Raw genomic sequence first — 230686 nt, 5'->3', positions numbered from 1 at the left:
GCTGCTCAAATGGGACAAAAAGTTGCTATTGTGGAAAAAGAGTATATTGGTGGAGTTTGTCTTAACGTTGGATGTATTCCTTCTAAAGCACTAATCAGTGCTGGACACCACTATCAAGATGCCTTAGATTCTTCTGTTTTCGGTGTAACTGCTGAAAATGTTGTTTTAGACTTTGCTAAAACACAAGAATGGAAAAACAATAAAGTCGTAGCTACTTTAACTAAGGGTGTTGAAGGCTTATTGAAAAAAAATAAAGTAGAGATTCTTCGTGGTGAAGCTTACTTCAACGATGAACATACTTTACGCGTTATGACTGAAGTAGCTGCTCAAACGTATTCATTTAAAAATGCGATTGTTGCAACTGGTAGCCGCCCAATTGAAATCAAAGGTTTCAAATTCGGCAAACGTGTTATCGACTCAACTGGTGGATTGGCTTTACCAGAAGTTCCTAAAAAACTTGTTGTAGTTGGTGGTGGGTATATTGGTAGCGAACTAGCTGGAGCTTACGCAAACTTAGGAGCTGAAGTAACAATTCTTGAATTTGCACCATCTATTTTGCCAACATTCGAAAAAGATATGGTTAAATTAGTAACAGACAACTTTAAAAAGAAAAATGTTACGATTGAAAATAATGCAATGGCTAAAGAAGCGGTTGAAACTGAAAATGGCGTATCTGTCACTTATGAAGTGAAAGGCGAAGAAAAAACAATTGAAGCTGATTATGTAATGGTAACAGTTGGTCGTCGTCCAAACACAGATGAATTAGGTTTAGAATCAACTGGTGTTGAAATGAATGAACGTGGACTTGTTAAAGTTGACGCTCAAGGTCGTACAAATGTGAAAAACATTTATGCAATTGGAGATATCACTCCAGGAGCAGCGTTAGCTCATAAAGCTAGTTACGAAGCTAAAATTGCTGCTGAAGCAATTTCTGGCAAAAAAGTAGCAATCGATTATAGAGCAATGCCTGCTGTTGCCTTTACAGATCCTGAATTGGCTGTAGTTGGTTTAACTGCTGCTGAAGCAAAAGAAAAAGGTTTAGATGTTAAATCTTCTAAATTCCCATTAGCTGGGAATGGACGTGCTTTATCTCTAAACGCTACTGAAGGTTTTGTTCGCTTAATAACTACTAAAGATGAAGGTGTGTTGGTTGGAGCTCAAGTTGCTGGTGTTAGTGCTAGTGACATTATTGCTGAAATTGGTTTAGCAATTGAATCTGGAATGGTTGCAGAAGATATTGCATCAACTATTCATGCTCACCCATCTTTAGCTGAAGTTACTATGGATACTGCTGAACTGGCATTAGGTTTACCGATCCACGCATAATTATTAGAAATCTACTACTTTGTAGTCATTTTAATTGTTCCAATTAGAATGTGTTCATACTGAAAAAGGGGTTGAGACAATTTGTCTCAACCCCTTTTTTTGCATCTCTGCTTTTTGTTGTTTAATACCAGATGTCGGGTGTATTGTCCCCACTTTAAGAAGATATTTTGGTATACTAAGTTTGGTAAGGTTGGTAAAATAGATAATATCTAACATTGGAGGAGATCAAATGGAAAACGACAAAAAAATTGTAATAGTTGGATCCGATGACTTAGCTTATCATTTTTGCTTTTTGAGTATGATGACATTAAATGTAAAAGATATTTATTTATTTCCTTTTCCTATTCAACAAAATGATAAAATCAATGATTTGAAATATGCATCTGAAGTTTTTTCTATAAATGAATTGAAATTAGGTAGTGAAAAAGATTATGCGGATGCAGATATTTTAATTTTAAGTGCTAAAGAAGAAAGACAGGAGAATGAGCAGGACTCAGAGTACCTTAGAAGGAATATATTACTGGTACGCAAAATCATCAATCAAGCTATGGCATCAGGTTTTAGTGGCTTGATTTTAGTAGCAAACGAATTTAATGGTTTATTTACATATCTAGTATGGAAATTTTCTGGATTACCTAAGCATAAAATTTTTGGCATAGGTACGTATATTGATACTCTTTATTTTCAAAAATTAGTCAGTAAGGTTTTAGATACTTCATTTCGCGAGGTAAAAGGGTATGTTATTGGAGGAACCAGTCCTTTACATAAATTAGCAGCTTGGAGTCGTTCAAGTGTTGGGGGAAATTCATTATTAGGATTAACAATGGATCCAACAACAAATATTAATCAAGATGATATGTTTGAAATTGAAGAAAAGATAAGAAAGCAAAACCAGCAAAATGAGAATCAGGAGTTAACGAGCACTCATACAGCTGCATTACTAAATTTGGTACAAATTATTTTAAAAAATGAAAATGCTATTGTTCCAATTGTCCATCTAATGGATATAGGTGAAATGAAAGATATTCCATTATCGATTCCTGTTGTATTAGGAGGAAATGGCATTAGACAAATCGCCGGGTTGAGTTTTTCTGAAACAGAGCAAAAAAATTTAATTGTTATTGCAAAAGAAATTCGAAGCCAATTAGATTGGATAGAACAAGGTTAATAAATGGAGGGTTAAAAATGGAAAGAAATTATAGTTACCCAATTGATTATGATTGGACAAAGGAACAAATGGAAGATGTAGTTAATATATGGCGTATGGTAGAGTTAGCCTATGAAAAAGAGATTGATAGAGAAGAGTTTTTAATGAAGTATGAAAAATTCAAGAGAGTTATTCCAGCTATTGGAGAAGAAAAAAGGTGGGGCAAAAAATTTGAAGCTCTTTCAGATTACTCCCTTTATCGTGTAGTGAAAGAAGCGAAAACAACTACAAAGAAAAGAATCCATCTAACTGAAAAGTAGAGTAGTTGTGTTTTTTTTACTTTTCTTGGTAAACTAAAATCAATTACTTTTAAGAGGACGTGAATGTTTTGAATCAGTTTATAGAAAGAACTCAGTTGATACAAGAATGGATTTATGATGCTGCAAAACTTATCAAGTCATCATTTGAAGAGAACCTAGATATCCAGCAAAAGTCGAATCGAAATGACTTAGTTACTAATATTGATAAAGCTGTAGAAAAACAATTTATTGAAAAAATTCATCAGTTTTTCCCAGGGGAACGAATTATGGGGGAAGAAGGATTTGGAGATGAATTTCAAAATTTAGATGGAATAGTATGGATCATAGATCCAATTGATGGAACCTTAAATTTTATCAAACAACAATATGATTTTGCAATAATGGTAGCTGTTTATGAAGATGGGATAGGCCAAGCAGGATTCATTTATGATGTGATGCAAGATAAGATGTATTCAGCTCATAAAGGTAAAGGAGCCTATTGCAATAAAAAGAAGCTGCCTCCTGTTAAAGATCTATCTTTAAAAGAAGGATTAGTAGCAATCAGTAGCGCACTTATGTCAAAAGAAGAAGGGTTAGCTAGACTAGTAGGAAGAGCAAGTTCGGGTGTGCGATTGATTGGTTCAGCTGGAATTGAGACTGCTCATGTTGCTTCTGGACAATTGATTGGCTATATAGCAGCATCTTTAGCCCCGTGGGATATTGCCGCCGGGAAAATTATTGCTGAAGAAGTTGGTCTCATCTACACTAAGATGAATGGAAGTTCAATTGATTTGCTGCAAAAAAATCCTTCGCTTGTTGCTACGCCTACCGCCCATAAGGAAATAATCATGTTATTAAACACAAAAAAGTAAGGTGAGATTGAATGTTGTCTTATAATTAGAGAAGAAACAAGCAGTATTTTCATATTTTAGGACATAATATAAAAACAGTGTTTAAAAAATGTGAATCATCTAATGAATGAATCGCTTACAATTGAAAAGTTGCAAAAAATGTGTCTTTTTTCTTTTCAATTACTTCTATAAGTGTTAGAATAGACAAGTTGATAGTTGTCTTCATAAGTTTTCAATGCGTTTTCATCAAAGAATTGCAAAAAACTTATGAATAGTTCAAGTGCAAAGTTGTATTGAACAGAACACTTTTTTATTCGTAGATAGCGATTCAGTAGCATTGAAATAAGAAGAAGAATCTTGGAGGAATACATTAATGAAAAAAAGAGAAAACCTTAGAAATGTCGCTATAATTGCCCATGTCGACCATGGTAAAACAACATTAGTCGATGAATTATTAAAGCAATCAGATACATTAGATGCACGTAACCAATTGGCAGAACGTGCAATGGACTCAAATGCTTTAGAACAAGAACGTGGAATTACAATTTTAGCTAAAAACACTGCTGTTAAATATAAAGATACTCATATCAACATCTTGGATACACCAGGCCATGCTGACTTTGGTGGAGAAGTTGAACGTATTATGAAAATGGTTGATGGTGTAGTTTTAGTTGTCGATTCTTATGAAGGTACAATGCCTCAAACACGTTTTGTATTGAAAAAAGCTTTGGAACAAAAAGTTGTTCCTATCGTAGTAGTAAACAAAATCGATAAAGATTCAGCTCGTCCTGCAGAAGTAGTAGACGAAGTATTAGAATTATTTATTGAATTAGGTGCCGATGATGATCAATTAGATTTCCCAGTTATTTATGCGTCAGCAATGAATGGAACATCTAGTTTATCAGATGATAAAAATGATCAAGAACCAACAATGGCTCATGTCTTTGATACAATTCTTGAAAAAATCCCTGCTCCAATTGATAACTCTGACGAACCTTTACAATTCCAAGTATCGTTATTGGATTACAACGACTATGTTGGACGTATTGGTATCGGACGTGTATTCCGTGGAACAATCAAAGTTGGAGATTCTGTAACATTAAGTAAATTAGACGGATCAACTAAAAACTTCCGTGTAACAAAACTTTTTGGATTCTTCGGATTGCAACGTGTAGAAATCGATGAAGCAAAAGCTGGAGATTTAATTGCAGTTTCTGGTATGGAAGATATCTTCGTTGGGGAAACTGTTACACCAGTTAACCATGTAGATCCATTACCAATCCTTCATATTGATGAACCAACATTGCAAATGACTTTCTTAGTAAACAACTCACCTTTTGCAGGTCGCGAAGGTAAATGGGTAACTTCACGTAAAATTGAAGAACGCTTAATGTCTGAGTTGCATACAGACGTTTCATTACGTATTGATCCTACTGATTCTCCAGATGCATGGATCGTTTCAGGTCGTGGAGAATTGCATTTATCAATTCTTATTGAAAACATGCGTCGTGAAGGTTACGAATTGCAAGTTTCTCGTCCAGAAGTTATCTTAAGAGACTTTGATGGCGTTCAATGTGAACCATTTGAATTAGTTCAAATCGATACTCCTGAAGAATACATGGGTTCAATCATTGAATCTTTAAGTGCTCGTAAAGGTGAAATGAAAGATATGGTCAATAATGGAAATGGTCAAGTTAAATTGACTTTCTTAGCTCCAGCTCGCGGATTGATCGGATACTCTACTGAGTTTCTTTCAATGACACGTGGATACGGAATTATGAACCATACATTTGATCAATACTTGCCACGTTTAAAAACTAAAATTGGTGGTCGTCGTAATGGTGCTTTAGTTTCAACTGAAACTGGAAAAGCAACAACTTACGGTATCATGGGTGTTGAAGATCGTGGTACAATCTTTATTGAACCAACAACTGAAATTTATGAAGGAATGATCGTTGGAGAAAATTCTCGTGAAAATGACATCACTGTTAATATCACGAAAGCTAAACAAAAAACTAACGTACGTTCTGCTAATAAAGACCAAACTAACGTAATTAAAGCACCTCGTCATTTAACACTTGAAGAATCATTAGAATTCTTAGGTGATGATGAATACTGTGAAATTACTCCTGAAAATGTTCGTTTACGTAAACAAGTTTTAAATAAAAATGAACGTGAAAAATCTGCTAAGAAAAATAAAGCGTCACAAAACTAAAACGATAAAAGACAGTTTTTCAAAAATGGTACTTTCATTTTTGAAAAAAGCTGTCTTTTTTTTTTTGAATGAATAGTGAATAGAACGATTAAGGCCAAATCCTATCCTTTGTATTGTTGGATAGATATTTTGTTGCTATAATAATAGTGTTGCACAACTGGCAGTTAGAGTCGTAAGACATGACTTTAAAAAATGTAGCAGCAAAATTTAAAAAATAGGGAGGCTAAAGGCGTCTTTTAGCCGTAAATATGAAAAAATTTAAATATCTTGATTACTATATCTTTATCCCTTATTTAATTTTATCCATAATAGGGATCTTAATGGTCTATAGTGCTAGTAGTTATGTTGCTATTAATCAATATAATAATTCTCAATATTATTTTACTAGACAAGCCATCTTTGTTGTTTTGGGTTTAATTACAAGCATGATTGTTTTTTTATTCAAATATAAGTTATTAAAGAACAAACGCTTTTTAGTTGCCGCTAGCGGTTTTATCGCGCTGCTGCTGCTCTACTTATTTTTCTTTGGTACAGTAACAAAAGGGGCAAAAGGCTGGATATTTATTTTGGGGTTTAGTTTTCAACCGGCTGAATTTGCAAAAATAGTTGTCATTTGGTATTTCGCTTATATTTTTTCGAAAAAGCAAAATCAACTGGTTCATAACTTTAAAGAAACAGTTGCTCCACCATTAACGCTTTTTGGTTTTTATATATTGTTAATTATCTTGCAACCCGATGTAGGGGGAGCGGCTATTTTACTCGTTACTGGAACCATTATGATTTTAGCAAGTGGTGTTTCGACAAAACTTGCCGCAGCTGTTGGAACTTTAGGTGTTGTTTTGATTGGTGGAATACTTGGGCTTGTCCGTATATTTGGAATGAGTCTTCCATTCCTTGAAGAGTATCAATATGATCGCTTTTTAGCCTTTTGGGATCCATTCGCTGTTTCAGAAAGTGCAGGACTTCAATTAGTAAATTCTTATTATGCATTAAAGCGTGGAGGGATTTTTGGAGTAGGAATAGGGGAGAGCATTCAAAAAACAGGGTATTTGCCTGAACCCTATACAGATTTTATCATGTCTATCATTGGTGAAGAAATAGGATTATTTGGTGTCTTCCTTATTGTTGGGTTGTTTGGATTGTTGATTTTACGCATTTATCTAGTAGGTATTCGAGCAAAAGATTCATTCGGATCGTTAATTTGTATCGGAATTGCTACAATGTTATTAATCCAAGGACTTGTTAATTTAGGTGGAGTAATAGGATTAATGCCTATTACAGGAGTAACTTTTCCATTTATCAGTTATGGAGGTTCAAGTACGATTGTACTAACGATCTCTATTGGTTTGGTACTAAATGTTAGTGCAACTGATAAAAAAAATAGGCAGCAAGCTATGGAAAGAAATTAAAATTCAAATTGAATTTTAGTGAATGATCTCGATGTTTTCTTTATTACCTTTTAAAGTGAAGATCAACTTCGTTCAATTACAAAAAAATACGAAGATCAGGAGTGACAAAATGGAAAAAGTATTAGTAGCAAATCGTGGTGAAATTGCCATTCGTATTTTTAGAGCTTTAACAGAATTGGCTATTGAAACAGTAGCTGTATATGCACAGGAAGATGAGGGATCGGTTCATCGTTTTAAAGCCGATGAAGCGTATTTAGTTGGAAGAGGGAAAAAGCCAATTGATGCCTACTTAGATATCGAAGACTTGATTCGTATTGCTAAAGATTCAGGGGCAGATGCCATTCATCCTGGATATGGTTTCTTATCTGAAAATATTGAATTTGCTCGACGTTGTGAAGAAGAAGGCATTATTTTTATTGGTCCAAAACTACATCACTTAGATATTTTTGGAGATAAGATCAAAGCTAAAGAGGCAGCCATAGCTGCAGGTATTCAATCTATACCAGGATCCGATGGTCCAGTAGCTAACCTAGATGGGGTAAAAGAATTTGGGAAGACCTATGGCTATCCTATTATCGTTAAAGCTGCCCTTGGTGGCGGAGGACGCGGTATGCGTGTGGCCAAGAGTGAAGCTGATATAAAAGACAGCTTTGAACGAGCGCAAAGTGAAGCTAAAGCAGCATTTGGTAGCGGAGAAATATATGTTGAGCGATACATTCAAAATCCAAAACATATTGAAGTCCAAATACTAGGAGATAAACACGGAAATATCGTGCATCTTTATGAAAGAGATTGTTCTGTTCAACGCCGTCACCAAAAAGTTGTGGAAGTAGCTCCCTGTGTGTCTATTTCTGAGGAATTAAGAATGGAAATGTGTTCAGCAGCTGTTCAATTGATGGAGCACGTTGGGTATGTGAATGCTGGAACTGTGGAATTTTTATTAGAAGGCGATAATTTTTATTTTATTGAAGTTAACCCACGTGTTCAAGTTGAACACACAATCACTGAGATGATTACTGGGATCGATATTGTTCAAGCACAAATTCTTATTGCTCAAGGCAAAGATCTACACAAAGATATTCATATTCCACAACAAAAAGATATTCCATTGATGGGTGCTGCTATTCAGTGCCGAATCACTACTGAAGATCCGATGAATAATTTCTTGCCAGATACTGGTAAAATTAATACGTATCGTTCTCCGGGTGGATTTGGTATCCGACTAGATGCTGGTAATGGATTCCAAGGAAGTGTTGTTACACCTTTCTTTGATTCGTTATTAGTTAAAGCATGTGTCCAAGCATCTACTTTCGAATTAGCTGTTCAAAAAATGGAGCGTTCTTTGAAAGAATTTCGTATCAGAGGTGTAAAAACCAACATTCCGTTTATGCAAAATGTTATTTCGCATCCTGTTTTTCTATCAGGTGAAGCCAAAACGACATTTATTGATACAACACCTGAATTGTTTAAATTTTCAAAAGTTAGAGACCGTGGAAATAAAACGATGCAATACATTGGAAATATTACGGTCAATGGATTCCCGGGAATTGAACAAAGAGAGAAAAAATTCTTTGCACCCGCAAGAAAACCTGGGAAATTACTAACATTAGACAATGATTATATAAGTGCAAAAAATATTCTAGACACTAATGGTGCAGATGCCGTAGTAGAATGGATCAAAAATAAAAACGAAGTATTGCTGACAGATACGACGTTTAGAGATGCACACCAAAGTTTATTAGCTACTCGTGTTAGAACCCAAGACTTTTTAAATATTGCTGAAGAAACACAAAAAGGCATTCCACAATTATTTTCTTCTGAGATGTGGGGAGGAGCTACATTTGACGTAGCTTACCGCTTCTTAAACGAAGATCCTTGGGAAAGATTAGAAAAATTGCGTAAAAAAATGCCGAATACTTTATTCCAAATGTTGTTTAGAGGCTCGAATGCTGTTGGCTACCAAAACTACCCTGATAATGTTATTGAGGCTTTCATTCAAAAAGCAGCTCAAAATGGAATTGATGTATTCCGTATTTTTGATAGTTTAAACTGGATTCAACAAATGGAAAAAAGTATTCAAAGTGTACGTGATAATGGAAAAATTGCTGAAGCAACCATTTGTTACACCGGAGACATTAATGATCCTAAAAGAGATAAATATACGATTGAGTATTATAAAGATATGGCTAAAGAATTAGAAAATCAAGGAGCGCATATTATTGCAGTCAAAGACATGTCTGGAATATTGATGCCACAAGCTGCTTATCGTTTGATCAGTGAATTGAAAGAAACAGTAGATGTCCCAATTCACTTGCATACACACGATACTAGCGGAAATGGTATCTTTACCTATGCAGCGGCTGTAAAAGCCGGTGTGGACATTGTAGATGTAGCTATGAGCGCTATGAGCGGAGCAACTAGCCAACCAAGTATGAATAGTTTGTATTATGCTTTAGTAAATGCAGACAGAGCTCCTGACATTACAATTGAAAATGTTCAACAAATCAACCATTATTGGGAAGATGTTCGTGCACTTTATAGTGATTTTGAAGTGGGTATCAGTGCCCCTTCAACTGAAGTATATCAACACGAAATGCCAGGTGGACAGTACACTAACTTACAACAACAGGCTAAAGCCATTGGGTTAGAAGAACAATGGGATGAAGTTAAGATGATGTATTCAACAGTTAACCAAATGTTTGGAGACATCGTTAAAGTAACGCCATCTTCTAAAGTTGTTGGAGATATGGCTTTATTCATGATACAAAATAAACTAACTGAAGCAGACATTTTTGAAAAAGGAATGGACATTGATTTTCCTGAATCTGTTATTAGTTTCTTCATGGGAGATTTAGGTCAACCTACTGGTGGATTCCCTAAAGAACTTCAGCGTATTGTCTTGAAAGGAAAAGAACCGATTACGGTTCGTCCTGGTAGTTTAGCTTCACCTGTTGATTTTAATGAAATCAAAAAAGAACTAGCAGAAAAAATCCAAGCTGAACCGACTGAAGAAGATGTGCTTAGTTACATTATGTATCCACAAGTATTTTTGGATTACCGTAATAACCTTGAAACCTTTGGTGAAGTAACGTTATTAGATACGATGACATTCTTCCATGGGATGCGTACAGGTGAATCAATTGAAGTTCAAATAGAAAAAGGTAAAACGTTGATTGTAAAATTGAACCAAATAGGAGAACCAAATTCTGAAGGAATGCGTATTCTATACTTTGACTTGAATGGACAAGGAAGAGAAGTTGTCGTAAAAGATTACAGTATCACAAGTACAAAAGCTGTCCGTAGAAAAGCAGAACCTACCAATAAAGAACATATTGGTGCTACTATGCCTGGGTCTGTTCTGGAAGTATTAGTTCAAAAAGGTGAACGTGTCAAGCAAGGTCAGCCTATTATTATTACAGAGGCAATGAAAATGGAAACGACCATCAAAGCGAATATAGAAGGGGTCATTGATCAAATCTATGTTTCTGATGAGGATATTATTGAAACTGGCGACTTATTAATAGAGATTAAAGCTAAATAATAAACAGTAGTAGATAGATCTACACTGAAGAGTTTATTTCTGCTGATAGATAACCCGAAAATTAAAGTAAGAATGGTTTAGCTACCAAAATGAGGAGGCTAAATGGATTGAAGACATTTTTAAGGGCTGTACCATTGGTGTTCCTTATGCTTCTGGCGACTTATTGGTTGCCAGAAGTTATTTCTAAAAACCCCGCTGATATCATTACACCAAATGAAGAAAGTGAGGTCGCTCAGTCTGAACCCTTTAATTACCAAAATACGGATTTAGAGCCTGAAAAACTTCCAGTTTCTGGATTAGGTAGTTATATAGGATTAAGCAGTGACGATTTTACTGATCAATATGGGCAACCAAAGCGCAAAGACCCTGCTATAAACGGTAAAGAATGGTGGATTTTTGGAGAGAATGAAAATGATTATGTCCAATTAGGAGTAAAAGATGGAATCATAACTGATTTGTTTGTGCTAGGATCTGATTTGAATGTTGCTCCATTTAGCATTGGTATGTCTATCATAGAAGTATTTCAATTAGCAAGCTTTTATCCAACCTATTCTGTAGATGACCAAGGAGAACAAGTGACTCTGGAATTAACAGAAAGTGATTTGAATTATCGACCACTTATTGCGTTTGATAATCATACATTTGCCATATTAATGATGGACCGATCAACGAATCAAATTGTTGGGGTTCGCTATTTAGATTCTAGTTCCTTGCTTGAATTAGGAGTATACGATAACGGTTCTGCTAAAAGTAATGAGAATGCTGAAGAAATTGATAGCGAAATTCAGAGAGAAATCAATGAGGGTAATCAATTGCAGGTGAATGAGATTGTAAATATTTTACGTCAAAGGTATGAGCTGGAACCTCTTAAGTTAAATATTCAGTTATCTGAAGTTGCTGAAACAATTTTTGTGAATCAAGAAGTACAACTAGATTCTGAAGAGAACCAGTCGTCTGAGTCAATCGATTCAAGTGAAGATTCAATAGATGAACCAAATAACCAATCCTCTTCTGTCGAAACTTTTATTCTGGAGGATGAATCAGAGTCTCTTGATGAAGGTATAGATCAAGAATTTCAAACATTAACAAGTGATCAAATTGAACTTACTTTACAAGATACTGACTTAGAACTGGATAAAATACGTGTGTTGTATTCAAACCAGAAAAAAGATATGAATTGGTTAGTAACTAATTGGTTTACACTTGAAATAGAAAGAAATTTTTTAATGGATGTAGATATGACAGAAATTGGAATAGCTTATCGTGCAAATGATGTATTGCTTATTCTCCATTAAGAAAATTTAATTAGGGTAAACAAGGAGGGAAGATATGGAATTAACCACAAATGAAAGACAAGGAATCATCGTGTGGGTATACAGTTTAAGGCATTTTAAAACACTTAAGCGTTTTGGTTTGATTCATTATGCTTCTAGACGAATGAAGTATGTAGTGATGTATATCAATCAATCTGATGTAGAAGCAACACAAAAGAAATTAAGTGAATTGCATTTCGTAAGAAAAGTAGAACTGTCGTATCGACCATTTATTAATTTAGACTTTAAAGATGTTTTTGGTAAAGAAGATACCCATGGCAATAAAGAAATAAGTGAAGATACTATCGCTGGTGAACCTAGTTTTTAATTTTTCATGCTAAATAAGTCGATTCATTTCTCGGCTTGTTTAGCATTTTATATTACAAAACTGTTGCTGCATAGATAAGCGAAATTGAAGATTGAAAGGAAGTAGTTTTATGCGAATCATTACTGGAGAATATGGAGGCAGAAAATTAAAAGCTGTTCCCGGAAGTAATACAAGACCTACAACAGATAAAGTAAAAGAATCTATTTTCAATATCATAGGTCCTTATTTTGATGGGGGAAATTGTTTGGATTTATTTGCTGGTAGTGGAGGATTGTCTATTGAGGCTATTTCTCGTGGTATGGATAAGGCGGTTTTAATTGATCGAGATCCTTTAGCTCTCAAAACAATAAAAGAAAATATTGCTGTAACAAAAGAACCAGAAAAATTTGAAGTTTACCGAAACGATGCTAATCGTTCTTTAGATTTATTAAAAGGAAAGAAAAAATTCGATTTATTATTTTTAGATCCACCCTATGCAAAACAAGAAATTGAAAAACAAATCGAAAAAATAATCGCTTCTGATTTGTTGAATAATAAAGCTATTATTATTTGTGAATTGGATAAACATACACATTTAAAAGAAACTATTGGGGCGGCAATATCGTTTAGAAAAGAACTTTATGGATCAACTCAAATCGTTATGTATGAATACATTAATGATCAGGAGGAGACAAATGAATAAAATAGCGTTATTTCCTGGAAGTTTTGATCCCTTTACTAATGGACATTTAGACACAGTAGAAAGAGCTGCTAAATTATTTGATCAGGTAGTTATAGCAGTTGCTACTAATACCTCTAAAAATGCTTTGTTCACGTTAGAAGAAAAAATAACCTTTATAAAAAGTGCTGTAAATTATTTAGAAAATGTCAGTGTGACTGAACACAGTGGGGGACTAACAGTGGAATTGGCAAAAGAAATTGGAGCCGTTACTTTATTAAGAGGATTACGAAATAATGCTGATTTTGAGTATGAATCTACTATTGCTACTATGAATAAGATTCAACATAAAGACATTGAAACGATCTTTTTAATGTCAAATGAGAAGTATCGATTTTTAAGTTCTAGCTTAATTAAGGAAGTGGCTATGTTTGGCGGTGACGTTTCCACATTGGTTCCAGAAGTTGTAAATGAAGCCATTAAGTTGAAGTACCAAAAATAATCGAATAGTAGTTGAATAATCAATTTATGTATATAAAGGATGATTAAGATGAACGATATGAAAAAAAAGAGACATAAGAGTCTACTTGTTCTGCTAGTATTGATTGTTCTTTTTGGAATCTTTATGCCTATTCCTTATTATATAGAAGGTCCGGGTTCAGCTGTACAGTTAAATGAATTGGTAAAAGTAAATCAAAAAGATGATCAAGAAAAAGGTCATTATATGTTGACCACAGTTGCTATTCGAAAAGCTACACCCCTTACTTACTTTATGAAATACTTGCCTTTTCATGAGGGAGTTACAAAAGAAGAACTATTTGGTACAAATACCTCTGATGAAGAGTATACGAATCTACAGAACTACTACATGACAAGTTCCATCAATTCAGCTATTGAGTTGGCATATAAAACAGCTGGTGAGCAGTATCAATTGACCTATAATGGAATCTATATCATGTCTATTTTAGAAGGATCCAGTTTTGAAGGGAAATTAACAGTTGGTGATACCATACTTTCGCTTGATGGACAGAATTTTGAGAGTTCAGAAGAATTTATTGAGTATGTTCAACAACAAGAGGTTGGTCAATCAATAGAAGTAACGTATGAGCATAATGGTGAAAAACAAACGGCATCCGGAAACCTAATGGATATGAAAGAAACGAAACAAGCTGGTTTAGGAATTTCTTTAGTCGACAATACTTCCATTGAAACAGAAATTCCTGTAGCTATAAATGCTGGAGAAATTGGTGGACCTTCTGCAGGTTTTATGTTTGCTTTGCAAATTTATACGCAATTGACTGGTAAAAATTTGCGTGATGGAAATGAAATCGCGGGAACAGGAACAATTGAATCAGATGGAACAATAGGTCGAATTGGAGGGATCGATAAAAAAGTTGTAGCAGCTAGTGAAGAAGGTGCCACGATCTTTTTTGCGCCAGATGATACGATCGATCCAGTGATAAAAGCTAATTATCCTGAAATGATGACGAATTATCAAGAAGCGCTTGAAGCAGCAAAAGAAATCGATACTGAAATGAAAATTATTCCAGTAAAAAACTTCCAAGATGCAATTGATTATTTAGAAGGCTTATAATTTTATATACAAAAAAGAAGTCAGTTTAGCGCTGACTTCTTTTTTGTATTTCTTATTTTAGAAATGATAAGGATTTTTTTGATTTGTTCTTTTGCTAGTGAATAACGAAACCAAGCTCCCAATGACAAGTACAATAGCTAAAACGATTGTAAAAATAGCCATCATACGATGATCAGGCAAGTTTTTTGTGAAAATACCAAACATGGCCCAGACAAAGACTAACGGAATAACTAAGTCTTTTAAATAAAAAACAATACCTAATCCTACAAGTGTTGTTAAGGCTAATAATACATACGTCAACAAGTTTTGAAGGCTTGCATCAATTCCTATACTGGCAACTAACCAATAGCTGAAATTAGTGATTGTCGCAACAATGATCCATCCTAAGTAAAGTGAAATAGGAACCAAGTAAAGCTTGGAAGAGTGAGATTTCTTTTGTGCTTGATATAAAAAGATAAGCGAAAGAAGCAATAAGAAAATAACAATAAGAGCAACTCCGTCTAAAAGGAAATGCCAAACCAAAATCCAACTTGCATTAAACAAACAAGTCAATAAGAAGCCCAAAAGTTGTGAATGACTCAAGTTTTGCTTTTTGAAACTAAAACTTAGCAGCCACACTAACAATGCGAAGTAGATCACTCCCCAAATACTAAAAATGAAACCAGCAGGAGTAAAAAATACATCATGCATATCTGAAATTTCTCCCGTTTGATAGCCATTTATTGGAAGAATATTTGCTAAAGCATTTGTAGCAACCATTATTAAATAGGCTACATATAATACAATCAGTTTACCTTTATTCATTTTATCACTCCTAATATGAACTTTTTTAATCAACTTAACCATACTACAAACTTGAAAAGAAATAAATTAAAGCGCTTATTTAAACTGAAAAGATGAGTTTTAACGTATATTACTTGTTAGAAGGACTCGAAAAGGAGTGTAAGGAGATGTTAAAAACAGGAAAAGAATGGTTGATAAAATACCGTTTAGCTATCGAAATAGGTGTTTTCTGTTGTTTAATAATAAGCGTATTGGGAATAAGTTTTCTTCTATTTAAAAATTCGAACTCTGTAGAAGAACAGTCAATGACAATGAGTTACTTGCAAAATGATAGGAAATCATCCGTAGAACTAGAATCAGTAGATCACGTGTCTGAAAGTTCGGTAGAAAAAATCTATGTAGATGTTAAAGGAGCGGTATACCTTCCAGGTGTGTATGAAGTAACCAGTGACATGCGATTGATTGATGCTGTCGATTTAGCTGGCGGGTTTAGTGAGGAGGCTGACCAAACACCAGTAAATCTATCTTTAAAATTAGCGGATCAAATGGTCATATTTATTCCAAAATTAGGAGACTCTGAAACCCTTCAAACGGATCAAGAAACACAGGTTGCTTCGATGGAAGAGAATGTTATTACAGTACCTGAGGGAAGTAGCGAACCCAACGCATCAACAAAAGTGAATATCAATCTTGCAGATGCTAGTGAGTTGCAACAGTTATCTGGAATAGGAGAGAAAAAAGCAGAACAAATCGTTACTTATAGACAGGATAATGGCTCTTTTCAAAAAATTGAAGAATTGAAAAATGTGTCCGGCATTGGTGAAAAGACTTTTGAGGCTATACAATCGAGCATTACAGTGGGCAATGAGTAAAGAAAGTAAATGAGAAAAAGAAGTATTGAAAGTCGTAACAGCCTTTTGTATACTTGAGAAAACATGAATGAAATCAGTATTTAAACGAAATCGATTGGAGGAGGATTGGCATGCCAGAACGTATACCATGGGATCAATATTTTATGTCTCAAAGCTTATTGCTGTCTTTAAGAAGTACATGTACTCGATTAACGGTTGGTGCAACTATTGTAAGAGAAAAGAGAATCATTGCAGGAGGCTATAATGGATCTGTAAATGGAGATGTGCATTGCATAGATGAAGGCTGTTATGTAGTTGACGGACACTGCTTACGCACGATTCATGCTGAAATGAACGCTATACTTCAATGTTCAAAATTTGGTGCTCAAACTGAAGGCGCTGAAATATATGTCACGCATTTCCCTTGTTTGCAGTGTACAAAAATGATTATTCAAGCAGGTATTACTAAAATAAATTATTTAGAAGATTACCATAATAATCCTTATGCATTAAAGTTAATTGAACAAGCCCACGTTCAATGCCAAAAAGTGGCCCTTCCAAAAGATTTTTTTCAACAACTAGATTTCTCATCCAATAAAGAAACTAGTTTAAGCCATAGTGATGGACATACCGCTATTCAATAGTTGAAAGGATATGTCCTTTTTTCTGCCATTTTGTGTTTATTATGTACGATCGTTGTTCTGTCTGCTCATTGGTTGAGTATTCTTTTACTCATCATTTGGGTGGCTCGATTACTTGTTACTCGTAGAAAAAAACTGATCATTTACTCTTGTTTACTGGTTAGTCTCACCCTTCTGATTGTAAGTATCGAAAAGAGCAGTAGACATACAGAACTTTCTGCAGAAGAACAACTATTTTTGATTACATTAGACCCCAATGATCTTAAAATCGATGGAGATCAAGTTCAGTTCTATGGAACAGTTACAGAAGTTGGTGAAAATAAAAAAGTTTCTGAAAAAGTCGTTGTTTTTTATCGTTTATCTGATGAAGAAGAGAAGCTGCTCTGGCAGAAGCAACGAACAGTAGAGAAGTTTATTGTCTCCGGTTTATTAACTGAGCCAGAACAGAATAGAAACTTAAATCAATTTAATTATCAGCAGTACTTATACCGGAATAACCTGTTTTGGATATTAGAAGCTGAAACAATCACTCCTTATACAAATAACTACCACCAAACATTTTTTGAAAAATTAAACATTAAAAATATAAGACAAATCCTTTTATCTCATATTGATAATCATACAACGCCAACCGTTTCAAGTTACATAAAAACACTGTTGTTTGCAGATACTAGTTCTATTGAGAACCAAGTGATGAATGGCTACAAAGAAATTGGCATCATTCATTTGTTAAGTATTTCCGGACTGCACATTCAATTTTTAATTACAGGATTAACATATAGTCTCTGGAGAATTGGTATCTCACGAGAACGTACCTATCTGATTTTATTGTTTTTACTCCTGATATATGGGAGTTTGACAGGTTGGGGAACTAGTATTTTTAGAGCTATTTCAATGAGTTTGATTAGTCAAACGGGTTCACGCCTTGAACGACCTATTTCTGGGATGGACACATGGTCTTGGACGTTGATTATTGGTCTTTGGGTTGATCCTTATCAAATTTTTTCTGTAGGGTTTCAATTAAGTTATCTTCTTAGTTTAGCGTTGATTTTATTTTCGAACACGTTATTTAATCAATCAAAGTTTAACAGTGTAAATAGTTTAGTTATTTCATTTGTTTTAACGTTGATTTCTGTTCCTATTCTTAGTATCCATTTTTTTGAATTTTCATGGGTAGGGATATTTGCTAATATAATCTTTGTTCCTTTATTTGCGTGGATTGTTATGCCTATGATCATTTTATTGTTCTTCAGTTCGTTTATTTTTACTGGAACAATAGTTTTTGATTTTTTTATCCATTTAACAGAATGGATAGTAGAATTAATGGAATGGATCGTTTTAAAAATAGCGCTTTTTCCATATGGTACGATTGTTACAGGCAAAGTACCTCTTATTTTAGTTGTCTTAACTGTTTCTGCTTTGATCATTTTGCTTATTTCTTTAGAAAAAAAGCAGAAACGAAAACGATCAATTATCTTATTTATGCTCATTCTTAGTGTGTTCATTCGTTATCAAACCTACAACCCTTATGGAGAAGTGATTGTACTAGATGTAGGGCAAGGAGATGCTATTTTAATTAAAGAACCCTATGGAAAAGGTGTTTATTTAATAGATACGGGAGGGTCAATAACTTTTGAAAAAGAAGATTGGCAGATAAGAAAAAAACAATCGACTGTTGCCAGCCGCGTTTTAGTTCCGGTTATTAAATCTTTAGGTGTAGCAACACTGGATCAAGTTTTTATTACTCACTCAGATGAAGACCACATGGGTGCTTTAATGGAAATGGCTCAGAGTATCAAAATTAAGGAGCTTGTTTTTCCAAAAAGTGCACCAAAAAAACAACAATTTTATGATGTAATCACTGCATTAGAAAAAAAGGGAGTGAGGTTAACAGCAGTTACGGCTGAAACAAATCAGAAACAATTAGTTGGTCCGTCGTTAGCTGTTTTATGGCCTGTAAAAAATGGAATAGGCGGTAACAATGATTCTCTAGTGTTATATGGAAAAATTGGAGAGTATTATTGGCTATTTACAGGCGATATTGAAGAAGAAGGTGAATTAGAGTTAACCGCTCTTTATCCTAATCTAAGAGTAGATATCTTAAAGGTCGCTCATCACGGAAGCCAAACTTCAACCAGTCAATCTTTTATTGAAGGAATCAATCCTAAGGCAGCAATAATATCTTGTGGTTTAAATAACCGTTATGGTCACCCTAAGGATGAAGTGTTAAACCGATTAGAAGATGTAAATGCTCTGGTCTACCGCACAGATCTGCAAGGTAGTTTTAGATACCGGTATATTACTCAATGGAATGAAATTAAAGGGATGGATTTTCAAACGATTTTAAAATAATTCAGGAATAGCCTTGCAAAATCAATTAATGCTTTGTACCATAAAGACAATATAAGAAAGTGGTGGAACAAAGTGAATTTTGTATCTGAGATAACTAAAATAAAAAATGGTCCGATTGCCCAAGTTTATGTTGTGTTAGGAACTGAGTCCTATTTGGCAAGTGTGGCTAGAAAGACACTAACAGATTCACTATTGACTGCAGAAGAATTGGAACTCAATTTTGGTGCGTACGATATGGAAGAGGTTACTATTGGAACGGCTTTAGAAGATGCAGAATCGATTCCGTTTTTTGGAGACCGTCGAGTCGTTTTTGTCGATAGACCCATTTTTTTAACAGGTGAAAAAATAAAATCAAAGTTGGAACATGACTTGAAATGGTTAGAAAGTTATTTAAGTCATCCATCTGAATCAACGACACTTGTATTTTTTGCTCCCTATGAAAAATTAGATGAACGCAAAAAGATAACGAAATTACTAAAAAAGACAGCAACAGTTATTGAAGTAAATGCGCTAGTGGAAAAAGATATGCGAAAGTACGTAAAAGATACAATAGAGAATGAAGGGTATCGCTATTCTCCAGAAGCATTTGAATTATTTATTCAATTAACAGACGCTAGACTATCTGTAGCAATGGGAGAGCTGCCTAAACTTTTTCTTTATGCTCAAGATACTAAGTATATTACAAAAGAAGCCGTTCAAGAACTCGTAGCTAAATCGTTAGAACAAAATATATTTGCCTTAAATGAATATGTTTTGAAAAAAGATGTCGGACAAGCCCTTAATTTATATCAAGACCTTTTATTGCAAAAAGAGGATCCAATTAAAATAAATGCGATTATGACTTCTCAATTCCGCTTGCTTATCCAAGTCAAAATTTTAGAAAAAAAAGGCTATCAACAAGGAGATATTGCGAAACAAATAAAAACGCATCCTTACCGTGTTAAGTTAGCCATCCAACAGATGAGAAAAATTAAGGAAGCTTCACTTATAGAAGCTTATAATGGATTGATTGATGCAGAATACCGTTTAAAAACAGGACAAGGCGATAAAGAGATGCAATTTGAATTATTTGTTCTCCAATATGCACAAAAAAACTCTCTAAAGAAGACAGGTACAAGGATTTAAATGAATCTAGCTATCAAGTAAAAAAACTTTACACATTTTTATTGCATTGAAGCTTGTCTTTATGTATAATTGAATTTGTTGAAACAACTAGAATAGACTATTTTATGTTGTAAATAATTGAAAGTGGGGTGAATCAAATGCCAAACATCGAAGCTGCAATCAAACGTGTTCGTACTTCTGAGAAATCAGCTGCACAAAACAACGTTCAAAAAAGTTCAATGCGTACTGCTATTAAAAAATACGTTCAAGCTGTTGAAGCAGGTAACGAAAACGCTGAACCATTACTTAAAGAAGCAATCAAATCAATTGACATGGCTGCATCTAAAGGATTGATTCATAAAAATAAAGCTAACCGTGATAAATCTCGTTTAACTGCTAAATTAGCTAAATAAGAGGTCATTGTTATAAAATTTTTAAAAAAGCTGTAAGTCTCGAGTAATCAGGACTTATAGCTTTTTTTTGTTTTCAACAAATAGAAATCGTCAAATCCTATCGGAAACATATCGAATTAGTTGTAAGAACACACGTTCCGTGCTAGAATAATAAAATAGGATTAGTATGCAGTATGTCTATTAAATAGTATTTAATCTTGTTTTTAGAAGTGTGAGGAGGTAAGTGAATGCCAAAGGATCAATTTGAATTGGTTTCTAAGTACCAACCAGGCGGTGATCAGCCTGCTGCGATAAAAAAATTAATTGAAGGTATAGAAACAGGCAAAAAAGAACAAACTTTACTAGGTGCCACAGGAACCGGGAAAACATTCACGGTATCAAATGTTATCAAAGAAGTAAATAAACCTACTTTGGTCATTGCACACAACAAAACTTTAGCTGGTCAGCTGTATGGGGAGTTTAAGGAATTCTTTCCTAATAATGCAGTTGAATATTTTGTTAGTTATTATGATTATTACCAACCAGAAGCTTACGTTCCTTCAAGTGACACATTTATTGAAAAAGAGTCGAGCGTTAATGATGAAATCGATAAACTACGCCACTCTGCAACTAGTTCTTTATTAGAACGACGAGATGTGATTGTAGTAGCTTCCGTTTCGTGTATTTATGGGCTGGTTAACCCCGAAGATTATCGAGATCATGTCCTCTCTCTACGTGTAGGGGCTGAAATAAACCGTGACGAAATGTTGCGTCGTTTAGTCGATATGCAATTCGAACGAAATGATATCGATTTTCAACGTGGACGTTTTCGTGTTAGAGGAGATGTAGTTGAAATATTTTTAGCATCGCGTGACAGTGAAGCTATCCGTGTAGAGTTCTTTGGAGATGAAATCGATCGTATCAGAGAAGTAGATGTTTTAACAGGTGAAGTTAAAGCAGATGTTCAACATGTTCCGATTTTTCCAGCAACTCACTTTGTTGCAAATGATGAACAAACAAGGTCTGCTGTTCAAAATATTCAAGAAGAGTTAGAACAACGCCTAAAAGTTTTACGTGCTGAAAACAAATTGATTGAAGCTCAACGTTTAGAACAACGCACGAACTACGATTTAGAAATGTTATTGGAAATGGGTTATTGCTCTGGAATTGAAAACTATTCTCGGCATATGGATGGGCGTAAACCTGGAGAAGCACCTTATACATTGATTGACTTCTTTCCAGATGATTTTTTGATCGTAATTGATGAGTCGCATATTACAATGTCTCAAATTAGAGGAATGTATAACGGTGACAGAGCTAGAAAAGAACAATTGATTGAATATGGTTTCAGATTACCAAGTGCTTTAGACAATCGCCCGCTACGCTTGGAAGAATTTGAGAAACATGTGAATCAAATTATGTATATTTCAGCTACACCTGGACCATATGAATTGGAGCGAGCTCCAGAGGTTATTGAACAAATTATCCGTCCTACAGGATTACTAGATCCTATTATAGAAGTACGTCCAATCAAAGGACAAATTGATGATTTAATTGGTGAAATAAATGAACGCACTGAAAAAAATGAGCGTGTATTTATTACTACATTGACTAAAAAAATGTCAGAAGATTTAACAGATTACTTGAAAGAAGTAGGCATTAAAGTTGCCTATTTGCATAGTGAGATCAAAACACTTGAACGAACAGAAATTCTTCGAGACTTGCGTTTAGGTGTGTACGATGTACTGATCGGGATCAACTTGCTACGTGAAGGTATTGATGTACCAGAAGTATCTTTAGTTATTATCTTAGATGCTGACAAAGAAGGTTTCTTAAGAAGTGAACGTTCACTTGTACAGACTATTGGTCGCGCTGCACGTAATGAAAATGGGAAAGTGATCATGTACGCTGATCGAATAACGGATTCTATGAATGCCGCCATAACAGAAACAGAAAGGCGTCGTGCAACGCAACAAGAGTACAATGAAGAACATGGTATTACTCCTAAAACGATTATTAAAGACATTCGTGACTTGATTTCTATTACTTCAGTAGTAGAAGGAGATGAAGAGGGAGCATCTGGATTAGAGAATATTGCTAAGATGACTAGAGAGCAGCGTTTAGAATTAATTGATGGCATGGAAGTAGAAATGAGAGTTGCAGCAAAAGAATTGAATTTTGAAAAAGCGGCTAACTTAAGAGATTTGATATTAGAAATAACAGCTCAATATAAATTAAAAAAATGATGAATTATAGGAGAAAGTAAAGGACTAGTTAAATGAAGAATGTTAATTAAAAAACTTGCATTTTGTCATTTATTCTAGTAGAATTTAAATGTGTACTAAACACATACCTTTTACTTGGTAAAACGAATCACCAACGTCTACTCAGTAAGAGGAAAAATTGAGAAATGAGGTGCTTAGAAATGTCAATTTCTAAAGAACGTAAAAATGAAATCATCAAAGAATACGCAATCCACGAAGGAGATACAGGTTCTCCCGAAGTACAAGTTGCTGTATTAACAGCTGAGATCAACCACTTAAATGAACATGCACGTGTTCACAAAAAAGACCACCATTCTTACCGTGGACTTATGAAAAAAATTGGTCACCGTCGTAACTTGCTTGCGTACTTACGCAACAAAGATATTACTCGTTACCGTGAATTGATTCAAAGATTAGGCCTACGTCGTTAATTTTTCGTAGTCTATTTAGAAGCGAGGTTCTAAGGAATCTCGCTTCATTTTGTATGTAAAAGAAAAAAGCTGTTTTATTTTGTTATCCATCCTACTATACAAATGTGAGCATTTGAATGAAAGTGAAATGTTGACATTTGTTTAGTAGTCTGTTTGGAAGTAACGAATAAAAGCTTTAAGAAAAAGGAGAAATGCACACAATGACAGAGAAGCAAGTTTTCACTAAAGAATGGGCAGGACGTACATTAACAGTTGAAGTTGGACAATTAGCAAAACAAGCTAATGGAGCCGTTTTGATTCGTTATAATGATACTGCAGTATTAACAGCAGCTGTGGCTAGTAAAAAAGCTAAGGATGTAGATTTCTTCCCGTTAACTGTAAATTATGATGAAAAAATGTATTCAGTTGGGAAAATCCCAGGTGGTTTTATTAAAAGAGAAGCGCGTCCAAGTGAAACAGCGACGCTAACAGCTCGATTAATCGACCGTCCGATTCGTCCAATGTTTGCTGAAGGATTTCGTAATGAAGTTCAAATCACAAATACAGTTATGTCTGTAGAACAAGACTGTTCACCATCTTTCTCAGCTATGTTTGGTTCTTCTTTATCACTAGCAATTTCAGATATTCCATTTAATGGACCAATTGCTGGAGTAGACGTTGGACGCATTGATGGAGAATACATCATTAACCCAACAGTTGAACAAGAAGCTTTATCAGATATACACTTAACAGTTGCTGGTACAAAAGAAGCTATCAACATGGTTGAAAGTGGAGCCGAAGAAGTTTCAGAAGAAGATATGCTAGGCGCTTTAATGTTTGGACATAGAGCTATTCAAGAATTAGTTGCTTTCCAAGAAGAAATCGTTGCGGCTGTCGGCAAAGAAAAAATGACTATTCAATTATTACAAATCGATGCAGATTTAGAAAAAGAAGTGAATGATGCTTTCCAAAGTAAAATGATTGCTGCCATTCAAACAGAAGAAAAATTAGCTCGTGAAGAAAATATTGAAGCAGTTAAAGAAGACGCAATTGCTTTTTACGAAGAAAAATATAAAGAACATGATGAATCTAACCGTATCAATAAAGAAGTAAAACAAATTGTTGAAGATATGGAAAAAAATGAAGTACGTCGTTTAATTACAGTCGATAAAATCAGACCAGATGGTCGTAAAATTGATGAAATTCGTTCTTTAGCTTCAGAAATCGGACTTTTACCAAGAGCACATGGTTCTGGTTTGTTCACTCGTGGGCAAACGCAAGCTTTGTCTGTAGCTACTTTAGCACCATTAGGCGAACATCAAATTATTGATGGATTAGGTGTTGAGAACAGCAAACGATTCATTCATCACTATAACTTCCCACAATACTCTGTTGGAAGCACTGGCCCATCACGTGGACCAGGTCGTCGAGAAATCGGACACGGAGCATTAGGTGAACGTGCTTTAGCACAAGTGATTCCAAGTGAAGAAGATTTCCCATACATGATTCGTTTAGTGGCTGAAGTTCTTGAATCAAATGGTTCCTCATCACAAGCAAGTATCTGTGCGGGTACATTAGCTTTAATGGATGCCGGCGTGCCAATCAAAGCTCCAGTAGCTGGGATCGCAATGGGACTTGTTAAAGAAGGCGAAAACTATACTGTCTTAACGGATATTCAAGGATTAGAAGATCACTTGGGCGATATGGACTTTAAAGTAGCTGGTACAAGCAAAGGAATCACTGCTCTTCAAATGGATATTAAAATTGAAGGAATTACGCAACAAATTTTAGAAGAAGCCTTAACTCAAGCTAAAAAAGCAAGAATGGAAATTCTTGATGAATTGATTTCTACAATTGCTGAGCCACATGAAGAATTAAGCGCATATGCTCCTAAAATTGAAATGATGCAAATCAAACCGGAAAAAATCAAAGTTGTTATTGGCCGCGGTGGTGACCAAATCAATGCTATTATTGATGAAACCGGCGTTAAAATTGATATCGATCAAGAAGGAAATATCAGTATTGCATCTGAAGACGCGGCTATGATCAAACGTGCTAAAGAAATTATTGAAGAATTAACAAAAGATATCGAAGTTGGTAAAGTTTATTCAGGAAAAGTAAAACGAATTGAAAAATTCGGAGCTTTTGTTGAAATTGCTAAAGGAAAAGATGGATTAGTTCATATTTCTGAATTAGCAAACGAACGTGTTGCGAAAGTTGAAGATGTTTTGACTTTAGGCGAAGTAATGGACGTTAAAGTTATCGAAATCGATAAACAAGGAAGAATCAACCTTTCTCGTAAAGTATTATTGAAAACTGAAGAAAAATAAACATGAATAGAAAAAAGAGTCCAATTTTTAATTGGGCTCTTTTTTTATGATTATTCTTCAATCTTATTCAGCCATTCTACTAAAAATTGAACGGTTAATTCTTGTTGTTCCTCATGAGAAATACTAGCATCATTATCGCCTTCTTGATGTCCATAATCTCCAAATCCAGCATGATTACCGCCTTCGATAATGTAATAGGATGTAGAATCAGGCAAGTAAGTTTTTCCATCTTGGTAGGCTTCGTTGTCAAGTACACCATCCTTAGAACCTACAAGTGAAAGAACTGAAATAGGTAAGGTGTCTAGTCGACCTTTTTCATCAGGGTAGCTGGCTAGTAAAAAGACCCCTTTTAACAGATCCGAATCTATTTCATTTGCAAAGCGGCTGGCCATGACGCCTCCTAAAGAATGACCTCCAATAACGAAATCAGTTATGTTTTCATCAACAATCAGTTTTTCTGCTTTATTTGTATCGGTAACAGCAAGATTTAACGCATGCTTAACAAGGTATACAGGAAACCCTTTTGAAGCGAGTTTAGCAGCGAGGGAACTATAGCTTTTTTCCTCTACCAACCCTCCTTGATAAAAAATAACTGACGTCGGATGTGATTCCTTCAATGGCATAAAGATAACGGCATCAGAGGTTTCTTTGACTTGATAATTCTGATTGGATGGCATAGTCTCTTCAATAGCTTCGTCTAAAGGCAGGTAAGTCATAGAGCGTAAAAAAAACAAACCTCCTAGAATAAGTAAAACAAAAAGAACGATACCAATTATTAAAATTTTATATTTGCGTTTCATATGCTCTCCTTTCATATTTGATTGAGGGAATAGACGTAAAAAGTGTATCATACTTTTACTTTGCTACGTTATAATAATAAAACAAAAGAGAGCGAATAATCTACATGTGTATAATTTCCTTTAAAATTGTGCTAAAATGTATATTGGGAGTACGTGTAGTTAATAGATAAAAAGAAATGTATTAGGAGAGATAAATAAATGAGTGGATATACTATTGCAGTTGTTGGAGCAACTGGAGCTGTAGGAACAAAAATGATTCAAATGTTGGAACAAGCTGCTTTTCCTATTAAAGAGGTGAAACTATTAGCTTCTAAAAGATCAGCTGGAAAAAAAGCTTTATTTAACGGAAAAGAAATCGAAATTCAAGAAACAACAGCTGATTCTTTTGAAAATGTCGATATTGCTTTATTTAGTGCTGGCGGCTCAATCTCAAAACAATTTGCGCCGGAAGCAGTAAAACGCGGAGCAGTTGTTATCGACAACACGAGCGCCTACCGTATGGATACTGAAGTACCATTAGTTGTTCCTGAAGTGAATGAGGAAGCGATTCGTTCGCATAAAGGCATTATTGCTAACCCGAACTGTTCAACTATCCAAATGATGGTGGCACTTGAACCAATTCGTAAACAATATGGACTAGATCGTATCATCGTTTCAACTTACCAAGCAGTAAGTGGGGCAGGAGTATCTGCTGTAAAAGAGATGAAAGACCAAGCAAAAAACATGTTGAATAACGAACCTTTTGAAGCAGCAATTTTGCCATCCGGTGGTGACAAAAAGCATTTTCCAATTGCTTTTAACGCTTTACCGCAAATTGATTTATTTACTGAAGATGGGTACACATTTGAAGAATTAAAGATGATTAATGAAACAAAAAAAATCATGAGTAACGATAAAATAAAAATTTCTGCAACATGTGTCCGTATTCCTGTTGTATCAGGACATGCAGAATCTGTTTATATTGAAGTGAAAGAAGATGGAGCTAGCGTGGCTTCTATTCAAGACCTTTTAAGAAATGCACCTGGTGTAGAACTTCAAGACGATCCTGCTAACCAAATTTATCCAACTCCGTTAGATGCAGCTGGAAAAAAAGAAACATTTGTTGGAAGAATCCGTAAAGATCGTGACCAAGAGAATGGTTATCATATGTGGGTTGTTTCAGATAATTTATTAAAAGGCGCAGCTTGGAATTCTGTTCAAATTGCTGAAAGTCTATATAAATTAGGATTAGTAAAAGCAAAAGATTAATCAATGTAAGATGAATTTAAAGTAAAGGGTGATTTAAATGGATTTAAAAAAAGCTCGCATTATAACAGCTATGACCACTCCATTTGACGATCAAGGAGCAGTTGATTATGGACGTTTAGAAAAATTAATCAACTATTTGCTTGAAAATGGCACTGAAGGGTTAGTAGTGGGAGGAACAACCGGAGAATCTCCTACGTTAACCCATAATGAAAAGCTGGAGTTGTATCAAAAAACAATCGAATTAGTAGCAGGTCGAGTACCCGTTATTGCTGGTACAGGTTCATTCAATACTGCTGAAACGATTGCTTTTACAAAAGAGGTTGAAGCCATTTCAGGTATTGATGCAGCGTTAGTAGTTGCTCCTTATTACAGCAAGCCTAATCAAGCAGGTCTATATGCTCACTTTGAAGCTGTAGCAAATAGTACAACATTACCCATTATTATCTATAATGTTCCAGGTCGTACGAGCGTTTCTATTGATCCTAAGACGACGATAAAACTCTCAGCTATTAAAAATATTATTGGAGTCAAAGAATGTTTAGGTCTAGACGCTGTGAGTGAAGAAATTGAGCAAACTTCGGATGACTTTTTAGTCTATACTGGTGAAGACGGCAACGCTTTTCCTGCAAAATGTATTGGAGCAACTGGAGTGATTTCAGTAGCAAGCCATGTTTTAGGAAACGATATGGTGAAAATGTACAACTGCTTAGAAGCCCTTCAAATGAGTGAAGCAGCAGAATTGCATCGTCAGTTAGTGCCAAAAATGAATAGTCTGTTTACAGTACCATCTCCTGCGCCAGTGAAATTTGCGTTAAATCATTTAGGCATTGAAGTTGGAGGCGTAAGATTGCCATTGGTAGCTTGCACAAAAGAAGAAGAAGAGTTTATTTTAACTACATTAAATTGGTAAATACAAAAAATAATGAATTGAAAGTAAAAGAGGTGAAGAAATGAGCACAATTAAAATTATTCCACTAGGTGGAGTTCGAGAAAATGGAAAAAATATGTATGCTGTTGAAGTTGATGAAGACATCTTTGTATTGGATTGTGGATTGATGTTTCCAGAAACAGAATTACTAGGAATCGACGTAGTCATTCCTGACTTTAGTTATTTAGAAGAAAATAGAAATCGTGTAACTGGAGTATTTCTAACACATGGTCATGAAGATGCAATAGGAGCATTGCCTTATTTCCTTCAAAAATTTGACGTTCCAGTATTTGGTACGGAGTTAACAATAGCTTTAGCAAAATTATTTGTTGAAAAAGATAGTCAAGTAAGTAAATTTGATGATTATCATATTATAGATGAAAATACTGAGATTGAATTTGGAGATGTGATTGCTAGTTTCTTTAGAACGAATCATACGATTCCTGATTCAGTTGGGATAGCGCTTAAGACAACTGAAGGAAGCGTCGTTTATACGGGTGATTTCAAATTTGACCAAAGTGCAAAACCAATGTATCAAAGTAACTTGTCACGTATTGCTGACATTGGAAAAGACAAAGTACTAGCTTTATTGAGTGATTCTAGCGAAGCTGAAAGCCCAGTAGAAAATATCAGTGATTTGAAAGTAGCAGAAGAAGTATTGGATACATTCCAAAATGCTACAGGACGTATCATCGTAGCTAGTGTTGCAAGCAACATTCTGCGTATCCAACAAGTCTTAGATGCTGCTCATAAATCTCATAAGAAGATTTTTATTACAGGAAGCAACCTTGAAGAAATTGTTCGAATTGCTATGGAATTGAATAAACTTCAATTGCCAAGTGAGGATTTAATTGTTCCAATAACAGAGATCGAAAAATACGAAGATAAAGAAATTGTTGTATTAGAAACGGGTGTTACTGGTGAACCAATTAAGACTCTAACGCGTATGGCTAAAGGAAAACACACTCAAGTAAATATTAAAGAGGGCGATTTAGTTTATATCGTAACCAGCCCTTCAACAGCAATGGAAGTAACAGTTGCTCAAGCAGAAAACTTGATTTACCGTGCAGGTGGAACTGTAAAACAAATTTCAGATAATTTAAAAGCATCAGGACATGCAACTCCTAATGATTTAAAATTAATGATCAATTTGATTAAACCTACTTACTTTATTCCTGTTCAAGGAGAATACCGAATGCTTTCTGCTCATGCAGAATTGGCACACGAAGTTGGGATGTCATACAAGAATATTTTTATTCCTGGAAAAGGCGATATTATGGAATACAAAAATGAACGTATGCATGTAGCAGGACAAGTAACAGCCGGAAACACAATGGTAGATGGTATTGGAATTGGCGATATTGGAAATATTGTGTTACGCGACCGTAAATTGCTATCTGAAGATGGAATCTTTGTAGCGGTCGTTACTATTAATCGCAGAAAAAGTAAAATCATCTCAGGACCTGAAGTTATGACGAGAGGGTTTGTATACGTTAAAGAAAATACAGATCTTATTAATCAAAGCAATGAGATTATCAGAAAAGTAGTAGAAGAAAATTTAAGTCGTAAAGAATTTGAATGGAGCCGTTTAAAACAAGAAATTAGAGACGCTTTAAACAAACATCTTTTTGAACAAACACGTAGACGTCCAGTAATTTTACCAATTATTATGGAAACTAGTTCACGTAATCGCAAAAATTAAATTAAAAGGGGCTTTTACTGACTTCTTAATTGAAGTTAGTAAAAGTTTTTTTAATTTAAATAAGCAAAAAAGAGCATTCACAAAAGTGAATGCTCTTTTTCTAACAGGGGATAGATAAGACTATTCTGTTACGCCTTCAGTCCATTCAGCAACGCGGTCAGGATTTTCTTCAATCCATGTTTCTGCTGCATCTTCAGGATCTTCTCCTTCAGAAATATCTAGCATAATGCTTTCCATTTCTTCTGTTGTCCAGTTAAATTGATCTAATATTTGATAAGCTTCTGGCATATCTTCTTCTAAACCTTCACGAGCCATAGTGTTGATCGTTTCTGCTTCACCAAATGAACCTTCAGGATCTTCAAGATATTTCAAGCCATAAGTGGCGAACATCCAGTGTGGAGACCAACCAGTAATAACAATTTCTTCTTCATTTTGAATAGCTTGACCTAATTCAACAGTCATTGCACCAGATGAAGAAGTCTCAAGTTCCCAATCACTTAAATTATCGTAATCTTCTAAGGCTGTTTCAGTTGCAGCAACAACACCAGCACCGGGTTCGATACCTGTGATGCTCATTTCAGCTTCATCAGTAAGGTCTGCGATAGAATCTACATCCATGTATTCAGGAACAACTAAACCAACTAATGCGCCTTCTAAGTTCGTTCCAAGGTTAACCATTTGGTCGCCATATTCTTCAAATTGAGAACCATGAGTGGCTGGCAGCCATGCAGCTACCATAGCGTCAGCGTCACCGCTTGCTACGGCTTGCCACATTACAGCGTTATCTAAAGGTGTTAATTTTACATTATAACCTAAATCTTCTAAAACTTTACCGATCACGTGAGTAGAAGCGACTTCAGTATCCCATTCTACATAAGCTAATTCAATTTCTTGTCCTTTACCAACAGATGTATCCTCTGTTGAAGATTTTTCTGTTGCACAACCTGCTGCAGCTAATGATAATCCTAAACCTGCTGTGAGGCCTAAATGTTTCCAGTTTAATTTTTTCATAACTAATCCATCTCCTTTTTTTTTTTTAAAATAACATTCAATTATTTTTTATTTAATTTTTGTGTTAAACGATCAATGATAATCGCTAGAACAACTAAACCTAAACCAGATACAAAACCTGTACCGATTTGTGCACGTTGCAGAGAAGAAAGAACTTCTCTTCCAAGACCAGGAGCACCGATCATAGAAGCGATAACGACCATTGATAGAGCTAACATAACAGTTTGGTTGATACCAGCCATGATTGTTGACTTAGCTAATGGAAGTTCTACTTTGAATAACTTTTGAGCACCAGTGCTACCAAAAGATTCTGATGCTTCAACTAATTCAGCTGAGACTTGTCTGATTCCTAGATTTGTAAAACGAACAGTCGGTGGAATTGCAAAAATCAATGAGGCAAACACTCCTGGAACCATACCGATCCCAAAGAAGGCAACTGCGGGTATTAAATAAACAAAAGCCGGCATTGTTTGCATAAAATCCAGTATAGGAGCAATAATGGTATTCGCTATTTTACTTTTAGCCATTAAAATACCAAAAGGAACTCCAATAACAATTGATAATAAACTAGCAACTAGTACTAGTGTTAAAGTGCTCATTAACTCTTCCCAAAGTCCTTGATTATAGATGAACCAAAGCCCAATGATTGAAAATGTTGCTAAGCCAAATTTCTTTTTTGAAGAGAAAAAGGCGATCACAGCAATAATCAAAATAAATAAAATGGGTGGAAGTAGTAATAAAGTATCTGTTACAAATTCCATAGCAATCTCAGAATATTTTTGTATAGGGTCAAACAAAAATGCAAAAGTATCTGTTATCCAACTTGTGAAACTTTCTATTGCATCAGCTACAGGTAATTCTGGAATAATATCTAATAAATTAAACATTTTGCAGCACCTCACTTTCTCCTGCAAGAGCGGCTATTACAGCACCTCTGACAATAATACCTACTAATTTTCCTTCATCCACAACTGCTACCGGAGTAGTTGAATCATGAATAACAGAGAAGATATCGTTCATGGAAGTTGTTCTTGTAACAGTTGGGATATCGACTTTAAGGATACTTTCAATTGTTTGAATATTTTTCTTACGTGCTTCCGAAGCATCTTCAGCTGTAATATAGCCTAAAAGATTGCGTTGGCTATCTACAACTAACATACTAGAGATTCCTTCACTGCGCATTTGTTCTAATGCAAAACGAGGACCATGGTTTTTAATATTTAATGTTTCAGGACGTTGCATGATGTTTTCAGCAGTTAATACTTTAGAGCGATCCACATCTTCAACGAATTTTTCCACGTAATCATTTGCAGGATGAGTCAATATTTCTTCAGGAGAACCAATTTGCACAATGGAACCATCTTTCATTAAAGCAATTTTGTCGCCGATTCTTAAAGCTTCATTTAAATCATGCGTAATAAAGATAATCGTTTTTTTAACATTTGCTTGAAGTTCAATTAATTCATCTTGCATTTCACGACGAATTAAAGGATCTAACGCAGAGAAAGCTTCATCCATTAATAAAATCTCAGGATCATTCGCTAAAGCACGTGCAAGACCAACTCGTTGTTGCATTCCACCTGATAATTGACTAGGATATTGATCTTTATAATCGCCTAATCCAGCGTTTTCTAAAGCTTTTTGAGCTTTTTGTTGTCTCACAGCTTTATCAACACCTTGAATTTCTAATCCATATTCAGTGTTTTCTAAAATCGTACGGTGAGGGAAGAGACCAAAGTTTTGGAAAACCATACTTAATTTTTCTCTTCTGACTTGGCGCAAGGCTTTTTTATCCATAGTAGATAAATTTTTATCATCGATGTAAATATTTCCTTTAGTAGGATCGATTAAACGATTAAACATGCGGACAAGAGTAGACTTTCCACTACCTGATAATCCCATGATGACAAAAATTTCACCTTCTTCAACTGTAAAGCTAACGTTGTTTACTCCTACAGTGGCCCCAGTTTCTTTAAAGATTTCTTGCTTAGATTTTTGTTGGTTTAACAACTCTAAGGCTTGTGTTGTTCTTTTACCAAAAACTTTTGTAACATTTTCAATAGTTATTTTTGACAAAAATAACATCCCCTTCCTTTTTTTATTTATGAATGTCAACTAGTGAATCAAAATGAATAAAGTACAATCTGATAAGGATAGAATCAAAACATAAATTGTTATAGAAACCATTCGTAAAATGGCTGATTTCTTTGAAAAATGTTTAAGAAAAATCGACATCTATTCATTAAAAAAAAACTTTTAAAATGAAGCACAATAATCAGTGTAACATGAATAAAAAAAAATGAAAAACAAAACCATTTTCAAAAATAAGCTTTAATACCGTTGTTTTACCTTGACGACAGACCTGAGAGGGGGAATAAAAAAAATAAAAAAAGTTTTTAAAAGCGTTTTCTTTTTAGGTTTCTTGTAAAAAAAGATAAAAAATAAGATATAAAAATTGACATATAACTTGTGGTTTTTTAGTGGGATTGATAGACTTATTTTGAAGTGCTGGAAGAGTACAAATGAGGTGGAAAAAATGTTAACAGATTTACAAAAAAAAATTATTGAACATACAGAAGACTATGTATATAAATTATTAAAAGATGATGCTAGCGGTCATGATTGGTGGCATATTCATCGAGTCAGAAATTTAGCAAAAAGTATTGCAAAACAAGAACGTAAAGAAATAAATTTCTTTATTTGCGAGATGGCGGCTCTTTTACATGATGTGGCTGATGAAAAAATGAATAAAACAGAAGCTGATGGGGAGAAGAAAGTTAGAAGTTGGCTTTCAACTCATCCTATAACTGAAGAAGAAACAGAACAAATAATGGATATCATTCTTCACATGTCATACAAAGGTGGGACAAATAAAACTAAATTGACTTCAATAGAAGGAAAAATTATTCAAGATGCAGATAGATTGGATGCAATAGGAGCAATTGGGATCGCTAGAACAATGGCCTATTCAGGTTCAAAAAATCGATTGATACATGATCCGGAAAAAAAACCACGTGAACATCTTACTATAGAAGATTATCGTTCTGGAGAAGATACAGCTATTATGCATTTTTATGAAAAATTGTTAAAACTAAGGGAAGAAATGAATACAACTTCTGGGAAAAAGTTAGCAGAACAAAGACATGCTTTTATGGAACACTATTTATCAGAATTTTATGCTGAATGGGATGGGGACAGGTAAGGTAGGCTTATAAAGAGGTTTAATACAATAAATCAGTGGAGGTTAGTGTATGAATAGGATGGAAAATATTATACTAAGAGAAGCAACAGTAGGCGATGTTTCTATGATAGAAGATTATATAATAGAAAAAAATCCTTACACAGTGATGCCTATGGTCGGTATGACTGAAAGTTTACATGAAAATGAAAAATACCCTATCTTGATCTTAGACCAAGATACGATGGTAGGTTTCTTTATCCTTCAAACAGGAAATTCGGTATTAAACTATGTCTCAAATCCCAATGCTATTCTTTTAAAAGCCCATTCGGTCGATAAACGGTATCAAAAGCAAGGATACGGAAAAGCTTCAATGGAAAAACTACCGGAGTATATAAAAGAGCGGTTTTCTTCTATTAATGAAATTGTTTTGTTGATTGATTACGATAACATCAGTGGACAAATGATGTATTTAAAATCAGGATTCAAAGATACTAAAAAGAAAGTAAAGGAAGCAGATGGGTATAAGTTTGTTTACTCAAAAATACTTGAGGGCAGTCTAGTTTAATCTGCTTAATAGTTGAATCATCAAATCGTATATTGACAAAAAATCAGTATAATTGTACTATATTATATGGAAGTAAAATTGAATGAACAACCATCACAAAGGGGTGCTGTAAAAAGCTGAGATTGAATCAATAGATTCTAACCCTTGGAACCTGTTCGTTAGTACGAGCGTAGGGATTGTGACGGGGACGAAATAATAGTGTTAAAATGATTATTCGGACTCCTCCTTTGATGTGTGGCACTGTTCAACACATGAAGGAGGAGTTTTTTTTGAGTAGTATGAGGTTACGTGTTTGGATAGAAGGGACGATAGTTGCCGCTTTAGCAATTGTGTTATCTTTGATTCCAACCAATATTGGAACAGGATTTACAATTTCGTTAGGGATGATTCCGTTAACGTTGTTTGCATTTAGGTATGGTTTTATAGCAGCGTCTGCATCAGGATTTTTATGGGGAGTATTGCATTTCTTAGTTGGAAACGCTAGTATATTGCATCCATTACAAGGATTTATAGAATATTTTGTTGCTTTTGCTTTTGTTGGTTTTGCAGGTCTGGTAAGCAGACCTATCCAACGATCTTTTAAAGAAAATAAAAAACTAAAGCAATATCAATTAATTGTCTTTGGAACGATATTAGGAACAGCAGCTCGTTTCTTCTGGCACTTTATTGCAGGGTATTATTTTTGGGGAAGTTATGCTCCAGAAGGAATGAATCCTATTTGGTATTCATTTATTGCGAACGGTGGAAGTGCACTCGTTACTGGAATAGTAACAAGCGTTGTATTAATCATCATAGCTAAAACGACTCCAATGTTGTTTTTACCAAAAAGTAAACATTAACCATTTTTTTTAAGGATAAATAAGTGAGAGATTGTGGCAGCTGCCCAATCTCTTTTTTGGTAATGAATTCCTGCAGTTCGCTAGTTTGTAGTAGCTAAAAAATTAGGGAAGTAGTAAGATTGACTAATAATAAAGTTGGAGAGGAATACGTCGATGCAGATTATCACATACATACTTTTGGGTTTTTTCTTTTTAAATATCGTTTTTGCTGTCATTACGGTTTTTCGTGAGAAACGAGATATTGCTGCTACTTGGGCATGGTTGCTTGTATTGATTCTTTTACCAGGAATTGGATTCATTTTTTATTTGTTTATTGGGAAAAAATTGACCCGTGAAAAGATATTTGATATCAAGTCTCAAGAAAATATAGGAATGCCAGAGCTCGTACAAGCTCAAAAAGAAATGTTAGCAGAGGATGAAAATTTATTATCTGCTAAACAAGCTACTGAAAACGCAAAAGAAATGGCAAGTTTATTTTTAGAAAGTGACGAATCAATTTTAACTAAAGGAAATAAAATTGAATTGTTCACTGATGGAGCACAGAAATTTAATTCTTTAATAGAAGATATTTCTAAAGCGGAGCATCACATTCATATGATCTATTATATTATCCATAACGATAAAATAGGGAAACGTGTTCTTAAAGTCTTAGAAGAACGTGCAGCTGCTGGAGTTGATGTTTTAGTTATTTATGATGCTTTAGGTTCTCGATCGTTAAAGCCTAATTTTTTTAAAAAATTAAAAAAATTAGGTGGCAAAGCTGAACCTTTCTTTGGTTCAAAATTTCCATTGATTAATTTACGTTTTAACTACCGTAATCACCGTAAAATTGTGATTATTGATGGGAAAATTGGGTATACTGGCGGTTTCAACGTTGGAGATGAGTATTTAGGCGAGTATAAGAAATTTGGCTATTGGAGAGATACCCATTTAAAAATTCAAGGAAATGCTGTCCTTGCATTACAAAGTCGATTTTTAATGGATTGGAATGCAGCAGTTCCTAAACATAAATTGGAATATGAAGAAAATTTCTTCCCTTTAATTGATAAAAAAGGGCATACGAACGTACAAGTCGTTTCGAGTGGTCCAGATTCAGATCTTGAGCAAATCAAAAAGGGTTATATTAAGATGATCAGTATGGCTAAAGAGTCTGTTTTTATTCAAACGCCTTATTTTGTTCCAGATGATTCAGTATTGGAATCTATTCAAATTGCTATAATGTCTGGGATTGATGTTAAAATCATGATACCGAATAAACCAGATCATCCATTTATTTATCGGGCTACCATGTATTATGCTGAAGCTATGGCAGCAGTTGGTGCAGAAGTATATATTTACGATAATGGATTTTTACATGCAAAAACAGTAGTTGTGGATGGAGATATCTGTTCGATTGGGACAGCTAATTTTGATATCCGTAGTTTTAAATTAAATTTTGAAGTAAATGTTTTTATCTATGATGCTAAGATTGCTCAGCAACAGCAAAATTTCTTTTATGAAGATATGAAGAAAAGCTATCTACTGACAAAAGAAATCATTGATAATAAATCTAAATGGATGAAATTTAAACAAACTTTTTCTAGATTATTTTCTCCAATTCTATAAACTCATAAGCTAGCTAAAGAAAGATTTTGGAATACTAATTCCAAAATCTTTTTTTATGAGAAAAAATTAATCAAAAATCGTCAAATTTGATTAGAGTTAGTATGTTTGAGATAATAGTTTTGCATATGGTCAAAAAATAGAAAGAATATATAAAGAGGTGAGTGTATTGATAGAATTTAAAGATGTTTCAAAAGTATATAAAGGTGGGAAAAAAGCAGTCGACGCTATTAACCTTACATTTAATGATGGAGAATTTATTGTGTTTATCGGTACAAGTGGAAGTGGGAAAACGACTTCTATGCGAATGATCAATCGTATGATTGAGCCGACATCAGGACAAATTTTAATTAATGGGGAAGATATTATGAAAAAAGACCCTGTTCAATTAAGACGTAAAATCGGTTATGTTATCCAACAAATTGGGTTAATGCCTCATATGACAATTTATGACAATATTGTCATGGTTCCTAAATTATTAAAGTGGTCTGAAGATAAACAACGAGAATCAGCTGAACGACTACTTGAAAAAGTAGATTTACCAAAAGACTTTTTGGAACGTTACCCAGCAGAACTTTCTGGTGGACAGCAACAAAGAATTGGTGTTATTCGTGCTTTGGCTGCGAACCAAGATGTTATATTAATGGATGAACCTTTTGGAGCACTAGATCCTATTACTAGAGATGCTTTACAAGAATTAGTGAAAGAATTACAAGAAGAGATGGGAAAAACGTTTATTTTTGTTACCCATGACATGGATGAAGCTTTAAAGCTGGCTGACCGCATTGTGATTATGCAAAATGGTCGTGTTGTTCAATTTGATACGCCGGATAATATACTAGCTGAACCGGCTAATCAGTTTGTTGAAGATTTTATCGGTGAGGACCGATTGATTCAAGCAAGACCAAATATTCAAACGGTAGACCAAGTTATGATAAAAAATCCAATCTCTGTAACTCCTGGAAAATCTCTTTCAGAAGCGATTCGTTTGATGAGAGATAAACGAGTCGACTCCCTATTTGTTACGGATGACTCTGGTGTCTTAAAGGGATATGTTGATATAGAGAGAATCGATCGTAATCGTAAACGGGCTACAAGTGTAGGAGATATTATGATGGATAAAGTTTATTTTGTTCGAGAAGGTACTCTTTTAAGAGATACTGTTCAAAGAATTTTAAAACGTGGATTTAAAAATATCCCAGTCGTGGATAATAAAGATCGGTTGATTGGTTTAGTCACTCGTACGTCACTCGTAGATGTGGTTTACGATACAATATGGGGTGAGGAAGAAGACATCACAAGTGGAAATGTTTTTGAAACGACCACTCCTAACGAGAGTAATGAATAGAGGAGGAAAAAATAATGGCTGAATTTTTTGCAACAAATGGCTCTGATTTACTCCTGAAAACGTGGGAACATTTCTACATTTCAGCATTTGCTTTGGCGTTAGGTGTTATTGTGGCTGTCCCTTTAGGAGTATTATTAACAAGATTTGAAAAAAGTGCTAAGTTTATTATCGGCTTAGCAACAATTTTACAAACTGTCCCTTCTTTAGCACTACTAGCTTTAATGATTCCTCTATTTGGAATTGGAAAGGTGCCTGCAATCGTTGCATTATTTATCTATTCTTTATTACCTATTTTAAGAAACACTTATATAGGAATGAATGGAGTAGATACTAATTTAAGGGACGCAGGTAAAGGAATGGGAATGACCAGTCTACAGTTGATAAAAAATGTCGAATTACCTCAAGCCGCACCGGTTATTATGGCAGGAATTCGCTTGTCAGGTGTTTACGTTATCTCATGGGCTGCATTAGCTTCTTATATTGGTGCTGGGGGATTAGGTGATTTTATCTTTAATGGATTAAATCTTTTTATTCCTAGTTTGATTATTGGCGGAACCATACCTGTAACCATTCTTGCATTATTGACAGATTTTGTACTAGGAAAATTAGAAAAAAAAGTAACGCCTAGAACTGTGCAAGGAAATGAATAGGAGGGCTTCAACGATGAAGAAAATTCAAAAAATTGCTGCCCTTTTTATGGCAGCGATAGTATTAAGCAGTTGTTCGTTACCTGGGTTAGGTAGTGGATTTAATGAAGAGGGAATCACAATAACGGGTGGTTCTACTACAGAACAACAAATTATAGGTTATATTGTTGAAGGTATGGTTGAGCATTACATTGATATAGATGCTCAGATTGTAAATAATTTAGGATCATCTTCTTTAAATCATCAAGCTTTGGTTGGTGGAGATGCTAATGTAGCCGCAATTAAATATACAGGAACTTCTTTAACAGGTGAATTAGGAAGAGATCCGATCACTGATCCTGAAAAAGCATTAGAACTTGTTGTGGATGGATTTGCTGCTGAATTCAATCAAAAATGGTTTCCAACTTATGGTTTTGCAAACACGTACGCTTTTATGGTGACACAAGAACTTGCAGATCAATATAATTTAGTTACCATTAGTGATTTGGAGGACGTAGCGGGTGAATTAAATGCTGGAGTAGACTCATCTTGGATCCAGCGTGAAGGAGACGGGTATGCTGCATTTCTAGATACTTATGGCTTTGATTTTAACCGTGTTTATCCTATGCAAATCGGATTAGTTTATAATGCCTTACAAGCTGGAGAAATGGATGTTGTGTTAGGTTATTCAACGGATGGACGTATTAAAAGTTATGACTTAGTTGTGTTGGAAGATGATAAGCAATTATTTCCTCCATATGATGCTAGTCCAGTTGCGACTTTTGAAGTATTAGAAGCCTATCCTGAATTAAATGAAGTATTATCAAAATTACAAAATTCTATAACGGATGAAAAAATGCAAGAATTAAATTATATTTCAGATAACAATTTAATTGAACCTAAAGTTGTAGCAGACGACTTTTTGAAAGAAAACAATTATTTTGAATCAGTTGAGGTAAACGAAGGAGGAGGCGAATAATAATGATGGCACAAATGAATTTATGGGAACAATTAATTTATTATTTTTCAGAAAATGGTCTTTATATTTGGAGCCAATTTTTTCGTCATTTCTTAATTTCGATTTACGGTGTGATTTTTGCAGGGATTGTTGGAATTCCAGTTGGTTTCTGGATTTCTCGACATGGAAAGTTAGCTGACTGGGTTGTTGGAGCAGCTAACGTCATTCAAACGATCCCTTCGTTAGCCATGTTGTCTATCTTGATGTTAGGGTTGGGGTTAGGTGTAAACACCGTTATTACAACAGTATTTTTATACTCATTACTCCCTATTATTAAAAATACGTACGCAGGAGTTCGAAGTGTGGACAAAAATATTTTGGATTCAGGTAAAGGTATGGGTATGACAAGATGGCAGCTAACCTATATGGTTGAACTTCCTTTAGCTTTATCGATCATTATGGCCGGAATTCGTAATGCTATGGTAGTCGGGATTGGTGTAACTGCAATCGGAACGTTTATTGGAGCCGGTGGTTTAGGTGATATTATTACTCGGGGCGTAAATGTAACCGATGGTGGAGCAATCATCCTCGCAGGTGCAATTCCAACTGCTTTAATGGCAGTTATCAGTGACCTCTTCTTAGGTTGGATCGAGAAAAAATTGGATCCAACAAAAAGTAAAAAATTACTATCTTAGAAATAAATGTTTGTCATTAAACTAAGCAATACAAATACAAAAAGACTCTCCTTTTAGATTCATTAGATAACTGGTATCTAATAATTATATGGAGGGTCTTTTTATTTATAGGAATTAGTGAAGTGAAGGAAAATGTTAAAGTGAGGGAAAGGATTCAATTAGGATAAACGGATATGTCTTATATTGTTGGGATTAATTAAGTAAGTCATATGAGTAATTGTATTTTCTAGAATGATTTGAGGTTTCTTAAAAGGTGCATATCTAATATAACCAGTAACTTCTGCTGAAAAAGAAGATTCTGCCAAATGATTCAACTGTACAATTATTTTTTTCTTTTTAGTAAAGGCTTGGTTTAAGAAAAAAGTAATCTGTTCTTTAGGCATTTGTGTTAAAATCTCTAATTCACTAGCGGCGTCAGTTAAAAAGAATTTTTTTTGCAGAAAAGAAAAGGGATGAACTTGTTCTTCTAAAGTGTTTTTTTTCATCTTTATTCCTCCGAACGTTTGTTTGATATTTATATTATACGAACAAACGTTCAACAAAGCAAGCTGTTTAAATTAATTTTTAAAAAGTTTCTATTTTTCTGAAAAAATGGCATAATAAGTGAGTGAACTGAAAGATTTAGTAAAAAAAAGGGGTTTTAATAATGGATTATAAAATTATTGCAGATTCTTGTTGTGATTTGCCACTAGATTTTATAAAAGAAAATGATATAGAAATTATAAATTTAATTATCAATCTTGAAGGAAAAGATTATATAGACGACATGGGTGAAACATTTGACCGTGATGCCTTCTTTGAAGCTTTAAAGAATGGTGCAATGGCCACTAGTTCACAAATCAATATTGGTAAATTTATCGAAGTATTCAAAAAGTATGTTGAGAAAGGTCAACCAGCTGTATTTTTAGGTCTATCTTCTGCATTAAGCGGTTCTTATAATAATGCTGTAACAGCAGTAGAAATGCTGAAAGAAGAATATGATGAAGTAAATATTACAGTAGTCGACTCTAAAGCGGCTTGTCTTGGTGAAGGCTTATTGATATATGAAGCTGTAAATCGAAAAAATGCAGGACAATCTTTAGAAGAAGTCGTGAGCTGGTTAGAAGAATATAAAATGAAACTTCATTCCTGGGTAACCGTAGATGATATTAGGCATCTTGAACGTAGTGGAAGAATCTCTTCAGTCTCTGCAACCCTTGGCAGTGTTTTAAATGTAAAACCTATCATAGTGATGAATGAAAAAGGTGGTTTAGTACCGAGTGCTAAAGTCAGAGGTAGAAAAAAATCGCTGCATTATTTAGTTAATAAAACAGTTGAAGGTATAGTAGATCCTGAAGACCAAACTCTTTTTATTGGACATGTCGGTGTTCAAGAAGAAGCTGAATGGATCAAAAAGGAAATTGAATCTAAAATCAATGTTAAAGATATACAAGTATATCCTTATGGACCTACCATTGCTTCACATACAGGATTTGGCTCTATTGCATTATTCTCATTTGGTGAGGTAAGAAAATAAGCGGTATTTTTAATTTGATAATGTCTTAATAAGTAAGATAAAATGTCGATATACTAATGAAAGTAATCATTTACTTTTTTATTCATCTAAGTATTTACTGAGATTTATTTATCTAAAAATGAGACTAAACGTATAGAGGTTTTTGTTAAAAAAAAACGCTTTATACGTTGGATTTCAGGTGTTTATGATTTGACAAGTAAAGAGTGCTATGTTAAATTATGCTTAGTTGAATAAAAATAATGGTTGGGCATTTGCTTTCAAGGATGAATTCTTCAAGGGGTGAGAAGAATGATTCTTAAGTGATGTCTTTTTTTGTATTTTAAGGAGGTGTATGAATGAGTTTAGAAGCAATTGAATACGTTAAAGAAGCGGAAGAAAGAGCCCGACAAATTGAGGTTAATGGGAAAAAAAAGATTCAAGAAATTAGTCAGTCTGTTAACGAAGAAATTGAAAAAAGTAATCAAAATATGCAACAGGAATTAGACAATTATGAGGCAAATCAACAAGTATTATTTCGTGATCGTTTAGCAATAGAAAAACAAACTGTTGATCAAGAATTGTCTCTTGAGGTTGAATCAATACTTCAATCTGTAGAGGTTAAACAAAATAGTGTTGTTAATCATATTGTAAAGGAGGTAAGTACTCACTATGGCAATAGCTAAGATGAAACAAATGACACTTCTAGCTGAGCAAGAAAACAAGGATTCTCTATTAAAAGCTGTACAAGAATTACAAAAGCTTGAAATGGTTGAATTGTCTACATTAGAAGACTCTGAATTTCTTGATTACTATTCAACGGATATAGCACCTCAAAAACGTGTTGAATATGAAGAAAAATTAAAAGAAATCCAGGCAACTCTAAATTTCTTGAATCAACATATTTCTCAACCAGGTATGATTGCTAAATTGAGAAAAGGTCGCGAAGAATATACTCTCGAAGAACTTGAAAACCATGTCTTTCACTCTGATCTTGACCACACTATTGTTGAGTTAGGAAAAATAGAAAAAAGACTGGTTGAATTAGATCAGATGAAAAAAAATCTTGGAGAAAAAGAAGAATTTCTTCGGAAATGGCAAAATATGACCTTTAATCCTAACGATTTAAAAACATTTCAATTAATGTCTGGAACAGTTGGAAGTATAGCTTCTGGTAACGTAGAAAGCTTTGAAAAAGAAGTTGAATCGATAGAAAATAGTTATTTAGAAAAAATATTTCATTATAAAGATGAAGCATCCTATCTAGTATTAGTACCAAAAAAATTAAACTCGCTAATGGAAGAGATATTTGAACGATTCCAATTATCCAGACTCTCTTATTCTTATAAACTAACGCCTCTAAATGAATTGAAAGTAGTACTTAAAGAAGTTAGTGATCTGCGCAAAGAAGAAGATAAATTAAAAGATACAATAAAAGCATTTAAAGAAAAAGCCATAGATCTCCAGCTTGGTGAAGAATATTATTATAATTTAGTTGAAAGAGAAATAGGAAAAACCTTATTACTAAATGGTAGTGATTTATTTATTTTAAATGGCTGGCTAGAAGAGGAACGAATTCCAGAATTGAACAGTCTTTTAGATGAACACGTTGGAAAAGATGGTTATGTCGTTATTGCAGATGAAATTAAATTTAAGAACTATGCTAAAGTGCCTGTAGTATTGAAAAACAATAAATTAGTTAAACCATTTGAAAGTATTACAGAAATGTATAGTATGCCTAAATACGATGACGTAGATCCTACCCCTTTTATGATGCCTTTTTACTTTGTCTTTTTCGGAATGATGAGTGCAGATTTAGGATATGGAATATTGCTTTGGGCAGCAACTTTAATTGGATCAAAAGTGTTCAAGTTTGAAAAGGGCATGAAAAACTTTGTCCAACTCTTTCACTATTTATCTTATTCAGTAATTGCTTGGGGATTTATTTATGGAAGTTTCTTTGGATACGATTTGCCTTTCCAATTATTGTCGATTACGAATGATGTCATTACCATTTTGATTTTATCTGTAGTATTTGGTTTTATCCAGTTGGTTTATGGATTGCTTTTAAATGGTGGACTAAAATGGCGTAAACAACAAAGATCATCCAGTTATATTGATGGAACAGCTTGGGCTCTTATCCTATTAGGTATAGGTCTTTTAGTAATCAATATGGTACTTTGGAATAATGATCTTTTGCAAATGATTTCTTTAGTCGTGATCATTGCCAATGTTATTGGGATTATATTGGTAACTATGCTGGCATCTGACAACAAAGTAATGGGTTTTGGACTAGGACTTTACAATATTTATGGAGCAACCAATTATGTTGGAGATTTAGTCAGCTATACTCGTTTAATGGCATTAGGAGTTTCTGGTGGGAGTATTGCGGTAGCGTTTAATTCTATTGTAGACATTTTCCCACCAGTAATGAAATTTACGATTGGTGCATTACTGTTTATCGTCTTACACGCATTAAATATTTTCTTGACCTACTTAAGTGCTTATATTCATACAATAAGACTTCAGTATGTTGAATTTTTCGGTAAATTTTATGAAGGTGGAGGACGATCATTAAATCCTTTTAAAACCTTCGAAAAACATATTTATTTAAAAAATAGAACCAACAAATAAAAAACGAATTTAAATGGAGGAATTTTATAATGGAAACTTTTACAAGTTATTTAATTGAAAACGGCGGATTAGTATTTGCAGCTTTAGGTATAGCTTTTGCTACATTCTTTGCAGGAACAGGTTCTGCTAAAGGGGTCGGAATTGCAGGGGAAGCAGCAGCTGCATTAACGACAGAACAACCTGAAAAATTCGGACAATCATTAATCTTAATGCTATTACCGGGAACTCAAGGTTTGTACGGTTTCGTTATCGCGTTTTTAATTTTCTTGAACACTGGTTTAGATACAAGTTTAGCTGAAGGTATGTATATGTTTATGGCTTCTCTACCAATTGCATTTACTGGATTAACTTCTGGTGTTGCACAAGGACGTGTTGCCGCTGCAGGTATCCAAATCTTAGCTAAAAGACCGGAACATGCGACTAAAGGGATTGTATATGCAGCCATGGTAGAAACGTACGCTATTTTAGGTTTTGTTATTTCATTCTTAATGATATTTAACGCTTAATCATAATGATTCCATTTATAGTAAAAATAGAAAGAATGGAGGCGTAGAAATGTCAGATTTAAAACTATTGACAGAACGTTTGATTGAAAATAAAAAAGCTGAAGTACAAGAAAAAATCAAAGAAGCCGAAGCTGAAAAAGCACAGTTGCTTGAAGAATCAGCTAGGAATCTAGCTGAAGAAAAAGCAAAACAAATAAGTTTAATTGATTCACGATTGGCAAGGAAGTTTGAACAAGATAAACATACGTTGCAAATCAATAAGCGAAATCAATTACTTTCTGAGAAGCAAAAAATGTTAAAAATCGTTTTTAGTAAAGCTGAAGAACAAATGAATCAGTGGACAGATACAGATTTTCAACAGTTTCTATTATCTGTTTTAAAACAACATAAAGGTAGTGAATCTATCGAATTGATAGTAGGACAATATTCTGTCGATAAAGTATCAAATGACTGGATCAATAAAGTAGCTAAAGAAGAGGTCAATATTCAATTGTCTACTGAAACTATTTCTAAAAAGAATGGATTTATCCTTAAAAAGACCGGAATAGAATACAACTATCTTTTTGATGAATTGGTTAAAGATATTAAGGGACAACTTGTTTCATCAGTTTCAAAACAATTATTTGATTAAAAAGGAGAGGAAAAAATGAAATCAACAGACTTTGTTGGCGCAAATACACGCATTCGCGTATATGAAAGTAGTCTCCTTAGAAATGATCAATATGAACGGATGTTACAAGCAAGCAATTTTGAAGAAGCAGTGAATGTTTTAAAAGATACTCCTTATCGAAATGATGTTGAAGAGTTAAAGGAGACTAAGAATTACGATATGCTGTTGATGAATGAATTGCAGTCTGTCTATACTGATTTATTTAAAATTTCTCCTAATCCTAAGTTAATTGAGTTATTTTCATTGCGTTACTCTTATCATAATTTAAAAGTTTTGTTAAAAGAAATGGTTACTAAAAAAGATTTCGATACATTGCTTATAGATATAGGCAGCGTACCTACTTCAGTATTAAGACAAGCAGTCGAAACAAAGAGCTCAAGCGATTTAGATAACGATTATTTAATCAGTATCCAAGAAGCAACTGATGCTTATGAGGAATATAAAGATAGCCAAGCCGTTGATATTATCCTAGATCGCCGTTATTTTACTCATTTAAGACACCTGGCAGAAAGTCTGGATGATGCTAAGATTTTAGATCTAGTGACTTTTTATATTGATTTGAATAATCTCTCTACTTTAACAAGAGCGATTAGACAAAAAAGAACACGTAATTTTTTAACAACTGTTCTATCCAGCTCTGGGACTATACCTAAGGATCAACTAGTACAAATAGGAGCGGATAATTTAGTTAATGCAGGTAAAAAACTTGCGGAATCTAAATATAAAAACATTATATTAGCATCAATTAATGATGAAACAAAAGAATTATCTCCAGAAAAAATAGATTTAGAAACGGATAATGCTTTTATTAATCGCATAAAAGATGCTAAACTTGAAGTTTTTGGTCCCTTACCAACGATTGCTTATCTCTATGCTAAAGAGAATGAAGTGAAGAATTTAAGACTAATTTTAGTTGGTAAAGAAAATAATCTTCCCATTGAAGCTATTAGAGAAAGGATGCGAATGAACTATGGCTCATAAAATTGGTGTAGTAGGAGATAAAGATTCTATCTTACCATTTAAACTGTTAGGCTTTGATGTTTTCTTCGCATCTGAAGCAAAAGAAGCTAGAACAACGATCGATCGATTAGCAACAGAAAATTATGGCATTATTTACTTGACTGAACCATTAGGTAAGTTGATTCCAGATACCATAAAACGATACGACGAAGAGATTTCGCCTGCTATTATATTGATTCCGAATCATTTAGGATCATTAGATATTGGTAAAAATCGGATTCAAGAAAATGTTGAAAAAGCTGTCGGTCAAAATATTTTATAGGGGGTTACGAGTTTGAAAATAGGAAGAATTGTTAGTGTTTCCGGTCCTTTAGTTACAGCTGAAGGAATGGAAGAAGCAAATATCCAAGATATTTGTAAAGTCGGCAAATTAGGTCTAATAGGCGAAATCATTGAAATGCGCGGAAATGTAGCCTCTATTCAAGTTTATGAAGAAACATCTATGATTGGACCTGGAGAACCTGTTGAAACTACAGGGGACGCGTTATCGGTTGAATTGGCTCCTGGGATGATTGCACAAATGTTTGATGGAATTCAACGACCTCTAGATAAATTTATGGACAAAACAGAAAGTAACTTTTTAGTTCGCGGAGTAAGTATTGAAGCCTTAGATCGAACAAAAAAATGGGAATTTACACCAACCGTTGAAGTTGGACAAAAAGTATCTACAGGAGATATTGTAGGTTCAGTTCCCGAAACCAAAGTTATTTCTCATAAAATCATGGTTCCACATGGCGTTGAAGGTACAATAAAAAGTATTGAACAAGGTCAATTTGATATCAATGAAACGATTTATAGTATTGAAACAGCAGATGGTGTAAAAGAGTTTACTATGATGCAAAAATGGCCTGTTCGACATGGTCGTCCAACGGCTAAAAAACTAAATCCAGTTGAACCAATGGTAACTGGACAACGTGTTATCGATACTTTGTTCCCAGTAGCTAAAGGCGGTTCAGCAGCTGTACCAGGTCCATTTGGAGCGGGTAAAACGGTTGTTCAGCATCAAATTGCGAAATGGGCAGATGTTGATTTAGTTGTTTATGTTGGTTGTGGTGAACGTGGAAACGAAATGACAGACGTAATCAATGAGTTCCCTGAATTGATTGACCCTAATACAGGCGAATCAATCATGGAAAGAACGATTTTGATTGCGAATACTTCTAATATGCCAGTTGCAGCTCGTGAAGCTTCAATTTATACAGGAATCACGATTGCAGAATATTTCCGTGATATGGGTTACAGCGTAGCAATTATGGCGGATTCAACTTCTCGTTGGGCAGAAGCGTTACGTGAAATGTCTGGTCGTTTAGAAGAGATGCCAGGTGATGAAGGGTATCCAGCCTACTTAGGTAGCCGTATCGCTGAATACTATGAGCGTGCAGGGAAAGTGATTACGTTAGGATCAGAAGGCAGAGAAGGCAGCATAACAGCTATTGGAGCAGTATCTCCTCCAGGAGGAGATACATCTGAACCCGTAACACAAAATACGTTACGGGTAGTAAAAGTTTTTTGGAGCTTGGATAATTTGTTGGCTCAAAGACGTCATTTCCCTTCAATTGACTGGTTGACTTCTTATTCTCTTTACTCAAATGAATTAAATGCTTATATAGGAAATGCTTTGGATAAAGATTGGTCTGCTATGGTTACAAGAACAAAAGCACTTTTACAAGATGAGTCTGAGTTAGATGAAATTGTACGTCTAGTCGGAGTTGATTCTTTATCCGAAAAAGACCGATTAAAACTAGAAACAGCTAAAATGATTCGTGAAGACTTCTTGCAACAAAATGCTTTTGATGATGTAGATACGTACACATCAAGAGAAAAACAATACGAAATGTTGGCGACTATTTTGAACTTTGAAGATGAAGCAAGAGCGGGTATGGAACTTGGTGCTTACTTTGCTGAAATCATGAAAGGCACAGTTGCTGTTCGTGAACAAATCGCGAAATCTAAATACTTCCCTGAAGAACAAATTACTAAATTTGAAGTGTTAAGAAATGACATTAAAGCTGCTATACATGAAGTTGTTTCAAAAGGAGGTATGGAATTAGATGCTTAAAGAATATCGCACAATAAATGAAGTCGTAGGGCCTTTAATGGCTGTTGAAGGTGTAGAAGGTGTCAAATTTGATGAATTAGTTGAAATTCAGATGCAAAATGGCGAAAAAAGACGTGGACAAGTTCTTGAAATTGATGGCGATAAAGCTATGGTTCAGATTTTTGAAGGATCAAGCGGGATCAACTTGAAAGATACAAAAGTTCGCTTTCTAGGAAGACCTTTATCTTTAGATGTTTCTGAAGATATGGTTGGGCGAGTATTCGATGGAATGGGACGTGTGAATGATGACGGCCCAGAATTGATTCCTGAGAAAACATTAGATATCAACGGTGAAGCTATCAATCCAATGGCTCGTGACTATCCAGATGAATTTATTCAAACAGGTATTTCTTCTATTGATCATTTGAATACATTAGTTCGTGGGCAAAAATTGCCAGTGTTTTCAGGTTCTGGTCTGCCACACAAAGAACTAGCCGCTCAAATTGCTCGTCAAGCAACTGTAAAAAATTCAGATGAAAAATTTGCCGTTGTATTTGCAGCTATTGGAATCACTTTTGAAGAAGCCGAGTTCTTTATGGAAGACTTCCGTAAAACTGGCGCAATCGACCGTTCAGTTATGTTTATCAATTTAGCTGATGATCCAGCTATTGAGCGGATCGCAACGCCTAAAATGGCATTGACTGCAGCAGAATATTTAGCTTATGAAAAAGATATGCATGTATTAGTTATTATGACGGATATGACAAACTACTGTGAAGCGTTACGTGAAATTTCAGCAGCACGTCGTGAAGTTCCAGGTCGTCGTGGTTACCCTGGATATCTTTATACAAACTTGGCTACTTTATATGAACGTGCGGGTCGTCTAGTAGGAGGAAAAGGGTCAGTAACACAAATTCCTATTTTAACAATGCCGGAAGATGATAAAACTCATCCAATTCCAGATTTAACGGGTTACATCACTGAAGGTCAATTGATTTTATCTCGTGAACTATACAATAGTGGTGTTCAACCGCCAATCGACGTATTGCCTTCTCTTTCTCGTCTAAAAGACAAAGGAACAGGTGAAGGGAAGACCAGAAAAGATCATGCAGCAACGATGAATCAATTATTTGCTGCTTATGCTCAAGGAAAACAAGCTAAAGAACTCGCAGTTGTTCTAGGGGATTCTGCCTTGTCAGATGAAGATAAAATGTTTGCAGAATTTGCGAATCGTTTTGAAAAAGAGTACGTGAATCAAGGAAACTACACAAATCGTACAATCGAAGAAACGTTGGACTTAGGATGGGAATTGTTATCTATTCTGCCACGAACTGAATTGAAACGTATTAAAGACGATATGTTAGACGAATACCTGCCGAAAGGGGAGTAAGTCTAAATGGTGAAGTTAAATGTAAATCCTACAAGAATGGAATTAGCGACATTAAAAGCAAAACTAAGTACAGCAAGCCGTGGCCATAAATTATTAAAAGATAAACAAGATGAATTAATGAGACAATTTATTTTATTAATTCGAAAGAATAACGAGTTGCGTGCAGAAGTTGAAATAAAGTTGACCAAAGCGATGCAATCTTTTGTAATGGCAAAGGCTTTGTTGAATGAAAAATTTATTGAAGAACTAGTAGCTATCCCACCTCGGAGTGTTAGTCTTGATTTGTATGAAAAAAATATTATGAGTGTAAAAGTACCTGTAATGAATTTTAACTACAATGATAATGGAAACTCTGAAGAATTGGTTTATGGTTACCTTAATTCTAATAGTGAGTTAGATACATCTATTGAGCAAATGGCAGATGTACTAAAACAACTATTGGAATTGTCTGAAATAGAAAAAACGTGTCAATTAATGGCAGATGAGATTGAAAAAACTCGTCGTCGAGTAAATGCCCTCGAATACATGACGATTCCTCGATATGAAGAAACAATCTATTTCATTCAAATGAAATTAGATGAAAGCGAAAGAGCAGCAATTACTCGTTTAATGAAAGTTAAGGACATGGGATAAATTACAACATAAACAAACGGTATGAAATCAAGACTAATTTTCTTGGTGTAGTACCGTTTTTTTTGCTGGAATAACATTGGTATACGTTGAAGGTGAAATTTTGACAATATAAAAACGGTTCCTATAAATAAAAAACTATAAGCAATTGGAATTTTATGCTAAACTAGAGAATAAGTTATCTTTAACAGATAAAAACGAGAAGTAGCTAAAGATTGTTGAGGTGTTTAGGATGAACCAAAAATTTTCATTTGAAATTATGGAAGAAATGGCTGTTCTTTCTGAAAACGCTAAAGGATGGCGCAAAGAATTAAATCTGGTGAGTTGGAATGGCAATGCTCCTAAATTCGACATTCGTGATTGGAGCTCTGATCATGAGAAGATGGGGAAAGGCATTACCTTAACAAATGAAGAAATGACTGAACTCAAACAGTTTTTAAACTCTTAGGCAAATAGCATTTGTTAGATCTGGATAATGGGAAAGAAGTATTTCGTACATTTTAAGGATAGGAAGGATTTTGACATGACTGAACGTGGACTTTTAATTGTTCTTTCTGGACCGTCTGGAGTAGGAAAAGGGACAGTAAGACAGGCAATATTCGAGAGCGGAGATAACGATTTTGATTATTCGATTTCAATGACGACTCGAAAGCAAAGAGCAGGAGAAAGAGATGGAGTAGATTACTTTTTCAGTACAAAAGAAAAATTTGAAGCTTTGATTGAAAGCGGAGGATTATTAGAATATGCTGAATATGTAGGGAATTACTATGGAACTCCTCTTGAGTATGTTGAAGAAACATTGCAACGAGGCAAAGATGTGTTCTTAGAAATAGAAGTTCAAGGAGCCCTTCAAGTTCGTGAAAAAATGCCTGAAGGAATATTTATCTTTTTAACACCACCAGATTTAAAAGAATTAAAATCTCGTATAGTTGGTCGAGGAACAGATGAAATGCCTGTAATTGAACAACGTATGACAAAAGCAATTGAAGAAATTGATTTAATGCGTTATTATGATTATGCGGTTGAAAACGATAAAGTCGAGAACGCTGTTAGAAAAATCAAACAAATCATTGAGAGTGAACATTTAAAAGTGTCACGCGTGATAGAACGTTACAAAAAAATGATTGAGGAGCTGTAAAAATCATGATGTTAGAACCATCTATTGATAGTTTATTAGAAAAAATTGAATCAAAATATTCGTTAGTTACTTTAGCAAGTAAAAGAGCCCATGAACTTGATGGTGGCTCAATGCCGATGTTAGAAAACTATCGTTCACATAAAAATGTTGGTCGTGCTTTAGAAGAAATTAATAATGGCGATCTAGTTATTGACCCAGTAACGGTTGGACCTGAAGAATAAGACACATATCTAAAAAGTGCTTCAAAGTAATGGTTTTCTTACTTTGAAGCACTTTTGTCTTAAAATAAAGAAGAATAGATTGGATTACCGTTAAGAATTAGAGGATAGCCAAGACAAATGCATCTATTTCTAGTAAAATAAGTATAAAAGCGTGATAATCCCGTTCTAGTTCGAAAAGAAAATAGTAAAGGCAGCTCTAAATGAGCATACTGAGTAATGGCTAAGAGTCTTTTAGTTTTAACAGCTTAGGTAAACAGTAAGTGGGGAATAGAAACAATGGTTTTTGAAACCTTATCAGGAGGGATGTTAGTTGTTAAAAGGGAAAAAAATTGCAGTATACGTAACCGGAGGTATTGCTGTCTATAAAGTTTCTGATTTGGTAAGACGCTTAATAAAAGCAGGGGCTACAGTAAAAGTAGCTATGACAAAATCTGCCACTGAATTTGTTACACCGTTAACCTTTCAAATTTTAAGTAAACATCATGTATATACAGATACATTTGATGAACGCGAAGGAGACAAAGTCAGTCATATTCATTTGGCTGATTGGTCTGATCTAGCAGTAGTAGCTCCAGCAACAGCTAACAGCCTCGCTAAAATGGCAAACGGTCTAGCAGATGATTTTGTATCTACGGCATTGTTAGCTACAACAGCCCCCGTATTTATTGTGCCTGCAATGAATCAGCATATGCTGGAAAATCCAGCAACGGTCAGAAACATTCAAACTCTGGAAGATGACGGTCGTTTTGTGATGGAACCTGATACAGGTTTTCTAGCTGAAGGGTATAATGGAAAAGGCCGTTTCCCTGAGACGGAAAAAATTGTTGGAACGATCCAAGAATTTTTATTAAATAAAGAACCCAATTTACCTTTGAAAAATAAAAAGGTTGTTATTACAGCTGGAGGGACAAAAGAAAGAATTGATCCCGTTCGATATATTACGAATGATTCTTCTGGGAAAATGGGGTACAGCTTAGCTATTGCTGCACGTAATTTAGGAGCAGATGTTTGTTTGATTTCAGCCTCTAAGACATTGCAGACGCCATATGGAGTAAGTTTAATACCGGTTGAAACGGCACAACAAATGCATCAAGCTGTTGATGCTGAGTTTGATACTGCTTCTATTGTTATTATGTCTGCTGCTGTATCCGATTATCGACCAGAACAAGCCTTAAATGAAAAAATAAAGAAAAATGAGCAGGAAATGATACTTAAATTAGTGAAAAATAAAGATATACTGGCTACTCTGGGCAGTCAGAAAAAGCATCAATTTCTAATTGGTTTTGCTGCCGAAACAACAAACGTTGAAGAATATGCTAAAGGAAAACTAATAAAGAAAAAGGCTGATATGATCGTTGCAAATGATGTCTCTAAACCTCATGCAGGATTTAATAAAGATACAAATGAAGTAACGATTTTTATGGTTGACGAAGAACCTGTAGAATTATCAGTTAATAGTAAACAAGCAATCGCTGAAGAAATACTAGCTGTTGCTCTTACTAAAATGACGAAATAAAGGTGTGAGAATGAGTGGTTTCAATTGCTAAAGTTATTGTGGATATACCAACAATGCAGACAAACAAACCTTATGATTACCGTATTCCGGATGAACTTGAACAAGATGTTGTCCGAGGAATGCGTGTCGTAGTTCCTTTTGGTTTAGGAGCGAGAAAAGTACAAGGCTTTGTTGTAGAAATTACTCACTCAACAGATTATGAAGGCGAGTTAAAATCTATTGTTGGTTTGATGGATTTAACAGCAGTTTTAAATCAAGAAATGCTGCTGTTAGGAAAAGAAATGGCACGTAAAACCTATGCTTTCCAAATAACGTGCTATCAAACAATGTTACCGGCAATTTTGAAAGCAAAATACGAAAAAAAAATCCGCTTGATTGATGAAATACCAGAAGATCTATTTTTTGAATTGTTTAAAGGCAAGAATGAAATCAACTGGGATGAAGCAGAATCAAGAGCTATTTTGCCTCAATTGATCGATTTAAAGAAAAAAGATGCTGTAGAAGTTGTTTATGAAGTGAAAAATCAAGCAAAGACGAAGAAAAAAAGAGTACTTCAAGCTAATTTATCTTTTGAGCAATTAGAAGATGAAAAAATTTCATTAGGTAAACGTGGACCCAAACAGCGGCTGCTTTTAGAAGTCTTACAAATGTTAGACGATAAAGAGATTAGTGTAAGTGAGTTGACTTTATCAACCAAACTTACTGCATCAGATATTCGAACGGGTGAAAAAAAAGATTGGCTGACAATCAAAGAAGTTGAGGTTTACCGTGATCCGTTTAAAAATCAAAGTTTTAAACCAACTGTGTCTTTTCAATTAAATGAGGGGCAGGAAAAAGCCATTCAACCGATTTTAAAGGCCGTATTTGAGGAAAGAACTGAAGTGTTTTTGTTAAAAGGGGTAACGGGTAGTGGAAAGACAGAAATTTATTTGCAAACTATTGCTCAAACACTGCAAAATAATAAAAGTGCTTTAATGCTAGTACCTGAGATAGCTCTAACGCCTCAAATGGTCAATCATTTTAAAGGCCGTTTTGGTGAAGAGGTAGCCGTACTGCATAGTGGATTATCCGTTGGTGAAAAGTATGATGAATGGCGTAAAATCGAACGAGGCGAAGCTCGTGTAGTTGTAGGTGCACGTTCATCTATCTTTGCACCGGTAAAAAATATTGGAGTAATCATTATAGATGAAGAACATGAAGCTACGTATAAGCAAGATGAAAATCCAAGATACCACGCTAGAGATATAGCCATTTGGAGGGCCAATTACCATGATTGTCCAGTTATCTTAGGAAGTGCTACTCCGTCATTAGAATCAAGAGCACGAGCTCAAAAAAACGTCTATACATTGCTGGAATTGCCTACAAGAGTTAACCGCAAAGAATTACCAGATGTTGAAATCGTAGATATGAGAGAAGAAGTGAAAAATGCCAATCGAAGCAGTTTTTCGGTTCTTTTACAAGAAAAAATTCGTGATCGGATAGCAAAAAAAGAACAAATTGTTTTATTACTAAACCGACGTGGTTATTCTTCGTTTGTTATGTGCCGAGATTGCGGTTTTGTTTTACCTTGCCCAAATTGTGATATTTCCTTGACACTACACATGGATACGAAAACAATGAAGTGCCACTATTGTGGTCATGAAGAAAAGATTCCTTATACTTGTCCAAGTTGTAAAGGGAATAAAATTCGTTATTATGGTACTGGAACCCAAAAAATTGAGGAGGAGCTAAAAGAAGTTCTTCCTGAGGCAAAAGTGATCCGAATGGATGTGGATACTACCCGGAAAAAAGGTGCACATGAAAAGTTGCTGACTTCTTTTGGAAATGGTGAAGCAGACATTTTATTAGGCACACAAATGATCGCAAAAGGGTTGGATTTTCCAAATATTACACTAGTAGGCGTTTTAAACGCGGACACTGGATTAGGATTGCCTGACTTTAGAGCCAGCGAGCGTACATTTCAATTATTGACTCAGGTGAGTGGGCGTGCGGGTAGAGCAGAATTAACTGGAGAAGTCATCGTTCAGACATTTAACCCTGAACATTATGCCATTCAGTTAGCTAAAGAACACGACTATGATACATTTTATAAAAAAGAGATGTCTTTGAGACATCGAGGGAGTTATCCACCTTACTTTTATACCGTTCTCATTACAACGAGTCATGAAGAAGAACTTGCGGCTGCAAAGAAAATGCAGCAGATCGTTCAATACATTAAACCTCAATTGCAACCTGAAACGATTATGTTAGGGCCAACGCCTAAAGCGGTAGCTCGTATGAATAACCGATATTACTACCAAACAATCATTAAATATAAAAATGAACCGCATTTAAAAGCAGCCTTGCAAACAATTTTGATGGAATCTCAAAAAGAAATGACAAAAGGGCTACAAATTGCTATTGATTCTGAACCAATGAACTTTATTTAATGGTTGAAGATTTAGTTAGCAAAAAATAGAAAGAGAGAAGGTCAATGATGTCCGTATTGCCAATTGTAAAATACCCCAATCCCATCCTGACTACTCCTACAAAAGAAGTAGAAGAAATTACCGATGAGATTATCCAACTATTAGAGGATATGCATGAAACAATGATCGAAAATGATGGAATTGGAATCGCAGCTCCACAAGTAAATAGTAACCTCCGTTTAGCATTAGTAGAAATTGATGAAGATTCTGGATTATTTGAAATGATTAATCCAAAAATTGTTCAATCATCTGGAGAAGCCATTGATGTAGAAGGTTGTTTGAGTTTTCCAGAAGTGTACGGAACTATAAAAAGAGCGGATACGATCGTATTAAGATACTATGACCGCAATGGCGATGAATATGAAGTCGAAGCAGATGACTATTTAGCACGTGCGTTTCAACATGAGTTGGAACACTTGGATGGCAAGTTGTTTACAGATAAAATCATTCAAAAAATCAAACCAGAAGATTTAGAAAGTTATATGGAGGCGAATTTAGAATGACCAAAATTATATTTATGGGAACCCCGGCATTTTCAGTTCCTATACTCAAAGCTTTAACAAACTCAGAATATGACGTAATAGCGGTTGTGACGCAACCAGATCGACCTGTGGGAAGAAAGAAACTATTAACACCTTCACCTGTTAAAGCAGCTGCGCTTGAACTTGGATTGCCTGTTTTTCAACCAGAAAAAATTTCGGGTTCACCAGAAATGGATGCACTTATCGCTTTAGAACCAGATTTGATCGTTACAGCAGCATTCGGACAGTTTCTGCCGCAAAAATTATTATCTGTACCTAAATATGGTGCTGTAAACGTACATGCATCATTACTTCCTAAGTACCGTGGAGGCGCACCCGTTCATTACGCTCTTATAAAAGGGGAAAAAGAAACTGGAGTTTCGATCATGTATATGGAGAAAAAGATGGATGCAGGCGATATACTTGCACAACGTTCATTAGAGATTACTGAAAATGATGATGTTGGAACCTTATTTGATCGGTTAAGCGTACTGGGCAAAGAATTGTTGATGGAAACTTTGCCTAAATTATTGGCAGGAGAAATCACACCGTTAAAACAAAACGAAGATGAAGTTACTTACTCGCCTAATATTAAACGTGAAGAAGAAATGATAGATTGGAATAAAACAGCCCAAGAAGTTGATTATCAAGTTCGCGGCATGCGTCCTTGGCCAGTGGCTTATACGTTATTAGAAGGTAAAAGATTGAAATTATGGGATGTAAGACCTACTGATGAAAAAACAACTGCTATTCCAGGTACCATTATCAAAATGGATAAAGAAGCGATTTATGTAGCTTGTGGAGAGCAAACTGTTGCAAAATTAAATGAAGTCCAACCAGCTGGAAAAAGTAAAATGAGTGTTATGGCTTTTTTAAGTGGAGTAGGAAGCCAACTGAACGTTGGAGAAAAGGTAGGGTCAAATGGAAACTAATCAAAATCCACAAAAAAGAAATGTCAAAAAAACTAGTCGCTATCTAGCGATGTCTATACTAGAGCGGACAGATAAAACAGGGTCTTATTCAAACCTTCTTATTAACGAAGCGATTCAAAAAAATAAGTTGAATGCCGCAGATGCTCGCTTGTTGACTGAATTGGTCTATGGCGTATTGCAACGGAAATTAACTTTGGATTTTTATTTATCTCCATTTTTAAATGAAGATAAAAAAATTGATGCATGGGTACGGAATCTTTTAAGACTCTCTATTTACCAAATGATTTATCTGGATAAAATACCTGCTCATGCTATCCTTTTTGAGGCAGTAGAAGTCGCTAAGAAAAAAGGGCATATTGGTATAAGTAAATTTATAAACGGAGTATTAAGAAGTGCCGAACGTAAAGGGTTTCCTGATACTGAAACTATCTCAGACCCGATTGAACGATTGAGTATCGAACTTAGTATGCCAAGATGGTTGGTAGAGAAATTTACTGCTGATATCGGATTGGAAGAAACAAAACACTTAGGTGAATCTTTGCTTCGTCCAAGTCATTCAAGTGCAAGAGTAAACGGAAAATTTTTGACAGTTGATGAAGCATTAGAAGCAATGGAAGAAGAAGGTTTTGATGTTCGTGAGAGTGTCATTTCTCCAGTTGGTATCGTCAGTGATGGCGGACACTTTGCTTCTTCACCACTGTTTCAATCTGGTCAATTAACGATTCAAGATGAATCTTCTCAATTAGTTGCACCAGCTTTACAAATCGAACCGCATCATCAAGTATTAGATGCTTGTGCTGCTCCAGGCGGCAAAACAACGCATATTGCTTCTTACTTATCTGCTGAAGAAGGCGGAAAAGTAACGGCACTTGATCTTCATGAACACAAAGTGGCATTGATTACAGAAAATGCTAAAAGAATGCATGTAGAAGATGTGGTAACAGCCATGAAATTAGATGCAAGAAATGTAGATCAAGAGTTTTCAGATGAACAATTTGACCGTATATTAGTAGATGCTCCGTGTTCTGGTTTAGGATTAATGAGACGTAAGCCTGATATTAAATACACTAAGAAAGAAAAAGATTTATTAAATTTACAAAAAGTACAACTTGGTATTCTGGAACAAGTCGCTCCAAAACTAAAAGTAGGTGGACTTTTAGTTTACAGTACGTGTACAATAGCAAATGAGGAAAATAAAGATACGATTGAACATTTTTTAGCTGCACATGAAGAATTTGAAAAAATTCCAGTTGTTGCAGCAGAAGCTCTTTCTAAATGTGTGAAAGATGGATTCTTACAACTTTATCCGCATGATTTTGGAACGGATGGGTTCTTTATTAGTTGTGTCCGAAAAATACAGAAATAAATTTAATTAAGATCAAAGGAAAGATAACTAAAAATGGGGTGGTGCGGGGAAAAGTAATTAGCCCATATCTTTGTCCCACTTCCTTTTTAGTTTGTCTTTTTATACTTGATGAGTGATTAAATTTCTGTATCATTTCACTACGGCTTGTTTGTTCAAGCCGCAGTGAAATGATACAGAACGTTCATGATCAATTAAAATTTGACAATGTAATCAATAGTGAAAGGCATGAGGTGAAACAATGGAGATTGTATTTCGTAGTGATACCGGAAAAAAGAGAAAAAATAATCAAGATTTTGCTGGATATTTTATAAATAAAAAGAATATTAGACTAGCTATTCTTTGTGATGGAATGGGAGGACATCGAGGCGGCGATGTGGCTAGTGAAATGGCCGTTTCTCATTTAGGGCATACATGGGAAGAATCCGATGTTCAAGATGCTGAACAGATCACACAGTGGATGTTGACACGAATTAGTCGCGAAAACAAACGCATTTTGGAGAAATCACGTAAATTTTTTGATTTAGAAGGAATGGGTACAACACTTGTAGCAGCAGCAGTAGTAGATCAAGAATTTGTGATTGCAAATATTGGTGATAGCAGAGCTTACCACTATACTGGAGGCCGATTAAATCAAGTCACTGAAGATCATTCTTTAGTAAATGAATTGGTAAAAAGCGGAGAAATTTCTTCTGAGGATGCTGAAAATCATCCAAGAAAGAATGTGCTGACACGTTCATTAGGTGTAACGGAAGAAATCGATATTGATGTAACGATTTTACCCGCATTGCCTAATGATCAAATGTTGCTTTGTTCAGATGGATTAACCAATATGGTGGAAGATGAAGATATAAACGAGGTTTTGAGTATCCAAAAATCGAGTGAAGAAAAAGTTGAAACTTTAGTAACAATGGCTAACGAGCGTGGAGGTTATGACAATATAACAATTATGTTAGTTCAAATCACAGCAGAAAGGGGGGATAACAATGGAAATGGGTAAGAAACTTAATGGGCGATATAAAATTATTGGTACAGTTGGAGCTGGAGGTATGGCAAATGTTTATCTTGCAAAAGATCTCATTTTAGAAAGAGATGTAGCAGTTAAAGTATTGCGTTTCGACTTTAGAGATGATCAAGATACCATTCGACGTTTTAAACGTGAAGCGTTGGCTGCTACAGAATTGACGCATCCTAATATTGTCAGTGTTTATGATATTGGAGAAGAAGAAAACAATCAATACATTGTAATGGAATACGTCAAAGGAATGGATCTAAAGCATTATATCCATAGCAATTTCCCTATTCCTTACCAAAAAGTATTGGATATCATGAGACAAATACTGGCAGCAGTTGCAGAAGCCCACAAGAATAGTATTATTCATAGAGATTTAAAACCACAAAATGTTTTGATCGATGAAGAAGGTACAGTGAAAATAACGGATTTTGGTATAGCAGTAGCGCTATCGCAAACGTCTATTACCCAAACCAATTCTTTATTGGGTTCGGTTCATTACCTCTCTCCAGAACAAGCAAGAGGAGGAATGGCGACGAAACAATCTGATATTTATTCGTTAGGCATTATCTTGTATGAATTACTAACAGGTAATGTACCTTTTGAAGGCGAATCTGCAGTATCGATTGCTTTGAAACATTTTCAAGAGTCCCTGCCTTCTGTTAAAGATTTTGACCATCGTATACCGCAACCATTAGAGAATGTTGTTCTTAAAGCAACAGCGAAAGAAACTGTGGACAGGTATCGAACCGTTCAAGAAATGGCTTCTGATTTAGCAACTTCTTTGACACCTCAAAGAATCAATGAGCCAAAATTTGTACCAGCTAGTATGATGGAGAAAACTAAAGTGTTGGAACCGATTGTTCCCGTAGCTCCTACAGTCATGGCGGAAGAAAAAGCTGCTGAAGCAGAAACTGCTAAAGAAGACAAAAAAAATAAAAAAATAAAAAAAGACAAAAAAACCAAGAAGAAAAAACGAAAGATCATCTGGTTGACATTGTTGTTACTTGTTCTTGTTTTTGTAGGAAGTATGGTGGCATTAGCTCTTACAGCTCCTAAAGATGTTTTTGTACCAGATGTTATAGGTATGTCAAAAGAAGAAGCCAAAGAAGCTCTTTCGATGGTAAACTTAACAGTCAAAACGACGATTATAGAAACAAGCGAAGATGTTGAAGCAGGTCTCATAACACGAACAGATCCGGAAACAGGAACAAGTGTGAAAGAAGAAACGGATGTTAATCTTTATGTTAGTTCTGGGAAAGAAACGGTTTCATTTAGAGATTATATAGGTGAGCCTTATGAAGAAGTTAAAGCAGAACTCATTGAACAAGGTTTTGATACTAAACGAGTAGATGCCAGCAGCGAAACTTATCCAGAAGGTACGATTATGGAACAAAGTGTAACTGAAGGTGAAGAAGTGGTTCCAAGCGAAACAACAGTGACATTGACTGTGAGTACCGGCGAAGCCATGATTGAAATGAGAGATTTGACAGGTTATTCTGAAAAAGGTGTACAAGACTATGCTAATGAAAATGGGTTGACTGTAACATTCAAAGAAGAATATTCTAATGACATTTCAGAAGGTCAAGTTATTTCACAAGATCCTGCTGCCGGTGAACTATTGTCAAGTGGGACGCCTTTCTCAGTGGTAATTTCGTTGGGTAAACAGCCTGTACAGACCTTTTCAAAAAAAGTAAGTATCCCTTATGCTGAACCAAAAGCGGAGGAAGAGTCTGAGAAAGAGTCAGAAAGCAGCTCTCAGGAGTCAACTCCAGTACCGAACGAGATTATTATCTATATAGAAGATGAAGAACATACTTTAGATAAAGAATTCCAGAAGTTCACTATTACAGAAGATTTTGAGACAGTTATTCCATTCGTTCTCCAAGAAGGTGACACAGCATCTTATCGTATTGAACGAGACGGAGAAGTGATAGAAGAAAAGACAAACGTTACAGCTGAATGATAAAATAAATCAAAAGGATTCAGAAACTATTTTAAGTTTCTGAATCCTTTTTTTGATCATAAAAAATAAAACTAGGATGATTAAAATCTTGCTTTCTTGAGTTTCATTCAGTAGAGTAGAAAAGAGAGCACGATTTAGGAGGGGTTTTATTGCCGGAAGGTCAAATTAGAAAAGCATTAAGCGGTTTTTATTATGTGTATTACAAAGGAGAAACCTATCAAACCAGAGGAAGAGGGAATTTTCGAAAAAGAGATTTAACACCTTTGGTTGGTGATTATGTCTTATTTGAAAGTGGCAATTTAAGTGAAGGTGTCGTACAAGAATTGTTACCTAGAAAAAATGAACTAGTCCGTCCTACCGTAGCAAATGTTGACATAGGCGTGGTAGTGATGTCTGCTATTGAACCAAATTTTTCAACAAATTTATTAGATCGCTTTTTGGTTACTTTAGAAAGCAAAGGAATCCAAGCCATTATATATATTAGTAAAATTGATTTATTAACTGAAGAGTTGTTTCAAGAATTAAAAGAAAAACAACAGGACTATGAAAAAATGGGTTATATTCTTATTGTTCCTGAACCAACAGATAACAAAAAATCGTTAGAAAAATTAACTTCTTATTTCCCTAATAACTTAACTGTTTTTATGGGCCAATCGGGTGCTGGAAAATCAACCTTGTTGAATAGTATTGCTCCTGATTTGTTGTTGAAAACTGCTGAAATCTCAAGTTCACTTGGGCGTGGAAAACATACAACAAGACATGTTGAATTGCTGCCTTTGTATGACGGATTAGTAGCAGACACTCCAGGGTTTAGTTCAATTGATTTTTTGGAATTAGAAGCAGAAGAACTCTCATCTTGTTTCCCTGAATTTGTTGAGGTACAAGACCAATGCCGTTTTAGAGGATGTATGCATAAAAAAGAACCAGGCTGTCAAGTTAAAAAAGATGTTGAGTCACATGCGATACCGGAATATCGGTACAAACATTACTTGCAATTTTTAAATGAAATTGAAAGCCGTAAACCACGATACGATAATAAAGATAAGAAATGAGGACGAGTAAATGAAGTTAGCACCATCTATTTTGAGTGCAGATTTTGCGAATTTAGAAAGAGATATCCGTTTAGTTGAAGATGGAGGGGCAGACTACATTCATGTTGATGTGATGGATGGACATTTTGTTCCTAATATTACCTTTGGAGCGGATACAGTAGCTGCTATCCGTTCAGTTACAAAATTGCCTTTAGATTGTCATTTAATGGTTGAGTACCCAGAAAATCACATTGAAAATTTTGCTAAAGCAGGAGCAGACATTATTACTGTTCATGTTGAGAGTACACCTCATATTCATCGTGTGATTCAATTGATAAAAAAACAAGGCGTTAAAGCAGGAATTGCGGTTAATCCAGGAACACCAATCGAATCCTTGATACATGTGTTGGATCTAGTTGATTTGGTTTTAGTTATGACAGTCAATCCTGGCTATGGCGGACAAAGCTTTATCCCAGAAACTTTAAAGAAAATTGAACGAGCTAATGAATTGAAAAATAAAAAGGGTTACAGCTACGAAATTGAAGTTGACGGAGGAATAGCAGAAGGTACGGCTAAACAATGCAAAGAAGCAGGAGCATCTGTTTTTGTTGCTGGGTCATATATTTATACTGCAGACGAACCACTTAATAGAATGGCATTATTAAAGGATGCGGTAAGGTAATATGGTACAACTTGCCATTATGGTCGGTGGACCGTACGATCGCATACCGGACATTAAACAAGCCGATTCGAAAGAAATCATTTGGATAGGTGTAGACAGAGGTTCTGTACGTTTGCTAGAACAAGGAATTATTCCTAAAATAGCCCTTGGAGATTTTGATTCGGTTACAGAAGAAGAATTAAAAGAAATAAAAAAAGAAGTTGGCGACGTTCGAGTCTATAAAGCTGAAAAAGATGAAACGGACACCGAATTAGCAGTTCAAATAGCTTTTGATGAATTCGATCCGAACAGTGTATCGATTTATGGTGCTACTGGCGGAAGAATGGATCACTTGTTAAATAATATCTACATGGTATTTCAACCTAAATTTTTCAAACAAGCCACTAAAATTCGCTTAATAGATAAACAGAATACTATCACTTATTACAAGCCGGGTACGCATAAGCTAGTTAAAGAAGTGGATAAGAAATACCTTGCCTTTACCTGTTTGTCCCCTGTAGAACGTTTATCTATAATGGATGCAAAATATCGTTTGAGCCATTCAGACTTTACTTATCCAATCTCCTTGGCCAGCAATGAATTTGTTTCTGACACCGTAACTTTTTCATTTGATTCAGGATTAATTGCTGTCATCCAAAGCAAAGACAATGAAACTATTGGTAGCTGAAACAAGTCTTCTGTATGAAAAATAGAACAAATAAAAAGAACCTTTTCCATGACGATGGGAAAGGTTCTTTTTTAAGTAAAATTATACGCGTTCAATTTTACCAGATTTAAGTGCTCGAGCAGATACCCAAACTTTTTTAGGTGATCCGTCAACCATGATGCGAACTTTTTGTAAGTTAGCACCCCAAGTACGTTTTGTTTTGTTCATAGCGTGAGAGCGGTTATTTCCGCTTCTTGCTTTACGTCCTGTAATTACACATTCTTTAGCCATTAGTCTTTCCTCCTTTGCCGATATATCGAAGCAAAGCTTCAATCAATACTCATACTTCAATAATTTATCATAATTCGGTTGCCTTTGCAACAATTTTCTTTCAAGGAAATTTACTTGACAGGCTTTTTTATTTGCTTATTATCATTAAAATGAGGAATAAATTACGGAAACTTAGTTTTTCTTTTCTTAATGGGTCTGCTATGATAAAATATAGAGTAGTAATTTATGGCTTGCTAGCCAAAAGGAGGATTTTTAACATGGCAGTTAAAATCAAAACACAATTCGGAACAATAGATATTTCAAATGAAGTCATTGCAACCGTGGTTGGTGGTGCTGCAACCGAAATTTTTGGAATCGTTGGAATGGCAAGTAAAAGCCAAATACGTGACAATTTAAATGATATACTGAAAAAGGAAAACTATTCACGCGGAGTAATTGTGCGTCAAGAAGACAATGGTGTTGCAATTGATATTTATATTATTGTAAGTTATGGAATAAAAATTTCTGAAGTCAGCCGTAATGTGCAAGAAATCGTAAAATACAATTTAGAAACCATGCTGGGTGTTACTGCTAATACTGTAAATGTCTTTGTACAAGGCGTTCGTGTATTAAATGACTAAAAAAATATTTATTAAAAGAAGAAATAGTTACTGATACTTTGTTGGGAAGTAACTAAGGAGGATATATGTAGTGAAAGTTACAAAATTAGAAGGTAAACAGTTTCGCTTAATGGTAGCAACAGGTGCTGATCGTTTAGATAAAAATGCGGAATATGTAAACTCGTTGAACGTTTTTCCAGTTCCAGATGGAGACACAGGGACTAATATGAATTTATCATTGGCAAGTGGCGCTAAAGCAGTTGCTAATACAACTTCTGAAAGTATAGGGGATCTATCAGCGGCTCTTTCAAAAGGTTTATTGATGGGCGCTCGTGGAAACTCTGGAGTTATCTTATCTCAATTGTTTAGAGGATTCGGCAAAGCTATTGAAAATAAAGAAACGTTGTCTTCTAAAGACTTTTCAGAAGCATTTACTAGAGGTGTGGAAACGGCTTATAAAGCAGTTATGAAACCAGTTGAAGGAACGATTTTGACTGTGGCTCGTGAATCTGCTAAAGTCGGTGAAAAAAAAGCAAAAGAAACTGATGATATTGTTGAAGTAATGGAAGCAATCGTACGAGGTGCTAAAAAATCATTAGCTAAAACGCCTGATTTATTACCTGTACTTAAAGAAGTTGGGGTTGTTGATAGTGGTGGACAAGGTCTTTTATTTATTTATGAAGGATTCTTAGAAGTGCTATCTGGGAAAATTGTAGAAGAAGACATTTACCAACCTTCTGCTCAAGAAATGACAGAATTAGTTAATGCTGAACACCATAGAAGTGTTTCTAATCATATCCATACTGAAGATATCAAATTTGGTTATTGTACAGAAATCATGGTTCAAATTGGTAAAGGCGAAACAGTTGACAGTGAATTTGACTATGACATATTCCGTAATCATTTAAATGAAATCGGAGATTCTTTATTGGTTGTATCTGATGACGAAATCGTTAAAGTTCATGTTCATACAGAACATCCAGGAGAAGTTATGAACTATGGACAAAAATTTGGTTCATTGATCAAAATCAAAGTTGATAACATGCGTGTTCAACATGAAACGATTCTTGAAAATGAATCACCACAACCTGCTAAAAAAGCAGCTAAAACACCTTATGGAATCATTGCTGTTGCAGCCGGTGAAGGTGTTCAAAACTTATTTAAAAGTTTAGGTGTGGATTATGTTATCAGTGGCGGCCAAACAATGAATCCAAGTACAGAAGATATTCTTAAAGCAATCGAAGAAGTTAATGCGGAAAAGATTATTATCTTACCAAACAATAAAAATATATTTATGGCAGCTGATCAAGCAGCTGAAGTTAGTGAATTACCAGTGGTTGTTGTTCCTAGTAAGACAGTATCACAAGGTATGACAGCGATGTTAGCATTCAATGAATTAAATGACTTAGACACGAATAAAGCTGAGATGATGAACGAATTATCGAATGTTGTTAGTGGACAAGTGACTAATGCTGTAAGAGATACAGATATCGATGGAATCTCTATTAAAAAAGATGATTTCATGGGAATTATTGAAGGCAAAATTAAAGTATCGCAACCTGATCGTAAACAAGTTACGATTGAAACCTTAAAACAAATGATTTCAGAAGACAGTGAAATTGTGACGATTTTACTTGGCGAAGATGGCGATAAAGATGAAGCTGATGAAATTGCGGCGGAGATCGAAAACCTATTTGAAGATGTAGAAGTAGAAGTTCATGACGGTCAACAACCTGTTTATCCTTACATCTTGTCAGTAGAATAATAAAAGAGACAAAAATAGATACGGATTTCATTCCATTCCTATTTTTGTCTTTTTTAGTCAATTAAAATGGCTACATATAAAGTAGGTAGAGTTTTATTTTAGAAAAAAGGCACTAAAGGGAGGTGAAAGACAAGTCAAAAAATCAATGAAACTGTTTTTGATTTGTCTAAAATTATATGACAAAGTCAATTTATGATAGTGTTTCTGTCCTCCCTTATGTTGGAGAAAAGCGGTTAGAAGCATTGCATCAATTGGGGATCCATACCATTGCTGATTTGCTTTCTCACTATCCGATCCGCTATGAAGACATTCAAGAAAAAGACCTATTGGAAATAGAAGATCAAGAAAAAGTAACGTTAAAAGGGAATGTTGTTTCAGAAGCGGTCGTCAGCCGATTTGGACCCAAAAAGAATCGGTTATCATTTCGACTGATTATTGAACATGCAGTAATAACGGTAACATTTTTTAATCAACCCTATTTAAAAAGTAAAATCGTTACTGGGGAAGAAATGGCTGTATTTGGGAAATGGGATGCAAAAAGAAAAAATTTAATGGGGATAAAGATTTTAGGTACCCGTTCTGATGCTGAACATGGCGATTTTGAATCTGTTTATAGTGCAAATAAACACATTAAACAAAGTACGATTCTGCAATTGATCACCGAAGCCTTCAAACTTTATGAAGACCTCATTCCTGAAGTTGTACCACAGGAATTAAAAACAAAATACAGACTTATTTCCCATCACGATGCTATTTCTGCTATGCATTTTCCAGCATCAGAAGAACAAAAAGTCCAGGCCAGAAGAGAAGTTGTTTTTGAAGAATTTCTCTTGTATCAAATGCGCATGCAAATTGTGCGTAAAAAACAAAAAGCAATGGGTAAAGGAAATTCAGTTAATTACAACGTTAAGGATTTAAGAAACTTTATTGAAACCTTGCCTTTTGAATTAACGAAGGCTCAAAAACGTGTAGTGAATGAAATCTGTAGTGATTTAAGACAACCTATTCATATGCATCGCTTATTGCAAGGAGATGTTGGAAGTGGGAAAACGATCGTTGCTGCAATTGCATTGTATGCTGCTGCAAATGTTGGTTTTCAGTCTGCTTTAATGGTTCCCACTGAAATTCTTGCTGAACAGCATATGGAAAGTTTAGATGAGCTTTTTGACCCTTTGGAAGTTAAAATAGCATTGCTAACAGGTTCAACAAAAACAAAAGATCGACGCATTATTTTAGAACAATTAGCGAATGGTGAATTGGATGTCCTTATAGGAACACATGCATTGATTCAAGAAGATGTACATTTTTCTCGTCTTGGTCTAGTTATCACAGATGAACAGCATCGTTTCGGGGTAAATCAACGAAAATTATTAAGAGATAAGGGAAAAGATGCGGATGTTTTATTTATGACCGCAACGCCTATTCCGCGAACATTAGCTATTACAACATATGGTGAAATGGATGTTTCGATTATCGATGAAATGCCTGCTGGAAGAATACCTATTCAAACTACGTGGATCAAACCACAAAACTTTGAAAAGACATTAGAATTTATTGAAATTCAATTGAAAAAAGGATCTCAGGCGTATGTTATTTGTCCGCTTATTGAAGAGTCTGAAAGTTTGGATGTTAAAAACGCGACAGATATCTATGAAAAGTTATCCGTATATTATGGTGGCCGTTTTGAAGTAGGGTTATTGCATGGAAAAATGAAATCTTCTGAAAAAGAAAGCATTATGGAAAATTTCAAAGAGCGTAAACTAGATGTGCTTGTTTCTACAACCGTTATTGAAGTTGGGGTAAATGTGCCCAATGCGACAACAATGGTGATTTATGATGCAGATCGCTTTGGATTGTCTCAACTGCATCAATTAAGAGGACGGGTTGGTCGAGGCGTCAAAGAATCTTATTGTATTCTAGTCGCAAATCCCAAAACGGAAAACGGAATCGAACGAATGAAGATAATGACTGAAACCACAGATGGTTTTTTATTGAGTGAAAAAGATTTAGAATTAAGAGGTCCTGGAGATTTGTTTGGGAATAAACAGTCAGGGCTGCCGGATTTTAGAGTTGGGGATATCATTGGTGATTTTGGAGCCTTAGAAGCAGCCAGACAAGAAGCAGCCCAATTGGTTAATCAAAAAGATTTTCTAACAAACAAAAAATACCAACCAATCAGAGAAGCGGTTGGGTTTAACGAATTAGAAGGTTTAGATTTTAATTGAGGTTACAGTATCATTAGTGTTAAAATTCAGTAGTAAGCAAAAATTTAGAATGAATGAAAGTAACAGGGAGGCAAACGATTTGAAAATTGCAGTAGATGCAATGGGCGGAGATAACGCACCAAAAGTAATTGTAGAAGGTGTCATGATGGCAGCTAAAGAATTCAAAGATATGGAATTTATTTTATATGGGAAAGAAGAATCGATTAGAAAATATTTGACAGATGAAACAAATATAACCATCGTTCATACAGATGAAAAAATTGCGAGTGATGATGATCCTGTTCGTGCTGTTCGTCGTAAAAAAAATGCTTCAATGGTATTAGCAGCTCAAGCAGTTAAAGATAAAAAAGCAGATGCCCTATTTTCTGCAGGAAATACAGGCGCATTATTAACAGCTGGATTATTGGTTATTGGAAGAATCAAAGGAATTGACCGGCCAGGGTTATTGGTATCGTTACCTGTTATTGGAACAGACAACGGGGCCTTTAATTTAATGGATGTTGGTGCAAATGCCGATACCAAGCCGGAAAATATTCACCAATATGCGGTATTAGGCAGCTACTATGCGCAATTTGTTAGAGGAGTCAAAAATCCAAAAGTTGGTTTATTAAACAATGGAACAGAAGAAAATAAAGGAAATGATGTTACTAAAAGAGCTTACCAATTGTTGGCAAACAATGCAGATATCAACTTCATTGGAAATGTAGAAGCACGCGAATTATTGAGTGGTGCAGCAGATGTAGTAGTGACAGATGGCTTTACTGGAAATGCTGTACTAAAAACAATTGAAGGTACGGCTATGTCTATGATGAAACTCATTAAAAATGCTGTTTATGATAATGGCACAAAAGCTAAATTAGGCGGATTATTATTAAAAGATAGTTTTTCTAATATGAAAGACGTTATGGATTATTCAACACATGGTGGTGCAGTACTATTTGGAGTTAAAGCACCAGTTGTTAAGACTCACGGGTCTACTGAGAAAGAAGCAGTTTACCACACAATTAAACAGATTCATGAAATGTTAGATTCACACGTTATTGATGACTTAGTACATTATTTTGAAGAAAAAGAATCATCTGCTGAGTAGCTCAATCAGATGCTAAAAAACCAGCTTTAAAAAAATAATTGGACAATGTTCTTGAACATCGTTAAAATATATAAAGTAATGGTAAATTATTCATTAATTACAAATGTCGAATACGGAGGTGTAATGTATTGTTAACGAATGAAACTTTCGAAAAAATCAAAAAAATTATTGTTGAAAGATTTGGAATTGATGAAGAGAAAGTATCTAAAGATCTTACTTTTAAAGATGATTTAGGTGCAGATTCTCTTGATGTTGTAGAATTAGTTATGGAACTAGAAGACGTTTTTGGAACAGAAATATCTGATGAAGACGCTGAACAAATCACTACTGTCGGAGATGCAGTAACGTATATCGAAGAACATAAAGATTAATAAAACTAGTTTAGAGTCCCTTAGCTTGTTAATAGCTAAGGGACTCTTTTTTAGATAACATTTAGCCGTTTATGGACTTAATCCAGAAATGGTTTATTTTTATGAATAAACCAAGTATAATGGACGAGCATGGAGAAAATTTTTATAGAAAGGGAGAATATAATGGATGAAACATTTTTAACACATTTAAATACTAAATTTGGCATAACTTTTCATGATCTTGCTTATTTAGAAGAAGCATTTACCCATTCATCATATGTGAATGAGCACAGGAACCTTAAATTGAAGGATAATGAAAGAATTGAATTTTTAGGAGATGCTGTTTTAGAACTGACCGTTTCAAGATTTTTATATGACTTATATCCAAATGTACCTGAAGGGAAATTGACGCGATTAAGAGCGACTATTGTGTGTGAAGCTAGTCTAAGTCAATTTGCAAAAGAATACGAATTTGATCAATTTATCCGATTGGGTAAAGGCGAAGAACGCATGAACGGAAGAAAACGTCCAGCCTTGCTTTGCGATTTATTTGAATCATTTATTGGAGCGTTATATTTAGATCAAGGATTAGACAGTGTCTTAACATTTTTAGAACAAACCATTTTTCCGAAAATCAAGTCCGGTGCTTTCTCACATGTGATGGATCATAAAACAAATTTACAAGAATTCTTACAACAAAAAGGCGAAATTGAAATCGACTATCAATTGGTTGATGAAATTGGACCAGCTCATCAAAAGGCTTTTGTAGTAGAAGTACGTGCTGAAGGTCAAGTCTTAGGCCAAGGCCAAGGTAAAACGAAAAAAGCAGCTGAACAAGTTGCTGCAGAAAATGCATTACTTATCTTAAAAGAAAAATAGTTTAGAAGAAAGGAGCCAGTAGTTGTGCAGTTAAAAAGAATAGACATCACTGGTTTCAAGTCGTTTGCAGATAAGACGACTATTGAGTTTCATGATGGTGTAACAGCTGTTGTAGGTCCTAATGGAAGCGGGAAAAGCAATATAACAGAAGCTATCCGCTGGGTTCTAGGTGAACAGTCAGCAAAAAACTTACGCGGTGGAAGAATGAACGACATCATTTTTTCAGGATCAGATACACGTAAACCAGTAAATGTAGCTGAAGTTACATTGATTTTAGAAAATGAAGACCACTTTTTACCGTTAGAATTTAGTGAAATCAGTATCACTAGACGTTTGAATCGAAATGGTGATAGCGAATTTTATTTAAATAAACAAGCTTGTCGTCTAAAAGACATTGTTGATCTCTTTATGGATTCTGGTTTAGGGAAAGAATCGTTTTCAATTATTTCACAAGGAAAAGTAGAAAGCATCTTTAACAGCAAACCAGAAGAACGAAGAGCTATTTTTGAAGAAGCTGCTGGTGTCTTGAAGTATAAGACACGTAAGAAAAAGGCGGAACAAAAATTAACAGAAACTGAAGAGAATTTGAATCGTGTTCAAGACATAGTGTATGAACTAGAAGATCAAGTAGAACCCCTTAGAGAACAAAGTAGTATAGCAAAAGAATATTTATTGTACAAAGAGCAATTGACTGAGATGGACATCGCGTTGACTGTGGTTGAGATCGAACGATTGAAATTGAAATGGGATGAAAGTAAAACAGGGATTTCATCTTTTGATAACCAATTGATTGAAAAGAAACAACAGTTAGCAGAATGTGAAGACCAGTTAAAAATCAAACGTAAGCAAAAAGCTGGTTTGACGGAAACCATTGAAGAGGTACAAGAACAATTGGTTCAAGCGATTCAATTATTTGAACAAACAGAAGGTCAAAAAAATGTGTTATCTGAGCGCAATAAATACACAACTGAAAATTTGCAACAACTTGAAACGTCAAAAGAACAGCTCAATCAAAAAATCGTTCAATTAGAGCAGCAATTAAATACGATCAATGAATTTCTTGCGACAAAAAACCAAAAAGAAAACCAAGTAAAAGCTGAACTTTCAGCAGTAGAAAAAGAGATTTTATCCCTTTCAGGAAATTCAAAAGAAACGATTGAGATCTTACGAGATGAGTATGTAGATCTCATGCAAAAACAAACCAGCTTACGAAACGAGCAAAGTTATCTTGAACGAAGTTCTTATCAAATGGCGCAAAGAAACCTCAAATCAAATGCTTCAGTTATAGATCTTGAAAAAAATATAAAAGACATTACTGAAAAAATTGAACTGTTTTCGCATGAATTAAAGGATGCTCAACAAGAAATTGCTCAAAAATTATTGCAATATCAAGAAACGCAAGCACATATTCAAGGCAAAAGACAAGAGTTGGAAGCAAATGAAACACGTATGTACGATGCTTTAAAAGTTGTACAGCAAGCAAAAGCGAAAAAAGAAAGTTTAAAAGAACTTAATGAAGATTACGCTGGTTTTTATCAAGGGGTAAGAGAGATCTTAAAGCAAAAACAGCAAGTCGGCGGTATTATCGGAGCTGTAGCAGAATTGATCGAAGTACCTAAACAAGCTGAATTAGCTATTGATATCGCGCTTGGAGCAGCAAGTCAAAATATTATTGTTCAAGATGAACAGAGCGGTCGTAAAGGGATTCAATATTTGAAGCAAAAACGATTAGGTCGAGCTACCTTTTTACCGTTAACTACAATAAAAGCGCGTCATTTACCATCTGTGATAGAACAAAAAGCGCGTAATTGTGAAGGGTATCTTGGAATTGCTAGTCAACTGGTGACTTACCCAACGACCGTTGCACACATCATCCAAAATTTACTAGGAACAACCATTGTAGCACAAGACTTGGCTTCTGCTAATAGGATTGCACGTGAAATACAGTTTAAGTACCGTGTTGTTACTTTAGAAGGAGATGTCATGAATGCTGGTGGCTCTATGACCGGTGGGGCAAGCAAATCTGGTAATCAAGGAAGTTTGTTTGGGCGTAAAAACGAATTAACGAATCTGACTAAGCAGATTACTCAAATGGAAGAAACGTTAACAAAAAAAGAAATAGAAGTTCGTACATTGAAACAAGACATTAAAAAAGAAGAAATCAGTTTAAATGAATTACGTGAACATGGTGAAAGACAACGTTTGAGAGAACAAGAATTGAAAAATCAAGCTGAAACGCTAGAAGAAAAACAAGTCCGATTAACAAGAGAATTAAAAGTCGTTCAGTACGAAAACCATGAAGCAAAAGAAGAAGCTGAATCTTATGAATTGAAAAAAGTAGAATTAGCAGAGGCTTTGCAAAATGTTACAACTGAGATGGAACAAATCAATCGTCAAATACTATTGGCTTCTTCTCAAAATGAAGAACGAGAAAAGAATCAAACAGTAGTAAATGAGAAACAACAATCATTGCGGACTGAGCTAGTTGCTTTAAAAGAGCAATTAGTAGGGTTGAAAAAAGAACAAAAAGCGGTGTCTAGTCAATTAGAAAGTCAACGTTTAGAAGTTAAAGCAATGGATAGTCGAATGGAACAAATGACACAATTTGATGGCAGTCATCAGATGACTAGAAAAGAGTTGGATGATAAGTTAGCTCAGTTAACAGAAACAAAACATAAATTGGACATTCAATTATCAACATTAAAAGAAGAAAAAAATGACATTGAACTTCAATTAAACGATATTGAACAGTTGACTACATTAACAAATAATCAAAAACACTATCTTTTAGAAGAAAAGACAAAATTTGAAGTAGCGCTGAATCGAACAGATGTAGCCATCGAAAATCGCTTAAACTATCTTACTGAAGAGTATGAGCTGACATTTGAAGCCGCAAAGGAAAGTCATATCCTTGAAATTTCAGTCGAAGAAGCAACACGTACTGTAAAACTATTAAAACAAAGCATTGAAGAGTTGGGCTCTGTTAATATTGGAGCAATCGAAGAGTTTGAGCGTGTGAACGAACGCTATTCTTTCCTAGTTGATCAACGTGAAGACCTTCTTGAGGCTAAAATCAGTTTATATACGACCATGAATGAAATGGATGAAGAAGTCAAACTAAGATTTTCAGAGGTATTTGAAGACATTCGAACCAAATTTTCTGTCGTCTTTCCACAAATGTTTGGCGGCGGATCGGCTGAATTACGTTTAACGGATCCTGAAAATTTGCTGACAACAGGTATTGACATCATTGCTCAACCACCAGGAAAAAAACTGCAGCAATTGAGTTTACTCTCAGGTGGAGAACGAGCCTTTACAGCAATTGCATTGATGTTCTCAATTATACAAGTTCGACCAGTACCTTTCTGTATCTTAGATGAAGTCGAAGCAGCGCTTGATGAAGCGAATGTGATTAGATTTGGACGTTACTTAAAACAGTTTGACGGCGACACTCAATTTATTGTCATCACTCACCGTAAAGGAACCATGGAAGAAGCAAATGTTCTTTATGGAATAACTATGCAAGAATCCGGTATTTCAAAAGTAGTTTCTGTTCGTTTAGAAGAAATAAACGATGTTCATGCAAGTATAACGTAGGTAAGATGATAAGAGAGAAAGGTCGATTGGTGTCGATCTTTTTCTCTTTTAAAATAGTTATTAAGAAGATAGGAGTCAAAGTATGATCAAATTAATTGCCATTGATTTGGATGGAACATTATTAAATGGAAAACATGCCATATCAAATGAAAATAAAGAAGCAATAAAAGCTGCAAAAGAACGAGGAGTTAAAGTGGTACTCTGTACAGGTAGACCTTTATTAGGAATGATCTCATTTTTAGAAGAACTAAATCTAAGAGAAGCAGGCGATTATGGGATTACGTACAATGGCGGTTTAGTTCAGCGGACAAATACTGGCGAAGTACTATCTAAACAAACCTTAACGAAAACAGAAATAGAAGAAATATTTGAATTAAGCAAACTAATCAATGTACCATGTAACTTTATTGATTTAGAAAATATTTATGAGCCGCCTTATCCTAAAGGCCGAGAATCTCTTTATCCAACCGTAATGACTGCATTGCCGTATGTTCCGATATCAATGGAAGAAGTTCCTGAAGATATCGCAATCAATAAAGCCGTTTTTTGTTACACACAAACAGATTTAGACGAAGCTATCAAAAATATTCCAACCTATTTTTATAAAAAATTCACGATAATGAAATCCCGACCAATCTTATTGGAATTAATGCCAAAGTCTGTTGATAAAGGACGAGGAATAGCTGTTTTAGCTCATTTGCTAGGTTTTGAAGCGTCAGAGGTGATGGCTTTAGGAGATGAAGCTAATGATGCTGCAATGATCGAATATGCAGGTATTGGTGTAGCAATGGGAAATGCTACTGTTGAAATCAAATCAATGGCTCAGTATATTACCAAAACAAATGAAGAGCATGGTGTAGCACATGCCATTCAAAAATTTGTGTTAAACTAATAACGTTAAGAAAAGAGGGTGTATAATGGGGTTATTTGATAAAATTAAAAAAGCTTTTACTGGCGAAGAAAAAGTTGAGACAACAGAAGTAACAGAGAAATATGAAAAAGGTCTTGAAAAAACGCGTAAAACTTTTTCAGAGCGCATGAATGAATTGTTTGCGAATTTCAGAACTGTTGATGAAGACTTTTTTGATGAACTTGAAGAAGTGCTCATTGGAGCTGATGTTGGGTTTGAAGCAACAATGGAAATCACTGATGCCTTACGTCAAGAAGTGAAACTAAAAAATGCAAAAGCGTCTAATGAAGTCCAACAAGTGATTATTGAAAAAATGGTCGAGATCTATGAGAAAGGAAATACAGAAAAATCCGTTATTCAAATCAACGAAGAAGGGTTAACGGTTATTTTAATGGTCGGTGTAAATGGAGTAGGGAAGACAACGACTATCGGTAAGATGGCTCATCTTTATCAACAAGAAGGAAAAAAAGTCATGTTAGCAGCTGGGGATACATTTAGAGCTGGAGCTATAGAACAATTGCATGTCTGGGGCGAACGTGTTGGGGTAGAAGTTATCAGTGGGAAAGCTGGTGGCGATCCTGCCGCAGTAGTTTTTGATGCGATAAAGGAAGCTAAACAACAGGAAGCCGATATTTTATTCGTTGATACAGCAGGCCGATTGCAAAATAAAGTAAACTTGATGAATGAATTAGAAAAAATGAAACGGATCATTGAACGAGAAATTCCTGGAGGTCCGCATGAAGTGTTGCTTGTATTAGATGCAACAACAGGACAAAATGCGATGAACCAAGCGAAGCAATTCAAACAAACAACAAATGTGTCAGGAATTGTTTTGACAAAACTAGATGGAACAGCAAAAGGTGGGATTGTTTTAGCGATTCGCAAAGAATTAGATATTCCAGTCAAATTTGTTGGATTAGGTGAAAGTATGGATGACTTGCAAGTATTTGATCCAAACGAATACATCTATGGATTATTCAGTGAATTAATTCAAAATTCTATTTAATAACTAGCTTAAAAGCCTTGTTCTAAATCTATTTTAGAGCAAGGCTTTTTTTAGTGAACATGTGTGCGTTTTCATTTTGAATGTGTCTTAATAATGTGATAATATGAGTCAGTATGATATTTTTCATCATTATACGCGCTTTATATAAGCAATTATTTTAGATTTAATAAGGAGGAAAAAAAGTGAAAGATAAATTATTTGAAGGGCTGCAAAAAATGGGTAAAACCTTTATGCTCCCTATTGCTTTGCTTCCAGTAGCTGGTTTGCTACTAGGAATAGGATCATCTTTTACTGGAGATTCATTTGTAGGTCTATATGACTTAGAGTGGCTACTAGGGGAAGGCACTGTTTTATATGGTATTTTAACAGTCCTTAAAGATTGCGGTACGATTGTTTTTGATAACCTGCCATTATTATTTGCTGTTGGTGTTGCTTTAGGAATGGCTAAGGCTGCCAAAGAAGTAGCAGCATTATCAGCTGTTGTCGCTTACTTAATGATGTATGCATCATTAACAAGTAGCATAACGAACTTTGGAAGTATCGAAACATTGCAACAAACACCTGGATTGATTGGTTCTGTCCTTGGTTTTGAAGCAACGATGAACACTGGAGTATTTGGTGGGATCATCATTGGTTTAGTGGTTGCAGCTTTGCATAATCGTTATTATAAAATTGAATTGCCTGATGCTTTATCATTCTTTTCTGGAACGCGTTTCATACCAATCGTATCCGCGTTTGCAGCTGTAATCGTAGGGATGATTCTTGCTTTCGTATGGCCATATGCCGGTGCAGCAATTGCTTGGTTAGGTTCTGTTGTAGCTGATCTTGGATATATAGGAACATTCTTATACGGGTTTATTTACCGTGCGTTGATTCCACTAGGATTGCACCACGTATTTTATCTTCCTTTCTGGCAGACCGCACTTGGTGGAACAGCTGAAATTAATGGCACAATTGTAGAAGGAGCACAAAATATTATCTTCTCACAATTAGCTAATGGACAAGCAGTTGATCCTGAAGCGGCTAAATTCTTCTCTGGAATGTTCCCGTTCATGATTTTCGGTTTCCCAGCAGCAGCATTTGCTATGTACCAAACGGCTAAACCAGAACGTAAAAAAGATGTTAAAGGACTTATGATGTCATCTTCTTTGACGTCAATTTTTACTGGTATTACTGAACCACTGGAATTTTCATTCTTATTTGCTTCACCATTCTTATACTTTGGAGTACATTGTGTATTAGCAGCGTTCTCGTTTGTGATTATGCACTTCTTAAGTGTTGGAGTAGGACTGACCTTCTCAGGTGGATTACTTGATTTCGTATTGTATGGTATTTTACCAGGACAAGGAATTACGAACTGGATACCAGTTGTCATAGTAGGAATCGTATATGCTCTTGTTTATTATTTCGTTTTCCGTTTCTTCATTACAAAATTCGACTTGAAAACACCCGGTCGTGAAGATGAAGTTACTGAATCGAAAATGTATACAAAAGCAGATTACCAAGCTAAAAAAGCTGGTAAAAATGCAACTAACGAACCAATTCAAGATGAAATGTCACATGACATTATTGAAGGTCTTGGTGGTAAAGAAAACTTGATTGATGTTGACAACTGTGCAACACGTTTAAGAGTGACCATCAAAGACGGAAAATTGGTTGATCAAGCTCAATTGAAATCAACTGGAGCAGCTGGAGTGGTTGTAAAAGGAAACAATGCTCAAGTCATTTATGGGCCAAAAGTTTCGAACATTAAATCAAATATTGATGAATATTTAGCTAACACATCAAGTACAAGTAGTGCTTCTCCTGCAAAATCTGCTAATCCTGCTGATGAAATGTCTATCAGCATTATTGAAGGACTTGGTGGAGAAGAAAACTTGATTGATGTTGACAACTGTGCAACTCGTTTGAGAGTTACCGTAAAAGATGGCCAATTAGTTGATCAAGCTAAGTTGAAATCAACTGGAGCAGCTGGAGTCTTAGTAAAAGGAAATAATGCTCAAGTAATCTATGGTCCAAAAGTTTCAAATATCAAATCAAATATTGAAGAATACCGTAATGGTAAAAACTAAGCAACTTTAATTAAATCAGAATACAAAGAATACCATCGCTGTTAGTGCGTTTAACTAACAGCGATGGTATTCTTTTGTATACATATAGCAATAGGCATTATAGGTAATAAATGTTTTGTAAAAATAAGACAAACTATTGACTATTGACGCGAAAATAGGTACGCTATTAAGGTGTGTAAACGTGTTTTCCTTGACAGTTATTAAGTAAAGAAAGAAGTGTTGAAGTGGAAATTGAAAAAACAAATCAAATGAATGCCTTATTCGATTTCTATGGCTCTTTATTGACCGATAAGCAAAAAAGCTACATGCAATTATACTACGCTGATGATTTTTCTTTAGGTGAGATTGCAGAAGAGTTTGAAGTTAGTCGTCAAGCGATTTATGATAACATAAGGCGAACTGAAAATAGTTTAATGGAATATGAAAGAAAGTTGCATTTATTAGAAGATTTCAATACAACAATGGCTGTCGTAGAGGATATGTCACGTTACATTAAAAGTCATTATCCAAAAGATGAGTCACTAGAGCAATATATCCAGTTATTAAAAAAAGATAGAGATGAGAAATAAAGGAATGGTGAAGTAAAATGGCATTTGAAGGTTTAACTGAACGTCTCCAAAATGCGATGACTAAAATGCGTCGCAAAGGAAAAGTGTCAGAAGCTGATGTAAAAGAAATGATGAGAGAAGTTCGTTTAGCTTTACTAGAAGCAGACGTTAACTTTAAAGTAGTAAAAGATTTTGTTAAAACAGTTAGTGCTCGCGCAGTAGGTTCTGAAGTATTAGAGAGTCTTTCTCCAGGACAGCAAATCATTAAAATTGTTAGCGAAGAATTAACTGATTTAATGGGTGGAGAACAAGAAACGATTCAAACGGCAGCAAAAGCACCAACTGTTGTTATGATGGTTGGGTTACAAGGGGCAGGTAAAACAACTACTGCTGGTAAATTGGCGAGTTATTTACGTAAGAACCAAAACAAGCGCCCATTATTGATAGCTGCCGATATTTATCGTCCAGCTGCTATCCAACAATTGGAAACGATCGGTAAACAATTAGATGTTCCGGTTTTCTCTATGGGAGACCAAGTAAGTCCAGTTGAAATTGCCAGACAAGGGATCGAGAAAGCCAAAGCTGAACATTTAGACTTTGTACTGATAGATACTGCTGGACGTCTACAAATCGATGAAACGTTGATGCAAGAATTAAGTGATATCAAAGAAATAACTCAGCCGACAGAAATCTTCTTAGTTGTAGATGCTATGACTGGTCAAGAAGCTGCTAATGTAGCCTCTTCTTTTAATGAACAATTAGATATCTCCGGTGTTATTTTAACCAAATTAGATGGTGATACTCGTGGGGGAGCTGCGCTTTCTATTCGTGCAGTAACTGGAAAGCCAATTAAATTTACGGGGTCTGGTGAAAAACTAGATGCTTTAGAACCGTTTTATCCTGATCGTATGGCTAACCGTATCTTAGGTATGGGTGACATGTTGACCTTGATCGAAAAAGCTCAGCAAGATTTTGATGAAAAGAAATCTGAAGAAATGATCACGAAATTGCGTGAGAATAGTTTTGACTTTAATGATTTTATTGAACAAATGGATCAAGTTAGCAATATGGGACCAATAGAAGATATTTTGAAAATGATTCCAGGTATGAATAATGTTCCAGGATTAGATAAGCTTCAAATCGATCCAAAAGATACAGCACGAATGAAAGCTATTGTGTTGTCTATGACACCGCAAGAGAGAGAAAATCCAGATATTTTATCTCAAAGCAGACGTCGTAGAATCGCTAGAGGATCTGCTCGTCCGATTGCTGAAGTAAATCGTATGATCAAACAATTCAATGAATCGAAAAAAATGATGAGTCAAATGTCTAAAGGCAATATGAATGGTATGGATAATCTATTTGGGCAAGGTGCTAAAGGCAAGCTTGGTAAAATGGCTATGAACTCTATGGTTCGCAAGAACAAGAAAAAAATGAAGAAAAAAAACAAAAAAGGGCGTAAATAAGAGTCTGAAATAGGAAATTTATCGTTTGTAAAAAAAAAACATGCTGTAAAGAAAAAACACTTTACAAGCTATAAATAAACTGGTAAACTACTTATTGTGAGATAGTTAATGGAGGTGTAAGAAATATGGCAGTAAAAATTCGTTTAAAACGCATGGGATCAAAAAGAAATCCTTTTTACCGTATCGTAGTTGCAGATTCACGTTCTCCACGTGATGGACGTTTCATCGAAACTGTAGGAACATACAACCCAGTTGTTGATCCAGCAGAAGTAAAAGTGGACGAAGAAGCAGTATTAAAATGGTTAGCTAATGGTGCTCAACCTTCTGATACAATTCGTAACATCCTTTCAAAAGAAGGCATTATGAAAAAATTCCATGAATCAAAAAACACTAAATAAAAGGATGTTTTCTATGGCTGACATAAAAGATTTAATTCTTACAGTTGTGAGTCCTCTTGTAAGTCATCCGGATGATTTGGCAATTGCTTTAGTAGAAACTGAAGAGTTTTTAGATTATCAATTGTCTGTTCATCCTGAAGATGTTGGACGAGTAATTGGAAAAAAAGGTCGCGTAGCAAAAGCTATTCGTACAATTGTTTACAGTGTGAGGGTCCTTGGATCTAAGCGTGTAAGATTAACGATTGTGAATAGTTAAATTCCGAAAGAGAAATCATTTCTTCAATAAGAGATGGTTTCTTTTTTTATAAATGATTTTAACAGGATAATAATGAAACATAATAAAAAAATAGCGTTGTAAATGAGGGAATAAAATGAAAAAAATGTACAATGTAGGAAAAATCGTGAACACACAAGGGATCAAAGGCGAAGTTCGTGTCATTTCAAAAACGGATTTTCCAGAAGAACGATACAAAAAAGGTTCCATTTTGACTTTATTTCAAGATGGCAAAAAAGTAATTGACTTAACGGTTACAAGTCACCGTAAACATAAAAACTTTGATATCCTATCCTTTGAAAACCATCCTAATATCAATGACGTAGAAAAATATCGTGATGGCATATTAAAAGTCGGCGAAGAGAAGCTAACGGAACTGCCAGAAAATGAATATTATTTGCATCAAATTGTTGGGTTGACTGTCCAAGATGAAGAAAACAATACGATTGGAAAAATAAGTGAAGTCATGTCGCCAGGCGCAAATGACGTTTGGATAATTGAACGACCTAAAAAGAAAGATCTATTGATTCCATATATTGAAGAAATCGTCTTGAAAGTTGATTTAGAAAATCAATTAGTGACTATTCATATGATGGAAGGGTTAGATGATTAATGAAAATAGATGTTTTAACCCTATTTCCGAGAATGTTCCAAGGCCCATTAACCGAATCCATTATTGGAAAAGCTATTGATAGAGATCTATTAAAAGTAGATGTGGTAAATTTTCGAGACTATACAGATAATAAACACCTGAATGTAGATGATTACCCCTATGGCGGCGGAGCGGGCATGCTGCTAAAAGCACAGCCAATTTTTGATGCCATAGATGCGATAAATGAGAAAGCCCCAGAAACTAAAAAAAGGGTCATTTTATTAGATCCTGCTGGCATACCTTTCACCCAATCTGTAGCAGAAGAGTTAGCAGAAGAAGAACATTTAGTCTTTATTTGCGGTCATTATGAAGGATACGATGAACGGATTCGTACATTGGTGACAGATGAAATTTCTTTGGGAGATTATGTGTTAACAGGTGGAGAACTTGGTGCGATGGTGATGATTGATGCTACTGTACGTCTGTTACCGGAAGTATTAGGAAATGATCAATCAGCTAAAACAGACTCTCATTCAACTGGATTATTAGAGCATCCGCAGTACACAAGACCGGCTGAATATCGGGGAATGAAAGTTCCAGATGTATTGATTAGTGGAAATCACAAAAAAATTAAAGAGTGGCAAGATAAAGAGTCAATCAGACGGACATTTGAAAGACGTCCGGATATGCTGGATAGCCTTGCTCTATCAGATGAACAAAAAAAATACTTAGGCGAGATCGAAAAAGAATCTTTGTAAAAAGTAAAAATGAACGATCAGTAAAGTAAAATTTTATAAAAACAAAGGAAATTTACTTTACACCTAATTAGGCATATGTTAAACTAATTTAGTGAGTGGGCAAAGCCTGCCGAAAAAACGATGTTCCGCTGTTTCTATATAGAGATATGAAGGTTTGTTGGAAGGAGAAAATACAATGAGTAAATTAATCGAAGCAATTACTAACGAACAATTACGTGAAGACATCCCAGCTTTCCGTCCAGGAGATACTGTACGTGTTCATGCTAAAATCGTTGAGGGTACTAGAGAACGTATCCAATTATTTGAAGGTGTTGTAATCAAACGCCGTGGTGCTGGAATTAGCGAAACTTATACAGTTCGTAAAATTTCTAACGGAATTGGCGTTGAACGTACATTCCCAATGCATTCACCACGTGTTGCTCAAATCGAAGTTGTCCGCTTTGGTAAAGTACGTCGTGCTAAATTGTACTACTTACGTGACCTACACGGAAAAGCAGCTCGTATCAAAGAAATCCGTCGTTAAGATGTTTTTCAAAAGAGTTGGGACTTTTGTCCCAGCTCTTTTTTTTGTGCATAAATAATTACAGAAATTATTGTAAAAGATTAAATGACTCAGACAACTAAGGCTATCTCAAAATATATTTTCATCACCTGCAAGTTTTGTTTTCCTAAATACTCTGTTCATTAAGGACAGATTACGTTATAATTAAAAATGAAAATGAGATTAGAAATCAAAAAAGTGGGGTATAGTATAGTGAATAAAGCATTAGTAAACTTTGAAGCCATCTTAAAGGCTAAGCATGTGCCTTTAGCCAAGAAAGAAATAAAAAATGGACAAGTTCTTTATAATGGTAAATTTAAATTGAATGATAGCCAAGCTTTGCCATTTGGAATTGTTTTTGATAATAAAGAAGAAGGAATCATTGATTTTCAAATCGTGTACCATAAGTTAGCCTACGTAACGAATTTTGATGCAAAAAATCAAGTATTAGAAATTTTAAATGAACTGAATGAAATGAAAACAGGTTATTACCGTGTTTGTCTTGCGGGAGACGGAGAAATTTATATGAGACTTCTTTCTCGAACAACAGAAGATGTAAGAGCAGCATATGAAATGATGATCGTCGGGTCAACAATTGCCAAGAGCATTCTTCCAAAAATTGAAGAAGCAGTTGGGAAAAAATAATTATAACATTGTGAATTCATTGGATAGAAAGTAGGGATTTCGTGAAGAATCAAAAACCTTTATTTCATGCTGAAATGGTCAATGAAACGGGTGTAAATGGTGAAGCGTTTGTGAAAAATGGCGGGTTGAATGTTAAACTTTCCAGCCCTTTAAATAAAGAAGAAGGAACAAATCCTGAAGAGTTACTTGGGTTGTCTTTTAGTACTTGTTTAAATGCTACTATTCAATCTTTGCTAAAAGCAAGAGGAAAAGAAAATACAAGTCGTGTAGAAGTTCATGTCGATTTTATGCGTGAACCAAACGGAATCGGCTACTTCTTTAATGTAGAGGCTGTTGCGAAAATCGATGGATTGCCTTTTGAAGAAAGTAAAAAAATTATAGAAGAAGCTGAAAATCGTTGCCCAGTATCTAAATTACTTGCAGGAAGTAAGACGGTATCTGTGAATGCAGTCGAAGAATTCTAACGAACAAAGATAAAAGACCTTCAAATTCTATTTGAAGGTCTTTTATCTTTGTTAAATATAGTAATGCCAGGTTATCTGTAATTTGTAAACTGTAAATCGATAGGCAAGTTAGCATCTCTTAGTAAAGCGATAACTTGTTGCAGATCATCACGATTTTTGCCAATTACTCTTATTTGGTCATCTTGTATTTGGGTTTTTACTTTAATACCAGATTTTTTAATTAACTGAGTAATTGTTTTGGCATGTTCTTTATCAATTCCACTGATTAAATCAGCGAATTGACGAACATTCCCTCCAAAAGCTTTTTCAGTTGAAGAATAATGAAGATTTCGAGTTGGAACGCCTCTTTTAACTAATTTATTAGTCAATACATCTTTTACTTGTTCTAATTTAAAGTCATCATCTGAGACGATAACTAATTTTTCTTTTTCTAATTTGATTTCACTGATCGAACCTTTGAAATCAAAACGATTTGCAATTTCTTTTGTTGCTAATTGTACGGCATTTTTTATTTCTTCCATATTCATTTCTGAAACGATATCAAAACTTGCTTCTTTTGCCATAAGTAATTCCTCCTTTTACATTGTGCTCTTAAATTGTACCATAAAAGGCAGGCAAATCCTTGGAAAACGGATACAAATGAGAGTGTAATGAAGAAAAAAAATTTTTTCTTTATTAATAAGAAAAATCTTGTTATTCTTGTTTGATTAAGTATATAAGGAGTTATGAGATGACACAGTTAAAAACGCCGAATTTTTGGATTGAACAAGCAAAAAAAATCTTTTTTATCTTTTTCGCAGCTATCACAAATGCAATCGCATTAAACAATTTTTTAATACCAGCCAATATTTATGCTTCGGGTATTAACGGAATTGCGCAATTATTATCGGGTGTATTAGACAATTCTTCAGGCATCCTTATTGATACGGGTATATTAATACTTGTATTTAATATTCCTATCGCGTTACTTGGATGGTTTAAAGTGGGGAGAAATTTCACATTATACAGTTTTATGACGTCTATTTTGATTTCGTTTTTTACGGTTCTTTTGCCGATTAATCCACTGACGAATGATCCTATGATGAACGCTTTATTTGGAGGGATTATTAGTGGAACTGGAATTGGTTTTGCATTAAAATACGGTTTTTCAACTGGCGGAATGGATATTATTTCAATGGTATTAGCTAAAACTACGGGTAGATCTATTGGTACATTAACATTTGCAATGAATTTACTTATCGTTTCATCAGCCGGTGTTTTATACGGATGGGAATATGCTCTTTATACTTTGGTGTCGATTTATGTGATGACCAAAATGATTGATACAATACACACCAGTCATCAAAAAATTACGGCTATGATTGTGACCAATGAACCGGATGCTTTAGTGAAAGAAATACATGGAAAGTTGATAAGAGGGATTACGATTATTCCTGCTAAAGGTGCTTATTCAAAAACCGATCGTTCTATCTTAATGATGGTTATCACTCGATATGAAATGTATGAATTAGAACAAGCTGTTAGAGAAGCAGATGCGTCAGCTTTCGTCAACTTTATGGAAACGAATAAAGTGTTAGGCGAGTTTTGGAGTTCAGACCGACAAAAAGAATCTTTAATGAAAAAATAAAAGAAACAGGGTGCCGTTCAATTTGAACGGACATCCTGTTTCTTTTTGACTTTAAATCAATCCAAAATAGTTTTCTAAATAATGAGCTAAACCTTCTTCATTGTTGGTTTTTTCTGTTATATCATTTGAAATTTGTTTTAAAGAATCAATCCCATTTTTCATCACTACGCCATGACCAGCATATTGAATCATTTCATAATCATTGTCTTCATCCCCAAAAGCAATGATATCTTTTTGCTTCACACCGTATACTTGGGCAATACGTTCAACACCTAATGCTTTTTGTACTCCTGCTGCTACGATCTCTAAACAAGGCGTTTGTCCGCCCCATGTTCTAATTTCAACAGCGTTTCCATAACGAGCTGTAACTTTTTCAATAATATAAGCTTGATTTTCTGCATCTGTAAAAACACAAACAGCAGTAGGGTCTTCTTTCAAGCTAGATGCTGTTAATTTAGAAGCGCCTTTTTTTCCTTCTGGAAAGAAATCGCTATAAGGAACAAAGTAGTTGTCTGCAAAGACTGTATCTCTCAGTTCTGCTGCAATCAAATGAATATCTAAATCTTTTTTTAAAGTCAGCATATCTAGCGCAATTTCACGATCCAATGTTTTATGGTATTGTGATTCCCAATTTAATTGATTTGGTAAGTGACACAAAGCACCATTAAAGTTTACGATTGGCGTTTCCATTCCTAATTGGGTGTAAAATTGTTTGCTATTACGGTAAGGCCTGCCCGTTACGATTGAAACGATGTGACCGGCATTTCGTAAAGTTGTTAAAACATTTTGAGTTCTAACCGAAATTTCTGAACGATTGTTTAAGGTAGTGCCATCTAAATCAAGAGCAATTAATTTTTTATTCATCAAAATCCTCCGACTATTCATTTAGGTTTATAAAAGCTTCTAGTTTTCTTTTATGATACACTTATTTTATAGAACCTTTACGAATAGTGTACCACAAAGTCTATAAGAATAAATATAGAAAGAGGATAGATAAATGATAACAGTAAAACATGAATACATTAATGAGATACCGGTACTAGAAGTTGTTTCAACGGAATTAATAGACCAAAAATTGCCCACTGTTGTTTTTTATCATGGTTGGACAAATTATAAAGAAAGCTCTTTAGTTCATGGTTATGAGATTGCTAAAAAAGGATTCCGTGTCTTGATACCAGAAGCTTATTTGCATGGAGAAAGAAGTCAAGGAGCACCAGTAACCGAGAGAAGTATGGAGTTTTGGGATGTTGTTCAACACAATGTAATGGAATTTCCAGCTTTAATAGAGCATTACGTCGAAGTTGGTCTAGCAGATCAAGAACAAATCGGAGTGTCTGGTTTATCAATGGGTGGCGTGACCACATGTGCTTTGTTAACGCAATATCCTTGGATAAAAACGGCTGTTGTCTTAATGGGAAGTCCGTCTCCAATTCCTTTCTCAAAATGGTTATTAACTTCCAAATGGCAAATAGGAGTAGAAATCGATTTTGAATCTGAACAATTTGCTCCTGCAATCGAGTCGTTAAAACCTATTTCGCTTGATATGCAACCTGAAAAAATTGATGGGAAATTCGTTCATTTTTGGCATGATGAAGATGATGATTTAGTCCCTTACCAACCGACGTTTGATTTCTACAAAAGAATCAAAGATCAAGAGTATGGAAAACATGTGAGTTTTACAACAACTGAAGGTCAAGGCCATCATGTTCCTTATATGATATCTGTTGAAACAGCTAATTTTTTCGAAAAACATTTATAAAAACATTCACAATCTCTTGCTGAAAGACTTTGATTTTGGTAAAATCAAGTCAAAAAGAGAAGGTGCTCAACCTATGGAAACAACTAAAGAAAATCAATTGGAAAATCTGAAAGAACGCATATTAGCAGCTTTAGAGCAAGTCATTGATCCTGAACTGAACATTGATATTGTGAACTTGGGATTAATTTACGGAGTTGAAGTAAGCGAAGAAAAACACTGTGTGATAAAATTAACGTTAACGACTATGGGTTGTCCTTTGGCAGATACTATTACCGATGACATCATGAAAGCTATACAGTCGATACCTGAAATTTCTTCAACCGAAGTGAAATTAGTTTGGTATCCTGCTTGGGATACAAGTAAAATGAGCCGCTATGCCCGGATTGCTTTAGGTATAAGATAAAGAAAAGTTTACTCTAATGATAAAAATTGGGGTAAGCTTTTTAACATTAACCGTACAAATAATGGTTAAAAAATAAATGAATAAATTAGTCAAAATTCCAATTATTTTTATTTGACCTTTACTGACCAATGGAGTATACTAACACTAGTAAATCAAGGAGGGGTTTCTATGGATATAGAAAAAATGACTACTACGATGCAACAAACCCTTGGCGAAGCTCAAAATATTGCTGTAACTAGAAAACATCAAGAAATAGATCTTCTCCATTTATGGAAGATTTTTTTAACGCCTGATCATTTTGCACGTGGGCTTTATCAATCGTTAGGGATCAAAACAGAGGATTTTGAATCTTATATTGATCAAGAATTGGATCATTACCCAACTGTTGAAGGCTCTAATGTTCAATATGGACAAGGAATGAGTCAAAACCTATACAATTTATTAACAGAAGCAGATAAATTAAGAGCTGCATTTCAAGATGACTTTCTTTCTACTGAGATCGTCTTATTGGCACTTATGAAATTAAAAAATCATTCTTTAACTAAGTATCTATTGCAGAATGGGTTAACTGAAAAGAATTTAAAAAATGAAATTGAAAAAATAAGAGGAGGAGATCGCGTGACCTCACAAAATCAAGAAGAAACTTATCAAGCACTTGAAAAATACGGTACAGATCTAGTTAAAGCCGTAAAAAGCGGAAACCAAGATCCTGTTATAGGTAGAGATGATGAGATTAGAGATGTTATTCGGATTTTATCTCGTAAAACGAAGAACAATCCGGTATTGATTGGAGAACCTGGTGTTGGTAAAACCGCTATTATTGAAGGGTTGGCTCAACGAATCGTTCGAAAAGATGTACCCGAAAATTTAAAAGGAAAAACCATTTTTTCATTAGACATGGGTTCTTTGATTGCAGGTGCTAAATACCGTGGAGAATTTGAAGAACGCTTAAAAGCAGTTCTAAAAGAAGTGAAGAAAAGCGAAGGGAACATCATCTTATTTATTGATGAGATCCACACAATTGTAGGCGCCGGGAAAACAGAAGGCAGTATGGATGCAGGAAACTTATTAAAACCGATGCTGGCTCGTGGAGAACTGCATTGTATTGGTGCGACAACATTAGATGAATATCGAAAATACATGGAGTCAGATAAAGCACTTGAAAGACGTTTCCAAAAAGTACTTGTTGACGAACCTACAGTAGAAGAAACCATTAGTATTTTAAGAGGGCTAAAAGAACGGTTTGAAATTCACCATAGCGTAAATATCCACGATAACGCTTTAGTGGCTGCGGCAACGCTATCCAACCGTTACATTACAGATCGTTTTTTACCAGATAAAGCAATTGATTTAATAGATGAAGCTTGTGCTACCATTCGAGTTGAAATGAATTCAAGACCCACTGAATTGGATCAAGTTTCTCGTCGCTTGATGCAGTTAGAAATAGAAGAAGCTGCATTGAAAAAAGAGAAAGATGATGCTAGCATGCGTAGATTGGCTATTATTCAAGAAGAATTATCCAATTTACGTGAAGAAGCGAACCAGTTGAAAATGAAATGGGAAACTGAAAAAGAAGAAGTAGCTAAACTACGCGATAAACGTGCTGAAATTGAAAAAGCACGTCATGAATTAGAAGAAGCAGAAGGCAATTATGATTTGGAGCGAGCTGCTGTCTTGAGACATGGACAAATACCTGCATTAGAGACAGAATTAAAAAAACTCGAAGAGCAACAATTAGCTGATCAAGATAATCAAGTTAGACTGGTACAAGAATCGGTTACAGAAGAAGAAATTGCTGTAGTTATTGGTCGAATGACGGGAATTCCTGTTAGTAAGTTGATTAAAGGCGAACGCGAAAAATTGATGCACTTAGATGAATCATTAAATGAGCGTGTCATTGGTCAAGATGAAGCGGTACAAAGCGTATCAGATGCGGTTATAAGGGCTAGAGCTGGCATCCAAGATCCTAATCGTCCGCTAGGTTCATTCCTATTTTTAGGACCAACTGGGGTTGGGAAAACAGAATTGGCAAAAGCATTAGCTGACAATTTATTTGACTCACAAGATCATATGGTCCGGATTGATATGAGTGAGTATATGGAGAAACATACTGTTTCAAGATTGATAGGTGCACCACCTGGTTACGTCGGTTATGATGAAGGCGGACAATTGACTGAAGCTGTCCGGAGAAGTCCTTATACCATTGTTTTGTTAGATGAAATAGAGAAGGCTCACCCAGATGTTTTCAATATTTTATTACAAGTATTAGATGATGGTCGATTGACTGATTCAAAAGGCAGAATGGTCGATTTTAAAAACACTGTTTTGATTATGACAAGTAATATTGGGTCTGATCTATTATTAGAAGGTACGGATGACCAAGGACAAATTAAAGACTCAACTAAAGAACAGGTATTATCGCTGTTAAAAACATCCTTTAAACCTGAGTTTTTAAATAGGATCGATGACACTATTCTTTTTGCTCCTTTAGGCTTACAAGTTGTGAAAAAAATTATTCTTAAATTAATACACGATTTAGCTGTCCGCTTAGCTGATCAAGACATTGAGTTAACGATTTCTGGAGAAGCACAAGTTTGGATAGCCGAAAAAGCTTATGATCCGATGTATGGAGCAAGACCATTAAAACGATTTATTACGAAACAAGTAGAAACACCTTTAGCCAAAGGTATTATTTCTGGCGAAATTCTACCGAAATCTAAAGTAACCATTACGTTAAAAGATGACCACTTATCCTATGAAACACAACTGTTAGATGATTAAACAAAAAAAGACATTCGATTGAATGTCTTTTTTTTGTTTAATTGATCTTATTTAGTTGCGTGTTCGCGTTTTGGTTCTGAAAAAGTTTTAGCAATTAATATTACCATTAACCCAATAAATAATCCAATCAGTGATGCTGTAACGAAGTTATATGAGCTGCTTGATAATGAAGCTCCAATATAATTTACAGCTTGACCAATAAAGAATCCCCAGAATAATGTAACTAGATATTTCATAATTTGACCTCTCTTCTTTTACACATTCATTTTAGCATTTTCAAAAATTTTGTAAAGGGAAAAGTAAGAAGAAAAAGTATTTGTGGTATTCTAATTTAAGAGAGTGGGTAAGAAAAGTAAGTTCCTTTTAGAAGGTTTGCGTATACGAATCAGAGAAGGGTATAATAAGAAACAGAGAGTTAGAATGGGGTGACAAAATGTCATTTGTACAATTACAAGTAATGAGTTCTTATAGTTTATTACAAAGCACCATTTCGATTGAAGAATTAGTCATTAAGGCTAAAGAAAGAGGTTATCAAGCCATTGCTCTTACTGATCACAACATTTTATATGGGTTGGTAGACTTTTACAAAATGTGTAAAAAACACCAGATTAAACCTATTTTAGGATTAACCCTAGATGTTGGCGGTATTGTAAAAAGCGAAGAAAATCATTCAATCATTTTATTAGCGAAAAATGCTAAAGGCTATGAAAATTTGATGATTCTTTCAAGCCAAAAAATGCTTTTAGCTGAAAATGAGCGGTTGACTGTCGATCAAATAGAACAATACAGTCAGGACTTAATTGCAATCACACCTGGGGAAACAGGAGAAGCTGAAGCTTTTTTATTTCAAGATGACCCAGAGTCAGCTGTAACAGTTGTAAAAAAATGGCAAAAAGCATTTCCAAAAAATCAGTTTTATATAGGTGTTCAACTTCATCTAAAGCTGAAATCAATAAAAAATAAATTGAATGAGGTATCTCGAAATACTGGAACACCTACTGTGGCTTTACAAGATATTCGGTATATTGATGCAGATGATGAGTTTAGTACGGCTGCTTTAAGAGCGATTGATAAGGGAGAAACCCTTTCAATCCAAAATGCTTCTATAAATGGAGATTATTTTTTACCTGAGAGTAGTTTAGTGGAAAAACAATTCAAAGAGAATGACTTAGCAGAAGCAGCTCAAAGAACAAACGCTATTGCTGATATGATAACTAGTGAGATTGTTTTGCGCCAACAATTGCTACCAAAATTTCCTTTGCCAACCGAGAAATCGACAACGGCATTTTTAAAAGCACAGTGTCTGATTGGTTTAGAAAAAAGAGTATCCGAACCAGATAAACGCTATATCGATCGCTTAGAATATGAATTAACCGTCATTGGAAAAATGGGATTCGAAGATTATTTCTTAATTGTATGGGATGTCATGGCATATGCTCATAAAGTGAAAATTGTTACTGGAGCAGGCAGGGGTTCAGCAGCAGGTTCTTTGGTCGCTTATTTACTTGGAATTACAGATGTGGATCCAATTGAATATGATCTGTTATTTGAACGGTTTTTAAATGAAGAACGTTATACAATGCCGGATATCGATTTGGATTTTCCTGATAATCGGCGAGAGGAAATATTGCAATATGTCAGAAATAAGTATGGTAAGAATCATGTAGCTCAAATCGCAACGTTCGGCACTTTAGCTGCTAAAATGGCTTTGAAAGATGTATCCCGAGTATTTGGTTTGAGTCCTTCCGAAGCGAACGTTTGGTCTAAAGCTATTCCAAGTGTGCTTGGCATTACTTTAGAAAAAGCTTTTAAACAATCTGCAACGTTAAGAAAACTGGTTGGAGAAAACGAAAAAAATACACTTTTGTTTGAAACGGCCAAAAAAATTGAAGGTTTGCCTCGACATATTTCAACTCATGCTGCAGGTGTAGTCATCAGTGATAAGCCCTTAACTCAATACGTTCCTTTACAAAAAGGTGGAGGCGAGATTTTTTTAACGCAGTACCCTATGGGGAATGTAGAAGAAATTGGATTGTTGAAAATGGATTTCTTAGGTTTGAAGAATTTATCTATTATAGATAATGTATTAAAACTTGTCCAAAGAGAGACTGGCAAGCGATTAAATTTGTTAAACATACCTATGCAAGATCAAGAGACACTTCAATTATTTCGAAAAGGAGATATGGTAGGGATCTTTCAATTTGAATCAGCGGGGATTAAAAGCGTATTGCGCAGGTTAGAGCCATCTTCTATGGAAGATATAGCAGCTGTGAATGCATTGTATCGTCCCGGTCCTATGGAACAGATCGATACGTTTATCAAAAGAAAGAAAGGTGTACTTCCAATCGTATACCCTCATGAATCTCTTTCAGAGATCCTGTCTGTCACTTATGGTGTAATGGTTTATCAAGAACAAGTTATGCAAGTAGCTGCCAGAATGGGAGGCTACACGTTAGGACAAGCGGATATTTTACGAAGAGCGATCGGAAAAAAACAAAAAAGTATTATTGATAAAGAACGACAACATTTTACTAGTGGTGCCGCTAAGTTAGGGTACACCCCAGAAGTTGCCATGCAAGTTTATGATTACATTGAACGATTTGCTAACTATGGTTTTAACCGGTCACATGCAGTAGCGTATTCTTTTATCGCTTATCAAATGGCGTATTTAAAGGCCCATTATCCTAATGCTTTTTTCGTAGCTTTATTAAACTCAGCTTTAAATAATTCTACTAAAATGAAAGAATATATTATCGAAGCGAAAAAAAGAGCCATCAAAGTTCTTTCACCAGACATTAATGCTAGTTTTGGCGGGTTTTCTTTAATTAATAGCCAAATTCTTTTTGGCTTTAGTTCTATAAAAGGGTTGAGAAGAGATATGATTGACGACATGATTACGAATCGGAAGAATGATGGAAAGTACAAAGATTTAATTGATTTTCTTAAAAGACTAGATAAGAAATGGTTGAAGCCAGAATACATCAAACCATTAATCTATGTTGGCGCATTTGATCAGTTTGAGCACTCCCGAGGAACACTTTTGGCATCGATCGAAGGCATCATTCAAAGTGTGCAAATGAGTGGGAATAATATTGATTTATTTGAATTACTAAAACCCAAATATGAATCTGCTCCTGACTTAACAATCGAAGAGAAGTTAGAAAATGAAGAGCACTTTTTAGGAACGTATCTATCAGGGCATCCAACTGAGAAATACGATTCAGTACGGCCTTGGAAACAAATTGTATATATAAATGAGTTAACAATTGGAAAAACAAGCAGAATAATTGGTTCAATCAAAAACATTCACAAAATTACAACAAAAAAAGGTGAACCAATGGCTTTTGTGACCATTAGTGATACTTCTGGAGATTGTTCTTTAACATTATTCCCTACAAAATACCGTCAATTTATTGAGTTGCTTACGGATAAAACCGTTTTGTATGTTGAAGGAAAAGTAGAATCAAAACGTGAGGGTATACCGCAAATCATTGTTAATCAAATGGATGATGTGGAAAAAATAGCTGGCAGTCAAACGGATAAAAAATGTTTTATTCGGATACAAGAAGAACAGAATAACAATGAAACATTAGAAAAAATGAAAAATGTAATGATGAGATCTAAAGGAAACATACCTGTTGTATTGTACTATGTGCAATCGAATAAGAAGATTGGTTTAGCAGAGGAAAGTTGGATCAATGATACACCTGAATTAATTGAAGAATTAGAAAACCTTCTTGGAAAAGAAAACATTGTTATTAAAAATAATTAAAGTTAAATGATTTTTTTAGTGAAATGCTATTTTTAAAAGGACAAGACGGTATAAAAGTGGTAGAATAACAGGTGAGCTTATGATAGTAAGTTTAAAAAAGAATCGTTTGTACTAGAATTAAGTGTAATGAGTAAAAAAGTTTTTTAGATAATGGTGGTTATAAGTTGTTTAGAAGAGCTATTTACTTTAATCTATTTTATGAGGTGAAGTCAATATGAAACGTATTGCTGTTTTGACAAGTGGTGGAGATGCTCCAGGAATGAATGCAGCTATTCGAGCTGTTGTACGTAAAGGTCTTTATGAAGGAATGGAAGTATACGGCATTAACTATGGTTACGCTGGTTTAGTAGCTGGTGATATACGCAAGTTGACTCGTAGAGATGTAGGTGATAAGATTTCAAGAGGTGGAACGTTCCTTTATTCTGCTCGTTATCCTGAATTTGCTACTGAAGAAGGTCAACTAAAAGGTATTGAACAACTGAATAAATTTGGGATTGAAGGTTTAGTCGTTATTGGTGGAGATGGTTCTTATATGGGAGCTTCTGCTTTAACGAAACACGGCTATCCAACAGTAGCATTACCAGGTACAATTGATAACGATATCCCAGGTACTGATTTCTGTATTGGTTTTGATACGGCTATTAATACCGTACTAGATTCTGTAGATAAAATTCGCGACACTGCAACAAGTCACGTTCGTACTTTTATTATTGAAGTTATGGGCCGTAACGCAGGAGATATCGCATTATGGACAGGTGTAGCAGGCGGAGCAGAACAAATTATCATTCCTGAAACAGAATTTAATATGGAAGACATTGCTAACACGATCCAAAGAGGCCGTGAGCGCGGTAAAAAACATAGTATTGTTATTCTTGCCGAGGGTGTTATGAACGGCAATGACTTTGCAGAAGAATTATCAAAATATGGAGACTATCAAGCACGCGTTACTGTTTTAGGACATGTTCAACGTGGAGGATCTCCAACAGCTCGTGACCGAGTATTATCAAGTGTTTTCGGTGCAAGAGCAGTTGATTTATTGAAAGCTGGTAAAGGCGGATTATGTATCGGAATCGTAGACAACAAAATTGTTGAAAATGATATTGTTGAAACGCTAAAAAGCGGCAAACACATGCCTGATGTTAGCTTGTATAAATTAAATCAAGAAATATCTTATTAAAAGAAATTACAAACTTATAAATAATTGTAATAAAAATTGCTGTTAGGAGAGATAATAGAATGAAAAAAACAAAAATTGTATGTACGATTGGTCCAGCAAGTGAAACGGTTGAACAACTAACTCAAATGATAGATGCAGGTATGAACGTAGCCCGTTTAAACTTTTCACATGGTGACTTTGAGGAACATGGAGCACGTATCAACAATATTCGTGAAGCATCAAAACGTACCGGTAAAATGGTAGCTATTCTATTAGATACAAAAGGTCCTGAAATGCGTACACACAACATGAAAGATGGCCGTGTTGACTTTGAAGCAGGAGACGTTGTTCGTATCTCAATGACAGAAGTTGAAGGAACAAAAGAAAAATTCTCAATTACTTATCCTGAATTAATCAATGACGTAAATCCAGGTACTCATATTTTACTAGATGATGGTTTAGTGGACCTTGAAGTAACTGATTTAGATCATGCAAATGGTGAAATTGTTGTTTTAGTTAAGAATCCAGGAACATTAAAGAATAAAAAAGGCGTAAACGTACCAGGTGTATCTGTTAATTTACCAGGAATCACTGATAAAGATGCTGCTGATATTCGTTTTGGTCTAAAGAATGATATTGATTACATCGCAGCAAGTTTTGTACGTCGTGCTAGTGACGTATTAGAGATCACTCAAATTTTAGAAGAAGAAAACATGACTCATGTTCAAATCATTCCTAAAATTGAAAACCAAGAAGGCGTAGACAACATTGATGAAATCTTAAAAGTTTCTGATGGATTAATGGTTGCTCGTGGAGACTTAGGAGTTGAAATTCCTACAGAGGAAGTTCCTATTGTTCAAAAAGCTCTTATCCAAAAATGTAATCAAGCTGGTAAACCAGTTATTACTGCTACACAAATGCTTGACTCAATGCAACAAAACCCACGTCCAACACGTGCTGAAGCAAGTGACGTAGCTAATGCTATTTTTGATGGTACAGATGCTATCATGCTTTCAGGTGAAACTGCTGCTGGGGATTACCCAATTGAAGCTGTACAAACTATGGCACGTATTGCTGTACGTACTGAAGAAGCATTAGTAAACCAAGATGCATTTGCATTAAAAGCATATAGCCAAACAGATATGACTGAAGCTATTGGTCAATCTGTAGGACATACTGCTCGTAACTTGAACATTCAAACAATTGTTGCAGCTACTGAATCTGGACATACTGCACGTATGATCGCAAAATACCGTCCAAAAGCTAATATTGTTGCTGTTACATTTACAGAACGTCAAATGCGCGGTTTAGCATTAACTTGGGGAGTTTCTCCAGTTGTTTCTGAAAAACCAGGTTCAACTGATGATATGTTCAACTTGGCAACTAAAATTGCTCAAGAAACTGGATTTGCTACTGCAGGAGATTTAATCATCATTACTGCCGGTGTACCAGTTGGCGAACGTGGCACAACTAACTTAATGAAAATTCAATTAATTGGAACTAAGTTAGCTAGCGGCCAAGGTGTTGGAACAGAGGCTGTTATTGGTAAAGCAACTGTCGCAACAAGTGCTGAAGAAGCAAATAAAAATGCTGTAGAAGGTGGAATTTTAGTTGTGAAAACAACAGATAAAGACTACTTGCCAGCGATTGAAAAATCATCAGCTTTAGTAGTAGAACAAGGTGGCTTAACTAGTCATGCAGCTGTTATTGCTATTGCAATGAGCATTCCAGTAATTGTGAATGTTGAAAATGCTACGACTCTTATTAAAAATGATGAATTAATTACTGTTGATTCACGTCGTGGAATCATCTACCGTGGAGCTACAACAGCTATCTAATAGCTAATAAAACTTAAAAATTTAAATGAACAAAACTCTCTTGAGGATTGATTTTTAAATCCGATAGGGAGTTTTTTTTGAAATTTAAAACAATAGTTAGTTTACATAAAAAGATTATGGTAAACTTATATCGAAACTTTTTCAACATTCTTTCATTCCTTGTCTTTTTCATATAAACTGTAGAGGAATGATTAAAGAATCACTACCAAATAATAGATCTAAACTTATGGAGGAAAAAATATGAATCAATCATTAGGAAAAATTATCACAGGACTTGTTACAGATGTAAACGAGGACGCATTTTTTGTACAAAAAGATGGCGTAACGTACAAATTAGATAAAACTGAAGGAATGGATTACAAACTAGGCGATATAGTAGAAGGTTTTGCTTATATCTCAATGGATAAAGACTTTATGTTAACTCAAGAACTTCCTAAAGTACAAGTGGGTCATTATGCATGGGGTACCGTTATTGATACACGTAAAGATTTAGGAGTATTTGTAGATGTAGGCCTGCCTGACAAAGAATTGGTCGTTTCACTTGACGAATTACCGACCATTAAACATTTATGGCCTAAAAAAGGTGATCGTTTACTGATAACGATACGAGTAGACGATAAAGACCGTATGTGGGGAGAACTAGCAGGAGATGAAGTATTCCAATCATTAGCTAAAAAAGGAACAGAAGAATTGATCAACCAAAACATCAAAGGAACAGCGTATCGTTTAAAAGTTATTGGAACGTTTATTTTGACTGAAGATAACCAAATTGGTTTCGTCCATCCTTCAGAACGCAAAGATGAACCTCGTTTAGGAGAAGTTGTGTCCGGACGTGTCATTGGGGTTAGACCAGATGGTGTGATAAATCTATCTCTAATGCCTCGTGCTTATGAAGCTATTGGCGACGATGCTGCAATGTTGATGGCCATATTAGAACGAACTAAAACAGGTAGCTTTCCATATACTGATAAGAGTTCACCAGAAGATATTTCGGAGCGTTTTGGGATCAGTAAAGGTCAGTTTAAACGAGCAATTGGAAACTTGATGAAACAACGCTTAATCGTACAAGAAAATGGCGAAACGAAACTTGTTCAAGAATCCAGCGAGAACGACCAAGAAGAAAACTAAAAAATAAGAAGAAACGAAAGAAGGCAGTTCACAAAGTGTTCTTGCCTTCTTTTGCGTTTTATATAAATAATTTAGGTTAATTTGGATAGAGGTGTAAATAGAGTGAAGGAAGATGTAGAAGAGTATATCCGTTTTTTGACTATTGAAAGAGGTCTTTCAAAAAATACAATTGAAAGTTACAAAAGAGATATTGGACAATATATGGTATTTATTGAACAAAGTAAATTAAACCACTGGGATCAAATTGATCGTTATGTTGTGCTTTCTTTTTTACAAGACCTAAAAGAAAAACAAAAATCTGCTGGCACAATTATTCGAATGATATCTTGTTTAAGACAGCTTCATCAATTCTTAAAGCAAGAACAGTTAACTAAAAATGATCCCATGCTTCATATTGATACGCCTAAGAAGGCGCAAAAACTACCAAAAGTATTGTCTATTAAAGAGGTGGATCTTTTGATTGAAACACCAAATACTGGCGAGACATTAGGATTGAGAGATCGAGCAATGCTCGAAGTTATGTATGCGACAGGATTACGTGTATCTGAATTAACAGAACTAAAATTAGATGACCTGCACTTATCACTAGGATTGATCCAAACGATTGGTAAAGGAGATAAAGAAAGAATTATTCCTTTAGGAGATATGGCTATCGAGTGGATCGAAAAATATCGTCGTTACAGCCGACCAAAATTGGAAAAAGAAGGCCGTCGTTCACCCTATTTATTTCTAAATCATCATGGACGTAAATTAACTAGGCAAGGTGTTTGGAAAAATCTAAAAATACTAGTAAAAAAAGCTGGAATAGAAAAAGAAGTAACCCCTCATACTTTACGTCATTCATTTGCTACACATTTGCTTGAAAATGGTGCCGATCTAAGAGTTGTTCAAGAATTGCTTGGACACTCGGATATCTCTACAACTCAAATTTACACGCACATTACTAAGCAAAGGATGTCAAGCGTTTACAAAACGTATCATCCAAGGGCTTGAAAAATAGAAAGAGTGTAGAGTTTTACTCGCTTTATCGTATTATTTTTACTATAATGAGAATGTAGAAACCTATAATTAGGAGGATGAAGAACGAATGTCATATAAAAGAGTGCATTTAATCGTTATGGATTCAGTTGGTATTGGGGAAGCGCCTGATGCTGATAAATTTAATGATCTAGGAAGTGACACGTTAGGCCATATCGCTCAAGAAGCTGGATTAACAATACCTCATTTAGAAGAATTAGGTTTAGGAAATATCAAACCTTTAAAAGGTGTGCGTAGCGTTACTGACAGCTTAGGCTATTACACAAAATTAGAAGAAGTATCTGTTGGTAAAGATACCATGACCGGACATTGGGAAATTATGGGATTAAACATTCAAACGCCTTTCCGAGTTTTTCCTGAAGGATTCCCAGATGCGTTATTAAAACAAATTGAAGACTTTTCCGGCCGCGAAATTGTAGGGAATAAACCAGCTAGTGGAACAGCTATTATTGATGAATATGGGGAACATCAATTAAAAACAGGAGACTTGATCGTTTATACTTCGGCAGACCCTGTTTTACAGATCGCAGCTCATGAAGATGTGATTCCATTAGATGAACTGTACCGAATCTGTCAGTTTGTCAGAGATATTACAAAAGACGATCCTTACATGATTGGCAGAATCATTGCTCGACCATATGTTGGGAAACCTGGACAGTTTACTAGAACGAGTGGACGTCATGATTATGCATTAAATCCTTTTGGTAAGACTGTTCTTAACCATTTAAGCGAAGGCGGTAAGGAAGTTATTGCAATCGGCAAGATCAATGATATTTATAATGGAGAAGGCATCACTGAATCTGTACGCACAGAACACAATATGGATGGTGTAGATAAACTCTTGACGGTTATGGATAAAGATTTTGAAGGTCTTAGCTTCTTAAACTTGGTTGATTTTGATGCTAAATTTGGACACCGTCGTGATGTCGTTGGATACGGTCAAGCAATTGATGAATTTGATGCTCGTGTTGAAGAAATCGTTGGCAAGCTAAGAGAAGATGATTTATTATTGATCACTGCCGATCACGGAAATGACCCTATTGCACCTGGAACGGATCACACTAGAGAGTATGTTCCTTTATTAGCTTATTCTCCTTCAATGAAAGAACATGGCGAAATTTCTCAAGGCCATTTTGCAGATATTGGTGCTACTATTGCAGCTAATTTCGGTGTTCAAGATACAGGATTTGGTAAAAGCTTCTTAGAAGAATTAAAGTAAAAAGAATACATTAATGGAGGAAATTATGACTACAGCATTATTAAAGAAAGTTAATGAAGCAAAAAGCTATATTTTAGAAAATGGTGTTCAAGATATAGAAGTTGGATTGATTCTAGGTTCTGGATTAGGGGAGTTAGGGGACGAAGTTGAAAATCCAATTGCGATCTCATATAGTAAGATCCCTCATTTTCCTGTGTCTACTGTAGAAGGACATGCTGGACAATTAGTATATGGAACATTGGGCGGTAAAAAAGTATTAGCTATGCAAGGGCGTTTTCATTTTTATGAAGGGTATACTTTAGAAGAAGTTACTTTCCCGATACGAGTAATGAAAGCACTTGGTATCCATTCATTGATCGTGACAAATGCAGCTGGCGGAGTCAATACTGATTTCACCCCAGGCGAATTAATGATGATCACAGATCAAATTAACTATACTGGTACCAATCCTTTAATAGGACCAAATGATGCTTCTATGGGACCGCGTTTCACGGATATGAGTCATGCCTATGATGCAGCTTACCAAGAAACCGTTCGTTCTGTAGCTAAGAACATGGATATAGACTTAAAAGAAGGCGTATATATTGGTTTTTCTGGTCCAACTTATGAAACTCCAGCCGAAATAAAAATGGTTCGTCAATTTGGTGCTGATGCTGTTGGGATGTCTACTGTTCCAGAAGTTATTGTAGCAAATCATGCAGGTATGAGAGTCATCGGTATATCTTGTATCACTAATTTGGCTGCTGGCATGCAAGCGACATTAAATCATGAAGAAGTGGTAGAAACAACACAGCGTGTTAAACATACATTTAAAGCTTTTGTAAAAACTATTCTTTCAGAAATGAAATAAAAAACCCATTGAGTAGATAGAAAGAGGAACTGTGAAGAAGTTATGGTCTAGTTGCCAAACTTTTAAGCAGTTTCTCTTTTCTTCATTAATTTAAAACAATTGAAGAATAGTAGAAAGATTTGATTTTTTAGAGTGTGCAAATAGGGTTGTATGACAAATGGTGTGGATGCTTCAAAAAAATTTCTTCTGGAATGGACGGGTTTGCTTGTGGAGCCATGGGACCGCCTGTAAGCCTGGAGTCTTAAAGGCTTTCAAGCTTCAAATAAACCCTAATCGCTGAAGCGCTAACGGTTTATAATTCTCATTGAATCCTATACAGGGCTACAAGCAACCCTATTACTCCAGAAATGTTTGGTGAGTATTTTGAATAATCTATCAACACTAAAATTTATAGACCCGCAATTAGGCACTATTGATCACATTGAGAAAAGCTTTTTTTTGTGTTAAAGTAAGTAAAGCAAAAAACAAGCAAAACTGAGATGAGGATAGTTGATGGACGAAAGATTACTAACAGGAACAATGAAAATAAATAAAGCTAACCATTTAGAAATAGGTGGTATAGACACTATTTCATTAGTTGAAAAATATGGAACGCCTCTTTATGTATATGATATTTCTCAGGTTAAACACAAAGCACAAATGTTTAAAAAAGCCTTTCAAGATAGAAAAATCAAAGCACAAGTAGCCTATGCAAGTAAAGCTTTCTCTTGTTTAGCTATTTATCAATTAATGGCCAAGGAAGAAATGTCTTTAGATGTGGTTTCTGGAGGAGAACTTTTTACAGCTATCCAAGCTGATTACCCTAGTAAAAAAATTCATTTTCACGGAAATAATAAATCAGATGCTGAAATCATTGCTGCATTGGATTATAATATCGGCTGCTTTGTAGTAGATAATTTTTACGAATTAGAAAAATTAAATCAGTATACAAAACAACGCAAGCAAAATATGTCGATTTTATTGAGAGTAACTCCAGGGGTTGAAGCTCATACACATGAGTACATTACAACTGGGCAAACAGATTCTAAATTTGGATTTGACCTTAATAATGGACAAGCTCAACAAGCTTTGCAATTAGCTATGCAGATGCCATATATTGATGTAATGGGATTGCATTGCCACATAGGATCACAAATTTTTGAAACAGAAGGATTTAGTCTGGCCATTGACAAATTAGTCATGCAATCAAAAGAATGGCATGAGGCTATGGGATTCGATTTGCGGGTATTAAATGTTGGCGGAGGCTTTGGGATTAGGTATACATCTGAAGATGAGCCATTACCCATAGAAGATTATATCAATAATTTAATTGATGAAGTACAATCTGTCACAACCAAAGTTCAATTACCGATGCCTGAGATTTGGATCGAACCAGGACGCAGTTTAGTTGGAGATGCGGGGATCACATTATATCAAGTTGGCTCACAAAAAATCATACCAGATGTTCGTAATTATTTAGCTATCGACGGAGGAATGACGGATAACATTAGACCCGCGCTTTATGATGCAAAATATACGGGCGTTTTAGCCAATCGTGTAGAGGATGCAGTAGAAGAAACCTATTCTATAGCAGGAAAATGCTGCGAATCTGGTGATATGTTGATATGGGATCTGCCGCTGCCAAAAGCAGATGACAAAGATGTTTTAGCAGTCTTTAGTACTGGAGCTTATGGATATGCGATGGCTAGTAATTACAATCGTATTCCAAGACCGCCAGTCATCTTTGTTGAAAATGGAAAAGATTTTTTAGCTATTAAGCGAGAAAGTTATGCAGACTTAATGAGATTAGAACGCTCTCTATATTAATTTAAAGAGATAAAAAACACTAATACTCTGATGTTGCAAGCTTAGAGCGCTAGGAGGATACTATGTTACTCGATTACAAAAATGATTATGAAAAAATTTCAATGGGATTGCTCTCATTTGTTCCGGACTTAAAAGACGTTTCGCGTTTGCAGAATGAAATGGATTGGTACCAAAGTAAAGAAAACTACAAACTTTATTTATGGAAAAGTGAAGAAACTCAAGATATCATAGCTGTAATAGGTGTTGAGATTGGAAACGATATGACATTAGTAAGACATATCTCTATTAACCCTTCATTCAGAAATGAAGGAATCAGTTACAAAATTTTAGAAGCATTAGAAAAACGACTCCCTCAGAAAAAAGTAATGGGAACGTTAGAAACCGCCTCTTTAATTGCAAAATGGGAGCAAGAGAAAAGTAAAAAGGACCAACAGTCTATTTTATTGACTGATGAAAAAGGCGAGGATTAAATGTCATCCGATATAAATATAAAAATTGATGCATTTGAAGGACCATTAGATCTATTATTGCAATTGATCAAACACTTAGAGATTGATATTTATGATATCCCAATTGCTGAAGTTACAGCACAATACTTAAATTACATCCGAGCAATGAAAGTATTACAATTAGATATTGCCGGAGATTATTTAGTTATGGCAGCAACTTTAATGGCAATAAAAAGTAAATTGCTTTTACCTAAACAAGAAATGAATGCTGATCCAGAAGATGAAGTTTTTTTTGAATCCGGTGAAGATCCTAGAGATGCGTTAGTAGAGCAATTATTGGAATACCGTAAATACAAGTCGGCAGCAGCTTTGTTAAAAGTAAAAGAAGAAGAACGTAGCCAATATTTTTCAAAGGAACCTACTAACCTAGAATCATTACAAGAAAAAGTTCCATTGGAGCCTCTTCAAATCAGTACGTTTGATTTAGTTGCAGCTTTTCAAGATATGTTTAATAAAAAAATGAAGAAAATACCACTGCAAACAACGATTAGAGCAGAAGAAACAACGATTAATGAAAAAATGGATTTTATTATGGGGAAATTAAGAAGTACCATTGCAAACCAAGGTGTTTTGTTTACTGGGCTATTTGATATTCCTACAAAAAATGAGATGGTAACAACGTTTATGGCTTTGCTTGAATTAATAAAAGAAAAAAATGTTTTTATTCAGCAAGAAGTCACGTATGGAGATATTATTGTCTATCCATCAGAATCAAAAGAAACAGGTGATGAGTAGTATGGATGAATTAGCAGCAATTGAAGCACTTCTTTTTGTAGCTGGGGATGAAGGGATGTCTTTAGAAGAAATTTCTACTATCTTAGACTGTTCAACTCAGCAAGCTTATCAGTTCCTGATGCGCCTTCAAAAAAATTATGAAGAAGCGACTTCAAGAGGGTTAATGCTTCTTGAGGTTGGGAACCAATATCAATTGGCTACTAAAAAAGAGTATGCAGATGTGATAAAAAAATATGCGATCTCACCATTAACGACTAATTTATCACAAGCAGCGTTGGAAACACTTGCAATAATAGCCTATAAGCAACCTTTAACGCGGATGGAGATCGATGAAATCCGTGGAGTCCAAACAAGTGGAGCATTGCAAAAATTAACGCTTAGAGGGCTTATTGAACCTAAAGGACGGGTAGAAGGACCAGGAAGAGCTATTTTATATGGAACTTCTGATTACTTTATGGATTATTTTGGTCTTAAAGAGTTGTCTGATTTACCAGAAATAACAGAATTAGAAACGGAAAATACTGAAAAAGAATCCGATTTATTTTTTGAAAGGTTTAATCAACAATTTGAAAATGAATAAAAATAGAGAATACTAAGGAGAAATTATGGAAAGATTACAGAAAGTTTTGGCTCATGCCGGAGTAGCTTCAAGACGTAAATCAGAAGAACTTATTTCTAAAGGTCATGTTAGAGTAAATGGAACTGTTGTAAAGGAAATGGGTGTTTTAGTAGGGAATTCAGATCTAATTGAAGTAGATGGTGTTCCAATTTATAGAGAAGAACCGGTTTATTTCTTATTGAATAAACCTAGAAATATGATTACTGCAGTTTCAGATGACAAAGATCGTCCAGTAGTGACAGACTTATTTCCAAATATAGAACAACGTATTTATCCGGTTGGTCGTTTAGATTACGATACAACAGGCGCTTTGATCTTAACAAATGATGGAGAACTTTCTCAATTACTGATGCATCCTAAACATCAAATAGATAAAACTTATGTTGCGAAAGTTAAAGGTATGATTGATCGGAAATCTTTGAATAGATTAGAAAAAGGGGTAGTTGTTGAAGGTAAAAAGACTGCACCAGCAAAAGCAAAAATTCTTTCAGCAGACCGTTCTAGAGACATATCTATGGTAGAGTTAACTATACACGAAGGTCGTAACAGACAAGTTAAAAACATGTTCCAAGCTATTGGACATCCGGTTGAAAAACTTAAAAGAGAATCGTATGGTACGCTAACGTTAGATGGCTTGCAACCAGGTGAATGGCGCGAATTAAAAACATTTGAAATCTATCAATTGCGTAATGCAGCAACACAAAATGATACAACTAATTAAATGCAATTTCTTAGAGCATGGACTTAAATACTCCAGCTCTATTTTTTTAAGAGTATTGAAGTAAATGAACTTCAACCAATGGTCTAAATAGAGTGAAGCGTTTTTTACATATAATAGAATTAGTTTTACAAGTGTTTCAGCTTTTGCAGAAGAATCAAATGTATTAGTTGAAACTTTGAACAAATGTTGTGTATACTGGTCTTATACGAAAAAATCAGTAACAAAACGTGCTAATGGAAATGATGGGGTGTAATAAATGGAAAATGATGTAATGCATCTATTAGTAGTAGATGACGAAGATCGAATTCGCAGACTATTAAAAATGTATTTGGAAAGAGAAAACTATGTTATTTCTGAGGCTGACAATGGGGAAGATGCATTGAAAATGGTTCTAGAAAATGATTATGATTTAGTTTTATTAGACTTAATGCTGCCAAAAATGGATGGTATTGAAGTTGCTGAAAAAATAAGAGAGAGTAAGACTACTCCAATTATGATGTTAACAGCTAAAGGCGAAGAAATAAGCCGCATTGAAGGATTTGAGGTTGGAGCAGATGATTATATCGTGAAACCCTTTAGTCCAAGAGAAGTAGTTTTAAGAGTCTCAGCTATTTTAAAAAGAACCCAAAGCAGCAAACCGAAAGAAAAAGCCAATCCTGATTTAATTGAAATGCCGCATTTTGAAATCGATGACCAATCACATCGTGTGTTGGCTGACGGAAATGTTGTTAATTTAACACCAAAAGAATATGATTTGTTATTATATTTAGCGCAATCTCCTGATCAAATTTTTGGAAGAGAACAATTATTAAGAGAAGTATGGAAATACGAATTTTTTGGAGACTTGAGAACAGTAGATACTCATATCAAACGTCTCAGAGAAAAATTAACTAAACATTCAGAGGCAGCTGCAAAAATGATTGTTACTGTTTGGGGACTTGGTTATAAATTTAATTCTTTTCCTGAAGAATCTGAAAAGTAGGTTGAAATATGTTTAAATTAAATAGTTTAGTTACTCGTACTTGGGTGGTAACGATGTTGGCTATCGGCATTTGTTTTTTTACTACGAACCAAGTATACGAAAAGTTATACACAAACAATATAGAAGAAAGTTACATCAATGATTTTGAACATTCGATTAATTCTATAACCAATCTTTTAGAAGAGGATCCAAATTTTTTGGTTGAAAATATCGATAAAATACGATCTTATGAGGACCATCTTTCTTTAGTGATCACACAAAATGATGAGCCTATTAGTTATTCTTCAAATGTAAAAATAGATGATCAATCCAATGACTTTGCAAAAATTAAGGCAAATGGTGAAGTCAAAAATGAGCTGGAAAACGGGAAAAATACGCTTGTTAAAGACGAGATAAAATTAGATGATAAACCAAGCACACCGTATATTTTTAAAATCCAAAACTTTACTTTTAATGGCCAAGAAAGCAAACTTTACATTTATGGTGATTTGTCGTTTTTAAGCAGCACGCATAATAAGATGCGGGTGTGGTCAGCTATTAATGTTATTTTTTATATTGTCATAGGAATTTTATTGTTTTATTATTTCCAACGTAGATTTGGCAGACCATTAACTCAATTAAGAGATATTGCATATGATTATGCTAAAAATGATTTTACTCAACAAGCACAGTCAACTTACAAAGATGAGTTAGCTCAGTTAGCCTTAGCTATGAATAAAATGGGCAAATCATTAGAAGTAACTGGAGCAGCAACTAGACAAGAAAAAGAACTTTTAGAAAATATCGTGACATCCATTTCTACAGGGGTATTGTATTATAATCAAGATAAAACATTGTTAATGTCAAACCCTCTAGGAGATGAATTCTTACAGCATTTATACCAAACAGATCAAGTAATGAAAACGGTTATACCTGATGTGTTGGAATATCGAATTGATTCTATTATACGATTTCCTGAGAAAATAAGTTATGATAATAATATTGATGACTATTATTATAATATAACGTTGATTCCACTTTTTGATGAAAATTTAGACAGTGTTCGTGGTGTATTAGTTTCTATTCAAGATATTACAAAAGAAAAACGTCTTGATATTATGCGAAATGACTTTATTAATAATATTTCTCATGAGTTAAGAACACCTTTGGTGATGATCCAAGGGTACAGTGAGGCAATTTTAGATGATATAGCTGAAACTCAAGATGAGAAAAAAGAAATGGCAAAAATAATCGGTGAAGAATCCGTGAGAATGAATCGAATGGTAAATGAAATGCTCGATAGTTCTAGAATGGAAGCGGGTTTTATTAACTTAATAAAATTGGATGTCCATTTGGAAGACTTTTTTAATAAACTGTTTACTCGATTTGCCACAATGTCAGAAAAAAATAATATTCGCTTAGAATTAGAAATTGATCCTAATTTAGATTCTTACTACATGGATGAAGATAAAATGAGTCAAGTTTTTGTAAATTTAATCAATAATGCTATTAGGCATACTAGTATGGTCAATAGAGAACATAAAAAAGTGAAAATCTTTGTGCATTTAGACAAGATTATGGATGAAGTCTTAATTGAGGTCATTGATAATGGAACAGGGATTCCAGAAGAAGATATACCTTATATTTTTGATCGATTCTATAAAGCAGATAAATCTAGAACTGTAATGAAAGGCGATAAAACAGGTACAGGTATTGGCTTATCTATTGTAAAAAATATAATAGAAGCTCATGGTGGATTTGTCGAAGTACAGAGTATTGTCAATGAACAAACGAAATTTATCGTTCATTTGCCCTATTTAGATTAATATGCTAATAAAAAGTAAGAGAAAGTGTTGCTTTTTTTCTTCTCATGTTATACAATGAACTTGTTAAAAAAATATAAAGATTCGTCTTCAGGGGCAGGGTGAAATTCCCGACCGGTGGTATAGTCCACGAGCTAAATAGCATTATTTGGTTGAACTGGTTAAATTCCAGTACCGACAGTAAAGTCTGGATAAAGAAGATGGGGTTTATTTGAATAGTTGTAATTGTTCAAATGCTCTGTTTAATTATCTGAAGATAATTTAGACGGGCATTTTTATATTGTTTTTATTTGAATAGACTCATGTAATGCCTAGGCTGATGAATCCTTTTAGGAGGATTTTTATGCAAACAAGTAACACAAAGAAAATGGTAGGAATCGCCATGTTGGCTGCTCTAGCAACCATTTTGATTTCATTTGGTTTTCCAATAATTCCAGGAGTTTCATTTCTAAAAGTTGATTTTAGTGATATTCCTGTTTTGATTGGCATGTTTTTATACGGTCCAGTTGGTGGAACTATGGTGGCGTTTATTCGCTCATTGCTCCATTATATTCAAACTGGCGGTGATGCAGGATATCCAATTGGGGATACTGCGAGTTTTATAGCTTCAGTCGCATATACGTTGCCAATTTATTTGATTATGAAATCAAAGGTTAACAATACTAAAACGATTATTTTTGCAAATATCGTTGGGTCACTGTCATTAGCTGTCATTTTGTCACTTGTAAATTACTTTTTCTTGCTTCCATTGTATTTAAAAGTATTAAACTTTAGTGTAGGGCCTATCAGAGATTACATTTTAATGGGTGTTATACCATTTAATATCATAAAAGGCGCAATAGTAAGTACAGTCTTTATTATGTTATACGCCAAATTAAAAACTTGGTTGCAACGCAATCAATTAACTAAAATCAGTGCTAAATAAAAAAAGAAATCGCAATTTATTTTGCGATTTCTTTTTTGTTTTCTTATTAATAATTTTTAAAATTTTGAAAACTATACCCTAAAAATGGTTATTTTTGGTATATTAGATTTAACAATAAATAGCTTTCAGTAGCTGCTTTTTTTATGTAATCAGAATGAGGGTGAATGTCGTGGAACAATCGTTGTATTATCAGTATTTTTGCCTTTCATTGTATTCTATAGACTATCCAGTAAAACCGGCCACGTTGTATCACATCTTGGTTGGTAAACGAACTGCTTCCATTTTGTTTAAGGCGCATATTTATCACGCGATTCCTTTTTTTTCGGTATTTCCTAATTTAAACCGTAGTCAGTATGACAATATGGTTCGAGAGTTTATTGAAAAAGATTGGATTACAGCCAGTGAAAATAACGAAGAGTACTACCTTTGTAAAAAAGCTAAAGAAGAATTAGACCTTTATTTTTCAAAACATTTTTATCCTAAAAATATTAATCAACTGTTAAACGGACAAGTGACTAAAGAATTTTGGAAAAAAATTTTATTTTCCACCCAAGTTCTTTCGGAATTACGCTACCAAAATAATCATTATCTACCAATAGAAAAGGAATGGAAGACACAATTATGGTTAAAAAATTGGTTGAAAAATAGTTCATTAGAAAGACAAGAATTGGGTAGCTCATTTGGAAAAGAATGGATTCAATTATTAAAGGAGTTCCGTTCATTTGATGCAGAAATTTTAGTAGCACAGTTAACGGGACATAAAAAGAATGGGAAAACCAGTACACAATTAGCTGTTAAATATGGATTAGATCAAATGGAATTAACTTTTTTAGTACAAAATACAATTAGTCAACTACTAAATAAAGTGGTCAGTGAAAAAGAAACATTCCCTTTATTTTATTTAATTTATCAAGAATGTAAAGGAGACCGTTACAGCAGTCTTAGTCTAAGTGCTAGGTCAACGGCATATTATTTAGAAAAAGGTTACTCTATAGAAAAAATAGCTTTAGAGAGAAGATTAAAGGTAAATACAATTTCAGAACACATTATTGAATTAGCTATTATTTTTCCGAATTTTGATGTTTCTAACTTTATACCAAAAGAAGACTACCAACGATTATGTGCGTTATTTAGTGAGAATGAAGAAATAACATATGAGGATTTGAAAAAAGAAATGCCGCAGATTCCTTTTTCATGGTACAGATTGATTCAAATCGAAAGGAGTCGGATTGTGTGACCAATAAAGACCTTATAAAACAAAACTTAGAGAATTATTTTGGATACACTTCTTTTAGAGAAGGGCAAGAAGAAGCTGTATTAGCAGCTTTAGAAGGTAAAGATACGTTGATTATGCTGCCCACAGGGACAGGGAAATCGATTTGCTACCAATTAACTGGGTATTGTTTAGATGGGTTAGTAATCATTGTTTCGCCTTTATTATCTTTGATGCAAGACCAAGTGGAACAATTAAAATTAAATGGTGAAAAAAGAGTAGCTGCTATTAACAGTTTAATGAATGTACGCGAAAAAGATTGGGTATTAAAGCATTTATCTGACTATAAATTTATTTTTCTTTCACCAGAAATGCTGCGACAAGAATACGTTATAACGAGTTTGAAAAAAGTGCCTATCTGTCTTTTTGCAACTGATGAAGCTCATTGTATTTCTCAATGGGGATTAGATTTTAGACCTGATTATCTCGATTTAGGTCTTATTCGCCAACAATTAAATTTTCCTTTAACAATGGCATTGACAGCCACTGCTACTCAACGCGTTCGAGAAGAGATTTTGACATCGTTGCAGATTAATAATGAAAAAACAAAGCAGATTATTTATTCTGTGGATCGTTCTAATATCGCTTTTTATGCTCAAATTTGTGATCATAATAAAAATGAAGAATTATTAAAACAAGTCCAGAGATTAAAGAAACCAGGTATTATTTATTTTTCTAGTAAAAAAACAGCAGACGAAACTGCTGAATTGATTCGTCAAGAAACGACGATCACTGCAGAGAGTTATCATTCCGATATAGAAGCAGAAGATAAAATTAAGATCCAGCAACAGTTTATCTATGATGAAATTGATATTATCTGTGCTACAAGCGCATTTGGGATGGGTATCAATAAAAGCAATATACGTTTTGTTATTCACTATCATTTGCCGGGCAGTCCAGAAGCCTACTTACAAGAAGTTGGGCGTTGCGGAAGAGACGGAAAACCGAGTTTAGCTCTTTTGCTATATGAAAAAGGAGATAGTATCATTCAATTTCGATTACAGGAATCGAGTTTGCCTACGATTGATATGCTGGAATATAGTTATAGAAAAGGGAAAGTATTAGAGGGAAGTTGCAGTCCTGTTCAAAAGGTGCTGATAGAAAATTATTTAAATGCCAATATTCCCATTGAAGCAGCAAAAAGCCAAGTGAAAAGTAGAGAAGTATCTAAACAGCAACAACTGTATTACATGATTGATTATGCTGAGACAGCAAGTTGCAAGAGAGCTTTTCTTTTGCATTACTTTAATGAACGTTTAGAACATAAACCGTCTCAATGCTGTTCTAGTTGTCATCTAGAATTAGCTGATTTTTATGAAAAAAATGACTTGAAACAAAAAAAAGAATCAGAACCAGAAAAAAATTGGGAAGAAATCTTAAAGGAATTGTTTTTAATTGGAAATTAATAAGACAATTCTATCCAAAAATGATACAATAAAACTGAGTTTTGTTTAGGAGGAGTACTAAAATATGAGTAAGAAAAATTCTAAAAACAATCCAAAAAAAGAAAAAGCATGGGATCGAAAATTTGATGATGATGATAGTTTAGTGGATGATAAATATTCAAGAACTGCAAGAAAAAAGGCAAAAAAAAGTGTCCATCCTGTTATAACATCATTGGTTATTTTCTTAGCACTTATTTTTATTTTGCCAAGTCTAGCATATGTTTGGTGGTCAAATGAAGGCAATGACAGCAGTAAAGAACAAAAATCTTCTGAAGAAAGAATGATCATTACACAAAACAGCAGCAGTGAATTAACTAGTTCAGAAGAGCCTGAATCAGAAGTTTCTTCAGAAAGCGTAAGCAGCGAAGAGGAGTCCTCTGAGTCTGAAAGTCAAGTTGCAGAAGTAGAAGAACCTGAGTCACAACCTGCAGAAGTACCTGTTATTGAAGAACCTGAAAGTGTTGTAGAGCCAGAACCAGAGCCTGAACCTGAACCAGAAGAAGTAACAAATACTTATACTGTTAAAGCTGGAGATAACCTATACCGAATTGCATTAAATCACAATATGACAACTGATGAATTAAAAACATTGAATGGTATATCAGGAGATTCTGTGAGTGTTGGGACAGTTTTAAAAGTGAAATAATAGTCTATAAAGCCGCATACTGATTAGCGGCAAGCAGGAAGGCTAGGGTAACCTAGCCTTTTTAATATGAAAAGAAAGTAGGATGACACATTGGAAAAAACAATAAAAATCGCTATTGATGGCCCAGCATCTGCCGGAAAAAGTACAGTTGCTAAAATAGTAGCAAAAGAGCTGGGCTATATTTATTGCGATACTGGTGCAATGTATCGTGCACTAACCTATCAAGCTATCCAAAATAAGACAGCAGTAACGGATGAAAAACAATTAGTCCAATTGCTAAAAGAAATGGTCATTTCTTTTGAACCAAACAAAGGCGATCAAAAAGTATTTGTTAATGGTGAGGAAGTTACGGATGCTATTCGTTTATCTGATGTAACAAATGCAGTTTCCGCAGTTTCAGCCCATGGAGAAGTTAGAAAAGAATTAGTGAAAAGGCAACAAGAAATAGCTGATCGTGGTGGTGTAGTTATGGATGGCCGTGACATCGGAACAGCGGTCTTGCCAACTGCGGAAGTAAAGATATTTCTTGTTGCTAGTGTCGAGGAACGTGCTGAAAGACGATACAAAGAAAACTTGAGCAAAGGTATACCTACTTCATTAGAAGTTTTAAAGCAAGAAATAGCTGAGCGTGATTACAAAGATTCGCATCGTGAAGTTTCACCATTAATTCAAGCTGAGGATGCTGTTCGCTTAGATACAACTAGTTTATCTATTGAGCAAGTTGTAGAAAAAATTAGAGAAATCATCCAAACTAAGCTGACTAAATAGAGTACTTCTTATTTTTCAAACGTTTTGGTGGCAATATTTTGAAATATTGGTTAAAATATAAGGAGAAAGAATTTTATTGGCTAGTTATAGGAGGGCAAACATATGACGGAAAATGAAAAAAACCATGAAGTTGAAGAACAAGAATCAATGATGGACGCAATGAATAGTGTTCAAGAAATTAATATTGGTGATACTGTTAAAGGTGAAATATTAACTATTCAAGATAACAAACAAGCTATAGTCGGCATTATCGGTGGAGGAGTTGAAGGGGTCATTCCTAACAATGAGTTATCAGCTGCACCATTTGAGAACGTTACAGATATTGTAAACGTGGGAGATATTGTTGATTTAGTGGTGATAAAAGAAATTAAAGAAAAAGAAAACGGCAGCTACCTGCTATCTAAGCGTCGTATCGATGCTAAAAAAGTTTGGGAAAAAATTCAAAAAGAATACGATGAAGGAACCATCATTGAAGCACCAGTTAAAGAAGTTGTAAAAGGTGGTTTGGTTGTAGATGTTGGGGTCAGAGGATTCGTACCTGCTTCTATGGTAGATGTTCATTTTGTAGAAGATTTCTCTAGCTATAAAGGACAAACATTGAAATTTAAAATCGTTGAAATCGAACCGAGTGAAAATCGATTGATTCTTTCTCATAAAGCAGTGGTGGAAGCTGAAAATGAAGATAAGAAAAAAGATTTACTAAGTCATTTAGTTGAAGGCGATACTGTAAAAGGAAAAGTTGCTCGTTTAACTAACTTTGGTGCTTTCATCGACCTTGGTGGTGTAGATGGGTTAGTTCATATCTCTCAACTAGCTTATGAACATGTAAAAGATCCAGCTGATGTATTGACAGTAGGAGAAGAAGTAAATGTGAAAGTTCTTTCTGTTAATGAAGAAGAAGGACGTATTTCACTTTCTATTAAAGAAACATTACCAGGACCTTGGGATAATATTGAAGAACGTGCAGCAGCAGGATCAGTTTTAGATGGTCTAGTTAAACGCCTGACAAGTTTCGGGGCATTTGTTGAAGTCTTCCCAGGAGTTGAAGGGTTGGTTCATATTTCTCAAATATCACACAATCATATCGCTACACCGCATGAAGTTCTAAGCGAAGGTGATGAGATCAAAGTGAAAGTGTTAGAAGTAAACCCAACTGATCAACGCCTTTCTCTAAGTATTAAAGCTTTAGAAGAAAAGCCTAATCAGCCAAAAGAAAAACAAGAAGAAACGAACTATGATCTGCCTGAAGAAGATACAGGATTTACTTTAGGAGATATTCTTGGAGATCAATTATCTGATATTACTACAAATGAAGACAACTAATTTATTGTTTAAAAAGGACATGTGAGTCACTTCTGTTCCCATGTTCTTTTTTTTTGCGTAAATGAATGAAAATATGACGAATCAATAAGGCATTTATGAGAGTTTACCTTATTCGTTAAGCAAAAGCTTGCATGTTTTAAGGTATTTCTATAAACTTACAAGAGAATATAAAAAAGGAGGCAAAAACAATGGCAAAACCAGTTGTAGCCATCGTTGGTCGCCCTAACGTAGGAAAATCAACTATTTTTAATCGTATCGTTGGAGAACGTATCTCAATCGTAGAAGACGTATCAGGGGTAACTCGTGATCGTATCTACGCGCCAGCAGAATGGTTAGGAAAAGAATTTAACGTGATTGATACAGGCGGGATCGATTTAGGTGATGAACCATTTTTAGAACAAATTAAACACCAAGCTGAAATAGCTATGGAAGAAGCAGACGTGATTATTTTTATCACAAGTGTAAAAGAACACATAACAGATGCAGATGAAAATGTAGCTAAGATTCTTTATCGTACAAAAAAACCAGTTTTATTAGCTATAAATAAAGTAGATAATCCAGAAATGCGTAACGATATTTTTGATTTTTATGCTTTAGGATTAGGGGAACCTTTCCCTATTTCAGGAAGTCACGGTTTAGGTATTGGGGATCTGCTAGATGCGGCTATTAGTCATTTTCCAGATGATTCAGAAGAAGAGTACGATGATTCTGTTATCAAATTCAGTTTGATCGGCCGACCAAATGTTGGGAAATCTTCACTTGTAAATGCCATATTGGGAGAAGACCGAGTAATCGTTTCAAGTGTTGCGGGAACAACTCGCGATGCAATCGATACTGCTTTTGTTGGCGAAGATGGATCTGAGTTTGTCATGATCGATACAGCGGGAATGCGTAAAAAGGGTAAGGTATATGAAAATACTGAAAAATATAGTGTTTTAAGAGCCCTTAGAGCGATCGAACGTTCAGATGTCGTCTTAGTTGTGTTGAATGCTGAAGAAGGCATTAGAGAGCAAGATAAAAAGGTTGCTGGATATGCTCATGAAGCAGGAAAAGGGATCATTATTGTTGTTAACAAATGGGATACTCTTGACAAAGACAATCACACAATGAAAAAATTTGAAGAACAAATTAGAAGCGAATTTTTGTATCTAAGTTATGCACCTATCATTTTCGTGTCTGCTTTAACAAAACAACGCTTGAATAAATTGCCTGAAATTATTGAACGAGTAAGTATGAATCAAAACTTACGTATTCAATCATCTGTTCTAAACGAAGTGATTTTAGATTCAGTTGCTATGAATCCTACTCCAACAGATAAAGGGAAAAGATTGCGTATTTACTATGCTACTCAAGTGGCTGTTAAACCTCCAACTTTTGTAGTGTTTGTTAATGAACCGGAAATGATGCATTTTTCTTATTCACGTTTCTTGGAAAATCGAATTCGTGATGCTTTCACTTTTGAAGGAACACCGATCCATCTTATTACGAGAAGAAGGAAATAAAAATAAGTAAATCCAAGCATTTTAACATAACTCTTATGGGGTTTCAAATAATTTATTAAATATTTGAAAAAAGGATAAGAATATCTGCTGAAACAGTAAAAATCATTGCAGTATCAGTATTTGTATGATATCTTTTTAAATGAAATGTCATTTAGAGTTACTAATTTTACATTTCGCAATAAGTCATTTTTGGGCCACTCAAAAATGTCTAAATGATGTTTATTTGCTAAAAAATAATGCATCAATTCTTCTTTCCGAGGGAGGTGAAATACACATGGCTAACAAAGCAGAATTAATCGAAAACGTTGCTACTTCAACAGGTCTTACTAAAAAAGATGCAACTTCAGCAGTAGATGCTGTTTTTGAATCAATTCAAACTTCATTAAGTGAAGGTGAAAAAGTTCAAATTATTGGTTTTGGTAACTTTGAAGTTCGCGATCGTGCTGCACGTAAAGGTCGTAACCCTCAAACAGGGGAAGAAATCCAAATTGCTGCAAGCAAAGTACCTGCATTCAAACCAGGTAAAGCTCTTAAAGACGCAGTTAAATAGTACAGTACTTAAAACCCCTGATACGTCAGGGGTTTTTGCTGTTTTATAAGGCAGATGATTAAAAAAAGAGCAAAAAAATAGCAGAAATTAGACTCTGCTAGTTTAAGGTATCGTTTGATTTTTATTTTTGTTATATAGACAGCAGGTTAAGCGGATTAGATTACTTAGAGTAATTTACGAGAAATAGATTTTATAGACGTAGTTTTGTAAAATGTAGAAAAATCAGTATTGCTTCCTACTGAAATCCATTCTACTTCATTTATTAGGCTCGCATAGCCTAATTGAGGTGTTTTTGTAGCAACTAAAGAAGCTTCATTTGTATAGCCAGCATCAAATGAAGTAGAAAAAACTTTTTCAAGTTTAAATTCTTTATCGGGCTGTTCAATATTAATATAGCCATTTATAATTGAAGAATCACATAATTCTAGCTTCTCTCCATCAAGAAATGTAATAATTAACTTCACAACAGCACCTCCTTTTTAGTATTATCTCATAATGTGACAGAAATGTGAACTCATAAGGTACAAGAAAATAGTATTAATAGTTGAAGAGCGTATACAAAAATAGAACTACCATGTGGTAAAAATATGACAGTTAATTATTTATTATTTATCGAAGAGTAGCTATGTATAAAGTTGAAATAATTATTTGTTAGGTATAATCAGCATTATTTAGTTGTCTTGTTCTGTACTTTAAACAGCTTAATTTATGGTAAAATAAAGTATAAAGAAGATTGTAAAATGAAAGAGGTTTTAGACATGTCATATGGACAAAAGATGATTGATACACTTCAAAAAAATGAGTTAGAAGAAGCGATGAATTATTTTGAACAAGCTTTAAAACAAGATACAGATGAAGAACTTTATTTATTGGCAGATTCTCTTTATCAATTAGGATTTTTAAAAGAAACCGAAAAAATCAGTTTACAGCTACTTGAACGTTATCCCGAAGATGATGAATTAAAAGTAAACTTAGCTGAAATTGCGATTGAATCAAACGAATTAGAAGCAGCGATGGATTGGTTATTAGAAGTTACAGAAGCAAGTGTTGTTTATCCTCAATCTTTGCTTGTTTTGGCAGATCTTTATCAAGTCCAAGGACTTTACGAAGTAAGTGAACAAAAGCTGCTTAAAGCGAAAGAAATCGTGCCTGATGAGCCTGTTATCGACTTTGCTCTAGCAGAACTGCATTTTTCAATGGGGAAATATGCTCAAGCCATTCATGGTTACGAAGAATTAATGGTTCAAGGACTTACAGAATTTTCTGGTATAAATCTTGCTTCTAGATGTGGCAGTTCTTATAGCGCTTTAGGTGATTTAGAACAAGCCATCTTGTATTTAGAACAAAGTTTGGAAGAAAAAGAAAATGTCGATACCTTGTTTCAACTTGGTTTTTCATATCTTCAAGACAAGCAATACCGTCGTTCAATTGAAACATTGAATCAGTTAAAAGAATTAGATCCAAATTACACGACTTTGTACTCTTATTTAGCTAAAGGTCATGAAGAAGAAAATGAGCTTGATAAAGCCTTAGAAACGATTAAAGAAGGTCTAAGAGTGGATCAATACAATTATGAGCTATTTTATTATGGGGCAGGTATTGCCATTAAGCTGGAAGATGAAACTCTTGCCGAAGATTATTATTTACAAGCTATTCAACTTGTTCCTGAAAACGCCAGTGTCCAATTATCTTATACAAATCTACTATTGCAGCAAAATCGATACGACGAAACCATTGAATTAATTCAAAAAATACTCGTTCAAAACGAAGTTGACCCTCAATTTTATTGGAACTTAGCATTAGCAAATGAAGGAATAGAGGAATACAGCGCAGCAAGTACAGCTTATCAAAAAGCATATCCAGCTTTTCGTCAAAATAAAGATTTCTTAAAATCCTATATTTATTTCCTTCGCGAAGAAGGAGAACGGACGATCATAAAAGATGTATTAAATGATTACTTAACTCTTGATGCAGCTGATGCAGAAATGTTAGAAATACTAGATGAAATAAATAGCAACTATTAAAAGATTAAGTTATAATGAGAAAAAGGGTAAGACAAGGAGGTTTTCATATGAACATCCAAATTTCTGTAGAAGCTAAAAAGGCTTTTCTAGGTTGGTTTTTAGATAGATACCAACTAAAAAGACGTGAATCAATGTGGATTTTAAACTATTTGCTAAATCATGATAGTGTATTAAACAAAGTTCATTTTATTGAGGCAGCTGAAAAAACCCCAAGAGGAATGATGATGTCTGCTATGGGAATGGATAGTGAACCTTTTCTTTTTTATAAAAGTGGCACAGTGTTTAGTGATCCAGAACAAGCTTTTCATGAAGTGAGGTTGAATTGGAAAGAAGAAATGTACATTGAATTAGTATTTTCTGAGCCTTGGAAATTTTCAGAATACCTTACTGTCTTAGAAGATAACCCTTATTATAAATGGAATGAAACGATTAGCATAAATCTCGTTCGGGAAGTTGAGTTAGCTCTTGAAACGTTATCGTTAACTGAACGCAAACAGCATACGTTGCATCAAATTGATGTGTCATTAGAAGAAGAGGATCGAGAACGATTCATTGAATTGTCGCAACAATTGAAAGAAATTGAAGATGATCTGAAGAATGAACAAAAAAAGCCAAACCATTAAGGTTTGGCTTTTTTTGTGAAGAAAGATTGTTTAGGTTTAGTGTCAAATGAAAATCCTTCTCCTAAAACTTCATGGACAGTCAGAAGAGAAAGGAAAGCTTTTGGATCAGTTTCATGAATGATTTTTTTAGCCACAACTATTTCATGGCTACCTAAAACACAATACAAGACTTTTTTTTCTTCTTTGGAATATGCGCCTTCAGCTTTGAAGAAGGTCACACCTCGTTCCATTTCAGTCATAATATTTTCTGCTATAGCTTCATTTTTATCTGAGATGATCAATAGCCCTCTTGCAGCATAAGAACCATCTTGCATGAAGTCCACTATTTTAGAAAAAACATAGGAAGCAAGTAACGTATACATCATATGAGGCAGATCAATATACGAAAGAGACAAAGTTAAGATGAATATATCAAATATCAGTAAGGTTTTCCCCATTGAAATGCCCTTTTTCTTTTCAAAAATGCGGGCTATAATGTCGCTTCCTCCAGTGGTTCCTCCAGAACGATAAATCATACCGCTGCCTATACCGCCGCATAGGCCTGCTAAAATACCAGCAATAAATAAATCATTTTCCAAGTTGATCACGATAGAAGTTCGTTGCCAAATGTATAAAAAGAATGACAGCATTGCTGTTCCATAAATAGTATAAATCAATGAACGATTGCCTAACATTTTCCATCCTATTAGAATAGTTGGAATATTCAATAATAAGGTAGAAAGAGCTGGGTCAATATGAAACCAATACCTCAAGAGAAGAGAAATACCTGTCATTCCACCTTCAGCTAATTCGTTTGCAATATTTATGTACACTAGTCCGAATGCATAAAGTGCACAACCAATTGTTATAATAAGTATATCTTTTACTGCTATTTTTTCGTTTACCATACCCACACTCCTGACTTATTTCATCTTATAAAGAATACAATTTTTTTTAAAAACAAGCAACAAGTCTTGCAACCTTCTCACTTTTTGGTAGACTTAGAGAGTGAGTGTCTATTTGAGTGGAACGCTTAAAAAACGATTTGACATCACTAATTAAAATGTCAGATCATCATTTAAATTAGCGGTAAAAGCCGAGCGAGAGGAAAGAAGAGCATGATTAATATAGTAGTTGCAGGTTTTAAAGGGAAAATGGGAATGACTGCTACAAAAATGGTAATAGAAAATGAAAAATTTGCATTAGTAGGTGTATATGACCCTCATGCTACCGAAAAAAATTTAAATGAGTTAAATCAATTTTCGACTAGAGATGTACGTGTCTTTCAAGATAAAGAAGAATTGGTTAAAGAGGTACAAGCAGATGTATGGATCGACTTCACTATACCAGACGTTGCTTTAAAAAATACTTGTTTTGCTTTAGAACATAATATTCGTCCAGTTGTGGGCACAACCGGTTTTTCTGAAAGCGACGTTAAAAAAGTGCAACAATTAGCTAAAGAAAAAAACATTGGTGGATTAATTGCTCCCAACTTTGCTATTGGGGCTGTCTTGATGATGGAATTTGCTGCTAAAGCAGCTAAATATTTTCCGGATGTAGAAATAACAGAAATGCATCACGATAAGAAATTAGATGCTCCAAGTGGTACGGCAATAAAAACTGCAGAAATGATTTTTGCAGAACGCGGATACCATCAACAAGGGAATGCAGATGAAAAAGAAACCATTAAAGGTGCACGAGGAGCAGATTACGAAGGCATGAAAATTCATAGTGTTCGTTTACCTGGTTTAATAGCTCATCAACAGGTCCAATTTGGCAGTGTAGGCGAAGGTTTGTTGATTCGTCATGATTCATTTGATCGTTCTTCATTTATGACTGGTGTTGCTTTGGGTTGTGAAAAGGTTATGTCATTGAAAGAGTTAGCCTATGGATTGGAAAATCTTTTATGATTCTGTTAGATCACCAATTTAAACAAGCATTACCTATTATTGATAAAATTGAAGAAGCTGGTTATGAAGCCTATTTTGTAGGCGGTAGTGTTCGAGATACATTATTAAATAAACCCATTAATGATGTAGACATTGCGACTAGTGCAAAACCCAATGAAATCAAGAAGATTTTTCAAAAGACCGTTGATATTGGTATAGAACATGGAACCGTAATGGTTCTATGGAAAGACGAAACGTATGAGATTACTACATTTAGAACTGAATCTACTTATCAAGACTTTAGACGACCTGATAACGTTGAATTTGTCCGCTCATTAAAAGAAGATCTAAAACGCCGTGATTTTACGATTAATGCACTAGCTATGAATCGCAATGGTGAAATTATTGATTACTTTAATGGGCAAAAGGATATAGAAAAGAAACTTATCCAAGCGGTTGGTATTCCTGAAGAACGTTTTTTTGAAGATGCTTTACGTATGATGCGTGGAGTACGTTTTGTCAGTCAACTAAATTTTGATATGGAAACGGAAACGGAACGGGCTATTCAAAAGCATCATGCTTTGTTAGAAAAAATAGCTGTTGAACGAATTCAAGTTGAGTTTTTAAAGCTTCTTCAAGGAAGTGGACGACAAAAAGGCTTAGAATTGTTTATTCAAACAAATCTTTATTCCTATTGTCCAGGATTAAATAAGCATAAAAGTGAGTTGAAAAACTTTGCTCAATTAGATTGTTCTATCGATAATAGTCTGATAGCTTGGACCTTACTCCTTCACTTTTTGAAAAAAACAACCGATGAAGCAGAAGCTTTTTTAAGAGGATGGAAATGTTCAAAAAAAGAAATGACTCAAGTGAAACTAGCTTTATTTGCTTTAAATCATCGCTTGAAAAAGCCTTTTGATCGTCAGGTCTTGTATCAAACGGGCTTGGAAATAGCATTGGGTGTTGAAACAATGATAGGTTGCTTAGGATTTGCAGTTGATGTTGAGGCTGTAAAAAAGATGTACGAAGAACTGCCAATTTATACTAAAAATGAAATGAAGATTAACGGGAATGATTTACAAACAGTGTTGAACCAAAAGCCAGGAAAATGGCTCGGAGAGTTAATGACCGAAATAGAGTCAGCTATTTTAAAGAATGAAGTTTCTAATGAAAGCCAAGAATTATTAAAATGGGTTACTAATAGATATAAGCTAGAAGACTAACTTTATAATCAGTTTTCAGTTTAAATAAGTAGAATTAGTTTAAAAATTAATTCTACTTATTTTTATTCATTTTTTTTACAAATAGTAAGAAAAAAGGTTTACGCACTAAAAATAAGTTGCTATACTAAGAAAGTAAGTTAATTAAAGGAGGAATTTTAAATTATGGAAAACCAATTCACAAAATTACTAGAAGAACGTCGTTCAATTTATTCTTTAGGAAAAAATGTTTCTTTATCTGAAGATAAAATTGTTGGATTAGTTGCAAAAGCAATTAAAGAAAGTCCATCTTCATTCAATTCACAAACTTCACGTGCAGTAGTATTATTTGGATCTGCTCACAACAAACTTTGGGACATTACTGAAGAAGCTTTAATTAAAGCTATTCCAGAAGGACAAGATGTTGCTCCAACTAAAGCAAAATTAAATAGCTTCCGTGCAGCATTCGGAACAATTTTATTCTTTGAAGATACAAGTATTGTAAGAGCGTTACAAGAACAATTCGCATTATACGCAGATAACTTCCCAATCTGGTCTGAACAATCTACTGGGATTGCACAACACTCTGTATGGACAGCATTAGCTGTTGAAAATATTGGCGGAAGTTTACAACATTACAACCCGTTAATTGATGACGCTGTTCAAAAAGAATGGAATCTTTCTGCAGACTGGAAATTAACTGGTCAAATGCCGATCGGTTCAATTGAAGCTCCAGCTGGTGAAAAAGAATACATGGATGATTCTGAAAGAGTTCTTGTATTTAACTAATCATTAATGAGTTAAAACGAGTGGTCTATCAAGAAATAAAAAAAGGAATAGGAATTTGGTGAACTTCCTATTCCTTTTTTTGTTTCGTCTTGTTAAAAAAATCACAATTTACAATCTTTTTTATTTACATCTATTTATTTTATGGTAAAATGAAACTAGTAAAAGAATCACAAACTTTTTAAATAGTAAAAGAAAAGGGAGCGAAAATAATGAAAAAAGAAGTTAAAGCATTAAAAATGACGTTTAAAAATGGAGAAACTTGGACAATCGATAAAGGATTTATTGGAGATTTATGGATTAAACACATTTCAAAAAGCTTTGGACGCATTGGTGATAGCGAACTTCAAGAAATTTTCCCGTGTGAATCTTTAAAAATCGAAATTTTTCCAGAGGCTGATGAAGTGAATTCAAGCGACATTAATCTTGGCGGTTTAGAAATGGGTATGTTTGATCGTGCAGTGAAAGATCCAGATATTGAAAAAATGGATATCCTGTATAAAGATAGTGAAAATTCGGATTCTGTAGACATTATTGCTAAAGAGACTGTTTATTTCCCTTATGAAGCAATTGATTCTGACCGAATTGACAATGCTTATCAAAGTTCATTTGTTTCTCAAGATAATGTGTTGTACATTGTCATTGATAAAGAAAAAACAGTAAAAGATATCTATAAAGATAAATTCTAAAATAACTAATTGGTATTTAAATGACTCAAGAAAAAATGGGATTTAGCTATTTTTTCTTGAGCTTTTTTTGTTTTTTTTTAAGCTTCATAGTATGATGGTAAAGAAAATACTATGTCTAAAGAATTAGGTGAATAGAGTGACCCATAAAGATACATATGCTGTTGTGGATATTGAAACTACAGGGGGAAATGTAGCAAGCGGTGATCGTATGATTCAATTTGGTTGTGTGCTAATAGAAGATGATCAAATCGTTCATCGTTTTTCAACCGATATTAACCCGTTAACCAACATACCAAAACAAATAGAGCATTTAACTGGTCTTTCAAATAAATCTGTTGCGCTTGCTCCATATCTTGAAGATGTAGCAGCAACAATTTATAATTTATTGGATGGCTGTATAATCATTGCACACAATATCCAGTTTGATTACACATTTCTGTCTGGAGAATTGCAACGATGCGGTATGCCCGCACTTAAAAACAAGGGAATAGATACTGTGGAATTGGCTCAAATCTTATTGCCTACTGAATCTAGTTATCGTTTAAACGATTTAGTTAACAAATTTAATATTGAACATACGAATCCACATCAAGCTGATAGCGATGCGGCTGTTACGGCTGAACTTTTCCTTATATTAAAACAAAAATTAAAGAATCTTCCATTAGTTACAGTAGAAAAAATGGTGGAGATCTCAGAGTATCTTACAATGGAAACGTCCTATTTCTTTAAAGTTTGTTTAGCTGAAATGAAGAAAGAACTCGATCCGCTTTCAGATTCACTTATGATTAAAAATGGAATAGCTATTAAAGTTAAACCGCCAGTCTTTGAACAAGATAATTATCGAGAAGAGTTTCATTATCCACTATCTGTAAAAAATAAGGAACAGTTGTTTCAGACTAAACTGACTACTAGAATGCAGCAGATCAAAATGATGGATGCAGTTTATCATTACTTTACAAGTAATGAGACGAATCATTTTGCGATTGAAGCAGCGACTGGAGTTGGAAAAACATTGGGGTATTTACTCCCCTTAGCGTATATAGCTTCCGTAGATGAACCTGTAATTATTAGTACGTATACAACACTATTGCAAAAACAATTATTAGAAAAAGATATCGTTCAATTAAATACAATTTTGCCTTTTACTGTGCAGGCAGCAATTTTAAAAAGTAAAAGTCACTACCTTCACTTAACGAAATTTCAAACAGTCTTAAATGATCCTATAGAACAAAAAGTAGAAGCTATCTACAAAATGAAGTTGTTAACGTGGTTGACGGAAACAGAAACAGGTGACTTAGATGAATTAAATTTAACCAACTACACTCATTTGTTCTGGAATAAAATAAGACATCGTGGTTGGTTGATCAAGCCTGAAGAAGATTTGTGGCATGAAGAAGACTTTTACTTATATGCTCAACAAAAAGTCGAACATGCTAGAATTATTATTACCAATCATTCTTTTTTATGTCATGACTTGAATCGTAAAGAAAGAGAATTGCCAAAAATTGGTAAACTGATTGTTGATGAAGCACAGCATTTGCCGGATGTTGCAATGGAAGCATCAAGCGAAGTTTTTGGATATTATCGTATGCAGCAATTAGTTAAATTAATTGGACGTACATCAGATGAAAAAAGCTTCATAGGTAAACTAATTATCTTGAGTCAACAATTGTCAAAAATGGAATCTTCTTATTTGGAGAATATGGAGATGAATCTCTTCTCTTTAGAAGATGAATTATCGGACTTTATTCATCAATTGCTTGTTTACTGTACTACTGCTACAAGCAATAAACAACGTCAACAAGAACAAATTGATGTTCAATTTAACCGAGAAACTAATTGGAATTTAGAATTAAAGAAAATATCTAAGAAAGTTCTTACACTGATGAGTGAAATCAGTTATTTAGGATTTGAATTGGTTCATCAAGGATTAGATGAACGTCACCAATTAACATTAAAAGAACGGTATTTGTTAGAAGATTTTTTTGATGTAATGACGACTTTTGATGAACAAAAAGATCTTTTTCATGCTGTTTTTCAACAAAATGAAGTAAATGAGGTAACGTGGTTTTCTTATAAAGAAAAAAGTCCCAAAAATAGTTTTATGATCAAACGTTCAAAAGTTGACAGCACGAGGTTTTTAAAAGAAAAATTAGTAGAAACAACTTCTTCTATTTTATATACTGGAGCTACGTTAGAAATCAATGGATCATTTGATTATTTTCAAACGCAACTAGGAGAAGAAGAGTTAAAAGAATTGATCATTGAATCGCCTTATGATTACAAAAACCAAGCACGTCTTTGGGTACCTAAAGAATTAAAACCAATAAAAGGATTATCCAAGAAAGATTATGTTCATATGATTGTCGAACAAGTAGAAAATATTATTGAAAATTCAAATGAAAATACAATGATTCTATTTAATTCCTTTGAGATGCTACAAGAAGTGTACTTTGCGCTCCAACAAAAACCCTCGGCTTCAGGGCGAGAATTATTGGCACAAGGTTTCTCTGGAAGCCGGGAACGTATGTTAAAACGATTCTTTAGAGCTAAAGGCGGTATATTATTAGGAGCGGATAGTTTTTGGGAGGGTGTTGACTTGCCAGGGAAATCCTTGAGTATATTAGTTATCACTCGCTTGCCATTCGAATCTCCAGATAGGCCTTTTGTAAAAGCAAAACATCGTTATTTAGAACAAAAACACTTGAACCCATTTACTATTGATTCTTTACCTAAAGCAACTTTGCGTTTAAAACAAGGTTTGGGAAGGTTGATTCGTTCTGAAACGGATAAAGGTATCATGCTTGTATTAGACAACCGTTTGATCCATACAAGTTATGGAAAACAGATTATCCGCTCACTTCCTAGCGGTTTGCCAATAGAAGAAGTAGCCACCAAGATGATTGGTGAAAAACTACAACTTTTTCTAAGAACAGAAGAGAAATGAAGCAGATGTTAAAATTAAGAATATTCTTCTAAAATATTCAGAAAAATGATTGTTTTTCTGTTATAATAAACTATTGAGAGTAACATTTTATAGTTACCAAAACAATACACTTAAAGTAGGGATACTAATGAAAAAAGGAATACTCATCACAGTTGCAATTGTGATGTCTGTTGTTCTTGTGTTCGCAATTACCCTTTTAATGATTAGCCAAGATCCAATAAAAAAGGCAGAAAAAGAAACGATCGCAATTGCTAAAGAATCTGCTGGATTAGTAAAAGCAACAGATTTTTATTGGTATAATCGTGAAAAAACTTATTTTTCAGTTGCTGGATTGAATGAATCAGATGAAGAAATCATGGTAATTGTTGCTAAAGATGGCGGCGGTAAGACTATTTTGAATCAAGATGAATTCATTACTGAACAACAAGCGAAAGAATTGACTCGAGAAGAAAAAGGGTCTATTGATATTCTTGAAGCTCGTATTGGGCTTGAGGGAGATACACCTATCTGGGAAGTTTCGTATAAACAAGAAAATGGCAGACTTGGTTATTATGTTTTGACTGCTAAATCTGGAAAATGGGTCAGCGATATTGAGAACATTTAAAGCTTCCTAAAAAAGAGCGATAAATCTGCTGAATTTCTTGTATAATTATTATGGCAGTAAAAATAAGAGTACCATCAAAATTTATTTAAAGGAGTTTTAACAGTGAAACAGATTACTATTGTAGAATCTAAAAATCATGTTGGAGAAGAAGTAGAAATTGGAGCTTGGGTAGCTAATAAACGCTCAAGCGGTAAAATTGCATTTTTACAATTACGTGATGGTTCTGGTTTTTTTCAAGGAATTGTTGTAAAGAGTGAAGTAGAAGAGGAAGTATTTCAATTAGCTAAATCATTGAATCAAGAAACCTCTATTCTTTTAACTGGAATTATCCAAGAAGACAGTCGTTCAAAATTCGGATATGAAATTGCGGTAAAATCTATTAAAATTATTGGTGAAAGCCATGATTACCCGATTACTCCAAAAGAGCACGGAACAGAATTTTTAATGGATCACCGTCATTTATGGTTGCGTTCATCTAAACAACATGCCATCATGCATGTGCGTAATGAAATTATTCGTGCAACTTACAATTTCTTCAATGAGGAAGGCTTTATTAAGATTGATCCGCCTATTTTAACTGCTAATGCAGCAGAAGATTCAACTGAACTATTCCATACTGAATATTTTGATCAAGAAGCTTTCCTTTCACAAAGTGGTCAATTGTATATGGAAGCAGCAGCAATGGCTTTTGGAAAAGTCTTTTCGTTTGGACCAACTTTTAGAGCTGAAAAATCAAAAACACGTCGTCATTTAATTGAATTTTGGATGATTGAACCAGAAATGGCCTTCATGGACCATGAACAAAGTTTAGAAGTGCAAGAAAAATATGTTGCTTACATCGTTCAAAGTGTGTTAGATAACTGTGATGATGCATTAAGTGTATTAGAACGTGATAAAGAACTATTGAAAAAATATACTGAATTGCCTTATCCTAGAATTTCCTATGATGATGCCGTTAAATTATTAAACGAAAACGGGTTCGACGATATTACTTGGGGAGATGATTTTGGTTCTCCACATGAAACATTCATCGCAACTCAATACGATAAACCTGTCTTTATCTTAAATTACCCTAAAGCAATAAAAGCTTTTTATATGAAACCACATCCTGATCGTGATGATGTTGTATTATGTGCTGACTTGATTGCTCCGGAAGGTTATGGAGAAATTGTTGGAGGAAGCGAACGTGAGGTTGATTTTGATGCATTGACTCAACGTATCAAAGATTTTGGTCTTACTGAAGAGGATTATGCATGGTACTTGGATCTACGTAAATATGGTAGTGTTCCTCATTCAGGTTTTGGTTTAGGACTTGAACGTACTGTAACTTGGATTTGTGGAACGGAACATATTCGTGAATCCATTCCATTCCCTCGTTTGTTAAACCGTATTTATCCATAAGAAAAGCTTGTACAGCAACTTGAGTTCTCTTAAGTTGCTGTTTTTTTAATCGCATTTCATTAAGCGAATACGTATGATGGAACGGAGTAAGGAGGAAAGACGCTATGAATAATGAACTTTTACAAAAATGGCTGAAAGCAGGAGATACAACTGTATCGAATGTATTATTGGCTCATTACAATGAAGTAGGACTGAATACTGAACAGCTGGTTTTAGTGTTGCAATTAAAATCTTTTATTGATGCTGGAAATGATTTCCCAGACACAGAGATTATTTCAAAACGAATGCAGATCACTTCATCGGATGTCTTTAAGTTGATACATGAATTGATCAATAAAAAATTACTTGTGATAGAAACAGGAAAAAACCAAGATGGAAAAACACGAGATAGTTATCGGTTAGATTTGTTATGGAATAAATTAACCTTAGTTATTTCGCAACAAGAAAATCAACAAAGAGTCGAAAAACAACATTTATCTGAACAAGAATTATTTCAATTATTTGAAGCTGAGTTCGGTAGACCGTTATCACCGATCGAAATGCAAACGATCGGAATGTGGTTAGATGATGATCATTATGCAATTGAATTAATTGAATTAGCTTTAAGAGAAGCTGTTTTAAATCAAGTGTATAATTTGAAGTATGTTGATCGTATATTGTTAAATTGGGAAAGAAAAAATATTCGAACAAAAGATCAAGTTGAAAAAGAAGGCAATCGCCGTAGACAAAGTAGTTCGAAAGCACAAAGTGTTTCTTCTAAAGAACCTACTACAAAAGTACCCTTGCATAATTGGTTGAATAATAATGAGAATCCTTAACGGAGGAGGTCAGTCATGCTGTCGAAAAAACAAACCCTTCAAATAATTGAGGCAATGGGGAATTTATTTCCTTATGCAACTTGCGAATTGATTCATAAGAATGCTTTTGAATTATTAATTGCGGTTATGCTAAGTGCGCAAACGACAGATGTTTCTGTAAACAAAATCACACCGAGTCTTTTTGAAAAGTATCCTACACCAGAAGCATTTGTAGCTGCTCCTGTTGAAGATATTATGGAGCAATTAAAAACAATCGGTTTATACCGCAACAAAGCTAAATTTATTAAAGGGTGTTGTCAAATGCTCTTAAGTGAATTTGGTGGGCAAGTTCCTCGTAGTCGTAAGGAATTAGAATCTTTGCCAGGAGTTGGGAGAAAGACCGCAAATGTTGTATTGAGTGTAGCTTTTAATGAACCAGCTATTGCAGTTGACACCCACGTTGAGCGAGTGACAAAAAGATTGGGTATCTGTCCATCAAATGCAACTGTTCGTGAAGTAGAAGAGATTTTGATGAAACAATTACCTAAGGAAATATGGGGGATTGCCCATCATCGATTGATATTTTTTGGGCGGTATCAGTGTACTGCCAGAAATCATGATCATGATGTTTGCCTTCAATTATTGAAAGAAAACAGGCCTATAAAAGCAAAATAAACAATAAGCGACAGCGTATCGATACGCTGTCGCTTATTGTTTTTTTTAAGAGAAACGAATTATTTTATTGTTGTGGAACAGAACTAGAACTCTGTGACTCAGCAGAAGAAGAAGAACTGCTACTGCTACTTGAAGCAGAGCTGCTTGATGAGCTGCTGCTATCTGGTTGAGAACTTTCTTCTTGAGAACTGCTGCTAGAACTTTCACTGCTCGATGATGAACTTTCACTGCTTTCATCTTCAGATTCTTCTTCCTCAGGTTCTTCCTCATCTTTCTTAGGAGGAATGATCACGCTTATGGAAGCGGCTGGGCCCGATTTACCGTCTGCCTCAACAGCTAGAGTGATTGGGATTTCACCTTCAGAAGGACTTTGCATAACGTATGAAAGGTCCTTAGTAGAAAAGGATTCAGATCCTACAGTTAGAACATAAGAAACATCTTCTTGTGAATAAGCATTCCATTTAATGGATAGAGCATCTGTTTCTTCGTTATAAGTGGCTGATAACCCTTCAGGAGCTTTTAATTCTTCATCTTCTTCTTCGCTTTCTTCTGTTGCTACTGCAGTAGGCACAGTTCCTTTGACAAACAATTCAGTTACAATTTTGTCTGATGGTGTATTTGGACCTGCAAGTTTTGCTGGCATAGATCCTTTTTCAATTGCAACTTCAACAACAGAACTTGGTTTTTTCCAATCGCTTGATTCAACAGATTGAGAAACGTAAGACATTAACGCTTGATAGATTTCTTGAGGCAGCAAACGTTCGCTTCCTGCATTGTCAATTGAAGCAAAGTAGTCTTTTTTCCCAACCCAAACGGATAGAGCATAATTCGTTGTATAACCGGTATACCATTTGTCCGGCACACCGTTTTCTTGAATGTTGTGTTCGATTTTTTCTTTATCTGTATAGTTTGTCGTACCTGTTTTCCCAGCTTGCGGAATACCATTAAGACTAACACGAGCCGAATTAATAGAAGCGACATCTTTTAGCATATCTGTAACCATGTAAGCTGTGGATTCGTCCATAGCTTTAGTTGATTCAGGTTGAAGATCAATTTCTTCGCCATCTTCTAAAATAATTTTTGAAACTGTATAAGGTTCCGTATATGTTCCGCCATTTGCAAAGCTGGCATAAGCTGCAGATAAATCAACGGGAGTAATGTTCCCGTTAAAGCCATTGGATTCAACTAGTTCATCTGAGTTGCTATTCAAAGTAGAAGTATCAATTCCAATATTTGTTAAAAACTCTTCTACTTGGCTTTTAGGCACGTCTTCATAAATTTTAGTAGTAGGTACATTACGTGAATCAACTAAAGCTCTACGTAAACTAATTTGACCTTCATAATTTCCGTCGTAATTGTTAATAGGAGTTCCATCACTAAATGTGTAAGGCTCATCAATTACTTGTTCATAAGTTGAGTAATGTAGATATTGTATAGCTGGGCCGTATGCAGTTAACGGTTTGATATTTGATCCGACACTACGTTTCAATTCAGTAGCGTAATTTGTACCTAATTGTACTTCTTGATCACGTGCGCCGCCTAATGCCTTTAATTGTCCAGTGTTAACATCAACTAAAGAAATACCCGTTTGAATTTCTTCGTCTTCAAAAGTGACATATTCATCGGTATTCACAATATCATAGAGACGTTGTTGTGCGTCCATGTCTAAGTTAGTATGAATGGTTAATCCAGATGTATAAGGATCTAGATTCGTTTTTCTTTTAATTTCAGCAAGAACTTCTTTGACATAAGGATCAAAAACCATGTTGTTTGTTTGTTCTTCAGAGTGGTCTACTAAGCCTTGTGTAACATCAGCGGCTTTAGCTTCTTGTGCTTCAGCAGCTGTGATAGCTTCATTTTCAACCATCATATCTAAAACAAGGTTACGACGTTTTGTAGCGTCTTCTGGATTGGTAATTGGGTTAAAGGAATTTGGTGCTTGTGGCATTCCGGCAAGTAAAGCCGCTTCTGATAAAGTTAATTCAGCTAAAGGTTTACCAAAATAATAATCGCTGGCAGTTCCCATACCGTAAGTGTTATCCGACATATACACTTTATTGATATAGAAAGTTAAAATCTGTTCTTTAGAATAGTCTTGTTCTAATTGAATAGACAACCAAGCTTCTTGTGCTTTACGTTTTAAAGTTTGATCTTCAGATCCTGTAGAAAAAACAGAGAGTTTAACCAGTTGTTGAGTAATCGTGCTTCCACCCTCAGAAGCAAAACCATCTGTTACGTTGGCTACAACTGCTCCGGCAATCCGTATCGGATCGATTCCAACATGTTTATAAAAACGTTGGTCCTCAATAGCAATAATGGCATCTTTTAATACTTGAGGTATGTCATTTTCAGTAACAATCTCGCGATTTTCACCTCCAAGATTTAAGAATTCCTCTCCATTTGAATCTAATAGAGTTGAAGCGACTGTATCTGTTAGATCATTTTCCGTTAAGTCAGGAGCGGAAGAGACATAATAAGTAAATAAGCCGATACCGGCAATGATAACTAAAGCAGCAAAAATGAGAATTCCAACAACTATTTTTTTCAAAACGGAAGTAGAAGATTTCTTACTTTTTTTACCCTTCTGTGAATGTTTAGATTTTTTTGATTGTTTATTTGATACACGAGACATTTCTTTTTTTTCTGGCATAATTAAATCTACTCCTTAATTCTTTTATCTTAATGGATAAAAGGCATAAACTATTTATTATAGAATAAACGAGTTATTCTTAATGAACCAACCATTATTTTTGTAATTCAGCAATGAGATTATCGACTACTTTTAAATAGGGAATACGCGGCGAAAGTTCATAATACAGTTCATACCCTTTCTTTTCAAGCTCTTTAAGAGGAATTGACTTTCTTCCGTCATGTTCTTGGTTATTCCAATAAGTAATCAACTGTTCTGCTTCTAATAAAAAAAGACGTTCACTTGTTGTAAAACGCATGATTACAAAACAAATAGCTTGTTGTTGAATGCATTGTTTCATATGTGTAATTTGGTGTTCATGAAAATTTTTTAAGGGGAAAGAAAGTTTGTTTTTTGTTTCTTTAGCCTCAAAATCCAGATAATATCCACGGTAAACGCCGTTGTAGTCAGTAGTCGATGCGTGTCTAAAATAGGCTTCCTTGATAACTGCGGCACTTCTTTTAGGATAATCGACTTTAACGATCTGAATAGGGGTCGGCTTTTTATGAATAACCGCATTTCCTTTTGCTAAATAATATTGATTACTTGCATTCAAATCTTCTTCTAAAGACATACCTCTTTTACTAAATGAAGTCAACCGATTGTTTAGTTGCTTTTTTGGCAGAACTTTGTCACTATTAACATAGGTTTTACCATTAGGATATCGTATAGCCAATTGAAATCACACTCCTGATGTTTATTATATCAAAGAACGACCTTTAAAGAAAAGGGGAATCAAATGAGTTTATGAGAAACTTATATATTAGCGGATATCGATCTTTCGAACTTGGTATATTTAAAGATGATGACCCAAAGATTGCTGTCATAAAAAAATGTTTGAAACAAGAAATCAGTCAGTTTATTGAAGAAGGCATTGAATGGATTTTGACGAGTGCTCAGTTTGGTACAGAACAGTGGGCAGTAGAAGTTGTTGACGAACTGAAAAAAGATTATCCGATGATTAAAGTAGCGGTTATTTTACCATTTTTAGAATTTGGTTCAAATTGGAATGAAAAAAATCAGACGAAATTTTCAGCAATAAAAAAATTAGCAAATTATGTTGAATCAACTTCTCACAAACCGTATCAAGATCCCTCTCAATTAAGAAACCACCAAGAGTTCTTACTAGATCATTGTCAAGCAGCGCTTTTAGTGTACGATCCTGAATTTGAAGGAAAAACAAAATTTGTTTATCAAGCAATCAAAAAAAGACAAGAGACTTCAGAATTTGAATTGCGTTTGATTGATGTGGATCAATTGCAGAATAGCAGCGTTGAAGAAGAATATTATTAATATAATGGATAGAATTTTTCGGAAAGAAAAACTGCTTTTAAATCTTTTATAGGCGAAGTCGTAAGATTATACAGAAATAAGTTTTTTTTTCTCATTATCTTTGCTATAATAAGAATTATCAAAGAAACGAGAACAATGTTTTGTTAGAAGATGAAGCAAACAAAGAGGTGTAAACATGGCAAACAGATCATTAACAACAAAAGATATTCTTCAAAAAGAATTTAAAACAAGTATGCGCGGGTACAACCCAACTGAAGTAGATGAGTATTTAGACGAAGTGATTCGTGATTATGAATCATATAATAAAGAACTTACGCAATTAAAAGCTGAAAATGATCGTTTATTGAGTAAAATTGATGAATTGACTAAACAAGCTTCCATTGCTAAGCCTAGCCATTCTTCTCAACCTAATAATACCGTAACCAATTTTGACATTTTAAAACGTTTATCTAATTTAGAACGTCACGTCTTTGGTTCAAAATTAGACGAAGAAGATGAACTATAACCATCTTTTTAACGATAGAACGATTTGATAGTCGATGAATTAATGAATAACTATATTTGTGAATTTCGGGTAATTGCGGTCTAGCTAGACTAGACTGAGGAAAGTCCATGCTCGCACAAGCTGCGATGCTTGTAGTGTTCGTGCCTGGCGAAATCATAAGCCAGGGCCTTCATCTAGTATGAAGAGACGGCAGAAAAAAAAGCTAAGGTTTAGACTATGCTTGAGTATTCTTGAAAGTGCCACAGTGACGAAGCAATACGGGAAACGGTATTGGTGGAACGCGGTAAACCCCTCGAGCGAGCAACCCAAACTTTGGTAGGGGCACTTTTCCTAGGGAATTGAACCGATGGAAGAGGCAGTAATTGCAGACAGATAATTACCTCCGGATAGAACAGACCCTGACTTTCTATCTGAGACAGAACATGGCTTACAGAAATTTACAAATTCAGGTATAAAACCCTCCCTTTCGGAGGGTTTTATATTTATATAAGATTTTTTTAACTAAAGAAACTGAAGAGAATTGGAGAAAATAAAAATATGAAAACATTTCAACTTGTTGCAACGGCAGCCAGCGGAATCGAAGCATTGGTAGGAAAAGAAATCAAAGCTTTAGGGTATGAGTGTCAAGTAGAGAATGGTAAGGTCTTTTTTGAAGGAACAGAAAAAGACATTGCTAAAACGAATTTATGGTTAAGAACTGCAGACCGTGTCAAAATTATTGTTGGCGAATTTGATGCATATGAATTTGATGAACTATTTGAAAAAACAAAAGCATTGCCATGGGAAGATCTATTGCCTATGGATGCCAATTTTCCAGTAGCTGGTAAATCAATCAAATCAAAATTATATAGTGTATCCGATTGTCAAGCTATCGTAAAAAAAGCAATTGTTAATCGTTTAAGTGAAGTTTATCATCGTAATACGCGTTTGCCTGAAACAGGGGCTTTGTATCAACTGGAAGTGGCTTTACTAAAAGATAAAGTTACCATAACATTGGATACAACTGGACCAAGCTTGTTTAAAAGAGGGTATCGTTCAGCAAAAGGTGGCGCACCATTAAAAGAAAATATGGCTGCAGCTCTTGTAGAATTAACCAACTGGCGCAAAGACCGTCCGTTTTATGATCCAGTTTGCGGTTCGGGAACAATTGTGATTGAAGCGGCTTTAATTGGCCACAATATTGCTCCAGGATCTAATCGCTCATTTAGTTGCGAGGAATGGGAATGGTTTGATCAAAGTGTTTTTGAAGAAGTACGTGCAGAAGCAGAAGCTGCAGTGGATCATGATATTGAACTAGACATTATGGGTTCTGATATTGATGGAACGATGATTGAGATTGCTAAAGCAAATGCGGATGAAGCAGGAGTAGGCAGCAGCATTACATTTAAACAAATGCAATTGGCTGACTTTACGACTGATAAAGAATATGGCGTTATTTTAGCTAATCCTCCTTATGGTGAACGATTAGGTGAAGAAAAAGAAGTTCATAAATTGTATAAGCAAATGGGTCAAGTATATCGTCCATTAAAAACGTGGAGTAAATACATTATTACAAGTGACTTAGCTTTTGAAACCTTTTATGGCGAAAAAGCGACTAAAAAACGCAAATTGTATAATGGCGCTTTAAGAACGGATTTATTCCAATTTTGGGGTGAACGTCCTCCTAGAGCACCGCGTAAGTAATGGCTAAAAAAATAACTAACAGGACAAAAAAACTTAGTTTTTTTAGACCTGTTAGTTATTTTTTAGTTTTTTTTGTAAAGCTTGTCTAGCTAAATTATCGGCTCCTTTATTTTGAGATTCTGGAATCCAATGAATGAAAAAAAGTGGGAAATGCTTGAGCTTTTGTTGGATTCGTGTCAGGTAGCCTCGGAAAATATCGTTTTTAACATAGTTTTTCTTAATAGCAGAGGCTAAAATTTTACTATCTGTATACATCATTAAAGTTTCATTAATTAATAAGTGTTCAATTAAAAAATCAAGCCCTTGAATCAAAGCCTCGAATTCAGCTTCATGATTGCTCATTTCTTTTTCAAGAGGGATAGACAACTGGTCATATCTATTCTCAGTAAGTATGACAATGCCAACTCCACTTAAGCCAGGATTATTTTTTGTAGAAGCATCTGTATATAATTTGATCATATTCCTTTCTTTCCTTTCTTTTAATGGGTTTTTAGTTTAGGGTATGTTAAAATAACAGTACTTTCGTATAAGGGGCGTAGCATATTGACTGAAAATCCTCGTTTCAAAATTTCACTTTCATTAGAACCAGCTTTTCAAATTATTTATTGGTCAATTTGCTGGTTAGTGTTTTTTACACTGCTTACTGTGGCAATAGAGACACAAACAATTTCTTTAACACTTATTATTTTGGCAATTATCTTGGGTTTACTTGTGTTTTTTGGGTTTGGTTCTACACTAAAAATAAAAAATACTAACTTGAAAATAAGTTATTTTAGAGGGATTAAAACGTCCTATATCTCTATAGACGAAATTGAGAAAATAACCATTTCTCCTAACAGAGAAGTAAGTTTAGTTTTTAAACAAAATCAAAAAACTTTACGAATTTTTCTAAATGCTAGGAATAAAAAGAAATTTTGTGCGTATATAGAACGTTATGCATCAAACATTGTTTTTGAAAAGCAAAAAGCATGGAGTGAAATGCCTAAACTAAAATAACGAAAAAACGATACTCTAGAGTGTATCGTTTTTTTTACTTTTACTCTAATTATGAAAATCAACATCATCCTGAACCATAACTTTTGTTGCTTGAGGGCCGTGATTGCCTTCCACAATTTCAAATGAAACACGTTGGCCTTCGGTTAGAGATTTAAACCCTTCATCGCTGTCAATGCCCGTAAAGTGAATAAAAACATCTTCGGTTTCGTTGTACTCAATAAATCCGTATCCTTTTGCATTGCTAAACCATTTGACTGTTCCATATTCCATTTACGAAACCCTCCTTTAAAAGATTATTCAATTGGTATGATCCGATTTCAAAAAATAAAACGAATAACCTACAGCTATTATAGAAATAATCTTATCATTCGTCAATTTTATGTCATGAAAAGTCCTATGCAAATGATTCGCTCGTTTAAAGCTGACTACGGTAAACTAATAGTATACGTTTAGGAGGTAGATTCAAGTGAAGACAGTTTTAACAACTGATATGGTTACTTTAGCTAAAAAACGGTCTCAACATTTTCCAGTTGAAGGATTCGTTTATGGACAAGGTCCTGTTCACCCTAAGTTTTTATTGATCGGAGAAGCACCTGGAGAAACAGAAGCAGTAAATGGTGTCCCATTTTCAGGTAGGGCGGGAAAAGAATTGATGCGTTTTTTTGATTTGTTAGAAGTTGATCGAAGTGAAGTATATATTACTAGTGCTTTTAGGAGCCGACCTTATCGCTATAAAGAAAAATTGGATCGCAAAACCAACCAAATAGTACAGCGGAAATACAATCGGGCGCCAACTAGACAAGAAATGATTGCTCATGCAGAGTTGTTAGATCACGAAGTAAAAACTGTTCAAGCTCCCTATATATTAACTATGGGAAATATCGGTCTAAAAAGACTTCTTGGTCCACAAGCAAAAGTTTCTACACATCATGGACAATTGTATAATGGACCCGTGCTTCGACTTGCTTCAATAGAAGATAATACGTATGCATGGACTGAAAAAAATTATGCTGTTTTTTCGACTTACCATCCAGCAGCAATATTTTACAATCGCCAGTTATTAGAATCGATCCATGAAGATCTTGCTCAATTTAAAAAGTTGATTCATAAAACTTAATTGGGTCAGCCTAAAGATATTATGAGTAAAAGATGGTAGAATGTTAAAGATAAGTAAATATGTAGGATAAAGGAAAGTGGAGATAAACGATGAAAGAACTTAAAGTACAGAATTTAACAAAAACCTATGGAGAAAAAGTATTATTTGATGATATTAGTTTTTCAATCATGGAAGGCGAAAGAATCGGTTTAATTGGAGTGAATGGTTCTGGGAAAACGAACTTGCTGAATGTGATCACAGGAAATGATAGTGCTGAAAAAGGCAGTATCCAAAAACCGAAAGACTATACAATTAGTTATTTGATGCAAGAACCAGATTTGAACCCTGATAAATCTGTTTTCGATGCTGTTTTTGAGGGAGATACACCCATCTTGGTGGCTGTTAGAAATTATGAAAGAGCCTTAGAATTATTAACGGCAGATCCAATGGATGAAAAATGCCAAAATAGATATTCAAGAGCTGAACAAGCTATGAATGATGAAAATGCTTGGATAGCTGATACAAATGCAACGACGATTTTGACTAAATTAGGCATCAGTGATTTAGAACAATTGGTAGGAACGTTATCCGGTGGACAGAGAAAACGAGTGGGTTTAGCACAAGTCTTGATTCAAGAACCTGATTTGCTAGTTTTAGATGAACCAACAAACCATTTAGACTTTGAGACAATAACGTGGTTAGAAAGCTATTTAAGTGCGTATAAAGGAGCCCTATTGCTTGTAACACATGACCGTTATTTCTTAGACCGAATTGTTAATCGAATGGTTGAATTATTCCATGGAAATGCGACATTCTATACAGGTAACTATGAGCAATACGTGATTAATAGAGCTCAAAGACAAGAAGCAGCCGTAGTGGCAGATCATAAAAGGAAACAGATGTATACGAAAGAATTAGCTTGGATGCGCACTGGAGCAAAGGCACGTTCAACGAAACAACAAGCTAGGATCGGTCGTTTTAAAGACTTAGAAGACAATTTAAAACAATCTAACGTAGACGAATCAGTTGAAATGAACTTAGAAGGATCTCGCTTAGGAAAACGAGTCTTCGAATTGAAAGATGCATCGCTGAATCTAGGTGGAAAAGTAATATTAGATCACTTCAATATGTTGATTCAAACGAAAGATCGGATTGGAATCAGCGGAGAAAATGGGGCGGGTAAATCAACTTTCTTAAATACGCTAGCTGGAAGATTTCCATTAGATTCAGGAGAATTAGTTGTCGGTGAAACTGTAAAGGTTGCTTATTTTACGCAAGTAATTGAAGAAATGAACCCCAACAAACGTGTCATCTCTTATTTACAAGAAGTTGGAGAAGAAGTGGAAACTACTAATGGTGAACGAATTAGTGTAACAAATCTATTAGAACAGTTTTTATTCGAACGCCATACACACGGTACACTAATTGGTAAATTGTCCGGTGGAGAGAAAAGACGTTTGTATCTGTTGAAGTTATTGATGCAACAACCAAATGTATTGTTGCTTGATGAACCGACAAATGATTTAGATATCGCAACTTTAACGGTCTTAGAAGATTATATTGAAACATTCCCAGGAGCGGTTATTTCAGTTTCCCATGACCGTTACTTCTTAGATAAGACAGTAGAAAAATTATTGATATTTGATGGGCATGGAAAAATCAGACCCTTTTATGGCAGTATTACAGATTATATTGAAGAAGAAAAAGAGAAAAAACAAGGTCGTTCCGTTCAAAGCAACGATTCAGTTGTAAAAGTTGACACACAACCGGAACCAGCTGTGGTAGATGAAAAAGTAAAATTAACCTTTACAGAACAAAAAGAATGGACCACGATTGAAGAAGAAATGTTTAATCTTGAAAATAAAATAGAAACGCTCAAACAAGAGATGTTAAAATCGGGCAGTAATTTTAGTTTATTGCAAGAACAGCAAGAACAAGTAACAGCTTTAGAAAAAGAACTAGAAGAAAAAATGAACCGTTGGGAATATTTAAGTCAATATGCAAATGATTAATGTATAGGAGGTAAGGTTGTGGAGTCAGAATATCTAAACCTAGCAAAAAAAGTTTTGGAAGAAGGTAACGAAAAAACCGATCGAACGGGAACGGGAACTAAAAGTTTATTTGGATACCAAATGCGTTTTGATCTACAAAATGGTTTTCCACTGTTAACAACTAAAAGAGTACCCTTCAGCTTGATTAAGAGCGAATTATTGTGGTTTATTAAAGGCAATACAAATATTCGCTATTTGTTGCAACATAATAATCATATATGGGACGAATGGGCTTTTGAACGTTTTGTAAAAAGTGAAGATTATACAGGACCTGATATGACTGATTTTGGTAGAAGATCTTTGATAGATTCAGAATTCAATACTCTTTACCTAAAAGAAAAAGAGGTATTCTGTACACGTATTTTAGAAGATGAGACCTTTGCGCTTAAATATGGCGAATTAGGGAATGTTTATGGTGCACAATGGCGAAAATGGCAAACGACTCAAGGAGAAACGATCGATCAGCTAAAAGATATTATTGAATTGATCAAAACGTCTCCGGACTCAAGACGTATGCTTGTTTCGGCATGGAATCCTGAAGATGTACCAAATATGGCATTGCCTCCTTGTCATACACTATTTCAATTTTATGTTGCAGACGGGAAATTAAGCTGTCAATTGTACCAACGAAGTGCAGATATCTTTTTAGGTGTTCCGTTCAATATTGCAAGCTATGCGTTGTTGACTCATCTTATAGCTCATGAAACTGGTCTTGAAGTAGGAGAATTCGTTCATACATTGGGAGATGCACATCTGTATTCAAACCATATTGAACAAATAAACAAACAACTAACTAGAGAACCTAAAAAGTTGCCTACTTTAACGTTGAATCCATCAAAGACAAGTATGTTTGATTTTGAAATGGAAGATATACAAATTGAAGGATATGACCCTCATCCTGGTATAAAAGCTCCAATAGCTGTTTAATAAAAAAGAGAGTGGGGAAACGTGATGATTGCATTTTTGTGGGCTCAAGATAAAAATGGGGCAATAGGGTATCAAGGTACGTTGCCTTGGTATTTGCCTAATGATTTAAAATTTTTTAAACAAATGACGATAAACAATGCTGTTGTAATGGGCAGAAAAACCTTTGAAGGAATGAATAAACGCCCTTTACCAGATCGTATTAATATTATTTTAACTACAGACAAAAATTATGAAGCTGAAGGGGTCAAAGTCATGCACAGCAGAGAAGAAGTTTTAAAATTTGCTGCAGAGTATGAAGGTGACACTCTTATTACCGGTGGAGCAAATGTCTTTACTTTTTTCATGGATGATGTGGATGTACTGCACCGTACTATGATTGAAGGCGAATTTAAAGGAGATACATTTATTCCTGAAATAGACTGGACAAAATGGAAACTAGATAAATCAGAAGCGGGAATTCTTGATAACCGCAATAAATATCCTCACGTTTTTGAAACATATGTTAGAAAAGAAAAGTAACGAAAACTGCAAATACTCTTTATCGGAATATATAAAAAAACGAGCGAATCTGTTATACTGTTTTCAGATATTGAGTCATAAAGGAGCTTTCACATGAAAAAAGGACAGTCTATTATCGGTGTCTTCCTTTTTTTGATTATAGGTATTATTCTCGTTGTTGGACTTTTAACGGTTTTATTTCAAACCAATTCATCGAATGACAAGGAAAAAACTGAAATGAAAAAAGAATCTATTCATATCGTTGCAATAGGAGATTCTTTAACAGAAGGTGTTGGAGATACAACCAATAGTGGAGGGTATGTTCCATTAGTAGCGAATTTATTAGAAGAAACCGATAACTATAAAAAGATAACAACAAGCAATTATGGAAAAAGCGGTGATCGCAGCGATCAAATTTTAGCGAGGTTTAATGAAAATAAAGCCATACAAGAAGATGTTGAAGGCGCGGATATCGTTGTTTTAACAGTTGGTGGCAATGATATCATTCAAACCTTCAAACAAAATTTTTTAACAATCACGGAAGATAGCTTTATTGCACCTAGAGAAACTTATGAAGAAAATTTAAGAATGTTATTTACTGCTATTAAGGAAGTAAATCCAGAATCAGAATTATATATTTTTGGTATTTATAATCCTTATTCTGCATACTTTCCTGAAATAACTGAAATGCAAACAATCTTAAAAGAATGGAATAATCAGACTCAAGAAGTAGTAAACGAAACCGAAAATGCTACTTTTGTTTCGATAGCTGATTTGTTTGATCAAACTTTGATACAAGAGGAAAAAGAAGAACCTTTAATAGACGGAACAGATCAAAAGAGGTCTGAGGTTAAAAATCCTTATTTGTATGAAGAAGATTTATTTCATCCTAATGAAGCTGGTTATGAATTAATGGCAGAAATCTTGTTTCAAGCTATTATAAAATAAAAAGTTTTAGTTTAAGAAAAGGGAGCTTTTATGGAAACAAAAAGAAAACAGCAAAAAAATAAAATAAAATTAAATGGTTGGAAATGGGCATTTCTTACATTACTAGCGATAATAATTGGAACAATTATTTGGTTTTTTACTCAATTGTCTCCGGTTATTATTGGAGAACCGGATCTGAGGGTAACGGATACTAAAGACGAGGTTATGTTTCAAGTATCAACAAAAAAAGATGATGTAAATAAATTAGTAGCTTCATACCTTGAAACTGAAAAGGTAGTAACTGGACCTGTTAATTATCAGTTTAGGCTAGAAGATGAGGCTCAATTAATTGGAACGTTTCAGTTGTTTGATCACGATGTTCAGTTTCAATTGTTTTTAGAGCCATTTGTCATGGAAAATGGCAATTTACAATTTAAAGCAACAGGACTTTCAATCGGAAAATTAAATTTACCTATTTCATTTGCGTTAAACCAAGTCGAAAGTCAATTGAATATTCCAGAATGGGTTGCGATTGATAGTGAACAAGAAACGGTTGTGTTTAATTTAAATCAGTTTACTTTAGAAAGTGGTATGCATTTTTCAGTAGATAAGATAGATTTAGATGAAAATGATATTCGAGTAAACGTTTATATGCCAACAAATTAAAGTTAAGATGGATAGGAAAGGATAGTGTGTATGAAAGATACTGCAATTTTTGCGGGAGGATGTTTTTGGTGTATGGTTTCTCCCTTTGATGAACAACCCGGAATCGACAAAGTAGTTTCAGGTTACACAGGAGGTCATACGGCCAATCCTACTTATGAAGAAGTGTTGACTGAAACAACCGGACATACTGAAGCTGTTGAGATTACATTCGATCCTAACCTTATCTCGTATGAAGAATTAGTCGAAATTTATTGGAACCAAACAGATCCAACTGATGCAATGGGTCAATTCCAAGATAGAGGAGATAATTATCGTCCGGTTATTTTTGTTAAAGACGAACTTCAAAGAGCAGTAGCTGAAAAGTCTAAACAGCGCTTAAATGACAGTGGGAAATACAAAAAACCTGTTGTAACAAAGATTGAAGATGCCAAGCCTTTTTATTTAGCTGAAGAACATCATCAAGAATTTTATCAAAAGAATCCAGAAAAATACGCACAAGAAAAAAATGAGCGTATGGTTTATCAGCAAAATAAAGAAGGGAATTAAAGCCATGCAACGTCCATTTTATCATTATTTAATGACTGAAAGAGATCCACATAAGGCAGATGATATTACCTTATTTGCAAATGCAGTTTATTTAGATGACAGCTTTCCAAAACAATCAGAAGATTACCATGAAATCAGTCATTATTTAGAATTGAATGGGTCATATTTAGAAGAAATGACAACGTTTGATAAAGCTTGGGAAATTTATTTAGATAAAGATAGATAAAAAACACTATACCTAGGGGGAAAATAAAAATGAGCGTACACATCGAAGCTAAAGAAGGACAAATTGCAGAAACGGTATTACTACCAGGAGATCCATTAAGAGCAAAATATATTGCAGATACATTTTTAACGGATGTAGAACAATACAACCGTGTAAGAAATATGTTTGGCTACACGGGAACTTACAAAGGGCAACGTGTTTCAGTCCAAGGAACCGGTATGGGAATTCCTTCAATGATGATTTATGCCGAAGAGTTGATCACAGGTTACAATGTAAAAAACTTGATTCGTGTTGGAACAGCCGGTGGGATGCAAAAAGATGTTAAAGTACGAGATGTTATTTTAGCTCAAGGTGCTACAACAGATTCTGCTGTAGTAATGAATACATTCAATGGACAAGTGCAATTTGCTCCAATAGCTGACTTTGAATTATTAAAAACAGCTTATGATAGTGCACTTGAACAAGGGATGAAAGTAAAAGTGGGAAACATTCTGTCTGCTGATCGTTTTTATAATGAAGAATTGGACAAAAAGAAGTTAGCCGATTATGGAGTATTAGCTACCGAAATGGAAGCAGCTGGTTTATATACTTTAGCTGCTAAATACAACCGTAGAGCTTTAGCAATCTTAACGATAAGTGACCATTTGATCACAGGTGAAGAAACAACGTCAGACGAGCGAGAAACAACGTTTAATGATATGATGATTGTAGCTTTAGAAACTGCTTTAAAAATGAACTAACCAGTCAAGAAAACCAAACGCATCTTTTAAAATACAGTTATAGCAGTAAATTTAAAAGATACAACCCTAGATATTAATTGAAGCAGAGAGGATCCTTACAAATGGAGAATGAATCCAATAACGAAAAAAGAAAAAAAGGCATTAAGCCTTGGATATATGGCACTTCTCTACTAGTAGTTGCTGCACTTTCAATTGGTGGAACCGTCGCTGTTACGAATGCTGATGAAAATACAAATGAGGAACAAGCTCAAAATCAAGTAAATTCGTCAGAAGCTAGTGTAGCCGTAGATTCCGAAGATTTTGAAAAAATTCAAACAGTCTACGATACTTTAATGTCAGACTACTATCAAGGTGTAGAAAGTGAAACCTTAATTGAAGGAGCCATTACTGGTATGACTGAATCTGTTGGAGATCCATATACACAGTATCTTAATGTAGAGGAATCTTCTTCATTAAATGAAAGCATCTCTGCTTCTTTTGAAGGAATTGGTGCAGAAGTAATGAAACAAGGGGATAATGTGATGATTGTTTCTCCTATTGCTGGATCGCCAGCTGAAAAAGCAGGGCTTCAACCAAATGATATTATTGTAAAAGTAGATGAACAAGAATTATCTGGGATGAGTTTAAACGAAGCGGTGTCTTATATTCGCGGCGAAAAGGGTTCAGAAGTCGTTTTAACGATTAAAAGAGGAGAGACTACTTTCGAAGTGACTCTTGTGCGGGATACGATACCTGTTGAAACCGTTCTTTATCAATTAGATAAAGAAAATCCAACTATTGGATCAATTACTATTACTAGTTTTTCTTCACCTACGTACGAAGATTTGGTTATGGCAATTGAAGATTTAAGAGAACAAGGTGCAACATCTTTTGTATTTGATGTTCGACAAAATCCAGGTGGTCTATTAAATGCCGGTTTAAGTATTTCTAATTTGTTTTTAGAAAATGGCGACATTATTTTGCAAACGCAAGAAAAAGATCAAGAACCGGTTTCAATTGTTGCAGATGACAAAACAATGGGCAGTTTCAAAGTAACTGAACCTTCAGTTCTTTTAGTGGATGAAGGAAGTGCTAGTGCGTCTGAGATTTTAGCAGGTGCAGTAAGTGAATCTGGTAATGTCAAATTGATCGGGACGAAAACTTTTGGAAAAGGCACAGTTCAAAATGTAGCTACGTTTGATGATAGTAGTGAATTAAAACTAACCATTGCTAAATGGTTGACGCCAAGTGGCGAATGGATCCACGAAAAAGGAATTACTCCTGATATAGAAGTTTCTTTACCTGAGTATGCTAATTTATTGTTGATCGATAGTTCAAAAACATATCAATTAGGTGATGTATCAGCAGAGGTTGAAAACTTAGAAAAAGTATTAGATGCTTTAGGTTACTCTGTTGAAGATACAGATGGCTACTTTGACGAATCTACTCAAGAAGCGGTCAAAGAATTTCAAACAGACACTAAATTAACGGTGGATGGTAAAGTGACTGGAGAAACCTCTACTCAACTAGTTGAATCATTAAGAAAATTGATTGATGAAAATGATACTCAATACGAAGCAGCAATCAAAGAACTACAATCATCTAAGTCGAACGATTAAACAAACTAATGATTGTGAATTAAATGATTATACACTTATTGGAGAAGAGAGATAGGAAGTTGCTATCTCTCTTTTAATTGAGCAGGATCCTAAATAAATAGTCATTTTAAAAATTTTCTTGTATGATAGAATAAACCGATTTGTTTGGAGAGAATGTTATGAAAAAAAAGTCTTGGAAGGAATTTTCATGGGAGTGGTTTAAGGCATTATTATTAGCAGCCATTATCACGGCTATATTGCGAAATTTTATTTTTATTCCTATGACTATCGAAGGATCTTCAATGATACCTACTTTTCAACAGGACGATCAAATTATTGTTAGAACAATATATGATATACAAAGATTCGATTTAGTCGTTTTTCATGATTCTTCAAATCGAACATTAGTAAAAAGAGTCATTGGGTTACCTGGAGAAAGTATCCGATATGAGAAAGATCAGCTTTATATAAATGATCAAAAAATAAAGGAAAAATTTTTAGATAATAATTTAGTGAATGATGCTGGAGGAATTTGGACATCTGATTTTACTTTAGAAGAATTGACTGGTACACAAATAGTACCTGAAGATGAATATTTTGTATTAGGAGATAACAGAAGATCAAGTAATGATAGTCGTTATTTTGGAAGCATCCCAGTAGATTCGATCATTGGAGAAACATCGTTTACGTATTATCCGTTTGATCGTATAAAATTTGTTCCATAAATAAAAGAATGTTAGGAGAAAAGCAAATGAGTAAAATTAATTTTTCTGATGGTCAAAATCAAAATGAAAGTTTTTTTGAACCGAGAAGTAAACGCCATCCTTCTCCTAGCGAAAAACGTAAGGAAAACAAAAGTCGCGGAAGCGAATTTTTCAGCACATTATTGTATTGTGTAGTGGCATTAATTATATTTTTTCTTGTTCGTCATTTCCTATTCGCTCCAGTAAGTGTTGATGGTGAATCAATGGTGCCTACTTTAGAAGACCGAGATCGTCTGATTTTAAATAAAGTTGATAGTATTGAACGTTTTGACGTAGTTGTTTTTCCTGCTCCAGATGCCCCTGAAAAACAATACATCAAGCGTATCATAGGTCTTCCAGGAGATACTATCCGATTCCAAGATGATGTATTGTATATAAATGGAGAAGCAGTTGAAGAAGAATATCTAGCAAGTGTCGAAGAGGATTTAGCTCCAGGAGAAAACTTTACAGAAGATTTCTTATTAGCAGCTAAAACAGGAGAAGAAGTTGTTCCAGAAGGAAGTTATTTTGTGATGGGCGATAACCGACAAAATTCAAAAGACAGTCGAGTTTTTGGTTTTGTTGATGCTTCTAGTATAAGTGGTACGGCGAATTTTCGTATTCTTCCATTTAAAGAATTCGGTTCAATAGACGATAATTAAAAAAACAAAAAAGAAACTTTAAAGAATTCTGTTTTTGTGTAAAGAGAAAGGTGAAATAACTATGACCATTCAATGGTTCCCAGGACATATGGCAAAAGCAAGACGCCAAGTCACAGAAAAAATAAAACTAGTCGATATTGTTTTTGAACTAGTAGACGCAAGACTTCCATTATCAAGCCGCAATCCTATCTTAGATGAAATCATTGGAGAAAAACCAAGAATTATTATTTTAAATAAAAGTGATTTGGCCGATCCTATAGAAACAAAGAAATGGGTAGCTTATTTTAATAATCAAGGAATTGCGGCAGTGCCGATTATTGCACAAGAAGGAAAAGGCATGAAGCAATTGATGGAAAAGGCAAAAGAGATTTTGAAACCCAAATTTGATCGACGTGCTTCTAAAGGAATCAAACCTCGTGCCATCAGAGCCATGAGTATTGGGATTCCAAACGTTGGGAAATCCACTTTAATCAATCGTTTTATCAAGAAAAACGTTGCAATAACAGGAAATAAGCCTGGTGTTACGAAAGCTCAACAATGGTTGAAATTAGGGAAAGAACTGGAGTTATTAGATACTCCGGGTATACTTTGGCCAAAATTTGAAGATCCTGATGTTGGTAAAAAATTAGCTTTGACAGGTGCAATTAAGGATACTATTTTACAGTTAGATGATATTGCGATGTATGGATTAGAAGTAATGAAGACTCGCAACCCTAAAGCAATTGCTAAACGGTATCAATTAACGGAAGAAGAATTGAATCTTGAAACGCCTGAATTACTTATGTTGATCGGCGAGCGTAAAGGGTTTAGAGATGATTATACTCGTGCATCTGAATTGATCATTCATGATATAAGAAGTGGTAAAATGGGGAAATACACACTAGATATAGCTCCTGTTTCTTTATCAGAAGGACAGGAGAATTAAAAGTGGAAAAACCAATGACAATTACCGCTATTAAAGAATTGTTAGCTACCATAATTGATCCTGGGGATGAACGTTTAATTTTGATAAAAAATGATTCTCGTAAAGGGGCTTTAACGGCGTATAAATCTTGGGAAAATCGGTTGAAGAAGCAACAAATGATTCTTGATAAGCAGCAAGAAATGCTTCAGATCGAGCGATTCTTTTGGGAAAAAGGGACGCAGTATATTGCTGGGATTGATGAAGTTGGAAGAGGCCCTTTAGCTGGACCGGTCGTTGCTGCTGCTGTTATTTTACCAGAAGATTTTAATGTCTTGGGAATCAATGATTCTAAACAGTTATCTAGTGAGAAAAGAGATTTTTTATTTGATCAGATCCAAGAATCTGCAATAGCAATTGGTATCGGTGTGAAAGATCATCAAGTTATTGATGAAGTTAATATTTATCAAGCGACAAAATTAGCAATGATCGAAGCCATTCAACAATTGTCTCAAACGCCACAACAATTAGTCATTGATGCGATGCATTTACCGGTTAGTATCCCTCAAGAAAGTTTTATCAAGGGAGATGCGAAAAGTTTATCTATCGCGGCAGCCAGTATTATTGCTAAAGTAACGAGAGATAGAATGATGAGTGATTATGATGATTTGTATCCAGGTTATGGTTTTTCTAAAAATGCAGGTTATGGAACAAAAGTTCATTTAGAAGGTTTAGAAAAATATGGGGTCTGCCCAATTCACCGCAAAACATTTGCTCCTGTAAAGAATTTATTAAATTAAAAAGTAAAAAATAACTTGGAGCTGTTCCAAGTTATTTTTTACTTTTATTGAATATGACTGCGGTATAAACCGACAACTTTACCCAAAATAGTTACTTCATTTAATAGAATAGGGCTCATAGTATCATTTTCAGGTTGTAATCGATAATGGTCTTCTTCTTTGTAGAACCTTTTGCAAGTAGCTTCATCATCTACCGTCATGGCAATAACGATATCACCATTATTCGCTGTTCCTTGTTTGCGAATAATCACATCGTCACCGTCAAAAATACCTGCATTGATCATGCTTTCTCCACGTATCGTTAACATAAAGAGAGAATCATTTTCGAATTTTAAATTAGGAGGAAGCGGAAAATAATCTGTAGCTTCTTCTACTGCTAAGATAGGCTCACCAGCCGTAACGGTTCCTAATAGTGGGATTTTATCTAAAGCAATTCCCAATTTTGATAATCCTAGTGTTGTCATTTCGATTGCTCTTGGTTTACTTGGATCACGTTGGATAAAACCATTTTTTTCTAAACGAGAAAGATGGCCATGGACTGTTGATGTAGATGATAAAGAAACAGCCGTTCCGATTTCTCGCACTGTTGGTGGATAACCTTTTAATTTAACTTGATCATATATATATTGAAGAACTTCAACTTGCCTAGATTCAGGATTTTTACTCATATATATAAACACCTCATTTCTTATATTTTTATCACATTAAGATTACCATATACGACACAACAAATCAAACAAACGTTCGTAGATGAACAGCATTAAAAGGTGTTTTTTTCAAAAAAGTTTGTTATAGTTGAACAAGAAATAAAAATAATGGTGGAGTGATTAGATGTTACCTAAAGAACAAATAGACAGAATTAATGTTTTAGCGAAAAAATCAAAGAGCAAGGGATTGACACTTCAAGAACAAGTGGAACAAAAAAAATTAAGAGATGCCTATATCCAAGCATTTAGAGGCGGCATGAGAAACACAATTGAAGGTGTAAAGGTAGTAGATGAAAAAGGCAACGATGTTACACCTGATAAATTGAAAGATATTCAAAAAGACAAAGGTCTTCATGGCAGATAACAGATCGATTGTGCATGGATGTGATAAATGTAAGATTCTCCCATTTAGTAACATTACGATCGTGAAAGCGTTGCACTTGAAGTGAAATAATAGTAAACTAATAGAGTACCTATTAGAGAGTTAAAATTGAAAGGATGATTTTTTTGTTTGATAACACAGACCAGTTAGCAGTAAATACAATTAGAACACTAAGTATGGATGGTATACAAAAAGCCAACTCTGGACACCCAGGTTTACCTATGGGGGCTGCTCCAATGGCTTACGCATTGTGGACTAAACAATTAAAAGTAAATCCAAAAAACTCAAAATGGTTTGACCGTGACCGTTTTGTCTTATCAGCTGGACACGGTTCAATGTTATTATACAGCTTGTTGCATTTAGCTGGATATGACGTTAAAATCGACGATTTAAAACAATTCCGTCAATGGGATAGTAAAACACCAGGACATCCAGAAGTTAACCATACTGATGGAGTAGAAGCAACTACTGGTCCTTTAGGACAAGGGATTGCAAACGGTGTAGGTATGGCTATGGCAGAAGCTCATTTAGCGGCTGTTTACAATAAAGAAAAACATACAATTATTGATCATCATACGTATGCTCTATGTGGGGATGGCGACTTAATGGAAGGTGTTTCAGCTGAAGCTGCAAGTTTAGCTGCTCACTTGGAACTTGGAAAATTAGTTGTTCTTTATGATTCAAATGATATTTCATTAGATGGTCCTACATCTAAAGCATTTACTGAAAATGTTGGCAAACGTTTTGAAGCTTACGGATGGCAACATATTCTTGTAAAAGATGGAAATGACTTAAATGAAATTAATGCAGCAATTGAAACTGCAAAATCTGAAACAAAAAGACCTTCTCTAATTGAAGTGAAAACTGTTATCGGATTTGGTGCTCCTAATGCAGGAACACATAAAGTCCATGGTGCACCACTTGGGGCAGAAGGAATCGAAGCAGCTAAAAAAGCTTATGGATGGGAAGGCGAAGACTTCTTTGTCCCTACTGAAGTAGCTGATCGTTTCAAAGAAACAATGGTAGATAAAGGCGCTAAAGCTGAAGAAGAGTGGAAAGCAGCATTTGAAGCTTACCGCGCTGAGTATCCAGAATTAGCTGAACAACTTGAAATGTCATTAAGCAATGAATTACCAGCAGATTGGGATGCAGAATTGCCAACTTATGATATTGAAGATAAAGCATTAGCTTCTCGTGTTACAGGTAGTCAAGCTCTAAATGCTATTGCAAAAAAAGTTCCTTATTTCTGGGGCGGTTCTGCTGACTTGTCTTCATCTAATAACACAATGATCTCAGATGTAAAAGATTTCCAAGCTGGTCAATATGAGGGAAGAAATATATGGTTTGGAGTTCGTGAATTTGGGATGACAGCTGCTATGAACGGGATTGCCTTGCATGGCGGTTCTAGAGTATATGGTGGTACTTTCTTCGTCTTTACTGATTACTTACGTGCTGCAGTTCGTTTAGCTGCTATTTCTAAACTTCCAGTAACGTATGTGTTCACGCATGATTCTGTTGCGGTTGGAGAAGATGGTCCAACTCACGAACCAGTTGAACAATTATCTAGTTTACGTGGCATGCCTAACTTATCATTGATCCGTCCTGCAGATGGAAATGAAGTTTCGGCTGCTTGGGAATTAGCATTGACTTCAACAGATCATCCTACAATGTTAGTTTTATCACGTCAAAACTTACCAGTTTTGCCAGGTACAAAAGAAGGCGCTCGTACAAACGTTGCTAAAGGAGCTTACGTTATTTCAGCTCAAGAAGGTGAAAAACCTGAAGGAATTCTGTTAGCATCTGGTTCTGAAGTTGCTTTAGCTATTGAAGCTCAAAAAGATTTGAAAGAAAATGGACACGATGTTTCAGTCGTTTCTGTTCCAAGTTTTGATTTGTTCGACAAACAAGATGCAGCCTACAAAGAAAGTGTATTACCTAAAGATGTCCGCAAACGCGTATCTATTGAAATGGGTGCTACTTTTGGATGGGAACGTTATGTTGGTTTAGATGGTGCTACAATCGGTATCGACAAATATGGTGCTAGTGCGCCAGGAGCAACAGTTATTGAAAATTATGGCTTTACAGTAGAAAATGTTGTAAAAACATATAACAACTTATAAAATTCAGCCATGTAAGTTGATTTCTATCACTTACATGGCTTTCTTTTTGCTGTTATTTAGTAAAGATCTCTTTTTTTAGCTTAAGAATAGAATTTTAGTTTATTTTTTGTCTAGAGTTTAGTACAATTAAGACTTGAGAGGTTTGAAAGGAGTGAATCAAAAATGAATTTAGGTCTTGCTATCTTTTTAATTATTTTAGCTTTAGTTGGTGGAGCAGTCGCTGGTTTCTTTCTTGCTAGAAAGTACATGATGGATTATTTCAAAAAAAATCCGCCGGTTGATGAAAATATGTTGCGTATGTTAATGATGCAAATGGGACAAAAACCATCAGAAAAGAAAATTAAACAAATGATGTCGTCCATGAAAACACAAACAACAAAAACAACAAAAACAAGTAAAAAAAAATAAGTATGCGTCATAGCTTATGATAGATGAATGCGAACAGATAGTGATATCTGTTCGCGTTTTTTAATTAATCAGGGGGATTTAAGAAAAGGAGGAAAACGATGGGAATCTATAAAAAGTTGGGTTGGTTTTTCAAACAAGAAAAGAAAGCATATATTACAGGGATAGTATTTCTGTTCTTTGTAGCATTAATACAACTAGTACCTCCTAGAATAATTGGAATTATTGTAGATGAAGTTAGTGAAGGTACGCTAACTTCTGCCACATTAATAAAGTGGTTAAGTTTTTTAATTGCAGCTGCGACAGCGAGTTATTTATTTCGTTATATTTGGCGGGTCAATATATGGGGAACATCCGCTAAATTAGAAAGAATACTTAGAACACGTTTATTTAATCATTTTACTGAAATGGATAATAGTTTTTTTCAAAAATACCGCACAGGAGATTTAATGGCACACGCAACTAATGATTTGACTGCCGTTCGTAACGTAGCTGGTGGCGGAATATTGACATTAGCTGATTCGATTATTACGGGTGGTACAACAATCATTGCGATGACTTTAGTCGTTGACTGGCGATTAACGTTGATTGCCTTAGTTCCGCTCCCGTTGCTCGCTGTAGCCTCACGTGTCTTAGGTTCTAAGCTTCATGAACGCTTTAGAGGAGCACAAGCTGCTTTTTCTGATATGAATGATAAAGCACAAGAGAGTATCTCAGGAATGAAAGTCATCAAAACGTTTGGACAAGAAGATGAGGATGTGGATGAATTTAGAAGTAAAACACACCAAGTCGTAAAAGAAAATAAAAAAGTTTATAAAATCGATTCATTGTTTGATCCTACGATCACCTTTATTATGGGAATCTCGTATGTGTTAACGATTATAATGGGTGGAATTTATATTAGATCGGGTTCGATTTCGATAGGAGAACTCGTTTCTTTCATTAACTACATTGCTATGCTTGTTTGGCCGATGTTTGCTATTGGACGTTTATTTAATATTCTAGAACGCGGGAGCGCAAGTTATGATCGCGTTGAAAGATTGTTGCTAGAAAAATCCAAAATCGTTGAGAAACCTTCAGCTTTAACAAAAGCTATAAGAGGGGATATTCACTATTCGATTGAAAAATTTTCTTACCCTAAATCAGATGTTGTGGCACTTAAAGAAATTCATTTTGAATTAAAACGTGGACAGACGCTTGGAGTAGTAGGAAAAACAGGAGCAGGGAAAACCAGTATCTTTAGATTGCTGTTAAGAGAGTATGATCGGTATCATGGACATATTTTATACGGCAATGAAGATATACGAGATTACACGTTAGATGCTTTATTGCAACATATAGGGTATGTGCCGCAAGATCAATTTTTGTTCTCAACAAGTATTAAAGAAAATATTCGTTTTTCTGATCCGTATTTGCCTCAAAAGGAAGTAGAAAAAGCAGCAGAACTGACGGCCATTCATTCGGATATCATGGAGATGCCTAATGGCTATGATACCGTGGTGGGTGAACGAGGAGTTTCATTATCTGGAGGACAAAAGCAACGAATTTCAATTGCTCGTGCATTGATCATTCGCCCAGAATTATTGATTCTTGATGATGCTTTATCAGCAGTAGATGCAAAAACAGAAGAAAAAATATTATCAGCTTTGAAAAAGGAACGTTCTGAACAGACAACGATCATTGCTGCACACCGTATCAGTAGTGTAATGCATGCAGATGAAATCATTGTTATTGATAATGGAGCAATTGTTGAAAGAGGATCACATGCTGATTTGCTTCTTCAAAATGGATGGTATAAAGAGATGTTTGATAGTCAGCAGCTTGAAAGAAAAATTGAAGGAGGTGCAGACTAATGGCACAAGAAGAATCGGCATGGTCAAAATCATTTACAGCTAAAGAACAGGTTACTATTTTAAAACGTATCATTAAGTTTGCGTCTCCTTTTAAGGGACAATTTGCAGGTGGAATCGTATTCGGAATTTTGTTAGCCATTACGAATATTATTTTACCTAGAATCCTTCAAGTGTTTATTGATGATTACTTAGCTAAAGGAGCAGCTACGAATAATATCATCATACTGTTTGCTGTCATTTATTTTGGTATGACTATCGTGAAGATCGTTTTTTGGTATTTGAATCTTTACTTATACAATATGGCTTCTGAAAAAACCGTAGAAAATATACGAAATGCGATATTCAAAAAACTGCACACTTTAGGTATGCGTTTTTTCGATCAGACTCCTGCAGGTTCTATTGTTACTAGAGTGACAAATGATACGGAGACCATCAAAGAGTTTTGGTCAGTGTTTCTTACGATCTTGCAAGGAATATTAGGGGTAACCACTTCACTTTTTGCAATGCTGTTGCTTAATGTGGAAATTTCTCTTTGGATCGTTGCATTGATTCCTATATTAGGTGTTGTTATCTGGTACTATCAAAAGCACAGCTCAAGACTGTATCGAAATATGAGAGAAAAACTAAGTTCACTAAATGCAAAATTAGCAGAATCGGTCAACGGAATGAGTATCATTCAACAATTTCGTCAAGAAAAAAGATTGCAAGCTGAATTTGATGAAACGAATATGGATTATTATAAATTACGATTTGCAATGGTAAAAACAAACTCTATTTTGTTAAGTCCGGTAATTGATTTTCTCTACACTTTTTCACTGGTTTTTATTCTTGGCTTTTTTGGATATGAAGCTTTAAATGGTCCGGTTAGCGTAGGTGTTATTTATGCGTTTACTTCTTATGCTCGTAATTTCTTTAATCCAATGACAAGTATGATGGACAGTTTGAGTATTTTTCAGGATGGAATTGTTTCAAGCAGTCGAGTATTAAACGTATTAGACAACGAAGAGTATACTCCTCAGCAAAATGAAACGGCTAATGCAGAAATAACCGATGCCAAAATTGAATTTAAACATGTTAGTTTCTCTTACGATGGCAAACATAATGTTTTGAATGATATTTCATTCACGGCTTTGCCAGGCCAAACCATCGCATTAGTTGGTCACACAGGTAGCGGGAAAAGTTCCATTATCAATGTGATGATGCGTTTTTATGAATTTTATGAAGGTGAAATTTTGATTGATGATATTCCTATCAAGAATTACCCTCTGAAAGAATTGCGGAAAAAAATGGGGTTAGTTTTACAAGATTCTTTTTTATTTTATGGAACACTTAAAGATAACATCCGTTTAAAGGACGCTTCTATTACTGATTTTCAGATTGAAGAAGCAGCGCGATTTGTTCAAGCAGATACATTTATTGAAAAATTACCGAATCAGTATGATTCTAGAGTGATTGAACGAGGAGCCAGTTATTCGACAGGGCAAAAACAATTGATTTCTTTTGCAAGTACAATTGTGACGGATCCTAAGATTCTTATTTTAGACGAAGCAACAGCGAATATTGACACTGAAACTGAAGCATTGATTCAAGAAGGGCTTAAGAAAATGCGTAAAGGTCGTACAACTTTAGCAATTGCTCATCGATTATCTACTATTCGTGATGCAGACTTGATTCTTGTATTAGATCATGGAGAAATAATTGAGCGTGGTACGCACGATCAACTTATCCAAAAAAATGGTATTTACTATGATATGTATCAATTACAAAATAAAGGTCTTTACCTAGAAAAATAAAATAAAGAGAGAAAAGTCAGCGGCTTTTCTCTCTTTATTTTTCGTACTCGTATTTAAATGAAGGATCGATTTCCATATCTAATTGATCAAAAGCTTGTTGGATCTGTTCGTCGATTGCTTTTAAATTTTCTTTAGACAGCTTAACTTTGCGATCTATGGTGATAGGATCCCCAAAACGAACTGTTACTTTTTTTCTTTTTAAAATGCCTCCAAGAGTCAACGGGCCTTGGTACACCGCTGGAATAATCGGAACACCGCTTAATTTAGCAATTGTAGCAGCTCCACCTTTTATTTCGTTTGAATGTCTCGTTCCAGTTGGAAATATCATTAAACTTAAATCGCCTTTTTTAAGAATTTTAACCGGTGTTTTTATAGCACTTGGTCCTGGATTAGCACGATCTACTGGAAAGGCGTTAGCGTGTCTAATGATCCAACTCAAAATTGGATTTTTAAACAACTCTTTTTTTGCCATAAAAGTAAATGGTTTAGGACTGGCAGCTATAGCTAGATAAACTGGGTCAATCCAAGTTCTATGTGGTGCCACTAATATATAAGATGTATCTGTTGGAAGTTTGGTGCGGTTTTCATAATGCGCATTTCCGTTTAAAATAGCTAATAGGAAACGCAAAACAGCTCTTAAAATTTTATAAAACAAAGTTCGTCAACCTCTCATGAATTCATTTTTCTAGTGCATTTTCATAATAATAGTATGATTCATAATTTGTATTTTAGCAAGTAGTAATCTTTAATAGTATACTGAATTATTGGATCATTATACTATTAGGGACCGAAAAGAAATAGACTCATGCTTTTTTTACTGAAAAAACAATGAAAGCATACAATGAAAAAAGAAAAAATTTTCTTTTTTTACCATAATGACGTACAATAGAGAGATAGAAAAAGCGTGCTTGAAAAATAATTATTATATGAAAAGCAAGAAAGTAGGGGAATGTTGAATGAAATGGAGTATACCTGAACGCGTTATTGAGCAAGGAAGACAATATGTTGCAGAAAAACGTGTCCTTTCAGTCAACTCAAATTTTGATAAGAAAATATGGTCTGCCGAAGTTATGGGCAGTGATATTTTTCATGTTGAATTAGATGGATCAACAAAAGAAGATGATTTTTGTGAATGTTTATATTGGAAAAATCATGGTTATTGTAAACATACTGTTGCGGTTGAATTAGAGCTTAGAGACCGAAAAATCAGCCGAGTGATGACAGCTGAGAATGCTAAAAAAGTAGCAGTGGATTCTCCAAATCCAGGCCAAGAATTAACAGAATCATTCACACGTATATTTTTAAATGAAAATAGAAAAATGGCTGTAACAGCTAAACAAAAACAGTCACTGAAATTAGAATACAGAATAGAAATCAAGCCGATGACTACTGCACTGATAAGAACTTCTTTTGACGTGTTGGCTTTAAGCCTTAAAGCTGGTAGTGATAAAATGTATATTATAAAAGATCTGCCTTTGTTTTTAGAAAGTTTTATCAAAAAAGAAACACTTGAATTAAAAGCAGGTCAAGAAATCAACTTTAAAGATATTTTTCTTGAAGAAGAAGATCGTGATATCCTAACAAGTTTATATAAACAATATAAATCAATCCAATTGATTTCTGGAGAGCATAAAGATGCTAAATCATTATTGACTAATAACCGTTATTTGGTACTAATGACTGCTCTAGCAGAAAATACGATTCAAGATTTACAAGATAGTGGCAATTTAACCTTTGTTACGAAAGACGATACCTATAAAACGATGATGTTTGTCGAAGGGAAAATGCCTTTTTCGTTTGAGATTTTTCAAAAGAACAACACAATTACTCTGTCTATTACGGGTTTAGCAGATAGTCACTTAAAAGAATATGATTGGTTTGTTTCAGACAATATTGTCTTTCAACCTAATTTAGAACAAATGCGTGCTTATCGTCCGCTGCAACAATTTTTACAACGTTTTGGTGGCGACAATATTGTGATTGAACCTGCTGATATGCCGGACTTTACTGCTTATGTAATGCCATTGCTCGTAAAAATCGGAAATGTCTCAATTGATGATCAACTGAAAGATTCTTTCGTTCAAGAACCTTTATTAACATCTGTTTATTTTGAGTACCATAATGAGGCGGTACACGCTACTGTGGAATTTAATTATAAACACATGATTCTATCTACTGATCCTTCTAAAAATCAGTTGTCCGAAGAAGGCGTACAAATTATCAGAGATAGTGAAAAAGAAATGAAAATTATTAATCAATTAAATGAATTTGATTATCATCGGACAGAAACCAACTATACGAAACGAATGGTTCGAGATGACGAATTCTACAACTTGTTTACAAAAGAAATTCCAACTTTAGAGTTAGATGCAACCGTTTATGTAGATGATTTATTAGACAGTATGTTTTTAAATCAAATTGATCCTGAGACCATTATTGATGTTCAAAATGAAGGCTCTTTGTTAGATGTTCGTTTTGACATTAAAGGGATCACTCCAGAAGAAGTAGATGATGTATTAAGAAGTTTGGTCGAAAAGAAAGCTTTCCATAAATTTGATAATGGAACGATTCTTTCGTTAGAATCAGAAAGTTTTAAACAAGTTAGTGATGTTTTAAATGAATTGAGAGTGACCAAGAAATTTCAAAATGGCGGAATTCAATTGCCGAGTTATCGAGGATTAGAATTGAACGAAAAGTTCGCTATGGATGAAAAAACAAAAGGAACGGTATCCAAAAAATTCAAAAACCTCATTCATGATCTGAATTTCCCAGAAGAATTTGAGGCTGCGGTTCCTAAGACTTTGAAAGCAGAATTAAGACCCTATCAAGTAACTGGGTTTCAGTGGTTGAAGATGTTGTCTAAATATGGATTTGGCGGTATTTTAGCTGATGATATGGGACTTGGGAAAACCATTCAGGTCATTACGTATATACTATCTGAAATAGAAGAAAAAGGACAAAATGATCCTTTCTTAATTGTTGCTCCAGCTTCATTGATCTACAATTGGCATTTTGAGATTGAAAAATTTGCACCATCGATCGAAAGTATAGTGGTTTCAGGTACAGCTGAGGAAAGAATGCAGTTAGTTGGAAATGTTAAACCAAATCAAGTCTTGATTACGTCTTATCCTAGTTTTAGACAGGACGTGGAATATTACAAGCAGGCTTCTTTTAGTACACTTATTTTAGATGAGTCGCAAATGGTGAAAAATCATAACACTAAAACATCCCAAGCTTTGAGAGACTTATCCATAAAGAAACGATTTGCCTTAAGTGGTACACCTATTGAAAATAAAATCGAAGAGTTATGGGCAATTTTCCAATTGATCATGCCTGGATTTTTCCCTTCTATCAAAAAATTTAAAACTTTACCAAATGAACAAATTGCAAAAATGATTCGTCCATTTGTCTTAAGACGTATCAAAAAAGAAGTACTGAAAGAATTACCGAATAAAATTGAAACTAACTTATATAGTCAAATGACTAAAGAACAAAAAACGGTCTATCTTGCTTACTTGCAACGAATCCAAGAAAGTGTCAATAGCATGGATGGGGCAGAGTTCAAAAAGAATCGAATTGAGATTTTGGCTGGATTAACTCGTCTAAGACAAATCTGTTGTGATCCTAAGTTGTTTATTGATGATTACGAAGGCGACTCGGGTAAATTAGAACAGTTGAAAGAAACAATTCAAACAGCTAGAGAAAATGGAAGACGGATTTTGATCTTTTCTCAATTTACTTCTATGCTTGCCATTATTGAAAAAGAACTGGCAGAACAAGAAGTGGATACTTTCTATTTAAGTGGACAAACCAAACCAAAAGAGCGTATTGAAATGGTCAATAAATTCAACGCTGGAGAAAAAGATGTTTTCCTTATCTCACTTAAAGCTGGTGGGACTGGATTAAACCTTACGGGTGCCGATATGGTTATCCTTTACGATTTATGGTGGAACCCAGCAGTGGAAGAACAAGCCGCTGGTAGAGCACACAGAATCGGACAGAAAAAAGTTGTTCAAGTTTTACGCTTGATTGCTGAAGGAACCATTGAAGAAAAAATCGATCAATTGCAACAAGAGAAAAAAGCGTTGTTTGATCAAATTATTACTGAAGACGGATCTATCCAAAGAGAAGGAAGCCAGTTATCGGAAGATGATATTCGTGAAATTTTAAGTATAGGGATGTAAAATAATGAAAAAACGTTAGTTAGTGTTGATATTTTCATTAAAATCATATATACTAATTAACGGTGCTAAAAGCACTAAAAAAATTATTTCACACTTCAAAGGATGTAAAGGACGGTGCTTGATTTTTTCAAGTCTCCTTACAGTTGAATTTGAAGGAGGAAAATAAAAAACCAATGGAGGAAACATATTATGGCAGTAATTTCTATGAAACAATTGCTTGAAGCAGGAGTTCATTTTGGTCACCAAACACGTCGTTGGAACCCAAAAATGTCTCGTTATATCTTTACAGAAAGAAACGGTATCTACATCATTGACTTACAAAAAACGGTTAAGTTAGCTGATACTGCATACAACTACATGAAAGAAGTATCTGAAAATGGCGGAATCGCTTTATTCGTTGGTACTAAAAAACAAGCACAAGAAGCTATCAAAGATGAAGCAACTCGTGCTGGACAATACTTTGTAAACCACCGTTGGTTAGGTGGAACATTAACTAACTGGGATACAATCCAAAAACGTATTAAACGTTTGAAAGCTATCAACAAAATGGAAGAAGACGGAACTTTTGAAGTCCTTCCTAAAAAAGAAGTTGGGATCTTGATCAAACAACGTGACCGTCTTGAAAAATTCTTAGGTGGGATCCAAGATATGCCTAGAATTCCAGATGTAATGTTCGTTGTTGACCCTCGTAAAGAACGTATTGCAATCCAAGAAGCACACAAATTAAACATTCCAGTAGTAGCAATGGTTGATACTAACTGTGACCCAGATGAAATCGATGTTATCATCCCATCAAACGATGACGCTATCCGCGCTGTTAAATTGATTACTTCTAAAATGGCTGATGCTATGATCGAAGGAAACCAAGGTGAAGATGAAGTCGTTGAAGAAACTTTCACAGCTGAAGCTCCAGAAGCTTCTGAAACTGCTTCAATTGAAGAAATCGTTGAAGTCGTTGAAGGAAACAACGCTGAATAATCAATTTTATTACTAACACTATTTAAGGCTGTCTCGAGTAGGGAGAAGTGAGAAGCGACTTTTTACGAAGCGGCGTCATTTCTTTCTTGACGAGTCAGCCTTTTTTTTGTAAAAGAATAGTTAAAACAAAAATCGAATAACGAATAATGTAACTTATAGGAGGAAATATAGAATGGCAAAAGTAACAGCTCAACTAGTTAAACAATTACGTGACATGACCGGCGTAGGAATGATGGATGCTAAAAAAGCATTGGTTGCTGTTGATGGCGACATCGATGCTGCAGTTGACCACTTAAGAGAAACAGGTATGGCAAAAGCTGCTAAAAAAGCTGGACGTATCGCTGCTGAAGGATTAGCTGGCGTTTATGTTGATGGAAATGTTGGTTCTATTACAGAAATCAACTCTGAAACTGACTTTGTTTCTAAAAACAACCAATTCATAAAATTAGTTAAAGATGTAACTGAAGCAATTGCTGAAGGAAATCCTGAAACAGTTGCAGATGCTCAATCTATTAAAGCTGGAGACGGTACTGTAGAAACTGAAATTTTAGCAGCAGTAACTAAAATCGGTGAAAAAATCGAATTACGTCGTTTTGCACGTGTCGAAAAAACTGATGCAGACGTTTTTGGAGCATACACTCACATGGGCGGACGTATTGCAGTATTAGTTACTCTTGAAGGAACAACTGATGAAGATGTTGCTCGTGATATTGCTATGCATATCGCAGCTATCAATCCTAAATATGTTTCTCGTGACCAAGTTTCTCAAGAAGAAATCGATCACGAAACAAAAGTATTAACTGAACAAGCATTAAACGAAGGCAAACCAGCTAATATCGTTGAAAAAATGATCCAAGGACGTTTGAACAAATATTTAGCTGAAATTTCTTTAGTAGACCAACCATTTGTAAAAGATCCAGATCAAACAGTTGGAAAATACATTGAATCAAAAGGCGCTGTAGTTAAATCATTTGTTCGCTTTGAAGTTGGCGAAGGAATTGAAAAACGTGAAGAGAACTTTGCTGAAGAAGTTATGAATCAAGTTAATAAATAAACGGATTTCAATTTGAAAAGGGACGCAGCAGTTGCGTCCCTTTTTTACTAGCGTTTTTCAGAAACACTCACTTTTAAGGGTTATGAAAAAAAGACAGATTTTAGTGTATCTCAACTTTTTGCTACATAGTAGTCTTATTAGCCAAACCAGTATAAGAGATATCTTTTAAATGAAGTTTTTGTTTGAGTATGGTAAAATAATAAAAGTGAACGAGCCAATGGAGGGAAAGACAAATGATTGAACCAAAATACAAACGTGTCGTTTTAAAACTAAGCGGAGAAGCCTTAGCAGGTGATACTGGATTTGGAATAAAACCACCAACAATAAAAGAAATTTGTAAAGAAATAAAAGAAGTAAAAGAATTAGGCGTAGAAATTGCTATTGTCGTTGGAGGCGGAAATATTTGGCGCGGTCAAGTTGGTTCTGAAATGGGAATGGAACGTGCTCAAGCAGATTACATGGGAATGCTGGCTACAGTAATGAACGCTTTAGCATTGCAAGACTGTCTTGAAAATGAAGGAGTACCAACGCGTGTACAAACATCCATCGAAATGCGTCAAATTGCTGAGCCTTATATTCGCAGAAAAGCTGTTCGTCATTTAGAAAAAGGACGAGTAGTGATCTTTGCAGGTGGTACTGGAAATCCTTATTTTTCAACTGACACGACTTCTGCATTAAGAGCAGCTGAAATTGATGCTGATGTTATCTTAATGGCAAAAAATAATGTAGATGGTATCTATTCAGCAGATCCAAAATTAGATAAAAATGCTACTAAATTTGAAGAATTAACTCATTTAGAAATTATCAATAAAGGCTTGCAAGTAATGGACACAACAGCAAGTTCTTTAAGCATGGATAACAACATTCCATTGGTTGTATTCAATTTAAATGAAACTGGAAATATCAAACGTGTTGCTTTAGGTGAAACTATTGGAACAACTGTGAGGGGGAAATAATATGACAAACGCAATCTTACAAACAACAAAAGAAAAAATGGTTAAAACGGAAAGTGCTTTACAACGTGAATTAGGAACGATCCGTGCTGGTCGCGCAAATGCAGGTTTATTAGATAGAATCAATGTTGTGTATTACGGAGCGCCTACACCATTAAAACAATTGGCACAAATTTCTGTTCCAGAACCGCGTGTATTAATGATCACACCGTTCGATAAAAGTTCAATCTCTGATATTGAAAAATCAATTATGCAAAGTGATATCGGGATCAGTCCAGCAAATGACGGAAATGTTATTCGTTTAGTGATTCCACAATTAACTGAAGAACGTCGTAAAGAGTTAGCAAAAAAAGTTGGTAAAGAATCTGAAAATGCTAAAGTTTCAGTTCGCAACATTCGTCGTGAAGCAATTGATGAATTGAAAAAAGCTGAAAAAAATAATGAAATTACTCAAGATGATTTACGTACGTTTGAAGAAGATGTACAAAAAATTACTAATGACAGCGTGAAAAATATTGACGCTATCTCAGCTGAAAAAGAAAAAGAACTATTAGACGTTTAATAAACATGTAGGATACTAAAAAGGGTTAAGACAATTGTCTTAGCCTTTTTAGGTATAATTGAACGATAGAAAGCTAGAAAGAATAGTTTATCAAAGAACATTTTTCTGCTAATCCGACTATTCACTATAATTCGTCTGATAAAGATGTATTCATCAATAGATAAGCGCTCTTGCCTTGTTATGGGGAAAAATGAGAACGTTCTTGTTCTAAAGGGCTTAGAAGCTGATTTTACAGCAAATAAACTAGGTAGCTTATATAGGCTTTACTGAAAATAATACAAATTGAGCAACAAAATAAAGCTTATCATATAAAAAAGTACTTTCGACCTCTACAAAGATAGAGGCCGAAAGTACTTTTGCTTTTGGAAATATCCAGTTAAGCTGTCTTTTTGTCTTCGCCCATTAACAAACTTGTTAATTTGGTTACTACAGCAGAAATAATTAAACCGACGATGAATTTTTTGATTTGTCTTTTCATATTAAAATCCTCCTTAAGTTCCTAACTAGGTTTAATGTATTATAACATTTTTCGTTTTTTGAGCCTACTAAAAGGCTTTCTATCATTATTAGCAGTAGAATAATAAAGGTAAGGGTGTATAAAACAGGAAAATAGCTATTTTAACTTGTAAATATTTCTTAATTATTTGCTAAAAAAGCCGTTTCTTATTAAATTTTGTAGGCTTTTATTTTCTTTTTTGCTACAATGAGTAATGGTGAATTACGAAGTGGAGGGAATCACTTGAAAGGATTATTTAATAAAAGAAGTCAAAAAACAGATGAGATGTCAACCGTCTCTTTTAATATTGATGATAAAATTCCTAAACATATTGCGATCATTATGGACGGAAATGGACGTTGGGCTCAGAAAAAATTTATGCCGCGAGTTGCAGGCCACAAAGAAGGAATGAATACGGTCAAAAAAATCACCAAAAGAGCAAGTCAAATTGGTGTTAAAGTGTTATCACTTTATGCATTTTCAACTGAAAATTGGAAACGACCTGATGATGAGGTCAGTTTCTTAATGCAATTACCAGTTGATTTTTTTGATACTTTTGTCCCTGAATTAATGGAACAGAATGTTAGAGTTCAAGTTATCGGCTTTATTGGTCAATTGCCTAAACACACTCGTAATGCGGTAGAAAAGGCTATAAAAGATACTGAGAACAATACGGGTATGGTATTAAATTTCGCGCTGAATTATGGCGGACGCAGTGAATTGATTGAAGCTTCAAAAGCGATTGCAAAAAAAGTTAAATCAGGAGAACTAGACATAGATGATATAACGGAGTCTGTATTTGAAGACTGCTTAATGACTCATACATTAAATGAGTATCAAAACGTTGATTTTATGATTCGAACGAGTGGTGAAGAGCGAATTAGCAATTTTATGTTGTGGCAAAATGCTTACAGTGAGTTTTACTTTTCTCAAGCTCTTTGGCCTGATTTTAATGAGCAAGCTTTAGAACAATCGATAGCGATTTATCAAAAACGACACCGTCGTTTTGGAGGATTATAAGAGAATTAGGAGGACATATTAGTGAAACAACGTGTTATTTCGGCAATCGTTGCAATTATTCTCTTTGTCCCAGTAGTTTATATAGGGTCATGGATATTAGAATTAGTGGTTGCAGTATTAGGGGTCATTGCATTATTTGAATTATTCAGAATGAAAGGCAACAAATTAGGTTCAGTTGAAGGCATTATTTCTATATTAGCTTTATTAGGATTATTATTCCCGCATTATACAGCCTCATTCTTACCGTCTCATGTGAATACACAAACCGTATTGTACTTCTTTACCTTATTATTATTAGTTTGCACTGTGTTTTCAAAAAATAATTTTACATTTGATGATGCAGCAGTAGCTATTTTAGGGGTAATGTACATAGGTTTTGGCTTTAAATTTCTCTTACTGACAAGAGAAAATGGATTAGATTTACTTTTATTTACGTTATTTGTTGTATGGTCAACAGATATTGGAGCGTATATGATTGGAAGAAAATTAGGGGAACATAAGCTAGCTCCTTCAATCAGCCCTAACAAAACTATTGAAGGTTCTGTAGGTGGCATCATTATGGCTCTTATAGTTGCTGTTATTTACCTGATGTTTTATCCACAAGACAATCCATTAGGCTGGATGCTGGTATTGACAGTGATTCTTTCAATTGCAGGTCAATTAGGCGACTTAGTGGAATCGGCTTTTAAACGTTACTACAATGTAAAAGATTCTGGTAAAATAATGCCTGGTCATGGTGGCATTTTAGATCGTTTTGATAGTCTGTTATTCGTTTTGCCTATCCTGTATTTTTCAGGATTAATTTAAAAATATGTTGAAACAGAAAGTAGTTATCCTTTATTGCGATGGCTACTTTTCTTTTACGAATAATAAATCTTTAAGTCGAATGGTTATTGTATTCAAATTATGATAGAATTAAACTTGTTTTGTACGTAGTATTCCTTATCTATATAAACGTGTTAACTGTTTGATAATATAAAAAGAAAAACTTTTTTAGTGAAGTACAAAGGAGAGAGTATATGATCGCTACCATTATTACTTTTATTATAGTTTTTAGTATTTTAGTGATTTTTCATGAGTTTGGACATTATTATTTTGCTAAAAGAGCAGGTATTTTAGTTAGAGAATTCGCAATTGGATTTGGTCCGAAAATATTTTCTTATCGAAAAGGAGAAACAACTTTTACTATTCGTATCTTACCTGTAGGCGGATACGTGCGTATGGCAGGCTATGAAGAAGAATCAGAAATCAAGCCCGGAACGCCTATTGGTTTAATCGTAAACGATGCAAATGAAGTGTCGCTGATCAATACGTATAAGAAAAAGCAATTATTAGATGCGGTACCGATGGAAGTAACTTCAATCGATCTTGAAAAAGAGTTATATGTTGAAGGTTATTTAGCCGGAGATGAGACGAATCTAGTACGCTACCCTGTTTTGAGAGATGCAATGATCATTGAGGAAGATGGAACAGAAGTGCAGATTGCACCTATTGATGTCCAATTCCAATCAGCTAGTTTGCCAAAAAGAATGATGACAAACTTTGCAGGTCCCATGAATAATATGATTTTAGCAATCGTTGCTTTTATTGTACTGGCATTCTTACAAGGCGGAGTAGTCAGCCAAGAAAATGTATTGGGAGATATTTTACCAGATAGTGCAGCAGAAGAAGCTGGTTTAAAAGAAGGCGACCGAGTTATTCAAATCGGCGATGAAAAAATCGCTACATGGAATGAAATGGTGGAAATGGTTCAGCTAAATCCAGAAAAGGAATTGACTTTTCAAGTTGAATCAAAAGATGGTACTGAAAAGACTCTAACGGTAACTCCATCTGCTAATGAAGCAGCTGACGGAACAGAAGTAGGACAAATCGGCGTGCAAGCATCTCTAGAAACCTCCTTTTGGGCTAAAATCAGTTTTGGTTTTGTTCAGACATGGGCATTAATCACTCAACTATTTACAGTATTGGGTTCAATGTTTACAAAAGGTTTTTCAATTGATATGTTTGGTGGTCCAGTAGCCATTTATGCAACAACACAATCAGTCGTTAAAACAGGCTTGATTGGAATAGTGAACTGGCTAGCTGTTTTAAGTGTTAATTTAGGTATCGTCAATTTATTGCCTATTCCAGGGCTTGACGGTGGGAAATTGCTCTTAAACATTGTTGAAGGTATACGTAGAAAACCATTGAGTGAGGAAAAAGAAGGAATCATTACCTTAATAGGGGTAGGTTTACTATTAGTATTAATGGTATTGGTTACCTGGAATGATATCCAACGATATTTTTTTAACTGATAACTAGAAAAAACAATCATTTATAGACTAATTAGCGTGTCAAAAAGGAGACAGTAACCCATGAAACAATCAAAATTATTTATTCCAACTTTAAGAGATGTACCTAATGAAGCAGAAGTGTTAAGTCATAAAATGTTATTAAGAGCAGGATACATCAGACAACTATCTAGTGGGGTCTATAGTTACTTACCATTAGCAAATCGTGTATTAGAAAAATTAAAAACGATTATGCGTGAAGAATTTGAAAAAATCGATGCTGTTGAAATGTTGATGCCTTCTCTATTGCCTCGCGAATTATGGGAAGAATCTGGACGTTATGAAACGTATGGCGAAGATTTAATGAAATTAAAAGATCGTCATGGACGTGACTACCTTTTAGGACCTACTCATGAAGAAGCCTTCACGACATTGATCCGTGATGAAATCACATCCTACAAACGGTTGCCGCTTTCTTTGTATCAAATCCAAACAAAATTTAGAGATGAAAAACGACCTCGTTCAGGCCTGTTAAGAGGAAGAGAATTTTTAATGAAAGATGCCTATTCTTTCCATGATAGTTTCGAAAGTTTAGATGAAACGTATCAAGATTTTGAAAAAGCTTATACAAGAATCTTTGAACGTTGCGGATTGAATTTCCGTAGCATTATTGGAGATGCAGGAGCGATGGGTGGAAGCAACTCTAAAGAGTTTATGGCAATCTCTGATATTGGAGAAGACACGATTGTTTATTCTGATTCAAGTGATTATTCAGCTAACTTAGAAATGGCTACTAGTTTCCATATGCACAAAAAATCGCTGGAAAATGAAAAAGAGTTAGAAAAAATTGAAACACCAAACAGCAAAACAATTGCTGATGTTTCCTCGTTCCTAGAAGTCGAACCAGAAAAAATTATGAAGAGCTTATTATTTATTGCAGATGAAAAACCTGTTTTAGTGATTGTTCGTGGCGATCATGAAGTAAATGATGTGAAATTGAAAAATTATCTTGATGCAGCCTTTTTAGAATTAGCAACGGAAGAAGAAACAGTGAAATACCTAGGTGTTAACGCTGGTTCAATCGGACCTATAGGCGTTAATGACGACGTTAGAATCCTTGCCGATGTCTATGTTCAAGATATGACAAATGCCATTGCAGGAGCTAACGAAAACGGTTATCACTACTTAAATGTAAACTTAGAACGTGATTCGAACATTGAGACATATATTGATTTGCGTTTTGTTCAAGAAGGCGAGCTATCTCCAGATGGACAAGGTGTATTGAAATTTGCAAAAGGAATTGAAATTGGTCACATCTTTAAACTAGGAACTCGTTATTCAGAAGCTATGAATGCGACAGTATTAGACAATAATGGTCGTTCTATCCCTGTTGTAATGGGCTGTTACGGAATTGGTGTTAGTCGCTTATTATCAGCTATCACTGAACAACAAGCTACTGAAGAAGGCTTGAATTGGCCAAGACACATCGCACCATATGAATTGCACTTGATTCCGGTCAACATGAAAGCAGAGGACCAAGTAAGTTTATCGAATGATTTATATGAATCATTACAACAGGCTGGCTTTTCTGTATTGCTTGATGATCGTAATGAACGTGTCGGTGTGAAATTTAAAGATTCAGATTTAATTGGGATGCCTATCCGTATTACAGTAGGGAAAAAGGCTCAAGAAAATATTGTTGAATTAAAACTTAGAAAAACAGGAGAAGCTTTAGAAGTTCGCACCGATGAATTGGTCGAAACGTTAAATATTCTACTAAGTTCTATTTAATAGCACAAAGACACTACTATTAAAGGAGTTCAAACAAGTACGCACATCCACTTGTCTGGCTCCTTTTGCCATTATTCTTTTTTTATAATAGTGTTGTTTCTTTAGTTCTATCGTTGTAAGTGAAAGGAGTTTCTCATGAGTTTAAATCAAGAAGAAATGTTTCAAAAATTACTAGAACAAGTAGGTTTGCAACATGAAGAACGGTACAAACCTTATTTTGCTCAAGCCAAAGTTTTAAAAGTAACGGTCCATAAGTTATCAAAATGTTGGAATTTTCACTTGCAGTTTCAAGATGTTTTGCCTTTTGAAGTGTATCAAAATCTTTCTGAAAAAATGCAATTGGCTTTCCATACTATTGCACGGGTCCAATTGACCATTGAAACGGTCAAGCCTGTAATGACAATTGAAAAATTAGAACATTATTGGTCAACTGCAGTGAAATTAAGTGCTGTATCTTCTCCGATATGCGATAAACCATTTAGAGAACAATTTCCATTGTTAAACGGTAAAAAAATCCAATTTTATGTAGAAAACGAAGTGGTAAAGGGACATTTAATGAATCAATATTTGCCCCCAGTTGAAGAAGCATATGGTTCTTTAGGCTTTCCAAAATTCAAAATTGAACCAGTGATCGATGAAGCATCTCATTTGAAAAAAATAGCCGAGTTCCAAGCAAAAAAAGAAGAATCTGAAACTCTTTTGGCTATTCGTGCGAATGAAAACATTCAAAAAGCTGAACAAGAAAAGAAACAAAATAAACATCAAGTTCAAGCACAAAAAGGTCCAGTTGTGTTAGGTCGAAAAATTTCTGCTAAAGAAGAAGTTAAACAAATGGATCAAATTATCGAAGAAGAACGCCGTGTAACCGTTGAGGGTTATGTATTCGATGTAGAAGTAAGAGTATTGAGATCTGAAAGACAATTGCTTATCGTGAAAATAACAGACTATACATCTTCATTCTCAGTAAAAAAATTCTCGAATTCACCAGAGGATGAAGCGGCATTTGCGGCGATCAAAAAAGGAATGTGGGTTCGAGCAAGAGGAAGCGTTCAAGAAGATAACTTTATGCGGGACTTAGTGTTGAATGCTCAAGATATTACTGAATGGGATCATGAATCACGTAAAGATACCGCACCAGAAGATGAAAAACGTGTAGAATTGCATTTGCACAGCAATATGAGCCAAATGGACGCAACAAATACCGTTACAGATCTAGTCGATCAAGCAGCTAAATGGGGACATAAAGCTGTTGCGATAACCGACCATTTTGGTGCTCAATCTTTCCCAGATGCTTATCATGCGGGTCAAAAAAATGGCATAAAAATTCTTTATGGAATTGAAGCCAACATTGTAGATGATGGTGTCCCTATAGCTTATAATCCTAAACATATTGAACTAACGGACGCAACCTACGTTGTTTTTGACGTCGAAACAACAGGTCTTTCAGCTGTCTATAATAAAATTATCGAGTTATCTGCAGTTAAAATGCATAAAGGCAATATTATTGAAAGTTTTGAGCATTTCATTGACCCAGGTCATCCTTTATCGCAAACAACGATTAATTTGACAGGAATCACAGACGAAATGGTTCATGGTTCAAAATCAGAAGAGGAAGTTTTAAAATTATTTAAAGAATTCGCAGGAGACTCTATTTTAGTTGCTCATAATGCGAGTTTTGATATGGGCTTTTTAAACACGAGCAATGCGAGACACAATATACCAGATGCTGTAAACCCAGTCATCGATACTTTGGAACTGTCGCGTTTTTTACATCCACAATATAAGAGCCATCGTTTGAACACATTAGCAAAAAAATATGGCATCAATTTGGAACAGCATCACCGAGCTATTTTTGATTCTGAAACAACTGGACATCTGTGCTGGCTTTTCCTAAAAGAGGCCAAAGAAGAGCATGACATGCATTTCCATGATCAATTAAATGAGCATATTGGTGAAGGAGATGCTTACAAACGGGCTCGACCTTTTCATGCAACTATTATTGCAACAACTCAGGCAGGGTTGAAAAATCTTTTTAAACTGATTTCTTCATCGATGGTCGATTATTTCTATCGGACTGCACGACTGCCGCGCTCTGAAGTAATCAAGCTGCGCGAAGGTTTAATTATCGGAACAGCTTGCAACCAAGGGGAAGTTTTTGAAGCCATCATGCAAAAAGGTTTTGATGAAGCAAAAAATAAAGCCAAATTTTATGATTACATCGAAGTTATGCCAAAAGAAGTTTACGCCCCTTTGATTGAACAAGAATTAGTTAAAGATGAGTCTGATTTAGAAGAGATCATTCGCAATCTTGTTCAAATTGGTGAGGATCTAAATATTCCAGCAGTTGCAACGGGGAATGTGCATTATTTAAATCCTGAAGATAGCATTTATCGTAAAATATTGATCAATTCTCAAGGTGGAGCGAACCCTTTAAACCGGTCTGAATTGCCTGAAGCACATTTTAGAACAACAACGGAGATGTTAGAAACTTTTTCATTTTTAGGAGCAGAAACGGCACAGCAAATCGTTGTCAAAAATACAAATAAAATTGCAGATATGGTGGATGATTCTATTACACCAATAAAAACAGATCTTTACACTCCAAAAATTGAAGGGTCAGAAGATGAAATACGTCAATTGAGTTATGATGAAGCGCATAGACTATATGGCAATCCATTACCAGAAATCATTGAAAAAAGACTCGAAAAAGAACTGAACAGCATCATCGGAAATGGGTTCTCGGTCATCTATTTGATTTCGCAAAAACTGGTTCATAAAAGTATGTCAGATGGCTATTTGGTTGGTTCACGGGGTTCAGTGGGTTCCAGTTTTGTCGCAACAATGACTGGAATTACAGAAGTAAACCCAATGCCGCCACACTATAGTTGTCCTAAGTGTCAGTATTCTGAGTTTTATACAGATGGTTCTGTTGGTTCGGGGTATGATCTTCCAGATAAAAATTGCCCTGATTGTGGCGCTCGTTTGCACAAAGATGGACACGATATTCCCTTTGAAACGTTTTTAGGATTTTATGGAGATAAAGTACCCGATATTGATTTAAATTTCTCAGGTGATTATCAAGCAAATGCACATAACTATACAAAAGAATTGTTTGGTGAAGACTATGTTTTCCGTGCAGGAACGATTGGTACGGTAGCAGACCGGACAGCATTTGGATATGTAAAAGGGTATGAACGCGACAATAACCTGAATTTACGGGCTGCAGAAATCGATCGTTTAGCAAAAGGCTCTACTGGTGTCAAACGAACGACTGGTCAGCATCCGGGAGGAATTATCGTTATACCGGACTATATGGACGTGTATGACTTTACACCAATTCAATTCCCAGCAGATGCACAGGATTCAGAATGGAAAACGACTCATTTTGACTTCCATTCTATTCATGATAATGTTTTAAAATTAGATATATTGGGTCACGATGATCCAACGGTTATTAGAATGCTGCAAGACTTATCAGGTGTCGATCCTAAAACGATTCCTACTGATGATCCTGAAGTGATGAAGATCTTTGGTGGGACAGAAGTTCTTGGCGTTACACCAGAACAGATTCAATCAAAAACGGGCACATTAGGAATACCAGAATTTGGTACGCGATTTGTAAGAGGAATGTTAGAAGAAACGAAGCCGACAACATTTGCTGAATTGCTTCAGATATCAGGATTATCACATGGAACGGATGTATGGTTAGGAAATGCAGAAGAGCTGATACGCTTGAATGATATTCCTTTATCCGAAGTAATCGGTTGTCGTGATGATATCATGGTCTACTTGATCCATAATGGTATGGAAGATGGATTAGCCTTTAAAATAATGGAATCCGTTCGTAAAGGTAAAGGCATTCCAGATGATTGGCAAAAAGCGATGCGAGATGAAAATATACCGGAGTGGTACATCGATTCTTGTTTGAAAATCAAGTATATGTTCCCTAAAGCTCATGCTGCAGCCTATGTATTAATGGCTTTACGTGTAGCTTATTACAAAGTTCATTTCCCTATTCTTTACTATGCTGCCTATTTCTCTGTCCGGGCAGATGACTTTGATTTAGTTGCCATGTCTAAGGGCAAAGAAAGTATCAAGGTTAAAATGAAAGAAATTACGGATAAAGGATTGGATGCTTCAACGAAAGAAAAAAATCTCTTAACTGTTTTAGAGTTGAGTAATGAAATGGTTGAGCGAGGCTTTAATTTTAAAATGGTAGATCTAGAAAAATCGGATGCTAGTGATTTTGTGATTGAAGGCAATTCATTAATTGCACCTTTTAGAGCTGTACCAAGTTTAGGAGCAAACGTTGCTAAACAAGTTATTGAAGCACGAAAAGACAAACCGTTTCTTTCAAAAGAAGATCTGGCTAAAAGAGGAAAAGTTTCTAAAACCGTTATTGAGTATTTAAATGAAAATGGAGTGTTAAAAGGGTTGCCTGATGAAAATCAATTGTCTTTATTTGATCTCTTTTAATGTGTCCTTTTGTTTAAAGCAATTTTATTTTTTCAGTAAAATGCAACTAGAAAGACTTATTTGATAGTGTTTTGTTGCTTATTGATTAAATATATGGTACTATTTATTTGGATTTAGATATTCTGTTGAGAGTGAGCGGTGACGCTCACTCTTTTTCGGCAGTAAGTTAGAAAAGTAACTATAAGGAGGCGAAAAAAGTTGAGCAATGTGACAGAAACAGTAACTGAAATCGTACAACCTATTGTTGAAAGTAATCAGTTTGAATTAGTGGACATTGAATTCATAAAAGAAGGTAAAAATTGGTTTTTAAGAGTTTATATCGATAAACCAGAGGGTGTTGATTTAGAGGATTGTGCATTAATTAGCGAGAAAATCAGCGAAAAAATGGATAAAACGGATCCAGATCCTATACCACAAGCCTACTTCTTGGAGGTTTCATCTCCTGGAGCTGAAAGACCACTAAAAAAAGAAGAAGACTATATCAATGCAGTTGGGGAATACATCCATCTCTCATTATATGAACCGGTTGACGGCGAAAAAATCTATGAAGGCACATTAAAGGAAGTAAATGATGAAACCTTAACATTGACTATTCGCATTAAAACAAGAGTGAAAGATATCGAATTCAACCGAAAAACAATTGCAAAAGCCAGAAGAGCTATTCAATTTTAAACTAAATTAATGTTAGAGATAGGAGAGAAGAAAAAAATGAGCAAAGAAATGTTAAATGCTCTTAATGCTTTAGAACAAGAAAAAGGAATTTCAAAAGAATTTGTTGTTGAAGCATTAGAAGTTGCGTTGGTTTCAGCTTACAAAAGAAACTACAACCAAGCGCAAAACGTTGAGGTTGAATTTGATTTAAAAAAAGGGAACATTCATGTTTACTCCGTTAAAGAAGTGGTAGATGTAGTTTATGATTCTCGCCTTGAAGTGGGTATTGAAGAAGCGTTAGACTTAAATAAAGCTTATGAGTTAGGCGACAAAATTCGTTTTGAAGTAACACCAAAAGATTTTGGACGAATTGCTGCTCAAACTGCAAAACAAGTCATCATGCAACGTGTGCGTGAAGCAGAAAGAAATATCATTTACAATGAGTTTATTGCTTACGAAAATGACATTATGCAAGGAATCGTTGAAAGACAAGATCACCGTTACATTTATGTGAATTTAGGAAAGATCGAAGCTGTCTTGTCTAAACAAGAACAAATTCCTAATGAAGTATACAAGCCTCATGACCGTATTAAAGTGTATGTAACAAAAGTTGAAAATACATCAAAAGGGCCTCAAATCTTTGTTAGTCGCAGTCACCCAGATTTGTTGAAACGCTTATTTGAACAAGAAGTTCCTGAAATTTATGATGGTGTTGTTGAAATTGTTTCTATCGCTAGAGAAGCAGGAGACCGCGCTAAAGTGGCTGTTCGTTCTAGAGAGGAACACATTGATCCAGTTGGAACTTGTGTGGGACCTAAAGGACAACGTGTTCAAGCAATCGTCAATGAATTAAAAGGGGAAAACATGGATATCGTTGAATGGGATGCAGATCCTGCAACTTATATCGGAAATGCTTTGAATCCGGCTCAAGTTGTCAGTGTGACTTTTAACGAAGCTGCCGGCAGCTGTTTAGTAGTTGTCCCTGACTATCAACTTTCTCTTGCAATCGGTAAACGTGGTCAAAATGCTCGTTTAGCTGCTAAATTAACTGGATACAAAATCGATATCAAATCTGAAACAGACATGGAGGCTATTACTATGGCTAAAGAAGAAGTTGGATTAGAAAAAGATGTAGAGTATGCTGAAGTAATTGAAACGATTGAAAGTCAAGAACAAGAATTGAATGAAGAAGAAATCATTGAATCTGTTGAAGATCTTGATACTGAATTTGACGAAATCTCAATTGATGACGACGTTGAAGAAGGAAATCTAGATGCTGAATCTGCAGAGGAATTGATTGAATTAGCCGAAGAACGTGACGGTATGGAAGACTAACAAGAGGTGAGAATAATGCCAAAACGTAAAATTCCTATGCGGAAATGTGTGGTTTCTAATGAGATGAAACCTAAAAAAGACATGATCCGAATTGTGATCAATAAAGAAAATCAAGTATCTATCGATCCAAGTGGTAAGTTACCTGGAAGAGGTGCTTATGTCTCTATCGAACCTGAAATTGTCCAATCTTCATGGGATAAACATGTCTTGGATAAAGTATTGGGCACATCATTAGATGATCATTTTTATCAAGAGCTTTTAAATTATGTTACGCATCAAAAAGCTAGGATGAGTTTATGATAGAGGAACAAAAGGTGTTAAATCTCTTAGGTATGGCAACCAGAGCAGGTAAGCTTACAACTGGAGAAGATCTAAGTTTAAAAGAAATCAGAAATCAGACCGCGAAAGTTGTCATTGTTGCTACTGATGCAAGTGAAAATACTAAGAAAAAAATCTCGGATAAGTGTATTTATTATCAGATTCCTTTTATAATTCACTTTACGAGAAGTGAATTAAGCCAAGCAATAGGAAAAGAACGAACCATTTGCACCGTCACGAATAATGGCTTTGGAAAAAAATTCCGAGAATTATTATCGATTTAATTGGAGGGTGATAACATGGCTAAAAAACGTGTATATGAGTACGCCAAAGAATTGGATGTACCAACAAAAAGTGTTATTGATAAGGCTAAAGAACTTGGAATCGACTATAACAGTCATATGTCTGCTATGGATGATAAACAGGTAGAAAAGCTAAATACTATTTTTGTTTCAAACAATAAAAGTAACGCAGTTTCTAAAAATAACGACCCCAAAAAAGCAACGAGTACGTCAAGTACAAAAAATCAAAAAGGTGGTAATCCTATAACGAATCAGAAGAATCAATCCAATCAATCACAACCAAATCGCCCAGCATCAAAAGAAACGAATGCTGTTACAAGTAAACCGAAAAACACAACAACTGTAAAACCAGCTTCAACAAGTAAACCAGCAGCTAAACCAGCTGCATCAACAAAACCAAAAACGCAAACAAGCAGTCAAACTGCTCAAAGCGGAACTGGAAATCAAGCACCACAACGTGCAGCTGCTGCTCCAGCAGGCAATAAGAATAAACGTACTGGTAACAGACCTTTTAACCGTGGAAGTGTGGGAACACATGGCGGATTCAACAAACGTAAGAGAAAAGGTAAAAAAGGTGAAACTAAACCAGTAGCACCACCAGTAGCACGTAAATTTAAAGAATTACCTGAAGTTCTTGTGTATACAGACGGTATGACAGTAGCGGATATTTCTAAAAAGATTTACCGCGAACCAGCTGAAATCATCAAAAAATTATTCATGCTTGGTGTCGTAGCTACATTGAACCAAAGTTTAGGCAAAGAAGCGATTGAATTATTGGCTGAAGAGTACGGCATTGCAACAGAAGAGAAAGTTCAAGTAGATGTGTCTGATTTAGATGTTTACTTTGAGCAAGAATCTGCTGAAGAAAATCTAACTACTCGTCCACCAGTAGTAACGATCATGGGACACGTTGACCATGGTAAAACAACGTTACTAGACTCACTTAGAAATACAAAAGTAAGTTTAGGCGAAGCCGGCGGAATCACACAACATATTGGTGCTTATCAAGTAGATGTTGATGGAAAAGTCATCACATTCTTAGATACTCCAGGACATGCTGCGTTTACAACGATGCGTGCTCGTGGTGCTGATGTAACAGATATTACGATTATCGTAGTAGCTGCAGATGATGGGGTTATGCCACAAACGGTTGAAGCTATCAATCATGCTAAAGCAGCAGAAGTTCCAATTATCGTAGCAGTAAATAAAGTAGATAAACCAGATGCTAATCCTGAACGAGTGATGCAAGAATTAACAGAATACGGTTTGGTTCCGGAATCTTGGGGTGGAGACACGATATTCGTTGAAATCTCAGCTAAGTTCGGTCAAAACTTAGACGAATTATTAGAAATGATTTTACTTGTAGCTGAAGTTGAAGACTTAAAAGCTGATCCTAAACGTTTAGCTCTTGGTTCAGTAATCGAAGCTCGTTTAGACAAATCTAAAGGTCCAATTGCGACTTTACTTGTCCAAGAAGGAACTCTTAACGTAGGAGACCCTATTGTAGTAGGGAACACTTATGGTCGTGTACGTGTAATGGTCAACGAAAATGGCCGCCGTGTTAAACATGCTGGCCCTTCTGCTCCAGTTGAAATCACTGGATTAAACACTGCTCCTCAAGCTGGAGATCAATTTGTTGTCTTTGAAGACGAAAAAACAGCTCGTGCAGCAGGAGAAACACGTGAGAAAAAAGCGATGGCTGAGCAACGTTCAGCAACGAACCGTGTAACGATTGACAACTTATTCTCTAGTTTACAAGAAGGAGAATTGAAAGAAGTTAATGTTATCATTAAAGCTGATGTACAAGGTTCTGCCGAAGCACTATCATCAAGTTTGCAAAAAATTGATGTAGAAGGCGTACGCGTGAAAATGATTCATACGGCAGTTGGAGCAATTAACGAAAGTGATATTACTTTAGCAGCTGCAAGTAATGGGATCATTATCGGGTTTAATGTTCGTCCGACTCCACAAGCAAAAATCCAAGCTGAACAAGAACAAGTAGATATTCGCTTGCACCGTATCATTTATAACGCAATCGATGAAATTGAAACAGCTATGAAGGGTCTATTAGATCCTGAATACGAAGAAAAAGTAACAGGACAAGCTGTAGTTCGTGAAACATTCAAAGTATCTAAAGTTGGTACAATTGCTGGTGGATTTGTTACGGATGGCTACATTACTCGTAGCAGCAGTATCCGCTTGATTCGCGATAATATCGTTATTTTTGAAGGCGAATTAGCAAGTTTGAAACGCTTTAAAGACGATGCTAAAGAAGTGAAAAAAGGTTTTGAATGTGGATTTATGATTAAAGATTACAACGAAGTTCAAGTGGATGATATTATCGAAGCTTATGAAATGGTTGAAATCAAACGCAAATAATTAATATAAGAAAGTAGGGGTAAACATGGCAAACCATAGAATTGGACGTGTTTCACAAGAAATTCAAAGAGAAGTAAATGACATTTTGAAAAAACGCGTGAAAGATCCCCGTGTTGCTGATGTAAACATAACCGATGTTCGTGTAACAGGTGATCTTCAACAAGCAACTATTTTCTATAGTATTTTATCTGATAAAGCTAGTGACCGTGAAAAAACGCAATTAGGATTAGATAAAGCTTCTGGCTTAGTCAGAAGAGAGTTAGGCCAACGCTTAACGCTTTACAAAACACCAGAATTAACATTTGAACGTGATGCATCTGTTGAATATGGTAACCATATTGATGAATTGTTGCGTAATTTAAATAAAGATTAAAAAGAATATAAGTATAAAAGAACAGTGTCGAGACAAAATGTCTTAACACTGTTCTTTTTTTCTCAAAGTTCATTTTCTTTACTGTCTATATTTTTTTCGATAAACTTAATAGAGGAGGGACTTTATGTCAGATTTCTTAATAAGCTTACAAACAGAGATAGGAATACCAAATCTATTTTTTGATAGTTGGACGCCAGTCTTTAGAATCCTTTTTTCAACATTAATAACCTATATATTGTTACTTATCAGTTTAAGAATTTTTGGGAATAGAAGTGTTTCAAATATGAGTATACAAGATGTTATTACTTCATTTACGATAGGTTCAGTAATTTCATCTACCTTGATTTTAAAAGAAGTTACTATAATCAATGGGTTTTTAGCTATTGTAGTACTCTTATTTTTGCAATTTCTCGTATCAAAAATTATTTTCAAATGGTCTTTTTTTTCAAAATACATCGATCCACCTCCAAAAGTTTTATTTTTAAAAGGTGAATTTTTAGAAAATACAATGAAAAAAAGTCGAGTAACTAAAGAAAATATTTATTCTGCTATTCGAACTCAAGCCAGGTGTTCATCTGATAAAGTTTTTGCGGTATTACTAGAAGCAAATGGTGAACTTTCTGTGTTGACTGATGTGAGTTTGAGTTATGAGAAAGAAATTACTAAATATTTAAACTAAAAAAAGTCTATCTTTGATAGATTTTTTTTTTAGTTTAAAAATAATAGGAACCACTACTATTTTAATGGATGACGGGTTTTCTAGAATTATGGTATACTAGGAGAGTTGAAAATGGAAGGTTGGGATTTAGCAATGGAAGGTATTCTCCCTTTATGGAAAGAACGTGGCATGACCAGCCATGATTGTGTATTTAAACTCAGAAAAATTTTAAAAACAAAAAAAATTGGACACACAGGTACATTAGATCCAGATGTAGATGGCGTGTTGCCTATTTGTGTTGGAAAAGCAACAAAAGTTGTTGAGTACATGATGGAGACAGGCAAAGGTTATATAGGTGAAATTACGCTAGGGTATTCAACAACGACAGAAGACCGTAGTGGTGAAATTGTTGAGCGTGTTAGAGTAGAAGCCATTCCAGCATTGGAAGCTATTGATGATGCAATGAAACATATGGAAGGGACCATCACTCAAATTCCTCCTATGTATTCTGCAGTAAAAGTAAATGGAAAAAAATTGTATGAGTATGCGCGAGCTGGTGAAACGGTCGAACGACCAGTTCGATTGGCAGAAATCAAGCAATTTAAACGGACATCTGATCTTGTAATAGATGAAGAAAATGGGACAGTCTCTTGGACGTTTGAAGTTGCTTGTGGCAAAGGGACTTACGTTCGTACGTTAGCTGTTGATTTAGGTGAAAAGCTTGGATTTCCAGCGCATATGTCTGATTTAACACGTATATTGAGTGGAACGTTTAAACCAAGTGATTGTTTGACATTAGAACAAGTTGCTGAAAAAATGGAACAATTAGAAATTGAAAAGCACTTATTTCCTTTAGAATTTGGTTTAAAAGAACTGCCTTCATTTGATATAACTGAAGATTTGTGGGATAAAGTAAAAAATGGAGCAGTCTTGCCTATTGATACTGTGCCTAAAGACTTAAATGTATCAATGCCCATCGTGTTCACTTATCTTCAAAAGGCAGTCAGCATCTATGCTGTGCATCCGAGCAAAAAGGATTACTTAAAGCCGGTTAAAGTTTTACGGAATAATTTATAAAGGAGTTTTCACACTATGGAAATTATTAGACTACATCACCCTTACCAAGTAGATGAAATCCCTAAAGATAATGTAGTACTCGCGTTGGGCTTTTTTGATGGAGTACATAGAGGTCATCAAGAAGTAATTGGCAGAGCAAGAAGTATTGCTGAGAAAGATCAGTTAAAATTAGCTGTTATGACATTTAACCAACACCCATCGATTGTTTTTCAAAAATTAAATCCGGATCATCATAAATATCTTTCAACAGTTTCCCGTAAAGAAGAGTTGATGGAAAAAATTGGTGTGGATTTTCTATATGAAGTAGATTTTACATCTGCTTTTGCTAGTTTGTCACCGCAAGATTTTGTGGAACAATACATTGTTGGACTGCACGCACAAACCGTTGTAGCTGGTTTTGATTATACATTTGGAAAAAAAGAAGTGGCTTCTATGCATCATCTGCCGCAGTATGCTAAAAATCGCTTTGAAATTGTAGTAGTAGAAAAACAGACGCTCAAAGACGACAAAATTAGTTCTACACGCATTCGTTTAGCCTTAGAGGTTGGCGATATGCCTGTTGTTAATAATTTATTAGGTTACATTTATGCATCTCCAGGAAGAGTTGTTCATGGAGATGCAAGAGGCAGATTATTGGGATTTCCAACAGCGAATATAGAAGTAGAAAACCATGTGAAATTACCACGAACAGGCGTGTATGCTGTTAAAATTTTAGTTGGCGATCAACTGTATAATGGTATGGCTTCTATTGGTTATAACGTAACCTTTGAACCCAATCGGCCTTTAACGGTTGAAGTATACATTCTTGATTTCAATAAAGACATTTATGGTGAAGAAGTGACCGTTTTCTGGTATGAATACTTGCGTGATGAAGAAAAATTTGACTCAATTGATGCTCTAATTGAGCAACTTAAGCAAGACGAATTAGATACGGCACATTTTTTTGAACACTATAAAGAAATGCCACATGCAAATTTTTTAACTTGATTTAGGATTTGAAAAAAATAAAACATTTATGGAGGCTGGGATAAAAATCCCGGCCTCTTTCTTTATATACGAAAGTTTAATCTAAACCGTGCTCCAAAAAGCAGACTCGACGTCCACTTTGTCATGCCTAGTGGCTTCAGCTACGTACAGACAGGATACACTTAGGCGTTAGCCTACAGTGCTTTTATTCAACGCTTGATGGTTGATGACCATACTGCGCTTATTGGTTCCATTTGTCCTAGCTCTTATGGCTTTAGTCGCTTAGAGATAAGGTATGCGTTAGAAGATTAGGGTCTAAACACTTTTTGTCTCCCGCTTTTTTTTTGGATAAAATGAAAATAATATGAGGGGTTACTTTAATTGTTAAATCAACTTTATACATAATTAGTGAATATATTTATATAATATACACTAATTTTTCGTTAATAAGCAGAAAAATACAAAAAAGAGCATAAAAAAACATTAATTGCTTGTTTTAATCTTTTTGCCATGTTAGGATACTTTCATGCAATAAATTTATGAAAATGAGGTGTCGTTATGAAAAAAGGAAAAGTAGTTTTAGCTTACTCGGGAGGATTAGATACATCTGTCTCCATTAAGTGGTTGATCGATGAAGGATACGATGTAGTCGCTTGTTGTTTAGATGTTGGAGAAGGCAAAAACTTAGACTTTATTAAAGAAAAAGCATTAAAAATGGGAGCTAGCGCATCATATACAATCGATGCAAAAGAAGAATTTGCAAACGACTATGCATTGATCGCATTGCAAGCTCATACGTATTATGAAGGTAAATATCCTCTGATTTCTGCGTTATCTCGTCCGCTGATTGCTAAAAAATTAGTTGAAGTGGCTTTAAAAGAGGAAGCGGTAGCTGTAGCTCATGGCTGTACAGGAAAAGGAAATGATCAAGTTCGTTTTGAAGTTGCAATCCATTCTTTAGCTCCCGAATTAACCGTCCTTTCACCTGTTCGTGATTGGACATGGTCAAGAGAAGAAGAAATCAATTATGCTATTGAACATAACATTCCTGTACCAATTGATTTAGATAATCCGTTTTCCATCGATCAAAATCTTTGGGGAAGAAGTAATGAATGCGGCGTTTTAGAAAATCCATGGATTGCTCCGCCAGAAGTTGCTTATGATCTAACTACCAGCTTAGAAGATACACCAGACATTCCAGAAATGATTGAAATTGAATTTTTAGCGGGTGTACCGATAGCTCTGGATGGAGTTGAGTACAGTTTGCCGGATTTAATCCAACAGTTGAATAGCATTGCAGGAAAACATGGGGTGGGTCGGATCGATCATATTGAAAACAGATTGATTGGAATCAAATCTCGTGAAGTATATGAAGCTCCAGGAGCAGTAACGCTTATGACTGCTCATAAAGAATTGGAAGATTTAACATTCGTTAAAGATATCGCACACTTTAAACCCATAATCGAACAAAAAATAACAGAAATGATTTATAACGGTCTATGGTTTAATCCATTAACCGAAAGTTTAATTGCCTTTTTGAAATCAACTCAAAAATACGTGAATGGAACGGTTCGTGTAAAATTATTCAAAGGTCATGCGATAGTAGAAGGCAGAAAATCGCCAAATTCATTGTATGATGAAAACTTGGCAACTTATACTTCTGCTGATACGTTCAATCAAGAAGCTTCAGTTGGATTCATTAAGTTATGGGGTCTGCCAACAAAAGTGCATGCAGAAGTAAATAAAGTAAAAGATACAGTTAAATTAAAATAACTAAATACAACTAGTCAAATACAGTTAGGATGACAAAGATGAAAAAATTATGGGGCGGTCGTTTTGAAGGCGAAAATCAAAAATGGATCGATGAATTTGGAGCTTCCATTGAAGTAGATCAAGTTTTGGCTGAGGAAGACATAATTGGGAGCTTAGCTCACGTCAAAATGTTAGCCAAAACATCGATCGTCAGTCAAGAAGAAGCAGATGAAATTATCAAAGGATTAGAACGATTATTAGTAAAAGCAAAAAATAAAGAGTTGATATTTTCTATTGAAAATGAAGACATTCATTTGAATATTGAGACGCTTCTTCATAAAGAAATTGGGCCTGTGGCAGGAAAGCTGCATACGGCCAGAAGTCGCAATGATCAAGTAGCGACCGATATGCATCTTTATTTGAAAAAACAGGTTGGAGAAGTTTCTGAGCTGCTGGAAGACTTAAAAAAAGTTATTTTGCTAAAAGCTGAAGATCATGTTGAGACCATTATTCCTGGTTACACTCATTTGCAACATGCACAACCGATTTCTTTTGCTCATCATCTGTTGGCTTACTATAATATGTTTAAACGAGATCTTGAACGCTATCAAGAAAGTTTCAAACGAATCGATTTTTCCCCTTTAGGTGCTGCAGCTCTAGCCGGTACTACTTTTCCAATCGATCGTTTAGAGACTGCTGAACAACTAGGATTCAATTCTATCTATTCAAATAGTCTGGATGCGGTAAGTGATCGTGACTATATCATTGAGTTTCTGTCAAACAGCAGTATAGTGATGATGCATCTTTCCCGTTTTTGTGAAGAAATCATTCTTTGGACCAGTCATGAATATCAATTCGTTAGTCTGACGGATACTTATTCGACTGGAAGCTCAATTATGCCGCAAAAGAAAAATCCAGATATGGCAGAATTGATCCGAGGGAAAACAGGTCGAGTATATGGCAATCTATTTTCATTATTAACAATAATGAAAGGTTTGCCATTAGCTTATAATAAAGACTTGCAAGAAGATAAAGAAGGTATGTTTGATACGGTAAAAACAACCAAAGAGTGTTTGAAAGTTTTTTCTGGCATGTTAGAAGGTATGGTCATCAATGAAGAGAAAATGAGTGAAGCAACAACTCAGGATTTCTCAAATGCGACTGAATTGGCTGACTATCTTGCTTCAAAAGGTATACCGTTTAGAGAAGCACATGAAATCGTGGGCAAACTTGTATTAAACTGCCTGAAGAATGGTGGGTTTTTACAAGATATTCCGTTAGCAGAGTTTCAAAAAGTCGCACCAGTCATCCAAGAAGATGTTTATGCCTTGCTGGACTCTCGTATGGCTGTTGAAAGAAGAAATTCTTTAGGCGGCACTGGATTCGATCAAGTCAAACAAGAAATAAAAAAAGCTAAGAAAGAGTGCAGTTTAATCCAATAGAAACGGTATTAAAAATGGGCATACCATTTTTAATGCCGCTTTTTTTAATTAGAAATGCTGAAATATCAAGGTTAATGAGATCAATTAAAATAAACGTCAAAATTAGTCAAAAATTAAGCAAAAATTATTGACAGAATTAGTTATATTTGGTAAATTAATACATGTGTTAGCACTCAATAGTTTCAAGTGCTAAAAAGAGGTGATGTAAATGTTAACTGAAAGGCAGATTTTGATCTTAAAGTCTATCATTCGCTTATACACTTCATATGAGACTCCAATCGGGTCTAAGACCTTAATGAATGAAGCGGATATTAATTTTAGTTCTGCTACCATTCGGAATGAGATGGGACGTCTTGAAGAACTAGGCTTCATTGAAAAAACACATTCGTCATCAGGTCGTGTTCCTTCATTAAAAGGCTATCGTTTTTATGTGGACTATCTGGTTCATCCAGCAAAAATACAACAAAAAGATCTTGCAGTCATCAAGAGTGCATTAGGAAATCAATTTAGACAGTTGGATGAAATTGTTTTTCAATCGGCTGAATTGCTTTCAAGTTTGACCAGCTACACAGCTATCGCGTTAGGTCCTGAGATCAAAGAGAGTATCTTGACCGGTTTTCGTTTGGTACCATTAAATGATTATCAAGTCATGGCCATATTAGTTACCAATAAGGGCCATGTAGAGAACCAGGTATTTACTATTCCAAAATCAATGGATGCTAATGAGTTAGAAAAAATTGTTCGTATCTTTAATGAACAATTAGTTGGATTGCCACTAATGGAAGTGTTTAGAAGGCTGAAAACAGACATTCCTTTATTGTTGAACAAATATGTTAAGACAAGTGAAGGAATGATGGACATCTTTGAAAGTATTTTTATGAAAGCTGGACAAGATCGGATGCATGTAGGTGGAAGAATGAATATACTAGATTTCTCAAGTGAGTTGAATGTTGAGAAATTCAAATCTATTTATTCCTTAATGGATGGTACTCATGATTTATCTTCTCTATTGATTCCTAGTACATCAGGAATCACTGTGAAAATTGGCACTGAGTTAAATAATGAACTCTTTAATGAGTTTAGTTTAATTACAGCTAGCTATGATATTGCAGGATATAACTCAGGAGTTATCGCTTTGTTAGGTCCGACGAATATGCCTTATTCAAAAATGATTGGACTTGTGGATGTATTTAGACATGAGCTTTCAAGAAAAATAATCGACTACTACAATTCAGTAGATGATTAATCAAAAAGGAGCTGTTGATGTGGCTAGAAATAAAAAAGATAAGCAAGAACAAGAAGTCGTTGAAGAATCAACAATAGAAACAGTAGAAGAAACTCTTGAAAATAGAGCAGAAAATACTGAATCTGTTGAAGAAGAACAACAACCAGAAATTGATGAACTTGCTGAAGCAAGAGCTGCTTTAAATGAAATGGAAAACAAATATTTGCGTGTTCAAGCTGAAATGGCAAATATCCAAAAACGCAATGCAAAAGAGCGTGAAGATGCGGCTAAGTACCGTTCACAGTCTTTAGCAACAGAATTACTTCCAGTTATTGATAGCTTAGAACGTGCTCTAGCTATAGAAGTAAAAGATGAGCATGGAGAAAGTTTGAAAAAAGGGATCGAAATGGTAATGGAAACCTTCAACACTGCATTAAAAAATGAAGGAATTGACGTTATCGATCCTTTAAATAAACCTTTTGATCCTAATTTTCATCAGGCTATTCAAACCGTACCTGTTGAAGAAGGTCAAACAAGTGAAACAGTTGTACAAGTTTTACAAAAAGGGTATGATTTAAAGGGACGTGTATTACGTCCAGCAATGGTTATCGTTGCTCAATAATGCTTATAAAAATATAAAAAAACTAAAATAATATATAAATGAGGGATTTTAAAATGGGAAAAATTATTGGAATTGACTTAGGAACAACAAACTCAGCAGTAGCTGTATTAGAAGGCGGAGAAGCAAAAATTATTCCGAATCCAGAAGGTAACCGTACGACTCCTTCAGTCGTTGCTTTTAAAAATGGAGAAATGCAAGTAGGAGAAGTTGCAAAACGTCAAGCTGTAACAAACCCTAACACAATTAGTTCAATCAAACGTCATATTGGCGAAGCTGGCTATTCAGTAGAAGTTGATGGAAAAAAATACTCTCCACAAGAAATTTCTGCAACTATTCTTCAATATTTGAAAGGCTATGCTGAAAGTTATTTAGGCGAAACAGTTGATAAAGCTGTTATCACTGTTCCTGCTTACTTCAACGATGCACAACGTCAAGCAACTAAAGATGCAGGTAAAATTGCTGGTCTTGAAGTTGAACGTATTGTAAATGAACCAACTGCTGCTGCATTAGCTTATGGTTTAGACAAAACAGACAAAGAAGAAAAAGTATTAGTATTTGACCTTGGTGGTGGTACATTTGACGTTTCTATCCTTGAATTAGGTGACGGAGTATTTGATGTATTGTCTACTGCTGGAGACAACAAATTAGGTGGAGATGATTTTGATAACAAAATCATGGACTACTTGGTAGCTGAATTCAAAAAAGAAAACGGCATTGACTTATCTAAAGATAAAATGGCTGTTCAACGTTTGAAAGATGCTGCTGAAAAAGCTAAAAAAGACTTGTCAGGTGTAACTTCAACACAAATCAGTTTACCATTTATCACTGCTGGTGAAGCTGGACCAATGCACTTAGAAATCAACTTAACTCGTGCAAAATTTGACGAATTAACTTATGACTTAGTAGAACGTACTAAAGGACCTGTTCGTCAAGCTCTTAAAGATGCTGGATTGTCTACATCTGAAATTGACGAAGTTATCTTAGTAGGTGGATCAACACGTATTCCAGCTGTTGTAGATGCTGTACGTAAAGAAGCTGGTAAAGAACCAAACAAATCAGTTAACCCTGATGAAGTTGTAGCAATGGGTGCTGCAATCCAAGGTGGAGTTATCACTGGTGATGTTAAAGACATCGTATTATTAGATGTTACTCCATTATCATTAGGTATTGAAACAATGGGTGGCGTATTTACTAAATTGATCGATCGTAATACAACGATCCCAACAAGTAAATCACAAGTATTCTCAACTGCTGCTGATAATCAACCAGCTGTTGATGTACACGTTATGCAAGGTGAACGTCCAATGGCAGCTGACAACAAAACATTAGGTCGCTTCCAATTGACTGATATTCCTGCTGCACCTCGTGGTATTCCTCAAATCGAAGTAACATTTGATATTGATAAAAACGGAATCGTTAACGTAAGTGCGAAAGATTTAGGAACTCAAAAAGAACAAACGATTACCATTAAATCTTCTTCAGGTTTAAGCGATGAAGAAATCGAACGTATGGTTAAAGATGCAGAAGCTAACGCTGAAGCAGACAAAGCTCGTAAAGAAGAAGTAGAATTACGTAACGAAGTGGATCAATTATTATTCCAAGTTGATAAAACAATCACTGAACTTGAAGGTAAAGTTGATGAAGCTGAAGTTAAAAAAGCTGAAGAAGCTCGTGATGAATTAAAAGCTGCTGTTGAAGCAAATGATATTGAAGCAATGAAAACTAAACGTGATGAGTTAAACGAAATCGTACAAGCTCTTACAGTTAAATTGTATGAACAAGCCGCTCAAGCTCAAGCAGAAGCTAACCCTGAAGATGCACAAGAAGGAACACAAGGTGGATCTGACGATGTTGTAGATGCTGATTTTGAAGAAGTCGATGACGACAATAAATAATCGTATCAATAGATGATGGAATGAGAAAGCCAAGGCAAATTGCTTTTGGCTTTTTCTTCTAGATATGCTATGCTCATTAAGGCTAATTTAGAGGATAGATAAAAAATTGTCATACGTAACGATGGAGGGAAATTATGGCTAAAAGAGACTTATACGAAGTATTAGGAGTATCAAAAAGTGCTTCCGATGATGAAATAAAAAGGGCATACCGAAAATTATCAAAGAAGTTCCACCCAGACATTAATAAAGAAGCTGGGGCAGAAGAAAAATTTAAAGAAGTTGCTGAAGCTTATGAAGTATTAAGTGATGCGAATAAACGAGCTGCTTACGATCAATATGGTCATGCAAGTACTGATCCAAACTTTGGAGCAGGCGGTGGCGGATTCGGCGGCGGTGGCTTTGGTGGTGGTTTCGGCGGCGGCGGATTTGAAGATATATTTGAATCATTCTTTGGTGGCGGCGGAGGTCGTTCATATAATCCAAACGCTCCTCGCCAAGGAGAAGATTTACAGTACTCTTTAAATCTTGAATTTGAAGAAGCTATCTTTGGTAAAGAAACAACGATCAGCTACAACCGTGAAGAAGAATGTAAAACGTGTCATGGTGATGGTGCTAAACCTGGTACTCATCCTGTAACGTGTTCTAAATGTCATGGTACAGGTTCATTAAATGTTGAACGGAATACTCCGCTTGGACGAGTAATGACTCGTCAAACCTGTGATGTTTGTCATGGTACTGGTCAAGAAATTAAAGAGTCTTGTCCAACTTGTCATGGTTCTGGACATATGAAAGACAAACATACGGTTAAAGTGACTGTCCCTGCAGGTGTTGAAGATGGAAATCAAATGCGCTTGAACGGTCAAGGTGAAGCCGGTAAGAATGGTGGACCATACGGCGATTTATATGTTGTTTTCCGTGTGAAAGCCAGCAAAGAATTTGAACGAAATGGATCAGAAATTTATTATGAATTGCCGATCAATTTTGTCCAAGCTACTCTAGGGGATGAGGTTGAAGTTCCAACCGTCCATGGTAAAGTTAAACTTAAAATACCTGCTGGAACTCAAACAGAAACGAACTTCCGCTTGAGAGGCAAAGGAGCACCAAAATTACGCGGTACAGGTACTGGAGACCAACACGTAAAAGTTAAATTGATGACGCCAAAAAATCTATCAAAAGAACAAACAGACTTGTTGAGACAATTTGCTCAAGCGAGCGGTATGGAAGTTGAAGAACAAGATGGTTCTATTTTTGATAAAGTAAAAGACGCATTTAAAGCAGATAAGAAAAAGAAATGAACCGATTGGTTTAATAAGAATTAGCATTATGTATGATCTGAAAGAAAACCTAAGCGATCGCTTAGGTTTTCTTTTGCCTTAAACGTTAGTTTCTCTCTAATACATTGTAATTCAAGGCTTTCACTGGTATAATTTACAGTGACACTTTTTCGGAATAAATAAAGAAGGTAGGCACGACTAAATGAATAAACAGGAATTAACTGAAAGACAAAAACGCATTCGGAATTTTTCCATTATTGCCCATATTGACCATGGAAAATCAACATTAGCCGATCGTATTTTACAAATGACACATACGGTTGCTGATCGTGATATGCAAGCACAATTATTGGATTCTATGGATCTTGAACGTGAACGTGGAATCACCATCAAATTAAATGCGATTGAATTGAACTATACAGCAAAAGACGGCGAAACGTACACGTTACACTTGATTGACACACCAGGTCACGTCGATTTCACATATGAAGTTTCAAGAAGTTTGGCAGCCTGTGAAGGAGCTATTCTTGTTGTTGATGCAGCACAAGGAATTGAAGCACAAACATTGGCAAACGTTTATCTTGCCTTAGACAATGACCTTGAGATCATCCCGGTTATCAATAAAATCGATTTACCAGCTGCAGATCCAGAACGTGTTCGTGCTGAGATCGAAGATGTAATTGGAATCGATGCAAGTGAAGCTGTTTTTGCAAGTGCTAAAGCAGGTATTGGGATCGAAGATATTTTAGAACAAATCGTAGAAAAAGTTCCTGCTCCAGTTGGCGACACTGACAGTCCTTTGAAAGCTTTAATATTTGATTCAGCTTACGATGCATATCGTGGAGTGGTATTGAATATCCGCGTGATGGAAGGGATGATCAAACCTGGAGATACCATGAAGATGATGAGTAATGGGAAAACGTTTGAAGTAGCTGAAGTGGGGATTTTCTCACCTAAACCGATCAAACGCGATTTCTTGATGGTTGGTGACGTTGGATACGTTACAGCTAATATCAAAACCGTTCAAGATACTCGAGTTGGGGATACGATCACATTAGCTAACAATCCTGCTGCAGAATCATTAGAAGGATACCGCAAAATGACACCAATGGTTTATTGTGGAATGTACCCAATTGATTCATCTCGTTATGGCGATTTAAGAGACGCTTTAGATAAGTTACAATTAAACGATGCAGCTTTACAATTTGAAGCTGAAACTTCTCAAGCACTTGGATTTGGATACCGTTGTGGGTTCTTAGGACTATTGCACATGGACGTTATTCAAGAACGTCTTGAACGTGAATTTAACCTAGACTTGATTACAACAGCTCCATCCGTTATTTATCACGCTAATTTAACTGATGGTACTCAAAAAATCGTAGCGAATCCGGCTGAAATGCCTGAACCAGGTGTGATTGAATCGATTGAAGAACCTTACGTAAAAGCAACAATCATGGTTCCAAATGATTACGTTGGTGCAGTTATGGAAATCGCACAACGCAAACGTGGCGACTTCCTAACGATGGATTATATGGACGATAACCGAGTAAACGTGGTTTATGAAATTCCTTTATCTGAAATCGTATATGATTTCTTCGATAAGTTAAAATCAAGTACTAAAGGTTATGCTTCTTTAGACTACGAAATGATTGGCTATAAGAAGAGTGCTCTATCTAAGATGGATATTCTATTAAACGGCGAAAAAGTAGATGCTTTAGGATTCATCGTCCATAAAGACTTTGCTTTCAATCGTGGAAAAGCGATCGTTGATCAATTGAAGACGATCATTCCAAGACATCAATTCGAAATCCCAGTTCAAGCAGCAATCGGACAAAAAATTGTTGCGCGTTCAAACATCAAAGCATTACGTAAAGATGTTACAGCTAAACTTTATGGTGGTGACGTAACCCGTCGTCAAAAACTATTGAAGAAACAAAAAGCTGGTAAAAAACGGATGAAACAAGTCGGATCAGTTGAAGTACCTCAAGAGGCCTTTATGAGTGTACTTAAGATGGATGACGAATAAATAAATTGTACAATTAAAGAAAAACTAAAACCTTCTGTCTAAAATAACTTTTCTGTTATTTTAGACAGAAGGTTTATTTTTTTATATAACATTTTTCAAAAAATCGAATACGGTGAATTTTATAATGAAGTTAGCCACCGCTAACTAAAAAACGCCACGTGAATTTCATGTTATATTGAAGTTACCACTAACTTTCAATAGACAAGGGTGAATTCACATGACGCAAACTAAGAGTAACATAGATTCACGTAAGGGAAAACACCTTTCTTATGCAGAACGCTGCCAAATAGAGGTTCTAAAAAAGGAAGACTATTCAAACCGACAAATAGCTGGAGTTCTTGAGCGAGTTCCACAAACGATTCATAATGAAATCAAAAGAGGAACCATTACACAATTAAAACGCCAAAAACAAAAAGACAAGGTGTATGACTATTATGACTCTGTTTATAATGCTGATGCGGGACAAGCTCACTACGATAAAGAACGGCTAAACTGTGGTAGACGGTCCAAATGGGCCGATACAGATACGTTTATTAACTGGGCTGATGACAAGATGATTCATGAAAAGTGGTCCCCAGACGTTGTGGTTGGTTTTGCCTCAAATCAGGGATTATTCAGTTCTACGATTATTCCCTGTACGACCACTCTGTACCAGTGGATTGACCGAGGTATTATGAAAACAACAAACTTAGATTTGCTCGAAAAGCTATCCCGAAAAATAAAAAAACTGGATCATAAACCTCGTCTTAATAAACGAATACTAGGGACATCCATAGATGAGCGCCCAGAAGTCGTCGAAACTCGGGAAACATTCGGTCATTGGGAAATCGATACTGTCATAGGAAACAAGGTTAAATCAGATGCCGTCTTACTAACGTTAGCCGAAAGGCAAACGCGTTTTGAAGTTATCTTGAAATTAAATGGTAAAGATGCTTATTCGGTCGATCAAGCAGTTCAAGCATTACGAGAACGTGCTGGAGAAAACTTCAGTAGCCTTTTTAAGACCATAACTTCTGACAATGGATCTGAATTCGCAGGATTAAACGAATCCTTACAAGATAGGGTGGATGTCTATTTCAGTCATCCTTATACGTCATGGGAACGTGGAACAAGTGAGAACCAACATAAATTGATTCGTCGTTTCCTTCCCAAAGGCAAGCCAATGACTGATGTGAGCGAAGCTCAATGTCTACGGATTCAACAATGGATGAATAACTATCCTAGAAGAATCCTAGATTATCAAACACCACATGGCTGTTTCGTGAAAGCACTCCAACAAGAACGTACGGCTGTTTGACCCGTGAGACTTTGACAAACAAGGTTCAACTCATTTCAGTTCGATAGCTAGATACTAAGATATAAATATAATAACTAAAAGTGGCTAACTTAAACTCGAAATTTTCGCTTTTTTATTTGTCTAGCTTAATTCTACAATCGGCGTTAATTAAAAGTATCATATAATTAGTACTTCTTAAACATAAAATTATTGGTATACTGAAAGAAAATTTAGCAGGGAGGCCAAATTTGTGGAAAAAAATAATTTTTTAGATGAAGATATGTTTACTAATTTGATGAGTCCATTAGACTCTTTAAAAGAAGGAGATAATGATAAAATAGAAAAAATAATTAAAAGTATTAATAAGTATAACAAGAGTCAATTTTTACAGAGGATCTCCGCATTAAGATTTCATTTTAAAAACAGAGATAAAGCGGTTTTAATAGATGCTATTACAACAGAAATGTTACGATGGTTATACAAAAATAATTGGAACTTTGATGGTATATCTATGAGTTATGGCAAATTCAAAAAAATAATAGGATCTATTAATCAATTAAGATCTAAAGTAGCTATTGACCCACTAGATGGTCCATATATTGATGATATTCAGTTTTATGGAAATTATAAAGTATTGCCAGGAATAAATCAGAATAGCTCATATAATTTGGGAATTTTAATAAGAGCTATTTTTCGCAGTGGTAAAAATAGCTTGTCTGAAGGAAAAAAACAGATTATTGTTGATGTTATGAGTTTCTACTTAAATATATCTACGTCTATTTGTGATGAATTATATTTAACAAATGAACTAACCTTTGAAAGTGAAATATTCATTCCAGATAAAGCCACTATAGATAAATATATAGGATTTATAAAGTATGAACGGGGAAATAAATATTTTAATAGTTTACTAATTGATAAATTAAACTTTAATTTAGAGAAAAATAAACCTTTTTCACAGACAGATCATTCTTTTTTGATAAAACCATTTATAGATACAGATAATGAGATTATACTATTGGATGCAACCTCCATCGCAAATGCACTATGTAATTTTCTCGATAATGAAATATCTAATCAGAATATATTTGAAGAAGTTTGGAAAGATATTGGGTATTCCTTAAAAAAACTAGGCCATTTTAAAGTGAAAGAGAGCGATTTAAATTTAACTTTAATTGAAGGAAATAATTACAAAGAATCTATATTTACCGTTGTAAATGATAAATTACTTTTGGTATGTGGTTTATTTAATGGAACAAATGAATCTATTGATTTAACAGAAAAAATATCAAATAGAATTTTAAGTATAGTGAATTCTTTACATAAAATTGGGATAAAGCAAGAACAAATATTTATTTTAATTGTAAGCGATATTTTTAAGGGTTCAATAGTATATTCAATTGATTACTTAAAACTTTCTGTAATACAACTTAATGCTATGGAATTAAAGGCTATTTCTGCAGTAGAGAGAGACACTTTATTTTTACCAAGATTTATGGTAGCTAAAACGAACAGAGTTTTTCCTAATATGTATGGTGATTTTTGGTCAGCGGTATTTTTTTCTAAAAATGATATGTCATTTTATGCGAATGATGAAATTGATTATAGAAAAAAGCAAACATCTATAGCTATTGAAGAAACATCAGATTATTATTTAGAGGCTTTGAAAAAAAATAGTGAAAAATTGTTTAGGTCTTTACATGATGATAATTGGTATACAGGAATGAAAGAAGAATTCGACAATAGATATTTAGTAGACATGTCAAAAGATAATGAGTTAAAGTGTTTCATTGAGTCAAAAAATAAAAAATTAATTGAAGTTGTAACTGAAAAAATAAATCAATCAGAAAAACTTGATGTTTTATTTAATTGTTTAGATACTATTTCATATTGGCTTGAAAAATACTATTCTAACAAATTGATTTCAAGTGATATTTTAATATATTTACAGTTAGAAAATATAGATATACAAAACTACTTTGTAGAAAACAACGTACCTAGAGAAAGTAAAAATATTAAAATAAATAGAGTTGAAAATAAATTATTTGTAGAAATACCTGCAAATTTTTACAAAAATATGGGAATAAGTAAAACTAATCATTATGAAAAATCAATGTTAGTAAGTGTTGTTAATATTATCTCAGAATCAGTAGATGAATTATATATAGAAACTCTTTTTAAACCGGTTTTTAAAAAGAAAATGACGGGCGTTGTTATAGATGATAGTGGTAAATTAAAAATACCTACTCAAGGTTTTAAACTACTTACAGTAAGCGAATATGAAATAAATAAATTATTAGATGAATTAGGAATGTATTTGAAAGAGAAAGAGTATAAGCATGGTCCGATTCCAAAAGAGTATAATGTGGATTTTTGTAATGATATTGTGGGTAAACTTTATTCTATCTTGGAAAGAGAAGTGAAAAAGTTTGATAAGTACCAATTAATTAATATTTTAGTTTCTCAAATTGAAACGTTGTTACCATTGCAGTTAAGAGATGAGTCATCTTATAACAATGATATATCCTTATCTCCATTAGAAAAAGAGTACTTTTTTAATAAGTTGAATGAAAACAATCGTTGTTCATTAGCAACTAAATTTTTGTTAGAGTATGTAGCTGCAACACCAATTTCAGGAATTTCTAATGCCGGAATTTGGGAACTAGAAAGACTTTTAGCGGTATGTTCATTAATAATAGAATGGGCTCACAAAAGTGACTATTTTAATTACAATTTAGTAGATACTACAATTAAGTTTTTACCATCAAATAGAATAGGTTTAATTAAAAAGGATTTTGAAAGTGTAAATAATGCAATGCTATCTTCTAGAAACGATTATTTGACAGTTAAAAATACAAATCAAATCAAAGATACAAGTTATAAAAAAAGAATAGAATCGTTACTAAATGAAAAATTGGATGACTCATTTCAAGATTCCTTTGGATTTACGTATGAACAGTATGATGCAGTCATTAACTTATTGGTAGATATTTTTGATGATCTAAATAGAATAATATGGATTGTAAAAAAAGAAGTTGCTCTAGATAAAATTTTTCAAGAATCTAATGGAATCTTATCACGTGACACCATTTTATTAGTTTTGAACTTCATTACTTTAGAAGAAAGGTTATCGTACTTAGACCCACCTAAGGGATATAAAAGTATTGATATCTTTCCTTGGGTTTTTAATAGACCATTATCATTTATTAGAAAACCTGTAATTGGATATCAGGATAAGTATATATTTGGTATTAGAAATATTCTCCACTCAAGGAAGTATCTTTTACAATTGATTTGGCAAGGCAAACTAATAACAAAAGGTAAATCAATGAAAGATTTAATGTCAAGGTTGAGGAATATAGAAGGAGATATATTTAATGAACGGGTAAAACAAAGATTAGAAAATTATGAAGAGTTAGAAGTAATCAAAGGTGTTTCTAAAATAGGAAATAAACATATTTCTGATGTAGATAACAAGACACTTGGTGATATTGATGTTTTTGCTATTAATAGAAAAAAGAAAAAGATTTATTTAATTGAAACTAAAGACTTTAGTTTTTCTAGAAATCCATATGAAATTGCTATGGAACGAAAAAAAATGTTTTCTGGAAACAAATCATTTATCAATAAACATTTACGAAGATACTCTTGGGTAGAAGAAAATTGGGATTATATTTTAAAATATTATAGATTAGAACAAGATATTTGGAAAGTAATCCCTATGTTTATAGTATCTGAATATTTGATAACTAAGGACTTAGTAGATAACTATGGTGTTGAATTTTATTCAGAATCTCAATTATCAATTGAGATATTTAAATAAAAATTCAAAGATACTGTAGAAAAAATTAATGGAATAGATTTATATAAGAAATAATTATTTAATATCAAAAAGTAAAAGCAGCAGAAGCTGAGGCTGAAGCCAATAAAAAATTATCAGAATCTATTTCAGAAGAATTAATGAATTAATTAAATTAAAAGAAGTAGAAGCACGTTTAGAACATGGTTGGGTTGAAGTACAAGCAGGTGAAGTAATTGTTGATACTAATAAGTAGGTGATAGAATGATTTTCTTCTTAGGTAAACTTATTTTTATAACTATACTAGTAATATTAGTTGTTAATTTAGTATTTTGGCTGTTTAAAGCAGAGAATAAGAATGAAGATGATGATTTTAACTTTTAAGTACTTGCTTGAAAATGCATAGATGAATATTTCGAGAAAGAGATTCTTGTGACTACAAAGATCTCTTTTTTTTGTTCCGTATCTTAAGTCTCATTCCAAACTGTTGCTTTTTTCTGTTATTTATCTCGAATCTCATTTTAATAAAATATACTGACTTTTCTTAGACAATTTATCCATTCAATGAACCAAAATTTGTTTGTTATTTACGATTTATCTTGTATTATTTATGAAGAATATAAAACCATATTATGTGACGTTAGGCAAAGGATATGGTAAATAATAATGGATTTAGGAAATAGTGTTCTACGTTTTTAAGAATCGATCACTATTTTTTAAAAGCTCGCAGACATTAAAAATAATTCCATTAATATAGTCACTACTTTTCTTATCTCACTGAAAGTATTTAGTGTTACACTAACGAGGTGGTGGAAAAAATGAATTCAAAAGAGAAAATGTTAGAGTTGATCAAAAAGAAACAAGCAGGTGGCGGAAAACCTAAACAGATCGATACACCAAAAAATGATCTTAAATATATGCGAAAAGGTCCAAAAATTTTTAATAAGTAAGCTGGTTCGATATGTCGATGAGGCGATAGTTATTATCAAAGAGAGAATGGATTCATGCCACTCTTTTTTTTTGTACCTGAAAATTGATGAGTTCAACTTCTTGGATTAGTAAGGTCATGAAGGATGAGGATAGGGAGCTAAAATAGCAGTTACTCTCAAGCCATTTGGGCGAAAAGGGGTCGTAAGAAAGTGTCAAATTTAATTAGATTTTCTGATTCTACATTGGCTGAATTGGAAAAAGATAAACGTAAAAGATATTATGTTTATTGTTTGGTTGATTCTAGAGATAAATCAGTCTTTTACGTTGGTAAAGGGTATAGAAATAGAGTTTTTGCTCACAAAAATATGCTTTAGGGAAAGCGTCCTATGAAGAAATAAACGAAGGTCATGAATCTGATAAACAATTAAAGGTCTCAAAAATCAGAGAGATAATCCATTCAGGTAATGTAGTAGAGAAGCTGATTCTTAGTTATGGGATGAGTGAGAATGCAGCTTTCGCAAGTGAAAATACTTTAATCAATTTTATTCGTTTGACCAGTGATATCGAATTGACGAATCTTGTAAAAGGTCATGGGTCATTTGGTACGAGCGTGGAAACTCTAGAAAGAGTATTTGGTTATGAGCCTCTCTCTTTGAAAGAAATTTGCACAGATGTATTGATTCTTTCTGTGAAGGTAAATGACTCATTTCAGTTGAGTAGAAACGAGGACTTACACTACAGTTTCGGAGAGCGAGATGATCGCAACTTGAAATCTCGAACTTTAGGAGAATGGAAAATCAGTCAAGATAAAATAAAGCGCTTGAAATATATCATAGGTGTAAACTCTGGAGCTAATAATTCCGTGGTCTCAGCTTATGAAATAGAACATTTAAAGACTGAGACTGGCTTAGATAGAAAAGGTAATTTACGCTATTCATTTTATTCGGATTCAGATAGTAAGCTTCTATTGCAAACGTTAGGACTATATAAGAAGTGTCTGTCGGAACTTAAATTTGGTAGTGGTTCTGAGAAAGTTTATATAAATAAGTAAACTAGAAGTATAAATTAGTATGAATAGTTTCTGCCTGCTTTTTTTCTAACCTATAAAATAATAATTGAAATGGAACGGTTAATTCGTTTAGTCGGATAAGTTTAGCGTTCCTTCATATAGATAGTAAATTTCTAAGGTATCATTATTTCCTGGTTCCCAATAATATTTTTTCTCAGCTACGCGGGATAGACCCTTGTGTTCATAGTAATGATAATTAGAAGAGTTGTCGGTAAACAAATAGAAATTTTCTGCTTTGTGTTGCTTAAGGTAATTATAAAAATGATGATACAACAGTCCTACAATACCCGATCCTTTAAATTATTCTTTCACGATAAGCAAATTTAAATCGGCATCATAATTTTCCTGGTTTTTTTCTAAAAGAAATTCATTGATTTCCAGCGTCTGAATGTATTTCAAGGTGTTGATGAGCTAAATTTAGTTAAAAATAAAATCTGATTTAGGCAGCGTGAGGCAACGGACTCACGCTGTTTTTTTAGTCTCTTGGCATAATAACTTGATATTTAAAAGTATGAATTATTCAGGTATAATTAGTTGGATTAGTTTTGTAGTTATAGGAGGATAACAATGGATATTGCTATTGTAGGAGCTGGAATTTCTGGTTCCAATGTATTAAAAAGTTTAATAACTCATCCGAATTTCCAAGCCGATGACTTAATCGATGTCTATGAACCCCGTCAGTCTCTAGGCTCAGGTTTACCTTATGAACCAACTGACGACGAATCAATTATGTTAAACACCTCTTCGGATGTTTTGAGTGTGGATGAAAATAATGAATTAGATTTTACGGAATGGTTAGAAAGTCATTTTAAAGAACCAACGAATTTTGAGCAACTCGTTTCACGGCCACATTATGGAAAATATTTAGTGGAGCGCTTTTCCCCATTCTATACGCACGAACAAGTACACCACGTTCAAAATACTGTTGTTGACGTTGAAGTGCTAGATGCTTCAACAAAAGAACCAGCAGATGATACACAAGACGGCAATTTTGTGTACCGTATTAAAACGGAAGACGGCTGGCAAGATGGTGTATATGATGCGGTATTCTTTTCAGTCGGACATCCTGAATACAATGATTTCTATGATTTAAAAGGTACTGAAAATTATATTCATAACCCTTACCCAATGAAAGAAAAACTAGCAAATTTTGACAATAATCAAAAGATTTCGGTTGTTGGAAGTGGTGCTACAGGTGTTGACTTGATGCGTTTCTTCACGTCTAATTATGAATTAGAGCAACCCCTAACATTTTATGATTTAAAAGAACCGTTTTACTGTGTAGCTATTCCTTATGAGAAGGATGATTTTACATATCACTTAACAAAAGATTGGGTGGAAGAACAAAAAGAAGTACACGGTGGGTTTATTCCGCTCCAAGTCATACTCGATACGATTAAAGATGATTTAAAACAAGAGAATGTTGAGCCAATGGCAGTTTATAATCGTTATAAATCTGGAACGTTAGATGTTTTCCGCAAAGCATTTGATATGAAAGACCAGGAATTGGCAGCTGTTCAGAAATACGCGGCTACTTCTGTTCCAAATCTTCCGCATTTATATAATGCATTGTCAGGTGAAGACCAACAAGAGTATATGAAAAACTATTATCAGATTATGTTGTTTTTCAAAACGAAAGTACCTTACTACAGCTATCAGTGGTTATTTGAATTAATCGATGCGGGTAAAGTAGAAACCGTTGCTGGTTTAAAAGAAGTAAATGTTTTAGAAAATGGACGCTTCCAATTTGTGACGGAGGATAGCGAAGCCGAAGCTGATATTGTCGTTAACGCGACAGGTTTTATAAACAATATTGAAATACTGACTAAACACTCTGAGTTAATTAAAAATCTGTTCCATCGCCGCTTAATTATGCCGCATGTGAATGGGAAATTTATCTTAGTGGATTGGCCACAGTGTCGTGTGCTTAACCAACAATATGGACGTATGGATAATTTATTTTTCCTCGGTGTATTAATTGGTGGAACACAACATGAGAATAATGATGCCGGGCAAACGATTCAGCAAGCCCAATATACAGCAAAAGCGTTTATGGACGAACGATAATTTAACAATGAAATGAGCTCAGAACCCTTTGTGGTTCTGGGCTTTTTTGTTCATATGCGTATAAATTTCGGAATGGCCGGATTATTGTTATATTAAGGGTACGCAAATGGAACAAGCTATATGAATGCAAGAGGAATTTATATGGAAATCGAAGGTTACGAAAAATTAACGCTATGAGGTAAAAAAATATTCGATCGAACACATGTGGAGTATAAGAAAGTTGTAGATGACGAATCAACTCAACTGCTTGTATGTCATTCAGATATTCATAAAATAATTTTTGAACTGGAACGGTTAATTCGTTTAGTCGGATAAGTTTAGTTTTCCTTCATATAGATAGTAAATTTCTAAGGTATCATTATTTCCTGGTTCCCAATAATATTTTTTCTCAGCTACGCGGGATAGACCCTTGTGTTCATAGTAATGGTAATTAGAAGAGTTGTCGGTAAACAAATAGAAATTCTCTGCTTGATGTTGTTTAAGGTAATCATAAAAATGATTATACAACAGTCCACCAATACCCAATCCTTTAAATTCTTCTTTCACGATAAGCAAATTTAAACCGGCGTCATAATTTTTCTGGCTTTTTTCTAAAAGGAATTCATTGATTTCCAGAGTTTGAATGTATTTCAAAAAGATCGAATCAGGTTCAGTAATGCGTAATATTTTTTCCAATGAAGAAATATTCTTCCTAGTACTGATTTTCTGAATATTGGTTTGGTCTACTAATCCGGTTGCTACAATTCCTACTATGTCGTCACCTATTTGAGCAACAAAAACATCGTCTGATTCTAGTAATAGATCACTTAGAAAAAAATCGGCCATTGGGGCTACTAAATTATTTGGGACCCATGACCGATAATCCCAGGTGTTAATCACTAAATCCAAAATAGAATCATAATCTTCAGGTATCATCTTTCTTAATATAGTTTCTTTTTTCATTCCTATGTTCTCCTTGTTTGAAAGTGTTCATCTCCGTGCAACTAACTACTGGAACCATTGATATACAACGACTTTTTCTAACTACTAAATGATTCTATCAGAACATCCAATTAATTAATACAACAGCCAATACGATTTGGAAGAAACCGATCAGTAAACCGTACAACATAGTTCGAGGTCCTTCTTTTAAGATATCAGAGAACTTGACCTGTAATCCAATCGCAGCCAAAGCAGTAATCTCAAATTGGTTGCTGATGACTTCCGAACTGTAGATCATTAGGGAAGGCAAAGGCAGAAAGCTTCTAAGCATGAACAAAATGAAGAATCCGATAATAAACCAAGGAACAGTCATTAGACTAGAATTCTTGTTCACTTCAGAAGTTGAGCTAGTAGCCGTTTTAGAAAATAACGATTCTTCCTCTTTTGTATTCATTTTGCTGAAACATAAGGCTACACCAACGATGAGGAGAACTCTCATGAGTTTAAAGACAATGGATAAATTGGTTACGTCGACGCTGACCAGCTTAGCTGAAGCAACGACTTGTCCTATAGATTGGACAGTTCCTCCAATCAGAGCAGATGTTTGAACGACTTCATTTTGATACAGAACAGAAGAGAGGATAGGCAATAAGACCATCAATATCGTTCCAATGACATTGACTATAGTAATAGACATAGCTTTATCTTTCTTATCAGCTTCAATCACCGGAGAAACGGTCCCGATAGCAGAAGAGCCACATACTGCGTTACCCGCACCCATCAATAAAGACATCTTTTTATTGAACTTCATAGTTCGACCGATCCAATAAGCAAATAATATCGTCAAGATCATTTGGAGAATCACAAAAATAAATCCTGTAGATCCAACTTGCTTGATGATCTGAAAATCTAAAATCATGCCGTTTAATACGATCGACCACTCTAGAAGTGCTTTTTCGGAGAACTTAGTTCCACTTTTTAAATAAGGTTTGTTCAAAAAAGTATTCCCTAATAGGATACCTAAAAAAATAGCGATCAATGCTGCACCTATGTTCGGCATAAAGTGGGTCAAATACTGACTGATGAATGAAATTATGATGCTGATCATTAGACCAGGCAAGATGGAACGATTATTTTTCATTTGAGTATACATATTAAACCTCCTTCAATCCTTTGTTTATAGGATTATCATATAAGGTAATTTGTATAAAATAAAATAATCATTTATTATATCTTTATAAGATAATATTATGAGGGGACTGTTTGAGATGTTAGATTACCGATACCAAACGTTTCTTACACTGACAGAAGAAATGAATTACACAGCAACAGCCAAAAGACTGCACATTACTCAACCCGCTGTCACACAACACATCCAGTATTTGCAGCAAGAATTAGGGGTCGAACTGATTCGCTATGAAAACAGACAACTGTCCTTAACAGCTAAAGGCAAGCAACTGAAAAAGGATCTTTATTTGCTGCAAAGAGAGATTACTAAAGTGCAAAAACAATTGGCCTCTACTGTAGAACACACTACTCTTACATTTGGAGCTTCTTTGACGATTGGGGAATATATGATGCCGGACCTCATTGAGTCGTATTTAAATCAATATCCAACGCATGATATTTCGATGGTAACGGACAACACTCAACACTTGATCGAACTATTGGAACATGGGAAAATCGATTTTGCACTTGTGGAAGGAGAATTCAATCAATCTTTATTTGAATTTCAAAAAATTGCTGAGGAACCGTTTATCGCTGTCTGTTCCGAAAAATGCTCTTTATGGAAACAGGATCAAAGCATTAATGACTTATTTTCTACGACGATTTTAGTGCGTGAAGAGGGATCTGGATCACGGCTTATTTTCGAAACAGCCATAAAGAACAAAGGAATCCATTTAGACAGCTTTTCGAAAGTCATGACGATTGGGAGTATTGGAGCAATAAAAAAACTGGTCGAAAAAAACTTAGGTATTACTTTTGTGTATCAGAAAGCTGTTGAAGAAGAACTAAATAATGGAATTTTAAAAAAGATTCCGTTAAGTAATTTCAGTGTAATTCATCCGTTTTATTTGATTTATTTGAAAATAACTCAGTTAAGAGGAGAAGCGAAGATAAAAAAAATATTGAGACTGATAGAATATTGAAGAAACGACTGTTTTTTATTTTTTAATTATAATAAGTATGAATTTTTCAGGTTAAGGATAGATATTTAAAGAGTTCAGCGTTTTGACTTATTTTTTGGTATAATTATTAAGGTGATTTTTTATGGGAAGAGACAAAAAATATAATCAACTCGTAAAAGAAAAAGTATGTAGAAAAGAATACACAGTCTTAATGCAAAAAAATTCTGTGTATTTCTCTTTATACATTGCAGTAAACAATTATACGGGGTGATATTTTGTAAGTAATAAAGTAAAAAGGAAAGCTTTAGTTATTATGTTAGTGGGTCATTTGAAAAAAGAAATGAGGAAACATAAATGAATGAAAAAGTATACGATAAGAATAGCATCAAAAAAATTAAAGGAATAATGATTGGTATTATAGTTGTTATGTTATTAATAGGCGGTTTTTTCTTGTTTTTTGAAAAAATCGAAAATGGTTATGTAGGAGTTCGTTATTCAATGAATGGCGGAGTAAAAGATCAAACTTTAAGTCAAGGGGTTAAATTTGTAGGTCTTGATAAAGTAACCCAATATCCAATTCGATTACAAACGGTTAAAGCAGAAAAATTGAATTTAGCTACAGAAGATGGAAAAGCTACACATGTATCTATTACATATGCCTATAAAGTAGATTCAAAAAAAGTTTCTGATGTCTTTAAAGAATTTGGTAGTATTAGCGTAGAAGATATTGAAGCAAACTGGCTGAAAGCACAATTACTCAAATCATCTCGTAATATTGTTGCCAAATATAGTTTATTGGATGTAACGGGATCGAAATCAACAGAAGTTCAGCAATCCATTTTAGAAGATTTCACTAAAGCTGTTGAACCAAAAGGATTTCTGGTAGAAGATGTTGCCTTTGGAGTTCCGGATGTAGATGCTGAAACGCAAAAATCAATTGATGAAATCATTAAAGCTGGTCAAGAAAAAGAAAAAGCTCTCTTAGAAGCTGATACAGCAAAAACAAAAGCGGATAGTTTAGCCTATCAAAAAGTAAAAGCAGCAGAAGCTGAGGCTGAAGCAAACAAAAAATTATCAGAATCCATTACAGAAGAATTAATTAAGTTAAAAGAAGTAGAAGCACGTTTAGAACATGGTTGGGTTGAAGTACAAACTGGCGAAGCAATTGTTGATACTAATAAGTAGGTGATAGAATGATTTTCTTCTTAGGTAAACTTATTTTTATAACTATACTAGTAGTTTTAGTAGTTGGTTTAATATTTTGGTTGTTTAAAGCAGATAATAATAATGACGATGATGATTTCAACTTTTAAGTACTTCTTATTAATGCATAGTTGAATATATAGAGAAAGAGATTCTTGTGATTACAAGGATCTCTTTTCTATTACTTATTTTAAATCTCCTTCTAAAAAAATATTGATATTAATTGGACAAGTTATTTGCCTAACAACTTACATTTTATTTTGTTACTTCTTGGTTTATTCTGTATGATTTAATGAAGATTGTAAAACCAGATATTGTGTTGTTAGGCAAAGGATATAGGAAATAATAATGGATTTAGAAAATAGTGTACTACGTTTTAAGAATGAATCCACTTTTTTTAAAAGCTCGCAGACATTAAAAATAATTCCATAAATGTGTAACCATGGCTCCTTTTATCTCATTGAAAGTATTTAGTGTTACATTAACGAGGTGATGTGAAAAAATGAATTAAAAGGATAAAAAGTTAGAGTTGATCAAAAAGAAGCAAGAAACTGACGGTCTCAATTTGCTGAAGCTATAAGAATGTAATAATGTACTGATGTAGTATGAGGTGAACGAAGAGAGTTGCTCAAAACATATTATTCTGACCTAATCTATGTAGAATAATATATTCTATGACTCATTTGTAATGTGTTTATACAATAGTGTAAATAACTAATGTGAAGAGGACAATATACTTTTCTAGAAGAGTTATTATATGTAATTTCGTTTGTTCAACTTAACAAACGAAATTTAAAAAGAATATTTACTACCTATCGGAGAACGGTATGTACCATTTACTCCAGCTTTACCACCAATATCATTTAATTTGCTAATTATACTTTGCTGCTCCTCATTAAATTTAAATTTTTCTGTCATAGCAGTAAAATAGATATAATTTACCAATCGATTAATTAAACTGATATTTTCTTTAGTGTCATCTAATTTAGAATAAACTTTTAGAAGAACTTCTTTTAAATCTTCAAATTTTGTTAAATCAGACTGTGAAATACTATTATACAAGTTATGGACAAGTTCTTTTGATTGATTAGCCATAGATAATACCCCTTTATAGTTTTATTATATGATTAATCGTATCTCAAATAAAATTTTTGTCAAATAAACTGGAATAGAGCTATAGATGATTACATAAATATACCAAACATTACTAGAGAAACATTTATTCAAAAGACACATGAAAAAATTAGATGTATATGTATAGACCATTAAGACTTTGATATCCAAAACTATGTTTTGAATTATGAATTTGAAAAAAGTATTGTATAAAACCGTTGATTGGTTTGAAGAGAAAATGAAAACAGATAAATTGCGGGTATCGCTGCTCCGTTTAACATTAAAATGTTTATTATCAAAAGAGAATTGCTTCTTGCAGTTCTCTTTTATTCTGGACATTAATCATTGAACAATGGGCGCAATCCAATTGTTTAGTTGTGTGCAAGAGCCTATTGTAATGAAGAGCTTAAGACAATGATGACTATTATTTAGAATGGATGTAAAGAATAGTTCCTGGGTATCAATAAAGTATGGAGTGTAAGAGAAAATAAAAGCGATGGACCATTGATGAAATTAAAAAATTTGTTGATAATAATTCTGAAAGTAAATTGCTAACGATAGAATATCACGATTTTTTTTTAAAGGCAGAGAATATTGCACTTCTTTTGGCAGATTTCTTGCTAAAAAATGTCTTTTATATTAATCTAAGTTTTAACAGACGCTTAAACTGAAAGGAAGTTTTTTCTATGAAACTTGCGGAGGCATTACTCTTGAGGCGGGATCTTGAAGCAAAGTTAAAGGCACTTAAGCAGGAAATTTTAGCGAACTCCTTGATTCAAGAAGGAGATTCATTAGATATAAGCATGGAAGAATTGATACAAGATTATCAAAAAACTAATGAAGAATTCTCTCAATTAGTCGTAAAGGTCAATCAACGAAATACTTCGGCTCATCTGTATGATACTGATAAATTGATTGTTGAGGCGTTGGAGGAAAGAGAATCTTTAAGAAGACAGCACGGTCTTTATAACGAGACTATCGAAACAGCCAATGATATCAGACGATTTGGACGAAATGAAATCCGAATGGTGCGAACCGTCGATACGAAGGAATTAACTAAAAAAATGAATGTAGTTTCTAAAAAATTACGAGAATTAGACGGACAGATTCAACAAACAAATTGGCTGGTTGATTTATAAACTAAGCTGTTGGGTGGGAAATCAAAGGCGAGCACACAGCCCGTACAGGCTCAAATGTACACCCTATGAGGTTTGGCAGGAACCTTTAATCATCAATGACTGCTCAACAATGACATCAGAAACAATAAAAAATGAATAATTAATTACCATGTGCTGATTTGATTATGGTAGGGAGACACCCCTTGATCTTGTATCAAGGGGTGTTAAGGTTGAATTAACTAAATTCTGTTGAACAAGTTTTTCAAAAATATTCGAAAAGACCCGGAAATTTTTAATAAGTAAATTGATGTGTACTACATTGAAAGAATCACTGATAAAAGCCTTCTTGACAACACAAGAATTAAAATAGCGGAGAAATTGTTTCTGTCAACCAAGTTTTGACTGAACCGCATATTTTACTTACAACGGTTGTTTATAAAGTGAAATAAACTTCAAGACTCTTTCTGGGGTCTTTTTTTTTATTCAATTAGTTCATTACAACCAAAAATACCCTACACATGATGTGCAGGGCAGTCGATGAATTTATTTGTTAACTTAGTTAGGCTACTATTTCATAAGTACCATCTTTATAAACTTTATATATACCAGCAGTTCCAGAACCGCCTTGCTCTTGTAAGGATTGGCTTATTAATTTCAAAGTGTAAGAGTCATCATCTGATTCTAAAACTTCATAGACGATGTCTGTGTTATCTGCTTCAATTCCAGTTTCTTCTTTGATAAAAATAAAAGCTTCTTCTTCAGAATTGATGACATTTTCAGATGTGCTTGAAGTACTTTCTTCTGACTCTTCCATGCTGCTTGAATTCGATGTATCGCTTTGTTCCTCAGAATTGGTTGTACTTGACGTGCTTTCTGCAGACTCTTGCGAACTACTCGAGCTTGATGTATCACTTTGTGAAACGGAAGATTGAGTAGGAGCTTCTGCTTTTTCGTTGATAGTATTACAACCGGTTAAAATAAATAAACTCGTCAACATAGTTAGTGTCATACTTAGTTTTTTCATTTATTTCTCCTTTCCTAATAGAAATAGTTTAAAAATAGATGAAATGAACTAATCTATTAGTGTCAGTTTTTATTTTGAATCTTTACTATACTATTAGCATAACATTATCAATTATCTAATCAAATATTTGAACCCGTTTACATAGAAAATGTTGACTGAATCTAATCTTTTTCCAAAATTTATGCAAGATACTACAATATAAATTATTCTATCATACTGAATTAATAGTATTCTTAAGAAGGTGTAAAAGAAATTGATAAAACCAGATGATGTGTTTTTAATTCTACTGGAAAGTCTAACATTAGAAATATAGAAAGACGAATGATAAATCGTCTCTCTAATTAGAATTTTTATAGTAATTTTCGTGAGATAGATTTTATAGATGAGGTTTTATAAAAAGTGGCAAAATCAGTGTCTGTTCCTATGGTAATCCAGTCTGCTTCATCAATTAAACTAGCATAACCTATTTGAGGTGTACTAGTGGCTATCATAGAACTTTCATTTGTATGGATAGCATTAAATGAGTTTGAAAATATTTTCTTCAACTCATATTCTTTATTGAGTTCATGAACATTAATATAACCATTAATAATTGAAGAGTCACATAGTTCTAGTTGCTCTCCATCGATGAATGTAATAACTAATTTCACAACAACACCCCCTTAAAAAAATTATCTCATAATGTGACAGAAATGTGAACTATAACACCTTTGATATAAATATCAAAAGTTTAAACTCTGAATGAATTTTAGTAGAAAGAAGTACATTTTTTGTATGTATTGAAAAATTTATTTTAAAATAGTTAAACTTAACTTTAGCTTCGTAGAATGGTACATTAAAGTTAGTCATATTTAAAGAGAAAAAGAGAGGAGTGCTTTTTTGTTAGACAAAACAATTCCATACGCAGAAATTTGGATGTACCGCTTGAAAGATCTTCCTGTTACCGAACAAGCTTTACCTGAAGGCTTTCACTTTGAGTTTTACCAAGAGGGTGATGAAACTGAATGGGCAGCTATCGAAACGGCTGTTTCTGAATTTGAGGATGAAGCGCAGGCACTAGATTATTTCCAGAAGAAATTTGCACCATTCTCGAAAGAATTGAAAAGGCGAATGCTGTTTATAACGGATTCTGAAGGCAGAAAAATCGGCACGTGTTCAGCTTGGTGGAAAGAACTGCCTGATGGCACTCGCTATCCGCTAGTACATTGGGTAGCAGTAAGACCAGGATACCAAGGAAAAGGAATCGCCAAAGCTATGTTACGTCGGACGCTTAAGCAGTTGCAAAAACTTGAGGCTACTACTCCTGTTTATCTGCATACTCAAACTTGGAGTCATGTTGCAATCCGATTGTATCAAAAGCTGGGATTTGAGATCACAGATAAAAACTTAGATGGGACTCCTAACTCGGATTATAAAAAAGCGATGGAGATTCTAGCCGGATTAGAAAATAGCAAAAGATAAGTTCAATTAAGACAAATCGATAGGATCCAATTTAAATCCGGCGATCATTCTTTGCCAAATTAGTAAAATGTAAAAAAAATAATCTGAAAATTATATTCTTGAAAATAGTTAGGTGAAACGAACCTAACATTGGTAGGTGTTTAAAAAATGAGAAACGAAAAAGAAATGCTGGAATTAATTTTAACAAAAGCAGAGGAAATAGATACTATCAGACTAGTAGAAATGAATGGATCGCGAGTTTCCTCCACAGCTAAAAAAGACCCTTTTCAAGATTATGATATTGTCTATTACGTTGAAGACATAGATTCTTTTTTGAAAGACCATTCATGGATAGACTACTTTGGAGAAAGAATTCTATTGCAAATGCCGGATCAAATGGTTATTCCGCCTACTAATAGTAGACGGCAAAGCTTTTCTTATTTAATGCTTTTTACGGATGGAAATCGAATTGATTTAACATTAACTCCGGTAAACCTCGCTGAGAAATCTTTAAAGAGCAATGAAGCTCGCAAAATACTCTTAGATAAAGACAACAGAACTACAGCAATAGTGGTTTCTACTGAAGACCCTTATCGAATTATTAAGCCTAATGAGAAAGAGTTTATAGACTGCTCCAATGAGTTTTGGTGGGTAAGTACCTATATTGCAAAAGCTTTATGGAGAGAGGAACTCCCATTTGCTAAATACATTATGGAAGGTCCTGTAAGAGAGATGCTGATGACTATGTTGCATTGGCACATTGGTATACGAACAGATTTTAAGGTTAGCGCTGGAAAAGGCGGTAAGAATATTCAGAAGTATGTTGAGAGCAGCGTTTGGAATAAACTGGTCCGTACTTATCCCGATGGAAATTACAAAAATATATGGCAATCTTTATTTAATATGTGCGACCTTTTTGAAGAATTGACCATTGAAATCAGCCAAACATTTGATTTTGATTTACCAGATTATAGAAAGAATGTATTGCCATATTTAGAACATATTGAAAAGTTGCCTCAACATAGCAAAGATATTTATTGATGAATTTTTAGAATGAACTGCAGCCTAAATCAGAATAAGGTTTAGATACTTCATTATTCTCCAAAACAGCCATTGTTTAAGTAGTCAAAATGATAATGATTAATTTATTAAAAAATAGGATTTCACTTGACTTAAAGTTAACTCAAAGGTGTATCTTAATAGATAAGAAATGAATTAGTAAAAAATAATTTTGATTAAGTCGCTCATCTATTGAGTAAAAATAATGGTAGTAGCGGCTTAATGATTAATAAAGGAGAAAAAGAGATGGAATACACGAAGTTAGGAAATACAGGTATGGATGTTTCGAGAATTTGTCTTGGCGCAATGAGTTTTGGGGACCCAGAAAAATGGATTCACAAATGGGTGTTGAATGAAGCGGAAAGTCGTCCGATTATTAAAAGAGCACTGGATCTGGGAATCAATTTTTTCGATACAGCAAATATCTATTCACTTGGAAGAAGCGAAGAAATTTTAGGTAAAGCATTAAAAGACTATGCAAACCGAGATGAAATCGTATTAGCAACAAAAGTTCATGGACATATGTTTGATGGACCAAATGGTGGAGGCCTTTCAAGAAAAGCCATTCTCTCTCAAATCGATCAAAGTTTAAAGCGGTTGCAGACAGACTATGTTGATTTGTATATTATTCATCGCTGGGATTACAATACACCGATTGAGGAAACTATGGAAGCTTTACATGACGTTGTAAAATCTGGTAAAGCTCGATATATTGGAGCTTCGTCAATGTATGCTTGGCAGTTTCAAAAAGCACAAAACATTGCAGAACGAAATGGATGGGCCAAATTTATTTCTATGCAAAATCATCTAAACTTGATTTATCGAGAAGAAGAACGAGAAATGATGCCTTATGCTTCATCAGAAGGAATCGCTCTGACTCCGTATAGTCCCTTAGCCTCGGGACGATTGACTCGTGATTTTTCTGTTCAGACCAAACGTGCAGAAACAGATAACATAGCACGTTCTAAATATGATGAGACTGCTGATAAAGATCGTCTCATTATTGAAAGAGTTGCACAACTGGCTGAGCACTACCAGGTCAGTCGTGTTCATATAGCACTAGCTTGGCTTTTACAAAAAGAAAGTGTAGCAGCCCCAATAGTAGGAGCAACTAAGCTTGAACATATAGAAACAGCAGCGGCAGCCGTTAATTTTAAGCTTACTCCAGAAGATGTTATTTTTCTAGAAGAACCTTATATTCCACATAATATAGTTGGATTTTCATAAAAAAAAAGACTAAGTTAATTTTGCAAAAAGGGGCTGGGAAAAAACTCAGTCTCTGAATAAAGAAAATCCCCAACTCTTTCATTTTGAAGGAGTTGGGGATTTTTATCGTTTTAAAAGACACAGTGAGCCAAATACCTTATAATTTAAGTACGACCAAAAACCAAAGGAGTGACTCACCATGTATCAAAATTATAACACAATGGAAACGGCCTTAACACTACAATTGGATTTTACAATCCCGAATGATCATGAAGCCCGCCTCATTAGCCGTTTTGTCGATTCTATTCCTTCGGAATTTCTTCTTGAAGAGACGTCTCATACGGGACGCCCTGCCTTTCATCCCGCCATGCTTTTAAAGATGTGTTTGTTTGCCTATAGTCGCACAACCTTTTCTGGACGCAAAATGGAACGGATGAATGAAGAATCCATTCCTATGAAGTGGTTAACGGGTGATACTTCTGTTAGCTACAAGACAATCAATAACTTCCGTTCAAGCGAGCACGCATCAAAACTCATCAAGTATGCATTCATTCTTTTCACAACACTCTTAAGTGACAACGGCTTGATTCACGAAGACGCGCTCTATATCGATGGTACAAAGATACAAGCCGATGCAAATATTTATAGTTTCACTTGGAAGAAAGCAATCGAACGCTATGAAGCAAAACTCAATGCCAACGTTTCGGAATTGTATGATGAACTCATCCAGGCAAAAGTAAACCTCGCTTTATCGGAAGAGACATTAAAAACGTCGGAAGGCATTGAAGAAATAATCGTTTCCCTGGACAAAGAACTTGTGGCCGTTGAAGCTGCGATTACAGAAGAAAAAGTGATTCCCAAAGGTGGTTCGGAACAGAAGCGACGTCGTCGCATCCTCAAGAAACATCGGAATAAATGCGAAAAAGATTTCTTGCCGCGTAAGCAACGCTATGAAGAAGCAAACGCCACATTTGAAGGCCGCAACAGTTTCTCAAAAACAGATACAGACGCAACGTTCATGTGCATGAAAGAAGATCCGATGAAGAACCGTGAGTTAAAACCGGGTTATAATCTTCAAGTTGCATCGAGCAATCAGTTTGTCATTGCCTATGATATTTTTTCCAATCCGACGGATACACGCACGTTTATCCCTTTTTTAGAATCCATTCAAACGTTAGACTTATTTAAATACATCGTCGCAGACGCCGGTTATGGCAGTGAAGAAAATTACGAGGCGGTTATGGATACCTTTCAGAAAGTACCGCTCATCCCATACGGCATGTATCATAAAGAGAACAGTAACGCCTATCGCTCGAATCCTAAACACCGCGCCAACTGGGATTATGACGAGATTGAAGATGCTTATACGGATTTAGACGACGTCCGTTTTAGTTTCTCACATTATAGTACGCAAAATGATAAGAATGGTTTCCGCAGACAATTTAAAGTATACAAGGCTGATGTGGAACAACTGGACGAGACACGCAAGCAACTAGCCAAGACACCGAAAGGTGCCCAACGCCAGACAGCGGTCAACTATAACTGGGAATACTTCAAGCAGCATGCAAAAGAGAACCTTGAAAGCGATCGTGGCAAAGCCATCTACGCACAACGAAAAGTTGACGTAGAAACTGTTTTTGGTCGTATGAAAGGTGTATTTGGCATGCGCAGAACCCATGTCAGAGGCAAGCAAGCCGTTCACAATGACATCGGGATCATGCTTATGAGCATGAATCTTACAAAACTAGCCCTTGAGGCTAGAAGAAAAGCGGATGCTTTTTACAAAAAATCAGTCAAAAATAAAAATCGCAATGAAACAATCAGAATTTTGATTATTTCATTACGATTTTTTTATTTGAGGCTAGTTTTTTCCCAGCCCCTTTTTGCATTGCCTTTAAGTCTAATGTGATGAATGGGAAGAAATTTATCACAGAGCTAGAACTAAACCGGAAAATTTCTTTTATATAAAGAAAGGGTAAAAACAAATCAATTAAAGATTAAACCATGCCTTTAAAGCATAGATAGCTTTTTAACAAGTATTGGACGATAAGAGAATGAAGTTGTAACCTAAACTTATAAATTATTTTATTACAGCTTTTTTAGTGAGGTGAATACATTGTCAGTAGTAATCTATTTTTCTAGAAAGCATGAGAATTTTATTAACGGTGAAATCAAACAGTTGTCAATTGGAAATACAGCAATTGTGGCAAAGAAAATTGCGGAAAAGATAGGTGCAGAGTTAATTGAGATTTTTCCAGTACAGGAACATCCGCCAGAATATGAACGAATGGTTGAATTAGCGATGTCAGAAAAGCAAAGAAAAGAAAGACCAAAGTACCAAAATTTATCTGTAAATAGTGAAACCAGTAATGCTATTTTTCTTGGCTTTCCTAATTGGTGTGGCACATTTCCGATGATTATTGCCAGTTTTCTTGAAGATAATGATTTTTCTAATAAAACAATCTATCCTTTTTGTACACATGAAGGGAGTGCTTTTGGCAACAGCATGACTGATCTAAAAAAACTGTGTCCAAATTCAATAATTAAACAAGGTTTACCTGTAAGAGGCTCCAGGGTCAATAAGTCAGATAAAGCAATCGATAGTTGGTTAAATCAATATCAAGAATATGGAGGAATGTAAAGATGACTAAAAATGAAGAAGTAAAAAATGGTGTAATTTTTCCAATAGGAGAAAAAAATGAAGCATTTGCACAATATTTTGTAGGACAAAGTTATTTAAATAATTTAATTTCTGACCCAGAAGTTAATGTCGGAGTTGGTAATGTAACATTTGAACCTGGCTGTCGAAATAACTGGCATATTCATCATGATGGATTCCAATTGTTATTAGTAACGGGTGGAGAAGGTTGGTATCAAGAAGAGGGAAAACCTGCACAATTTTTAAAAGCAGGTGATGTTATCGTGACGCATGATGGTGTAAAACACTGGCATGGTGCAACAAAGGATAGTTGGTTTGAACATATTGCGATTACAGCAGGAACGCCAGAATGGTTAGAATCTGTTTCTGATGATAGTTATTTAACATTAGAAAAATAAAGAAAGAAGGATGTATTATGGTTAAACAAACAGCAGGTCGAGATAATTTGGGAGAATTTGCTCCTAAATTTGCGGAATTAAACGATGATATTTTATTTGGTGAAGTATGGTCGAGAGAATCTGAATTATCTGCTCGTGACCGAAGTATGATTACTTGCACAAGTCTATTAACACAAGGTGTACCTCAGTTAGAAGCACACATGAAAATCGCAAAACAAAATGGTGTAACGAAAACTGAAATGGTGGAATTAATTACTCATTTGGCATTTTATACAGGATGGCCAAAAGCATGGTCAGCATTTACTTTAGCAAAAGAAATTTTTGACGAAGATTAATTTAGTGGAAAAAAGAGGACAATGAAACTTGAACATGCCCTCTTTTCGCTTTGCCATGAAGGGCTGATAAGTGTCAATGATACTTGTCAGCCCTTTTTTCTCATATCTTAATTTAATAATCTTTATAATCATAGGTACTATTAAAAAAATTAAAGTGATTACTGAAGCAAAGGTTGATAAGGCGTCTGTATTCTTTAATACTGACAACAATGATAAAATGTAAGAAAAGCATTATTTAGGAGGTGAACTGGTGGACTTTCGTTTACTAAAGTATTTTTGGACAATTGCAGAAGAAGGTACTGTTTCCAGAGCTGCAGATATTTTGCATATTACTCAACCTACACTAAGCCGACAGTTAAAAGAGCTTGAAGAAGAACTTGGGACTGAATTATTTGTTCGCGAAAAGAAAAAAATGATCCTAACAGAAGCAGGATTATTTTTAAAGAGCCGAGCAGAAGAGATTTTATCTTTGACCAATCAAACCAAGCAAGAATTTGAAAGTCGTAGGAACCAACTATTTAGCGGCCATATTTCTATAGGTTGCGTAGAGGCTGATAATTCAGATACTTTAGCAACGATGTTGGAAGAACTTGTTAGTGATTATCCTCAAGTAACTTTTCATATCTTTAGTGGAACGAGTGACGATATTACTGAAAAGCTAGATAAAGGATTGATTGATTTAGCAATACTGTTAGAACCTATTTCATTGGATAAATATGAAAGCCTTACTCTTCCTCGAACGGAACGCTGGGGATTATTAGCATCTAATGAATCTTTTTTAGCTCAAAAATCTTCAATCACCAAAGATGATTTATTAGGAGTTCCACTTTTGACTTCAAAAAGACAAGAAATCCAACAAATGTTAGCGAAATGGGCGGGTAAACCATTAGATGAGTTAACCATTGTAGGTACTTATAATCTGATTTTTAATGTCATTTCGCTAGTCGATAATAAAGTTGGATCAGCCATTACTATTGAAGGTTCTGTTTCTAACCATAATTTAGAGCGTGTAACATTTATCCCGCTTGAACCTGAAGTCAAAACGAATTGTGTTTTAGTCTGGAAGAGAAACCGAGTACTTTCACCAGTAGTTAAAAAGTTTATTCAACGATTTAAGTATGCTTATGGAGCATAGTTTGTCTTTTAGGTAGGTATTAGACGGATGGTTAGTTAAGCTGTAACCTATCTCTAATGAACCCATTTAAAAGATAGAAAAAATTTTGTATATGGAGGAATGAATGATGGAAACAGTCACATTAGCAAATGGAGTAAAAATGTCGATTTTAGGGTTTGGTGTATATCAGGTAAATGATTTAGAAGAATGTGAACGTGTCGTAAGTGAAGCCATTGAAGTAGGGTATCGCTCTATTGATACTGCGCAAGCTTATGGAAATGAAGCAGCAGTTGGAAATGCGATTAGTAAAAGTGGAATTCCAAGAGAAGAATTCTTCATTACTACAAAAGTATGGATCTCAAATGCTGGCTATGAAAAAGCTAAGGCTTCCATTGATGAATCGTTGGAGTTACTTCAAACAGATTACCTTGATTTATTATTGATTCATCAACCTTTCAATGACTACTATGGTACTTATCGTGCAATGGAAGAATATTATAAGGCTGGAAAAATCAAAGCTATCGGCGTAAGCAATTTTTATCCAGATCGTTTTATTGATATCGCTGAATTTAGTGAAATCAAACCCATGGTAAACCAAGTCGAAACGCATGTATTCAATCAACAAGTCGAAGCGCAAAAAATTATGCAAGAGTATAATACTCAAATTGAATCTTGGGGACCATTCGCCGAAGGTAAAAATGATTTCTTTAACAATGAAATATTGAAAGAAATTGGAGATAAATATGGTAAATCGGTAGCTCAAGTTGCTCTACGTTATTTGATTCAACGAAATGTTGTCGTTATTCCTAAAACGGTCACAAAAGAACGAATGATTCAAAACTTTGATGTTTTTGATTTCGCTTTGACCGATGAAGATATGGATGCTATTTTAACTTTAAATCAAGGAGAAAGTTTATTCTTTTCACATTATGATCCGGATTTAGTCAAAACGTTAACAAAACGTAGCAAGTAAGAAACATTGTATCAAATAAAAGGTCATTTGTTTAATAGCGATTATCATCTGAAATCTGGATGGAAGAAAAATGATTTCTTATTAAAAAAATTTGAAAGAATAAGTAGATTTTGCTATCTATTTATTCTTTTTTTTGCTAATATAGTTACCTATAGTAATTATATTAGGTAATTTAATTTAGAAGGGGGAGAAATAATGGATAGACAACTATCTGAAGAATACATTGATGCGTGTTTGAGTGCAAAACACACGATGCGGTTTTTACCTGAGCCACCTCCTGAAGTGCAAAAAAGACACATCCATATCATCAAAACAGTGTACAACTTATCAGAAGAGTTGAATGCGGTACGTGTAAGTGATATCGCAGAGACGATTGGTGTAACATTACCGAGTATCACCAAGAATATAGCTACATTAGAAGACTTAGGTTATATAAAAAAAGAATCAAACCTTGAAGATAAACGAGTAGTAAATATCAAGTTAACTGAAAAAGGGTTAGCTTTGCATCAAAAAGTGGTCTATGATTTCCACCAAAAAAATAGTCAGATCCTAAAAGATATTCCAGAAGAAGATATACGCCTGACGATAAAAACGATTTACCGAATACATGATTTAATGGAGCAAGCACATTTGCTCAGTTAATTAAAAGGAGAGAAGCCAAAAAATGTATAAAACGTTAATGAAATCATTGCGACAATATAAGAAACCGTCGTATCTAACCATGCTGTTTATGGCATTGGAAGTTGCTGTGGAGATTTTTATTCCTTTTCTCATGGCGAAAATTATTGATAAAGGATTAATAGATGGGGATCTTGGATATGTTTTAAAAATAGGCTCACTAATGTTTGTAATAGCTTGTTTTTCTATGTTGTTTGGAGTATTGGGCGGGAAATTTTCTTCCGATGCTGCAGTAGGTCTTTCAACAAATCTTCGTCAAGACATCTACGAAAATATTCAAACATTTGCATTTGATAATATTGACAAATATTCTTCATCCAGTCTGATTACAAGACTCACAACAGATATCACTAATATTCAAATGGCTTTTCAAATGGTTCTAAAAACTATTATTCGAGCACCATTCATGATCGCATTTGCATTTGCAATGGCTGCTTATACGAATTTGAAATTATCTTTAACTATTTTGATTATTGTGCCTATTGTAGCGTTCATTTTAATCGGTTTAATCTATCGTGTGCATCCTTATTTTATAAAAGTTTTCAAAAAATATGACCGATTAAATCAAACTGTGCAAGAAGATATTAACGGTGTACGAGTTGTAAAATCATTTGTACGTGAAGAAAAAGAAATTGAAAAATTTAAAGTCGCTTCTACAGATATTAAAAATTTATTTACGAAAGCAGAAAAAATTACGGCACTTAATGCGCCGGTTATGCAGATTGCTATCTATTCTTGTCTGCTGCTCGTTTATTGGTTTGGGGCAAAATACGTTGTCGGTGGAACAATGAGTACAGGGGAATTAACGAGTTTTATTACTTATATGATGCAAATTTTAAGTAGTATCATGATGATTTCAATGATTTTTGTCATGATCGTTATTTCTGAAGCTTCAGTAGAACGTGTTGCTGAAGTTTTGACTGAAAAAGCATCATTGTCAAATCCAGAAAACCCGCTTACAACAATTGAAAATGGAGACATTGAATTTAGAAATGTTCAATTTAAATACAATGAATTATCCGAAGAGGCAGATTTAAGTCAGATTAATTTTACGATAAAGTCTGGTGAAACGATAGGAATCATTGGTGGAACTGGGAGTGGAAAGAGCTCGCTAATTCAATTAATTCCTAGACTCTACGATGTGACTGAAGGAGAAGTATATGTTTCTGGTCATAACGTAAAAGACTATGATTTAGTGACATTGCGTGATCAAATTGCAATGGTACTGCAAAAAAATACGTTGTTTTCGGGAACGATTAGCGACAACTTAAGATGGGGAGATAAAGAAGCTTCCAAAGAAGAAATTCAACGTGTTGCTAAATTAGCCCAAGCAGATGAGTTTGTACAAGGATTTCCTGATGACTATGAAACTGTTTTAGACCAAGGCGGTTCAAATGTATCCGGCGGACAGAAACAACGTTTGACGATTGCACGTGCTTTATTAAAACAACCTAAAATCTTGATTTTAGATGATTCAACAAGTGCTGTGGATACAAAAACTGATGCTTATATTCGAAAAGCATTTATAGAAGAAATTCCAAATACAACAAAAATCATTGTGGCACAACGCATTTCTTCCATCCAAGATTCGGATCGCATCATCGTATTAGAAGAAGGTAAGATCGATGGAATTGGTACACATGATGAATTATTGAAAAACAATAAGATTTACAAAGAAGTATACGATTCTCAAGTAAAGGGAGGGACGATAGTTGAAGAATAAACCGATTATGAGACCAACTGTTAGCCCGTTAAAAATATTTAAACGAATTCTTTCATATGCAACGAAACAATATAAATTACGGATCATTATCGTAGTTGTCAGTATCATCATCAGTGCTGCAACCAATGCGATCGGGATCAGTTTTACAAAGACATTGATTGATGATTACATTGCGCCTTTGCTGACTCAGCAAACGCCTGATTATTCTGAGTTAGCGCGTATTATTGGTTTGATGGCGATGTTATATTTAACCGGCGCTCTATTCACCTATATTTTTAATCGTACAATGGTTACTGTGTCACAAGGTATCTTGAAAGATATTCGTGATGAAATGTTTACGCATATGGAATCTTTGCCTATTCGTTATTTTGATGGCAATGCAACTGGTGATATTATGAGCCATTACACGAATGATACGGATACGTTAAGACAAATGATCAGCCAATCGATTCCACAAATTTTTTCTTCGCTGATCATGATTTTATCGATTATTATTGCGATGTTTATCATTAATATACCAATGACATTATTTGTCTTATGTATGGTAGGGATCATGGTTGCTGTGATTCGTACAATTGGTAGCAAAAGTGGCCGTTACTTCTCTATTCAACAAGCAGCATTAGGTACGTTAAATGGTTATGTAGAAGAAATGATTGAAGGCCAAAAAGTCGTGAAAGTATTTAATCATGAAGAAGAAGCCATTTCGGATTTTAGTGAATTAAATGAAGAACTAAGAGAAAATGCGACGAAAGCAAATACGTATGCGAATATTTTAATGCCGATTATGGGAAATATTGGAAACTTTATGTATTTATTGACGGCTGTAATAGGTGCTGTTCTTTCAATCACAGGACTTACAGCTTTAACGGTAGGGAGTATTGCGTCTTTTGTTCAATTCACGAAAAGTATTACCATGCCTGTAGCTCAAATTTCACAACAGTTTAATGCAATCATCTTGTCTTTAGCAGGCGCAGAGCGTATTTTCAACTTGTTAGATGAAAAACCTGAAGAAGATGATGGAACGATCGAGTTAGTCAATATTACTAAACAGGCTGACGGAACAATCGAGGAATCTAGTCACCGTACAGGCAGCTGGGCTTGGAAACAAACAACTTCTGCTCATGAAGCTGTCTATAAGGAATTAACGGGTGATGTGCGTTTTAAAGATGTCACATTTGGATACAATTCTAATAAAACGATTCTTCACAACATTAATCTATTTGCAAAACCCGGCCAGAAAATTGCTTTTGTTGGTGCAACTGGTGCTGGAAAAACAACGATTACCAATTTGATCAACCGTTTCTACGATATTCAAGAAGGAGCCATCACTTATGATGGCATTGATGTTAAAAAGATTAAGAAAGATGATTTAAGAAAATCATTAGGCATCGTACTACAAGATACACATTTGTTCACCGGAACGATAAAAGACAATATTCGATACGGACGTTTAGATGCTACCGATGAAGAAGTTGAAGCAGCTGCTAAACTAGTAAATGCCGATTTCTTTATAAGACAATTGCCGCATGGTTACGATACCGAATTAACGGGCGATGGCGGTTCACTTTCTCAAGGACAAAGACAATTACTCGCAATCGCCAGAGCAGCTGTAGCGAATCCGCCAGTCTTGATACTTGACGAAGCTACGTCAAGTATTGATACACGAACGGAATCGGTTGTCCAAAGCGGAATGGATGCGCTAATGAAGGGAAGAACGGTATTTGTTATTGCCCATCGACTTTCAACGGTTCGCAATTCAGATGCGATCATGGTAATGGAACAAGGACGCATCATTGAAAGAGGAAACCACGATGAGCTGATTTCTCAACAAGGTGAATATTACCAACTTTACACCGGTGCGTTTGAAATGAACTAAATAAATAAACAAACTAAAAGGCACTTTCCAATTTGGAGAGTGCCTTTAATTATCAAAAGCGATTGGGTTATCTATCCAACTAGAGTAAGAAATCGAATTAGCACTATATGACTAGTTTACTTCATAATAATCTTCCTGCATAATGAAAATAAAGCTAAAATGTTCTAGAAGGGAGATTACCATGAAGTATTTAAGCTCAATCACATTTCCTGATAAAGAGAAGGAATTTGATTTTTTTCTCGAGATTAAACGGACAATCTATAATTCTTTTTATCCCTTTCAAGTTTTGCCGAAACACAGTTTTGAAAGAATTGATTTTAAACCAATTACCATTCTTTATGGAGGAAATGGTTCTGGTAAAACCACAGCCTTAAATATCATTGCTGAAAAACTAGAATTAAAGCGAGATTCTAATTTCAATAAATCTAATTTTTTTGTGAATTATCTTTCTCTTTGTGCTATAGACATTGTGGAAACAATTCCTATTCATAGTAGGATCATTACAAGTGATGATGTATTTGATTATATCTTAACTATTCGTTCGTTGAATGATGGTATTGATTTAAAGCGTGAAGCGTTATTTGAAGAATATTTAGAGGCGAAATATTCTAAATTTCAGATGCATTCATTAGAAGATTATGATCAATTGCGAAAAGTAACGGATGCTAGAAGTAAAAGCCAGTCGCATTATGTAAGAGATAAGTTGATGGGTAACGTTCGAGAACATTCAAATGGTGAAAATGCCTTTCGTTATTTCACAAATAAAATTGAAGAAAATGGACTTTATGTATTAGATGAGCCAGAAAATAGTCTTTCACCGATTCGTCAAATGGAACTCATGCAATTTATCGAAGATTCTGCTAGGTTTTTCGGATGTCAATTTATTATTTCTACTCATTCTCCATTTTTTTTAGCACTTCGTGAGGCAAAAATCTATGATTTAGACTCAGATCCGGTAGATGTGAAAAAATGGACAGAATTAGAAAATGTCCAAACCTATTATAATTTCTTCAAAGAGCATCAAGAAGAATTTCATTTATCTGAGAATAAAAATAAGGACTAAAAATTGAATAACTAGATAGATGACTAACCCTTGAAGTGAACTATAAATTATGGAGGTATCTTAGATGAAAGAGCCATACCATTCAACAAGTAGAGTTATTCTTATGTGCGGAACAGCAGGATCAGGAAAGTCGACTTATGCTCAGATGTTAGAACAACAAGGATTCGTTCGTTTATCTTATGATGTAGAGTCATTTAATAAAGGATTCAAAATTCACCCGCTGCCAACTGATGTTTACGATGAAATCAAAACGTTCCTTGATCTAAAGTTAAAAGTACTAATTAGAAAAAATAAAGATGTTGTTCTAGATTATTCCTTTTGGTCACGTGAAATGCGTGATGAATATAAAAATATGCTGGTTCCGTTCGGAATAAAACCAGAAATCATTGTAATCGTTACTCCAAAAGAAATTGTTTTACAAAGAATTCACGACCGAAAAGGAAAAAATCCTAATGATATTATGTTAGACGAACAAACTGCAGCTCAATATTACGAAAATTTTCAGCCACCAACACTTGATGAAGGGGAAGTAACAATCATTAATGGTTACTAATATCCAAGTTAGCAAAAAAATAATATTTTGAACATTTTTATAAATTAAACACAATAAAAAGTTCAAGGTAATATATTGAATTGTTAATTTCAAAAACGACTTTCTTTTTATCTAAGTGTTATTTTATTGTATACTAGTTATTGAAGAAACAATCACTAAAAATGTACTAAACAAGAAAGAGGAATAAAATTGGATTTTTGGACAGATCATACTAAAACAACAGAAGAAATCGCTCAAGATTTATTGGGATGTTTAGTCATCAAAGAAACTGATGAAGGGGTGACATCTGGCTGGATCGTGGAAACGGAAGCTTATCTGGGTGAAATAGACGAAGCTGCTCATAGCTTTGGATTGAAAAGTACTCCTCGATTGGCTTCTATGTATAAAGAACCGGGTACTATTTATGTTTACAGTATGCACACTCATTTGATGCTGAATGTTGTTGTTCAAGAAAAAGGAATACCAGAAGCGATTCTGATACGGGCTATTGAACCTTATAAAGGCATGTCACTTATGTCTGAACGTAGAGGGAAAACTGGTTTTGTAGTAACAGATGGTCCTGGTAAATTAACAAAGGCAATGAATATTACTAAGTTGGATGACGGCACACTTGCTTGGGAACCTCCTTTAAGAATTGATGTTGAAACTAGGAAAATACCTAAGAAAATTGAGTTGTCCCCTAGAATAGGTATCCCAAATAAAGGAAAGTGGACGGATGCATTATTGCGGTATACTGTTGTGGGAAATCCATATGTATCAAGAAAAAAAGGAAAAATAGAAGCAGATTTCGGTTGGAATGATCCAATCAACTAATGGAGGCGAAAAATCATGGCACAAGAAACACTAATAGACTATTTAGGTGAAGCATTAGAAGAAAGTGATTTTGAATTTGATTGGAAATTAGAATGGAATAAAAAACAGCACGCTATTGAGGTTTATTTTTCAATTTTTGCTGAACAGAAAGAAAACAATATTATTATTGAAGATATTGAAGGAACAGCTACACAAAATGAAATCATTCAATTTGAAGACGCAATCTGTTTCTTTGACCCTAAAAAATCAAAGATTCAAATGGATAATTATTTAAAAGCTTTTCCATTTGATTTTAAAATGGGTATCGAAAAAGGATATATTGATGCCATACTTAAAACACTTCGGATAGTTGTAACGGAAGGACAATCTGATTTGTTAGACTTTGCGACTGACCCTACAATTGAAGAATTTGAATTAAATTGGAATGATATGAATTTTGACGGAACAATCAAAACGTTGAAAGATACCAACCGTTATAGTGAAGAGAAACTTCTTTATCCAAAATATTAACCTAATCGAAATTAAATGAATTGTTAATTGGAGGCAAAGCGACAAGATGAAGTGGACTGAATTACAAATACAAACCTCAAATGAAGCGGTAGATGCTGTTTCGAATATCCTGATCGAATCAGGTTCACAAGGCGTGGCTATTGAGGATATACAAGATTTTTTAAATACGCCAGATGATGAATTTGGTGAAATTTGGGCATTAGATGAAGCTGACTTTTCTAAAGAAGGTGTTATTATCAAAGCCTATTTTCCAGACACTCTTTTTTTACCTGAATTGGTTCCTGGCATTCAACAAAGAATCAAATCTTTAGAGACTTTTGGTTTAACGATAGCGCCAAATATGTTGAAAATAGAAGAAGTAACAGAAGAGAACTGGGCAACTGCTTGGAAAAAATATTACCATCCTTTGCAAGTAACACGATTTTTAACTGTTGTTCCAAGTTGGGAAGAGTATGAACTAAAACAGGCAGATGAGCGTGTGATTCGTTTAGATCCAGGCTTAGCTTTCGGTACAGGAACTCATCCGACAACTATACTGTCCTTGCAAGCTCTTGAAACATATATTCGTGGAAATGAAACGATTTTAGATGTAGGAACAGGTTCAGGTGTATTAAGTATTGCCAGTAAAGCTCTAGGCGCCAAGCATGTTCATGCATATGATTTAGATGATGTTGCAGTAAAATCAGCCATGGATAATATTAGATTAAATGACTATGCTAAAGACGTTACTGTAAAAGCCAATGACTTGCTGAAAGGTGTAACGATCGAAGCAGATATTGTGGTAGCTAATATCTTGTCAGAAATCATTGTACCGCTTATACCAGAAGCTTATGCTGTTTTGAAGCCCGGTGGTTTATTTTTAACATCTGGAATTATTGAAGATAAAAAAGAACTCATTCTTTCTGAACAAAAGAAACAAGGTTTCACAATTATTCAAGTGCAACAAATGAAAGATTGGTGTAGTATTGTCGCTAAAAAACCGTTGGCGGAGGATGAATAAATGCAACGTTATTTTTTAAAGGATGATTTAACAGATTATCAAAAACAAACTATCTCCATCACAGGAGAGAACTTTCATCATATGGTAAAAGTGATGCGAATGAAAGTAGACCACCGCGTTTTTTTGGTAACGAAGAATCAGCAAGCTTTTATTGCTGAAATTAGCGCTATAAATGAGAAAGAAGTTCTTTTGAATTGGGTTGAAGATGACAATCGAGAACAAGAATTGCCGGTTAATGTAACGATTGCAAGCGGGTTGCCTAAAGGAGATAAATTGGATCTAATTATCCAAAAAGGGACGGAATTAGGAGCAAGTGCATTTATTCCGTTTTCAGGTGCTTTTTCAATTACCAAATGGGATGCTAAAAAAGCGGCTAAAAAAGTTGAACGATTACAAAAAATCGCACAAGAAGCAGCTGAACAGTCGCATCGTACAAAAGTTCCTATGGTTCAATCACTCGTTTCAGTGAAACAGTTGATTGAACTGAGTGAAGAATATGATACCTGCTTAGTCGCGTATGAAGAAAGCGCAAAAGTTGGAGAAGACCAAAACTTTGTTAAAGGATTAAAAAAATTATCAGCCGGCGGAAAACTGTTAATCGTATTTGGGCCAGAAGGCGGGTTGTCTAAAGAAGAAATCGATGCTTTCATAAAAAATGGCTTTTTACCTTGTGCATTAGGCCCACGAATTTTGAGAACTGAAACAGCTCCGTTATATGCATTATCTGCTATTTCGTATCATTTTGAATTGCTGCATAAATGAGAAATTTCTTTTTTGTCCCAACCAAAGAAGTCGGGTATAATGAAACTGCTATCACTAGAATAAGAAAGAAGGCTATAATATGACAGTACAATTAAACAAAACAATTGATCATACATTACTAAAACCAGAAGCAACTGAAGCACAAATTAAAACGCTTTGTGAAGAAGCTGCAAAATATGACTTTATGTCTGTTTGCGTAAACCCTACTTGGGTAAAGAAAGCTGCTGAATTGTTAGCAGGTACAGATGTAAAAGTATGTACCGTTATTGGTTTTCCTCTAGGAGCTAATACATCTGAAGTTAAAGCTTATGAAGTTGAAAATGCGATCAAAAATGGTGCTACTGAAGTAGACATGGTCATCAACATTGGAGCCCTTAAAGGTGGAAATGACACTTTAGTACAAAGTGACATTGAAAGTGTTGTAGCTGTTTCAAAAGGAAAAGCTTTATCTAAAGTAATTATTGAAACATCATTATTAACAGATGACGAAAAAGTAAGAGCTTGTGAACTTGCTAAAAAAGCAGGAGCAGATTTTGTTAAAACTTCTACTGGATTTTCAACAG

General features: G+C 34.7%; 207 protein-coding genes, 1 other RNA gene, 1 pseudogene, 2 riboswitches and 1 other annotated feature (2 of these 212 cut by a window edge). Of the genes and pseudogenes, 187 read left to right on the top strand and 22 right to left on the bottom strand.

Annotated features, from left to right (window positions below):
• From lpdA to NST49_RS10245, 12 genes are all read left to right on the top strand, one after another.
• Positions 1-1326 carry the 3' portion of a dihydrolipoyl dehydrogenase gene (gene lpdA / locus NST49_RS10300; RefSeq protein WP_023177539.1) on the top strand. Its footprint begins 81 nt before the window's first position, so only the last 1326 of its 1407 coding nucleotides appear in the window; the start codon falls outside the window, past its left edge; its stop codon occupies positions 1324-1326.
• A 229-nt stretch (positions 1327-1555) separates the two neighbouring features.
• A complete protein-coding gene (locus tag NST49_RS10295) occupies positions 1556-2494 on the top strand; it encodes a lactate/malate family dehydrogenase (RefSeq protein ID WP_023177541.1) in 939 nt (312 codons plus the stop codon).
• A 17-nt stretch (positions 2495-2511) separates the two neighbouring features.
• Positions 2512-2793 carry a UPF0223 family protein gene (locus NST49_RS10290; protein ID WP_023177543.1) on the top strand — a complete coding sequence of 94 codons (282 nt, stop codon included), beginning with the start codon at positions 2512-2514 and terminating at the stop codon, positions 2791-2793.
• Between the two features lie 59 nt (positions 2794-2852).
• Entirely contained in the window at positions 2853-3644 is a 792-nt protein-coding gene (locus NST49_RS10285; protein ID WP_051923381.1) for an inositol monophosphatase family protein, read from the top strand.
• A gap of 352 nt (positions 3645-3996) precedes the next feature.
• Positions 3997-5838, top strand: a complete 1842-nt coding sequence (gene typA / locus NST49_RS10280) for a translational GTPase TypA (RefSeq protein WP_023177547.1) — start codon at positions 3997-3999, stop codon at positions 5836-5838.
• Positions 5839-6086: 248 nt separating this feature from the next.
• Positions 6087-7247: an FtsW/RodA/SpoVE family cell cycle protein gene (locus NST49_RS10275; protein ID WP_023177548.1), complete on the top strand. Its 1161-nt coding sequence runs from the start codon at positions 6087-6089 to the stop codon at positions 7245-7247.
• A gap of 109 nt (positions 7248-7356) precedes the next feature.
• Positions 7357-10788 (top strand): pyruvate carboxylase, encoded by a 3432-nt coding sequence (locus tag NST49_RS10270; RefSeq protein ID WP_341048424.1) that lies wholly within the window; start codon positions 7357-7359, stop codon positions 10786-10788.
• A 107-nt stretch (positions 10789-10895) separates the two neighbouring features.
• Positions 10896-12083, top strand: coding sequence for a CAP-associated domain-containing protein (locus tag NST49_RS10265; RefSeq protein WP_341048423.1), 1188 nt, complete (start codon positions 10896-10898; stop codon positions 12081-12083).
• 34 nt (positions 12084-12117) lie between these two features.
• On the top strand, positions 12118-12429 hold the full coding sequence (locus NST49_RS10260; protein WP_341048421.1) for a YlbG family protein: 312 nt from the start codon (positions 12118-12120) through the stop codon (positions 12427-12429).
• 91 nt (positions 12430-12520) lie between these two features.
• Positions 12521-13111, top strand: coding sequence for a 16S rRNA (guanine(966)-N(2))-methyltransferase RsmD (gene rsmD / locus NST49_RS10255; RefSeq protein ID WP_341048419.1), 591 nt, complete (start codon positions 12521-12523; stop codon positions 13109-13111).
• The gene (gene coaD / locus NST49_RS10250; RefSeq protein ID WP_187948638.1) at positions 13104-13589 is read left to right on the top strand and encodes a pantetheine-phosphate adenylyltransferase; all 486 of its coding nucleotides are present in this window, start codon (positions 13104-13106) and stop codon (positions 13587-13589) included. The genes rsmD and coaD overlap by 8 nt, the downstream gene beginning before the upstream one ends.
• A gap of 48 nt (positions 13590-13637) precedes the next feature.
• Positions 13638-14681, top strand: coding sequence for a SepM family pheromone-processing serine protease (locus tag NST49_RS10245; RefSeq protein ID WP_445662726.1), 1044 nt, complete (start codon positions 13638-13640; stop codon positions 14679-14681).
• A gap of 57 nt (positions 14682-14738) precedes the next feature.
• Here NST49_RS10245 and NST49_RS10240 read toward each other — a convergent pair whose 3' ends face one another.
• Positions 14739-15485 carry a tryptophan-rich sensory protein gene (locus tag NST49_RS10240; RefSeq protein ID WP_034536475.1) on the bottom strand — a complete coding sequence of 249 codons (747 nt, stop codon included), beginning with the start codon at positions 15483-15485 and terminating at the stop codon, positions 14739-14741.
• Positions 15486-15631: 146 nt separating this feature from the next.
• Between NST49_RS10240 and NST49_RS10235 the strand changes: the two genes are divergently transcribed.
• The 8 genes from NST49_RS10235 to pnp all read left to right on the top strand — a co-directional run bounded on the left by NST49_RS10235 (position 15632) and on the right by pnp (position 25808).
• A complete protein-coding gene (locus NST49_RS10235; RefSeq protein WP_023177562.1) occupies positions 15632-16336 on the top strand; it encodes a helix-hairpin-helix domain-containing protein in 705 nt (234 codons plus the stop codon).
• Between the two features lie 110 nt (positions 16337-16446).
• Positions 16447-16959, top strand: a complete 513-nt coding sequence (locus NST49_RS10230) for a ComE operon protein 2 (protein WP_023177564.1) — start codon at positions 16447-16449, stop codon at positions 16957-16959.
• A complete protein-coding gene (locus NST49_RS10225; RefSeq protein ID WP_341048414.1) occupies positions 16960-19308 on the top strand; it encodes a DNA internalization-related competence protein ComEC/Rec2 in 2349 nt (782 codons plus the stop codon).
• A gap of 72 nt (positions 19309-19380) precedes the next feature.
• The gene (gene holA / locus NST49_RS10220) at positions 19381-20433 is read left to right on the top strand and encodes a DNA polymerase III subunit delta (protein WP_023177568.1); all 1053 of its coding nucleotides are present in this window, start codon (positions 19381-19383) and stop codon (positions 20431-20433) included.
• A gap of 137 nt (positions 20434-20570) precedes the next feature.
• Positions 20571-20825, top strand: a complete 255-nt coding sequence (rpsT, locus tag NST49_RS10215) for a 30S ribosomal protein S20 (protein ID WP_023177570.1) — start codon at positions 20571-20573, stop codon at positions 20823-20825.
• Positions 20826-21052: 227 nt separating this feature from the next.
• On the top strand, positions 21053-23050 hold the full coding sequence (gene uvrB / locus NST49_RS10210) for an excinuclease ABC subunit UvrB (protein ID WP_023177571.1): 1998 nt from the start codon (positions 21053-21055) through the stop codon (positions 23048-23050).
• A 179-nt stretch (positions 23051-23229) separates the two neighbouring features.
• Positions 23230-23499, top strand: coding sequence for a 30S ribosomal protein S15 (rpsO, locus tag NST49_RS10205; RefSeq protein WP_013710576.1), 270 nt, complete (start codon positions 23230-23232; stop codon positions 23497-23499).
• Positions 23500-23699: 200 nt separating this feature from the next.
• The gene (gene pnp / locus NST49_RS10200) at positions 23700-25808 is read left to right on the top strand and encodes a polyribonucleotide nucleotidyltransferase (protein ID WP_034536478.1); all 2109 of its coding nucleotides are present in this window, start codon (positions 23700-23702) and stop codon (positions 25806-25808) included.
• 50 nt (positions 25809-25858) lie between these two features.
• Here the strand turns inward: pnp and NST49_RS10195 are convergent, their stop codons facing one another.
• Positions 25859-26608, bottom strand: a complete 750-nt coding sequence (locus NST49_RS10195; RefSeq protein WP_034536479.1) for an alpha/beta hydrolase — start codon at positions 26606-26608, stop codon at positions 25859-25861.
• A 198-nt stretch (positions 26609-26806) separates the two neighbouring features.
• Here NST49_RS10195 and NST49_RS10190 point away from each other — a divergent pair, with 198 nt between their 5' ends.
• Genes NST49_RS10190 through NST49_RS10180 form a run of 3 tightly spaced genes read left to right on the top strand, consistent with a single transcriptional unit; the run spans position 26807 to position 30486 of the window.
• Positions 26807-27856 (top strand): aspartate-semialdehyde dehydrogenase, encoded by a 1050-nt coding sequence (locus tag NST49_RS10190; protein WP_034536480.1) that lies wholly within the window; start codon positions 26807-26809, stop codon positions 27854-27856.
• Positions 27857-27893: 37 nt separating this feature from the next.
• Positions 27894-28766, top strand: a complete 873-nt coding sequence (dapA, locus tag NST49_RS10185; protein ID WP_034536481.1) for a 4-hydroxy-tetrahydrodipicolinate synthase — start codon at positions 27894-27896, stop codon at positions 28764-28766.
• 40 nt (positions 28767-28806) lie between these two features.
• Entirely contained in the window at positions 28807-30486 is a 1680-nt protein-coding gene (locus NST49_RS10180; RefSeq protein WP_034536482.1) for a ribonuclease J, read from the top strand.
• A gap of 120 nt (positions 30487-30606) precedes the next feature.
• On the opposite strand, the pseudogene NST49_RS10175 reads toward NST49_RS10180, so the two are convergent.
• Positions 30607-32384: pseudogene (locus tag NST49_RS10175) on the bottom strand (ABC transporter permease/substrate binding protein).
• On the bottom strand, positions 32377-33582 hold the full coding sequence (locus NST49_RS10170) for a quaternary amine ABC transporter ATP-binding protein (protein ID WP_023177582.1): 1206 nt from the start codon (positions 33580-33582) through the stop codon (positions 32377-32379). The pseudogene NST49_RS10175 and the gene NST49_RS10170 overlap by 8 nt, the downstream one beginning before the upstream one ends.
• 451 nt (positions 33583-34033) lie before the next feature.
• Here NST49_RS10170 and NST49_RS10165 point away from each other — a divergent pair, with 451 nt between their 5' ends.
• From NST49_RS10165 to NST49_RS10130, 8 genes are all read left to right on the top strand, one after another.
• Positions 34034-34699, top strand: a complete 666-nt coding sequence (locus tag NST49_RS10165; protein WP_251166140.1) for an HD domain-containing protein — start codon at positions 34034-34036, stop codon at positions 34697-34699.
• Positions 34700-34748: 49 nt separating this feature from the next.
• Positions 34749-35243: a GNAT family N-acetyltransferase gene (locus tag NST49_RS10160; protein ID WP_034536486.1), complete on the top strand. Its 495-nt coding sequence runs from the start codon at positions 34749-34751 to the stop codon at positions 35241-35243.
• Between the two features lie 89 nt (positions 35244-35332).
• Positions 35333-35436, top strand: a riboswitch (TPP riboswitch).
• A gap of 85 nt (positions 35437-35521) precedes the next feature.
• A complete protein-coding gene (thiT, locus tag NST49_RS10155; protein WP_285836223.1) occupies positions 35522-36082 on the top strand; it encodes an energy-coupled thiamine transporter ThiT in 561 nt (186 codons plus the stop codon).
• A gap of 153 nt (positions 36083-36235) precedes the next feature.
• Entirely contained in the window at positions 36236-37687 is a 1452-nt protein-coding gene (gene cls / locus NST49_RS10150; RefSeq protein ID WP_034536488.1) for a cardiolipin synthase, read from the top strand.
• A 157-nt stretch (positions 37688-37844) separates the two neighbouring features.
• On the top strand, positions 37845-39032 hold the full coding sequence (locus NST49_RS10145; RefSeq protein WP_023177592.1) for a betaine/proline/choline family ABC transporter ATP-binding protein: 1188 nt from the start codon (positions 37845-37847) through the stop codon (positions 39030-39032).
• 14 nt (positions 39033-39046) lie between these two features.
• A complete protein-coding gene (locus NST49_RS10140) occupies positions 39047-39682 on the top strand; it encodes an ABC transporter permease (RefSeq protein WP_023177594.1) in 636 nt (211 codons plus the stop codon).
• 13 nt (positions 39683-39695) lie between these two features.
• Positions 39696-40637: an osmoprotectant ABC transporter substrate-binding protein gene (locus NST49_RS10135; RefSeq protein WP_034536490.1), complete on the top strand. Its 942-nt coding sequence runs from the start codon at positions 39696-39698 to the stop codon at positions 40635-40637.
• 5 nt (positions 40638-40642) lie between these two features.
• Positions 40643-41311, top strand: a complete 669-nt coding sequence (locus tag NST49_RS10130) for an ABC transporter permease (protein ID WP_341048720.1) — start codon at positions 40643-40645, stop codon at positions 41309-41311.
• A 158-nt stretch (positions 41312-41469) separates the two neighbouring features.
• Here NST49_RS10130 and NST49_RS10125 read toward each other — a convergent pair whose 3' ends face one another.
• Positions 41470-41796: a hypothetical protein gene (locus NST49_RS10125; protein ID WP_341048399.1), complete on the bottom strand. Its 327-nt coding sequence runs from the start codon at positions 41794-41796 to the stop codon at positions 41470-41472.
• A 161-nt stretch (positions 41797-41957) separates the two neighbouring features.
• On the opposite strand from NST49_RS10125, the gene NST49_RS10120 reads away from it, so the two are divergent.
• From NST49_RS10120 to NST49_RS10010, 23 genes are all read left to right on the top strand, one after another.
• Positions 41958-42827: a DegV family protein gene (locus tag NST49_RS10120; protein WP_251166105.1), complete on the top strand. Its 870-nt coding sequence runs from the start codon at positions 41958-41960 to the stop codon at positions 42825-42827.
• Between the two features lie 241 nt (positions 42828-43068).
• Positions 43069-43116 (top strand) — a sequence feature (sodium ion sensor (DUF1646 type); this cis-regulatory element may regulate processes involved in with the transportation of sodium ions).
• 46 nt (positions 43117-43162) lie between these two features.
• Complete coding sequence (locus tag NST49_RS10115) at positions 43163-43489, top strand: hypothetical protein (protein WP_251166104.1); 327 nt, start codon at positions 43163-43165, stop codon at positions 43487-43489.
• Positions 43476-45437: a V-type ATP synthase subunit I gene (locus NST49_RS10110; protein ID WP_341048395.1), complete on the top strand. Its 1962-nt coding sequence runs from the start codon at positions 43476-43478 to the stop codon at positions 45435-45437. Before NST49_RS10115 ends, NST49_RS10110 begins: the two co-directional genes overlap by 14 nt.
• A gap of 29 nt (positions 45438-45466) precedes the next feature.
• The gene (locus NST49_RS10105; protein ID WP_034536496.1) at positions 45467-45943 is read left to right on the top strand and encodes a V-type ATP synthase subunit K; all 477 of its coding nucleotides are present in this window, start codon (positions 45467-45469) and stop codon (positions 45941-45943) included.
• Between the two features lie 49 nt (positions 45944-45992).
• Entirely contained in the window at positions 45993-46574 is a 582-nt protein-coding gene (locus tag NST49_RS10100) for a V-type ATP synthase subunit E (RefSeq protein WP_251166102.1), read from the top strand.
• 15 nt (positions 46575-46589) lie between these two features.
• Positions 46590-47594 (top strand): V-type ATP synthase subunit C, encoded by a 1005-nt coding sequence (locus tag NST49_RS10095; RefSeq protein ID WP_341048393.1) that lies wholly within the window; start codon positions 46590-46592, stop codon positions 47592-47594.
• A complete protein-coding gene (locus NST49_RS10090; protein ID WP_341048392.1) occupies positions 47584-47895 on the top strand; it encodes a V-type ATP synthase subunit F in 312 nt (103 codons plus the stop codon). Before NST49_RS10095 ends, NST49_RS10090 begins: the two co-directional genes overlap by 11 nt.
• Before the next feature lie 12 nt (positions 47896-47907).
• The gene (locus NST49_RS10085) at positions 47908-49692 is read left to right on the top strand and encodes a V-type ATP synthase subunit A (protein ID WP_341048391.1); all 1785 of its coding nucleotides are present in this window, start codon (positions 47908-47910) and stop codon (positions 49690-49692) included.
• Positions 49685-51061, top strand: coding sequence for a V-type ATP synthase subunit B (locus NST49_RS10080; protein WP_023177613.1), 1377 nt, complete (start codon positions 49685-49687; stop codon positions 51059-51061). The genes NST49_RS10085 and NST49_RS10080 overlap by 8 nt, the downstream gene beginning before the upstream one ends.
• A gap of 6 nt (positions 51062-51067) precedes the next feature.
• Positions 51068-51694: a V-type ATP synthase subunit D gene (locus NST49_RS10075; protein ID WP_023177615.1), complete on the top strand. Its 627-nt coding sequence runs from the start codon at positions 51068-51070 to the stop codon at positions 51692-51694.
• Positions 51695-51923: 229 nt separating this feature from the next.
• The gene (locus tag NST49_RS10070; protein ID WP_023177617.1) at positions 51924-52139 is read left to right on the top strand and encodes a YdbC family protein; all 216 of its coding nucleotides are present in this window, start codon (positions 51924-51926) and stop codon (positions 52137-52139) included.
• A 75-nt stretch (positions 52140-52214) separates the two neighbouring features.
• Entirely contained in the window at positions 52215-52829 is a 615-nt protein-coding gene (gene gmk, locus NST49_RS10065) for a guanylate kinase (protein ID WP_023177619.1), read from the top strand.
• A 5-nt stretch (positions 52830-52834) separates the two neighbouring features.
• Positions 52835-53050 (top strand): DNA-directed RNA polymerase subunit omega, encoded by a 216-nt coding sequence (rpoZ, locus tag NST49_RS10060; protein WP_023177621.1) that lies wholly within the window; start codon positions 52835-52837, stop codon positions 53048-53050.
• A 310-nt stretch (positions 53051-53360) separates the two neighbouring features.
• The gene (gene coaBC, locus NST49_RS10055) at positions 53361-54566 is read left to right on the top strand and encodes a bifunctional phosphopantothenoylcysteine decarboxylase/phosphopantothenate--cysteine ligase CoaBC (protein ID WP_341048388.1); all 1206 of its coding nucleotides are present in this window, start codon (positions 53361-53363) and stop codon (positions 54564-54566) included.
• Between the two features lie 14 nt (positions 54567-54580).
• Positions 54581-56995 (top strand): primosomal protein N', encoded by a 2415-nt coding sequence (gene priA / locus NST49_RS10050; RefSeq protein WP_341048386.1) that lies wholly within the window; start codon positions 54581-54583, stop codon positions 56993-56995.
• 47 nt (positions 56996-57042) lie between these two features.
• On the top strand, positions 57043-57537 hold the full coding sequence (gene def / locus NST49_RS10045; RefSeq protein WP_023177626.1) for a peptide deformylase: 495 nt from the start codon (positions 57043-57045) through the stop codon (positions 57535-57537).
• Positions 57534-58487 (top strand): methionyl-tRNA formyltransferase, encoded by a 954-nt coding sequence (gene fmt / locus NST49_RS10040; RefSeq protein ID WP_187948582.1) that lies wholly within the window; start codon positions 57534-57536, stop codon positions 58485-58487. Before def ends, fmt begins: the two co-directional genes overlap by 4 nt.
• Positions 58477-59853 carry a 16S rRNA (cytosine(967)-C(5))-methyltransferase RsmB gene (rsmB, locus tag NST49_RS10035; RefSeq protein WP_251166099.1) on the top strand — a complete coding sequence of 459 codons (1377 nt, stop codon included), beginning with the start codon at positions 58477-58479 and terminating at the stop codon, positions 59851-59853. The genes fmt and rsmB overlap by 11 nt, the downstream gene beginning before the upstream one ends.
• Positions 59854-60091: 238 nt before the next feature.
• Complete coding sequence (locus tag NST49_RS10030; protein ID WP_034536504.1) at positions 60092-60850, top strand: Stp1/IreP family PP2C-type Ser/Thr phosphatase; 759 nt, start codon at positions 60092-60094, stop codon at positions 60848-60850.
• Positions 60837-62828 carry a Stk1 family PASTA domain-containing Ser/Thr kinase gene (gene pknB / locus NST49_RS10025; protein WP_341048382.1) on the top strand — a complete coding sequence of 664 codons (1992 nt, stop codon included), beginning with the start codon at positions 60837-60839 and terminating at the stop codon, positions 62826-62828. Before NST49_RS10030 ends, pknB begins: the two co-directional genes overlap by 14 nt.
• A 149-nt stretch (positions 62829-62977) precedes the next feature.
• The gene (gene rsgA, locus NST49_RS10020) at positions 62978-63880 is read left to right on the top strand and encodes a ribosome small subunit-dependent GTPase A (protein ID WP_023177636.1); all 903 of its coding nucleotides are present in this window, start codon (positions 62978-62980) and stop codon (positions 63878-63880) included.
• Between the two features lie 10 nt (positions 63881-63890).
• Positions 63891-64541: a ribulose-phosphate 3-epimerase gene (rpe, locus tag NST49_RS10015; RefSeq protein WP_023177637.1), complete on the top strand. Its 651-nt coding sequence runs from the start codon at positions 63891-63893 to the stop codon at positions 64539-64541.
• A 1-nt stretch (position 64542) separates the two neighbouring features.
• Positions 64543-65208, top strand: coding sequence for a thiamine diphosphokinase (locus NST49_RS10010; protein ID WP_341048379.1), 666 nt, complete (start codon positions 64543-64545; stop codon positions 65206-65208).
• 81 nt (positions 65209-65289) lie between these two features.
• Here NST49_RS10010 and rpmB read toward each other — a convergent pair whose 3' ends face one another.
• Positions 65290-65478, bottom strand: a complete 189-nt coding sequence (gene rpmB / locus NST49_RS10005) for a 50S ribosomal protein L28 (protein ID WP_023177641.1) — start codon at positions 65476-65478, stop codon at positions 65290-65292.
• Between the two features lie 257 nt (positions 65479-65735).
• Between rpmB and NST49_RS10000 the strand changes: the two genes are divergently transcribed.
• From NST49_RS10000 to NST49_RS09910, 19 genes are all read left to right on the top strand, one after another.
• Entirely contained in the window at positions 65736-66098 is a 363-nt protein-coding gene (locus NST49_RS10000; protein ID WP_023177643.1) for an Asp23/Gls24 family envelope stress response protein, read from the top strand.
• Between the two features lie 70 nt (positions 66099-66168).
• Complete coding sequence (locus tag NST49_RS09995) at positions 66169-67842, top strand: DAK2 domain-containing protein (RefSeq protein ID WP_034536513.1); 1674 nt, start codon at positions 66169-66171, stop codon at positions 67840-67842.
• Between the two features lie 176 nt (positions 67843-68018).
• Complete coding sequence (gene recG, locus NST49_RS09990) at positions 68019-70067, top strand: ATP-dependent DNA helicase RecG (RefSeq protein ID WP_341048375.1); 2049 nt, start codon at positions 68019-68021, stop codon at positions 70065-70067.
• Positions 70068-70146: 79 nt separating this feature from the next.
• Complete coding sequence (plsX, locus tag NST49_RS09985; RefSeq protein WP_341048373.1) at positions 70147-71157, top strand: phosphate acyltransferase PlsX; 1011 nt, start codon at positions 70147-70149, stop codon at positions 71155-71157.
• Positions 71158-71285: 128 nt separating this feature from the next.
• Positions 71286-71528, top strand: coding sequence for an acyl carrier protein (acpP, locus tag NST49_RS09980; RefSeq protein ID WP_034536516.1), 243 nt, complete (start codon positions 71286-71288; stop codon positions 71526-71528).
• Between the two features lie 162 nt (positions 71529-71690).
• Entirely contained in the window at positions 71691-72386 is a 696-nt protein-coding gene (gene rnc, locus NST49_RS09975; RefSeq protein WP_034536517.1) for a ribonuclease III, read from the top strand.
• A gap of 24 nt (positions 72387-72410) precedes the next feature.
• Positions 72411-75983 carry a chromosome segregation protein SMC gene (gene smc, locus NST49_RS09970; RefSeq protein ID WP_341048369.1) on the top strand — a complete coding sequence of 1191 codons (3573 nt, stop codon included), beginning with the start codon at positions 72411-72413 and terminating at the stop codon, positions 75981-75983.
• An 82-nt stretch (positions 75984-76065) separates the two neighbouring features.
• Positions 76066-76875, top strand: a complete 810-nt coding sequence (locus tag NST49_RS09965; protein ID WP_023177655.1) for a Cof-type HAD-IIB family hydrolase — start codon at positions 76066-76068, stop codon at positions 76873-76875.
• Positions 76876-76900: 25 nt separating this feature from the next.
• Positions 76901-77899, top strand: a complete 999-nt coding sequence (gene ftsY / locus NST49_RS09960; protein WP_023177657.1) for a signal recognition particle-docking protein FtsY — start codon at positions 76901-76903, stop codon at positions 77897-77899.
• A 182-nt stretch (positions 77900-78081) separates the two neighbouring features.
• Positions 78082-79971: a PTS transporter subunit EIIC gene (locus NST49_RS09955; protein ID WP_023177659.1), complete on the top strand. Its 1890-nt coding sequence runs from the start codon at positions 78082-78084 to the stop codon at positions 79969-79971.
• 224 nt (positions 79972-80195) lie between these two features.
• Complete coding sequence (locus NST49_RS09950; protein WP_023177661.1) at positions 80196-80540, top strand: putative DNA-binding protein; 345 nt, start codon at positions 80196-80198, stop codon at positions 80538-80540.
• Positions 80541-80557: 17 nt separating this feature from the next.
• Positions 80558-81985, top strand: coding sequence for a signal recognition particle protein (ffh, locus tag NST49_RS09945; RefSeq protein ID WP_023177663.1), 1428 nt, complete (start codon positions 80558-80560; stop codon positions 81983-81985).
• Between the two features lie 125 nt (positions 81986-82110).
• Positions 82111-82383 carry a 30S ribosomal protein S16 gene (gene rpsP / locus NST49_RS09940; RefSeq protein ID WP_023177665.1) on the top strand — a complete coding sequence of 91 codons (273 nt, stop codon included), beginning with the start codon at positions 82111-82113 and terminating at the stop codon, positions 82381-82383.
• Positions 82384-82396: 13 nt separating this feature from the next.
• Positions 82397-82639, top strand: coding sequence for a KH domain-containing protein (locus NST49_RS09935; RefSeq protein ID WP_034538579.1), 243 nt, complete (start codon positions 82397-82399; stop codon positions 82637-82639).
• Between the two features lie 115 nt (positions 82640-82754).
• Complete coding sequence (gene rimM / locus NST49_RS09930) at positions 82755-83270, top strand: ribosome maturation factor RimM (RefSeq protein ID WP_023177668.1); 516 nt, start codon at positions 82755-82757, stop codon at positions 83268-83270.
• Positions 83270-84007 (top strand): tRNA (guanosine(37)-N1)-methyltransferase TrmD, encoded by a 738-nt coding sequence (gene trmD, locus NST49_RS09925; protein WP_341048361.1) that lies wholly within the window; start codon positions 83270-83272, stop codon positions 84005-84007. Before rimM ends, trmD begins: the two co-directional genes overlap by 1 nt.
• A 175-nt stretch (positions 84008-84182) precedes the next feature.
• Complete coding sequence (gene rplS / locus NST49_RS09920; RefSeq protein WP_023177672.1) at positions 84183-84530, top strand: 50S ribosomal protein L19; 348 nt, start codon at positions 84183-84185, stop codon at positions 84528-84530.
• 231 nt (positions 84531-84761) lie between these two features.
• Positions 84762-85193: a hypothetical protein gene (locus NST49_RS09915; RefSeq protein ID WP_023177673.1), complete on the top strand. Its 432-nt coding sequence runs from the start codon at positions 84762-84764 to the stop codon at positions 85191-85193.
• A 41-nt stretch (positions 85194-85234) separates the two neighbouring features.
• Positions 85235-85657 (top strand): OsmC family protein, encoded by a 423-nt coding sequence (locus tag NST49_RS09910; RefSeq protein ID WP_187948588.1) that lies wholly within the window; start codon positions 85235-85237, stop codon positions 85655-85657.
• A gap of 71 nt (positions 85658-85728) precedes the next feature.
• Here NST49_RS09910 and NST49_RS09905 read toward each other — a convergent pair whose 3' ends face one another.
• A complete protein-coding gene (locus NST49_RS09905) occupies positions 85729-86220 on the bottom strand; it encodes a YajQ family cyclic di-GMP-binding protein (protein WP_023177677.1) in 492 nt (163 codons plus the stop codon).
• Between the two features lie 167 nt (positions 86221-86387).
• On the opposite strand from NST49_RS09905, the gene NST49_RS09900 reads away from it, so the two are divergent.
• Complete coding sequence (locus NST49_RS09900; RefSeq protein WP_023177678.1) at positions 86388-87284, top strand: YitT family protein; 897 nt, start codon at positions 86388-86390, stop codon at positions 87282-87284.
• A 51-nt stretch (positions 87285-87335) separates the two neighbouring features.
• Here the strand turns inward: NST49_RS09900 and NST49_RS09895 are convergent, their stop codons facing one another.
• Positions 87336-88148 (bottom strand): Cof-type HAD-IIB family hydrolase, encoded by an 813-nt coding sequence (locus tag NST49_RS09895; RefSeq protein WP_034536523.1) that lies wholly within the window; start codon positions 88146-88148, stop codon positions 87336-87338.
• Positions 88149-88281: 133 nt separating this feature from the next.
• Between NST49_RS09895 and NST49_RS09890 the strand changes: the two genes are divergently transcribed.
• The 3 genes from NST49_RS09890 (at position 88282) to clpB (ending at position 92227) form a co-directional block, all read left to right on the top strand.
• Positions 88282-89043: a dienelactone hydrolase family protein gene (locus NST49_RS09890; RefSeq protein WP_251166093.1), complete on the top strand. Its 762-nt coding sequence runs from the start codon at positions 88282-88284 to the stop codon at positions 89041-89043.
• A 73-nt stretch (positions 89044-89116) separates the two neighbouring features.
• On the top strand, positions 89117-89446 hold the full coding sequence (locus NST49_RS09885; RefSeq protein WP_034538581.1) for a metal-sulfur cluster assembly factor: 330 nt from the start codon (positions 89117-89119) through the stop codon (positions 89444-89446).
• A gap of 168 nt (positions 89447-89614) precedes the next feature.
• Positions 89615-92227 (top strand): ATP-dependent chaperone ClpB, encoded by a 2613-nt coding sequence (clpB, locus tag NST49_RS09880; RefSeq protein WP_341048351.1) that lies wholly within the window; start codon positions 89615-89617, stop codon positions 92225-92227.
• A gap of 47 nt (positions 92228-92274) precedes the next feature.
• On the opposite strand, the gene NST49_RS09875 is transcribed toward clpB, so the two are convergent.
• A complete protein-coding gene (locus NST49_RS09875; RefSeq protein ID WP_023177688.1) occupies positions 92275-92463 on the bottom strand; it encodes a YjzD family protein in 189 nt (62 codons plus the stop codon).
• Positions 92464-92660: 197 nt separating this feature from the next.
• Between NST49_RS09875 and dnaE the strand changes: the two genes are divergently transcribed.
• The 22 genes from dnaE to NST49_RS09765 all read left to right on the top strand — a co-directional run bounded on the left by dnaE (position 92661) and on the right by NST49_RS09765 (position 118834).
• Positions 92661-95999 (top strand): DNA polymerase III subunit alpha, encoded by a 3339-nt coding sequence (gene dnaE / locus NST49_RS09870; protein ID WP_341048349.1) that lies wholly within the window; start codon positions 92661-92663, stop codon positions 95997-95999.
• A 214-nt stretch (positions 96000-96213) separates the two neighbouring features.
• Positions 96214-97176 (top strand): 6-phosphofructokinase, encoded by a 963-nt coding sequence (pfkA, locus tag NST49_RS09865; RefSeq protein ID WP_034536527.1) that lies wholly within the window; start codon positions 96214-96216, stop codon positions 97174-97176.
• A 59-nt stretch (positions 97177-97235) separates the two neighbouring features.
• Positions 97236-98993, top strand: coding sequence for a pyruvate kinase (gene pyk, locus NST49_RS09860; RefSeq protein ID WP_341048348.1), 1758 nt, complete (start codon positions 97236-97238; stop codon positions 98991-98993).
• Between the two features lie 240 nt (positions 98994-99233).
• Positions 99234-100121, top strand: coding sequence for a CvfB family protein (locus NST49_RS09855; RefSeq protein ID WP_341048347.1), 888 nt, complete (start codon positions 99234-99236; stop codon positions 100119-100121).
• Between the two features lie 102 nt (positions 100122-100223).
• A complete protein-coding gene (gene xerD / locus NST49_RS09850; protein ID WP_023177696.1) occupies positions 100224-101114 on the top strand; it encodes a site-specific tyrosine recombinase XerD in 891 nt (296 codons plus the stop codon).
• Positions 101115-101208: 94 nt separating this feature from the next.
• Positions 101209-102378, top strand: coding sequence for a phosphopentomutase (gene deoB / locus NST49_RS09845; RefSeq protein ID WP_341048345.1), 1170 nt, complete (start codon positions 101209-101211; stop codon positions 102376-102378).
• 25 nt (positions 102379-102403) lie between these two features.
• Complete coding sequence (locus NST49_RS09840; protein ID WP_023177699.1) at positions 102404-103228, top strand: purine-nucleoside phosphorylase; 825 nt, start codon at positions 102404-102406, stop codon at positions 103226-103228.
• A 492-nt stretch (positions 103229-103720) separates the two neighbouring features.
• Positions 103721-105034, top strand: coding sequence for a diaminopimelate decarboxylase (gene lysA, locus NST49_RS09835; protein WP_023177701.1), 1314 nt, complete (start codon positions 103721-103723; stop codon positions 105032-105034).
• 62 nt (positions 105035-105096) lie between these two features.
• Entirely contained in the window at positions 105097-105504 is a 408-nt protein-coding gene (locus NST49_RS09830; RefSeq protein ID WP_341048342.1) for a GNAT family N-acetyltransferase, read from the top strand.
• Positions 105505-106278 carry a segregation/condensation protein A gene (locus NST49_RS09825; RefSeq protein ID WP_023177705.1) on the top strand — a complete coding sequence of 258 codons (774 nt, stop codon included), beginning with the start codon at positions 105505-105507 and terminating at the stop codon, positions 106276-106278.
• 1 nt (position 106279) lies between these two features.
• Positions 106280-106858 (top strand): SMC-Scp complex subunit ScpB, encoded by a 579-nt coding sequence (gene scpB / locus NST49_RS09820; RefSeq protein WP_034536535.1) that lies wholly within the window; start codon positions 106280-106282, stop codon positions 106856-106858.
• Positions 106859-106883: 25 nt separating this feature from the next.
• Positions 106884-107618 carry a pseudouridine synthase gene (locus NST49_RS09815; RefSeq protein ID WP_023177709.1) on the top strand — a complete coding sequence of 245 codons (735 nt, stop codon included), beginning with the start codon at positions 106884-106886 and terminating at the stop codon, positions 107616-107618.
• 256 nt (positions 107619-107874) lie between these two features.
• Positions 107875-108600: a response regulator transcription factor gene (locus tag NST49_RS09810; protein ID WP_023177711.1), complete on the top strand. Its 726-nt coding sequence runs from the start codon at positions 107875-107877 to the stop codon at positions 108598-108600.
• Between the two features lie 8 nt (positions 108601-108608).
• Positions 108609-110405, top strand: coding sequence for a sensor histidine kinase (locus tag NST49_RS09805; protein ID WP_341048338.1), 1797 nt, complete (start codon positions 108609-108611; stop codon positions 110403-110405).
• A 79-nt stretch (positions 110406-110484) separates the two neighbouring features.
• Positions 110485-110608: riboswitch (FMN riboswitch) on the top strand.
• A 137-nt stretch (positions 110609-110745) separates the two neighbouring features.
• Positions 110746-111327 carry an ECF transporter S component gene (locus NST49_RS09800; RefSeq protein WP_023177715.1) on the top strand — a complete coding sequence of 194 codons (582 nt, stop codon included), beginning with the start codon at positions 110746-110748 and terminating at the stop codon, positions 111325-111327.
• Positions 111328-111496: 169 nt separating this feature from the next.
• Complete coding sequence (locus NST49_RS09795) at positions 111497-112564, top strand: helix-turn-helix domain-containing protein (protein ID WP_023177717.1); 1068 nt, start codon at positions 111497-111499, stop codon at positions 112562-112564.
• Positions 112561-114006 carry a RecQ family ATP-dependent DNA helicase gene (locus tag NST49_RS09790; protein WP_341048335.1) on the top strand — a complete coding sequence of 482 codons (1446 nt, stop codon included), beginning with the start codon at positions 112561-112563 and terminating at the stop codon, positions 114004-114006. The genes NST49_RS09795 and NST49_RS09790 overlap by 4 nt, the downstream gene beginning before the upstream one ends.
• A 64-nt stretch (positions 114007-114070) precedes the next feature.
• Complete coding sequence (locus tag NST49_RS09785) at positions 114071-114691, top strand: LysM peptidoglycan-binding domain-containing protein (protein WP_341048332.1); 621 nt, start codon at positions 114071-114073, stop codon at positions 114689-114691.
• Positions 114692-114781: 90 nt separating this feature from the next.
• The gene (gene cmk, locus NST49_RS09780) at positions 114782-115459 is read left to right on the top strand and encodes a (d)CMP kinase (protein ID WP_023177723.1); all 678 of its coding nucleotides are present in this window, start codon (positions 114782-114784) and stop codon (positions 115457-115459) included.
• A 102-nt stretch (positions 115460-115561) separates the two neighbouring features.
• Positions 115562-116782, top strand: a complete 1221-nt coding sequence (gene rpsA / locus NST49_RS09775) for a 30S ribosomal protein S1 (protein WP_023177725.1) — start codon at positions 115562-115564, stop codon at positions 116780-116782.
• A 188-nt stretch (positions 116783-116970) separates the two neighbouring features.
• A complete protein-coding gene (gene der, locus NST49_RS09770; RefSeq protein ID WP_023177727.1) occupies positions 116971-118284 on the top strand; it encodes a ribosome biogenesis GTPase Der in 1314 nt (437 codons plus the stop codon).
• A 274-nt stretch (positions 118285-118558) separates the two neighbouring features.
• The gene (locus NST49_RS09765; RefSeq protein WP_013710665.1) at positions 118559-118834 is read left to right on the top strand and encodes an HU family DNA-binding protein; all 276 of its coding nucleotides are present in this window, start codon (positions 118559-118561) and stop codon (positions 118832-118834) included.
• 164 nt (positions 118835-118998) lie between these two features.
• Here the strand turns inward: NST49_RS09765 and NST49_RS09760 are convergent, their stop codons facing one another.
• Positions 118999-119298: a hypothetical protein gene (locus NST49_RS09760; RefSeq protein ID WP_023177729.1), complete on the bottom strand. Its 300-nt coding sequence runs from the start codon at positions 119296-119298 to the stop codon at positions 118999-119001.
• A gap of 276 nt (positions 119299-119574) precedes the next feature.
• Between NST49_RS09760 and NST49_RS09755 the strand changes: the two genes are divergently transcribed.
• Together NST49_RS09755 and NST49_RS09750 are read left to right on the top strand one after the other, a co-directional pair.
• Entirely contained in the window at positions 119575-120858 is a 1284-nt protein-coding gene (locus NST49_RS09755) for a tetratricopeptide repeat protein (protein WP_341048326.1), read from the top strand.
• A 47-nt stretch (positions 120859-120905) separates the two neighbouring features.
• Positions 120906-121481: a ReoY family proteolytic degradation factor gene (locus NST49_RS09750; RefSeq protein ID WP_023177732.1), complete on the top strand. Its 576-nt coding sequence runs from the start codon at positions 120906-120908 to the stop codon at positions 121479-121481.
• Here the strand turns inward: NST49_RS09750 and NST49_RS09745 are convergent.
• Entirely contained in the window at positions 121478-122368 is an 891-nt protein-coding gene (locus NST49_RS09745; protein ID WP_023177734.1) for a YitT family protein, read from the bottom strand. The genes NST49_RS09750 and NST49_RS09745 overlap by 4 nt on opposite strands.
• A gap of 210 nt (positions 122369-122578) precedes the next feature.
• Here NST49_RS09745 and dapB point away from each other — a divergent pair, with 210 nt between their 5' ends.
• The 9 genes from dapB to nth all read left to right on the top strand — a co-directional run bounded on the left by dapB (position 122579) and on the right by nth (position 132447).
• Positions 122579-123370 (top strand): 4-hydroxy-tetrahydrodipicolinate reductase, encoded by a 792-nt coding sequence (dapB, locus tag NST49_RS09740; protein WP_023177736.1) that lies wholly within the window; start codon positions 122579-122581, stop codon positions 123368-123370.
• Positions 123367-124572, top strand: a complete 1206-nt coding sequence (locus NST49_RS09735) for a CCA tRNA nucleotidyltransferase (RefSeq protein WP_341048323.1) — start codon at positions 123367-123369, stop codon at positions 124570-124572. Before dapB ends, NST49_RS09735 begins: the two co-directional genes overlap by 4 nt.
• A 162-nt stretch (positions 124573-124734) precedes the next feature.
• A complete protein-coding gene (locus NST49_RS09730; RefSeq protein ID WP_023177739.1) occupies positions 124735-125337 on the top strand; it encodes a nitroreductase family protein in 603 nt (200 codons plus the stop codon).
• 209 nt (positions 125338-125546) lie between these two features.
• Positions 125547-126023 carry a hypothetical protein gene (locus NST49_RS09725; RefSeq protein ID WP_341048321.1) on the top strand — a complete coding sequence of 159 codons (477 nt, stop codon included), beginning with the start codon at positions 125547-125549 and terminating at the stop codon, positions 126021-126023.
• A 136-nt stretch (positions 126024-126159) separates the two neighbouring features.
• Positions 126160-128970, top strand: coding sequence for an ATP-dependent DNA helicase DinG (gene dinG / locus NST49_RS09720; RefSeq protein WP_301425956.1), 2811 nt, complete (start codon positions 126160-126162; stop codon positions 128968-128970).
• 127 nt (positions 128971-129097) lie between these two features.
• Positions 129098-129574 carry a cell wall elongation regulator TseB-like domain-containing protein gene (locus NST49_RS09715; RefSeq protein WP_023177744.1) on the top strand — a complete coding sequence of 159 codons (477 nt, stop codon included), beginning with the start codon at positions 129098-129100 and terminating at the stop codon, positions 129572-129574.
• 102 nt (positions 129575-129676) lie between these two features.
• Positions 129677-130975, top strand: a complete 1299-nt coding sequence (gene asnS / locus NST49_RS09710) for an asparagine--tRNA ligase (RefSeq protein WP_023177746.1) — start codon at positions 129677-129679, stop codon at positions 130973-130975.
• A gap of 104 nt (positions 130976-131079) precedes the next feature.
• Positions 131080-131793, top strand: coding sequence for a DnaD domain-containing protein (locus NST49_RS09705; RefSeq protein WP_023177748.1), 714 nt, complete (start codon positions 131080-131082; stop codon positions 131791-131793).
• A gap of 15 nt (positions 131794-131808) precedes the next feature.
• Positions 131809-132447 carry an endonuclease III gene (gene nth, locus NST49_RS09700; RefSeq protein WP_023177750.1) on the top strand — a complete coding sequence of 213 codons (639 nt, stop codon included), beginning with the start codon at positions 131809-131811 and terminating at the stop codon, positions 132445-132447.
• Between the two features lie 64 nt (positions 132448-132511).
• On the opposite strand, the gene NST49_RS09695 is transcribed toward nth, so the two are convergent.
• Positions 132512-135097 (bottom strand): PBP1A family penicillin-binding protein, encoded by a 2586-nt coding sequence (locus NST49_RS09695; protein WP_341048314.1) that lies wholly within the window; start codon positions 135095-135097, stop codon positions 132512-132514.
• A 94-nt stretch (positions 135098-135191) separates the two neighbouring features.
• Complete coding sequence (recU, locus tag NST49_RS09690) at positions 135192-135812, bottom strand: Holliday junction resolvase RecU (RefSeq protein WP_023177752.1); 621 nt, start codon at positions 135810-135812, stop codon at positions 135192-135194.
• A 71-nt stretch (positions 135813-135883) separates the two neighbouring features.
• On the opposite strand from recU, the gene NST49_RS09685 reads away from it, so the two are divergent.
• The 4 genes from NST49_RS09685 to NST49_RS09670 all read left to right on the top strand — a co-directional run bounded on the left by NST49_RS09685 (position 135884) and on the right by NST49_RS09670 (position 138617).
• Positions 135884-136429: a DUF1273 domain-containing protein gene (locus NST49_RS09685; protein WP_023177754.1), complete on the top strand. Its 546-nt coding sequence runs from the start codon at positions 135884-135886 to the stop codon at positions 136427-136429.
• 175 nt (positions 136430-136604) lie between these two features.
• Positions 136605-136934: a cell division regulator GpsB gene (gpsB, locus tag NST49_RS09680; protein ID WP_023177756.1), complete on the top strand. Its 330-nt coding sequence runs from the start codon at positions 136605-136607 to the stop codon at positions 136932-136934.
• Positions 136935-136995: 61 nt separating this feature from the next.
• An RNA gene (gene rnpB, locus NST49_RS09675) (RNase P RNA component class B) lies at positions 136996-137369 on the top strand.
• Between the two features lie 102 nt (positions 137370-137471).
• Positions 137472-138617 carry a THUMP domain-containing class I SAM-dependent RNA methyltransferase gene (locus NST49_RS09670; protein WP_341048310.1) on the top strand — a complete coding sequence of 382 codons (1146 nt, stop codon included), beginning with the start codon at positions 137472-137474 and terminating at the stop codon, positions 138615-138617.
• A gap of 51 nt (positions 138618-138668) precedes the next feature.
• On the opposite strand, the gene NST49_RS09665 is transcribed toward NST49_RS09670, so the two are convergent.
• The gene (locus NST49_RS09665) at positions 138669-139076 is read right to left on the bottom strand and encodes a ribonuclease HI family protein (protein ID WP_341048308.1); all 408 of its coding nucleotides are present in this window, start codon (positions 139074-139076) and stop codon (positions 138669-138671) included.
• Between the two features lie 84 nt (positions 139077-139160).
• On the opposite strand from NST49_RS09665, the gene NST49_RS09660 reads away from it, so the two are divergent.
• Entirely contained in the window at positions 139161-139613 is a 453-nt protein-coding gene (locus NST49_RS09660; RefSeq protein WP_023177761.1) for an EbsA family protein, read from the top strand.
• A gap of 45 nt (positions 139614-139658) precedes the next feature.
• On the opposite strand, the gene NST49_RS09655 is transcribed toward NST49_RS09660, so the two are convergent.
• Positions 139659-139883: a cold-shock protein gene (locus NST49_RS09655; protein WP_023177763.1), complete on the bottom strand. Its 225-nt coding sequence runs from the start codon at positions 139881-139883 to the stop codon at positions 139659-139661.
• Positions 139884-140103: 220 nt separating this feature from the next.
• Here NST49_RS09655 and NST49_RS09650 point away from each other — a divergent pair, with 220 nt between their 5' ends.
• From NST49_RS09650 to NST49_RS09585, 14 genes are all read left to right on the top strand, one after another.
• Positions 140104-140730, top strand: coding sequence for a uracil-DNA glycosylase (locus NST49_RS09650; RefSeq protein WP_034538582.1), 627 nt, complete (start codon positions 140104-140106; stop codon positions 140728-140730).
• A gap of 89 nt (positions 140731-140819) precedes the next feature.
• Positions 140820-142721, top strand: a complete 1902-nt coding sequence (locus NST49_RS09645; RefSeq protein ID WP_251166074.1) for an ABC-F family ATP-binding cassette domain-containing protein — start codon at positions 140820-140822, stop codon at positions 142719-142721.
• Between the two features lie 18 nt (positions 142722-142739).
• Complete coding sequence (locus NST49_RS09640) at positions 142740-143687, top strand: thymidylate synthase (RefSeq protein WP_341048303.1); 948 nt, start codon at positions 142740-142742, stop codon at positions 143685-143687.
• Between the two features lie 24 nt (positions 143688-143711).
• Entirely contained in the window at positions 143712-144206 is a 495-nt protein-coding gene (locus NST49_RS09635; protein WP_023177769.1) for a dihydrofolate reductase, read from the top strand.
• Between the two features lie 93 nt (positions 144207-144299).
• Entirely contained in the window at positions 144300-145133 is an 834-nt protein-coding gene (locus tag NST49_RS09630; RefSeq protein ID WP_341048301.1) for an SGNH/GDSL hydrolase family protein, read from the top strand.
• Between the two features lie 30 nt (positions 145134-145163).
• Positions 145164-145778, top strand: coding sequence for a YpmS family protein (locus NST49_RS09625; RefSeq protein ID WP_023177771.1), 615 nt, complete (start codon positions 145164-145166; stop codon positions 145776-145778).
• A gap of 30 nt (positions 145779-145808) precedes the next feature.
• Positions 145809-146324, top strand: coding sequence for a peptide-methionine (S)-S-oxide reductase MsrA (gene msrA / locus NST49_RS09620; RefSeq protein WP_081701908.1), 516 nt, complete (start codon positions 145809-145811; stop codon positions 146322-146324).
• Between the two features lie 4 nt (positions 146325-146328).
• The gene (locus tag NST49_RS09615) at positions 146329-146550 is read left to right on the top strand and encodes a YozE family protein (RefSeq protein WP_023177773.1); all 222 of its coding nucleotides are present in this window, start codon (positions 146329-146331) and stop codon (positions 146548-146550) included.
• Between the two features lie 29 nt (positions 146551-146579).
• Complete coding sequence (gene deoD / locus NST49_RS09610; RefSeq protein WP_023177774.1) at positions 146580-147290, top strand: purine-nucleoside phosphorylase; 711 nt, start codon at positions 146580-146582, stop codon at positions 147288-147290.
• A gap of 101 nt (positions 147291-147391) precedes the next feature.
• The gene (locus tag NST49_RS09605) at positions 147392-148888 is read left to right on the top strand and encodes a S41 family peptidase (RefSeq protein ID WP_034536558.1); all 1497 of its coding nucleotides are present in this window, start codon (positions 147392-147394) and stop codon (positions 148886-148888) included.
• Positions 148889-149046: 158 nt separating this feature from the next.
• Positions 149047-149592: a signal peptidase I gene (gene lepB, locus NST49_RS09600; protein ID WP_187948591.1), complete on the top strand. Its 546-nt coding sequence runs from the start codon at positions 149047-149049 to the stop codon at positions 149590-149592.
• Positions 149593-149618: 26 nt separating this feature from the next.
• A complete protein-coding gene (gene lepB, locus NST49_RS09595) occupies positions 149619-150272 on the top strand; it encodes a signal peptidase I (protein ID WP_034536561.1) in 654 nt (217 codons plus the stop codon).
• Between the two features lie 61 nt (positions 150273-150333).
• Entirely contained in the window at positions 150334-151197 is an 864-nt protein-coding gene (ylqF, locus tag NST49_RS09590) for a ribosome biogenesis GTPase YlqF (RefSeq protein ID WP_023177776.1), read from the top strand.
• 14 nt (positions 151198-151211) lie between these two features.
• Positions 151212-151973, top strand: a complete 762-nt coding sequence (locus NST49_RS09585) for a ribonuclease HII (RefSeq protein WP_144080649.1) — start codon at positions 151212-151214, stop codon at positions 151971-151973.
• A gap of 44 nt (positions 151974-152017) precedes the next feature.
• On the opposite strand, the gene lexA is transcribed toward NST49_RS09585, so the two are convergent.
• Positions 152018-152641, bottom strand: coding sequence for a transcriptional repressor LexA (gene lexA / locus NST49_RS09580; protein ID WP_023177778.1), 624 nt, complete (start codon positions 152639-152641; stop codon positions 152018-152020).
• 163 nt (positions 152642-152804) lie between these two features.
• Here lexA and NST49_RS09575 point away from each other — a divergent pair, with 163 nt between their 5' ends.
• The 5 genes from NST49_RS09575 (at position 152805) to NST49_RS09555 (ending at position 159233) form a co-directional block, all read left to right on the top strand.
• Positions 152805-153044, top strand: a complete 240-nt coding sequence (locus tag NST49_RS09575) for a DUF896 family protein (protein WP_023177779.1) — start codon at positions 152805-152807, stop codon at positions 153042-153044.
• 134 nt (positions 153045-153178) lie between these two features.
• Complete coding sequence (gene tkt / locus NST49_RS09570; RefSeq protein WP_341048292.1) at positions 153179-155182, top strand: transketolase; 2004 nt, start codon at positions 153179-153181, stop codon at positions 155180-155182.
• Between the two features lie 162 nt (positions 155183-155344).
• The gene (locus NST49_RS09565; RefSeq protein WP_023177781.1) at positions 155345-155590 is read left to right on the top strand and encodes a YneF family protein; all 246 of its coding nucleotides are present in this window, start codon (positions 155345-155347) and stop codon (positions 155588-155590) included.
• A 98-nt stretch (positions 155591-155688) separates the two neighbouring features.
• Positions 155689-157440 (top strand): ABC transporter ATP-binding protein, encoded by a 1752-nt coding sequence (locus NST49_RS09560; RefSeq protein ID WP_023177782.1) that lies wholly within the window; start codon positions 155689-155691, stop codon positions 157438-157440.
• A complete protein-coding gene (locus tag NST49_RS09555) occupies positions 157440-159233 on the top strand; it encodes an ABC transporter ATP-binding protein (protein WP_301425949.1) in 1794 nt (597 codons plus the stop codon). Before NST49_RS09560 ends, NST49_RS09555 begins: the two co-directional genes overlap by 1 nt.
• Before the next feature lie 34 nt (positions 159234-159267).
• Here NST49_RS09555 and NST49_RS09550 read toward each other — a convergent pair whose 3' ends face one another.
• A complete protein-coding gene (locus NST49_RS09550; protein WP_023177784.1) occupies positions 159268-159888 on the bottom strand; it encodes a lysophospholipid acyltransferase family protein in 621 nt (206 codons plus the stop codon).
• Between the two features lie 301 nt (positions 159889-160189).
• Between NST49_RS09550 and NST49_RS09545 the strand changes: the two genes are divergently transcribed.
• The 31 genes from NST49_RS09545 to NST49_RS09395 all read left to right on the top strand — a co-directional run bounded on the left by NST49_RS09545 (position 160190) and on the right by NST49_RS09395 (position 204453).
• The gene (locus tag NST49_RS09545) at positions 160190-163417 is read left to right on the top strand and encodes a DEAD/DEAH box helicase (RefSeq protein WP_034536574.1); all 3228 of its coding nucleotides are present in this window, start codon (positions 160190-160192) and stop codon (positions 163415-163417) included.
• 189 nt (positions 163418-163606) lie between these two features.
• Positions 163607-164395, top strand: a complete 789-nt coding sequence (gene rpsB, locus NST49_RS09540; protein ID WP_023177786.1) for a 30S ribosomal protein S2 — start codon at positions 163607-163609, stop codon at positions 164393-164395.
• A gap of 172 nt (positions 164396-164567) precedes the next feature.
• Positions 164568-165449 (top strand): translation elongation factor Ts, encoded by an 882-nt coding sequence (gene tsf, locus NST49_RS09535; protein WP_023177787.1) that lies wholly within the window; start codon positions 164568-164570, stop codon positions 165447-165449.
• 233 nt (positions 165450-165682) lie between these two features.
• Complete coding sequence (pyrH, locus tag NST49_RS09530) at positions 165683-166405, top strand: UMP kinase (protein ID WP_023177788.1); 723 nt, start codon at positions 165683-165685, stop codon at positions 166403-166405.
• A 1-nt stretch (position 166406) separates the two neighbouring features.
• A complete protein-coding gene (frr, locus tag NST49_RS09525) occupies positions 166407-166964 on the top strand; it encodes a ribosome recycling factor (RefSeq protein WP_023177789.1) in 558 nt (185 codons plus the stop codon).
• Positions 166965-167703: 739 nt separating this feature from the next.
• A complete protein-coding gene (locus tag NST49_RS09520) occupies positions 167704-168480 on the top strand; it encodes an isoprenyl transferase (protein ID WP_341048287.1) in 777 nt (258 codons plus the stop codon).
• Positions 168481-168501: 21 nt separating this feature from the next.
• Positions 168502-169287, top strand: a complete 786-nt coding sequence (locus NST49_RS09515; protein WP_251166065.1) for a phosphatidate cytidylyltransferase — start codon at positions 168502-168504, stop codon at positions 169285-169287.
• 212 nt (positions 169288-169499) lie between these two features.
• Positions 169500-170774: an RIP metalloprotease RseP gene (gene rseP / locus NST49_RS09510; protein WP_341048285.1), complete on the top strand. Its 1275-nt coding sequence runs from the start codon at positions 169500-169502 to the stop codon at positions 170772-170774.
• Positions 170775-170834: 60 nt separating this feature from the next.
• A complete protein-coding gene (locus NST49_RS09505; RefSeq protein ID WP_034536583.1) occupies positions 170835-172541 on the top strand; it encodes a proline--tRNA ligase in 1707 nt (568 codons plus the stop codon).
• Positions 172542-172676: 135 nt separating this feature from the next.
• Positions 172677-177017: a PolC-type DNA polymerase III gene (locus NST49_RS09500; RefSeq protein WP_341048282.1), complete on the top strand. Its 4341-nt coding sequence runs from the start codon at positions 172677-172679 to the stop codon at positions 177015-177017.
• A gap of 198 nt (positions 177018-177215) precedes the next feature.
• The gene (rimP, locus tag NST49_RS09495; protein ID WP_034536588.1) at positions 177216-177689 is read left to right on the top strand and encodes a ribosome maturation factor RimP; all 474 of its coding nucleotides are present in this window, start codon (positions 177216-177218) and stop codon (positions 177687-177689) included.
• Between the two features lie 36 nt (positions 177690-177725).
• Positions 177726-179003, top strand: a complete 1278-nt coding sequence (gene nusA / locus NST49_RS09490; protein WP_023177801.1) for a transcription termination factor NusA — start codon at positions 177726-177728, stop codon at positions 179001-179003.
• Positions 179004-179018: 15 nt separating this feature from the next.
• Positions 179019-179303 carry an RNase P modulator RnpM gene (gene rnpM / locus NST49_RS09485; protein ID WP_023177803.1) on the top strand — a complete coding sequence of 95 codons (285 nt, stop codon included), beginning with the start codon at positions 179019-179021 and terminating at the stop codon, positions 179301-179303.
• Positions 179300-179605 (top strand): L7Ae/L30e/S12e/Gadd45 family ribosomal protein, encoded by a 306-nt coding sequence (locus NST49_RS09480; protein WP_023177805.1) that lies wholly within the window; start codon positions 179300-179302, stop codon positions 179603-179605. The genes rnpM and NST49_RS09480 overlap by 4 nt, the downstream gene beginning before the upstream one ends.
• 15 nt (positions 179606-179620) lie before the next feature.
• Complete coding sequence (gene infB, locus NST49_RS09475) at positions 179621-182002, top strand: translation initiation factor IF-2 (RefSeq protein ID WP_034536592.1); 2382 nt, start codon at positions 179621-179623, stop codon at positions 182000-182002.
• Between the two features lie 25 nt (positions 182003-182027).
• Positions 182028-182375: a 30S ribosome-binding factor RbfA gene (gene rbfA / locus NST49_RS09470; protein ID WP_023177807.1), complete on the top strand. Its 348-nt coding sequence runs from the start codon at positions 182028-182030 to the stop codon at positions 182373-182375.
• Between the two features lie 124 nt (positions 182376-182499).
• Positions 182500-183054, top strand: a complete 555-nt coding sequence (locus tag NST49_RS09465) for a DUF421 domain-containing protein (protein ID WP_341048274.1) — start codon at positions 182500-182502, stop codon at positions 183052-183054.
• 132 nt (positions 183055-183186) lie between these two features.
• Complete coding sequence (gene truB / locus NST49_RS09460) at positions 183187-184110, top strand: tRNA pseudouridine(55) synthase TruB (protein ID WP_034538584.1); 924 nt, start codon at positions 183187-183189, stop codon at positions 184108-184110.
• A 15-nt stretch (positions 184111-184125) separates the two neighbouring features.
• Positions 184126-185097, top strand: a complete 972-nt coding sequence (gene ribF, locus NST49_RS09455; protein WP_341048273.1) for a riboflavin biosynthesis protein RibF — start codon at positions 184126-184128, stop codon at positions 185095-185097.
• Between the two features lie 537 nt (positions 185098-185634).
• A complete protein-coding gene (locus NST49_RS09450; RefSeq protein WP_341048271.1) occupies positions 185635-186849 on the top strand; it encodes an argininosuccinate synthase in 1215 nt (404 codons plus the stop codon).
• A 38-nt stretch (positions 186850-186887) separates the two neighbouring features.
• Entirely contained in the window at positions 186888-188270 is a 1383-nt protein-coding gene (gene argH, locus NST49_RS09445) for an argininosuccinate lyase (RefSeq protein ID WP_341048270.1), read from the top strand.
• Between the two features lie 208 nt (positions 188271-188478).
• Entirely contained in the window at positions 188479-189516 is a 1038-nt protein-coding gene (gene hrcA, locus NST49_RS09440; RefSeq protein ID WP_023177813.1) for a heat-inducible transcriptional repressor HrcA, read from the top strand.
• A 19-nt stretch (positions 189517-189535) separates the two neighbouring features.
• Positions 189536-190117 (top strand): nucleotide exchange factor GrpE, encoded by a 582-nt coding sequence (gene grpE, locus NST49_RS09435; RefSeq protein WP_023177814.1) that lies wholly within the window; start codon positions 189536-189538, stop codon positions 190115-190117.
• A gap of 53 nt (positions 190118-190170) precedes the next feature.
• Positions 190171-192012 (top strand): molecular chaperone DnaK, encoded by a 1842-nt coding sequence (dnaK, locus tag NST49_RS09430; RefSeq protein WP_023177816.1) that lies wholly within the window; start codon positions 190171-190173, stop codon positions 192010-192012.
• Between the two features lie 131 nt (positions 192013-192143).
• Positions 192144-193307: a molecular chaperone DnaJ gene (gene dnaJ, locus NST49_RS09425; RefSeq protein ID WP_341048715.1), complete on the top strand. Its 1164-nt coding sequence runs from the start codon at positions 192144-192146 to the stop codon at positions 193305-193307.
• Positions 193308-193488: 181 nt separating this feature from the next.
• Entirely contained in the window at positions 193489-195312 is a 1824-nt protein-coding gene (gene lepA, locus NST49_RS09420; protein WP_341048269.1) for a translation elongation factor 4, read from the top strand.
• 217 nt (positions 195313-195529) lie between these two features.
• Positions 195530-196609: an IS30 family transposase gene (locus tag NST49_RS09415; RefSeq protein WP_341048268.1), complete on the top strand. Its 1080-nt coding sequence runs from the start codon at positions 195530-195532 to the stop codon at positions 196607-196609.
• Between the two features lie 229 nt (positions 196610-196838).
• Complete coding sequence (locus NST49_RS09410) at positions 196839-200411, top strand: hypothetical protein (RefSeq protein ID WP_341048266.1); 3573 nt, start codon at positions 196839-196841, stop codon at positions 200409-200411.
• Positions 200412-201205: 794 nt separating this feature from the next.
• A complete protein-coding gene (locus NST49_RS09405; RefSeq protein ID WP_341048264.1) occupies positions 201206-201337 on the top strand; it encodes a hypothetical protein in 132 nt (43 codons plus the stop codon).
• A 476-nt stretch (positions 201338-201813) separates the two neighbouring features.
• On the top strand, positions 201814-202368 hold the full coding sequence (locus NST49_RS09400) for a hypothetical protein (protein ID WP_341048262.1): 555 nt from the start codon (positions 201814-201816) through the stop codon (positions 202366-202368).
• A gap of 585 nt (positions 202369-202953) precedes the next feature.
• Complete coding sequence (locus NST49_RS09395) at positions 202954-204453, top strand: FAD/NAD(P)-binding protein (RefSeq protein ID WP_341048260.1); 1500 nt, start codon at positions 202954-202956, stop codon at positions 204451-204453.
• A 303-nt stretch (positions 204454-204756) separates the two neighbouring features.
• Here the strand turns inward: NST49_RS09395 and NST49_RS09390 are convergent, their stop codons facing one another.
• Positions 204757-205395: a GNAT family N-acetyltransferase gene (locus NST49_RS09390; protein WP_341048258.1), complete on the bottom strand. Its 639-nt coding sequence runs from the start codon at positions 205393-205395 to the stop codon at positions 204757-204759.
• A gap of 97 nt (positions 205396-205492) precedes the next feature.
• A complete protein-coding gene (locus NST49_RS09385) occupies positions 205493-206527 on the bottom strand; it encodes a YeiH family protein (protein ID WP_341048256.1) in 1035 nt (344 codons plus the stop codon).
• A gap of 115 nt (positions 206528-206642) precedes the next feature.
• Between NST49_RS09385 and NST49_RS09380 the strand changes: the two genes are divergently transcribed.
• Complete coding sequence (locus tag NST49_RS09380) at positions 206643-207524, top strand: LysR family transcriptional regulator (RefSeq protein WP_341048254.1); 882 nt, start codon at positions 206643-206645, stop codon at positions 207522-207524.
• A 333-nt stretch (positions 207525-207857) separates the two neighbouring features.
• Positions 207858-208688 carry an SPFH domain-containing protein gene (locus tag NST49_RS09375; RefSeq protein WP_211251478.1) on the top strand — a complete coding sequence of 277 codons (831 nt, stop codon included), beginning with the start codon at positions 207858-207860 and terminating at the stop codon, positions 208686-208688.
• Between the two features lie 810 nt (positions 208689-209498).
• Here the strand turns inward: NST49_RS09375 and NST49_RS09370 are convergent.
• Entirely contained in the window at positions 209499-209801 is a 303-nt protein-coding gene (locus NST49_RS09370; protein ID WP_341048247.1) for a bacteriocin immunity protein, read from the bottom strand.
• A gap of 704 nt (positions 209802-210505) precedes the next feature.
• Here NST49_RS09370 and NST49_RS09365 point away from each other — a divergent pair.
• Positions 210506-210958, top strand: coding sequence for a DIP1984 family protein (locus NST49_RS09365; protein ID WP_251166052.1), 453 nt, complete (start codon positions 210506-210508; stop codon positions 210956-210958).
• Between the two features lie 538 nt (positions 210959-211496).
• Here the strand turns inward: NST49_RS09365 and NST49_RS09360 are convergent.
• Entirely contained in the window at positions 211497-211961 is a 465-nt protein-coding gene (locus tag NST49_RS09360; RefSeq protein ID WP_341048245.1) for a hypothetical protein, read from the bottom strand.
• A 350-nt stretch (positions 211962-212311) separates the two neighbouring features.
• Positions 212312-212611, bottom strand: a complete 300-nt coding sequence (locus tag NST49_RS09355; protein WP_034536612.1) for a hypothetical protein — start codon at positions 212609-212611, stop codon at positions 212312-212314.
• 229 nt (positions 212612-212840) lie between these two features.
• Between NST49_RS09355 and NST49_RS09350 the strand changes: the two genes are divergently transcribed.
• From NST49_RS09350 to deoC, 19 genes are all read left to right on the top strand, one after another.
• Positions 212841-213422 carry a GNAT family N-acetyltransferase gene (locus tag NST49_RS09350; RefSeq protein WP_251166051.1) on the top strand — a complete coding sequence of 194 codons (582 nt, stop codon included), beginning with the start codon at positions 212841-212843 and terminating at the stop codon, positions 213420-213422.
• Positions 213423-213569: 147 nt separating this feature from the next.
• On the top strand, positions 213570-214442 hold the full coding sequence (locus NST49_RS09345) for an aminoglycoside 6-adenylyltransferase (RefSeq protein WP_251166050.1): 873 nt from the start codon (positions 213570-213572) through the stop codon (positions 214440-214442).
• 264 nt (positions 214443-214706) lie between these two features.
• Positions 214707-215687, top strand: a complete 981-nt coding sequence (locus NST49_RS09340; protein ID WP_251166049.1) for an aldo/keto reductase — start codon at positions 214707-214709, stop codon at positions 215685-215687.
• Between the two features lie 178 nt (positions 215688-215865).
• Complete coding sequence (locus tag NST49_RS09335; protein WP_341048244.1) at positions 215866-217575, top strand: IS1182 family transposase; 1710 nt, start codon at positions 215866-215868, stop codon at positions 217573-217575.
• A gap of 207 nt (positions 217576-217782) precedes the next feature.
• Positions 217783-218307, top strand: coding sequence for a flavodoxin (locus tag NST49_RS09330; protein ID WP_341048242.1), 525 nt, complete (start codon positions 217783-217785; stop codon positions 218305-218307).
• Positions 218308-218309: 2 nt separating this feature from the next.
• Complete coding sequence (locus NST49_RS09325; protein ID WP_251166047.1) at positions 218310-218723, top strand: cupin domain-containing protein; 414 nt, start codon at positions 218310-218312, stop codon at positions 218721-218723.
• A 17-nt stretch (positions 218724-218740) separates the two neighbouring features.
• Complete coding sequence (locus NST49_RS09320) at positions 218741-219058, top strand: carboxymuconolactone decarboxylase family protein (protein ID WP_251166046.1); 318 nt, start codon at positions 218741-218743, stop codon at positions 219056-219058.
• Positions 219059-219308: 250 nt separating this feature from the next.
• Positions 219309-220193, top strand: a complete 885-nt coding sequence (locus NST49_RS09315; protein ID WP_251166045.1) for a LysR family transcriptional regulator — start codon at positions 219309-219311, stop codon at positions 220191-220193.
• A 106-nt stretch (positions 220194-220299) separates the two neighbouring features.
• Positions 220300-221145 carry an aldo/keto reductase gene (locus NST49_RS09310; RefSeq protein WP_341048713.1) on the top strand — a complete coding sequence of 282 codons (846 nt, stop codon included), beginning with the start codon at positions 220300-220302 and terminating at the stop codon, positions 221143-221145.
• A 195-nt stretch (positions 221146-221340) separates the two neighbouring features.
• Positions 221341-221787 carry a MarR family winged helix-turn-helix transcriptional regulator gene (locus NST49_RS09305; RefSeq protein WP_034536623.1) on the top strand — a complete coding sequence of 149 codons (447 nt, stop codon included), beginning with the start codon at positions 221341-221343 and terminating at the stop codon, positions 221785-221787.
• Between the two features lie 22 nt (positions 221788-221809).
• Entirely contained in the window at positions 221810-223546 is a 1737-nt protein-coding gene (locus NST49_RS09300) for an ABC transporter ATP-binding protein (protein ID WP_023177855.1), read from the top strand.
• A 7-nt stretch (positions 223547-223553) separates the two neighbouring features.
• Complete coding sequence (locus tag NST49_RS09295) at positions 223554-225422, top strand: ABC transporter ATP-binding protein (RefSeq protein WP_341048712.1); 1869 nt, start codon at positions 223554-223556, stop codon at positions 225420-225422.
• A gap of 181 nt (positions 225423-225603) precedes the next feature.
• On the top strand, positions 225604-226485 hold the full coding sequence (locus NST49_RS09290) for an AAA family ATPase (protein ID WP_034536627.1): 882 nt from the start codon (positions 225604-225606) through the stop codon (positions 226483-226485).
• Positions 226486-226549: 64 nt separating this feature from the next.
• The gene (locus NST49_RS09285; protein ID WP_051932627.1) at positions 226550-227038 is read left to right on the top strand and encodes an AAA family ATPase; all 489 of its coding nucleotides are present in this window, start codon (positions 226550-226552) and stop codon (positions 227036-227038) included.
• Positions 227039-227227: 189 nt separating this feature from the next.
• Positions 227228-227851, top strand: a complete 624-nt coding sequence (locus tag NST49_RS09280; RefSeq protein WP_023177863.1) for a DNA-3-methyladenine glycosylase — start codon at positions 227228-227230, stop codon at positions 227849-227851.
• Between the two features lie 15 nt (positions 227852-227866).
• Complete coding sequence (locus NST49_RS09275; RefSeq protein WP_034536631.1) at positions 227867-228361, top strand: DUF3013 family protein; 495 nt, start codon at positions 227867-227869, stop codon at positions 228359-228361.
• 46 nt (positions 228362-228407) lie between these two features.
• Positions 228408-229361: a 50S ribosomal protein L11 methyltransferase gene (prmA, locus tag NST49_RS09270; RefSeq protein ID WP_341048235.1), complete on the top strand. Its 954-nt coding sequence runs from the start codon at positions 228408-228410 to the stop codon at positions 229359-229361.
• Entirely contained in the window at positions 229362-230123 is a 762-nt protein-coding gene (locus tag NST49_RS09265) for a 16S rRNA (uracil(1498)-N(3))-methyltransferase (RefSeq protein ID WP_023177866.1), read from the top strand.
• 79 nt (positions 230124-230202) lie between these two features.
• A protein-coding gene (deoC, locus tag NST49_RS09260) for a deoxyribose-phosphate aldolase (protein WP_023177867.1) crosses the window boundary here: on the top strand, positions 230203-230686 show its 5' portion. The gene runs 167 nt beyond the window's last position; only the first 484 of its 651 coding nucleotides appear in the window; it begins with the start codon at positions 230203-230205; its stop codon lies beyond the right edge, outside the window.

Source organism: Carnobacterium sp. FSL W8-0810 (assembly GCF_038007125.1).
Classification (GTDB): Bacteria; Bacillota; Bacilli; order Lactobacillales; family Carnobacteriaceae; genus Carnobacterium_B; species Carnobacterium_B inhibens.
The sequence above is the reverse complement of the archived record's forward strand: the minus strand, read 5'-3'. Positions and strand labels throughout refer to the sequence as shown.

What these genes read in the sequence shown, in the direction of transcription:
- pyk (WP_341048348.1), top strand. Translation starts at nt 97,236, where the DNA reads ATGAAAAAAACAAAAATTGTATGTACGATTGGTCCAGCAAGTGAAACG.
- NST49_RS10090 (WP_341048392.1), top strand. Translation starts at nt 47,584, where the DNA reads ATGGCTCATAAAATTGGTGTAGTAGGAGATAAAGATTCTATCTTACCA.
- pyrH (WP_023177788.1), top strand. Translation starts at nt 165,683, where the DNA reads ATGATTGAACCAAAATACAAACGTGTCGTTTTAAAACTAAGCGGAGAA.
- recG (WP_341048375.1), top strand. Translation starts at nt 68,019, where the DNA reads ATGACAAAGTCAATTTATGATAGTGTTTCTGTCCTCCCTTATGTTGGA.
- NST49_RS09575 (WP_023177779.1), top strand. Translation starts at nt 152,805, where the DNA reads ATGTTACCTAAAGAACAAATAGACAGAATTAATGTTTTAGCGAAAAAA.
- argH (WP_341048270.1), top strand. Translation starts at nt 186,888, where the DNA reads ATGAAAAAATTATGGGGCGGTCGTTTTGAAGGCGAAAATCAAAAATGG.
- NST49_RS09370 (WP_341048247.1), bottom strand. Translation starts at nt 209,801, where the DNA reads ATGGCTAATCAATCAAAAGAACTTGTCCATAACTTGTATAATAGTATT.
- NST49_RS09300 (WP_023177855.1), top strand. Translation starts at nt 221,810, where the DNA reads ATGTATAAAACGTTAATGAAATCATTGCGACAATATAAGAAACCGTCG.
- NST49_RS09810 (WP_023177711.1), top strand. Translation starts at nt 107,875, where the DNA reads ATGGAAAATGATGTAATGCATCTATTAGTAGTAGATGACGAAGATCGA.
- rnpM (WP_023177803.1), top strand. Translation starts at nt 179,019, where the DNA reads ATGCCAAAACGTAAAATTCCTATGCGGAAATGTGTGGTTTCTAATGAG.
- NST49_RS10180 (WP_034536482.1), top strand. Translation starts at nt 28,807, where the DNA reads ATGAGCACAATTAAAATTATTCCACTAGGTGGAGTTCGAGAAAATGGA.
- NST49_RS09385 (WP_341048256.1), bottom strand. Translation starts at nt 206,527, where the DNA reads ATGTATACTCAAATGAAAAATAATCGTTCCATCTTGCCTGGTCTAATG.
- NST49_RS09505 (WP_034536583.1), top strand. Translation starts at nt 170,835, where the DNA reads ATGAAACAATCAAAATTATTTATTCCAACTTTAAGAGATGTACCTAAT.
- NST49_RS09655 (WP_023177763.1), bottom strand. Translation starts at nt 139,883, where the DNA reads ATGGAATATGGAACAGTCAAATGGTTTAGCAATGCAAAAGGATACGGA.
- NST49_RS10260 (WP_341048421.1), top strand. Translation starts at nt 12,118, where the DNA reads ATGGAATTAACCACAAATGAAAGACAAGGAATCATCGTGTGGGTATAC.
- NST49_RS10010 (WP_341048379.1), top strand. Translation starts at nt 64,543, where the DNA reads ATGGTACAACTTGCCATTATGGTCGGTGGACCGTACGATCGCATACCG.
- pnp (WP_034536478.1), top strand. Translation starts at nt 23,700, where the DNA reads ATGACAGAGAAGCAAGTTTTCACTAAAGAATGGGCAGGACGTACATTA.
- dnaE (WP_341048349.1), top strand. Translation starts at nt 92,661, where the DNA reads ATGTCATTTGTACAATTACAAGTAATGAGTTCTTATAGTTTATTACAA.
- nth (WP_023177750.1), top strand. Translation starts at nt 131,809, where the DNA reads ATGCTGTCGAAAAAACAAACCCTTCAAATAATTGAGGCAATGGGGAAT.
- NST49_RS09415 (WP_341048268.1), top strand. Translation starts at nt 195,530, where the DNA reads ATGACGCAAACTAAGAGTAACATAGATTCACGTAAGGGAAAACACCTT.
- NST49_RS09375 (WP_211251478.1), top strand. Translation starts at nt 207,858, where the DNA reads ATGAATGAAAAAGTATACGATAAGAATAGCATCAAAAAAATTAAAGGA.
- NST49_RS09890 (WP_251166093.1), top strand. Translation starts at nt 88,282, where the DNA reads ATGATAACAGTAAAACATGAATACATTAATGAGATACCGGTACTAGAA.
- NST49_RS09335 (WP_341048244.1), top strand. Translation starts at nt 215,866, where the DNA reads ATGTATCAAAATTATAACACAATGGAAACGGCCTTAACACTACAATTG.
- NST49_RS09695 (WP_341048314.1), bottom strand. Translation starts at nt 135,097, where the DNA reads ATGCCAGAAAAAAAAGAAATGTCTCGTGTATCAAATAAACAATCAAAA.
- NST49_RS09380 (WP_341048254.1), top strand. Translation starts at nt 206,643, where the DNA reads ATGTTAGATTACCGATACCAAACGTTTCTTACACTGACAGAAGAAATG.
- ylqF (WP_023177776.1), top strand. Translation starts at nt 150,334, where the DNA reads ATGACCATTCAATGGTTCCCAGGACATATGGCAAAAGCAAGACGCCAA.
- msrA (WP_081701908.1), top strand. Translation starts at nt 145,809, where the DNA reads ATGAAAGATACTGCAATTTTTGCGGGAGGATGTTTTTGGTGTATGGTT.
- NST49_RS10295 (WP_023177541.1), top strand. Translation starts at nt 1,556, where the DNA reads ATGGAAAACGACAAAAAAATTGTAATAGTTGGATCCGATGACTTAGCT.
- rplS (WP_023177672.1), top strand. Translation starts at nt 84,183, where the DNA reads ATGAGTAAATTAATCGAAGCAATTACTAACGAACAATTACGTGAAGAC.
- NST49_RS09800 (WP_023177715.1), top strand. Translation starts at nt 110,746, where the DNA reads ATGCAAACAAGTAACACAAAGAAAATGGTAGGAATCGCCATGTTGGCT.
- NST49_RS10170 (WP_023177582.1), bottom strand. Translation starts at nt 33,582, where the DNA reads ATGTTATTTTTGTCAAAAATAACTATTGAAAATGTTACAAAAGTTTTT.
- NST49_RS09345 (WP_251166050.1), top strand. Translation starts at nt 213,570, where the DNA reads ATGAGAAACGAAAAAGAAATGCTGGAATTAATTTTAACAAAAGCAGAG.
- NST49_RS09830 (WP_341048342.1), top strand. Translation starts at nt 105,097, where the DNA reads ATGTTACTCGATTACAAAAATGATTATGAAAAAATTTCAATGGGATTG.
- NST49_RS09465 (WP_341048274.1), top strand. Translation starts at nt 182,500, where the DNA reads ATGTCAGATTTCTTAATAAGCTTACAAACAGAGATAGGAATACCAAAT.
- NST49_RS09390 (WP_341048258.1), bottom strand. Translation starts at nt 205,395, where the DNA reads ATGAAAAAAGAAACTATATTAAGAAAGATGATACCTGAAGATTATGAT.
- NST49_RS09725 (WP_341048321.1), top strand. Translation starts at nt 125,547, where the DNA reads ATGAAAAAAGAAGTTAAAGCATTAAAAATGACGTTTAAAAATGGAGAA.
- pknB (WP_341048382.1), top strand. Translation starts at nt 60,837, where the DNA reads ATGGAAATGGGTAAGAAACTTAATGGGCGATATAAAATTATTGGTACA.
- NST49_RS09730 (WP_023177739.1), top strand. Translation starts at nt 124,735, where the DNA reads ATGGAAAACCAATTCACAAAATTACTAGAAGAACGTCGTTCAATTTAT.
- NST49_RS09320 (WP_251166046.1), top strand. Translation starts at nt 218,741, where the DNA reads ATGGTTAAACAAACAGCAGGTCGAGATAATTTGGGAGAATTTGCTCCT.
- NST49_RS09935 (WP_034538579.1), top strand. Translation starts at nt 82,397, where the DNA reads ATGGCTGACATAAAAGATTTAATTCTTACAGTTGTGAGTCCTCTTGTA.
- NST49_RS09650 (WP_034538582.1), top strand. Translation starts at nt 140,104, where the DNA reads ATGGTTACTTTAGCTAAAAAACGGTCTCAACATTTTCCAGTTGAAGGA.
- rseP (WP_341048285.1), top strand. Translation starts at nt 169,500, where the DNA reads ATGATCGCTACCATTATTACTTTTATTATAGTTTTTAGTATTTTAGTG.
- dapA (WP_034536481.1), top strand. Translation starts at nt 27,894, where the DNA reads ATGGATTTAAAAAAAGCTCGCATTATAACAGCTATGACCACTCCATTT.
- fmt (WP_187948582.1), top strand. Translation starts at nt 57,534, where the DNA reads ATGACCAAAATTATATTTATGGGAACCCCGGCATTTTCAGTTCCTATA.
- NST49_RS09745 (WP_023177734.1), bottom strand. Translation starts at nt 122,368, where the DNA reads ATGGTAAACGAAAAAATAGCAGTAAAAGATATACTTATTATAACAATT.
- NST49_RS09705 (WP_023177748.1), top strand. Translation starts at nt 131,080, where the DNA reads ATGAATAATGAACTTTTACAAAAATGGCTGAAAGCAGGAGATACAACT.
- nusA (WP_023177801.1), top strand. Translation starts at nt 177,726, where the DNA reads ATGAGCAAAGAAATGTTAAATGCTCTTAATGCTTTAGAACAAGAAAAA.
- pfkA (WP_034536527.1), top strand. Translation starts at nt 96,214, where the DNA reads ATGAAACGTATTGCTGTTTTGACAAGTGGTGGAGATGCTCCAGGAATG.
- uvrB (WP_023177571.1), top strand. Translation starts at nt 21,053, where the DNA reads ATGCCAAAGGATCAATTTGAATTGGTTTCTAAGTACCAACCAGGCGGT.
- NST49_RS09755 (WP_341048326.1), top strand. Translation starts at nt 119,575, where the DNA reads ATGAAAGAGGTTTTAGACATGTCATATGGACAAAAGATGATTGATACA.
- NST49_RS09290 (WP_034536627.1), top strand. Translation starts at nt 225,604, where the DNA reads ATGAAGTATTTAAGCTCAATCACATTTCCTGATAAAGAGAAGGAATTT.
- rimM (WP_023177668.1), top strand. Translation starts at nt 82,755, where the DNA reads ATGAAAAAAATGTACAATGTAGGAAAAATCGTGAACACACAAGGGATC.
- NST49_RS10245 (WP_445662726.1), top strand. Translation starts at nt 13,638, where the DNA reads ATGAACGATATGAAAAAAAAGAGACATAAGAGTCTACTTGTTCTGCTA.
- NST49_RS09285 (WP_051932627.1), top strand. Translation starts at nt 226,550, where the DNA reads ATGAAAGAGCCATACCATTCAACAAGTAGAGTTATTCTTATGTGCGGA.
- tkt (WP_341048292.1), top strand. Translation starts at nt 153,179, where the DNA reads ATGATTTTTTTGTTTGATAACACAGACCAGTTAGCAGTAAATACAATT.
- NST49_RS10080 (WP_023177613.1), top strand. Translation starts at nt 49,685, where the DNA reads ATGCTTAAAGAATATCGCACAATAAATGAAGTCGTAGGGCCTTTAATG.
- rnc (WP_034536517.1), top strand. Translation starts at nt 71,691, where the DNA reads ATGGATGAAACATTTTTAACACATTTAAATACTAAATTTGGCATAACT.
- NST49_RS10195 (WP_034536479.1), bottom strand. Translation starts at nt 26,608, where the DNA reads ATGAAACGCAAATATAAAATTTTAATAATTGGTATCGTTCTTTTTGTT.
- NST49_RS09635 (WP_023177769.1), top strand. Translation starts at nt 143,712, where the DNA reads ATGATTGCATTTTTGTGGGCTCAAGATAAAAATGGGGCAATAGGGTAT.
- NST49_RS10115 (WP_251166104.1), top strand. Translation starts at nt 43,163, where the DNA reads ATGAGTTTAGAAGCAATTGAATACGTTAAAGAAGCGGAAGAAAGAGCC.
- NST49_RS09400 (WP_341048262.1), top strand. Translation starts at nt 201,814, where the DNA reads ATGAGTGAGAATGCAGCTTTCGCAAGTGAAAATACTTTAATCAATTTT.
- NST49_RS09685 (WP_023177754.1), top strand. Translation starts at nt 135,884, where the DNA reads ATGAGAAACTTATATATTAGCGGATATCGATCTTTCGAACTTGGTATA.
- NST49_RS10095 (WP_341048393.1), top strand. Translation starts at nt 46,590, where the DNA reads ATGAAATCAACAGACTTTGTTGGCGCAAATACACGCATTCGCGTATAT.
- frr (WP_023177789.1), top strand. Translation starts at nt 166,407, where the DNA reads ATGACAAACGCAATCTTACAAACAACAAAAGAAAAAATGGTTAAAACG.
- infB (WP_034536592.1), top strand. Translation starts at nt 179,621, where the DNA reads ATGGCTAAAAAACGTGTATATGAGTACGCCAAAGAATTGGATGTACCA.
- NST49_RS09905 (WP_023177677.1), bottom strand. Translation starts at nt 86,220, where the DNA reads ATGGCAAAAGAAGCAAGTTTTGATATCGTTTCAGAAATGAATATGGAA.
- rpoZ (WP_023177621.1), top strand. Translation starts at nt 52,835, where the DNA reads ATGATGTTAGAACCATCTATTGATAGTTTATTAGAAAAAATTGAATCA.
- NST49_RS09480 (WP_023177805.1), top strand. Translation starts at nt 179,300, where the DNA reads ATGATAGAGGAACAAAAGGTGTTAAATCTCTTAGGTATGGCAACCAGA.
- NST49_RS09825 (WP_023177705.1), top strand. Translation starts at nt 105,505, where the DNA reads ATGTCATCCGATATAAATATAAAAATTGATGCATTTGAAGGACCATTA.
- ribF (WP_341048273.1), top strand. Translation starts at nt 184,126, where the DNA reads ATGGAAATTATTAGACTACATCACCCTTACCAAGTAGATGAAATCCCT.
- NST49_RS09310 (WP_341048713.1), top strand. Translation starts at nt 220,300, where the DNA reads ATGGAAACAGTCACATTAGCAAATGGAGTAAAAATGTCGATTTTAGGG.
- NST49_RS09325 (WP_251166047.1), top strand. Translation starts at nt 218,310, where the DNA reads ATGACTAAAAATGAAGAAGTAAAAAATGGTGTAATTTTTCCAATAGGA.
- NST49_RS10105 (WP_034536496.1), top strand. Translation starts at nt 45,467, where the DNA reads ATGGAAACTTTTACAAGTTATTTAATTGAAAACGGCGGATTAGTATTT.
- NST49_RS10135 (WP_034536490.1), top strand. Translation starts at nt 39,696, where the DNA reads ATGAAGAAAATTCAAAAAATTGCTGCCCTTTTTATGGCAGCGATAGTA.
- NST49_RS10240 (WP_034536475.1), bottom strand. Translation starts at nt 15,485, where the DNA reads ATGAATAAAGGTAAACTGATTGTATTATATGTAGCCTATTTAATAATG.
- rpsP (WP_023177665.1), top strand. Translation starts at nt 82,111, where the DNA reads ATGGCAGTAAAAATTCGTTTAAAACGCATGGGATCAAAAAGAAATCCT.
- NST49_RS09625 (WP_023177771.1), top strand. Translation starts at nt 145,164, where the DNA reads ATGGAAACAAAAAGAAAACAGCAAAAAAATAAAATAAAATTAAATGGT.
- clpB (WP_341048351.1), top strand. Translation starts at nt 89,615, where the DNA reads ATGGATATAGAAAAAATGACTACTACGATGCAACAAACCCTTGGCGAA.
- def (WP_023177626.1), top strand. Translation starts at nt 57,043, where the DNA reads ATGTCCGTATTGCCAATTGTAAAATACCCCAATCCCATCCTGACTACT.
- rpe (WP_023177637.1), top strand. Translation starts at nt 63,891, where the DNA reads ATGAAGTTAGCACCATCTATTTTGAGTGCAGATTTTGCGAATTTAGAA.
- NST49_RS10120 (WP_251166105.1), top strand. Translation starts at nt 41,958, where the DNA reads ATGGATTATAAAATTATTGCAGATTCTTGTTGTGATTTGCCACTAGAT.
- NST49_RS10275 (WP_023177548.1), top strand. Translation starts at nt 6,087, where the DNA reads ATGAAAAAATTTAAATATCTTGATTACTATATCTTTATCCCTTATTTA.
- NST49_RS09560 (WP_023177782.1), top strand. Translation starts at nt 155,689, where the DNA reads ATGGGAATCTATAAAAAGTTGGGTTGGTTTTTCAAACAAGAAAAGAAA.
- NST49_RS09840 (WP_023177699.1), top strand. Translation starts at nt 102,404, where the DNA reads ATGACTACAGCATTATTAAAGAAAGTTAATGAAGCAAAAAGCTATATT.
- ffh (WP_023177663.1), top strand. Translation starts at nt 80,558, where the DNA reads ATGGCATTTGAAGGTTTAACTGAACGTCTCCAAAATGCGATGACTAAA.
- NST49_RS10110 (WP_341048395.1), top strand. Translation starts at nt 43,476, where the DNA reads ATGGCAATAGCTAAGATGAAACAAATGACACTTCTAGCTGAGCAAGAA.
- rsmB (WP_251166099.1), top strand. Translation starts at nt 58,477, where the DNA reads ATGGAAACTAATCAAAATCCACAAAAAAGAAATGTCAAAAAAACTAGT.
- NST49_RS10030 (WP_034536504.1), top strand. Translation starts at nt 60,092, where the DNA reads ATGGAGATTGTATTTCGTAGTGATACCGGAAAAAAGAGAAAAAATAAT.
- trmD (WP_341048361.1), top strand. Translation starts at nt 83,270, where the DNA reads ATGAAAATAGATGTTTTAACCCTATTTCCGAGAATGTTCCAAGGCCCA.
- NST49_RS09895 (WP_034536523.1), bottom strand. Translation starts at nt 88,148, where the DNA reads ATGAATAAAAAATTAATTGCTCTTGATTTAGATGGCACTACCTTAAAC.
- NST49_RS09815 (WP_023177709.1), top strand. Translation starts at nt 106,884, where the DNA reads ATGGAAAGATTACAGAAAGTTTTGGCTCATGCCGGAGTAGCTTCAAGA.
- rbfA (WP_023177807.1), top strand. Translation starts at nt 182,028, where the DNA reads ATGGCAAACCATAGAATTGGACGTGTTTCACAAGAAATTCAAAGAGAA.
- cls (WP_034536488.1), top strand. Translation starts at nt 36,236, where the DNA reads ATGCAGATTATCACATACATACTTTTGGGTTTTTTCTTTTTAAATATC.
- NST49_RS09450 (WP_341048271.1), top strand. Translation starts at nt 185,635, where the DNA reads ATGAAAAAAGGAAAAGTAGTTTTAGCTTACTCGGGAGGATTAGATACA.
- scpB (WP_034536535.1), top strand. Translation starts at nt 106,280, where the DNA reads ATGGATGAATTAGCAGCAATTGAAGCACTTCTTTTTGTAGCTGGGGAT.
- NST49_RS10140 (WP_023177594.1), top strand. Translation starts at nt 39,047, where the DNA reads ATGGCTGAATTTTTTGCAACAAATGGCTCTGATTTACTCCTGAAAACG.
- NST49_RS09545 (WP_034536574.1), top strand. Translation starts at nt 160,190, where the DNA reads ATGAAATGGAGTATACCTGAACGCGTTATTGAGCAAGGAAGACAATAT.
- lepB (WP_034536561.1), top strand. Translation starts at nt 149,619, where the DNA reads ATGAGTAAAATTAATTTTTCTGATGGTCAAAATCAAAATGAAAGTTTT.
- deoD (WP_023177774.1), top strand. Translation starts at nt 146,580, where the DNA reads ATGAGCGTACACATCGAAGCTAAAGAAGGACAAATTGCAGAAACGGTA.
- NST49_RS10190 (WP_034536480.1), top strand. Translation starts at nt 26,807, where the DNA reads ATGAGTGGATATACTATTGCAGTTGTTGGAGCAACTGGAGCTGTAGGA.
- tsf (WP_023177787.1), top strand. Translation starts at nt 164,568, where the DNA reads ATGGCAAAAGTAACAGCTCAACTAGTTAAACAATTACGTGACATGACC.
- NST49_RS10235 (WP_023177562.1), top strand. Translation starts at nt 15,632, where the DNA reads ATGTTAAAAACAGGAAAAGAATGGTTGATAAAATACCGTTTAGCTATC.
- rpmB (WP_023177641.1), bottom strand. Translation starts at nt 65,478, where the DNA reads ATGGCTAAAGAATGTGTAATTACAGGACGTAAAGCAAGAAGCGGAAAT.
- gpsB (WP_023177756.1), top strand. Translation starts at nt 136,605, where the DNA reads ATGGCAAACAGATCATTAACAACAAAAGATATTCTTCAAAAAGAATTT.
- NST49_RS09555 (WP_301425949.1), top strand. Translation starts at nt 157,440, where the DNA reads ATGGCACAAGAAGAATCGGCATGGTCAAAATCATTTACAGCTAAAGAA.
- NST49_RS09265 (WP_023177866.1), top strand. Translation starts at nt 229,362, where the DNA reads ATGCAACGTTATTTTTTAAAGGATGATTTAACAGATTATCAAAAACAA.
- der (WP_023177727.1), top strand. Translation starts at nt 116,971, where the DNA reads ATGGCAAAACCAGTTGTAGCCATCGTTGGTCGCCCTAACGTAGGAAAA.
- NST49_RS09405 (WP_341048264.1), top strand. Translation starts at nt 201,206, where the DNA reads ATGAATTCAAAAGAGAAAATGTTAGAGTTGATCAAAAAGAAACAAGCA.
- NST49_RS09585 (WP_144080649.1), top strand. Translation starts at nt 151,212, where the DNA reads ATGACAATTACCGCTATTAAAGAATTGTTAGCTACCATAATTGATCCT.
- NST49_RS09305 (WP_034536623.1), top strand. Translation starts at nt 221,341, where the DNA reads ATGGATAGACAACTATCTGAAGAATACATTGATGCGTGTTTGAGTGCA.
- deoB (WP_341048345.1), top strand. Translation starts at nt 101,209, where the DNA reads ATGTCATATAAAAGAGTGCATTTAATCGTTATGGATTCAGTTGGTATT.
- NST49_RS09665 (WP_341048308.1), bottom strand. Translation starts at nt 139,076, where the DNA reads ATGATCAAATTATATACAGATGCTTCTACAAAAAATAATCCTGGCTTA.
- NST49_RS09605 (WP_034536558.1), top strand. Translation starts at nt 147,392, where the DNA reads ATGGAGAATGAATCCAATAACGAAAAAAGAAAAAAAGGCATTAAGCCT.
- NST49_RS09365 (WP_251166052.1), top strand. Translation starts at nt 210,506, where the DNA reads ATGAAACTTGCGGAGGCATTACTCTTGAGGCGGGATCTTGAAGCAAAG.
- NST49_RS09295 (WP_341048712.1), top strand. Translation starts at nt 223,554, where the DNA reads ATGAGACCAACTGTTAGCCCGTTAAAAATATTTAAACGAATTCTTTCA.
- NST49_RS09765 (WP_013710665.1), top strand. Translation starts at nt 118,559, where the DNA reads ATGGCTAACAAAGCAGAATTAATCGAAAACGTTGCTACTTCAACAGGT.
- NST49_RS09965 (WP_023177655.1), top strand. Translation starts at nt 76,066, where the DNA reads ATGATCAAATTAATTGCCATTGATTTGGATGGAACATTATTAAATGGA.
- NST49_RS10075 (WP_023177615.1), top strand. Translation starts at nt 51,068, where the DNA reads ATGGTGAAGTTAAATGTAAATCCTACAAGAATGGAATTAGCGACATTA.
- NST49_RS09615 (WP_023177773.1), top strand. Translation starts at nt 146,329, where the DNA reads ATGCAACGTCCATTTTATCATTATTTAATGACTGAAAGAGATCCACAT.
- ftsY (WP_023177657.1), top strand. Translation starts at nt 76,901, where the DNA reads ATGGGGTTATTTGATAAAATTAAAAAAGCTTTTACTGGCGAAGAAAAA.
- truB (WP_034538584.1), top strand. Translation starts at nt 183,187, where the DNA reads ATGGAAGGTATTCTCCCTTTATGGAAAGAACGTGGCATGACCAGCCAT.
- lysA (WP_023177701.1), top strand. Translation starts at nt 103,721, where the DNA reads ATGGACGAAAGATTACTAACAGGAACAATGAAAATAAATAAAGCTAAC.
- NST49_RS09630 (WP_341048301.1), top strand. Translation starts at nt 144,300, where the DNA reads ATGAAAAAAGGACAGTCTATTATCGGTGTCTTCCTTTTTTTGATTATA.
- NST49_RS09900 (WP_023177678.1), top strand. Translation starts at nt 86,388, where the DNA reads ATGACACAGTTAAAAACGCCGAATTTTTGGATTGAACAAGCAAAAAAA.
- NST49_RS10070 (WP_023177617.1), top strand. Translation starts at nt 51,924, where the DNA reads ATGAACCAAAAATTTTCATTTGAAATTATGGAAGAAATGGCTGTTCTT.
- prmA (WP_341048235.1), top strand. Translation starts at nt 228,408, where the DNA reads ATGAAGTGGACTGAATTACAAATACAAACCTCAAATGAAGCGGTAGAT.
- NST49_RS10160 (WP_034536486.1), top strand. Translation starts at nt 34,749, where the DNA reads ATGAATAGGATGGAAAATATTATACTAAGAGAAGCAACAGTAGGCGAT.
- rpsA (WP_023177725.1), top strand. Translation starts at nt 115,562, where the DNA reads ATGACGGAAAATGAAAAAAACCATGAAGTTGAAGAACAAGAATCAATG.
- NST49_RS10290 (WP_023177543.1), top strand. Translation starts at nt 2,512, where the DNA reads ATGGAAAGAAATTATAGTTACCCAATTGATTATGATTGGACAAAGGAA.
- NST49_RS09275 (WP_034536631.1), top strand. Translation starts at nt 227,867, where the DNA reads ATGGCACAAGAAACACTAATAGACTATTTAGGTGAAGCATTAGAAGAA.
- lexA (WP_023177778.1), bottom strand. Translation starts at nt 152,641, where the DNA reads ATGAGTAAAAATCCTGAATCTAGGCAAGTTGAAGTTCTTCAATATATA.
- hrcA (WP_023177813.1), top strand. Translation starts at nt 188,479, where the DNA reads ATGTTAACTGAAAGGCAGATTTTGATCTTAAAGTCTATCATTCGCTTA.
- NST49_RS09500 (WP_341048282.1), top strand. Translation starts at nt 172,677, where the DNA reads ATGAGTTTAAATCAAGAAGAAATGTTTCAAAAATTACTAGAACAAGTA.
- rpsT (WP_023177570.1), top strand. Translation starts at nt 20,571, where the DNA reads ATGCCAAACATCGAAGCTGCAATCAAACGTGTTCGTACTTCTGAGAAA.
- NST49_RS09645 (WP_251166074.1), top strand. Translation starts at nt 140,820, where the DNA reads ATGAAAGAACTTAAAGTACAGAATTTAACAAAAACCTATGGAGAAAAA.
- NST49_RS10230 (WP_023177564.1), top strand. Translation starts at nt 16,447, where the DNA reads ATGCCAGAACGTATACCATGGGATCAATATTTTATGTCTCAAAGCTTA.
- NST49_RS09670 (WP_341048310.1), top strand. Translation starts at nt 137,472, where the DNA reads ATGAAAACATTTCAACTTGTTGCAACGGCAGCCAGCGGAATCGAAGCA.
- NST49_RS09340 (WP_251166049.1), top strand. Translation starts at nt 214,707, where the DNA reads ATGGAATACACGAAGTTAGGAAATACAGGTATGGATGTTTCGAGAATT.
- NST49_RS10100 (WP_251166102.1), top strand. Translation starts at nt 45,993, where the DNA reads ATGTCAGATTTAAAACTATTGACAGAACGTTTGATTGAAAATAAAAAA.
- NST49_RS09395 (WP_341048260.1), top strand. Translation starts at nt 202,954, where the DNA reads ATGGATATTGCTATTGTAGGAGCTGGAATTTCTGGTTCCAATGTATTA.
- NST49_RS09735 (WP_341048323.1), top strand. Translation starts at nt 123,367, where the DNA reads ATGATTCTGTTAGATCACCAATTTAAACAAGCATTACCTATTATTGAT.
- dnaK (WP_023177816.1), top strand. Translation starts at nt 190,171, where the DNA reads ATGGGAAAAATTATTGGAATTGACTTAGGAACAACAAACTCAGCAGTA.
- dapB (WP_023177736.1), top strand. Translation starts at nt 122,579, where the DNA reads ATGATTAATATAGTAGTTGCAGGTTTTAAAGGGAAAATGGGAATGACT.
- NST49_RS09875 (WP_023177688.1), bottom strand. Translation starts at nt 92,463, where the DNA reads ATGAAATATCTAGTTACATTATTCTGGGGATTCTTTATTGGTCAAGCT.
- rpsO (WP_013710576.1), top strand. Translation starts at nt 23,230, where the DNA reads ATGTCAATTTCTAAAGAACGTAAAAATGAAATCATCAAAGAATACGCA.
- NST49_RS09360 (WP_341048245.1), bottom strand. Translation starts at nt 211,961, where the DNA reads ATGAAAAAACTAAGTATGACACTAACTATGTTGACGAGTTTATTTATT.
- gmk (WP_023177619.1), top strand. Translation starts at nt 52,215, where the DNA reads ATGACTGAACGTGGACTTTTAATTGTTCTTTCTGGACCGTCTGGAGTA.
- NST49_RS10165 (WP_251166140.1), top strand. Translation starts at nt 34,034, where the DNA reads ATGTTAACAGATTTACAAAAAAAAATTATTGAACATACAGAAGACTAT.
- lepB (WP_187948591.1), top strand. Translation starts at nt 149,047, where the DNA reads ATGAAAAAAAAGTCTTGGAAGGAATTTTCATGGGAGTGGTTTAAGGCA.
- rpsB (WP_023177786.1), top strand. Translation starts at nt 163,607, where the DNA reads ATGGCAGTAATTTCTATGAAACAATTGCTTGAAGCAGGAGTTCATTTT.
- NST49_RS09565 (WP_023177781.1), top strand. Translation starts at nt 155,345, where the DNA reads ATGAATTTAGGTCTTGCTATCTTTTTAATTATTTTAGCTTTAGTTGGT.
- NST49_RS10130 (WP_341048720.1), top strand. Translation starts at nt 40,643, where the DNA reads ATGGCACAAATGAATTTATGGGAACAATTAATTTATTATTTTTCAGAA.
- typA (WP_023177547.1), top strand. Translation starts at nt 3,997, where the DNA reads ATGAAAAAAAGAGAAAACCTTAGAAATGTCGCTATAATTGCCCATGTC.
- NST49_RS09885 (WP_034538581.1), top strand. Translation starts at nt 89,117, where the DNA reads ATGGAAACAACTAAAGAAAATCAATTGGAAAATCTGAAAGAACGCATA.
- coaD (WP_187948638.1), top strand. Translation starts at nt 13,104, where the DNA reads ATGAATAAAATAGCGTTATTTCCTGGAAGTTTTGATCCCTTTACTAAT.
- NST49_RS09715 (WP_023177744.1), top strand. Translation starts at nt 129,098, where the DNA reads ATGAAAAAAGGAATACTCATCACAGTTGCAATTGTGATGTCTGTTGTT.
- NST49_RS09785 (WP_341048332.1), top strand. Translation starts at nt 114,071, where the DNA reads ATGAGTAAGAAAAATTCTAAAAACAATCCAAAAAAAGAAAAAGCATGG.
- NST49_RS09750 (WP_023177732.1), top strand. Translation starts at nt 120,906, where the DNA reads ATGAACATCCAAATTTCTGTAGAAGCTAAAAAGGCTTTTCTAGGTTGG.
- thiT (WP_285836223.1), top strand. Translation starts at nt 35,522, where the DNA reads ATGAGGTTACGTGTTTGGATAGAAGGGACGATAGTTGCCGCTTTAGCA.
- NST49_RS09855 (WP_341048347.1), top strand. Translation starts at nt 99,234, where the DNA reads ATGAATCAATCATTAGGAAAAATTATCACAGGACTTGTTACAGATGTA.
- lepA (WP_341048269.1), top strand. Translation starts at nt 193,489, where the DNA reads ATGAATAAACAGGAATTAACTGAAAGACAAAAACGCATTCGGAATTTT.
- NST49_RS10270 (WP_341048424.1), top strand. Translation starts at nt 7,357, where the DNA reads ATGGAAAAAGTATTAGTAGCAAATCGTGGTGAAATTGCCATTCGTATT.
- NST49_RS10000 (WP_023177643.1), top strand. Translation starts at nt 65,736, where the DNA reads ATGGCAGTTAAAATCAAAACACAATTCGGAACAATAGATATTTCAAAT.
- NST49_RS10125 (WP_341048399.1), bottom strand. Translation starts at nt 41,796, where the DNA reads ATGAAAAAAAACACTTTAGAAGAACAAGTTCATCCCTTTTCTTTTCTG.
- NST49_RS09805 (WP_341048338.1), top strand. Translation starts at nt 108,609, where the DNA reads ATGTTTAAATTAAATAGTTTAGTTACTCGTACTTGGGTGGTAACGATG.